This is a genomic window from Arthrobacter sp. C2, assembly GCA_024207135.1.
In the GTDB taxonomy this organism is placed as follows: Bacteria; Actinomycetota; Actinomycetes; order Actinomycetales; family Micrococcaceae; genus Paeniglutamicibacter.
Genome location: CP042428.1, coordinates 2,726,195 through 2,955,687, shown reverse-complemented (window position 1 = coordinate 2,955,687; position 229,493 = coordinate 2,726,195). Strand labels below are relative to the sequence as shown.

The 229,493-nt window shown below is 65.5% G+C and carries 199 protein-coding genes (2 of these 199 running past the window's edge); 111 read left to right on the top strand and 88 right to left on the bottom strand.

Features of this window, described 5'->3' with window-relative positions; all coding sequences use genetic code 11:
• Positions 1 to 872, bottom strand: partial view of a LysR family transcriptional regulator gene (locus FPY90_RS13700; protein ID WP_498681641.1) — the 5' portion only. 22 nt of this gene lie to the left of the window's left edge; only the first 872 of its 894 coding nucleotides appear in the window; the start codon lies at positions 870 to 872; its stop codon lies beyond the left edge, outside the window.
• Between the two features lie 84 nt (positions 873 to 956).
• Here FPY90_RS13700 and FPY90_RS13695 point away from each other — a divergent pair, with 84 nt between their 5' ends.
• Positions 957 to 1,859: an EamA family transporter gene (locus FPY90_RS13695; RefSeq protein WP_498681639.1), complete on the top strand. Its 903-nt coding sequence runs from the start codon at positions 957 to 959 to the stop codon at positions 1,857 to 1,859.
• 236 nt (positions 1,860 to 2,095) lie between these two features.
• Here the strand turns inward: FPY90_RS13695 and FPY90_RS13690 are convergent, their stop codons facing one another.
• The 5 genes from FPY90_RS13690 to FPY90_RS13670 all read right to left on the bottom strand — a co-directional run bounded on the left by FPY90_RS13690 (position 2,096) and on the right by FPY90_RS13670 (position 8,450).
• The gene (locus FPY90_RS13690; protein WP_498681637.1) at positions 2,096 to 3,160 is read right to left on the bottom strand and encodes a maleylacetate reductase; all 1,065 of its coding nucleotides are present in this window, start codon (positions 3,158 to 3,160) and stop codon (positions 2,096 to 2,098) included.
• Between the two features lie 133 nt (positions 3,161 to 3,293).
• Positions 3,294 to 3,773 (bottom strand): MarR family winged helix-turn-helix transcriptional regulator, encoded by a 480-nt coding sequence (locus FPY90_RS13685; protein WP_498681636.1) that lies wholly within the window; start codon positions 3,771 to 3,773, stop codon positions 3,294 to 3,296.
• 10 nt (positions 3,774 to 3,783) lie between these two features.
• Positions 3,784 to 5,412 (bottom strand): MDR family MFS transporter, encoded by a 1,629-nt coding sequence (locus FPY90_RS13680; RefSeq protein ID WP_071213858.1) that lies wholly within the window; start codon positions 5,410 to 5,412, stop codon positions 3,784 to 3,786.
• A gap of 249 nt (positions 5,413 to 5,661) precedes the next feature.
• Positions 5,662 to 7,200 carry an MFS transporter gene (locus FPY90_RS13675; protein WP_071213722.1) on the bottom strand — a complete coding sequence of 513 codons (1,539 nt, stop codon included), beginning with the start codon at positions 7,198 to 7,200 and terminating at the stop codon, positions 5,662 to 5,664.
• A 20-nt stretch (positions 7,201 to 7,220) separates the two neighbouring features.
• Entirely contained in the window at positions 7,221 to 8,450 is a 1,230-nt protein-coding gene (locus FPY90_RS13670; RefSeq protein WP_071213723.1) for a M20 family metallopeptidase, read from the bottom strand.
• A gap of 265 nt (positions 8,451 to 8,715) precedes the next feature.
• Between FPY90_RS13670 and FPY90_RS13665 the strand changes: the two genes are divergently transcribed.
• The 5 genes from FPY90_RS13665 to FPY90_RS13645 all read left to right on the top strand — a co-directional run bounded on the left by FPY90_RS13665 (position 8,716) and on the right by FPY90_RS13645 (position 14,512).
• Entirely contained in the window at positions 8,716 to 9,423 is a 708-nt protein-coding gene (locus FPY90_RS13665) for a FadR/GntR family transcriptional regulator (RefSeq protein ID WP_071213724.1), read from the top strand.
• Positions 9,420 to 10,385, top strand: coding sequence for an asparaginase (locus FPY90_RS13660; protein ID WP_071213725.1), 966 nt, complete (start codon positions 9,420 to 9,422; stop codon positions 10,383 to 10,385). The genes FPY90_RS13665 and FPY90_RS13660 overlap by 4 nt, the downstream gene beginning before the upstream one ends.
• A 139-nt stretch (positions 10,386 to 10,524) precedes the next feature.
• Positions 10,525 to 11,958, top strand: coding sequence for an aspartate ammonia-lyase (locus FPY90_RS13655; protein WP_498681634.1), 1,434 nt, complete (start codon positions 10,525 to 10,527; stop codon positions 11,956 to 11,958).
• A gap of 153 nt (positions 11,959 to 12,111) precedes the next feature.
• On the top strand, positions 12,112 to 13,641 hold the full coding sequence (locus FPY90_RS13650; protein ID WP_083411028.1) for an amino acid permease: 1,530 nt from the start codon (positions 12,112 to 12,114) through the stop codon (positions 13,639 to 13,641).
• A gap of 259 nt (positions 13,642 to 13,900) precedes the next feature.
• Positions 13,901 to 14,512: a hypothetical protein gene (locus FPY90_RS13645; protein ID WP_071213727.1), complete on the top strand. Its 612-nt coding sequence runs from the start codon at positions 13,901 to 13,903 to the stop codon at positions 14,510 to 14,512.
• A 19-nt stretch (positions 14,513 to 14,531) separates the two neighbouring features.
• Here the strand turns inward: FPY90_RS13645 and bcp are convergent, their stop codons facing one another.
• Positions 14,532 to 15,020, bottom strand: a complete 489-nt coding sequence (gene bcp / locus FPY90_RS13640; RefSeq protein ID WP_071213728.1) for a thioredoxin-dependent thiol peroxidase — start codon at positions 15,018 to 15,020, stop codon at positions 14,532 to 14,534.
• Between the two features lie 293 nt (positions 15,021 to 15,313).
• Between bcp and FPY90_RS13635 the strand changes: the two genes are divergently transcribed.
• From FPY90_RS13635 to FPY90_RS13610, 6 genes are all read left to right on the top strand, one after another.
• Positions 15,314 to 17,047, top strand: a complete 1,734-nt coding sequence (locus FPY90_RS13635; RefSeq protein ID WP_498681631.1) for an ABC transporter ATP-binding protein — start codon at positions 15,314 to 15,316, stop codon at positions 17,045 to 17,047.
• Positions 17,048 to 19,120, top strand: a complete 2,073-nt coding sequence (locus tag FPY90_RS13630; RefSeq protein WP_071213730.1) for an ABC transporter ATP-binding protein — start codon at positions 17,048 to 17,050, stop codon at positions 19,118 to 19,120.
• A 206-nt stretch (positions 19,121 to 19,326) separates the two neighbouring features.
• A complete protein-coding gene (locus FPY90_RS13625; protein WP_071213731.1) occupies positions 19,327 to 21,534 on the top strand; it encodes an acyltransferase family protein in 2,208 nt (735 codons plus the stop codon).
• Between the two features lie 139 nt (positions 21,535 to 21,673).
• Positions 21,674 to 22,318 (top strand): pentapeptide repeat-containing protein, encoded by a 645-nt coding sequence (locus FPY90_RS13620; protein ID WP_175475401.1) that lies wholly within the window; start codon positions 21,674 to 21,676, stop codon positions 22,316 to 22,318.
• A gap of 56 nt (positions 22,319 to 22,374) precedes the next feature.
• The gene (locus FPY90_RS13615; RefSeq protein WP_071213733.1) at positions 22,375 to 23,139 is read left to right on the top strand and encodes a CPBP family intramembrane glutamic endopeptidase; all 765 of its coding nucleotides are present in this window, start codon (positions 22,375 to 22,377) and stop codon (positions 23,137 to 23,139) included.
• A 57-nt stretch (positions 23,140 to 23,196) separates the two neighbouring features.
• Complete coding sequence (locus tag FPY90_RS13610; RefSeq protein WP_498681629.1) at positions 23,197 to 24,417, top strand: MFS transporter; 1,221 nt, start codon at positions 23,197 to 23,199, stop codon at positions 24,415 to 24,417.
• 408 nt (positions 24,418 to 24,825) lie between these two features.
• Here FPY90_RS13610 and FPY90_RS13605 read toward each other — a convergent pair whose 3' ends face one another.
• Both FPY90_RS13605 and FPY90_RS13600 read right to left on the bottom strand, forming a co-directional pair.
• Complete coding sequence (locus FPY90_RS13605) at positions 24,826 to 25,110, bottom strand: transcriptional regulator (RefSeq protein WP_071213735.1); 285 nt, start codon at positions 25,108 to 25,110, stop codon at positions 24,826 to 24,828.
• Between the two features lie 2 nt (positions 25,111 to 25,112).
• The gene (locus FPY90_RS13600) at positions 25,113 to 25,538 is read right to left on the bottom strand and encodes a hypothetical protein (RefSeq protein ID WP_071213736.1); all 426 of its coding nucleotides are present in this window, start codon (positions 25,536 to 25,538) and stop codon (positions 25,113 to 25,115) included.
• 210 nt (positions 25,539 to 25,748) lie between these two features.
• On the opposite strand from FPY90_RS13600, the gene FPY90_RS13595 reads away from it, so the two are divergent.
• Positions 25,749 to 27,104 carry an MATE family efflux transporter gene (locus FPY90_RS13595; protein ID WP_498681626.1) on the top strand — a complete coding sequence of 452 codons (1,356 nt, stop codon included), beginning with the start codon at positions 25,749 to 25,751 and terminating at the stop codon, positions 27,102 to 27,104.
• 12 nt (positions 27,105 to 27,116) lie between these two features.
• Here FPY90_RS13595 and FPY90_RS13590 read toward each other — a convergent pair whose 3' ends face one another.
• On the bottom strand, positions 27,117 to 27,776 hold the full coding sequence (locus FPY90_RS13590; RefSeq protein ID WP_498681624.1) for a GntR family transcriptional regulator: 660 nt from the start codon (positions 27,774 to 27,776) through the stop codon (positions 27,117 to 27,119).
• A 147-nt stretch (positions 27,777 to 27,923) separates the two neighbouring features.
• Between FPY90_RS13590 and FPY90_RS13585 the strand changes: the two genes are divergently transcribed.
• From FPY90_RS13585 to FPY90_RS13570, 4 genes are all read left to right on the top strand, one after another.
• The gene (locus FPY90_RS13585) at positions 27,924 to 29,258 is read left to right on the top strand and encodes an MFS transporter (RefSeq protein ID WP_498681623.1); all 1,335 of its coding nucleotides are present in this window, start codon (positions 27,924 to 27,926) and stop codon (positions 29,256 to 29,258) included.
• A gap of 66 nt (positions 29,259 to 29,324) precedes the next feature.
• Positions 29,325 to 30,545: an alpha-hydroxy acid oxidase gene (locus FPY90_RS13580; protein ID WP_498681622.1), complete on the top strand. Its 1,221-nt coding sequence runs from the start codon at positions 29,325 to 29,327 to the stop codon at positions 30,543 to 30,545.
• A gap of 34 nt (positions 30,546 to 30,579) precedes the next feature.
• A complete protein-coding gene (locus FPY90_RS13575) occupies positions 30,580 to 31,152 on the top strand; it encodes a DUF308 domain-containing protein (RefSeq protein ID WP_498681621.1) in 573 nt (190 codons plus the stop codon).
• A gap of 38 nt (positions 31,153 to 31,190) precedes the next feature.
• Positions 31,191 to 31,496, top strand: a complete 306-nt coding sequence (locus FPY90_RS13570) for a hypothetical protein (protein WP_071213739.1) — start codon at positions 31,191 to 31,193, stop codon at positions 31,494 to 31,496.
• 271 nt (positions 31,497 to 31,767) lie between these two features.
• Here FPY90_RS13570 and FPY90_RS13565 read toward each other — a convergent pair whose 3' ends face one another.
• Both FPY90_RS13565 and FPY90_RS13560 read right to left on the bottom strand, forming a co-directional pair.
• Positions 31,768 to 32,103 (bottom strand): hypothetical protein, encoded by a 336-nt coding sequence (locus FPY90_RS13565; protein WP_071213740.1) that lies wholly within the window; start codon positions 32,101 to 32,103, stop codon positions 31,768 to 31,770.
• 58 nt (positions 32,104 to 32,161) lie between these two features.
• Positions 32,162 to 32,716, bottom strand: a complete 555-nt coding sequence (locus tag FPY90_RS13560) for a CGNR zinc finger domain-containing protein (RefSeq protein ID WP_071213741.1) — start codon at positions 32,714 to 32,716, stop codon at positions 32,162 to 32,164.
• 148 nt (positions 32,717 to 32,864) lie between these two features.
• Here FPY90_RS13560 and FPY90_RS13555 point away from each other — a divergent pair, with 148 nt between their 5' ends.
• Positions 32,865 to 33,839 (top strand): EamA family transporter, encoded by a 975-nt coding sequence (locus FPY90_RS13555; RefSeq protein ID WP_071213742.1) that lies wholly within the window; start codon positions 32,865 to 32,867, stop codon positions 33,837 to 33,839.
• Positions 33,840 to 33,945: 106 nt separating this feature from the next.
• Here the strand turns inward: FPY90_RS13555 and FPY90_RS13550 are convergent, their stop codons facing one another.
• The 3 genes from FPY90_RS13550 to FPY90_RS13540 all read right to left on the bottom strand — a co-directional run bounded on the left by FPY90_RS13550 (position 33,946) and on the right by FPY90_RS13540 (position 37,039).
• Positions 33,946 to 36,255, bottom strand: coding sequence for a heavy metal translocating P-type ATPase (locus FPY90_RS13550; RefSeq protein WP_498681619.1), 2,310 nt, complete (start codon positions 36,253 to 36,255; stop codon positions 33,946 to 33,948).
• A gap of 81 nt (positions 36,256 to 36,336) precedes the next feature.
• On the bottom strand, positions 36,337 to 36,669 hold the full coding sequence (locus tag FPY90_RS13545) for a heavy-metal-associated domain-containing protein (RefSeq protein WP_498681618.1): 333 nt from the start codon (positions 36,667 to 36,669) through the stop codon (positions 36,337 to 36,339).
• A 40-nt stretch (positions 36,670 to 36,709) separates the two neighbouring features.
• Positions 36,710 to 37,039, bottom strand: a complete 330-nt coding sequence (locus FPY90_RS13540) for a metal-sensitive transcriptional regulator (RefSeq protein ID WP_071213744.1) — start codon at positions 37,037 to 37,039, stop codon at positions 36,710 to 36,712.
• A gap of 83 nt (positions 37,040 to 37,122) precedes the next feature.
• Between FPY90_RS13540 and FPY90_RS13535 the strand changes: the two genes are divergently transcribed.
• On the top strand, positions 37,123 to 38,391 hold the full coding sequence (locus FPY90_RS13535; protein WP_071213745.1) for a carboxylate--amine ligase: 1,269 nt from the start codon (positions 37,123 to 37,125) through the stop codon (positions 38,389 to 38,391).
• A 319-nt stretch (positions 38,392 to 38,710) separates the two neighbouring features.
• Here the strand turns inward: FPY90_RS13535 and FPY90_RS13530 are convergent, their stop codons facing one another.
• Complete coding sequence (locus FPY90_RS13530) at positions 38,711 to 39,127, bottom strand: VOC family protein (RefSeq protein ID WP_071213746.1); 417 nt, start codon at positions 39,125 to 39,127, stop codon at positions 38,711 to 38,713.
• Between the two features lie 352 nt (positions 39,128 to 39,479).
• On the opposite strand from FPY90_RS13530, the gene FPY90_RS13525 reads away from it, so the two are divergent.
• From FPY90_RS13525 to thpD, 8 genes are all read left to right on the top strand, one after another.
• The gene (locus FPY90_RS13525; RefSeq protein ID WP_498681616.1) at positions 39,480 to 40,790 is read left to right on the top strand and encodes a GAF domain-containing protein; all 1,311 of its coding nucleotides are present in this window, start codon (positions 39,480 to 39,482) and stop codon (positions 40,788 to 40,790) included.
• A gap of 834 nt (positions 40,791 to 41,624) precedes the next feature.
• Positions 41,625 to 43,148, top strand: a complete 1,524-nt coding sequence (gene adh / locus FPY90_RS13520; protein ID WP_071213749.1) for an aldehyde dehydrogenase — start codon at positions 41,625 to 41,627, stop codon at positions 43,146 to 43,148.
• A gap of 208 nt (positions 43,149 to 43,356) precedes the next feature.
• Positions 43,357 to 44,382, top strand: coding sequence for an alcohol dehydrogenase AdhP (adhP, locus tag FPY90_RS13515; protein ID WP_498681614.1), 1,026 nt, complete (start codon positions 43,357 to 43,359; stop codon positions 44,380 to 44,382).
• Positions 44,383 to 44,546: 164 nt separating this feature from the next.
• Entirely contained in the window at positions 44,547 to 44,960 is a 414-nt protein-coding gene (locus tag FPY90_RS13510; protein WP_498681613.1) for a DUF779 domain-containing protein, read from the top strand.
• Between the two features lie 370 nt (positions 44,961 to 45,330).
• A complete protein-coding gene (gene ectA / locus FPY90_RS13505; protein WP_498681612.1) occupies positions 45,331 to 45,795 on the top strand; it encodes a diaminobutyrate acetyltransferase in 465 nt (154 codons plus the stop codon).
• Positions 45,796 to 45,917: 122 nt separating this feature from the next.
• Positions 45,918 to 47,186, top strand: a complete 1,269-nt coding sequence (gene ectB / locus FPY90_RS13500; protein WP_498681611.1) for a diaminobutyrate--2-oxoglutarate transaminase — start codon at positions 45,918 to 45,920, stop codon at positions 47,184 to 47,186.
• A 70-nt stretch (positions 47,187 to 47,256) separates the two neighbouring features.
• The gene (locus FPY90_RS13495; protein WP_498681610.1) at positions 47,257 to 47,661 is read left to right on the top strand and encodes an ectoine synthase; all 405 of its coding nucleotides are present in this window, start codon (positions 47,257 to 47,259) and stop codon (positions 47,659 to 47,661) included.
• A 138-nt stretch (positions 47,662 to 47,799) separates the two neighbouring features.
• Positions 47,800 to 48,699 (top strand): ectoine hydroxylase, encoded by a 900-nt coding sequence (thpD, locus tag FPY90_RS13490; RefSeq protein ID WP_498681609.1) that lies wholly within the window; start codon positions 47,800 to 47,802, stop codon positions 48,697 to 48,699.
• On the opposite strand, the gene FPY90_RS13485 is transcribed toward thpD, so the two are convergent.
• Positions 48,696 to 49,151 (bottom strand): pyrimidine dimer DNA glycosylase/endonuclease V, encoded by a 456-nt coding sequence (locus FPY90_RS13485; protein ID WP_498681608.1) that lies wholly within the window; start codon positions 49,149 to 49,151, stop codon positions 48,696 to 48,698. The genes thpD and FPY90_RS13485 overlap by 4 nt on opposite strands.
• 86 nt (positions 49,152 to 49,237) lie before the next feature.
• Here FPY90_RS13485 and FPY90_RS13480 point away from each other — a divergent pair, with 86 nt between their 5' ends.
• Positions 49,238 to 49,672, top strand: a complete 435-nt coding sequence (locus FPY90_RS13480; protein ID WP_498681606.1) for an acyl-CoA thioesterase — start codon at positions 49,238 to 49,240, stop codon at positions 49,670 to 49,672.
• A 4-nt stretch (positions 49,673 to 49,676) separates the two neighbouring features.
• On the opposite strand, the gene FPY90_RS13475 is transcribed toward FPY90_RS13480, so the two are convergent.
• From FPY90_RS13475 to FPY90_RS13460, 4 genes are all read right to left on the bottom strand, one after another.
• A complete protein-coding gene (locus tag FPY90_RS13475) occupies positions 49,677 to 51,185 on the bottom strand; it encodes a SulP family inorganic anion transporter (RefSeq protein WP_498681604.1) in 1,509 nt (502 codons plus the stop codon).
• Positions 51,186 to 51,713: 528 nt separating this feature from the next.
• The gene (locus FPY90_RS13470; protein WP_498681603.1) at positions 51,714 to 52,112 is read right to left on the bottom strand and encodes a hypothetical protein; all 399 of its coding nucleotides are present in this window, start codon (positions 52,110 to 52,112) and stop codon (positions 51,714 to 51,716) included.
• Positions 52,113 to 52,168: 56 nt separating this feature from the next.
• Entirely contained in the window at positions 52,169 to 54,082 is a 1,914-nt protein-coding gene (locus FPY90_RS13465; RefSeq protein ID WP_498681602.1) for an FAD-dependent monooxygenase, read from the bottom strand.
• Between the two features lie 289 nt (positions 54,083 to 54,371).
• The gene (locus tag FPY90_RS13460; protein WP_498681600.1) at positions 54,372 to 55,328 is read right to left on the bottom strand and encodes a GlxA family transcriptional regulator; all 957 of its coding nucleotides are present in this window, start codon (positions 55,326 to 55,328) and stop codon (positions 54,372 to 54,374) included.
• Between the two features lie 112 nt (positions 55,329 to 55,440).
• Between FPY90_RS13460 and FPY90_RS13455 the strand changes: the two genes are divergently transcribed.
• On the top strand, positions 55,441 to 56,079 hold the full coding sequence (locus tag FPY90_RS13455; protein WP_498681596.1) for an HD domain-containing protein: 639 nt from the start codon (positions 55,441 to 55,443) through the stop codon (positions 56,077 to 56,079).
• 333 nt (positions 56,080 to 56,412) lie between these two features.
• On the top strand, positions 56,413 to 57,639 hold the full coding sequence (locus FPY90_RS13450; RefSeq protein ID WP_498681594.1) for an MFS transporter: 1,227 nt from the start codon (positions 56,413 to 56,415) through the stop codon (positions 57,637 to 57,639).
• Positions 57,640 to 57,775: 136 nt separating this feature from the next.
• Here the strand turns inward: FPY90_RS13450 and FPY90_RS13445 are convergent, their stop codons facing one another.
• On the bottom strand, positions 57,776 to 58,693 hold the full coding sequence (locus FPY90_RS13445; RefSeq protein WP_071213763.1) for a LysR family transcriptional regulator: 918 nt from the start codon (positions 58,691 to 58,693) through the stop codon (positions 57,776 to 57,778).
• Between the two features lie 199 nt (positions 58,694 to 58,892).
• On the opposite strand from FPY90_RS13445, the gene FPY90_RS13440 reads away from it, so the two are divergent.
• The 6 genes from FPY90_RS13440 to FPY90_RS13415 all read left to right on the top strand — a co-directional run bounded on the left by FPY90_RS13440 (position 58,893) and on the right by FPY90_RS13415 (position 66,016).
• Positions 58,893 to 60,353, top strand: coding sequence for an aldehyde dehydrogenase family protein (locus tag FPY90_RS13440; protein WP_071213764.1), 1,461 nt, complete (start codon positions 58,893 to 58,895; stop codon positions 60,351 to 60,353).
• 141 nt (positions 60,354 to 60,494) lie between these two features.
• Entirely contained in the window at positions 60,495 to 61,292 is a 798-nt protein-coding gene (locus FPY90_RS13435; RefSeq protein WP_071213765.1) for a dioxygenase family protein, read from the top strand.
• 156 nt (positions 61,293 to 61,448) lie between these two features.
• A complete protein-coding gene (locus FPY90_RS13430; protein ID WP_498681592.1) occupies positions 61,449 to 62,240 on the top strand; it encodes an IclR family transcriptional regulator in 792 nt (263 codons plus the stop codon).
• Positions 62,241 to 62,361: 121 nt separating this feature from the next.
• On the top strand, positions 62,362 to 63,378 hold the full coding sequence (locus tag FPY90_RS13425) for a PDR/VanB family oxidoreductase (protein WP_083411045.1): 1,017 nt from the start codon (positions 62,362 to 62,364) through the stop codon (positions 63,376 to 63,378).
• A 20-nt stretch (positions 63,379 to 63,398) separates the two neighbouring features.
• Entirely contained in the window at positions 63,399 to 64,601 is a 1,203-nt protein-coding gene (locus FPY90_RS13420; protein ID WP_498681591.1) for a cytochrome P450, read from the top strand.
• A gap of 47 nt (positions 64,602 to 64,648) precedes the next feature.
• Positions 64,649 to 66,016 (top strand): MFS transporter, encoded by a 1,368-nt coding sequence (locus FPY90_RS13415; RefSeq protein ID WP_071213768.1) that lies wholly within the window; start codon positions 64,649 to 64,651, stop codon positions 66,014 to 66,016.
• 925 nt (positions 66,017 to 66,941) lie between these two features.
• On the opposite strand, the gene FPY90_RS13410 is transcribed toward FPY90_RS13415, so the two are convergent.
• Complete coding sequence (locus FPY90_RS13410) at positions 66,942 to 67,880, bottom strand: MBL fold metallo-hydrolase (protein WP_286135275.1); 939 nt, start codon at positions 67,878 to 67,880, stop codon at positions 66,942 to 66,944.
• Positions 67,864 to 69,285: an aldehyde dehydrogenase family protein gene (locus tag FPY90_RS13405; RefSeq protein WP_498681589.1), complete on the bottom strand. Its 1,422-nt coding sequence runs from the start codon at positions 69,283 to 69,285 to the stop codon at positions 67,864 to 67,866. The genes FPY90_RS13410 and FPY90_RS13405 overlap by 17 nt, the downstream gene beginning before the upstream one ends.
• Before the next feature lie 209 nt (positions 69,286 to 69,494).
• Between FPY90_RS13405 and FPY90_RS13400 the strand changes: the two genes are divergently transcribed.
• Positions 69,495 to 70,292: an SDR family oxidoreductase gene (locus FPY90_RS13400; RefSeq protein ID WP_071213771.1), complete on the top strand. Its 798-nt coding sequence runs from the start codon at positions 69,495 to 69,497 to the stop codon at positions 70,290 to 70,292.
• Positions 70,293 to 70,457: 165 nt separating this feature from the next.
• Here FPY90_RS13400 and FPY90_RS13395 read toward each other — a convergent pair whose 3' ends face one another.
• Positions 70,458 to 71,051 (bottom strand): GNAT family N-acetyltransferase, encoded by a 594-nt coding sequence (locus FPY90_RS13395; protein ID WP_498681586.1) that lies wholly within the window; start codon positions 71,049 to 71,051, stop codon positions 70,458 to 70,460.
• Between the two features lie 105 nt (positions 71,052 to 71,156).
• Here FPY90_RS13395 and FPY90_RS13390 point away from each other — a divergent pair, with 105 nt between their 5' ends.
• Positions 71,157 to 71,798 carry an NADPH-dependent F420 reductase gene (locus tag FPY90_RS13390; protein WP_498681584.1) on the top strand — a complete coding sequence of 214 codons (642 nt, stop codon included), beginning with the start codon at positions 71,157 to 71,159 and terminating at the stop codon, positions 71,796 to 71,798.
• A 185-nt stretch (positions 71,799 to 71,983) separates the two neighbouring features.
• On the opposite strand, the gene FPY90_RS13385 is transcribed toward FPY90_RS13390, so the two are convergent.
• The 4 genes from FPY90_RS13385 to FPY90_RS13370 all read right to left on the bottom strand — a co-directional run bounded on the left by FPY90_RS13385 (position 71,984) and on the right by FPY90_RS13370 (position 76,152).
• Positions 71,984 to 72,889, bottom strand: coding sequence for an IS982 family transposase (locus FPY90_RS13385; RefSeq protein WP_498681583.1), 906 nt, complete (start codon positions 72,887 to 72,889; stop codon positions 71,984 to 71,986).
• Positions 72,890 to 72,984: 95 nt separating this feature from the next.
• Positions 72,985 to 74,529: a tripartite tricarboxylate transporter permease gene (locus FPY90_RS13380; protein WP_498681582.1), complete on the bottom strand. Its 1,545-nt coding sequence runs from the start codon at positions 74,527 to 74,529 to the stop codon at positions 72,985 to 72,987.
• A 1-nt stretch (position 74,530) separates the two neighbouring features.
• Positions 74,531 to 75,172, bottom strand: coding sequence for a tripartite tricarboxylate transporter TctB family protein (locus FPY90_RS13375; RefSeq protein ID WP_498681580.1), 642 nt, complete (start codon positions 75,170 to 75,172; stop codon positions 74,531 to 74,533).
• Positions 75,169 to 76,152: a Bug family tripartite tricarboxylate transporter substrate binding protein gene (locus FPY90_RS13370; protein ID WP_498681578.1), complete on the bottom strand. Its 984-nt coding sequence runs from the start codon at positions 76,150 to 76,152 to the stop codon at positions 75,169 to 75,171. The genes FPY90_RS13375 and FPY90_RS13370 overlap by 4 nt, the downstream gene beginning before the upstream one ends.
• A 208-nt stretch (positions 76,153 to 76,360) precedes the next feature.
• Here FPY90_RS13370 and FPY90_RS13365 point away from each other — a divergent pair, with 208 nt between their 5' ends.
• The 6 genes from FPY90_RS13365 (at position 76,361) to FPY90_RS13340 (ending at position 81,828) form a co-directional block, all read left to right on the top strand.
• Positions 76,361 to 77,914, top strand: coding sequence for a sensor histidine kinase (locus FPY90_RS13365; RefSeq protein WP_498681577.1), 1,554 nt, complete (start codon positions 76,361 to 76,363; stop codon positions 77,912 to 77,914).
• Complete coding sequence (locus FPY90_RS13360) at positions 77,911 to 78,645, top strand: response regulator (RefSeq protein WP_498681576.1); 735 nt, start codon at positions 77,911 to 77,913, stop codon at positions 78,643 to 78,645. The genes FPY90_RS13365 and FPY90_RS13360 overlap by 4 nt, the downstream gene beginning before the upstream one ends.
• Before the next feature lie 126 nt (positions 78,646 to 78,771).
• Positions 78,772 to 80,256 carry an FAD-dependent tricarballylate dehydrogenase TcuA gene (gene tcuA, locus FPY90_RS13355; RefSeq protein WP_498681573.1) on the top strand — a complete coding sequence of 495 codons (1,485 nt, stop codon included), beginning with the start codon at positions 78,772 to 78,774 and terminating at the stop codon, positions 80,254 to 80,256.
• 48 nt (positions 80,257 to 80,304) lie between these two features.
• Positions 80,305 to 80,958, top strand: a complete 654-nt coding sequence (locus FPY90_RS13350; protein WP_498681571.1) for a GntR family transcriptional regulator — start codon at positions 80,305 to 80,307, stop codon at positions 80,956 to 80,958.
• Between the two features lie 310 nt (positions 80,959 to 81,268).
• Positions 81,269 to 81,544, top strand: a complete 276-nt coding sequence (locus FPY90_RS13345) for a hypothetical protein (RefSeq protein WP_498681568.1) — start codon at positions 81,269 to 81,271, stop codon at positions 81,542 to 81,544.
• A gap of 44 nt (positions 81,545 to 81,588) precedes the next feature.
• A complete protein-coding gene (locus FPY90_RS13340) occupies positions 81,589 to 81,828 on the top strand; it encodes a hypothetical protein (protein ID WP_498681566.1) in 240 nt (79 codons plus the stop codon).
• Between the two features lie 351 nt (positions 81,829 to 82,179).
• Here FPY90_RS13340 and FPY90_RS13335 read toward each other — a convergent pair whose 3' ends face one another.
• Both FPY90_RS13335 and FPY90_RS13330 read right to left on the bottom strand, forming a co-directional pair.
• Positions 82,180 to 82,992 (bottom strand): 3-hydroxybutyrate dehydrogenase, encoded by an 813-nt coding sequence (locus FPY90_RS13335; protein WP_498681565.1) that lies wholly within the window; start codon positions 82,990 to 82,992, stop codon positions 82,180 to 82,182.
• Between the two features lie 52 nt (positions 82,993 to 83,044).
• Positions 83,045 to 84,418, bottom strand: coding sequence for an MFS transporter (locus FPY90_RS13330; protein ID WP_498681564.1), 1,374 nt, complete (start codon positions 84,416 to 84,418; stop codon positions 83,045 to 83,047).
• 156 nt (positions 84,419 to 84,574) lie between these two features.
• On the opposite strand from FPY90_RS13330, the gene FPY90_RS13325 reads away from it, so the two are divergent.
• Entirely contained in the window at positions 84,575 to 85,507 is a 933-nt protein-coding gene (locus FPY90_RS13325) for a LysR family transcriptional regulator (protein ID WP_498681563.1), read from the top strand.
• Positions 85,508 to 86,235: 728 nt separating this feature from the next.
• On the opposite strand, the gene FPY90_RS13320 is transcribed toward FPY90_RS13325, so the two are convergent.
• The 6 genes from FPY90_RS13320 to FPY90_RS13295 form a co-directional block, all read right to left on the bottom strand.
• Positions 86,236 to 87,204 (bottom strand): formylglycine-generating enzyme family protein, encoded by a 969-nt coding sequence (locus FPY90_RS13320; protein ID WP_498681562.1) that lies wholly within the window; start codon positions 87,202 to 87,204, stop codon positions 86,236 to 86,238.
• Between the two features lie 208 nt (positions 87,205 to 87,412).
• Positions 87,413 to 89,017 carry a GMC family oxidoreductase gene (locus FPY90_RS13315; protein ID WP_498681561.1) on the bottom strand — a complete coding sequence of 535 codons (1,605 nt, stop codon included), beginning with the start codon at positions 89,015 to 89,017 and terminating at the stop codon, positions 87,413 to 87,415.
• 2 nt (positions 89,018 to 89,019) lie between these two features.
• Positions 89,020 to 90,564: an aldehyde dehydrogenase family protein gene (locus FPY90_RS13310; RefSeq protein ID WP_498681559.1), complete on the bottom strand. Its 1,545-nt coding sequence runs from the start codon at positions 90,562 to 90,564 to the stop codon at positions 89,020 to 89,022.
• 251 nt (positions 90,565 to 90,815) lie between these two features.
• Complete coding sequence (gene betC, locus FPY90_RS13305; protein ID WP_498681558.1) at positions 90,816 to 92,351, bottom strand: choline-sulfatase; 1,536 nt, start codon at positions 92,349 to 92,351, stop codon at positions 90,816 to 90,818.
• A 302-nt stretch (positions 92,352 to 92,653) separates the two neighbouring features.
• Positions 92,654 to 94,693, bottom strand: a complete 2,040-nt coding sequence (locus FPY90_RS13300; protein ID WP_498681555.1) for a BCCT family transporter — start codon at positions 94,691 to 94,693, stop codon at positions 92,654 to 92,656.
• Between the two features lie 738 nt (positions 94,694 to 95,431).
• Positions 95,432 to 96,391 carry a D-2-hydroxyacid dehydrogenase family protein gene (locus tag FPY90_RS13295; protein ID WP_498681554.1) on the bottom strand — a complete coding sequence of 320 codons (960 nt, stop codon included), beginning with the start codon at positions 96,389 to 96,391 and terminating at the stop codon, positions 95,432 to 95,434.
• On the opposite strand from FPY90_RS13295, the gene FPY90_RS13290 reads away from it, so the two are divergent.
• Positions 96,362 to 97,603, top strand: a complete 1,242-nt coding sequence (locus tag FPY90_RS13290; RefSeq protein WP_498681552.1) for a hypothetical protein — start codon at positions 96,362 to 96,364, stop codon at positions 97,601 to 97,603. The genes FPY90_RS13295 and FPY90_RS13290 overlap by 30 nt on opposite strands.
• A gap of 374 nt (positions 97,604 to 97,977) precedes the next feature.
• Here the strand turns inward: FPY90_RS13290 and FPY90_RS13285 are convergent, their stop codons facing one another.
• A complete protein-coding gene (locus FPY90_RS13285) occupies positions 97,978 to 98,856 on the bottom strand; it encodes an SDR family oxidoreductase (RefSeq protein ID WP_498681550.1) in 879 nt (292 codons plus the stop codon).
• Positions 98,857 to 98,957: 101 nt separating this feature from the next.
• Here FPY90_RS13285 and FPY90_RS13280 point away from each other — a divergent pair, with 101 nt between their 5' ends.
• Complete coding sequence (locus tag FPY90_RS13280) at positions 98,958 to 99,374, top strand: winged helix-turn-helix transcriptional regulator (protein ID WP_071213785.1); 417 nt, start codon at positions 98,958 to 98,960, stop codon at positions 99,372 to 99,374.
• A gap of 68 nt (positions 99,375 to 99,442) precedes the next feature.
• On the opposite strand, the gene pcaC is transcribed toward FPY90_RS13280, so the two are convergent.
• From pcaC to FPY90_RS13225, 11 genes are all read right to left on the bottom strand, one after another.
• Positions 99,443 to 99,850, bottom strand: a complete 408-nt coding sequence (gene pcaC / locus FPY90_RS13275; RefSeq protein ID WP_307578729.1) for a 4-carboxymuconolactone decarboxylase — start codon at positions 99,848 to 99,850, stop codon at positions 99,443 to 99,445.
• Positions 99,847 to 100,662, bottom strand: a complete 816-nt coding sequence (locus FPY90_RS13270) for an alpha/beta fold hydrolase (RefSeq protein ID WP_498681547.1) — start codon at positions 100,660 to 100,662, stop codon at positions 99,847 to 99,849. Before FPY90_RS13270 ends, pcaC begins: the two co-directional genes overlap by 4 nt.
• Positions 100,659 to 102,068, bottom strand: coding sequence for a lyase family protein (locus FPY90_RS13265; protein ID WP_498681544.1), 1,410 nt, complete (start codon positions 102,066 to 102,068; stop codon positions 100,659 to 100,661). Before FPY90_RS13265 ends, FPY90_RS13270 begins: the two co-directional genes overlap by 4 nt.
• Positions 102,069 to 102,254: 186 nt before the next feature.
• Positions 102,255 to 102,848 (bottom strand): protocatechuate 3,4-dioxygenase subunit alpha, encoded by a 594-nt coding sequence (gene pcaG, locus FPY90_RS13260; RefSeq protein ID WP_498681542.1) that lies wholly within the window; start codon positions 102,846 to 102,848, stop codon positions 102,255 to 102,257.
• Between the two features lies 1 nt (position 102,849).
• Positions 102,850 to 103,683: a protocatechuate 3,4-dioxygenase subunit beta gene (pcaH, locus tag FPY90_RS13255; RefSeq protein WP_498681541.1), complete on the bottom strand. Its 834-nt coding sequence runs from the start codon at positions 103,681 to 103,683 to the stop codon at positions 102,850 to 102,852.
• A gap of 54 nt (positions 103,684 to 103,737) precedes the next feature.
• On the bottom strand, positions 103,738 to 104,928 hold the full coding sequence (locus FPY90_RS13250) for a 4-hydroxybenzoate 3-monooxygenase (protein WP_307578737.1): 1,191 nt from the start codon (positions 104,926 to 104,928) through the stop codon (positions 103,738 to 103,740).
• A gap of 466 nt (positions 104,929 to 105,394) precedes the next feature.
• A complete protein-coding gene (locus FPY90_RS13245; protein WP_498681539.1) occupies positions 105,395 to 106,441 on the bottom strand; it encodes a sulfate/molybdate ABC transporter ATP-binding protein in 1,047 nt (348 codons plus the stop codon).
• Positions 106,442 to 107,260, bottom strand: coding sequence for an ABC transporter permease (locus FPY90_RS13240; protein WP_498681537.1), 819 nt, complete (start codon positions 107,258 to 107,260; stop codon positions 106,442 to 106,444). It abuts the gene before it with no gap.
• 4 nt (positions 107,261 to 107,264) lie between these two features.
• The gene (gene modA / locus FPY90_RS13235) at positions 107,265 to 108,068 is read right to left on the bottom strand and encodes a molybdate ABC transporter substrate-binding protein (protein WP_498681534.1); all 804 of its coding nucleotides are present in this window, start codon (positions 108,066 to 108,068) and stop codon (positions 107,265 to 107,267) included.
• Positions 108,065 to 108,475 carry a TOBE domain-containing protein gene (locus FPY90_RS13230; RefSeq protein WP_071213800.1) on the bottom strand — a complete coding sequence of 137 codons (411 nt, stop codon included), beginning with the start codon at positions 108,473 to 108,475 and terminating at the stop codon, positions 108,065 to 108,067. Before FPY90_RS13230 ends, modA begins: the two co-directional genes overlap by 4 nt.
• A gap of 87 nt (positions 108,476 to 108,562) precedes the next feature.
• Positions 108,563 to 109,030 (bottom strand): MarR family winged helix-turn-helix transcriptional regulator, encoded by a 468-nt coding sequence (locus tag FPY90_RS13225; protein WP_498681532.1) that lies wholly within the window; start codon positions 109,028 to 109,030, stop codon positions 108,563 to 108,565.
• Between the two features lie 128 nt (positions 109,031 to 109,158).
• On the opposite strand from FPY90_RS13225, the gene FPY90_RS13220 reads away from it, so the two are divergent.
• From FPY90_RS13220 to FPY90_RS13160, 13 genes are all read left to right on the top strand, one after another.
• Positions 109,159 to 110,085 (top strand): SDR family NAD(P)-dependent oxidoreductase, encoded by a 927-nt coding sequence (locus FPY90_RS13220; RefSeq protein WP_498681530.1) that lies wholly within the window; start codon positions 109,159 to 109,161, stop codon positions 110,083 to 110,085.
• A 17-nt stretch (positions 110,086 to 110,102) separates the two neighbouring features.
• Positions 110,103 to 110,996 (top strand): amidohydrolase family protein, encoded by an 894-nt coding sequence (locus tag FPY90_RS13215; RefSeq protein WP_498681528.1) that lies wholly within the window; start codon positions 110,103 to 110,105, stop codon positions 110,994 to 110,996.
• Entirely contained in the window at positions 110,993 to 112,180 is a 1,188-nt protein-coding gene (locus FPY90_RS13210; RefSeq protein WP_498681526.1) for an acyl-CoA dehydrogenase family protein, read from the top strand. Before FPY90_RS13215 ends, FPY90_RS13210 begins: the two co-directional genes overlap by 4 nt.
• Positions 112,181 to 112,252: 72 nt before the next feature.
• Positions 112,253 to 112,708, top strand: a complete 456-nt coding sequence (locus tag FPY90_RS13205) for a MaoC family dehydratase (protein ID WP_307578755.1) — start codon at positions 112,253 to 112,255, stop codon at positions 112,706 to 112,708.
• A 230-nt stretch (positions 112,709 to 112,938) separates the two neighbouring features.
• Positions 112,939 to 113,934 (top strand): ABC transporter substrate-binding protein, encoded by a 996-nt coding sequence (locus tag FPY90_RS13200; protein ID WP_498681525.1) that lies wholly within the window; start codon positions 112,939 to 112,941, stop codon positions 113,932 to 113,934.
• A gap of 63 nt (positions 113,935 to 113,997) precedes the next feature.
• The gene (locus FPY90_RS13195; protein ID WP_498681523.1) at positions 113,998 to 115,542 is read left to right on the top strand and encodes an acyl-CoA synthetase; all 1,545 of its coding nucleotides are present in this window, start codon (positions 113,998 to 114,000) and stop codon (positions 115,540 to 115,542) included.
• A gap of 15 nt (positions 115,543 to 115,557) precedes the next feature.
• Positions 115,558 to 116,538, top strand: a complete 981-nt coding sequence (locus FPY90_RS13190; RefSeq protein WP_498681521.1) for an ABC transporter substrate-binding protein — start codon at positions 115,558 to 115,560, stop codon at positions 116,536 to 116,538.
• A complete protein-coding gene (locus tag FPY90_RS13185; RefSeq protein ID WP_071213808.1) occupies positions 116,535 to 117,374 on the top strand; it encodes an ABC transporter permease in 840 nt (279 codons plus the stop codon). The genes FPY90_RS13190 and FPY90_RS13185 overlap by 4 nt, the downstream gene beginning before the upstream one ends.
• Positions 117,371 to 118,144: an ABC transporter permease gene (locus tag FPY90_RS13180; protein ID WP_498681518.1), complete on the top strand. Its 774-nt coding sequence runs from the start codon at positions 117,371 to 117,373 to the stop codon at positions 118,142 to 118,144. The genes FPY90_RS13185 and FPY90_RS13180 overlap by 4 nt, the downstream gene beginning before the upstream one ends.
• Positions 118,134 to 118,997 (top strand): ABC transporter ATP-binding protein, encoded by an 864-nt coding sequence (locus tag FPY90_RS13175; RefSeq protein ID WP_071213810.1) that lies wholly within the window; start codon positions 118,134 to 118,136, stop codon positions 118,995 to 118,997. Before FPY90_RS13180 ends, FPY90_RS13175 begins: the two co-directional genes overlap by 11 nt.
• A gap of 187 nt (positions 118,998 to 119,184) precedes the next feature.
• A complete protein-coding gene (locus FPY90_RS13170) occupies positions 119,185 to 120,081 on the top strand; it encodes a LysR substrate-binding domain-containing protein (RefSeq protein WP_498681517.1) in 897 nt (298 codons plus the stop codon).
• Positions 120,082 to 120,180: 99 nt separating this feature from the next.
• Positions 120,181 to 121,230 carry an ABC transporter substrate-binding protein gene (locus FPY90_RS13165; protein WP_498681516.1) on the top strand — a complete coding sequence of 350 codons (1,050 nt, stop codon included), beginning with the start codon at positions 120,181 to 120,183 and terminating at the stop codon, positions 121,228 to 121,230.
• Between the two features lie 9 nt (positions 121,231 to 121,239).
• Positions 121,240 to 122,889, top strand: coding sequence for a thiamine pyrophosphate-binding protein (locus FPY90_RS13160; RefSeq protein ID WP_498681515.1), 1,650 nt, complete (start codon positions 121,240 to 121,242; stop codon positions 122,887 to 122,889).
• Between the two features lie 168 nt (positions 122,890 to 123,057).
• Here FPY90_RS13160 and ligM read toward each other — a convergent pair whose 3' ends face one another.
• Positions 123,058 to 124,464: a vanillate/3-O-methylgallate O-demethylase gene (ligM, locus tag FPY90_RS13155; protein ID WP_498681513.1), complete on the bottom strand. Its 1,407-nt coding sequence runs from the start codon at positions 124,462 to 124,464 to the stop codon at positions 123,058 to 123,060.
• Positions 124,465 to 124,764: 300 nt separating this feature from the next.
• Here ligM and FPY90_RS13150 point away from each other — a divergent pair, with 300 nt between their 5' ends.
• A complete protein-coding gene (locus FPY90_RS13150) occupies positions 124,765 to 125,763 on the top strand; it encodes an ABC transporter substrate-binding protein (RefSeq protein ID WP_498681511.1) in 999 nt (332 codons plus the stop codon).
• 85 nt (positions 125,764 to 125,848) lie between these two features.
• Here FPY90_RS13150 and FPY90_RS13145 read toward each other — a convergent pair whose 3' ends face one another.
• The 3 genes from FPY90_RS13145 to FPY90_RS13135 form a co-directional block, all read right to left on the bottom strand.
• Positions 125,849 to 126,700, bottom strand: coding sequence for a methylenetetrahydrofolate reductase (locus tag FPY90_RS13145; RefSeq protein ID WP_498681509.1), 852 nt, complete (start codon positions 126,698 to 126,700; stop codon positions 125,849 to 125,851).
• A 105-nt stretch (positions 126,701 to 126,805) separates the two neighbouring features.
• Positions 126,806 to 127,207, bottom strand: coding sequence for a VOC family protein (locus FPY90_RS13140; RefSeq protein WP_071213813.1), 402 nt, complete (start codon positions 127,205 to 127,207; stop codon positions 126,806 to 126,808).
• 121 nt (positions 127,208 to 127,328) lie between these two features.
• Positions 127,329 to 127,910 carry a PadR family transcriptional regulator gene (locus tag FPY90_RS13135; protein WP_071213814.1) on the bottom strand — a complete coding sequence of 194 codons (582 nt, stop codon included), beginning with the start codon at positions 127,908 to 127,910 and terminating at the stop codon, positions 127,329 to 127,331.
• A 115-nt stretch (positions 127,911 to 128,025) separates the two neighbouring features.
• Here FPY90_RS13135 and FPY90_RS13130 point away from each other — a divergent pair, with 115 nt between their 5' ends.
• From FPY90_RS13130 to FPY90_RS13120, 3 genes are all read left to right on the top strand, one after another.
• A complete protein-coding gene (locus tag FPY90_RS13130; RefSeq protein ID WP_307578777.1) occupies positions 128,026 to 129,120 on the top strand; it encodes an aromatic ring-hydroxylating oxygenase subunit alpha in 1,095 nt (364 codons plus the stop codon).
• Positions 129,121 to 129,156: 36 nt separating this feature from the next.
• Positions 129,157 to 130,164: a PDR/VanB family oxidoreductase gene (locus tag FPY90_RS13125; protein ID WP_498681507.1), complete on the top strand. Its 1,008-nt coding sequence runs from the start codon at positions 129,157 to 129,159 to the stop codon at positions 130,162 to 130,164.
• Positions 130,165 to 130,251: 87 nt separating this feature from the next.
• A complete protein-coding gene (locus FPY90_RS13120; protein WP_498681505.1) occupies positions 130,252 to 131,616 on the top strand; it encodes an MFS transporter in 1,365 nt (454 codons plus the stop codon).
• Positions 131,617 to 131,752: 136 nt separating this feature from the next.
• Here the strand turns inward: FPY90_RS13120 and FPY90_RS13115 are convergent, their stop codons facing one another.
• The 4 genes from FPY90_RS13115 to FPY90_RS13100 are packed head-to-tail and all read right to left on the bottom strand — an operon-like array spanning position 131,753 to position 136,063.
• Entirely contained in the window at positions 131,753 to 133,012 is a 1,260-nt protein-coding gene (locus tag FPY90_RS13115; RefSeq protein WP_498681504.1) for an NAD(P)/FAD-dependent oxidoreductase, read from the bottom strand.
• The gene (locus FPY90_RS13110) at positions 133,012 to 133,332 is read right to left on the bottom strand and encodes a 2Fe-2S iron-sulfur cluster-binding protein (protein WP_498681502.1); all 321 of its coding nucleotides are present in this window, start codon (positions 133,330 to 133,332) and stop codon (positions 133,012 to 133,014) included. The genes FPY90_RS13115 and FPY90_RS13110 overlap by 1 nt, the downstream gene beginning before the upstream one ends.
• A gap of 46 nt (positions 133,333 to 133,378) precedes the next feature.
• Positions 133,379 to 134,707: an MFS transporter gene (locus tag FPY90_RS13105; RefSeq protein WP_498681500.1), complete on the bottom strand. Its 1,329-nt coding sequence runs from the start codon at positions 134,705 to 134,707 to the stop codon at positions 133,379 to 133,381.
• A gap of 57 nt (positions 134,708 to 134,764) precedes the next feature.
• Positions 134,765 to 136,063, bottom strand: coding sequence for a cytochrome P450 (locus FPY90_RS13100; RefSeq protein WP_498681498.1), 1,299 nt, complete (start codon positions 136,061 to 136,063; stop codon positions 134,765 to 134,767).
• Between the two features lie 122 nt (positions 136,064 to 136,185).
• Between FPY90_RS13100 and FPY90_RS13095 the strand changes: the two genes are divergently transcribed.
• Positions 136,186 to 136,959 carry an IclR family transcriptional regulator gene (locus FPY90_RS13095; RefSeq protein ID WP_498681496.1) on the top strand — a complete coding sequence of 258 codons (774 nt, stop codon included), beginning with the start codon at positions 136,186 to 136,188 and terminating at the stop codon, positions 136,957 to 136,959.
• Between the two features lie 276 nt (positions 136,960 to 137,235).
• On the opposite strand, the gene FPY90_RS13090 is transcribed toward FPY90_RS13095, so the two are convergent.
• Entirely contained in the window at positions 137,236 to 138,660 is a 1,425-nt protein-coding gene (locus FPY90_RS13090) for an MFS transporter (RefSeq protein ID WP_498681494.1), read from the bottom strand.
• Positions 138,661 to 138,692: 32 nt separating this feature from the next.
• Positions 138,693 to 139,763, bottom strand: a complete 1,071-nt coding sequence (locus tag FPY90_RS13085; protein WP_498681493.1) for an MBL fold metallo-hydrolase — start codon at positions 139,761 to 139,763, stop codon at positions 138,693 to 138,695.
• A gap of 158 nt (positions 139,764 to 139,921) precedes the next feature.
• Between FPY90_RS13085 and FPY90_RS13080 the strand changes: the two genes are divergently transcribed.
• Positions 139,922 to 140,812, top strand: a complete 891-nt coding sequence (locus tag FPY90_RS13080) for a LysR family transcriptional regulator (protein ID WP_498681492.1) — start codon at positions 139,922 to 139,924, stop codon at positions 140,810 to 140,812.
• Positions 140,813 to 141,033: 221 nt separating this feature from the next.
• Here the strand turns inward: FPY90_RS13080 and FPY90_RS13075 are convergent, their stop codons facing one another.
• The gene (locus FPY90_RS13075) at positions 141,034 to 141,684 is read right to left on the bottom strand and encodes a PIG-L deacetylase family protein (RefSeq protein ID WP_498681490.1); all 651 of its coding nucleotides are present in this window, start codon (positions 141,682 to 141,684) and stop codon (positions 141,034 to 141,036) included.
• A gap of 198 nt (positions 141,685 to 141,882) precedes the next feature.
• The gene (locus FPY90_RS13070; RefSeq protein ID WP_498681488.1) at positions 141,883 to 142,632 is read right to left on the bottom strand and encodes an IclR family transcriptional regulator; all 750 of its coding nucleotides are present in this window, start codon (positions 142,630 to 142,632) and stop codon (positions 141,883 to 141,885) included.
• A 303-nt stretch (positions 142,633 to 142,935) separates the two neighbouring features.
• Between FPY90_RS13070 and betT the strand changes: the two genes are divergently transcribed.
• The 5 genes from betT (at position 142,936) to FPY90_RS13045 (ending at position 150,599) form a co-directional block, all read left to right on the top strand.
• A complete protein-coding gene (betT, locus tag FPY90_RS13065; RefSeq protein ID WP_498681486.1) occupies positions 142,936 to 145,194 on the top strand; it encodes a choline BCCT transporter BetT in 2,259 nt (752 codons plus the stop codon).
• 336 nt (positions 145,195 to 145,530) lie between these two features.
• Positions 145,531 to 146,160: a cyclodeaminase/cyclohydrolase family protein gene (locus tag FPY90_RS13060; protein ID WP_498681485.1), complete on the top strand. Its 630-nt coding sequence runs from the start codon at positions 145,531 to 145,533 to the stop codon at positions 146,158 to 146,160.
• Positions 146,157 to 147,062: a bifunctional 5,10-methylenetetrahydrofolate dehydrogenase/5,10-methenyltetrahydrofolate cyclohydrolase gene (locus FPY90_RS13055; RefSeq protein ID WP_498681483.1), complete on the top strand. Its 906-nt coding sequence runs from the start codon at positions 146,157 to 146,159 to the stop codon at positions 147,060 to 147,062. The genes FPY90_RS13060 and FPY90_RS13055 overlap by 4 nt, the downstream gene beginning before the upstream one ends.
• Positions 147,063 to 147,087: 25 nt before the next feature.
• Positions 147,088 to 148,008, top strand: a complete 921-nt coding sequence (purU, locus tag FPY90_RS13050) for a formyltetrahydrofolate deformylase (RefSeq protein WP_498681482.1) — start codon at positions 147,088 to 147,090, stop codon at positions 148,006 to 148,008.
• Between the two features lie 86 nt (positions 148,009 to 148,094).
• Positions 148,095 to 150,599, top strand: a complete 2,505-nt coding sequence (locus FPY90_RS13045; protein ID WP_498685588.1) for a GcvT family protein — start codon at positions 148,095 to 148,097, stop codon at positions 150,597 to 150,599.
• A 64-nt stretch (positions 150,600 to 150,663) separates the two neighbouring features.
• On the opposite strand, the gene FPY90_RS13040 is transcribed toward FPY90_RS13045, so the two are convergent.
• The 4 genes from FPY90_RS13040 to FPY90_RS13025 all read right to left on the bottom strand — a co-directional run bounded on the left by FPY90_RS13040 (position 150,664) and on the right by FPY90_RS13025 (position 155,922).
• Positions 150,664 to 151,311: a GntR family transcriptional regulator gene (locus FPY90_RS13040; RefSeq protein WP_498681481.1), complete on the bottom strand. Its 648-nt coding sequence runs from the start codon at positions 151,309 to 151,311 to the stop codon at positions 150,664 to 150,666.
• A gap of 253 nt (positions 151,312 to 151,564) precedes the next feature.
• Entirely contained in the window at positions 151,565 to 152,785 is a 1,221-nt protein-coding gene (fdhA, locus tag FPY90_RS13035) for a formaldehyde dehydrogenase, glutathione-independent (protein WP_498681479.1), read from the bottom strand.
• A 318-nt stretch (positions 152,786 to 153,103) separates the two neighbouring features.
• Entirely contained in the window at positions 153,104 to 154,480 is a 1,377-nt protein-coding gene (locus tag FPY90_RS13030) for a ferredoxin reductase (RefSeq protein ID WP_498685586.1), read from the bottom strand.
• Between the two features lie 137 nt (positions 154,481 to 154,617).
• Positions 154,618 to 155,922, bottom strand: a complete 1,305-nt coding sequence (locus FPY90_RS13025) for an aromatic ring-hydroxylating oxygenase subunit alpha (RefSeq protein ID WP_498681477.1) — start codon at positions 155,920 to 155,922, stop codon at positions 154,618 to 154,620.
• Positions 155,923 to 156,082: 160 nt separating this feature from the next.
• On the opposite strand from FPY90_RS13025, the gene FPY90_RS13020 reads away from it, so the two are divergent.
• The 7 genes from FPY90_RS13020 to FPY90_RS12990 all read left to right on the top strand — a co-directional run bounded on the left by FPY90_RS13020 (position 156,083) and on the right by FPY90_RS12990 (position 165,274).
• The gene (locus FPY90_RS13020) at positions 156,083 to 157,015 is read left to right on the top strand and encodes a LysR family transcriptional regulator (RefSeq protein WP_071216835.1); all 933 of its coding nucleotides are present in this window, start codon (positions 156,083 to 156,085) and stop codon (positions 157,013 to 157,015) included.
• A gap of 673 nt (positions 157,016 to 157,688) precedes the next feature.
• Positions 157,689 to 159,572, top strand: a complete 1,884-nt coding sequence (locus FPY90_RS13015; RefSeq protein ID WP_498681475.1) for a BCCT family transporter — start codon at positions 157,689 to 157,691, stop codon at positions 159,570 to 159,572.
• A 470-nt stretch (positions 159,573 to 160,042) separates the two neighbouring features.
• Positions 160,043 to 161,254 carry a thiolase family protein gene (locus tag FPY90_RS13010; protein WP_071216804.1) on the top strand — a complete coding sequence of 404 codons (1,212 nt, stop codon included), beginning with the start codon at positions 160,043 to 160,045 and terminating at the stop codon, positions 161,252 to 161,254.
• A 62-nt stretch (positions 161,255 to 161,316) separates the two neighbouring features.
• Complete coding sequence (locus FPY90_RS13005; RefSeq protein ID WP_071216805.1) at positions 161,317 to 161,988, top strand: 3-oxoacid CoA-transferase subunit A; 672 nt, start codon at positions 161,317 to 161,319, stop codon at positions 161,986 to 161,988.
• Positions 161,988 to 162,659, top strand: a complete 672-nt coding sequence (locus FPY90_RS13000; RefSeq protein WP_071216806.1) for a 3-oxoacid CoA-transferase subunit B — start codon at positions 161,988 to 161,990, stop codon at positions 162,657 to 162,659. Before FPY90_RS13005 ends, FPY90_RS13000 begins: the two co-directional genes overlap by 1 nt.
• 119 nt (positions 162,660 to 162,778) lie before the next feature.
• Positions 162,779 to 163,576 carry an IclR family transcriptional regulator domain-containing protein gene (locus FPY90_RS12995; protein ID WP_498681473.1) on the top strand — a complete coding sequence of 266 codons (798 nt, stop codon included), beginning with the start codon at positions 162,779 to 162,781 and terminating at the stop codon, positions 163,574 to 163,576.
• 300 nt (positions 163,577 to 163,876) lie between these two features.
• Complete coding sequence (locus FPY90_RS12990) at positions 163,877 to 165,274, top strand: MFS transporter (protein WP_498681471.1); 1,398 nt, start codon at positions 163,877 to 163,879, stop codon at positions 165,272 to 165,274.
• Positions 165,275 to 165,341: 67 nt separating this feature from the next.
• On the opposite strand, the gene FPY90_RS12985 is transcribed toward FPY90_RS12990, so the two are convergent.
• The gene (locus tag FPY90_RS12985; protein ID WP_498681470.1) at positions 165,342 to 166,220 is read right to left on the bottom strand and encodes a LysR family transcriptional regulator; all 879 of its coding nucleotides are present in this window, start codon (positions 166,218 to 166,220) and stop codon (positions 165,342 to 165,344) included.
• Between the two features lie 132 nt (positions 166,221 to 166,352).
• Here FPY90_RS12985 and mmsB point away from each other — a divergent pair, with 132 nt between their 5' ends.
• The 7 genes from mmsB to FPY90_RS12950 all read left to right on the top strand — a co-directional run bounded on the left by mmsB (position 166,353) and on the right by FPY90_RS12950 (position 172,743).
• Positions 166,353 to 167,273, top strand: a complete 921-nt coding sequence (gene mmsB, locus FPY90_RS12980) for a 3-hydroxyisobutyrate dehydrogenase (protein ID WP_498681469.1) — start codon at positions 166,353 to 166,355, stop codon at positions 167,271 to 167,273.
• Positions 167,274 to 167,276: 3 nt separating this feature from the next.
• Positions 167,277 to 168,785, top strand: coding sequence for a CoA-acylating methylmalonate-semialdehyde dehydrogenase (locus tag FPY90_RS12975; protein ID WP_498681468.1), 1,509 nt, complete (start codon positions 167,277 to 167,279; stop codon positions 168,783 to 168,785).
• Between the two features lie 123 nt (positions 168,786 to 168,908).
• Entirely contained in the window at positions 168,909 to 169,895 is a 987-nt protein-coding gene (locus tag FPY90_RS12970; RefSeq protein ID WP_498681466.1) for a quinone oxidoreductase family protein, read from the top strand.
• A gap of 86 nt (positions 169,896 to 169,981) precedes the next feature.
• Positions 169,982 to 170,422 (top strand): MarR family winged helix-turn-helix transcriptional regulator, encoded by a 441-nt coding sequence (locus FPY90_RS12965; protein WP_498681464.1) that lies wholly within the window; start codon positions 169,982 to 169,984, stop codon positions 170,420 to 170,422.
• Positions 170,423 to 170,505: 83 nt separating this feature from the next.
• Positions 170,506 to 170,928 (top strand): organic hydroperoxide resistance protein, encoded by a 423-nt coding sequence (locus FPY90_RS12960; RefSeq protein WP_498681463.1) that lies wholly within the window; start codon positions 170,506 to 170,508, stop codon positions 170,926 to 170,928.
• Complete coding sequence (locus FPY90_RS12955; protein WP_498681462.1) at positions 170,921 to 171,400, top strand: DoxX family protein; 480 nt, start codon at positions 170,921 to 170,923, stop codon at positions 171,398 to 171,400. The genes FPY90_RS12960 and FPY90_RS12955 overlap by 8 nt, the downstream gene beginning before the upstream one ends.
• A 134-nt stretch (positions 171,401 to 171,534) precedes the next feature.
• Positions 171,535 to 172,743 (top strand): glycerophosphodiester phosphodiesterase family protein, encoded by a 1,209-nt coding sequence (locus FPY90_RS12950; RefSeq protein ID WP_498681461.1) that lies wholly within the window; start codon positions 171,535 to 171,537, stop codon positions 172,741 to 172,743.
• 75 nt (positions 172,744 to 172,818) lie between these two features.
• On the opposite strand, the gene FPY90_RS12945 is transcribed toward FPY90_RS12950, so the two are convergent.
• From FPY90_RS12945 to FPY90_RS12920, 6 genes are all read right to left on the bottom strand, one after another.
• On the bottom strand, positions 172,819 to 173,211 hold the full coding sequence (locus FPY90_RS12945) for a VOC family protein (RefSeq protein ID WP_498681460.1): 393 nt from the start codon (positions 173,209 to 173,211) through the stop codon (positions 172,819 to 172,821).
• A gap of 272 nt (positions 173,212 to 173,483) precedes the next feature.
• Positions 173,484 to 174,929 carry a gamma-aminobutyraldehyde dehydrogenase gene (locus FPY90_RS12940; protein WP_498681457.1) on the bottom strand — a complete coding sequence of 482 codons (1,446 nt, stop codon included), beginning with the start codon at positions 174,927 to 174,929 and terminating at the stop codon, positions 173,484 to 173,486.
• Positions 174,930 to 174,988: 59 nt separating this feature from the next.
• Positions 174,989 to 176,053 (bottom strand): ABC transporter permease, encoded by a 1,065-nt coding sequence (locus tag FPY90_RS12935; protein ID WP_498681456.1) that lies wholly within the window; start codon positions 176,051 to 176,053, stop codon positions 174,989 to 174,991.
• Complete coding sequence (locus FPY90_RS12930) at positions 176,050 to 177,561, bottom strand: sugar ABC transporter ATP-binding protein (protein WP_498681455.1); 1,512 nt, start codon at positions 177,559 to 177,561, stop codon at positions 176,050 to 176,052. Before FPY90_RS12930 ends, FPY90_RS12935 begins: the two co-directional genes overlap by 4 nt.
• Positions 177,562 to 177,567: 6 nt before the next feature.
• The gene (torT, locus tag FPY90_RS12925; RefSeq protein WP_498681453.1) at positions 177,568 to 178,791 is read right to left on the bottom strand and encodes a TMAO reductase system periplasmic protein TorT; all 1,224 of its coding nucleotides are present in this window, start codon (positions 178,789 to 178,791) and stop codon (positions 177,568 to 177,570) included.
• A gap of 28 nt (positions 178,792 to 178,819) precedes the next feature.
• Entirely contained in the window at positions 178,820 to 179,566 is a 747-nt protein-coding gene (locus FPY90_RS12920; RefSeq protein ID WP_498681452.1) for a cupin domain-containing protein, read from the bottom strand.
• A gap of 291 nt (positions 179,567 to 179,857) precedes the next feature.
• Here FPY90_RS12920 and FPY90_RS12915 point away from each other — a divergent pair, with 291 nt between their 5' ends.
• On the top strand, positions 179,858 to 180,457 hold the full coding sequence (locus tag FPY90_RS12915; RefSeq protein ID WP_498681450.1) for a TetR/AcrR family transcriptional regulator: 600 nt from the start codon (positions 179,858 to 179,860) through the stop codon (positions 180,455 to 180,457).
• Between the two features lie 267 nt (positions 180,458 to 180,724).
• Here the strand turns inward: FPY90_RS12915 and dsdA are convergent, their stop codons facing one another.
• On the bottom strand, positions 180,725 to 182,098 hold the full coding sequence (dsdA, locus tag FPY90_RS12910) for a D-serine ammonia-lyase (RefSeq protein ID WP_498681449.1): 1,374 nt from the start codon (positions 182,096 to 182,098) through the stop codon (positions 180,725 to 180,727).
• Positions 182,099 to 182,397: 299 nt separating this feature from the next.
• Here dsdA and FPY90_RS12905 point away from each other — a divergent pair, with 299 nt between their 5' ends.
• On the top strand, positions 182,398 to 183,453 hold the full coding sequence (locus tag FPY90_RS12905; RefSeq protein ID WP_498681447.1) for a zinc-dependent alcohol dehydrogenase family protein: 1,056 nt from the start codon (positions 182,398 to 182,400) through the stop codon (positions 183,451 to 183,453).
• Between the two features lie 133 nt (positions 183,454 to 183,586).
• On the opposite strand, the gene FPY90_RS12900 is transcribed toward FPY90_RS12905, so the two are convergent.
• The 8 genes from FPY90_RS12900 to FPY90_RS12865 all read right to left on the bottom strand — a co-directional run bounded on the left by FPY90_RS12900 (position 183,587) and on the right by FPY90_RS12865 (position 192,182).
• The gene (locus tag FPY90_RS12900) at positions 183,587 to 184,414 is read right to left on the bottom strand and encodes an HpcH/HpaI aldolase/citrate lyase family protein (protein WP_498681445.1); all 828 of its coding nucleotides are present in this window, start codon (positions 184,412 to 184,414) and stop codon (positions 183,587 to 183,589) included.
• Positions 184,415 to 184,416: 2 nt separating this feature from the next.
• A complete protein-coding gene (locus FPY90_RS12895) occupies positions 184,417 to 184,932 on the bottom strand; it encodes a MaoC family dehydratase (RefSeq protein WP_498681443.1) in 516 nt (171 codons plus the stop codon).
• Positions 184,929 to 187,004, bottom strand: a complete 2,076-nt coding sequence (locus FPY90_RS12890) for an acetyl/propionyl/methylcrotonyl-CoA carboxylase subunit alpha (RefSeq protein WP_498685584.1) — start codon at positions 187,002 to 187,004, stop codon at positions 184,929 to 184,931. Before FPY90_RS12890 ends, FPY90_RS12895 begins: the two co-directional genes overlap by 4 nt.
• Positions 187,005 to 187,060: 56 nt before the next feature.
• Positions 187,061 to 188,671: a carboxyl transferase domain-containing protein gene (locus FPY90_RS12885; RefSeq protein ID WP_498681441.1), complete on the bottom strand. Its 1,611-nt coding sequence runs from the start codon at positions 188,669 to 188,671 to the stop codon at positions 187,061 to 187,063.
• A gap of 39 nt (positions 188,672 to 188,710) precedes the next feature.
• A complete protein-coding gene (locus tag FPY90_RS12880; RefSeq protein WP_071216829.1) occupies positions 188,711 to 189,361 on the bottom strand; it encodes a TetR/AcrR family transcriptional regulator in 651 nt (216 codons plus the stop codon).
• 294 nt (positions 189,362 to 189,655) lie between these two features.
• Positions 189,656 to 190,825, bottom strand: coding sequence for an acetyl-CoA C-acyltransferase (locus FPY90_RS12875; protein ID WP_071216830.1), 1,170 nt, complete (start codon positions 190,823 to 190,825; stop codon positions 189,656 to 189,658).
• The gene (locus tag FPY90_RS12870) at positions 190,822 to 191,472 is read right to left on the bottom strand and encodes a CoA transferase subunit B (RefSeq protein WP_498681439.1); all 651 of its coding nucleotides are present in this window, start codon (positions 191,470 to 191,472) and stop codon (positions 190,822 to 190,824) included. The genes FPY90_RS12875 and FPY90_RS12870 overlap by 4 nt, the downstream gene beginning before the upstream one ends.
• Positions 191,473 to 191,477: 5 nt before the next feature.
• The gene (locus tag FPY90_RS12865; protein WP_498681437.1) at positions 191,478 to 192,182 is read right to left on the bottom strand and encodes a CoA transferase subunit A; all 705 of its coding nucleotides are present in this window, start codon (positions 192,180 to 192,182) and stop codon (positions 191,478 to 191,480) included.
• A gap of 151 nt (positions 192,183 to 192,333) precedes the next feature.
• Between FPY90_RS12865 and FPY90_RS12860 the strand changes: the two genes are divergently transcribed.
• The 11 genes from FPY90_RS12860 (at position 192,334) to FPY90_RS12810 (ending at position 203,937) form a co-directional block, all read left to right on the top strand.
• Positions 192,334 to 193,122, top strand: a complete 789-nt coding sequence (locus FPY90_RS12860; RefSeq protein ID WP_498681435.1) for an IclR family transcriptional regulator — start codon at positions 192,334 to 192,336, stop codon at positions 193,120 to 193,122.
• A 492-nt stretch (positions 193,123 to 193,614) separates the two neighbouring features.
• Positions 193,615 to 193,896: a hypothetical protein gene (locus tag FPY90_RS12855; RefSeq protein WP_498681434.1), complete on the top strand. Its 282-nt coding sequence runs from the start codon at positions 193,615 to 193,617 to the stop codon at positions 193,894 to 193,896.
• On the top strand, positions 193,886 to 195,181 hold the full coding sequence (locus FPY90_RS12850) for an ABC transporter substrate-binding protein (protein ID WP_498681432.1): 1,296 nt from the start codon (positions 193,886 to 193,888) through the stop codon (positions 195,179 to 195,181). The genes FPY90_RS12855 and FPY90_RS12850 overlap by 11 nt, the downstream gene beginning before the upstream one ends.
• 117 nt (positions 195,182 to 195,298) lie before the next feature.
• A complete protein-coding gene (locus FPY90_RS12845) occupies positions 195,299 to 196,183 on the top strand; it encodes an ABC transporter permease (protein ID WP_498681431.1) in 885 nt (294 codons plus the stop codon).
• Positions 196,183 to 197,136 (top strand): ABC transporter permease, encoded by a 954-nt coding sequence (locus tag FPY90_RS12840; protein WP_071216980.1) that lies wholly within the window; start codon positions 196,183 to 196,185, stop codon positions 197,134 to 197,136. Before FPY90_RS12845 ends, FPY90_RS12840 begins: the two co-directional genes overlap by 1 nt.
• Before the next feature lie 4 nt (positions 197,137 to 197,140).
• Complete coding sequence (locus FPY90_RS12835; protein WP_498681429.1) at positions 197,141 to 197,995, top strand: ABC transporter ATP-binding protein; 855 nt, start codon at positions 197,141 to 197,143, stop codon at positions 197,993 to 197,995.
• Positions 197,992 to 198,795: an ATP-binding cassette domain-containing protein gene (locus tag FPY90_RS12830; RefSeq protein ID WP_498681428.1), complete on the top strand. Its 804-nt coding sequence runs from the start codon at positions 197,992 to 197,994 to the stop codon at positions 198,793 to 198,795. The genes FPY90_RS12835 and FPY90_RS12830 overlap by 4 nt, the downstream gene beginning before the upstream one ends.
• Before the next feature lie 46 nt (positions 198,796 to 198,841).
• Positions 198,842 to 200,206, top strand: a complete 1,365-nt coding sequence (locus FPY90_RS12825) for an alpha/beta hydrolase domain-containing protein (RefSeq protein ID WP_498681425.1) — start codon at positions 198,842 to 198,844, stop codon at positions 200,204 to 200,206.
• A gap of 65 nt (positions 200,207 to 200,271) precedes the next feature.
• Complete coding sequence (locus tag FPY90_RS12820; protein ID WP_498681423.1) at positions 200,272 to 201,369, top strand: ArsR/SmtB family transcription factor; 1,098 nt, start codon at positions 200,272 to 200,274, stop codon at positions 201,367 to 201,369.
• Between the two features lie 563 nt (positions 201,370 to 201,932).
• Positions 201,933 to 202,394, top strand: a complete 462-nt coding sequence (locus FPY90_RS12815) for a DUF6069 family protein (RefSeq protein ID WP_071214464.1) — start codon at positions 201,933 to 201,935, stop codon at positions 202,392 to 202,394.
• Positions 202,395 to 202,494: 100 nt separating this feature from the next.
• Complete coding sequence (locus FPY90_RS12810; RefSeq protein ID WP_498681420.1) at positions 202,495 to 203,937, top strand: MFS transporter; 1,443 nt, start codon at positions 202,495 to 202,497, stop codon at positions 203,935 to 203,937.
• A gap of 87 nt (positions 203,938 to 204,024) precedes the next feature.
• Here the strand turns inward: FPY90_RS12810 and FPY90_RS12805 are convergent, their stop codons facing one another.
• Complete coding sequence (locus FPY90_RS12805) at positions 204,025 to 205,929, bottom strand: BCCT family transporter (protein ID WP_498681418.1); 1,905 nt, start codon at positions 205,927 to 205,929, stop codon at positions 204,025 to 204,027.
• A 714-nt stretch (positions 205,930 to 206,643) separates the two neighbouring features.
• Between FPY90_RS12805 and FPY90_RS12800 the strand changes: the two genes are divergently transcribed.
• A complete protein-coding gene (locus FPY90_RS12800) occupies positions 206,644 to 207,717 on the top strand; it encodes an alkene reductase (RefSeq protein ID WP_498681417.1) in 1,074 nt (357 codons plus the stop codon).
• 108 nt (positions 207,718 to 207,825) lie between these two features.
• Here the strand turns inward: FPY90_RS12800 and FPY90_RS12795 are convergent, their stop codons facing one another.
• The 5 genes from FPY90_RS12795 to FPY90_RS12775 all read right to left on the bottom strand — a co-directional run bounded on the left by FPY90_RS12795 (position 207,826) and on the right by FPY90_RS12775 (position 213,042).
• Positions 207,826 to 208,524 (bottom strand): SDR family NAD(P)-dependent oxidoreductase, encoded by a 699-nt coding sequence (locus tag FPY90_RS12795; protein WP_498681416.1) that lies wholly within the window; start codon positions 208,522 to 208,524, stop codon positions 207,826 to 207,828.
• Positions 208,521 to 209,369 (bottom strand): alpha/beta fold hydrolase, encoded by an 849-nt coding sequence (locus FPY90_RS12790; protein ID WP_498681415.1) that lies wholly within the window; start codon positions 209,367 to 209,369, stop codon positions 208,521 to 208,523. Before FPY90_RS12790 ends, FPY90_RS12795 begins: the two co-directional genes overlap by 4 nt.
• Before the next feature lie 67 nt (positions 209,370 to 209,436).
• The gene (locus tag FPY90_RS12785; protein ID WP_498681413.1) at positions 209,437 to 211,350 is read right to left on the bottom strand and encodes a flavin-containing monooxygenase; all 1,914 of its coding nucleotides are present in this window, start codon (positions 211,348 to 211,350) and stop codon (positions 209,437 to 209,439) included.
• A gap of 47 nt (positions 211,351 to 211,397) precedes the next feature.
• Complete coding sequence (locus FPY90_RS12780) at positions 211,398 to 212,210, bottom strand: alpha/beta fold hydrolase (RefSeq protein ID WP_071214458.1); 813 nt, start codon at positions 212,208 to 212,210, stop codon at positions 211,398 to 211,400.
• Entirely contained in the window at positions 212,203 to 213,042 is an 840-nt protein-coding gene (locus FPY90_RS12775) for an ABC transporter ATP-binding protein (RefSeq protein ID WP_498681412.1), read from the bottom strand. Before FPY90_RS12775 ends, FPY90_RS12780 begins: the two co-directional genes overlap by 8 nt.
• 398 nt (positions 213,043 to 213,440) lie before the next feature.
• On the opposite strand from FPY90_RS12775, the gene FPY90_RS12770 reads away from it, so the two are divergent.
• From FPY90_RS12770 to FPY90_RS12755, 4 genes are all read left to right on the top strand, one after another.
• The gene (locus FPY90_RS12770) at positions 213,441 to 214,259 is read left to right on the top strand and encodes an SDR family NAD(P)-dependent oxidoreductase (protein WP_498681411.1); all 819 of its coding nucleotides are present in this window, start codon (positions 213,441 to 213,443) and stop codon (positions 214,257 to 214,259) included.
• Between the two features lie 57 nt (positions 214,260 to 214,316).
• Positions 214,317 to 215,159: an ABC transporter permease gene (locus FPY90_RS12765; RefSeq protein ID WP_071214457.1), complete on the top strand. Its 843-nt coding sequence runs from the start codon at positions 214,317 to 214,319 to the stop codon at positions 215,157 to 215,159.
• A 98-nt stretch (positions 215,160 to 215,257) separates the two neighbouring features.
• Positions 215,258 to 216,067, top strand: a complete 810-nt coding sequence (locus tag FPY90_RS12760; protein WP_175475432.1) for an SDR family NAD(P)-dependent oxidoreductase — start codon at positions 215,258 to 215,260, stop codon at positions 216,065 to 216,067.
• A 134-nt stretch (positions 216,068 to 216,201) separates the two neighbouring features.
• On the top strand, positions 216,202 to 217,104 hold the full coding sequence (locus FPY90_RS12755) for a LysR family transcriptional regulator (RefSeq protein ID WP_071214455.1): 903 nt from the start codon (positions 216,202 to 216,204) through the stop codon (positions 217,102 to 217,104).
• Between the two features lie 356 nt (positions 217,105 to 217,460).
• Here the strand turns inward: FPY90_RS12755 and FPY90_RS12750 are convergent, their stop codons facing one another.
• Positions 217,461 to 218,729, bottom strand: coding sequence for an MFS transporter (locus FPY90_RS12750; RefSeq protein WP_498681409.1), 1,269 nt, complete (start codon positions 218,727 to 218,729; stop codon positions 217,461 to 217,463).
• A 919-nt stretch (positions 218,730 to 219,648) separates the two neighbouring features.
• Between FPY90_RS12750 and FPY90_RS12745 the strand changes: the two genes are divergently transcribed.
• The 8 genes from FPY90_RS12745 to FPY90_RS12710 all read left to right on the top strand — a co-directional run.
• Positions 219,649 to 221,796 carry an acetate--CoA ligase family protein gene (locus FPY90_RS12745; protein ID WP_498681408.1) on the top strand — a complete coding sequence of 716 codons (2,148 nt, stop codon included), beginning with the start codon at positions 219,649 to 219,651 and terminating at the stop codon, positions 221,794 to 221,796.
• Positions 221,793 to 223,367 (top strand): acyl-CoA carboxylase subunit beta, encoded by a 1,575-nt coding sequence (locus tag FPY90_RS12740; RefSeq protein WP_498681406.1) that lies wholly within the window; start codon positions 221,793 to 221,795, stop codon positions 223,365 to 223,367. Before FPY90_RS12745 ends, FPY90_RS12740 begins: the two co-directional genes overlap by 4 nt.
• Before the next feature lie 10 nt (positions 223,368 to 223,377).
• Positions 223,378 to 224,763 (top strand): acetyl-CoA carboxylase biotin carboxylase subunit, encoded by a 1,386-nt coding sequence (locus FPY90_RS12735; protein ID WP_071214453.1) that lies wholly within the window; start codon positions 223,378 to 223,380, stop codon positions 224,761 to 224,763.
• Positions 224,764 to 224,765: 2 nt separating this feature from the next.
• Positions 224,766 to 224,987 carry a biotin/lipoyl-binding carrier protein gene (locus tag FPY90_RS12730; RefSeq protein ID WP_071214452.1) on the top strand — a complete coding sequence of 74 codons (222 nt, stop codon included), beginning with the start codon at positions 224,766 to 224,768 and terminating at the stop codon, positions 224,985 to 224,987.
• Between the two features lie 2 nt (positions 224,988 to 224,989).
• Positions 224,990 to 226,006: an NADPH:quinone oxidoreductase family protein gene (locus FPY90_RS12725; RefSeq protein ID WP_217641865.1), complete on the top strand. Its 1,017-nt coding sequence runs from the start codon at positions 224,990 to 224,992 to the stop codon at positions 226,004 to 226,006.
• A 71-nt stretch (positions 226,007 to 226,077) separates the two neighbouring features.
• Positions 226,078 to 227,205 carry an ABC transporter substrate-binding protein gene (locus FPY90_RS12720; protein WP_498681405.1) on the top strand — a complete coding sequence of 376 codons (1,128 nt, stop codon included), beginning with the start codon at positions 226,078 to 226,080 and terminating at the stop codon, positions 227,203 to 227,205.
• Between the two features lie 17 nt (positions 227,206 to 227,222).
• The gene (locus FPY90_RS12715) at positions 227,223 to 228,296 is read left to right on the top strand and encodes a phosphotransferase family protein (RefSeq protein WP_498681404.1); all 1,074 of its coding nucleotides are present in this window, start codon (positions 227,223 to 227,225) and stop codon (positions 228,294 to 228,296) included.
• On the top strand, positions 228,297 to 229,493 hold the 5' portion of the coding sequence (locus FPY90_RS12710) for an acyl-CoA dehydrogenase family protein (protein WP_498681403.1). The gene runs 45 nt beyond the window's last position; the window shows 1,197 of its 1,242 coding nt (coding positions 1-1,197); the start codon lies at positions 228,297 to 228,299; its stop codon lies off the right edge, out of view.

Below are 229,493 nucleotides of genomic sequence, written 5' to 3'. Positions count from 1 at the left end.
CCGAGCACCAGCCCGAGGGCCGGCCAGGCGCTGCGCCCGGCGCGGGTCCGGGCGAAAGACCGCAGCCGCAGGTCCGGCTTGCGCAGCGGCAGGATGGCGATCCCTTCCTTCCGCGGGCGGTTTTCCGGGAGCAGCCCCACCCCGAGCCCGGCCAGGATCAGGTCCTCGACCAAGTCCAGGCTGTCGGCCTGGTGGCGCATGGCCGGGGCAAACCCGGCCATCGAGGACAGCAGCCGCAGCACCGTCTCGTCGGCGATGTTGCGAGAGTTCCCGATCCAGTCCCGGTCGCGGAAGGCGGAAAACACGTCCGGCGCATCGGGCGCAGCCGTGAAGCCTTCCGCATCGCCGCTGGGCACACCCAGGCCCCACGGCGTGCTCCACAAGTCCAGCCTTTCCACGCCGGGACCGGCCGAATCCGGGGCCAGGTTGTAGTCGTAGGTCAGGGCCAGGTCTACGTCGTCGGCGGCCAGCAGCTTCAGCGCCTCGGCCGGTTCGTGCTCCAACACCACGATCCGCACCCGAGGATGATGCTCGGCCAGCTCCTTGATGATGGGCATCAGCGTGGTGCGGATCGCAGTCGCGAACCCCGCCACCCGCAGTGTGCCCGAGGGCTCGGCGGCGGGATCCAGGTCGAGCCTCGCCGCATCGATGGCGCCGAGGATGGTGTGCGCGTGCTCGGCCAGCCGTCGGCCGGCCGGGGTGAGCCGGACCCCGCGCCCGTCGGGTTCCAGCAACCGGGCGCCGGTTTCCCTCGAGAGTTGCGCGATCTGCTGGGAGACTGTCGAAGTGGTGGTTCCCAGAACGTCTGCGACGGCCCGCATCGAGCCCATGCGGGCAAGTTCGTAGAGGTATTGCAGGCGCCGGGTATCCATGATCTCCATTGTGCAGGAATCCTGGACGATATGTTGATGATTCTCGCGTGGACATGGATGACTTGCCTCGGCTCTACTGGGTCAATGACTTCAACACACGCATCCGCAGGCAAGACCGCCGGCGTTGGCTCCATGATGGCGTTTGCCGCGATGGGCTGCGTCCAGCTGGGCCTGGCGGCTTCGATAGGCCTGGCCGGGACCCTGGGCTCCGAGGGTGTCGCCTGGCTGCGCCTGGCTTGGGCCGCGGTGATCCTGGTGGCCATCGCCCGGCCCTGGAGGATGAAATTCACCCGTGCCACGCTGGGGATCTGTGCGCTGCTGGGCCTGGCCACCGCCGGCATGACGCTGGGCTTCATGAAGGCGGTGGAAACCATACCCCTGGGTACCGCGAGCGCCCTGGAATTCATGGGGCCGCTGGCCGTGGCCATCATCCAGGGCCGCGGCGCGGGGCGCTGGTGGGCGCTGGTCGCCGCCGCCGGAGTGCTCGGGCTGACCGAGCCCTGGCACGGTGCCGCAGATCCCGCCGGCGTGCTTTTTGCACTCGGCGGCGCGGTCTGCTGGGCCGCCTATGTCCTGCTCACCCAGCGCGCCGGGGACGCGGTAGACGGCATCGGCGCATTGGCCATATCCATGCCCGTCGCGGCGGTGGCCGCAACGCTGGTGGTGGGCCCGGAGGTGATCGGACGCATGGACGTGCAGGTGCTGGCCATAGGATTCGCGCTCGCGCTGCTGCTGCCGGTGATCCCGTTCAGCCTCGAACTGCTGGCGCTGCGACGGCTGACCACCGCGGCGTTCGGCACGTTGATGTGCCTGGAGCCGGCCATCGCGATGGTCGTCGGGCTGCTGATCCTCCACCAGGTCCCGCGCCCGGCCGCGATTCTTGGCATCCTGCTGGTCATCGTCGCGGGGATCGGTGCCACACGCACCGGCCGTCGCGACCCGGCAAAGATCGCGCAACCGGCGGTTGCCGCGCAGTCCGTCCCGTAGACCACCCACGTCCGGAGTCGTGTGATGATCAACGCTTGAACGAGAGCCAACCTTGAGATGCGGGGAATTGCGCGCGGCTCAACTTTCCATCGGTCGCGTTGAATCCCGTAATCCGTCAGTCAATGCCGCAGTTCGTGGAATGACGGTTCGCATTTCTGGCGGACTGGCAAATCTGCCCGCGGCACTCTGTCTGGCACACTCCCTGCATTTATTCGCCGTGGACGGACCGGACCGGTTCAGTAGGCCGGTTCGGAGCCGTGGAGCGCCGCGGTGAGCAGCCCCGCCAGATCTTCCGCGGTGACGGTCCGGGGGTTGTTGGCCGGAATGGCCGGAAGAATGAGCGAAACAGCCTCGGGGATGTTTGCCGCCGCGAATCCGTAGTCCTTCAACGCACGCGGCGCATCCAGCCGGGAGCGTAGCGCGTTGAGCCCACCAAGGGCGGTCGGGCTTCCAAATGCCGCTGCCATGCGGGCCTCTGCCCCGGGAGCCGCAGGCGCGTTGAAGGCCAGCACGTAGGGCAGCACCGTGGCATGGGTCTGGGCGTGGGGCATGTCGTAGGTTCCGCCGAGCACGTGGCAGATCTTGTGGTGCATCCCGGATCCGGCAGAGGCGAACGCCACCGCCGACAGGTACGCGCCGTAGAGGGCCTGTTCGCGTCCCTCGATGCCTGCGGGATCCGCCACAATTTCCGGCAGCCCGGCGGCAAGGGCCCGGATCCCCTCGGCGGCCAGCGCCGCATTGATCGGGTCGGCGCGCGGCCCCCACATTGAGTCGATGCAGTGGGCCATGGCGTTCAAGCCCGAGGCCACGGACAGGCCGATTGGCAACGAGGTAGTCAGCGCGGAGTCGTAGATGACGGTGGCCGGCAGCACCCGGGCATCGACACCCGTGGTCTTGCGCCCCGCCTCGGTCAGGCCCCAGACGTTGGTGGCCTCGGATCCGGCATAGGTGGTGGGTACGGCGACGATGGGCAGCGCGGTGTCCAGGGCGATGGCCTTGGCCAGGCCGACGGCCGACCCGCCACCGAGGCACACCAGCAGATCGATGCCGTTCTCCCGGGCGGCGGCGCGGGCCGTCTTCGCGCTGGCGATCGGCACGTGCTGGACGATGTCGGAATAGCGCAGCGCCACGGGGAGCCGTCGGGTCAGTTCGTCAACGGTGCCGGAATCGCGCCGCCCGGCGATCACCATCACCCGGGTGGCGTCGAACCTGGCCACCTCCGCCGCAAGGTGCTCGGCCGCCTTGCCGGTGCCGAAGAGGACCCGTTGGGGCAGGGTGTCGTGGCTGAAGGTCATTCCCATGTTGGCAGTCCTTGGATTGTGGTCCCGTGCGGGGGACCGGAGACGTTGCCTGAAACGCTACCCGATACGCAAGTGGTCCCTGTCGGCGGAACGATTTGTTCCGCCGACAGGGACCACCTGTGAAACCCGGGGTTTAGAGCGGGGAGTTGTTCAGCCGCGCCAGCAGGTCGGTGAAGCGGCGGACCTCGCCCGGTTCCCACTCCGCGAGCCGGTCATGGAGCACCCGGCGGGCGTCGGCCAGGTTCGCGTCGAAGCGTGCCCGTGCCTCAACGGTCATGGAGACCAGCAGGGCCCGCCCGTCGCTGGGATCCATGCTCCGGTCGACCAGCCCCAGGTGGTCGAGCTGCTTGATGGTCCGGCTCATCATGGCCTTGTCCACCTCCATCTCCTCGGCCAGGCACCCCTGCTGCCGGGGCCCCGAGCGGGAGAGGATGGTGAGCACCTTGAACCCCATGGGGGGCAGCTCCGGGTCGATGGCCGCGGCCCGGGCCCGGATGCTGTTGCGCGCGTTGACGAACATGGTCGCGAATTGCTTCTCGACCTCGTCGATCAGCGGAGCCATGACGGCGTCATCGGCCCTGGAGGGTTCCGCGACGGCGAAGTGATCGGCCACGGCGTCCATCTCAGCGGCGCGCCGAGGTGTTCTCGTCGTCCAGGCGCGGGGTCGCCGCGATGGCAGCCTCGCTGACCTCAACCAGGTTTGCCTCGGCGGCCTCGGCCTCCGCGCGCTGGTGGCGGGTCTGGGTGCCCAGCTCCAGGTTGGGCATGAAGGCCACGGCCAGGATGGTCAGGATGCTCAGCGGGGCCGCCACCATGAAGACGTAGGCCACGGCGTCGCCGTAGGAGGACTCGATGATGGAACGGACCGAATCGGGCAGGGCATGGACCGCGGGGATGTTCCCGGAGGCCAGCGAGGCGGCCAGGTCCTTGCCCTTGTCCCCGAGTGCGGCAATTGCGGCGCCCAGCTCGGCGCTCTTGGCGCCCATGAGGTCGGCGACCTTCGTGGCCATCAGTGCCCCAAGGACCGAGACGCCGATGGTGCCGCCCAGCGAGCGGAAGAACGCGATCCCGGAGGAAGCCACGCCGATCTCCGCCGGGGTGACGGCGTTCTGCACGATCAGCACCAGGTTCTGCATGACCATGCCCAGGCCGGCGCCGAGGACGAACATGTAGGTGGAGACCAGTACGAAGTTGGTGTCGTAGTGGATGGTGCCCAGCAGGTAGAGCCCTGCCAGCTGCAGCACCGAGCCGGTGACCATGATGGCCTTCCACTTGCCGTGCTTGGAGATCAGGGCTCCGGCGATGGTGGAGATGACCAGCAATCCGGCCATCATCGGGATGGTCATCAGCCCGGATTGGGTGGCGTTGGCGCCGCGGGCCAGCTGCATGTACTGGGCCAGGAAGACCGAGGTGCCGAACATCGACACGCCCACGGAGATCGAGGCGACCACCGAAAGGGTGAAGGTGTTGTTCTTGAACATGGTCAGCGGGATGATCGGCTCGGCGGCCTTGAATTCCACGATCACGAACGCGGCCAGCGCGGCAACGGCGCCGCCGACCATCCATGCGGTCGTGGCCGAGGCCCACTCGAAGTTCTTGCCGGCCATCGAAACCCAGATCAGCAGCGCCGAGACGCCGGCCGAAAGCAGCACGATGCCCGCGTAGTCGATGGACACCTTGCGCTTGGCCACCGCGGGCAGGTGAAGGGTCTTTTGGATCAGGATGATCGCGATGGCCGCGAAGGGCAGGGCGATGAAGAAGTTCCAGCGCCAGTTGATGGCGTCGGTGATGAATCCGCCGATCAGCGGTCCGCCCACGGTGCCAAGCGCCATGACGGCGCCGAAGAGGCCCATGTACTTGCCGCGCTCGCGCGGGGAGATGATGTCGGCCATGACGATTTGGGTCAGGGCTGTCAGTCCGCCTGCGCCCAGGCCCTGGAAGACGCGCATGGTGATGAGCATCGTGGTGTCCTGCGAGAACCCGGCGATGGCCGAGGCGACCACGAAGATCAGCAGCGAGAGCTGCAGCAGGAGCTTGCGGTTGGACAGGTCGGCCAGTTTGCCCCAGATCGGGGTGGAGATGGTGGTGGCCAGCAGGGTTGCGGTGACCACCCAGGTGTAGGAGGTCTGGTCGCCGGCCAGGTCGGAAATGATGACCGGGAGCGAGGTGGAGACGACGGTGCCGGCGAGGATCGAGACGAACATGCCCATGAGCAGGCCGGTCAGTGATTGCATCACCTGGCGGTGGGTCATGCCCGATTCGGACAACTGGGGCGCCGCCTTCGTGGCGCTGGGTGTCTGGGACAAAAGGGGACTCCAAAACAAGGGGGAAGATGGTTGATTGGTATCAACTATATTGAACTAGTTGCTGTTGCGCAACTAATTCCCCTGTGATCCGGGGCTCCTTGTCGGCGCTCGCCGGGCGCCGCGGGACGCGGAAGGAGCCGGGACGCCACTTGAACTGGTCCCGGCTCCTTCCGCCCGCAAGTGGCGGGCGCCGTGCTAGTTGCCGAACGCCGGGGGAGCGACGTCATGCGGTTCGAACGGCTCGGCCTCCGGCACGCGGTCCTTCGGCTCGGCCGGGACCGTGACGATGATCGCGGCGATCGCAATGACCACCATCAGCACGTTGAACAGCAGGCCGATGGCCCCGCCGAAGCGCAGCGCGACATTGTCCTGCCGGCCGATGAACAGGCCCCAGGACTGGATGAGTTCCGGGTTGACGGCCTGGCCGGCCACGTACAGGGCCGCGGAGATCGCCACCCCGATCGCGTTGCCCAGCGAGGAGGCCATCTTGTAGATGCCCGAGGCCGCGCCCACCTGGGCGTCCGGGACGTTGGAGAGCGCCGCGTCGGTGGACGGTGTCGCGTAGAAGCCCAGGCCCACCCCGAAGAGCGTGAAACCGATGACGGACAGCACGATGTACTGGTCGATGTACAAAAATGTCATCGAGCACATCAGGATGCCGACGCCGGTGATCATCGAGCCCCAGAGCATCGGCTTCTTCGGGCCGAAGCGCTGCAGCAGCTTCTCGCCCACCCGGATGGTGGCCAGGATCGCCACCAGGTAGCCCAGGGTGAGCAGGCCCGATTGCAGCGAGGACATCCCGGCCGCGACCTGCACCAGGCCCAGGGACACGATCAGCGTTCCGGCCGCGCCGTTGAGCAGGAAGTTGGACAGGGTGGCGCCGGTGAAGGTGCCGTTGGAGAACAGCTTCAGGTTCACGAACGCGCCGGCCCGGTGCGTCTCGATGTACAGGAAGACCAGCCCCGAGACCGCGGCCAGTGCGATCAGCCCCAGCCCGGCGAGGCTCAGCCAGCCCAAGGCCGGGCCCTGGGAGATGTAGATGTTGATCGAGACCAGCAGCACGATGAACGCGACCAGTCCGCCCCAGTCGAAGCCCTGCTCCACGGCGGCAGGATCACGCTCGGCCCGCGACTCGGGGGTGCCGCGCAGCAGCCACAGGGCGAGGATCGAAAGCACCACGGAGATCCAGAAGATCGAGCGCCAGCCCAGGAAGGTGGAAGCCATCAGCCCGCCGAAGAGCGAGCAGAAGCCGGAGCCGCCCCAGGAGCCGATCGACCAGAAGGACAGCGCGCGCTGCCGGGCCTTGCCCTCGTAGAAGGTCTTCACCAGCGCCATCGAGGAGGGCATGATGCAGGCCGCGGACAGGCCCTGGACCACGCGTCCGCCCAGCAGCATGGTGCTGGTCAGCCCGCCGAGGTTTTCCGGGGTCAGGGCGATCAGCAGCGAGCCGGCGATGGACAGCCAGATGCCGGCGTAGAGAATCTTGACCCGGCCGATCCGGTCGGCCAACCCGCCGGCGACAACGATGAAGATGCCGGAGAACAGCGAGGTGACCGACACCGCCAGGTTCGCCAGGGTCTCCTCCACGCCGAGCTGGCCGCGGATGCCGGGAATGACGTTGAGCAGGGTCTGGGCAAAGAGCCAGAAGTTGATGACCGCCAGGACGATGCCCAACAGCCACTTGTCGGTGGGCTTCCAGGCGGTGGTCGCCGGGGAGTGGGTTTCAGCGCTCATGGTGTTCCACGTTCCTTCTCTCAGTTCTTCTTGCCCAGGTAGGCCAGTGCGGCGATGACTTGGGTGCGGGTGGCGGTTTCGAGCGTGGGGTCGATGGCGGGGGCGAAGAAGGGGGAGTGGTTCGCGGGGATGTCGGAGGACACCGTCCCGCTTGCCACCGCCTTGCGGTAGGCCTCGGCCGGGACGCAGCCAACCGTCCAGTACGTGTAGGGGATGCCGAACGCGTCGGGGATGGTGCTGAAGTCCTCCGAGGCGGTGGCCGGGTCGGCGCGATGGACCTGACCGTCGGGGAAGTGTTCGGTGAAGGCCCGGGTGACGGTTTCGTTCACCTCGGCATCGTTGCTGGTGAGCGGGAACTGGTCGTAGTACTCGAACTCCGGCTCCTTCGGGGAACCGGCCGCGGCGCATTCCCCGCGCACGATCCGCTCGATGGAGGCCATCACGTGCTTGCGCAGCTCCGTGTCATAGGTGCGGATGTTCAGCCTCAGTTCGGCCCGGTCGGGGATGATGTTGGCGGTGGTCCCGGCGTTGGACGCACCGACCGTCACCACCGCGAACTGACCCGGCCGGGTCTCCCGGGACACGATGGTCTGCAGCTTCAACACGATCGAGGCGGCCAGCACCACCGGGTCCACCGAGTTGTGCGGCATGGAGCCGTGGGCGCCGCGGCCGTGGACGGTGATCTTCAGGCTGTCGCCGGCGGAGAGGATCGGCCCGGCGGTGGTGCCGATCATCCCGGCCTCCATGGGCATCACGTGCTGGGCCAGGGCGACGTCGGGACGCGGCAGCTTGTCGACAAGCCCGTCGGCGACCATGGCCCTGGCTCCCGCGGCGGTTTCCTCGGCCGGCTGGAAGAGCGCGATGTGCGTCCCGGACCAGGCGTCCCGGTGGTCGGCCAGCACCTTCGCGGCGCCCAGCAGGGTGGCCATGTGCATGTCGTGCCCGCAGGCATGCATGACGCCCGCGACGGTGGAGGAATACTCCAGCCCGGTGTCTTCCGTGACCGGAAGCGCGTCCATGTCGGCGCGGGCAAGGACCACAGGTCCGTCGCCGTTGGCCAGCACCCCGACCACGCCGGTGCCGCCGATCCGCTGGATCTCGTATCCCAGGGTGCCGAGTTCGGCCGCGATGCGTTCGGAGGTCTCGTGTTCCTGCAGGCCGAGCTCCGGATGGCGGTGGAAATGCCTGTACAGCTCGCGTTGCCACTCCAACTGCTTTTCCAGCGAGCTGAAAACAGCTTGATAGCTCATGCTTCGGCCTTCCGTCCCGGCCGCGAACGGACGTTGCCGGATGCTGGGTGCCTCGTCCGCGGATCCACAAGGCCAAATGTATTCCCGCCGGGAGCACGCTGTCCATGTCAGCGTGGTCTTTTCGCGAGACATTCACGGCAGCGAACGGCGTGCTCCGAGGGCGGCCAAGGTCTGGCCTGCCGGTTCCGGCGCGAAAATACCGCGGGCGGCATGTGGGGGCTCGCGCGCCTTGACAGTGTTTTGTGAGACGTGACATAGTCGGAACATGAACCTGTCAGACAGCCGGGCAGCCGGACCGCAGCCGATCGTGAGAGTCAGCGCGGCCGAGGCCGTCTTTACCTCCATCCGCGACGCCATCGAGTCCGGCGAACTGCCCGTCGGCAGCAAGTTGAGCGCCGAATCGGTGCTTGCCGCCCAATACGCGGTCAGCCGCTCGGTCATCCGCGAGGCCCTGCGCTCCTGCGCTGCACTCGGGCTCACCCAGACCCAAACCGGCAAGGGCACCTTCGTCATTGCCCCGCGCGCCGGCGGCGACCTGGTGCTCGGGGCCTTCTCCGCGCGCAGCCTCATGGAGGCACGCCCGCACATCGAGATCCCCGCGGCGCAATTCGCCGCCACCCGCGCCACCGCCGACCAGCTTCTCCAGCTGCGCGGCATCATCGAGGCCATGGAAGACGAGGACGACCCGGAAATGTGGGTCACGCTCGATGCCAGCTTCCATGCCACCATCGCCGCGGCCAGCGGCAACGGCGTCTTCGCCCGCGTGGTCAACGACATCCGCGACGCGATGGTCAACCAGTCCGAGACCATCAACCTCATCACCGGCCGCCAGCACCCCTCGCACGCCGAACACCGCGAGATCCTCGCGGCCATCGAAGCCGGCGACGGACCCGCGGCCGGGAAGGCCATGGCCGCACACCTGGCCGCCGTCGACGAAGCCCTGACCCTGATCCTTGGAGTGGGCAAACCGTGAACCTCGCCAATTTCCCCGGCCACGCTCCGCTCGCCGTGCAAACCCGCGGCCAGCTGGTGGAAAGCGTCCACTACGGCTCCCTGGCGGCCCTGGATCCACACGGCACCACCGTGCTCACCCGCGGGGAACCCGGAGCCCGGATCTACCCGCGTTCGGCCCTGAAGCCGCTCTTCGCCGTGGCCATGGTGCGCGCCGGGCTCGAGCTGCCCGCCGAGCAGCTCGCCCTGGCCGCCGCCAGCCACTCCGGCTCCGCCGACCACCAGGACCTCGCCGCCAAGATCCTCGCCGAGGCCGGGCTGGATCCCGCGGCGCTGCGCAACTCCACCGACCTGCCCTACGGGACCGCCGAACGCCACGCGTGGATCCACGCCGGCAACGGCCCCACCCAACTGGCCCAGAACTGCTCGGGCAAGCACGCCGCGATGCTGGCCGCTTGCGTGCTCAACGGCTGGGACACCGATACCTACCTGCACCACGACCACCCGCTGCCCACCCTCATCCGGGCGGTCGTCGCCGAACTCACCGGCGAGGACGTGACCATCACCAGCACCGACGGGTGCGGCACCGAGGTCTTCGCACTCTCCCTGACCGGCATGGCCAGGGCATTCTCCAGGCTGGTCACGGCCACCGGGGGCACCGCCGAACGCCGGGTCGCCGACGCCATGCGCGCGCACCCGCTGATGGTTGCCGGTATCGGGCGCGATGTCACGGCGCTCATGGAGGCCGTGCCCGGGCTGCTGGCCAAGGACGGGTTCGAGGGAATCCAGCTCATCGCCCTGCCCGACGGCTCCGCGGTGGCACTGAAGATCTCCGACGGGTCGGACCGGGCGCGCATGCCGGCCGCCGTCCCCGCCTTGCTGGCCCTGGGCGTGGCGCCCGGGCCGCTGGAACCCTTCAACAACCTCCCCGTGCTCGGCGGCGGCCACCCGGTCGGCACCCTGTCCGGGCTGCCCCTCAGCTAGCGCCGCTCCCGGGGCCGCAACACGGCCCCACCCACAACGCACCACCGCGCGCTGCCTTGTCGTGCCCAAAAACAGCCCTTCCAACGCAGCGCACCATCCATCGCCCACGCACCGCCCCAGCACAGGAGAACCTCCCGCCATGAACGAATCCACCGCCACCTTGCAGGCCACGGCCCCCCAGGGCACCCGCAGCGAACACGATTTGATCGGCGACCGGGACATTCCCGCGCACGTGTATTGGGGCGTGCACTCGCTGCGCGCCGTGGAAAACTTCCCGATCACCGGCCAGCCGCTGTCCACCAACACCAACCTGGTGGTGGCCCTGGCCATGGTCAAGCAGGCAGCAGCCCGGACCAACCTGGAACTGGGCCTGCTCGACGCGCCCCGCGCCGAGGCCATCGTCGCCGCCTGCGCCGAAATCATCGGCGGCAAGCTGCACGACCAGTTCGTCGTCGACGTGATCCAGGGCGGCGCCGGGACCTCCTCGAACATGAACGCCAACGAGGTCATCGCCAACCGGGCCCTGGAACTCATGGGCCACGCCAAGGGCGAATACCAGTACCTGCACCCCAACGACCACGTGAACCTCAGCCAGTCCACCAACGACGTCTACCCCACCGCGGTGCGCGTGGCCACGATCTTCGCCGCGACCTCGCTGGTCGGTGCGATGGAGCACCTCGGCGCGGCCTTCGCCGCCAAGGCCGTCGAGTTCCGCACCGTGGTGAAGATGGGCCGGACCCAGCTGCAGGACGCCGTGCCGATGACCCTGGGGCAGGAGTTCAACTCCTATGCCGTGACCCTGGGCGAGGACCGCTTGCGGCTGGCCGAGGCCACCTTGCTGGTCCACGAGATCAACCTCGGTGCCACCGCCATCGGCACCGGGCTCAACGCCCCGGCCGGCTACTCGGCGCTGGCCTGCACCCACCTGGCGGAGATCTCCGGGCTGAAGCTGGAAACCGCGTTCGACCTGATCGAGGCCACCGCCGACGTCGGCGCCTTCGTGCACCTCTCCGGGGTGCTCAAGCGCGTGGCCGTCAAGCTCTCCAAAATCTGCAACGATTTGCGCCTGCTCTCCTCCGGCCCGCGCGCCGGCCTGGGCGAGATCGACCTGCCCGCGGTGCAGTCCGGCTCCTCGATCATGCCCGGCAAGGTCAACCCGGTGATCCCCGAGGTCGTGAACCAGGTGGCCTACGAGGTCATCGGCAACGACGTGACCATCACGATGGCCGCAGAGTCCGGGCAGCTGCAGCTCAACGCCTTCGAGCCGATCATCGTGCACAGCCTGACCAAGTCGATGCGCCACCTCGAGGCCGCCTGCACCACGCTGGCCGACAAGTGCATCGTCGGGATCACCGCGCACGAGGACAAGCTGCGGGCCCAGGTGGAAAACTCCATCGGCCTGGTCACCGCACTGACCGTTCAGCTGGGCTACGCCGCCTCCACCAAGATCGCCCTGGAGGCTCTGTCCACCGGCCGCGGCGTGGCCGAGCTGGTCCTGGAACACGGGCTGCTCTCGGCCTCCCAGCTGCGCGAGCTGCTGCGCCCCGAGCGCCTGGCCAACCTCAGCGAATAGCTGTTCCCTCCGCCGGTTTCCGGGCACACCCGCCCGCAACCGGCGCCCCGCCCGCGGCCCACCCCCGCCGCGGCCTTCACGACCCGTTCCGCCATCACGCACCACCTTGCAAGCAAGCCCCCACGACATCCACTCCCCGAGAGGCCCACGCGCATGACACGTGAAAACCCCACACCCGGCCCCGCGCCGCGTTCCGGAAACACCCTGGCCGACGGCCGGCCGAAGTCGGCATTGACCGCCGAGGACGCCGGCATGCACAAGGGGCTGAAATCCCGCCAGATCCAGATGATCGCGATCGGCGGGGCCATCGGCACCGGCCTGTTCATGGGTGCCGGCGGCCGGCTGGCCGGCGCCGGCCCGGCATTGATGTTCAGCTATGCGGTCTGCGGGTTCTTCGCGTTCCTGATCCTGCGCGCGCTGGGCGAACTGGTCGTCCACCGCCCCTCCTCGGGTTCCTTCGTCTCCTACGCCCGCGAGTTCTTCGGCGAGAAGGCAGCCTTCGTCACCGGCTGGCTGTACTGGCTGAACTGGGCCATGACCGCGATCGTGGACATCACCGCGATCGCGCTGTACATGAACTTCTTCGCCAAGTACGTGCCGTGGATCGGCGCGGTCCCGCAGTGGACCTGGGCGTTGGCGGCGCTGCTGCTGGTGCTGGGGCTGAACCTGGTCTCGGTGAAGGTCTTCGGCGAGCTGGAGTTCTGGTTCGCGTTGATCAAGGTCGTCGCGCTGGTGGCGTTCCTGGCCGTGGGCGTCTACTTTGTCATCTTCGGGTCTCCGGTCCCCGGGCACGAGGTCGGCTTCTCGCTGATCGCGGACAACGGCGGGTTCTTCCCCAACGGCCTGCTTCCGGTGGTCGTGGTGATGCAGGGCGTGGTGTTCGCCTACGCCTCGATCGAGCTGATCGGCACCGCGGCCGGGGAGACCGAAAACCCGGAGAAGGTCATGCCCAAGGCCATCAACACCGTGATCATCCGCATCGCCGTGTTCTACGTCGGCTCCCTGGTGCTGCTCTCGCTACTGCTGCCCTACAGTGCCTACAAGGCCGGCGAATCCCCGTTCGTGACGTTCTTCGGGTCCATCGGCGTCGCCGGCATGGACTCGATCATGAACCTGGTGGTGCTCACCGCGGCGATGTCCTCGTTGAACGCCGGGCTGTATTCCACCGGGCGCATCCTGCGTTCGATGGCTCTGGCCGGATCCGCGCCGCGCTTCGCCGCGCGGCTGAACAAGCGGGGCGTGCCCTACGGCGGCATCGCGCTGACCACCGTGGTCGCAGGCCTCGGAGTGGTGCTCAACGCGATCGTTCCGGCACAGGCCTTCGAGATCGTGCTGAACATGGCGGCGCTGGGCATCATCGCCTCCTGGGGCATGATCGTGCTCTGCCAGCTGGCGCTGTACCGCCTGTCCCGGCGCGGGGAAATGGCCCGGCCGGCCTTCCGCATGATCGGGGCGCCCTACACCGGGTACCTGACCCTGGCCTTCCTGGCCGCGGTCATCGTGTTGATGGCCTTCGACTCGCCGGTGGGCACCTGGACCGTGGCCTCGATCATCGTCATTGTCCCGGCGTTGATGATCGGTTGGTACGCCTCCCGCGGGCGCATCGCCGACATCGCCGCGGCACGCGATGCGGCCGACGAGCGCTACGAAGTCGCGCTTTCCGCCTCCGGGCCGGAGGCCTGAGCCACCCGGCACCCGGCGCCCGCACCCGCCCCCGCAAGCACCTTGCGGGGGTGCGGTTGTGTTGCGGCGACGGTGCCCGGCGGCGCCGCGGCAGCGGGCCGCCCGGGGTCCGGCGCCAAGCCGGTTACTTTCCCCCGCGCCTCTGCTACCCTCGCAGCATGAGGCACCCATCATGCGTTGCTTTGCCACCCCTCATCCACCCCGATCCAGCCTTCCGCAGAGGTGCGCCATCTGCCGGCGCGCCCCGCGGGTCCCGGCGATGAGCACCATCCAGGGCGGCGGCTGGGAAACCACCGCCCGTGCCCGCGGGCAGGCCGAAGACGCCGACCTGGGGCGATGGCTCTACACCCTGCAGCTGGAACGCGAGGAAGACCGCAAGTCGTTGGTCAACAACGCCGCAGGCCTGGTCGTCGGGCTGATTGTCGCCACCGCCAGCATCATGTTCCTGGTGCGCGCCCATCCCGCGGTGCCCGGATTGAAGCTGGGCGGGTTGGCACTGAGCGTCCTGGGGCTGGGGTTCGTGGCGGTGTGCGGCTACCGGATGCTCTTCCGGGACCGCGAGGGCATCCGCGGGATCCTGCTGGGCCACGTCTACGAGGCGGGCCTGGTCCTCGAACGCACCCGGGGCCCCAGCCACGTGGTGCCCCGGGACACCGGCATCCTGCGCCACGTCGCCTGGGACGCAGGCGGGGACGAACGCGCGCGCGACCAGCTGTGGATCACGCTGCCCGATGGCTCCGTGCGCGGCATCGAAACCTGGAGCGGGTTCGAATGCCGGCAGCTGGCGCAGCTGGCCACGCACTTCGGGATGCCGGACGAACCGGAACGCATCGCCCCGGTCCATCCCGCAGACATCCCCGAACTCCTGTAGCGGGGAGGCAGGGAAGCGGCTAGATGCCGAGTTCCTCGCGCAGACGGGCCACATGCCCGCCGGCGGCGACGTTGTACTCGGCCAGCGAGACCAGGCCGTCGCCGTCGACCACCACGGTGCTGCGCAGCGTGCCGGAGGACTTCTTGCCGTTGAACTCCTTTTCCCCGTACGAGCCGTAGGCGGTGGCCACCGCAAAATCGGGATCCGAAAGCAGCGGGAAGTTCAGCGATTCGGCAGCGGTGAACGAGGCCAGGGCCTCGCCCTGGTCCGGGGAGATGCCCAGGACCTCGTACCCGGCGCCCCGCAGCGAGTTCAGGTTGTCCCGGAAGTCGCAGGCCTCGGTGGTGCAGCCGGGGGTGGCCGCCTTGGGGTAGAAGTACACGACGACGTTCTTGCCCGCGTAGTCGCCCAGCGAGACCTGCCGGCCGGTGGCATCGGCCAAGGTGAATTGCGGTGCGCGCTGCCCAACGGCCAGCGGTGATGAAAGTTCAGACACAAGCGACTCCATTCGTTTCCACATCCTGATAATTCAATTTCATCCTATTGCTTGTGTGGCGGACCAACAAGGGGTGAACGAGGGTGAAAACCACGCATTGCACACCCGTCGGGGCACCGATCGGGCCCGCATACCGCGCGCGATGTACGCGGGGGGCAAAAAGTCAGTCTTAGGGAGGGTCAAACCGTGGGGCATCGAGGGTAGAGTGACCAATGCTTGGCTGAAAAATGCCGCGTTGCCGCCCTCGCGGGGCCACCAAACCATGGTGGATTCGTGCGGCTAAAAAATCATGAGGACACTGCCTGATGCTCTTAAAGCTCATACTTAGACATTCGAAACCCTACAAGTGGTGGATTGCCGCCGTGCTGTTCTTCCAGCTCGCCACCACCATCGCCACACTCTTCCTGCCCAGCCTCAACGCCCGCATCATCGACACCGGCGTGGTCAAGGGCGACACCGACTTCATCTGGCGCACCGGCGGCGTGATGCTTGCCGTCGCATTCGTCCAGGTGCTCACGGCCATCGCCGCCGTGTACTTCGGCGCGAAGACCGCCATGGCCATCGGCCGCGACCTGCGCCATTCCGTCTTTGACGCCGTCACCGGGTTCTCCGCGCAGGACGTGAACAAGTTCGGCGCCGCAACGCTGATCACCCGCGGCACCAACGACGTACAGCAGGTGCAGATGCTGGTGCTGATGGGCCTGAACTTCATGGTTTCCGCCCCCATCATGTGCATCGGCGGCATCATCATGGCGCTGCGCGAGGACGTCGGCCTGTCCTGGCTGGTCTGGGTCTCCGTGCCCGTCCTGCTGGTGGTCGTCGGCGTCCTGGTCATCTTCCTGATGCCGCTCTTCCGCCAGATGCAGGACCGCATCGACGGGATCAACGGGGTGCTGCGCGAGCAGATCACCGGCATCCGCGTGGTGCGTGCCTTCGTGCGCGAACCCCACGAGACCGAGCGCTTCGAGGAAGCCAACGCCAAGCTCACCCGCGTGGGCGTGAAGGTCGGCAACCTCTTCGTGTTGATGTTCCCGCTGATCGGCATGATCCTGCACATCGCCACCGCCTCCGTGCTGTGGTTCGGCGGGCACCGCGTGGAGACGGGCGAAATGCAGGTCGGCGCGCTGACCGCCTTCCTGCAGTACCTGCTGCAGATCCTCATCGCGGTGATGATGGGAACCTTCATGGCCATGATGATTCCCCGTGCCATCGTCTGTGCCGAGCGCATCGACGAGGTCACCACCATGGCCCCGTCGCTCACCGACCAGCACGAGCACGTGACCGAGATGGACGCCCCCGGAACCATCGAGTTCCGCAACGTCACCTTCGGCTACCCCGGTGCCGAGGCGCCGGTGCTCAACAACATCTCCTTCACCGCCCGTCGCGGCGAAACCACCGCCATCGTCGGGTCAACCGGCTCGGGCAAGAGCACGCTGCTGAACCTGATCCCGCGGCTCTACGACGCGAGGGAAGGCCAGGTGCTGATGGGCGGGGCCCCTGTCACCAAGCTGACCCGCGCGCAGATTTCCGCCTCGGTGGCCACCGTCCCGCAGCGCCCCTACCTCTTCTCCGGAACCGTGGCCTCCAACCTGCGCTTCGGCGCGGAGCACGCCAGCGACGAGGAGCTGTGGGACGCCCTGCGCACCGCCCAGGCCGAGGACTTCGTCGCAGCACGCGAGGACGGCCTGAACGGGAAGATCTCCCAGGGCGGCACCAACGTCTCCGGAGGACAGCGCCAACGCCTGTGCATCGCCCGGGCCCTGGCCGCGAAACCCGAGGTCTACCTCTTTGACGATTCCTTCTCCGCCCTCGACGTGGCAACCGACGCGCACCTGCGGGCCGCGCTGAAGGAACCCACCAAGGATGCGGCCGTCATCATCGTCGCCCAACGCATCTCCACGATCACCTCGGCCGACCAGATCCTGGTCCTGGACCACGGCGAAATCGTGGCCCGCGGAACGCACGAGGAACTCCTGGAATCCTCGGAAACCTACCAGGAAATCGTGACCAGCCAGCTGGCAGTGGAGGAGGTGGCCTAAATGGCAAAACGTACCAAGAAGGAAACGACAGCGGTCGTGGAACCAACCGACGAGATCGACGAGTTCGACACGGCAGGGGCCTCCGACATGTTCGGGGACTCGATGCCGGTCCGCAAGGCCAAGCACTTCTGGCCCTCGGCCAAGCGCCTGGTGGGGCTGCTGGCCCCGCAAAAACTCGGCATGACCGTGGTCCTGCTGCTGGCGGCCGCCGGCGTGGTGCTTTCGGTGATCGCACCGAAGATCCTGGGCCAGGCCATGGACGTGATCTTCGCCGGAGCCATTGGCGGGAACATGCCCGCCAACGTCCCGGTGGAGCAGGTCGTTGAGGGGCTGCGCGCCTCCGGGCAGAACGACTTGGCCGAGATGATGTCCAAGATGAACCTCATCCCCGGCGTGGGCATCGACTTCCCGCTGCTGAGCCGCTATATCCTCATCGTGCTCTCCATGTACTTCGTGGCTTCGCTGTTCATGTGGGCCTCGGGCTGGTTGCTGAACCGCCTGGTCATGAAGGTCGTCTACGGCCTGCGCCGCGACGTGGAAACCAAGCTCAACCGGCTGCCGCTGAACTACTTCGACACCCGCCAGCGCGGGGACCTGCTTTCGCGGGTCACCAACGACGTGGACAACATCCAGAACGCGCTGCAGCAGGCGATCAGCCAGCTGGTGCAGTCGCTGCTGACGGTCATCGGCATCATCATCATGATGTTCATCATCTCCTGGCAGATGGCGCTGATTGCGCTCATCGCACTGCCGCTGTCCGCGGTCGCCGCGGGTGTCATCGGCTCCCGCGCCCAGGGATTGTTCACCGCGCAGTGGAAGAACACCGGCGCGCTGAACGGGCAGATCGAGGAGTCCTTCTCCGGCCACGACCTGATGAAGGTCTTCGGCCGCGAGCAGGACATGCTCGACCGCTTCCACGAGAAGAACGAGGAGCTCTACAAGGCATCCTTCGGCGCCCAGTTCGTCTCCGGCATGATCTTCCCGGTCATGAACTTCATCTCCTACCTGGCCTACGTCGGCATCGCCGTGGTCGGCGGGCTGCGCGTGGCCTCGGGGCAGATGTCCCTGGGCGACGCGACCGCGTTCATCCAGTACTCGCGCGAGTTCACCCAGCCGCTGGGGCAGATGGCCGGCATGGCCAACATGCTCCAGTCCGGCGTGGCCTCCGCGGAGCGCACCTTCGAGCTGCTGGATGCCGACGAGCAGGACGAGGACACCGTCACGGCGTCGCTTCCGGCGCGCACCGACGGCCACGTCGAGTTCGAGCACGTCACCTTCTCCTACTCGGAAGACAAGCCGCTCATCGAGGACCTGTCCTTCGAGGCGCACCCCGGGCACACCGTGGCCATCGTCGGACCCACCGGCGCAGGCAAGACCACGCTGGTGAACCTGGTCATGCGCTTCTACGAACTGAATTCCGGGCGCATCACCCTGGACGGGGTGGACGTGACCCAGATCAGCCGCGCCGACCTGCGCTCCAAGGTCGGCATGGTGCTGCAGGACGCGTGGCTCTTCGGCGGCTCCATCCTGGAGAACATCCGCTACGGGCGCCTGGAGGCCACGGACGAAGAGGTCATCGAGGCGGCCAAGGCCACCTTCGTGGACAGGTTCGTCCGCGCACTGCCCGAGGGCTACGAGACGGTCATCGACGAGGAAGGCACCAACGTGTCGGCCGGCGAGAAGCAGCTGATCACGATCGCCCGCGCGTTCGTGGCCAACCCGTCGCTGCTGATCCTGGACGAGGCGACCTCCTCGGTGGACACCCGCACCGAGCTGCTGGTGCAGAAGGCCATGGCGGCGCTGCGCAGCGACCGGACCAGCTTCGTGATCGCGCACCGGCTCTCCACCATCCGCGATGCCGACACCATCCTGGTGATGGAAGAGGGCAAGATCGTGGAACAGGGCAACCACGAGGTGCTGCTCGCGGCCCGCGGTGCGTACTACCGGCTCTACCAGTCGCAGTTCGCCGGCCCGGCCGAGAACGTCGACGCGGAAGCTGCCGGCGGCGGAGCCCCGGTGCTGACGGGCATTGAGCCCGGCGCGGCCGAGTCCCGGCTGGACGCCAACGGCTAGCACCCACTGGCTCGCTGGTGGCCCCGGGCGCGATGGATTCAACATCCATTGCACCTGGGGCCACCTACGTTTGGTCCGGGTTGCCGATTTCGGGCCCGTGCCCGGTCACACAATGATTGATCGGGCCTTGACCGCGGAACACCGCCCTTACTATCACTTTCAGCGACGAGATCAGTGCGCACGACCGATGGGCTAGGCTTGCGCGAGTGACAGTTTCAACCGGCTCCGCCCCGCAACAAACCCCGCGCAATGCCCCGTCCGTGAAGGCCCCGCAGGCCGCCGGGCGCGGATCGTCGATGGGGTTCCGGGCCGACATCCAAGGGCTGCGCGCGATCGCCGTGCTGATGGTGGTCATCCACCACCTGCGCCCCGGCGCACTCAGCGGCGGATTCATCGGCGTGGACATGTTCTTCGTGATTTCCGGGTACCTGATCACCGCGCACCTGTTCCGGGAAATGCGCGCCACCGGAACCATCAAGCTGGCAACGTTCTGGGCCAGGCGCATCCGCCGGCTGCTGCCGCTGGCCTTCACGGTGCTGCTGGCCAGCGCCGGGTTGGTGTATTTCTTCATCCCCGCCACCGAGCACGGCACGATGTTCAAGCACATTGCCGCTTCCGGGCTCTACGTGGAGAACTGGGCGCTGGTTCTGGACGCCACGGACTACTCCGCCGCCGGGCAGATGGCCACCGCGGTGCAGCACTACTGGTCGCTCTCGGTGGAGGAACAGTTCTACCTCGCCTGGCCGCTGCTGCTCTTGGGCGGCGCGTTCATCGCCGGGAGGCTGCTGCCCCGATTCGGGCCACGGGCCGGCATCGGCAGGCACACCTTCGCCGGGCCCGGCACCCGGCAGCTCTTCCTGGGCGTCATCGGCGCGATCATGGTGCTTTCCTTCGCCTACGGGCTCTGGGTCACCGCTGCCAGCCCGCAGGCGGCCTACTTCGACACCGCCGGGCGGGCTTGGCAATTCGCCGCCGGCGGCATCGTGGCGCTGCTCTGCGTGAACCGCGGGATCGGCGGTGCGCTTGGGTTCCTGCTCGGTTGGGGAGGCCTGGCCGCCCTGCTGGCCGGCGCGGTGCTGATCCCCACCGAGACCCGTTTCCCCGGCACCATGGCGCTGGTTCCGGTGCTCGGCACCGCCGCGGTGCTTGCGGCCAGCGGCACCGAAAGGCCCGGGCTGCGCATCTTCTCCCACTCCACCTGGCTTTCGATCCGGCCCGCGCGCTGGGTCGGGGACATCAGCTATGGCGCGTACCTGTGGCACTGGCCGCTGATCATCGTCGCGCCGTTTGTGCTGCACACCGAACCCAAGTGGTACCACGAGGCCGGCATCCTGGCGCTGACCCTGGCCCTGGCCTGGATCTGCCAGCTGCTCATCGAGGACCCGCTGCGCTTCGGGACGTGGCTGAAGCCGGTGCGCAACGCGTTCGTCTTCGCCCTGGCCGGGATGCTGGTGCTGGCCTCCCTGGCCTGGGCGGGAACCGCCGCCTCCGCGCAAAGTTCCAACCTGCCCCGGATGGATGTCAGTTCGAAGTGCTACGGCGCCGGAACCATGGAACACCCCAAGGACTGCCTGCCCGTGGCCTCGGACTTCGCCCCCTACCCTTCGGCGGTCGCGGTGTCCCAGCAGGTGCGTGCCCCCCTGTTCCCGGGTTGCGAGACCGACACGCTGCAGGTGGGCGAGTCCAGCTGCCGGCTGGGCAACACCGCCAACCCCACGCTGCGCGTGGCCGTGGTGGGGGACTCCCACGCCTCGGCCTGGCTGCCGGCCCTGGCGGTGATCGCCAAGGCGCGCGACTGGGAACTGGTCACGCACATCCGCTCCGGCTGCTCGCCCTCGGTTGCCGCGCTCAAGGGTGCGGAGAAGCTCAGCGGCGCGGCCGAACGCCTGTGCACCGAATCGGTGCGCGCGCTGGGACCGGGTCTCGCCGCGGATCCGGGCATCGACGCGGTCATCGTCGCCGCGCAGGGCAACAAGCGCAGCTGGATCTCCTCCCCGGGCTACGAGTTCAAGGATCCGGCCACCGAGGGCTTCACCAGACTCTGGAAGCAATGGACCGACGCCGGCAAGACCGTCGCGGTGATCGGCGAGGTGCCGCGGCTGGGCAACAAGAACGTGCCCACCTGCGTGGCCTCGAACCCCGGTGACCCGCTGGCCTGCTCGGTGACCCGCAAGCAGGGCCTGTCGATCCGGCACAACCTGCAAAGGGCGCTGGAAGCCGACTCGGCCCCGGCCGGCATCGTGCGCGCGGACCTGACCGATTCGATCTGCTCGGAGGAAACCTGCTTCGCCGTCATCGGCTCGCTGATCACCTACTACGACCAATCCCACCTCTCCCACGACTTCTCCGCCTCGCTGGCACCCCGGCTGGCCGGCGAACTGGAGAAGAACCCCGTCTTCGCCACCGGCAGGTAGGCACGGCGGGCGGCGGATGCCCCGGGGATGGGGCCACCGGACCCGGTGACGCCAAGCCGCCTGCCGGTGAGAAAGCCAACGTGCGCTTCGGCGGGAATCGTCCGCGCCGCCGCATAAGCTATTGCCCATGCCTGCATCCGTGAAAGCCCCCCGCCTGCCCGCCTTCAAGGAACCGGCCACCACCGGCTCGGGGGACCTGACGGGGCTGGATCTGGATGGCCGCGCCGAGTCCCTGCTCTTCGAATCCGACGATGCCGATGGGGTGGACCTGGAGGACGCGGTCTTCACCGAATGCATCTTCCGCGCGGTCTCCCTGCAGGGCGCACCCATGGCGCGGGTGACATTCGGGGACTGCCGCATCGAGGAGGTCAACGCCCCGGTGCTCGAGGCCCCGGACTCCGGCTGGTGGAACACCGCGGTCATCGGCGGGCGCATCGGATCGGCGGAACTCTACGGCTCCACCTTCCGCTCGGTGAAGTTCGAACGCGCCAAGCTCGGCTACCTGAACCTGCGCCGCGCGAAGATCAAGGACGTCGAATTCCGCGATGTTCACATCGACGAGCTCGACGCCGGGGGAGCGAACCTGGAGCGGGTCACCTTCATCGACTGCACCATCGACACCCTGGCGCTGAACGGCGCCAAGCTCAAGGACGTGGATTTGCGCGGCGCGCGGCTGCGCACGCTCTCGGGTATCTCCGCGCTCAAGGGCGCCACGGTCAGCTTCGAGCAGCTCATGGACCTGGCCCCGATCCTGGCAAACGAGCTGGGCCTGCGGGTCCAGTAGCTCCGCCGCGGGGCGGCGCACACGCCGGGGTGCCCAAGGTCGATAGGGTGGAAACCATGCACCAGCCGCCCGTCCCGTACCCATTCGCCCCGCCGCCGAAAAAGCGGCAACCGGTCTTCGACGCCGGACCCCTGCGGCGCGGGGACCTGGTGGTGGTGGGCATCTACCTGGCGCTGTTCGTCTTCGGCGCCGCCGGGCTGCTGGCCCTGGTCCCGGGGTTCATCGAGGCCTTCCAGGACCAGGAATCCGCGCTGTTCGGGGTGAACCTGATCATGTACGTGGTGGTGTTCACCGGCGCGATCATCATGGGCTTCGAGACACTGCGCAGCTCGTTTGCCACCTTCAAGTACCACCCGTGGGCCAAGGCCCTGATGGTGCCCGGCGGCTGGCTGGGGTCCCTGATCGTCAGCGCCGTCGTGCTGGTGTCAATGGGCAACCCGGTCAAAAGCGAAAACCAGCTGGCCCTGGAGGGCATGACGCGCGCGGTCCCGTTCATCACGATGTTCGTGGTCACCGCGATCCTGGGCCCGTTCGTGGAGGAATACATCTTCCGCCACCTGCTCATCGGCAAGCTCAGCCGCCGGCTCAACGTGTGGGTCTGCGTGGCGATCTCGGTGGTGCTTTTCACTGCGCTGCACTTCATCGGCTCCGGGTCCTTCGATGTGACCAGCGCGATTCCGTACACGACGCTGGGCATCATGATGTCGGTGGCCTACGTGCTCACCGGCAAGTCGTTGGCGTATTCCTACGTGCTGCACGTGTTCAACAACGCGGTGGCGCTGTCCCTGTCCTACACGCTGCTGCCGCTGATCCAGCAGTAGCCGCCCGGATCCACCCGGCTCCCCGGAGCCAGCCACGAAGAGGAACGGCAAGCGCACGTGAGCAACGACCCCGGCCGGGGTGGACCTTGGCACGGCCACATCCACGGCAGCGACGGCTACCGCCGCATGATCCTGGCGCTCTTCGCCGCCGGGGTCGCCACCTTCTCCCAGCTGTATTCGGTGCAGGGGGTGCTGCCGGAGCTGGCCCGGGACCTGGCGGTGTCCGAGGCCGACGCGGCGCTGGCGGTCTCCGCCGCGACCCTGGGCCTGGCCGCCTCGGTGCTCTTCTGGTCGCTGCTGGCCGACCGCATGGGCCGGTTGCGCACCATGACCATCGCGGTGCTCGCGGCCGTGGTGCTGGGCCTCGCGGTCCCGTTCTCCCCGGGCTTCGAGGTGCTGCTGGCGTTGCGCTTCATCGAGGGCCTGGCCCTGGGCGGGATCCCCGCGGTCGCCCTGGCCTACCTCTCCGAGGAGGTTTCGCCGCTGCATTCGGCCGTTGCCGCCGGCACCTACATCTCCGGCACCACCCTGGGCGGGCTGGCCGGGCGGCTGGTGGCCGGTCCGCTGAGCGAGTTCGTTTCCTGGCGCCTGGGCACCCTGGTGGTCTCGATCATGGCGGCGATCGCCGCCGGCGTGTTCATCGCGGTGGCGCCCAAGCCGCGCGGCTTCACCCCGGTGCCCTGGCGCAGCCCGAACCGCATACCCCTGTGGAAAAAGCTGTGGATGAACCTGCACAAGGGGCAGTTGCTGGTGCTCTACGCACAGGGGTTCCTGCTCATGGGAGGCTTCGTGGCCGTCTACAACTACCTGGGATTCCGGCTCGAGGCCGCCCCGTTCCTGATCCCCGCCTCGCTGGCCTCGCTGGTGTTCATCGCGTACCTCTCGGGCACGTGGTCCTCGAGGCAATCCGGTGCGATGGTGGCCCGCTTCGGGCGGCTGCCGGTGCTGCTGGCCTCCATCGGGTTGATGGCCGCCGGGCTGGCGGTGACGCTGGCCGACTACCTGCCCGCGATCATTGCCGGGCTGCTGGTGTTCACCGCAGGGTTCTTTGCCGCGCACTCGGTGGCCAGCGGGTGGATCCCGATGCTGGGTGTCGGGGGCCGGGCGCAGGCCGCGAGCCTGTACAACCTGGCCTACTACTCCGGGTCCTCGATCTTTGGCTGGGCCATCGGGCTGGCGTTCAAGGCCGGGGACTGGCCGGGGCTGGTGGTCTCGGTGGTGTCCCTGCTGGTGCTGGCGGCGCTGCTGGCCCTGGGCGGGTTGCATCGGCACCCCTAGGCTTGCGGGGCAAGCTGGCCCGAGGACGGGTTTTCCCGGCGAGTCCGTGCAAATCGTGATGGCTCCGGCGGCGCCACCCGTTATGCTGAAGAAGTTCTCTGTATACCCATATTGAGAAGTAACAACGAAGAGATTGGAAGTGGACCACATGCGTGGAAGCAACCTTGTATGGACAATCGTAGGCGTTCTCGTCGCCGTTGCCTTGGTAATCTGGATCGCTTCTGCGATCTAGGGCATCGTCTCTGAGTAGTTAACGGCAAGCCCCGTCCGGCAATGGACGGGGCTTGCTGCATCCGGGGGAAAGCGCAGGGGCTGCCTCCGTCCTTCCGGGCAGGCCCCGGGGCACGATCGGTGCAGGGGGGCCGGGATTCGTGACGTGACGCCCGCGGCCGGCCGGGTTGCGCGCATCTAGAGCAGCTGGATGAGCTGGGCCTTGTAGGCCTCGAACGCGGCGACGCCCCGGGCGGTGACGCCGACATAGGTGGCGGGGCTTCGGCCCTCGAGGACCTTCTCCTGGGAGATGTATCCGGCGTCCTCCAGCTTGCGCAGGTGCGTCGAAAGGTTGCCCGCGGTCATCGTCAGGATTTCGCGCAGCTTGGGAAACGCCATGGATTCCTTCGGCCCCAGGGTGTTCAGCGCCGACATGACCCGCAACCGGGCATCCGCGTGGATGAGTGGATCCAACTCGGCCATGGCTACTTCGCCCCCGGGGAGGAAGCGCGGCGGCGAACCAGGGCAAGGATGCCGGCGGCGAGGAAGAGAATCGGGCCGCCGATGGCGAAGATCGAGATGAAGGCCTGCGCCCCGGCGATGAGGCCTGCGGCGTTGAGCACCGTGAAGCAGGCGCCCAGAAGGAACATCGGGCGGTCGCCGAAGATCGCGGCGCCGGCCATGTACATGATGCCCACCACGAGGATGGCCACGGAATTGATCAGCCAGCCGGTGACCAGCTGGTCCGTGCCGGCCAGAAGCCGGGAGATGGCGATGGAGAACAGCGCGACGACCAGGAATCCTCCCATCCAGCTCATCCCGTAGGCCATGCCGGCGAATTTGGAATCCCCGCGGATCTCGGAGCCGGACCGGATTCCGGCCACCGCGGTGCAGAGGACGGCCTGGTTCATCGATGTCAGGGCGGCAGGGGGTCGAGTGCCGGTTCCGGTGTGGCTGGCTGGTTCGTGTTCATGGTGCGTTCCCTTCGGTGGTGGCGGTGGACCGCGCGGCAAACCATGGTGCATCTGCAAATAGGTTGTAACGCAAACCTATTTGCGTCACGCCACATGGGAAAAATCCTTGGCACCCGTCCCGGACCGTGCCCCCGGTAGTCTGGAGTGGTGAAAGAAGCCGCCAAAAACCAGGTCACGGCCCCCGACTCCGCGCGTGGGCTGGGACGAACCATCCTGGCGCTGGCGGTTCCCGCGCTCGGCGCACTGATCGCCGAGCCGCTCTTCCTGCTGGCGGACATGGCCATCATCGGGCACCTGGGCATCAACGAGCTGGCCGGCGCCGGGCTGGGGACCACGGTCCTGCAGACCGCCGTGGGACTCATGGTGTTCCTGGCATACTCCACCACCCCCGCGGTGGCGCGGGCCATCGGTGCTGGAAACATGGGCAAGGCCATGGCCGCCGGGCGCGACGGGATCTGGCTTGCCGTCGGCCTGGGCGTGGTCCTGGCGCTGGCCGGGTTCTTCGGGGCCCCGACGCTGGCAGCCGCCATGGGCGCCGAGGGTGAGGTGCGCGGGTTCGCGGTGGACTACATCCAATATTCCACTTTCGGCATCCCCGCGATGCTGCTGGTGCTCGCCGCGACCGGGGTGCTGCGCGGCATGCAGGATACCAAGACCCCGCTGTACGTGGCCGGGTTCGGCTTCGCCGCCAACATCCCACTGAACTTCATCCTGGTCTACCCGCTGGGCATGTCCGTCGCCGGTGCCGCACTGGGCACATCGATCGCGCAGTGGGGGATGGCGGCGGTCTATCTGTGGATGCTGGTCCCGCGGATCCGCAAGGCCGGACAGTCGCTGGCGCCGCACGGGCGCGGGGTGCTGGGCACCGGGCAGGTCGGATCCTGGCTGATGCTGCGCACGCTGTCGCTGCGCCTGGCCCTGCTCGCCACGGTCTGGGTTGCCACCGGACAGGGGGCGCTCACGCTTGCGGCGCACCAGCTGGTCTTCACCATCTTCACCTTCATGGCCTTCGCCCTGGATGCGCTGGCCATTGCCGCGCAGGCGCTCATCGGCAAGGAACTGGGCGCCGGGAATGCGGGCCGGACGAACCTGCTCACCAAGACCATGTGCCGCTGGGGCGTGTACTTCGGGGTGGCGACCGGCGCGGTGCTGGCTGTCATTGCCCCCTTTGTGGGTGCGCTGTTCACCTCGGATGACTCGGTGCGCCAGGCGACCATGGTCGGGGTCTGGATCCTCGCCGCGTCACAGCCGGTGTGTGGGCTCGTCTTCGTGCTGGACGGCGTGCTCATCGGCGCCGGGGATGCACGCTACCTGGCGGTCGCCGGCATGATCAACCTGGCCGCCTACCTGCCGATGCTGTTTATCGTCACGCTCTTCGAGCACCCCGGGGTCTCCGCCGTCGCCTGGATCTGGGTGGCCTTCGGGCTCGGGTTCATGCTGGCCCGCGCCGCAACCCTGTCCTGGCGGGTGCGCAACGACAAGTGGATGCGCCTGGGCGCCTGAGGCGCGGGACGCTTAGGCCCAGAGACTGCCGGGATCGGTGAACTGCTGGGCCATGGCGGTGCGGATGGAGCGCAGGTGCACGCGCATGGCCTCCTCCGCGGCCCGGGCATCCGCCGCGGCGATGGCGGCGTAGATGGCCTCGTGCTCGGCAAGCTCGGTGGGAGCACCCATGTAGTGCTGCAGCCCGGGGAGGACGTGATGGGCACGGGCGGTCTCGTCGAAGCAGCGCCGCAGGGAGTCTGCCAGGCGTGAATTGCGCGATGCATCCGCAATGGCCTGGTGGAAGTCCTGCGCCGCGTTCATGGCGCCCAGCGGGTCGGCGGCGGACAGCGCCGCCTGGGTGTCGAGCAGCTGGCGCAGCTTCACGGTGAGTTCCTGCGGCAGGAACCCTGCGGCGGCCGCCGCAGCGTGCGGTTCCAGGAGCATGCGCAGGTCCAGGGTCTCCTGCACGTCGTTCAGGCCCATGGTGCGCACCAGGTAGCCCTTCTTCGGCAGCACCGTGAGCAGTCCCTGGGAGGTGAGCAGGCGCAGCGCCTCGCGGACCGGGGTCTTGGAGACGGAGTATTCCTCGGCCAGCCGCGGTTCGACCACGATGCTGCCCGGGGCGATCCGCCCGGAAAGGATGGCAGCGCGCAGCTTCACGACCAGGCGATCGGTGAGCGAGGGGCTCATCGGTTCAACTCCCCGGGATCAGGCGGGCTTCTTCCCCGCGTCACATTGGGCCGGATGCGTCCGCGGCCCTTGTGAAAGATACTACCTGCCTGTTAGAAATATCTTTCAGGGATTTTTCATGGAGTTTTGAACGGATGAGTGTCACGGATGACCACTAACCCCGGGCTTCGCGCCGAGGAACAGAGAGCAGACAACCAACGCCTCACCCCTGCCGGGCGCCGGGCGGTCTTTGCCGCGGTGCTCGGCACGGTCATCGAATGGTACGACTACGCGCTCTACGGCGCCGCGGCCGGACTGGTCATCGCCCCGCTCTTCTTCTCCGACGCCGTGTCCTCGGCCGCCGCCATGATGGCCTTTGCCACGTTCGCGGTGGGTTTCGTCGCCCGCCCGCTGGGCGGTGTCATCGTCGGGCACATTGGCGACAGGCACGGCCGCCGCCCCGCCATGATGCTGACCATCATCCTCATGGGCGTGGCCACGGTGGGGGTGGGGCTGCTGCCCACCAGCGCCGCAATCGGGGCCGCCGCCCCGCTGCTGCTGGTCGTCCTGCGGCTGTTGCAGGGATTCGGCGCGGGAGCCGAGCTGGCCGGTGCCATGACCCTGGTGGCCGAGTTCGCCCCGCCCAAGCGCCGCGGCTTCTACACCTCGCTGGTGCTCTCCACCCCGCCGGCCGGCATCGCGCTGGCGACCTTCGCGTTCTTTGCCGTCTCCTCCCTGGGCACCGACGTGCTGCTGGGCTGGGCCTGGCGCGTCCCGTTCCTCGTGTCCGCGGTGCTCTTCGGCCTGGCCCTGTACATCCGCAACCGGCTCGAGGAAACCCCGGAGTACACCGCGGCCATCGAGAAGGCGGCGGCCGAGCGAACCAAGGCCCGCGCCCCGCTGCGCGACGTACTGGCCCGTGACTGGCGCCAGGTGCTCATCGGGTTCTTCGCCATCACCGGCCACAACGCCATGAACTACATCCTGGCCGTCTACGCGCTGAGCCTCATGACCTCCCCGCTGGTCGGCCTGGCCAAGCCCGACGCCCTGCTGGCCGTCACCCTGGGCTCGCTGGTCTCGGTCGCGCTGACCCCGGTGGGCGGCTGGCTCTCGGACAGGTTCGGGGCACCGAAGGTGCTGCTCTTCGGCTCGGTCATGGGTGCGGCGCTGGCCTACCCGATCTTCGGGCTGCTCACGGCCGGCAGCTTCGCGCCGGCCTTCACCGCGATCGCGCTGGGCTACGGGCTGGTCATCCCGGCCACCAGCGGCGCCCAGGGCGCCTTCCTCACCAACCTCTTCCCGGCCCGGCGCCGGCTCAGCGGCATCGGCGTGGCCCGCGAGACCAACGGCGCAGTGGTCGCCGGGCTCAGCCCTCTCATTGCCGCCGCCCTGGTCAACGCCGCGGACGGCGGCACCCACCTGGCCGCCGGCTACCTGCTGGCCTGCTGCCTGCTCTCGGCGATCGCCGTCCTGCTCTCGATGAGGGTTCCCGCCAACGACTGACCAGCCCCCGCCGGGGCCCATAGCCATCCCTCCACGCACGATCCACAGAAAGCCGGACAAATCCACATGAAGCGTCGCCTGCCGCAGATTTCCGAACTCCGCTCGTTGATGAAGTTCGAACCCGTCACCCTGGACCGGCGGGCGGCCCGCCTGGCCAAGGCCGCCGACGTGTGGGACCTGCGCGCCATCGCCAAGCGGCGCACCCCCACCCCGGCCTTCGACTACGTCGATGGCGCCGCCCAGCGCGAACTGACCGCCCGCCGCGCCCGCGAGGTCTTCGACTCCATCGAGCTGGTCCCGCGCATCCTGCACGGCACCGCGAGCGCGGATTTGTCCACCACCATTGCCGGGGCACCGTCCGCGCTGCCCTTCGGCATCGCCCCGACCGGGTTCACCCGGTTCATGCACGCCGAGGGCGAGACCGGTGCGGTGCGCGCCGCGGCCCGCGCGGGCATCCCGTTCTCCCTGTCAACCATGGGCACCCGCTCGCTGGAGGAGGTTGCGGCCGCGGCCCCGGATTCCCGCCGCTGGTTCCAGCTCTACCTGTGGAAGGACCGCGAGAAGTCCCGGGCGCTGCTCGAGCGCGCGGCAGCCAGCGGCTATGACACCCTGCTGGTCACCGTCGACACCCCGGTGGCCGGCCAGCGGCTGCGCGATGCCCGCAACGGCATGGTCATCCCGCCGCGGCTGAACCTCAAGACCGTGCTGGACGCCTCCTACCGCCCCGAATGGTGGTTCAACTTCCTGACCACGGACTCGCTGAAGTTCGCCTCGCTGTCCGACAGCGCCACCGACCTGCCCACGCTGATCAACTCGATGTTCGACCCGACGCTCTCCTTCGCCGACCTGGAATGGATCCGCTCCATCTGGGACGGGAAGCTCTTCGTGAAGGGCGTGCTCACGGCTGAGGACGCCCGCAAGTCCGTCGATGCCGGGGCCGACGGGCTGGTGGTTTCCAACCACGGCGGACGCCAGCTGGACCGCGCGCCGGTCTCCTTCGAGGCACTGGCCGAGGTGCGCGCCGAGGTGGGTGCGGGCACCGAGATCATCCTGGACTCGGGCATCATGTCCGGCGCCGACATCGTCGCCTCGCTCTGCGCCGGGGCCGACTTCGTGCTCATCGGCCGGGCCTACCTCTACGGGCTGATGGCCGGCGGGGAAGCCGGAGTGGAGCGGGTCATCGAGCTGCTGGCCAGGGAAATCGAGGTCAACATGCAGCTCATGGGCGCCGCGACCATCGCGGACCTGGGCCCGGAGCTGATCCGCCGGCGGTCCGGGCGCGGATAAGGCCCAGGGCCCCGCGCCCGGTAGACTCGTAGGCGTGCCTGCAGTAAAGATCCCCGCAACCATTGCCGCCGAAGCAGCCGTCCCAGTCATGGGGCGCGCCGCGACGGCCGCCGGTTTTGCGCTCCTGTCCATCTTCTGGCCCGCCGCGACCAACCAGGTGCTGGCCTATGCGCTGGCCGCCTTCATGGTGCTCAGCTCGAAGTTCCTCTGGGACTACGCCAGTGCCCCAAGCGCGCCGAAGCCGGTGCGCGGCCTCTACGCGGTCGCCGCGGTGGCGATGATCATCGCGGCCCTGGTGATGGCCTTCCGGCCCGAGACGCTGGTGATCGCGATCGCCGCTGCCGCGGCCTGGATCATCGCCGGGGTGCTGGAAATCGTGGTCTTCATCCGGCACCGCGCCGACTTCGCCCCGTTCAAGGACCAGCTGGTCACCGGCTTCGTGTCGCTGGGCGCCGGGGCCGCGCTGCTGATGGGACTGGACCTCGACGCGCACGGACTGCTCGGCCTGGCCGGCGGCGGGGCCATCATCCTGGCGGTGTTTGAGCTGATTTCTGCCTTCGGCCTGCGCCATGCGGCCAAGGAACCCGAGACCGGGGTTTGGAGCTAGACTAGATGTTGAACCAAAAATCCGTAGGAGGGCCTTTCGTGGGCAACACCCCAGCCGAGCAGAAGAAATCTTGGCAGCAGAGTATCAAGGCACCCCTGTCGTTCTCCCTGGTCATGGCCATCATCGCCGGCGTCATTGCCACCATCTCGGCAACCGGCGGGTCCGACAACCCGTTGCGGATCGACATCGGGCTGGTCGCCTTCGGCGTCGCCTTTGTCGCCTGCCTGCTGGTCATCTCCGTGATGACCATGGCCGGCAAGGACAACCCCGAGGAAATGGGCACCGGATCGGGCGTCAACCGCTCGTCGTCCACGCCGGATGAAAAGCCGGACACCAAGAAGTAACTAGTCCTTTCACCGAAGCCGCCCTGGAAGAATCCGGGCGGCTTCGCTGCTTAACGGGCGGTTCGGTGAGTGTCGGGTGGGTGGCTTCAGTGCCCCGCCCCGGCCTGCGGGTACTACTTCGAAGGCAAGCTGCCGGCACTGGCTGCGGCATTCATCCCGGCACAGGGGCGGTAACCCGTCGAGCGGTGTGCCCAAGCCATGGCGGGGGACTGGTACGGCCAGTGGCCGTGCCGCCCGAGGGTGCGAGCCAGCTGGACGCCGGGGAACCTTTCTAACGCGCCGGCTCGGCGCCGTCGCGCCCGCCCCAGCGGTCCAAGAACTCTTCGTGTCCCAGCTCCTCCAGGTCGGAGCGGACCATCGCCACCAGTGACTCGGCCTCCTCGATGCTGCCGGCATTGATGCGCAGCACCTCGGCGTCGTTGTCGATGCGGTGGACCACGACGGCGGCGCCGACGGCGTCTGACCCGTCTCCGCCGAAGAATGCATCGACCAGGCCGGCCGCCCAGCGGGCCGCAGCGCGCACCGGGCCGTCGTTGGACTTCTCCAGGTCGACTTCGTACTCGTCAGCGGCGTGCTGTTGCGGTTGCGGGACTTCTTCGCTGTTCACGGGGACTCCTCCGATCGGCGGGACGAATGCACTTTCGCCCCATGGCTCCAGTGTATGTTCAAGCCCCGGGTTTTTGCTCGGATTTCCGTTGGCGGTATGCGCGGACGTGCTCGCGGTTGGCGCAGTTGCCGGTGTCGCAGTAGCGCTTGGAGCGGTTCCGGGACAGATCCAGCAGCACCGCCTCGCAGTCCGTGGCCGCGCAGACCCTCAGCCGGGACAATTCCCCTGAACGCAGCACGTCGACCAGCGCCATGGCGGCCTCGACCGCCATGCGTTCGCTCAGCGGCGCCTCCGGGGTGGTGGCGTGGATGTGGTATTCCCAGCCGTCGTGCTTGACCAGCTGCGGCAACGCCCGTGCGTTGCGCAGGATGTTGTTGACAGCGTCCACCGACTGCTCCTCGTCGGCCAGCCAGATGCAGTGCAGCTGGCTGCGCAGCTGGCGCACCGAACGCAACTCCGCCTCGTTGCGGGTGCGTGATCCGGTGAACCCCTGCTGGTCCAGGAAATGGTCGAGGTCCGCCCCGGTCAGCAGGTGGTCGTTTGAAGGGGTTGCCGAGTTGATGAGCGCCACGATGGTGCCCAGGGCAACTTCTGTGTCAGGGGCAAATATCATTATGACTCCTGTGGGGACGCGTGTATTGACGGAGGAACCACTGTGGTCCTAATGTCATGAGCATACATTCTTTTGCTCCTGACAGTCGATTTGGGTCATAAGGCCACCTCGTTCGCCGGAGCAACCTCGTCCCAGGGAGCGTTTCGCCGTGCCAAGAGAAGAAATCCATACCCAGGTGGCACCTCCTGCACCGCTCCCGGTCTCCCCGACGCTGCGCAAGCCACGCCTGGGCGGGATCGGGGTCGCCCTGTTTTCCTCGGCGGTCTTCGGTGTATCGGGTTCGTTCGCAAAGGCGCTGCTCGAGGCCGGATGGAGCCCTGCCGCGGCGGTCACCCTGCGGATGGCCGGGGCCGCGCTGGTGCTGCTGCTTCCGACGCTCCTGGTCATGCGCGGCAAGTGGCCATTGGTGGCGACCAACTGGAAATCCATCCTGCTTTTTGGGCTCTTCGGCGTCGGAGCCTGCCAGTTCTTCTACTTCCTGGCCGTCGAGCGCCTTGACGTCGGGGTGGCGCTGCTGCTCGAATACCTGGCGCCGGTGTTGATCGTGCTCTTCCTCTGGGTGAAGTTCCGCAAGCGGCCCAAGGTCATGACGATCGGGGGCACGCTGCTTTCGCTGGCCGGGCTCGCATTGGTCCTGGACCTCACCGGGGACACCCGGGTGGATCCGATCGGGGTGCTGTGGGGATTGGGTGCGGCAGTGGGCCTGACCGTGTACTTCTTCGTCAGCGCCCGGGCGGACGGCGCGCTGCCACCGATCGTGCTGGCCACCGGCGGGCTGCTGGTCGGAGCGGCAACCATGGGCCTGTTGGCGCTGGTAGGCCTGCTGGAAATGAAGATGACCTTCGTGCCGGTGCGGTTGGCGCAATGGGAGACGCAGTGGTGGGTGGCCCTGGGTGGACTGGTCCTCATCTCCACCGTCATTTCCTATGTCACCGGGATCATGGCGGCCCGCGCCCTGGGCTCGAAGCTGGCGTCCTTCATCTCCCTGACCGAGGTGCTCTTTGCGGTGCTCTGGGCGTGGCTGCTGCTGGGCGAACTGCCCGCCGGGATCCAGCTGCTCGGCGGGATGTTGATCGTCGGGGGCGTGCTGCTGGTGCGTGCCGACGAACTGCGTAGCCCGTAGCGGACCGACGGACGCCTGGTCCCGGACAAGCCAAACGCCGGAGCCCTGCGCCTCCATGGCAGGAGGAGCGGGGATCCGGCGTCGTGCGGAGGGACGGGGACGAAGTCTACTTGCGGCCGAAGCGACGCAGGCGCAGCGAGTTGGCCACCACCAGCACCGAACTGGCGGCCATCGCGGCCCCGGCGATCATCGGGTTCAGGAACCCGAGTGCCGCGATCGGGATGCCGGCCGTGTTGTAGGCGAAGGCCCAGAACAGGTTCACCTTGATGGTGCCCAGGGTCTTGCGGGAAAGCTCGATGGACTGCGCCACCTGGGCCAGGTCGTTGCCCATGATGGTCAGGTCGGCCGCCTCGATGGCGACGTCGGTGCCCGATCCCATGGCGATGCCGAGGTCGGCCTGGGCCAGCGCCGGGGCGTCGTTCACGCCGTCGCCGACCATGGCGACCACCTGGCCGCGGGCCTGGAGCTCGCGCACGGCCCGGGCCTTGCCGTCGGGGAACACGTCGGCGAAGACGTCCTCCCCGGCGATGCCGACCTGGGCTGCAACCAACTTGGCGACCGCAGCATTGTCGCCGGTGAGCAGCACCGGGCGCAGGCCCAGTTCCATGAGCTTGGCAATGGCGGCGGCGGAGGATTCCTTGATGGTGTCGGTCAGGTTCACCAGTCCGGCGAAGGAGCCGTCGACGCCAACCATGATGGAGGTGGCTCCGGCCTGCTGCGCGGCGGCAAGGCCGGCGCGGTGCGCATCGGTGAGTTCGATGCCGCTTTCCTTCAACCAGCTTTCCCGGCCCGCGACAACAACTCGGGTGCCGACCGTGGCGCGCACGCCGCCGCCCGGTGCGGAATTGAATCCGCTGGTCTCTCGCAGCGAGTCCTTGGCGCGGGCCGCTGCGACGATCGCGTGGGCGATCGGGTGCTCCGAGCCGGACTCCGCCGCACCGGCCAGGGCCAGCAGCTCCGACTCGTCGAACCCGTCGACCGGGTCCAGCGAGGTGACGGCGAGGTTCCCCTCGGTGATGGTTCCGGTCTTGTCCAGCAGCACGGTGTCGATCTTGCGGGTGTCTTCCAGGACCTGGGGGCCGCGGATCAGGATGCCTAACTGGGCCCCGCGACCGGTTCCCACCAGCAGCCCGATCGGGGTGGCAAGGCCCAAGGCGCACGGGCAGGCGATGACCAGCACGGCGACGGCCGCGGTGAAGGCGGAGTTCACCTCACCGGTGAACACCAGCCAGAGGATGAAGGTGAGAAGCGCGATGACCAGCACGATCGGCACGAAGACGGCGGAAATGCGGTCGGCCAGCCGGGCTATGGGTGCCTTGCCGGTCTGCGCCTCGGACACCAGCCGGCCCATCTGGGCCAGGGTGGTGTCCGCCCCGACGCGGGTGGCGCGCACCAGCAGGGCCCCGGAGGTGTTGATGGTGGCACCGGTGACGGTGTCGTCCGGACCCACCTCGACGGGCACCGACTCGCCGGTGACCAGCGCGGTGTCGATGGCCGAGTGCCCGGTGACGACGAAGCCGTCGGTGGCGATCTTCTCCCCGGGCCTCACGACGAACTCGTCGCCGGGAACCAGCTCGGAGGCCGCGATCTTGGTTTCCACGCCGTTGCGCAGCACCGTGGCTTCCTTGGCGCCCAGGTCCAGCAGGGCCTTCAGCGCGTCGCCGGCACGAGACTTGGCGCGGGCCTCGAGCCAGCGGCCGAGCAGCAGGAACGTGGCCACGACGCCGGCGGTTTCGAAGTACAGCGCGTGATCGCTCATCGACATGCCGACGTGTGCCGTGATGTTCGGGTCGGCGATCAGCTGCCAGAGCGAGAAGAAGTAGGCCGCCAGGACGCCGATGGACACCAGGGTGTCCATCGTGGAGGCGAAGTGGCGGGCGTTGATCGCCGCGGCGCGGTGGAACGGCCAGGCGGACCAGAAGACCACCGGGGTTGCCAGGAACAGCGCGACCCAGCCCCAATGGGGGAATTGCGCCCCGGGAATCATGGAAATGATGAACAGCGGCACGGTGAAGATCGCGCCGATCACCAGGCGCTTTTTCAGCTCGTCCCCCGCGGTGTCCGGCGCGTGGTTGGTGCCCAGCTGCCTGCTCGGTTCGCCGGTGGACAGGGGGGAAGGCGCTTGGCCGGATCCACTATTCCCGGGGATCGCGGTGGCTGCCGCGGTGGCGTACTGGTCGACCTTGAGGCTTGCCTGGTAGCCGGCCGACTGGACCGTGGCGATGAGCTGTTCATCGCTGACGTTTTCGGGGACCGTGATGCGTGCCGATTCCAGCGGCAGGTTCACGAGGGCCTCGACGCCGTCGATCTTTCCAAGTTTTCGCTCAACCCGACCCACGCAAGATGCACACGTCATGCCCTGGATGTCCAGTTCGACGATGCGTTGGTTGGCGGGGAACGTGATGTCGTTGCTCATGATTCCATTTCTTTGCCCGGCCGCGGGGGACACCCGGACGCCCGTTGGGGAATCCCGTCCCCGTGGCGAGCGGGGAGATGCTTAGGCGCTTGCGGAGACGAGCGTGTAGCCGGCCTCCGTCACTGCGGCTTCGAGAACCGAGTTCTCGACGGGGGAATTGGTGGTGACGACGGCGGTGGAGGTTCCTCCGGCGGACAAGATGACTTCGACGTTGCTGACACCGGGAACCTCGTTGAGTTCCTCGTTGACGGAGGCGACGCAGTGGCCGCAGGTCATGCCGTCGATTTTCAGGGTGATGGTGCTCTGGCTCATGGCTTCCTCGGAGGGCTTGGTGGTGATGGTGAGGCCTTCGTTCGAGTTGCTTCCGCAGCCGCAGCCGCAGCCGCCGCAACCGCAGCTTGATTCGTTGCTCATGTGTTCTCCTGGTCGGGTTGTTGAAAAGTGGTGTGGGTACCTAGCGCAGCAGGCGGCCGATGGCCGTTGTCACTTCGCTGACCTTGTCGTCCACATAGGACCGGTCCCCGGTCTCGAGTGACTGGGCAGCGGCGTTGACCACGCAATGTGAAACGTGCTCCTCGACCAGCCCCAGGCTGACCTTGTGCAGGGCGGCATTGATGGCGGAGATCTGGGTGAGGATGTCGATGCAGTACTTTTCCTCGTCGACCATGCGGCTGACCCCGCGGACCTGGCCTTCGATGCGGCTGAGCCGCTTCAGCAGGGCTTCCTTGTTGGCCGTGTAGCCGTGGTCAACGTGGGAATCGGCAGGGACGACAATGTTTTCCATACTTCGAATAATACCCCCTAAGGGTATGTTGTCAAGTACCCCCATGGGGTATTCGATTTGTGGCAGGTTGATAGTTTTGGATCATGCAGATCAGCGAGAACCAGCCTTTTGTCCCTGTCATTCTGGGCGGTGACATCGGCGCCTACTCGTTGGCGCGGGAATTCCACGAGCAATACGACGTGCATTCGGTGGTTGTTCCCTCGGTGATGACCGGTATCACCGAGCATTCGCGCATCCTGCTCCCGCGGCCCTTCGCGCAGCAGGACGACCCGGGCGCATTTGCCGCCTTCGTCTCCGAACTGGGACGCGAATTCGGCGGTTCCAACGGCACCAAGCGGCCGCTGCTGCTGCTGGGCGCGGCGGACCAACACATCCGCTTCATCGCCACGCATGCCGACGAGCTCTCCGAATGGTTCACCATCCCGTACGTCGGCAACTCCGAACTGGACCGGGCCACGGAGAAGGACGCCTTCTACCAACTCTGCCGCGACCTGGGCGTGAGCTACCCGGCCACCGTGGTCCACGACTGTGCCGGGGGTTCCGTTGACGCCCCGGCGCTGGAGGCCGAGCTGGCAGCCGAGGGCGTGCCGTTCCCGGCCATCGTGAAGCCCTCGGACGGGGTCGCCTGGGGAGCCCTGGAATTCCCGGGCAAGAAGAAGGTCCACACTGTCGCCTCGCTGGCGGAGCTCACCAACCTGGTCGCCAAGGCCTCCGGAGCCGGGTACGCAGGCACCCTCGTCATCCAGGACCTGATCCCGGGCGATGACAGCGGCATGCACCTGGCCACGTTCTTCAGCGACAAGGCCGGACGGGTGCGTTTTGTCTCCTGCGGACGGGTCATTGTCGAGGAGCATGCTCCCGGCGCCCTGGGGAACTCGGCGGCCATCGTCGCCCAGCCAAACGATGTCGCGGTGGCCGAGGGGACCCGGCTGTTGGAGGAGCTCGGGTGGACCGGCTTCTCCATGTTCGACATGAAGCTGGACCCGCGCGACGGCGCATACAAGTTCTTCGAGCTGAATCCCCGCCTGGGCCGGAACCACTTCTATGTCACCGCGGCAGGACACAATGTCACGCGCTTCTACGTCGAGGAGTACCTGCGCGGCGGACTGGCCGGAGGCAGCGACCTGCAGGTGGCCAGCGAACGCCACCTCTACAACATCCTTCCGCTGCGCCTCCTGCGACGTTACGTGCCCGGTGACATGACGAGCGGGGTCGAGGAGCTGATTTCCTCAAAGCGATACAGCCATCCGCTGTACTACAAGAAGGAAACCAGCCCCCGGCGTTGGCTCTACATCCTGCTGAGCACCGTGAACCACTACCGCAAGTTCAAGCGCCACCACCCGGCAGCCTAGAGTTCCGAACCCGGCCCGGCGTAGAGTGAAGAAAAGCCCTCGGGGGGCGGTTCAAGGGAGGCAGCAATGGGTGACTACAAGTTGTACACGGATGCCGAGCGTGCGTCGTATCTTTCACCGGCCTGTGAGCGTTGTGGGCAACGCCGGCACGTCGTGTGGGAGGACCAAGGCGAGGCCGAAGCCCACTGGTCGCCGCGCGATGCCGGTTGCACCAACGAGGCCTGCACGGCCTGATCCGGGACGTTCCCGGAGAGCCACGCGGGCACAGGCACGAGGCGTGTCACCGGGCCATGCCCGGCGACACGCCTTTCGCATGCGGCTAGGCGCCCTGGACGGCCGACATGTCCATCCAGCCGACCTCCCATTCGTGCCCGTCGGGATCCAGGAAGGCTACGGAATACATCCCCGGGAACTCCTCCGCGGCCTCTCGATAGATGGTGCCGCCATGGGCGAGGGCGCGGCGCGCGTACTCATCGACCTCTTCGCGGGTCTCCCCGCTGATGGCGTTGAGCACCTCGCGCGGGCCCGCGCCGTAGGTGGGTGTGTCTCCGTTGCGCAGGAACGAAGAGTAGAACTCCTCGGTGAGCACCATGACCCAGATGGTCTCGGTGATCATCCAGGCGCTGGCGACCTCGTTGGAGAAATCGGTGTTCTTCTCGAAACCCAGCCCGGCGTAAAAAGTGTCCGAGATTGCCAGATCCTTGGTGGGAAGATTGACGAAAATCATGCGTGCCATCGGATCGTTCCTTTGTTGGTGTGCGATGGATGAGTCGGGAAATGATCCCGCACCCATGATCCGTGCCCGCCCGTTGCGGTGGCAATAGCCGGTGGAGAATTCCACCCGTCGGATCGCCCGGGGCGGTGCGGCCCTCCGGGACGGAGCTGCGGAAAATCGCTCGATTTCCCGTGGGGGTGTGCGAATCACACCGCTTTCTTGCGGTGTTGCGGCTTGGGCGGCCCACGCGAATCCGCAGGGGTATTACTGGTATGGAATCTCCCCTAAACTAGGAGCTAAATCGTGAAGGGGGTCACATTGGGTGCCGTGCGGGCGCCCACGTGGTGATTTCCTGACTCGTGGAAGGTAAAAGATGCCTCTGGTGACCCCGGCCTCGATGGCTTTGCAGCGCCGTGCGCTGGCTGCGCACGAGGCACTGGGGGCCGGTGTCCCGAACGAAACGGCATGGCAGCTCCGCGATGTGGTCCGCGAGTCCTGGTTGCGCTCGCTTGAATACAAGGACAGTGTCGAATCCAATGCCCACACGGTGCTAAGCGACGAGGCACTGCGCGATTTGCGAACCGCCTCGCCGCTGCGTCTGGTATTGCCGGTCTTTGACCGCCTGCTCCTGGAATCGACGCGGGACACCAACCTGATCCTTGCCATCGGCGATCCCAACGGGCGGTTGCTGTGGGTCAAGGGCGACAGCCAGGTATTGCGAGATGCGGAGTCCATGGCCTTTGTTCCCGGTGCGGACTGGTCCGAACGAGCCGTGGGGACTTCCGCACCGGGAACCGCACTGGTCACCGGCGGGGGAGTGCAGGTCGCCGGCGCCGAACATTTCGATCCCATTGCCCACAGGTGGAGTTGCACTGCGGTCCCCATCCATTCTCCGGACACCGGGGAGATGCTCGGGGTTGTTGACATCACCGGTGGCGCGGACGCCGTGGCGTCGCATTCATTGGCGCTCCTGAAGGCGGCCGTCGCGGCGGCCGAGTCGGAACTGCGCTGGCACCAGGAGCATGCCGATCCGGAACGCAAGACCTTCATCGTTCCCGCCTCCCGCAAGCCCAAGATGGCACCTGAACCGGAATCCATGCTGCATCTGACCTCCGGTGCCGGTGCCCAATTACGCCGCGGCAACGTCAGCATTGAACTATCCACGCGGCATGCGGAGCTGCTCGCGCTACTGAGCTGGTACCCGCGAGGCCTCAGCGGCGAGGAACTCGTCGAACTGCTGCACATCAATCCGGATGCGGCAGATGCGGGCACGCTTCGGGCCGAACTGGTGCGGTTGCGCAAGGTGCTTGCGGACTTCGACGAGTCGTTGGTCCCGCTCTCGCGCCCCTACAGGTTGGGAAACCTGCCGCGATGCGATGCCCGCGAGGTCCTCCGGGCAATCGAGAAGGGCGACCTGGACGCCGCCTTGTCGTATTACCAGGGTCCCATCCTGCCGCGTTCGCTGGCCCCCGGCATAGAAGAGATCCGTGACGAGGTGTTCGCGGCCCTCCGCCAGGCAATGCTGCAAGACGGAAGCGACACGCATCTGATTCGGTTCCTGGGATTGTCCGAGGCCCAAGACGACGAAGAGGTCCTTGGCACCACATTGCAGGTGTTGCCACCCCGCTCCCCGCACCGGGCCCTGGTGGTCGCGGCGCTTGAACGGATCGAATCCCGAGGTTAGTCGGTGAACATCGGCGGGGTGTAGCCGGCCGCTGCCCGGGCCAGGATCGGAATGCCGGCACCCCGAGTGCGGAGCCGGGTTCCGAGACCGAACCCGGTGCGGGCGGGGCCGGGGCGACGAGCAACCGGGCACCGGCAATCCGGCGGCGCGCCTCGGTCTCGGAGATGTGCCGGTGCGACTGCATCCAGGCCGTGGTGGTTCGGTGCGGGGCCATCCCCTGGCACATCGCCTCCACGGGAACCGGGGCGGTGCCGGCGGCCAGTTCCCGGGGATCGGCAGCCAGGGCATCGATCTCCGCAGCGGTCTCCGGGTCCAGCCGATTCACCCCGGCCGCGTCGGCGGCGAACGCGGTGAGCAGCTGCCCGAAGGCGACCGCCCGGTTTCCCTGCTCGTACAGCCCCAGCACCAAGGCGGCGGAGGCTGCATCCAGGTCCGCGGCCCCCCAGCGCCAGCACCGCGTCGGCCAGGTGGCGGATCGCGGTGTCGGTGGATGCGTGCCCCCTCGGGGTGCCGGTTGGCGCGGTGGTGGTCATGAACCCCAGTCTGCTCCGCCCGCGCCCGGCGCGCGGCCGGAAAAGCCCAATGTGCGGGGAGATGGACCCGAGGACTGAAAATTCCCTGCCGAAGCTTCAAGGAAGCGCGGAGAAAAGGGAGGTGCGCTCCGATCGGGTGGAGGGATAGGCGGGTTGGCTGGGCGAATTGCCCCGGAAATCCGCGGGATCCCGCCCGCCAGGCAACGTTGCAGCCTCGCGTGCAACGTTGCCGCAACCTCGGTGTGAGTAGGCTCACATCAAGCAACAAGTTCACCACCCCACTCATCTCCAAGGAGTCGTCATGACGGTCTACGCCAACCCCAACACCGAAGGTTCACTCGTTCACTTCAAGTCCCGTTATGAGCACTACATCGGTGGCCAGTGGGTGGCCCCGGTCAAGGGCCAGTACTTCGAGAACATCACCCCGGTCACCGGCAAGGGCTTCTGCGAGGTCGGCCGCGGCACCGCCGAGGACATCGAAGCAGCACTGGATGCCGCGGAGGCCGCAGCCGGCCCGTGGGGCAAGACCAGCCCGGCCGAACGCGCGGTGATCCTGAACAAGATCGCCGACCGCATCGAGGAAAACCTGGAAATGCTCGCCGTCGCGGAGACCTGGGACAACGGCAAGGCGGTCCGCGAGACCATCAACGCCGACCTGCCGCTGGCCGTCGACCACTTCCGCTACTTCGCCGGAGCCATCCGCGCCCAGGAAGGCGGCCTCTCGCAGATCGACGAGAACACCACCGCGTACCACTTCCACGAGCCGCTCGGCGTGGTCGGCCAGATCATCCCCTGGAACTTCCCGATCCTCATGGCCGTGTGGAAGCTGGCCCCGGCGCTGGCCGCGGGCAACGCCATCGTCCTGAAGCCCGCCGAGCAGACCCCGGTCTCGATCCTGGTGCTCATGGAACTGATCGGCGACCTGATCCCGGCCGGCGTGCTGAACGTCGTCAACGGCTTCGGCGTCGAGGCCGGCAAGCCGCTGGCCTCCAACAAGCGCATCCGCAAGATCGCATTCACCGGCGAGACCACCACCGGCCGGCTGATCATGCAGTACGCCTCGGAGAACCTGATCCCGGTCACCCTGGAGCTGGGCGGCAAGTCCCCGAACATCTTCTTCGAGGACGTTGCGGCCAAGGACGACGCGTTCTACGACAAGGCCAAGGAGGGCTTCACGATGTTCGCGCTGAACCAGGGCGAGGTCTGCACCTGCCCCTCGCGCGCGCTGGTCCAGGAGTCCATCTACGACTCGTTCATGGCCGATGTCGTGGAGCGCACCAAGGCCATCAAGCAGGGCAACCCGCTGGACACCGAGACCATGATGGGTGCCCAGGCCTCCAACGACCAGCTGGAGAAGATCCTCTCCTACTTGGACATCGGCAAGGCCGAGGGTGCCAAGGTGCTCACCGGCGGCGGGCGTGCCGAGCTCGGCGGGGATTTGGAGGGCGGCTACTACGTGCAGCCGACCATCTTCGAGGGCCACAACAAGATGCGCATCTTCCAGGAGGAGATCTTCGGACCCGTCGTCTCGGTCGCGAAGTTCTCCGGCTACGACGACGCGATCGAGATCGCCAACGACACCCTCTACGGGCTGGGCTCGGGCGTGTGGAGCCGCAACGGCAACACCGCCTACCGCGCCGGCCGCGACATCCAGGCCGGACGCGTCTGGGTCAACCAGTACCACGCCTACCCGGCGCACTCCGCCTTCGGAGGCTACAAGTCCTCGGGCATCGGGCGCGAGAACCACAAGATGATGCTGGACCACTACCAGCAGACCAAGAACCTGCTGGTCTCCTACTCGGAGGACAAGCTCGGTTTCTTCTAAACCGGCAGTTGCCGGCGGGGCCGGAGGTGCAAAAGCCTTCGACCCCACCGGCCACCGCCTGCCGTTGCACCACCCCCGGCAGCCATCCCGTTCCGGCAAGCAGCACACCCCTTCCACCCTTCTTCGGTGGTGCGGGATCAGGGCCTGGCACCGCTTGGTGCATCCCCCTGTGCCCGCGCCACCGGCCAAAGCAAAGGAAACACCCCCCATGAGCACCATGCGCGCAGCCATCGTCGAGAATTTTGGCGACGAACTCACCATCGGAACCATCGCCATCCCCGAGCCCGGCCCCGGCCAGGCACTGGTGAAGGTCATTGCCTCCGGCGTCTGCCACACCGACCTGCACGCCGCCGAGGGCGACTGGCCCGTCAAGCCCAAGCTTCCGCTGGTCCCGGGCCACGAGGGCGTCGGCACGGTCGAGAAGATCGGCGAAGGGGTCACCGAAGTCAAGGTCGGGGACCTGGTCGGCAACGCCTGGCTGGCCAGCGCCTGCGGCAGCTGCGAATTCTGCCGCACCGGCTGGGAGACGCTGTGCGAGTCGCAGTCCAACGGCGGCTACTCGGTCGACGGTTCCTTCGGCGAATACATGCTGGTCGATGCGAAGTTCGCCGCCCACATCCCGGCGGGGTCGGACCCGTTCGAGATCGCCCCGGTGCTCTGTGCCGGAGTCACCGTCTACAAGGGCCTGAAGCAGACCGAGGTGCGTCCCGGCCAATGGGTCGTGATCTCCGGCATCGGAGGGCTGGGACACATCGCGGTGCAGTACGCGGTGGCCATGGGCATGCGCGTCGCCGCGGTCGACGTCGCCGAGGAGAAACTGGCCCTGGCCCGCAGCCACGGCGCCGAGGTCACCGTCAACGCGTTCGCGCAAGACCCGGCCGAGGCCATCCAGGCGGCCACCGGCGGCGCGCACGGGGTGCTGGTCACCGCGGTGCACCCGGCGGCGTTCGGCCAGGCCATCGGGATGACCCGCCGCGGCGGAACCATCGTGTTCAACGGCCTGCCGCCGGGGGACTTCCCGGCACCGATCTTCGACATCGTGCTCAAGGGCCTGACCATCCGCGGCTCGATCGTGGGCACCCGGCAGGACATGGACGAGGCGCTGGAATTCTACGCCCGCGGCCAGATCAAGCCGACCTTCCACACCCGCCCGCTCGAGGACGTCAACGCGGTCCTCGACGAGATGAAGCACGCGAAGATCGACGGCCGCGTGGTCATCGACTACGCAAAGTAGCACCGGGCCGTTCGGCCGGTGACAAGATCTCCCAGCACCCGTGGAACAAGGGTGCGGGGAACCGGCAAGACCGTTCCGCACCTCCCGCCCGGCACCGTCAATCCAAGACGGCGCCGGGCGGCGGTGTCTGCCAGTGAAACCACGAAGCACAAGGGAGCAGGACCATGGAAGAGAACATCGAATCGGCACCGCGGATTGCCGGCGAGGAATTTTCGCGCGTGGCGCTGGCACCCGAGGCGGCCGGGCTGCTGCGCAAGCTCTGGGGCCAATACGGCCCGCTGATGTTCCACCAATCCGGCGGCTGCTGCGACGGATCCTCGCCCATGTGCTTCCCCGCCGGGGATTTCAAGACCGGGGACGCCGACGTGCTGCTGGGGACTTTCGCGCTGCCCGATGCCGACGGAGGTGCACTGGGGGAGCTGGATTTCTGGATGAGCCGCGAGCAATTCGAGTATTGGAAGCACACCAAGCTGACCATCGACGTGGTTCCCGGGCGAGGCTCGGGCTTCTCCGTGGAGGCGCCCGAGGGCAAGCGCTTCCTGATCCGCAGCGAGATCATTCAGTTCCCCACGGTTTAGCCGGTGTGGCGCCGCGGCCCGGCTTGGAGCGACCGCCGTGCGCCATCGTTGGTTGGCCGGTCGCCGGAATCCCCTCGCCGGAGTGAGGGGCGACACAGGGGGCGCGACGTAATATAACAAAATGATAACGGTATTTCGGGCCCGTTTTCGGCCCCGCCGGGCACCGGTGCATCCTTAGTCGCGCGTGGGATCCCCCGGAGGGGCGGAGCGCTCGCCCAACGGGCCGATTCGTGTCAAATCCGACGGACCGGGGGTTGAATTCGACTGGCATCTCGTTACGTTGGAGTGGATGGTTGAAGAAGTCGAAAACACATTGTCCGAGGCAACATTCCGCCAACCAGCAGTATCCGACGGCCAAACCCTGTGGCAGATGGCCACCGACAGCCAGGTACTGGATGTGAACACGTCGTACGCGTACCTGCTCTGGTGCCGCGACTTCGCCAAGACCTCGCTCGTCGCCGAGATCGACGGCACCCCGGCCGGTTTCGTCACCGGCTACCTGCGACCCGACGAGCCGGAAATCCTCATGGTCTGGCAGGTCGCCGTGGGTGCCGGCTTCCAGCAGCGCGGCCTGGCCGCGGCCATGCTCGACGAACTCGCGGCACGCTGCGGCGTGCAGGGAGTCGAGACCACGGTCACCGAGGACAACGCGCCCTCCAACCGGCTGTTCACGCGCTTCGCCGAACGGCACGGGGCCGAGCTGACGGGCACCGCGTTGTTCACCCCCGAGCTGTACCCGGATGACCACGACACCGAATACCTGTACCGGATCGGGCCGCTGGGCCCCGGCGCCGCCGCGCGCGTACCCGAGCTGGCGGCCGCCGGCATCCGCTGACACCCACACGCAATCGCACCCAAGCCTTTTCGGCACGCCAAAAAACAACATCACCGCACCGCGGCAGGCTCCTTTCCGAAGGACGCGCCGCAGCTTTGTCATACCTATCGAAGGGAAAGACCATGAGCTCCATTTTTGAAACCCTCGAGTCCGAGGTCCGCAGCTATTCGCGCAGCTGGCCCGCCGTGTTCACGCACGCCAGCGGCGCCACGCAGACGGCGGAGGACGGGACCGAATACCTCGACTTCTTCTCCGGCGCCGGCGCCCTGAACTACGGGCACAACAACCCCAAGCTGACCGCCCCGCTGCTGGACTACCTCGCCAGCGGCGCGGTCGTCCACTCGCTGGACATGATGACCCCCGCCAAGCGCGAGTTCCTGGAAACGTTCCAGGATCTGATCCTCAAGCCGCGCCACCTCGACTACAAGGTGATGTTCCCGGGCCCGACCGGCACCAACACCGTGGAGGCCGCGCTGAAGCTGGCCCGCAAGGTCACCGGCCGCCAACACATCCTCTCGTTCACCAACGCATTCCACGGGATGACCCTGGGTTCCCTGTCGGTGACCGGGAACTCGCTCAAGCGCAAGGGCGCCGGCATCCCGCTGACCAACAGCTCCAAGATCCCGTACGACGACTACTTCGACGGCGCCACCGCCGATTTCATGTGGCTCGAGCGGGTCCTGGAGGATTCCGGCTCCGGCGTGGACAAGCCGGCCGCCGTCATCGTCGAGACGGTGCAGGGCGAGGGCGGCCTGCGGGCGGCCCGCATCGACTGGCTGCGCGGCCTCGCGGCCCTGCTCAAGCGCCACGACATCCTGCTGATCGTCGACGACGTCCAGGCCGGCTGCGGCCGCACCGGCACCTTCTTCAGCTTCGAGGAAGTCGGCCTCGAGCCGGACATCGTGTGCCTGTCCAAGTCGATCTCCGGCTACGGCCTGCCGATGGCGCTGACCCTGTTCCGCCCGGAGCTGGACGTGTGGGAGCCGGGCGAGCACAACGGGACCTTCCGCGGGCACAACCCCGCCTTCGTCACCGCCACCGCGGCGCTGCGCACCTACTGGGCCAACGACGGGTTCCAGCAGCAGCTGGCCGGCACCATCGCCACCCTGCATCGCGGCCTGGAGGATATCGCCGGCACCGTCGAGGGCGCGGGCGTGCGCGGCCGCGGCCTGCTGGCCGGGATCATCTTCCCGGACCTGGCCACGGCCTCCAAGGTCGCCGCCGCGGCCTTTGCCAACGGGTTGCTGGTGGAGACCTCCGGCCCCGAGGACGAGGTCATCAAGATCATGCCGCCGCTGACCGTCACCGACGAGGAACTCGGGCGCGGCCTGGGGATCCTTGCCGAGGCGGTGCGCACCGCCGTCGGTTCGCCGGCGCTGGCCGCCGTGTAGCCGGCCCCCACCCACCAAACCCGGCTGGCCACGGCCAACCACCACACCGAACCCATCCCCTGGAGGACACATGCTGGTTACCAACCTGAACGACCTGAACGACACCGACCGCGACATCAAGTCGGAGACCTGGCGCAGCCGCCGCATGGTGCTTGCGGGGGAGGGCGTCGGCTTCTCCTTCCACGACACCGTGATCTACGCCGGAACCACCTCGACGTTCCACTACGCCAACCACATCGAGGCCGTGTACTGCGTCCAGGGCGAGGGCACGCTGACCAATGAGGAAACCGGCGAGGTGCACGAGCTGCGCGACGGCACCATGTACCTGCTGGACGGCAACGAGAAGCACACCGTGCGCGCCACCACCGAAATGCGCATGGCCTGCGTCTTCAACCCGCCGGTGACCGGCCGCGAAATCCACGACGAGAACGGCGTCTACCCGCTGGTCCTTGAGGAGACCGCAACGGTTTCCTGACCCCCCCACGGGGACCCCCTGGAACTGCCCGCCTCTTTCCCAGGCAGGGCTTCCCGATGTGCCGGCCCCCAACGGGTCCGGCACATCGGTGTCTGCGCGGCACGGCGCAGCGAACCAAACAACCGAGGAGGAACGAACATGAGCCAGACACTTGATCGGGTGCACGATGCCTACCCCACCCGAACAGGGAACGACTACACGGTGCTGGACCGCCCGGACCCGGTGGTCCGGGGAACCGCGGCCGACGGCCCGATCGACCAGGCGACCTTGCAGGGCTTCGAAGACACCGGCTACCTGGCCATCGAACAGCTGGTCAACGCCGATGAACTCGCGGTGCTGCGTACCGAACTGGAGAGGATGTCGCGGAACCCGGCGGTGCGGGCCGACGAACGGACGATCATCGAGGCCAAGTCGCAGGAAGTACGCTCGATCTTCGACGTGCACCGCACGAGCGAGGTCTTCAAGGCGATCGCCAACGACCCGCGCGTGGTGGACCGGGCCCGGCAGATCCTGGGCTCGGAGGTCTACATCCACCAGTCGAGGGTGAACTTCAAGCCCGGCTTCGAGGGCAAGGAATTCTCCTGGCACTCGGACTTCGAGACCTGGCACGCCGAGGACGGCATGCCGACTCCGCGGGCGGTGAGCATCTCGATCTCGCTGACGGACAACTATTCCTATAACGGGCCGCTGATGATCATGCCCGGATCGCACAAGAAGTACATCTCCTGCGGGGGCGAAACCCCGGAGGACAACTACAAGAAGTCGCTGATCATGCAGGGCGCCGGAACCCCGGACAAGGGCACGTTGACCCGATTCGCCGACGAATACGGGATCGACGTGCTCGAGGGCAAGGCAGGAGGGGCCGTGATGTTCGATTCGAATTGCATGCACGCCTCGAACGGCAACGTGAGCCCGTACCCGCGCTCGAATATCTTCATCGTGTTCAACAGCGTGGAAAACACCCTGGTGGAGCCGTTTGCTGCCGCGGCGCCGCGCCCCGACTACATCGGCGTGCGGGACTTCACCCCGGCCGGCTAACCCCGGCGTCCGGCCTCGGGCCGTTCCCAGGGCTCGATGTCCCCGGGAACGGCCCGGAAGGCCGGGTGCAGGGCCGGCGGATCGGCCGCAGCCAGCAGGGATTCACGCTCCGGGTCGCGCACGGCGAGCTTGGTGCGCAGGTGTTCGCGCTCGTAGTCGACCTGGCCGGCGGCCACGGTGAGCATCTGCACCGGGCCGCCCGCCGGCGGGTGCAGGATGAGGGCGCGGTTGAAGTTGTAGCCGCGCGCGTCGGCCTCCCGGGCCAGGCCCTCCAGGTAGTTCCCGACCGCCGCGAGCGGATCCGCGGTGGCCCGGAAACGTTGAAGCTGCGGGTGGTTCCGGTAGCCGGCGGTCTTCCCGTCCAGCACCTTCTGCGCCAACAGGGTCTCGCGCCAGCAGGCGAGCAGGCCCTTGGTGTCCAGGTACGTTGGGTGCAGGCTCCAGAGTCGCATCCGACCAGCCTAGCGGCGCAGACGCTCCGGCGACCTGCGTGCTTCATGTTCTGCGCGCTTTTCCCGCACTCTGGTGCAATGGGGTCATGAGCGAAAACACCCCCGCGGTCACTTCAGGACCCGTTGACATTGAATTGCAGTTGCGCTGGTCCGACGAGGACGCGCTGGGGCACGTGAACAACGCCCGCATCGTCACGCTGATGGAAGAGGCTCGGCTGCGCTGGACCCAACCGCGCGGCAAGGCCGGCCGCTTCCCGCACGGCACCGTCGTGGCCTCGCTGAAGCTGGACTACCTGCGCCCGCTGTACTACCAGCCGACGATGCTCATCCAGTTGACCGTGGTGCGCATCGGCACCAAGTCGTTCACCCTGCGGCATGTGGGGATCCAGGACGGACAGGCGGTCTTTGACGGCACCACGGTGATGGTGCCGCTGGCCGAAGACAAGGTCTCCAGCCGTGCACTCAACGACCTCGAGCGTGCCTGGCTGGAAAGTGCATTGGCCGAGGCCGCCACGCCATGACCGCTTAGCCCAGGTGCCCGGCCATGCGCTGCTTCATGGCCGCGCTCGCATCGTTCAGGCCCACGATCTCCACATGCTTGCCGGCGGCCTCATATTTGGCGGTGATCGCCTCGAGCGACGCCAGCGTGGAAACGTCCCAGAGGTGCGAGGCGTGCATGTCGATGAGAACGTGTCCCGGGTCCAGGGCGTACTGGAACTGCGTGTACAGGTCGTTGGACGAGGCAAAGAAGAGCTCGCCGTTGACCGTGTAGGTGGCGGTCTCGCCTGCGGCATCCAGGGTTCGGGTGACGGTGACGAAGTGCGCCACGCGGCGGGCGAACAGCACCATGGCGGTGAGCACTCCGGCACCCACGCCCACGGCCAGGTTGTTGGAGGACACCGTGGCCACCACGGTGATGAGCATGACCGCGGTTTCGCTCTTGGGCATGCGGCGCAGCGTGGAAGGCCGAATGGAATGCCAGTCGAAGGTAGCCCACGACACGAAGATCATGACCGCCACCAGCGCAACCATGGGTATCAATGCGACCACGTCGCCGAAGACCACCACCAGCAGCAGCAGGAAGACGCCGGCCAGGAACGTGGAGATCCGGGTCCGGGCCCCGGAGGCCTTCACGTTGATCATGGTCTGGCCGATCATGGCGCAGCCGCCCATTCCGCCGAAGAATCCGGTCACCAGGTTGGCCACGCCCTGGCCCCAAGCCTCGCGGGTCTTGTTGGACGCGGTGTCGGTGACGTCGTCGACCAGCTTGGCCGTCATCAGGGATTCGAGCAGGCCCACGAAGGCCACCGCGAGCGCGTACGGGGCAATGACTTTGAAGGTCTCAAGATTTAGCGGGATCTGCGGGAAGAAAAGCTGGGGAAGGCTCGAGGGCAGCTCGCCCTTGTCTCCCACCGTGGGCACGGTGACGGCGGCCAGTACGGTGATGAGCGTGAGGACCACGATCGCCACCAGCGGGGCCGGGACCTTCGTGGTGATCCGCGGCAGGCCAAAGACGATCAGCAGCGCCAGCCCCAGCAAGGGGTAGGTCAGCCACGGGACATTGATGAGTTCGGGCAGCTGGGCGATGAACACCAGGATGGCCAACGCATTCACGAACCCGACCATGACCTGGCGGGGGATGAAACGCATCAACTTGGCCACGCCCAGCACCGCCAGCAGGATCTGGAAAAGCCCGGCCAGCAGGATCGCCGCGACCAGGTACTGCACGCCGTGGCTGGCCACCAGCGGAGCGATGACCAGGGCCACTGCGCCGGTGGCAGCGGAGATCATGGCCGGGCGCCCGCCCACGATGGCGATGGTCACCGCCATGGTGAAGGCGGAGAAGAGCCCCACGCGCGGGTCGACCCCGGCGATGATCGAGAACGCGATCGCCTCGGGGATCAGCGCGAGCGCCACCACCAGTCCGCCCAGGACCTCGACGGCGAGCAGCCGCGGAGACCGCAGGGTGCGCAACACCGATTGGCGTTCGACCGGGGTCGGTGCGGTGCTCGTTGCGGCGGACAGGGAAGGCATGAAGGTTCCGTTCAGAAGTATTGCGGCAGGAGAAACCATGGAATCAGGCAGCTGTCGCTGGCCATGGGGAAAGTGGTCTCTATCCAATCCTATGGGAGTGGGCACCGCTCAGGGCCTTGATGGTGGCCAAAGCAACAAGGCACCGGCGACAGAGTTTGGGTAGTTCGCGCCGGAACCCGGAAGCGCCGAATGGCCTGTCACTGGGAAGAACGTACGGCAAATGTTATCCCCAAAGCCTGTGGATAACATTTGCCGGGCCGGAGGCCTTCGGGACTTGTGGGGGTTGAGCAGCGGACCCGCGGGCGGTCCGCACGAAGCGGTGTCCCGACTCGGAATCACTGTCGGATAAAGCGTGCGGGAACGGGGCTTAACCCGGGGCTTTGTCGCACGAGTCTGCGGAAGCCGAGACATTCCCTGGGCGTCCCGCCCCCAGAGGCCTGCAGAATGTGTCTACACCCTGCTGGTGCGCCCACCGATGCCCCTTGTCAGGTTCGTTCCCGGGTGCAGGCCGGAATCTTGTCGGTGCAGTCAGGACGCGGGGTCGAAACCCAGTGAATCCAACTTGTTGCGGACCCGCCCGCAGGCCACCTGGAACAGGGAAACCACCGTTGTGCCCTGCAGGTCCCCGGCGCGGAAGCTCGGCGCGCTCAGCGACAGCGCAAACGAGGCGCCATTGGCCAGCGTCCCCACGGAGGCACCGACGGCGGCCAGCTCGGGTTCGGTGCGGCCGATGCTCAGTGCATAGCCCCGGGATCGGACCTCGATGAGCTCATGCAGCAGGCCGGACAGCCCGCGGCATACAGGTCGTGTGCCCCGCGTTCCGAGGCCCGGTCGCGGTACAGCTGGGCCACGGCGGATTCGGGCAGCCTCGAGAGCGAGGCCCGGCCGGCGGAGGAGGTTAGGGGCGGGCAGGGTTGTTCTGCACAACAGGATCCTTTGCCAACTCCGTGCGGCCGGGACCCGGCCGCACGGATGAAATCCGGCTACACCAGCGCCGGGGCCTTCATGATGCCGGCGAAGAAGCCGGACAGTTCCGCGTGCGCGTCCAGCGGCAGCACGTGGGCCACGTACTGGTCGGGGCGCACCACCACGATCGCGCCGTGTTCGCGGTTCACGCCGCGTGCCTCGAAGATGTCGTTCGCCGCGTCGATGGTGAAGACCTTTTCGTAGTCGATGAGCCCCAGCGGCGCCTTGCGCGGTAGCAGGAACGCGGGGACCTGGCCGGGCTCCACGTCGCGGTGGTGCTGCTGGAGCACCGCGCGCACGTCGAAGACCGCGTCGTCGTCGGCCCCGTGCGGGGTGAAGGCGCGGACCGGGGAAGATGGGTCCTGCCCCAGGTAGGCGCAGAAGGCCGCAAGGTGCGACTCAGCTGCATCGGGCCGGGCTGCGTCGGCGAAGGCGTAGATCCGCCAGCGGCCGTCTGCCAGGGCCTGGTGGCCGAGTTCCAACGGCTTGGCATCCGCCAGGCGGATGACTGGGGAGGAATGGAAGCGCTCGCCGACCGGGAAGCCGGAGGCCAGGTGCTCGTGGGTGTCCTCGCCGGTGATCATGCTCGGGGCGTAGTCGGTGGCGAAGCCCGCGGTGAACCGCGCGCCCTGGGTGAAGATGCCCTGGCGTTCGGCGGCGTCCATGCCGCCGGCCTCCGGGTTGGCCGGATCCTTGGGCTTGGCGGCCATGGCGGTGGACCACTTCAGGTCGAAGTCGATCAGCTCCTGGGCAATCACCTGGCGCTCGGCGGAATAGGTGTCCAAAAGTGTCTCGGGGCTGCGGCCCTGCAGCACCGCTGCCAGCTTCCATCCCAGGTTGAAGCCGTCCTGCATGGAGACGTTCATGCCCTGGCCGGCCTTGGCGCTGTGCGTGTGGCAGGCGTCCCCGGCAATGAACACGCGTGGGGTCCGGGTGCCGCGGTCCTCGGGCAGCACGTCGTCAAAGCGATCGGCAATGCGCTGGCCCACTTCGTAGACGCTCCACCAGGCGATTTCCTTCACGTCGAGCGTGTAGGGGTGAAGGATCTTCTGTGCTGCCTCGATCACCGAGTCGGCGGTGAAGCGCCCGCGGGCCTCGCGGTCGCCCGGGTCGATGTCGCCGAGGTCCACGTAGAGGCGCACCAGGTAGCCGCCCTCGCGCGGGATCAGGAGGATGGACCCGCCGGAGGCCGACTGGATGGCCGCCTTCAGGCGGATGTCGGGGAAGTCGGTGACAGCCAGCATGTCCATGACGCCCCAGGCGTGGTTGCGGGCATCTCCCTGCAACTTGATGCCCAGCGAGCGGCGCACGTTCGAGCGGGCGCCCTCGCAGCCCACGGCGTACTTGGCCTGGACGGTGATCTCGTTGCCGGGTTCCTCCCCGGTGCGGCGCAGCGTCGCGGTGACCGGGTACTCGCCGGTCTCCGCGACCACCACGTCGATGAGTTCCAGCCCGTAGTCGGGGACCAGGCGGCTGGGGGAGTTGGCCATGTGCTCGAAGAGCATGTCCTGCATGCGGGCCTGGTTCACGATCACGTGGGGGTACTCGGAAAGTCCGTCGGCGACGTCCTGGATCCGCCCGGTGCGCCCGATTCCGCCGCCGGATTCGGGGCCCCAGAAGGTGGTCTCGTTGACCCAGTAGGCCTCGCGCATGAGGCGTTCGGCGAGTTCGAAGCCGTTGAACATTTCCACGGTGCGGCAGGCCACCCCGTCGGCGTGCCCCAGTTCGAGGGCCGCCTCGCGGCGTTCGACAACAAAGGTGGAGATGTCGGGGAACTCGGCCAGCTGAGCGGCCAGGACGGAACCGGCGGGGCCGGTGCCGGCGATGAGGACGTCGACCTGGGTGGGGAGGGTCCCCGGGGCGCGGCGTCCGGGAGCTGCGCGGCGGATATCCGGGTCGCCCGGGCGGTAGCCATCTTGGTAGAACTGCATGCTGCTCCTTGAATCTGCCGCGCACCCTGCGCCAGGCTGTGATCTGTTTCATCAACCGTAGGGCCGGCCGCTTCCCCGGAACCACAACATTCTGCACAGCAGAAAGCTGGAGCATGGTCGTCGACCAAAGGGACCGGTTCCACGGCGGGGGCATGGATGGTCGGTGCGCCGCGAATTACCAGACAATGGATGCTCCAGAACGGGACCAGCTTGAAGGGGCACCACCCGCGGAAAAGGGGTAGCTGTCCGCATCCGCATCGGCGACAGGTAACGCCAGGGCGGAAGACGTTCAGTCCCGCCGGGTTGTGGAAAAGCGGTCGCGGAAACTGGTCGGCGTTGTATCAAGCTGCCGGGCGAATGCCCGTCGGAGGGTTTCGTCGCTTCCGAATCCGCTCAATTGCGCCACCTGCGTCATCGAGCGGCCTTCCAGGATCAGGGCCCGGGCCGCGTCGACGCGAACCCGTTCGAGCCAGCGGGCCGGAGTCGTGGCGGCCTCTGCCCGAAACATCCGGTTCAGGTGGCGCACGCTCACCCCGGCGCTCGCCGCCATGGACGAGGCGGTATGTGCGCCGACGGGATCGGCCAGCACCGAGTCCATCAGCGTCCGCAACGGACCGTTCTGCGCCGGGGGTGTGCTCAACGCGGTCGAGAACTGGGTCTGGCCGCCGGGCCGGTGCATGAACATCACCAGCTCGCGAGCCGTTTCACGGGCGATTTCCACCCCGAGGTCCTCCTCGACCAGGCTCAGGGCAAGGTCGATGCCAGCGCTGATTCCCGCCGAGGTCAGGTAGCGACCGTCGCGCACATGGATGACATCGGGCTCGACCTTCACGCGGGGATACCGGGTCGCCAGGGTGTGCGCGTGCCGCCAGTGGGTCGTCGCCCGGCGCCCATCGAGGTGCCCCAACTCCGCCAGGACGAACGCCCCGGTGCACACCGAGGCGACCCGTTGCGCGCCAGTGGCCAGCGAGTCGACGGACGACAGCAGCTCCTGGTTGATTCGGCCTTCCGGAAGCCGTGCCCCGCCGGCGACGAGCAGCGTGTCCACCGGCCCGGCATCGGCGGCGGCAAGTGTCTGACCGAGTTCCATCCCCGAGGAGGAAATGACCCGACCGCCCCGGGGCGAGACGAACGCGAGGTCATAGAACTCGCGCGCCGGATCGGCGAGGTTGAACACCTCTGCCGGCCCGCTGGCATCGAGCATGGTCATGCCGTCGAAGACCACGAGGCCCATCCTGATGGTCATGTCCGAAATCGAGGGAGACTGGGCAAAAAAGACATGTCCCCAGCCTAGCCCGTCAGGCCAGAATGGGAAGTGCACTATTCGCAGAACAGGCTACAGAAGGCGGCAAGCATCCATGACCGAGACCATTGCAGGCATCCGGATCCCAGACAGCAAGATGGCCCAGGATGCCACCGAGCTCCTGCGTGAGGTGGCCACCGAGCTCGTGTACAACCATTCCCGGCGCGTGTTTGTCTTTGGATCGCTGCGCGGCCAGACGCAGGGGCTCGACTACGACCCCGAGCTGCTGTACATCGGGGCGATGTTCCACGACCTCGGGCTCACGGACAAGTTCCGACGCACCGACCAGCGCTTCGAGATCGACGCCGCCGACGAGGCGCGCCGCTTCCTGGGCGACTACGGCATCACCGGCGAGGCGGCAGACAAGGTCTGGTCGGGCATCGCACTGCACACCACCCCGGAAGTCCCGCTGCACATGGCGCCGGAGATCGCGCTGGTCACCCGCGGCGTCGAACTCGACGTGCTGGGCATCGGCTACGACGCGATCACCGACGACCAACGCAATGCCGTCGTGGCGGCGCACCCTCGCCCCGATTTCAAGAACCAGATCCTGGCCGCCTTCGCCAACGGCCTGAAGGACCGCCCGGACACCACCTTCGGCAACGTGAAGGCCGATGTCTTGGCGCACTTCGTCCCGGGATTCAAGCGCGGCGACTTCGTGGAAGTCATCCAGGGATCAGCCTGGGCCGAGTAGGCCGGCAGGGCAGGCAAGCCGGTGCCACGCAGTGCTTGATGCGTGGCACCGGCTTTGCCGACCGGCGGATTCCGTGACAAGCACCCGGTCTGGAACAGGCCCTGGAGCACGTGCGCGACCGGGGGCTTTGAGTCTCGGAGGTGTCCAGTGCAGCCGCGTGCCGGTTTCCGAAGCGCGCCGGTGCCAAGCCCGATGTGAACATAGATTTTTTCTATGTGTGGTGCACGCCGCATCTATTGGACAATATAATGCGAGCTTAGGCACACTTGGTGGTGATGGGTGCCATAGATCTCTTGGCTCCCGAAAGTCTTGACCTAAGGTTCCACACACTCCATGAAATCCACCCGCAATAAATGGATCGTTGCCCTGTGCTGGCTGACGGTTGTTTTCGAGGGCTTCGACATTGTCGCCCTCTCCGCCTCGATTCCGCAGCTGATCGATACCTCGTACGCGGGGATCACCGCACTGGACGCGACCTTCATCGCCACGATCTCGCTGGTCGGCGTCGGTGCCGGCGCCGTGCTGATCGGCCCGATCTCGGACCGCTACGGACGCCGCAACCCGCTGATGGCCTGCGTGCTGATCTTCTCGATCTTCACCATCTTGTTCCCGCTGATGCCCAACGTCGCCCTGCTGGCCACGACGCGCATGATCGCGGGCCTCGGCATGGGCGCATGCATGCCCGTGGCCATCACCATGATGCAGGAAGCCGCTGCCTCCAACGCCCGTGCGCACTCCTCGACCATCACCATGACCGGCTACCACGTCGGCGCCGTGGCCGCCTCGCTCTTCGCGATCCTTGCCCATGCCGACTGGCACCTACTCTTCTACATCGGCGGCGCGCTGGGCCTGGTGGTGCTCCCGTTCATGTGGGCCAAGCTGCCCGAGACCCACGCCGTGGGACTCAAGGACATTGGCACGAAGGCACCAAAATCCAGCATGGCGACGCTGTTCACCGGAGGGCTTGCGCGCTCCACCATCGGCCTGTGGGTCGCTGCCTTCATGGGACTGCTACTGGTCTACGGGCTGAACACCTGGCTGCCGCAGCTGATGCGCGGCGCCGGGTACAACGTTGCGGATTCCCTGGTGCTACTGCTGATCCTCAACGTCGGTGCGATCGCCGGGCTGCTGCTCGGGGGACGCATTGCGGACAAGCGCGGCGTCAAGGGCACCACGATGTTCTGGTTCACGGCTGCCGCGGTGCTGCTGGCCCTGCTGAGCATCCGGATGGAAAGCCAGTTGCTGCTCAACGCCGTGGTCCTGGTGACCGGCTTCTTCGTCTTCTGTGCGCAGGTGCTGGTCTACGGATTCGTCGGATACATCTACCCCAAGCACGTGGTGGGCACCGGCATGGGCATGGTGGCGGGCGTGGGACGCCTGGGAGCCATCGCCGGGCCGGGCCTGACCGGCCTGCTGGTGGCCAGCGGCCACGCCTACCCGTGGGGCTTCTACCTCTTCGCCGGGGCGGCGTTGCTCGGCATGCTCGCCGTGGCCGCCATCCCCAAGCCGGCCGCGCAGAAGGATGCCGACGAGCCGGTGCTCGAAACCCAGTCGGCGTAGGGGCCTTGCCCCCGGGCGCGAAACGCCGCCGGGGAAAACGATCCGGATAGGCAATGGGGGCGCGGTTCCCGGGGATTCGCTGGTGCGAAACCCCGGGAACCGCGCCCCTTTTTCGTGCCCAGGACCCGGCGCCGGCTCAGGGTCCCGCCGGACCCAGCGCCGAAGGCATCTCGCGCAGGGCATCGCGCACCAGCTCGCGGAACCAGAGCACCGGCCCGCCCGCGGCGATCTTGTGGTCGGTGTAGAGGTCCACGGAGAAGGCGGGGCTGTCCACCGGAAGTTCGCGGTGGACCAGGGGCCACTGCCGGCAGAAGCGCTCGGCGATCTCCAGCGGGACCACCGAGGCCAGCGAGGATTCGAGCTGCACCGAGGGCAGCACGGAAAAATGGTGCACGCGCAATGCCGTGCGCAGCGAGATGCCGGATTCCCCCAGCCGTTCCTCGATCTGCCCGTGCCCGGCCGTGGGGTCGATGGTCACGAATCCCAGCGCGTCGAATTGCGCGTGCGTGAGCTTGCCCCGCTTCGGGGCCAAGGCGTGCGGCAGCAGGCAGACGTACCTGTCCTTGATCACGCCCTCGCGCCGCGCGCCGCCGCCGAGCACCAGAGAGGTCAGCACGGCGTCGACCTGGCCGTGGGCCAGCCAATGCGGGATGCGATCCACGGCCATGGGCACCGATTCGAGGTTGGCGGCCGGCGCCAGCGCTGCCAGGCGGGCCATGATCCGCGGCAGGAAGATGACCTCGCCGATGTCCGAGAGGCAGATGCGGAAGGTGCGCCGCGTGGTGGCCGGATCGAAGGCGGAGTTCGAATCCACCGCCGCGTCGATGTTGTCCACCGCGGAGCGGAAGACCTGGAAGAGTTCGTTGGCTCGGGCAGTGGGTTCGAGTCCGCCGGGACCGCGGACAAAGAGCGGGTCGCCCAGCTGGGTCCGGAGCCTGGCCAGGGTGTGCGAGACCGTCGGCTGGGTGAGCGAGAGTTCCTGTGCCGCCCGGGTGACGCTTCGGGCCTCGTAGATTTCCAGGAAGGTGCGCAGCAGATTCAGGTCCATGCTCATGCGCCCACTCTATCGAAGTGATCGATGACCGATTGCGCGTGGATTCGTTGGACCGATGCGTTGTCCTGGCATAGCGTGGAGGTGGGGCGGGTCACGCGCGGGGCGCACGGCAAGGGGGAGCGCCGCGCGCGATGATTCCACGCCCCGCCGGCCCGCGCCGGAATGCCGCATCCATGCCCACCAGATAAGGAACCACAAAGTGCCACTGCTTGAAGAATCACTCTGGAACTCGAAGATCAACGTCAATGGCTGGGTGGCCGGCGGTGCCGGCACCCAGGATGTCGTGGAGCCGGCCACCGGGAACGTGCTTGGCACACTGGGGGTGGCCTCCGCCGAGGACGTGCTGCGTGCCTCCGCCGCGGCCGCCAAGGCGCAGGTGTCCTGGGCGGCGAAAAAGCCCGAGGAGCGGGCAGCGGTGCTGCGCAAGGCGGGGCTGCTGTGGGAAGAGCATGCCGAGGAGGTCAACGGCTGGCTGGTGCGCGAGTCCGGCGGAATTCCCGCCAAGGCGGGGTTGGAGACACACACCGCGGCCAACGAATGCTACGAGGCCTCCGCCCTGCCTTCGATGCCCGCCGGGGACGTGCTGACCACCAACGAGGAACGCTGGTCCTTCGCCCGCCGCCGCCCCGTCGGTGTCGTCTCGGTGATCGCGCCATTCAACTTCCCGCTGATCCTGGCCATCCGCGCCGTCGCCCCGGCGCTGGCGCTGGGCAATGCGGTGCTGCTCAAGCCGGACCCGCGCACCTCTGTCTGCGCGGGGGTGTCGATCATGCGGATCTTCGAGGAGGCCGGGCTGCCCGAGGGCCTGCTGCACCTGCTTCCCGGCGGAGCGGAGGTCGGTGCCGCGGTGGTCGAGGCCCCCGAGGTGCGGGTCATCGCCTTCACCGGTTCCACGGCCGCCGGGCGCAAGATCGGCGAAAGCGCCGCACGGTTGCTCAAGCGAGCCCACCTCGAACTGGGCGGCAACAGCGCCATGATCGTGCTGCCCGGGGCTGACCTGGCCAAGGCCGCCTCGGCGGCGGCGTTTGGTTCGTTCATGCACCAGGGCCAGATCTGCATGGCCACCGGCCGGCACATCGTGCACCAGGACATCTACGAGGACTACGTGGCGGCCTTGGCCGAAAAGGCGAAGAACCTGCCGGTCGGCGACCCGAAGTCCGGAACCGTGGCGATCGGGCCGATCATCGACGGGCGGCAACTGGAGCGGATCGATTCCATGGTGCAGGCGGCGGTTGCGGGCGGCGCGCGGCTGGCGGCCGGCGGGACCCGCGGCGAAGGCTGGTTCTACCCGCCCACGGTCCTTGCGGACCTGGACCCGGAGCACGCTGCGTGGAAGGAAGAGATCTTCGGGCCCGTCGCCCCGGTGCGCAGCTTCTCCACTATCGACGAGGCGGTTGAGATGGCCAACGCATCGAGCTACGGGCTTTCGCTGTCCATCCTCGGGGACGTGGGCATGGCCATGAAGATCGCCGACAGGGTTGAATCCGGCAAGGTCCACATCAACGAGCAGACCGTCTCTGACGAGCCCAACTCGCCGTTCGGCGGGGTCAAGGATTCGGGCAACGGTGGGCGCATCGGCGGGGCCTCGGCCAACATGGAGGCGTTCACCGAGACGCAGTGGCTGACCATGCGTCCGGAGATCGCCCCCTACCCGTTCTAGGGCAGCGTCCCGGAAGGGGAGGCCCCGGCGGTTCAATGGAACCGCCGGGGCCTCCCGGTGGGCTGTTCGCCGGGATGGGCATGTGCCGATTGCCACCAGGAAATGCTTGAAGCATCAACTAATCTGGTTTAGACTGGTCCCATGACTACTGCAGCTGACCTCCCACCGGTGCTCTTCCTCTCCCATGGCGCGCCGCCGCTCGCCGACGACGCCACCTGGACCGCCGAGCTTGCGGCCTGGTCGGGAACCATGGAAAAGCCCAAGGACATCCTGATGGTCTCCGCGCACTGGGAGAACGCGCCGGTGTCGCTGAGCGCCACCCACCGCAAGCAGGAACTGGTCTACGACTTCTGGGGTTTCCCGCAGCACTACTACGACGTGCGCTACGACGCGCCGATGGCGCCGGAGCTGGCCGACGAGGTCGCCCGGCTGACCGGCAACCACGGCCACCACGTGGAGCGCGACGAGACCCGCGGCCTGGACCACGGCGCCTATGTGCCGCTGAAGGAAATGTTCCCCGGGGCCGACGTGCCGGTGGTGCAGATGTCGATGCCCACGCTGGACCCGCAGGGGCTCTTTGCCCTGGGCCAGTCGCTCGCCCCGCTGCGCGAGCGCGGGACCATGATCGTCGGCTCCGGCTTCACCACGCACAACCTGCGCTGGTTCAACCCGGCAGCAGGACCGGACACCACCCCGCCGACGGCCTCGAGCGAGTTCGACCACTGGGCCGAAGAAGCCATGGCCCGCGGGGACGTTGACTCGATCCTCGACTTCCTGCACAAGGCCCCGGCCGCGCGCGAGGCGCACCCGCGCTCCGAGCACTGGGCGCCGCTCTATGTCGCCCTGGGCGCGGCATATGCCTCGGGAGGCATCGAGGCCAAGAGCGCGATCGACGGCTTCTGGTTCGGGCTTTCCAAGCGCTCCTGGTCGCTGACCTAAACCACAGCCAGGAAAGTTCCCCGAAGCCGGGGCTCTGTGTGTAGATCGGTGGCGGTGCTACCGGCTTCGGAGCGAAGGAGTGCCAGTTTCGGATTGAGGCCTGCCGGTAGACTGGCAGCGAGGCAGAGCTCGTCTTGGTGAGAAAGAATCGTGGGAATGGCCAACGCAACCCCGCGTCGGGGAATCGACGCCGAAGGCAGGGTCGTGAAGGCCGCGGATTCCGTGACCTGGAGGTCGCTGGAGATTCTTGGGGCCTTCGACGAACGCCATACGCACTTGTCCTTGAGTGAGTTGTCCCGCCGAGCCGCGCTGCCCATCGCCACCGCACATCGGTTGTCGGCCGAATTGGTGCGATGGGGAGCGCTTGAGAGGTCCGGCAGCGACTTCGTCATTGGCCAGCGGCTCTGGCAGATCGCGACCCTGGCCCCCGTGCAGAAGGACATCGCCGAGATTGCGGCGCCGCACATGCAAGATGTCTTGTTCGTGACGCAAAACGTGGTCAACCTCTTTATTCTCGACGGGTCCTCGGTCCTGTTGTTGGACCGGATTTCCGGGACGCGAGCCGGGGCCCCGTTCCGACGGCCGGGATCGCACCTTGGCCTGCATGCAAGTGCCGCGGGCAAGGTGATGCTGGCCTATGAGGGAATGGAGCTGCTTCCGCGGATCGGCAAGCTGGAGGCTTTTACCCGGCACACCATCACGGACCGGTCCAGGCTGGCCGAAGAAGTGAAAGCCGTGCGCCAACAAGGCTTTGGTGTCTCCAACCAAGAAAGCGGCGAGGACAACTTCGGCTTGGCCGTCCCCGTCATCCTGCCCTCGGGAAAGATCGCGGCGGCCATCGGCGTGGTCTCCCAGAAGGACCCTCCGCCGGTCGGGACAGTGGTTCCGGTCCTCCGAATTGCAGCCCGTGGTATCGCCCGCAGTTTGGTTAGCCGCGAGCTTGCCTGAGTATTTGCCGTCTTTCCATTGGATGGAAGACGCTGCTTGGGCTGTGTTGCAGCGCACTTACGATCGTTGTTGTGGCCCGACGGAAAGATGATCGGGTCGGTAGCAATAAGGAGCGATGGACATGACGCCTCAAACTGGGCGGCTCGGTGCAGCCGTTGACACGGTAAAGCCGGTGGCTAGCGGAGCTGGGCTGTTGGACGTCGTTGTTGACGCGGCCGAGCACGTGGCTGACCAAGTGGTCTCACTGGTATTGCGGCGCATTGACGGCGAGAGCTTTCCCGAGTGGGCCCCAGGGGCCCACATCGACGTCCATCTCGGTGACGGACTCACACGCCAGTACTCCTTGTGCTCCGATCTAAACGACCGTGAAGTCCTGCGTATCGGGGTGCTGCGCGTTCCGGACTCCCGTGGCGGCTCGGAGGCCGTTCACGAAAAGTTGGTTGCCGGAACCCCGCTGACCATTTCGGCGCCGCGGAACAACTTCCCCATGATTGATTCGCGGAAGTACCTGTTCATCGCAGGGGGAATCGGCATCACGCCGATCATCCCGATGATTGAAGCGGCCGAAGCCGCGGGGAGGGAATGGCGCCTGGTCTACGGCGGCCGTTCCCGGCATTCCATGGCGTTTGCCCAATCGCTGGAAGACGCGTACGGGAGCACCAAGGTCAACCTCTATCCGGAGGACGAAGTCGGCCGCCTGGACCTGAACGCGATCCTGGGCATGCCGCGGGCCCACATGCTGGTCTATGCTTGCGGCCCCGGCGGCATGCTGGGCGCCATCGAGGACCTGTGCATGGGGTGGCCTCCAGGTGCACTGCACCTTGAGCGTTTCTCGGCCGACACCTTGGGAGCAGGTTCCGTTAGCGCTCCCTTCGAGGTCGAATTGGCCAAGGCCGGGCGCATCGTCACGGTGCAGACCAACGAGAGCATTCTCGACGCCGTCGAAAAGGTGGGTGTGCGCATTCTTTCATCGTGCCGTGCCGGCCTGTGTGGAACGTGCGAGACGAACATCCTCTCGGGAACGCCCGAACACCGCGACGCGGTGCTGACCGAAGCCGACAAGGACGCAAACGAAGTCATGCTGGTGTGCGTCTCGCGTGCCGCTGCCGGGTGCGACCGACTTGTGCTCGATCTTTAAAGACCAGGAGAGAAACTTCCATGACTACATCCACCAGCGAACCCATCGTCTTCACGGGCGACCCGTACAATGAAGAGCACCTGCTCAACCCCTACCCGTTCCTTGCTTCCTTGCAAGAGGCCGGTTCCGTATCCTGGCTGGAATCGGAACAGACCTACGCCATCACGGGCTACGACGAGGTCTACGAAGTGCTGACGGACTTCGAGACGTTCGTGTCCTCCGGTGGGCTGGGGCCACGCGACATCCGCAAGGACGACGGCTGGCGCCCGCCAAGCATCCTGGAATCAGACCCGCCGATCCATACGCTGATGCGCCGCGCGCTGACCGGTGTCATCAACCCTGGAACGGTCCGTGCCTTGCGCAAGGACTTCACCGCACCGGCTGTTTCACTGGTTGAGGCGTTGGTGCAACGAAACACCTTCGACGCCATTACCGACCTCGCCGAAAAGTACCCGATCGAGGTTTTTCCGGATGCCGTCGGCATTCCGCAGGAAGGGCGCGAGCACCTGCTTCCCTACGGCAACATGGTGTTCAACGCGTTCGGTCCCGAAAACTACATCTACCACCAAGCCTTCGCTGAAGGCGATGAACACGCTCGCGTGGTCATGAACGCCTGCAAGCGCGAGTCTCTGACCGATTCTGGCTTCGGCGCGGGGATCTGGGCCAAGGTCGGCGAAGGATTGATCACGGAAGAGCAAGCCACGCTCTTGGTCCGTGCGCTGCTTTCGGCGGGTGTGGACACGACCATCTTCGGGATCGGAAACACGCTCTCGGTCTTGGCCCGCCATCCGGAAGCCTGGGAACGCCTTCGCAAGGAACCGTCGCTGGCCAAGTTCGCCATTGACGAGGCCCTGCGACTGGAATCGCCATTCCAGAAGTTCCACCGGACGACCACTGTCGATACGGAGTTGGGCGGGGTCGGCATTCCTGCCGGATCCAAGGTCCAGGTCTTCATCGGCGCGGCCAACCGCGACCCCAAGAAATGGGGAGCCGACGCGAACGAGTTCTCGCTGGAACGCACTTCTTCGGGCCACGTTGCGTTCGGCATGGGCCTGCACCAATGTGTGGGCCAGCCGATTGCGCGAATGGAAATGGAAATCGTCTTGCAGCAACTGCTGGAGAAGGTTGTATCGATCGAACTTGTCGGCGAGCCGAAACCGATTCTGCACAATGTCTTGCGCGGATTCGAGTCGATGCCCGTGCGCATCACCACCCAAAGATAGTCATCCGGCCGGGGGCCCAATGCCCCTATTACTTTTGGAGCAACGCTATGTCACTCGATGCTTTACCGCGCCCAAAAAACGCCAAGAGCGACCCTGCCACGTGGACCCCCGGGCGCCGCAAGCGATACGGTTGGCTGACCACCGCGGCACTCCTGGTCCTGATGATGGTCAGCTGGGCGGACAAGGCGATTCTGGGTATCGTGGCGGTTCCGTTGATGCACGACCTCCACATCACCCCGCAACAATTCGGGTTGCTCGGTTCCGCCGTGTTCATGCTCTTCGGGATCGCGCAGTTTGTCGCTGCTCCGATTGCCAACAGGGTCAAGTCCAAATGGATCTTGCTGACCTTGTGCCTGATTTGGTCGGTCGCGCAGGTGCCCATCTTCGTCTTTGCCTCGCTTCCTGCGCTGTGGGCCAGCCGCCTGGTCCTTGGAGCCGGGGAAGGTCCGCTGGCTCCGGTCATCATGCACTCGGTGTACAAGTGGTTCCCTGCCAAGCGGTCGGCCACTCCCGCGGCTGTCGCCTCGTCGGGAGTCACGCTGGGCATTGTCGCGTTCGCCCCAGTATTGGCGTGGGTCAATGCCGAGTTCGGGTGGAAATCCACTTTCGTGTTCTTGGCCATCGTCGGCGTCGTATGGTCGATCCTGTGGCTCTTTATCGGCAAGGAAGGACCCTACACTTCCGTCCAAGCCGAACTCGAGATCGAGGGGCAAGCAGTAAAAACGCTCGACACCGCCAAGGTCCAGGCGTCCGACGCGCCGGTGCGGTACATGCGGTCGTTCTTGACCCCGAGCTGGATCCTGGCCGTGTTGTGTTCATTCTTTGGCTATTGGACGTTTACCGTTGCCACCACGTGGCTTCCGGCCTACTACGAAAACGCCATGGGAATGTCCACGCAGCAGGCGGGTTCATTGATAGCCCTGCCGGCAATTTGGGGTTTCATCGCGACGATCGGCCTGAGCTGGCTGACCGAGGTGCTGGTCAACAAGGGGATCCCCACGCGAGTGTCGCGAGGCGTGGTGTTGGGAGGCGCCGCAACGTTTGGCGGCCTCATGGTCATCGTTGGAACACTGTCGAACATCGATGCCGTTTCCATCATTTGTTTCATGTTTGGCTTCGGCACGGCGCCCGCGCTTTTTGCCGTCACATACCTGGTTGCCTCGGAAATGACCACGATCCAGCAACGCGGAGCCGTTCTGCAAATCACCAATGCCTTCCTGACGACCGGGGGCTTGGTCGCGCCGATGTTCGTAGGATTCATGATTGGATCCGCGGCGGTGCCAAGCGCGGGCTACCTCAACGCCTTCGCTTACACGGGCGGCGCCTTGGCCCTGATCGGGGTGCTGTCGATGATTTTCATCAACCAGCAACGCGACAGGACGAAGCTGGGACTGGACCTCAAGCTCAAGGCCTGAGCTCGGCGCCCGTTCCCGCGATCTGAGATGGCTGCCCCGCACCACATGGTGAGGGGCAGCCAGCTGCATGTGGCGCGGGGCCGTTGCCGAGAAGTTGATGTTCCTCGTGGGGACAGTCGAGCGATCCACGGCCGTTCTGCTCTTGTCGTGCGGCGTTTCGGGGGCACGTGCCCTGAACCTGAGTATTCTACGTTTTGGAGACCACCCATTATCGTGCTTGGCGTCCAACGATATTGCCGTTGGGGGCAAGCATCTGCTTGGATGGGAGCCGCCTAGCCGCAACGAAGCCAACCGTGCCTGACGATGCCGATCTTCTCCCGCATGTTGTCAGCAGCGTCCAGCATCGATTCAAATGGAGTTGTGGATGATCCGGTCCAGGACCGTGTCGTCGTGGACGCCGAGGGGGCCGCGGGCGTCGGATCGCCTTAAGACTTCGACTGTGCCGGACACCGTCCAGCCGCAGCGGCGCGACATGTGCCCAAGCAATATGCTCAAGCGCTTTCCAGCAGCGGCCGCACCACCCCGGCAAGATCGAACCGGCCACGCTCTTCCAGGGACTTGCAACGCCCAACGGTTCGTCCCGGGCAATCGGTCCATTTCCGGCCCGGCCGGCTCGCGTCACGGGAACGGTCACCTGTCAATGGCCAAGTGGATCCCAACGATGGCATTCGTGGGTCGCATGGGGAATATTTACGCTATCCCGGGGTGGTCCCCACTCGCAATATTGCTGGCCCCTTGAAAGAACCCATAGATGGGTCAAACCATTGCCAGGCCATGGACATAGATCGTCGAGACCTGCAGCGGAGGGCTTTGGATATCGTGGTTCGGACATGGCAAGGCCTTCCGTCTTCGGGCGGCAGTCCGGAATTGGTTCCGGCTGGCCGCGGGTTCGATGACGGAAGGCCAAGGAGCGTTGCGAGAGAAGTTACATCCCGGAAACCATCGATTCCGGACGGGCAACCTTGTTCAAGGCAAACCGCTGCCCACTGGTGGCGACGGTAATCTTTCCGGAGTACGTCGCTTCGGCGCGGGACTTCCACTGCTCGGGGGTGGCAATGCCGGCCAAGTGGGAAAGCACCAGAGAACGGGCGCCAGAGCTCGCCGCGACGCGTCCTGCGCCCTCCGGTGAGGTGTGGGCGATCATCTGGTGGTTGATGAATGCTGGGCTGAAGTCCTGTGCCCTGTAGAAATCCAGGTTGACTGCCTCATGAACCAGGACATCGGTGTCCTGCGCCAGGATTGCCAGCGCCTCGGACTCGGCGGTGTCGCCCGAGAACGTGACCGAGCCGTATGCGGTGTCGAACCTGAAGGCCAGCGCCGGGAAGATCGGGGGGTGCTTCACTAGCACCGCGGTGACCTTGACCAGGTCGTCCTCGTACACGTCAAAGGGCACTATGCTGTCGGGGTGCGGCACCTCTATCTCGCGGGCACGGACGATCTCGCGCAGGTTTGGACGGGCTTCATCGGTGATGCGGATGTCGACATCGTAGGAATAGGCGTCGAGGCAATGTTGGACCATGCCCATGGTTCCCGACAGCTGTTTGCCGCGCGGGTGGCCGGGATCTTGCCCCGGACCCAGGATGTCGATGGGAGACGTAAAACCGTCCACCGGCGCGCCCCAATTCCACAGCAGGAACGCGGGAAGCTCGACCACGTGGTCGGAATGCAGGTGGGTGATGAAGCCGGCGCGGAAATTCTTGCCGCGCAGCCCCGCTTCGTGGGCCGCACGCGTTGCGCCCAATCCGAAATCAACCATGTAGAAGGAATCCTCCACCCGCAACGCGCTGGCAATCCCGTCTTCATGGCCGCGGATGGCCGGGCCGGCGGCGGTGCCGAGAGTGATGAGTTCAAAGGGAGTGTCCACGTTGTGGCTCCTTCTGCTGGGTTTGGTGCACATTGTCGCGCACATTGATGGTTCGTGTTTCGAGGTACTCGTCGAGTCCCCAGCGTCCGCGTTCCCGCCCGACGCCTGAGGCTTTCCAGCCGCCGAAAGGCGCATCGAGTTCCACGACGGTGTGCTGGTTGATCCACACCGTTCCGGTTTCCAACTGCGAGGCCAGCTCATGGGCGCGTTCTTCGTCGGGCGTCCAGAGCGAGGAACCCAAGCCGAATTCCTGGGCGTTGAGCATCCGGATCAAGGCATTTTCGTCGTCGAAGCCGACGATGGGCAGCGCATTTCCGAACTGTTCCTCGTCAACGATTCTCATCCCGTCGCTGGCGTTCGCAATAACGGTCGGGCTGAGGAAATATCCGGGCAGGTCCGTGCCGCGGTTGTTGCCATGGACAACCCGGGCACCGGAGGAGAGGGCCTGGTCGATCATGTCCTGGACGGTCGCGAGCTGGGAGGCGTTGTGCATGGGGCCCATGGTGGTGCCCTCGGCAACGCCGTGGCCCAGGACGTGCTTGGCAACCTCGGCGCTGATGGCCTCGGTCAGTTCGGTTTCAAGGGAGCGTGGCGCATAGACGCGCTTGACGGCCATGCAGACCTGTCCGGCGTTGCGGAATGCGCTGGCGACAATGCCGCGCGCTGTGGCTGCGACATCGGCATCGGGCAAGACGATGGCCGGGTCGTTTCCTCCGAGCTCGAGGGTGACTCGTTTGACGCTTTGCAGCGACTGGGTGGCCACGGAGATGCCCACATCGGTGGAGCCCGTGAAAGAAATCTTGCGTACCCGGGGCAGCGTGCTCAATGCGACGTTGACCGCACGGTTTGAACTGGTGCGTGTCTGGACGACGTGAGGAGGCAGCACCTGGTTCACGAGTTCAACCAAGGCGATCGTTGAAAGCGGGGTGGTGGGTGCCGGTTTCGCGATGACAGTGCAACCCGCGGCCAGTGCCGGGGCGAGCTTGACCGCAAGCAGGGAAATGGGGAAGTTCCAGGGGGTAATGGTTCCCACCAATCCGACAGGACGGTGTTGGATGCTCAGGCGGCGATCGGCGCGGTCGGGCAGGTTCTCCGATTCCTCCCAGGCCAATTGCGCGTAGTAAGCGAAGACGTCCGCAGCCACCGCAAACTCCTGGGTGGCTTCTGCAAGCGGTTTGCCCTGCTCGCGGCTGAGGATTTCTCCAAGTTCACCGCGACGTTCGCGGATGAGGGCGGAAACCCGTTGCAGTGCCTCGCGGCGCATGGGAAGGTCGGACGCCCAAGCCTTGGCGGCGATAGAGGCGTGGGCGACCGCCTGCTCGACATCCGCCTGCGAATGCTGCGGGGCCACACCGATTTTCTCCAGGGTTGCCGGGTCGAAAATGTCATAGGTGCTTGCAGTCATTCGGGGTGGTCCTTTCGGAACAAATTCACGGTGATCTCTCCTGAAAGCATCCCCGACAGGATGCCGAAGTCTCGTCCACATTTCCATTGGTTGAAAATTTGGGACGGGGATGGGGTCTGCTGGCGTCACACTTGAGGTGGCGAGGAAGACGCCATTCTTGAATTGAACCGGGCTGCGCTGCCCGCACCGAACACGCCGAGGACGCCCACATGAATTTTGCCAGCAAGCCCATCGTCATCACCGGAGCAGCATCCGGCATTGGTGCTGCCACCGCGGCCCACCTGCGCCGACTGGGGGCATCACTCATCGGCGTGGACAGAAACGTCCCGGAAGCCTTCGAAGGGCCATTCATCCAAGGTGACCTGAGCACCTTCGAGGGGGTCGAAGCGATCGCCTCGGAAGTGGGCCGCCTGGCGCCCGAGGGAATCGGGGGACTGGCCAATATCGCGGGCGTTCCCGGCACGGCTCCCTGGCGTACGGTATTGGAGATCAACGTGTTTGCCGTGCGCGATCTCACCAGGGCACTCGTCACCCGGATGGAGCGCGGCTCCAGTGTCGTGAACCTGGCGTCGTCGGTGGCGTGGGAGTGGCGCGCCAATGCACAGGAGTTGGCCGTGTTCGCAATGGAACCGAACCGAGAAAAGGCCCTGGAAGCTGTTGCCGGGGCCATGGAAGCCGACGGGGAATCCTACCTCTTCTCGAAGCAATGCGTCATGCTGCTCTCCGGTGAACTGGCGGCCGAGAACTTGTCCGCGGGCGTCCGCGTGAACTCCGTCAGTCCCGGGCCCGTCCAGACCCCCATTCTTAACGATTTCAAGGCGGACCACGGCGCAGCCAAGGTTGAGGGTGCCGCGGCGCTGCTCGGACGTTTCGGCGAACCGGAGGACATTGCCGAAGTCATTGCGTTCCTCCTCTCGGAGCAATCACGGTGGGTCAATGGGACCGATGTCCGCGTAGACGGAGGCTTGACGGCTTACCGCATCAGCGCCGTCGCAAGCCGGGCCTAAAAGGTAGGCGCGGCTAGGGAGAACCGCTTCCCTTCGGGGCGTTACCGCTCATGAAGGTGCGGAGCGGGAAGGGCCGGGGCGGCTTTCGCCGCAGGCCGTGGCGCTGTCGGGGATGCAAACGCTCGTGGTCGCTGACCTAAGCGTTGCCCGGGCCCGGAAGCAGCCTCAGAGGTCGCGGCGCATGACCAGCCGCGGCATCCTGCTGGCCACCGCATCGGTGGTGCCGATGACGCGGAAGCCGGCCCGCTCGAACATCGCCCGCGTTCCGACGAACGCCATCGTGGTGTCCATCCTTCCGTCCGGATCCACCGGGTGGGCCTCGACGGCCAGCGCCCCGCGGGAGGCCGCGTAGGCGATGGCCCCCTCGAGCAGGTGCTTGGTGACGCCCTGCCTGCGGTGACCGCTGCGCACCACCACGCAGATGATGCTCCACACCGGAACCCCATCCACGGGCCGGATGAGCTTGGAGGCCGCCAGCAGCGGGATCTCGGCGCGCGGGCCGATGCTGCACCACCCGACGGGCTCGCCGTTGCGGTAGGCGATCACCCCTGGCGGATTCTCCCGCTCGCAAAGTTTGCGCATGGCGGTTTCGCGGTTGCCGCCGCCGAGCTCCTCGATCTCCTTGGCCCGCAGGCGGTGCGAGAGGCACCAGCAATGCTTGTCGCGCCCGGTCGGATTGACGATGGCGGCGAAGTCCTCGAAACGGTCAGGCGTGACCGGATGGGTTTCCCACTGGGTGTCTTGCGCGGTGGTGGACATGGAGTCAATTCTGCCCCGTGCACCCCGCGCCCGACCAGAGCCGCCCGGGCGCTTAACATGCCGTAAGAATGGAATGGGCGCGGCCTTCGCCCCGTTGAACCCTGCATGACTACCATCGGAATCATCGGAGCAGGATACATTGGATCGCAGATCGCACGCAAGGCCGTGCAGCTGGGATACGACGTGGTCATCGGCAACTCGCGGGGGCCGGAGACCCTCACGGAACTGGTGGCCGAACTGGGGCCGCGCGCACGCGCGGCCACCGCGGCACAGGCGGGGGCGGCGGCCGACTTCGCCGTCGTCACCATCCCGCTGAAAAACCACCAGGCGCTTCCCGCCGAAGCACTGGCGGGCAAGGTCGTGATCGACACGGTCAACTACTACTGGGAGCGCGACGGCCACATCGACGTGCTGGACCGGGGCGAGACCACCACCTCGGGACTGGTCCAGGAACACCTGAGGGACTCGAAGGTCGCCAAGGGCTTCAACCACATCCTCGCGGCGGACATCACCACCACCGGCTCCCCGGCCGGCACCGAAAATCGCCGCGCCCTGGCCACGGCCAGCGACCACGAGGACGCCGCGGCGCTGGTGGCCGGGCTGTACGACGAGTTCGGCTTCGACACCGTGCAGATCGGCCCGCTGGCCGAAAGCTGGCGCGTGGAGCGCGACCGCCCCGCCTACGTCGTGCGGCAGAACGTGGCAGAGCTGGAGGCGAACCTGGCCAAGGCTCCCCGGAGGGTCTAGGCAGAGAAGGCCTGCCGCACTATCCCCCTTCCCCCCGACGCCGCGATCGCGCGGGGAGAAGTCTTGGCACCAGCAGTCGCAAACGCAGGAGAAAGTCCGACACGGCTGGGCCGTGCAGGGCTCTCGCTTAAGGCCCCGACGGGCGTGGTGGACGGAGCGGTCTAGATGATTAAGTCCTAATGAAGTCAGTGGTCGTAGGCGGTCAGGGAGCGCTTTCGGGGTGCGTTGGTCTTCCAGTTGTGCCAGATTCCGGCCGCGAGGGCCAGGAGCTTTGAGGCGACGCGGGCGTAGAGTCCGTCGAGGGTCCGGGCGCCGTGGTGCTCGAGCCCGAGCTGGCCCTTGAGGCTGTCGAAGACGGACTCGATCCACTGGCGGATGCCCCCGAACTTCCCGAAGCGGGGCTTCTCGTCCTTGCGGTCCGGCCGCACCAGGTTGGCACCGAGGTCCTCGGCGATGAACCGCTCGAAGTCCCTTCCGGCGAAGCCCTTGTCGGCGAGGATGACCTGCCCGTCGCGGACCAGGTGGTGGTCGCGGCGCAGCAGGGCCTCGGTGACCTCGCGTTCCCCGAGTTTCGGGTTGGCCAGCCCCCAGATCACCGGCATGCCCTCCGGGGTGCTGACCAGGTACAGGCGGAAGCCCCAGAAGTAGCGCGAGTGCGAGGCGCAGTATCCGTAGCCGGCGTGCCCGGCCAGGTCCGAGCGCTTGACGGTTTCGCGGCTGGTGCCGCACGGCACCGGGGTGGAATCGAGCAGGCGGAGGATTTCGTGCCAGGATTCGGTGTCCCGGGCCAGGGCGGTGATCACCGCTGAGATCAGTGTTCCGGCTGCGCGGACGCGCTTGTTGTATCCCGATTGCTGCGGGATTCCGGGGAATAGCCCGCTCAGGTGGGTGCGCGCATAGCGGACCCATCGCGATTCGGAGGAGTGCCCGTGCAGCAGGTGCTGGGCCACGACCAGGCACAGCAGCTCCGCATCGCTCAAGATGGCCTTTCGGCCGGGTTTGCTCGAGCGGTCGTATCCCAAGTCCGGCAGGACACGATCGGTCAGTAGGACGTAGAGTGTGGTCAGGAGGGTGTTGAGTTTTGGGTTCACATACGAGGCTTAACACTCTCCGCCAGCGATTAAAAGACCCCAGTTCATATGAACTGGGGTCTTTTTGTCCTTGGGACCGATTAGGACTTATTCATCTAGACGCCGATCCTGTCGTTATCCAATTTCGGCGCCTGGCTTCGGGCGGCCTTGCTGTGGCGCAGGTGCTGGATGCCGGTGACCGCCAGGGCGATGGCCAGCAACCCGTACAGCACCAGCGTGACGGGGCTGCCGACCAGGATCGACAGGTCGCCTTCCGAGACCGTCAGCGCGCGGCGCAATTCGGTTTCGGCCAGCGGGCCGAGGATCACTGCGATCAGCACCGGCGCCAGCGGGAACTTGTAGCGGCGCATCAGGAAGCCCAGCAGCCCGATGGCCAGCAGGATCCACAGGTCCACGATCGAGGAGCTGATCGCGTACACCCCGAGCACCGAGAGCACCGTGATGCCCGCGTAGAGGTAGTGCCGGGGGATCAGCAGGAGCTTGGCCCAGAGCACGGCAAACTGCATGTTCAGCACCAGCAGGATCACCAGGCCGATGAACAGCGAGGCGAGCAGGGTCCAGACCATCGGGCCGCTGCGTTCGAACAGGAGCGGGCCCGGCTGCATGCCGTACTGCTGGAAGGCGGCCAGCATGATCGCTGCGGTTGCCGAGGTCGGCAGGCCCAGGGCGAGCAGGGCGCCCATGGCGGTCCCGGCCGTGGCATTCGCCGCGGCTTCGGGGGCAGCAACGCCGCGGATCGATCCGGTGGTGCCGAAATCGGTGTCGCCGTTGCGGGCGGCGAGCTTCTTTTCCAGGCCGTAGGCCATGAACGTGGGAACCTCGGAACCACCGGCCGGAATGACCCCGAACGGGACGCCGAACGCGGTGCCGCGCAGCCAGGCCGGCATGGCCCGGCGGATGTCGCTCAGGTCCAAACGGGGCCGGCCCTTGGACTCCACGCGGACAGCCGTCTCGTCGCGGTGGATGCGCGAGGCGATGTGCAAGACCTCGCCGAGGGCCAGCAGCCCGACGGTGATCACCACGATCGACATGCCGTCAAAGAGCTGCGGCAGGCCCAGGGTGTAGCGCTCGGTCCCGGACGGGCCGTCGACGCCGACCAGGGCGAGGACCAACCCCAGTCCCAGGGAGAGCAGGCCCTTGACCACCGAATCGGAGACCACGGAGGAGATCGCGAGGAAGGCGAAGACCGCCAGGGCGAAGTATTCGGCCGGACCGAAGGCGGTGGCCATCTTCACGAGCACCGGGGCGAAGAAGACGACCACCGTCGTGGCGATGAGTCCGCCGATGAAGGCGCCCATCGCGGCGGTGGCAAGCGCCTTCGCGGCTCTGCCGTCGAGCGCCATGCGGTGGCCCTCAAAGGTGGAGGCGATGGCGGAGGAGTTGCCCGGCGTATTCAGCAGGATGCCGGAGGTCGAATCCCCGAAGAGGCCGCCGAAGTAGACCCCGGCGAACATGATGAATGCCGCGGTCGGGTCCAGCGAAAAGGTGATGGGAAGCAGCAGCGCGACCGCCATGGCCGAACCGAGGCCGGGCAGCACGCCCACGGCGGTGCCGAGGATTGCGCCGATCACCACCCAGAGGAGGTTCATGGGAGTCAGTGCCGCGGCAAAGCCCTCCATGAGCAGGGACAGTGAATCCATGTCAGATCAGTCCTTCCAGGAAGCCCGACGGCAGGTTGAGGCCGAGGCCGGCGTTGAAGGCCAGCTGTATGAGAGAGGAAAACAGGATCGAGATGCTGAGGTCGAACAGCGGGCGCTTGCTGCCCAGCGCGCGGCACGCCACCCAGAACAGGCCGGCCGCACTGAGGACCCAGCCGAGCACCGGAAGTGCCAGGATGAATCCGGCCACCGCCCCGATGACCATGCCCATGGTCTTCCAGTCCGAGTAGGCCCTGCGCTTTCCGGCCGACGTCGGCGTGGAAGCGGCGCCATAGATCGACTTGCCCTCGGTGTCGCCCAGGTCGCCGAGCATGTCGCTGGAGAAATCCGGGTTGTGCCCCTCGCTGTCGGCTTGCGGGAACCGCCGGGTGCGCAGGATCTGGATCGTGTGGATTCCTGCCATGAGGTAGAGCAGCACGCAGACGATGGTGGGGAAGAACTGCGGCCCCGGAACGCTCTTGCCCATGACCTCCATGGTGGCGGTCCCATAGGTCAGGAATCCGGCCAGCGTAAAGACCAGTGCCGGGACAATGAGCTCGCTGCGGCCGGACCAGAAGCCGGTGATGCGTACCGGGTAGTCTTCCCCGGTGCTCACGGGTGCGGGTGTTGCCTTGGTCGTGCTCACAGTCCCAGTCCTTCCACGATGTCCTTGGTGATGGCGGTCTCGGAGTCGATGAAGTCCTCGAATTCCTTGCCGGTCATGAAGCTGTCGGTCCAGCTGTTGCGCTCCAGCGCGTCCTGCCAGTGCTCGGTCTGGCGGTATTCGGAAACGATGTCCACGAACTCCTGCCGTTGTTCCTCGGTGATGCCCGGGGCGGCTGCCACGCCGCGCCAGTTGGCCATCGCCGCGTCGACTCCCTGCTCCTTGAAGGTGGGGACCTCGACGCCGGGGAGGCGCTCTTCGGAGGAAATCGCCAAGGCGCGCAAGGTCCCGGCCTCGATCTGGTCGGCCACCTCGTTGTAGCCGGACATCCCGCCGACGGTCGTACCGGAAAGCATCGAGGTCAATGCCTCGCCGCCGCCGGAGTAGGCGATGTAGTTCGTCTTGATCGGGTCGATGCCGACCTTCTGGGCGACCAGTCCCGTCAGCAGGTGGTCGATGGAACCCAGGGAGCCGCCGGAGATCGAGGTCCCGCCCGGGTCGGCCTTCCATTGCTCGACGAAATCGCCCAGGTCCTTGAACTCGGACTTGGCAGGGACCACCAGCACCGCGTAGTCGTCAGCAAGCCGGGCAATGGGCACGATGTCATCGAAGGTGGCCTCGGAGTCGGCAAGCTCGATGGCACCGACCATGACGCCGCCGGTGACCATCAGCATGTCGTGGCGGCCGGTCATCTGCACGAACTGGCTCAGGCCGATGGTTCCGCCGGCGCCGGGCACGTTGACCACCTGTGCGTTGTTGACCACGCCGCCGGACTTCAGCGCCTGCTGGGACTCTCGGGCAAACCCGTCCCACCCTCCGCCGGGTGCCGCGGGGGCCATGAGGACGAGCTTTGACCGCGCAGTCGACTCACCCCCGCTGGCAGCCGCATTGACCAGTGCCAAACCCGCCACGACGGCGACGACGGTGCCGTATAGCGTCTTCTTGATTATGCTCTTGCTCATTTTCATCCGTAATCTCATGGGTGGCGGACCGGGTGTCATTGGCGGGTCCCTCGACCACCAAGGTGCCAGAGAAGTGATCTGAAGCACAGCAAAAATGTGCTTTAGTTCATAAGAACAGTAAAGAAAACAAAGTCAACGAGAACTGGAAGAGGCCCGAAGCAAAGTGCCCGCCCTGTCGAAACACCGCCGCCGGGCCCAGCTCCTGGCCATGCAACTGGGAATCGTGTTGGGACTGATGAGTGCCGTGTCCGTCGTGATCCTGGTCTTCGAGGACCACCGGACCCAGGAGGTCGCCTTTGACCGGGTCCACACCGTGGCCCTGCAGATGGCCGCCAACGGGTCGGTGCGGGAAAGCCTGGAGGGTCCCGATGCCACCAAGGTGATCGCGCCGATTGCCGAGCTCGCGACATCCGTTTCCGGGGTCCAGTACGTGACGGTGGCCAACCTGGCGGGCATCAGGGTGGCGCACCCCGATCCGGAACTCATCGGGGAGCCGGTGTCCTCGGACCATGACGCGGTCCGGGCGGGGGAGTCCTTCCGGGGCACGGAGATCGGGCCGCAAGGCGTGACGCTTCGGGCGAAGGAGCCGGTGCGTTTCAACGGGAAAATTGTCGGAACCGTGTCGGTGGGCATCCTGCAAAGCGAGATCCGCGGGGAACTGCTGGAAATCGTGGCCGAGGTGGCTCCCTGGATCCTGGGTGCGGCGGCGTTGGGAACGGTTGCCTCGGCGGTGGTCGCACGGGTGGTCCGCAGGCGGATCTACGGCGTCGAGCCCGAAGCCGTGGCGGGCCTGCTGCAGTCCCAGCAGGCGTTGCTGTTCAGCGTGCATGACGGCGTCGTCGGCGTGGATTCCGCCGGCCGGCTGACCCTGGTCAACGACGAGGCGCGGCGCCTGCTCGGGCTGTCGGGGGACGTGGTGGGGAAATTGGCCTCCGAGGTGCTCGATCCCACGGTCAGCACCCAGCTCGGCAGCGAAGGCCCGGGGGCCGAGGAAACCCAATACGTCCTGTCGGGGGAGCGCATCCTGGTGGCAACCCGGCGCGAGGCGCTGGCCAACGGAAAGTCCCTGGGGCGGACATTGACGCTGCAGGACCGCACCGAGCTGGAGGAGACGCTGCGTGAGCTGAAGGGCCAGCGAAGCCTCGCCGACGCCCTGAGTTCGCAAGCCCACGAGTTCGCGAACAGGCTGCATGTGCTCTCCGGCTACCTGTCCTTTGGCGAGCCGGCGGAGGCCGCCGAGTACCTGCAGCGGATCAGCGGCGCCGCCCTCGGGGCCGACGCCGGCATCCTGAAGGATCCGGCGCTCTCCGGGCTGGTCGGCGCCAATGCGGCCGGTGCGCGCGAGGCCGGGGTGCGGCTGCTGGTGGACCCGGAATCCCGCATCGAACCGGGCTGGCGCGCGGACGAGGATACCCTGACAGTGGTGGGAAACCTGCTGAGCAATGCGATCGAGGCCGCCGGCGACGGCGGAGCGGTGCGTCTGCTGGTTCAGGTCGGGCCCGACCGCCTGGGGATTTGCGTGGAAGACAGCGGACCGGGCATCGCACCGGCCGAGGTCGAGGGGATCTTTCGCCGCGGGGTGAGCAGCAAGGCCGGCACCGGGCGTGGCATCGGCCTGGCCCTGGTCGACCGGGTGATCCGGCGCCGTGCCGGTTCGGTGTCGGTTGACGCCGGGGAGCTGGGCGGGGCGATGGTCTCCGTCGAATGGAATTGGACGGCACCGGGGACGTTGCCGGGAAGCGAAACGGAGGGATCGGCATGATCAGGACCCTGATTGTCGACGACGATCCGGACATTGCCCGGCTCCACGCCCGCTATGTGGAGGCGTTGGAGGGATTCGAGGTTGCCGGCGTGTTGGAGCGCGGCGGCCCGGTGCTGGCCTTTCTCGAGGAAGGCAACGTCGACCTGGTCCTGCTCGATGTTCATCTGCCCGACATGGACGGGTTGCAGGTGCTGGAGGATCTGCGCGGCAGCGGATACGAGACCGGCGTCATCATGATCACCGCCGCGTCCGAGCGCAATACGGTGCGCTTTGCCGTGGGCCGCGGTGTCGACGACTACCTGGTCAAGCCCTTTACCGTGAACGACTTCAACCGCCGGCTCGAAGCGTTTCGGGAATCCAGTACCGAAGCCGCGGCGCAGGCCGGACCGACCCTGGCCCAGGGAGACATCGACTCGATGCTCCGGGCCGGTGAACCGGAAAAGCGTGACGTCGGCCGGGCCGTGCCGACCACCGCGGCGATTGCCGCGGCGCTGCCGAAGGGATTCTCGCAGCCCACCGTGCAATTGGTGGGCCGGGCCCTGCGCGAGGCGGCCGGGCCGGACGGGAGCGGCGACATGTCCGCCGCCGAGATCTCCGAGACCTGCGGAATTTCCCGGGTGAGTGCGCGGCGGTACCTGGAGATGATGGCCGGGCGCGGGCTGGCGGAACTGCGGCCCAAATACGGCGCGCCGGGCCGCCCGGAACACCGCTACCGCTGGATTGGGCAATAGCCGGACCCAACCGGATCCCCACCAAGGAACACGAACCTCTGGCGCACTTTGTATATTTGTGTATACACTCGTATCCAGAAGGTTCCGGACGGGGGCCGAAGACAGGGAGGCTCGATCATGGGCAGCATGGAAAACGAAGCAGGCAACGAACTCGCGGCAGACGTCATCGTCGTGGGCGGCGGCAACGCGGCCTTCACCGCGGCGCACGCCGCGACCGAGCGCGGCCGCAAGGTCCTGCTGCTGGAGAAGGCCCCACAGGACCAGTTCGGCGGCAACAGCTACTACACCGCGGGCGCCACCCGCATCGCCCACGACGGGCTCGAGGACCTGAGCGACTTCATCGAAGCCGACGAGCGCCACGCCCTGAGCATTGTCCCGCCGTACTCCGCCGCCGATTACGCCGCCGACCTCAAGAAGGTCACCGAGGGACGCAACGACCCGGAATTGACCGAGGTTTTGGTCACCGAGGCCGCACCGGGCCTGCGCTGGCTCCAGTCCCTGGGCCTGAAGTACCGCCTGATGTACGAGCGCCAGGCCTACGAGCGCGAAGACGGCAGCTATCTCTTCTGGGGCGGCCTGCATGTCGGAAACGTCGGCGGCGGAGAGGGCCTGATGCACGACCACGTCGCCGTTGCCGCCAAGCTCGGCACCGAGGTCCGCTACGGCCAAGACGTCTTCGACCTGATCATCGAGGACGGCGCCGTCAAGGGCGTCAAGGTCCGCGCCGAGGGCGGCAGCGTGCAGGAGCTGCGCGCCGAATCGGTGGTCCTGGGTGCCGGCGGCTTCGAATCGAACCCTGAACTGCGCCGCAAGCACCTGGGCGAGGGCTGGGAGAACGCCAAGATCCGCGGCACCGCCTTCAACCACGGCGAGATGATCACCGCCGGCCTGGCCGCCGGCGCTGCCAAGGGCGGGGACTGGGGAACCTGCCACTCCGTGCAGTGGGACGCATTCACCGCGAAGAACGAGTCGAACCGCGAGCTGACCAACCGGCTGACCCGCCAGAGCTACCCGCTGGGCATCATCGTGAACAACCGCGGCGAGCGCTTCCTGGACGAGGGCGCGGACTTCCGCAACCTCACCTACGCCAAGTACGGCAAGGTCATCCTGCAGCAGCCGGATTCCGTCGCCTACCAGGTCTTCGACGCGTCCCTGCGCCCGATGCTGCGGGCCGAGGAATACGAGATGCCCGGCATCTCCGAGGTCATCGCCGACACCATCGAGGAACTGGCCGACAAGCTGGGCGTGGACGCCGCGGCACTGTCCAAGACGGTCGGCGAGTTCAACGACTCCATCGACACCTCGATCGCCTACGACCCGAACGTGCTCGACGGCCGGGCCGCCAAGGTCACCCCGCCGAAGAGCAACTGGGCCATGCCCCTGGAGACCGGCCCGTTCTACGCCTACCCGGTCACCTGCGGCATCACCTTCACCTTCGGCGGCCTGAAGTCCGACACCCACGGACGGGTGCTCAACGAGGACGGCGAGCACATCGACGGGCTGTACGTCTGCGGTGAAATGCTCGGCGGCCTGTTCTCCGCGAACTACCCGGGCGGTTCCGGGCTTGCGGCCGGCGTCGTGTTCGGGCGTCGTGCCGGTACGCTGGCCTAGGCAGGAATTGACGACGGAGCCCCCGAACCGGGGCGGAGGTGGATGAAGATGGCGGCAAAGATGGACTCGGAGACGATCCATGCCGAATTGCGTGCCGAAATACTGCACGGCACCCACCGTCCCGGCACCGCGTTCAAGGAAGTGGCCCTGGCCGGCCGCTTCGGCGTCTCGCGCACCCCGGTGCGCGAGGCACTGGGCCGGCTGCAGCAGGAGGGCCTGCTTGAGCGCGGCACCCGGGGGCTCCAGGTCCGGGACATCACCCCCGAACAGCTGATGCAGGTCTACGACCTGCGGATATTGCTCGAGGGGCAGGCGGCGCTTGAAGCGGCGTCCGCACGGACCGAGATGGACCTCATCCGGCTCGAGGGGCTGGTCGAACGGGACCGGGCCCTGCAGGAGCCCGACGACCTGACGCGGTTGCAGACCAATATCGAGTTCCACTCCGCGCTCTGGACCGCGGCGCACAACCCGATCCTGAAGGACCTGCTCGACCGCCTGGCGACGCACCAGATCCATGCCCCGTCCTCGACGCTGTCCATCGGATCCAGGTGGGCCGATTCCCTGGACGAGCACGCCGGGATGGTGCGGCTCATCCGGGACCGCGACGGCGCCGCGGCGCAGGACGCCATGCGCGGGCACATGGGCGAGGCGCGCAAGATCCGGCTGTCGCTTTTTGGCCGGATCGGCCTGCCACACGGCTGAGTGGCCCGGAAGCCTCGACGTTCGAAGCCGGCGCCTTCGCCTACGTCACCTGCTTCATCCCCTGCCGGGGCTATCCACAACCAAGAGCGAACCTGCCACAGGCTGACGTTCTTCCCGCACATACTGGCAGCCCCGGGTGTGCAGCAAGAAGGGAATGCGGGTCATGTTCTGGTGGCGGAGAAATTGGTTGTATCTCACCGTTGGATCCAGTGGCGTTGTGGTCGGTGGGATCCTTGGGCGGCTCCTGCCTCCGTTCGTTCTGGACGACCCATTCTGGCGGTCCTTCTGGGTGAGCCCTGCCGTTGGAGGGATGGCGGCAGTGGTGGCTGCCGTTATTGCTTTCGGTGCCGCCCGGCAGTCGGCCAGTGCATCCAGCAGGGGAGCGCGGCGGCAGGAATGGTGGTACCGGGCAGAATGGGCGTTGAACTTAGCAGCCACCAAGGAAGATGCATCCCGCGAAATGGGGCTGCGGGTTCTTGAGGTGCTTCTTCAAGATGCGACGGAAACCGAAGCACAGATTATCCGCGCAGTCATCAGCGGCTACCTTTCGGCTCTGAACGATGCTGATGGTGGACTCGCGGACTGAATCATTGGACAATCGAATCAGCCGTGGAAGGAAAAGTGATCCCGATGAATTCCAAACATGACACATCCGACGGTGTTGATCTTGCGTACCGGCTGCCATCGGGCACAACCGTACGCGAGTTGATTCAACGCATGGACTCCCTGATGAAGCTGATTGACGAAGGCAAGGCAGACCCGATCAATGACTTCCAACGAGCCAGTGCAGCGCGCATCCGCATGGCCTCCGATAAGAAACTCGGCCTGAAAACACAGCGGTGGATCGTGGACCTGGCAAAAAGCGCCTGACCGCAGCGCAGGCCACCCTTCATCCGAACATGAACTTTATGCCAAAACCTGGTTGGGGCTCCCCGTCGGCAAGGGTGCAGGCAACCTTTTGGCAATCATCAAAGCCGGCTACAGGCGTGGCTTCATTGCAGGAGCTGGATCGTTTGGGGGTCAGATACGGCCGCCAGCTTACGCTTGCTCGAGTCCACCCTGGATGAATTGTCGTGGGGGGAGGAGGCCGCCGGTGCGCATGCGCGCCATGACACGGCAGCTGTCTTGAATTCCGCCCGCCCGCGACGAAACCATCCCCGGGAGAGCGCTTGATGGGCTCGCCCGGGGATGGCCTCGGTGTTGCGGCGCGACAGGCAATCGTTAGCTGGCCGACCAGCCGCCGTCCATGGTGTAGCTGGCGCCGGTCACCATGGCGGCCTCATCGCCAGCCAGCCAGGTCACCAGCGAGGCCACTTCCTCCGGTTCGACCAGGCGCTTGATGGCGCTTTCGGTCAGCATGATCTTCGCCAGGACCTCGGCCTCGGGGATTCCGTGGACTCGGGCCTGGTCGGCCAACTGCTTTTCCACCAGCGGGGTCCGCACGTATCCGGGGTTGACGCAATTGCTGGTCACCCCGTGCTCGCCGCCCTCCAGCGCGGTGACCTTGGACAGGCCCTCGAGCCCGTGCTTGGCGGTGACATAGGCTGACTTGAACGCCGAGGCGCGCAGCCCGTGGACCGAGGAGACGTTGATGACCCGCCCGAAGCCTTGGGCATACATCTTCGGCAGCGCCGCGCGGATCAGCAGGAACGGGACCTCCAGCATCAGGGTCATGATTCGGCGGAAGTCCGCCGGATCGAAGTCCTGGATCGGGCTGACGTGCTGGATCCCGGCATTGTTGACCAGGATGTCCACCCCGTCCAGCGCCTTCGCCAGCCGCTCGTCGGTGACGGCAGCCGGGTCCAGCAGGTCGACCAGCCAGCTGGATCCGCCGACCTCGGCGGCCACCGACTCCGCGCCGGCCCGGTCCCGGTCCGCGACGACGACGTGGGCGCCGCGGGCGGCCAGCGCGCGCACCACGGCCAGGCCGATCCCGCTGGCCCCTCCGGTGACCAGCGCCCGCCGGCCGGCCAGGGGCTGAAGAGCCGGTTGGGGATCTTGCTGGGTCGTCCGTTCGGATTCCTGATGGGTCATGAGAGTTCCCTTGTGTAGGCCATGGTGGAGCGTGTTGCGGGCGATCGGCGGGTCAGCTGCCGACCCGGGCGGTGTTCAGCCCGTGCCTGCGGGCATCGGCGTCATCGATGTCCTGCAGCGAGGCGCCCCGGGTCTCCTTCAGCGTCACCACGGCGACGGCGGTGATGGCGCAGGCGACCGCCACGTAGATGGCCACCGGCAGCCAGGAGCCGAAGTCCTGCAGCAGGGCGGTGGCGATGATCGGCGCCATCGAGCCGGCCACGATGGAGGTGACCTGGTAGCCCAGCGAGACCCCGGAGTAGCGCATGCGGGTCGGGAACATCTCGGCCATGATGGCCGGCTGCCCGGCGTACATCAGCGCGTGGAAGCACAGGCCGATGGTGACGGCCAGGATGATGACGACCGGGTTGCGGGTGTCGAACATCGGGAAGGCGAAGAACGCCCAGCTTGCCCCGAGCACCGCTCCGGCCAGGTAGACGGGCTTGCGGCCGAAGGCGTCGGAGAGCCGTCCGACCTGCGGGATCACCAGGAAGTGGATGACGTGGGCCACCAGCAGGGCCAGCAGCAGCTGGGAAGTGTCGTAGGCGTGCACGGTCTTCAGGTAGACGATCGTGAAGGACACGATGATGTAGTAGAGGATGTTCTCGGCAAAGCGCAGGCCCATGGCACCGAAGATGCCCTTGGGGTACTTGCGCACAACTTCCAGCACGCCGTAGCTGGCAGCCTTGTCGGCCTCCGCCTGGGCGCGGGCCTCCAGGAAGATCGGTGCCTCGGACACGTGGGTGCGGATGTAGTAGCCGATGATGACGATGAACGCGGAGACCCAGAAGGCCACCCGCCAGCCCCAGGACAGGAACTGGTCGGCGGGCAGGATCCAGCTCATGCCCAGCAGCACCAGGGTGGCCAGCAGGTTGCCCACCGGTACGGCGGCCTGGGGCCAGCTGGACCAGAAGCCGCGGGACTCGTTGGGGCTGTGCTCGGCCACCAGCAGGACGGCACCGCCCCACTCACCGCCCACGGCGAAGCCCTGGACGAAGCGCAGGATGACCAGCAGCGCCGGTGCCCAGTAGCCGATGGAGTTGAAGCCGGGCAGGCAGCCCATCAGGAACGTGGCGACGCCGACCATGATGATGGTGACCTGCAGCGTGTGCTTGCGCCCGAGCTTGTCGCCGATCTGGCCGAAGACGATGCCGCCCAGCGGGCGGGCGATGAAGCCCACCGCGTAGGTCAGGAACGCGGCGATGATGCCGTCCAGTTCCGTGTCGGCGTTGGGGAAGAAGAACTTTCCGAAGACCAGCGAGGCGGCGGTGGCGTAGAGGAAGAATTCGTACCACTCCACGACCGTGCCCACCATCGAGGCGGCCACCACCTTTTTCAGCCCGGACGTTGCCGTCTTCGGGACGTCGGTCAGCTTGCTGGTGCTCATCTTTGCACTCCTTATGCCATGCAGGTGTCGGCGTTGACACCTGCCTTGAGGGGGGGACTGTGTGCTGCCACACAGGGAAGCTTCACCCAGTATGGACACGAGCGCTAGTGTGCATCAATGACCAGTTGCGCAGTGATCGGGTGCACAATTGCAGATATGAACCTGAAGACTCCCGGATCCGCGGTCCCGAATCCCGATGACCTGCTGGTCCTGCTCGCGGTGGCGCGCACCGGACTGTTCACGACGGCCGCCGAGACCCTGGGCCTGAACCACACCACCGTCTCGCGGCGGATCGCCGCATTGGAGAAGGACCTCGGCGGCCGAACGCTGGCCCGCACCGTGGGCGGCTGGGAACTGACGGACCTGGGCCGGAAGGCCGTGCGGGCGGCCGAGGACGTGGAAACCGCGGTGGCCACCATCCACGAAGGCGAGGTGGAAACGGGCCGGATCACCGGGGTCGTGCGCATCTCCGCCACGGATGGCTTCAGTGCATTCATCATCGCGCCGGCGGTGGCGCAGCTGCGCCGGAAACACCCGAACCTCAGCGTGGAGATCGTCAACGTGACCCGCCGGGCGCTGCAGCACCGCTCCGGGTTGGACCTTGAGGTGGTGGTCGGCGAGCCCCAGGTGCACCGGGCGGAGGCGATCCGGCTCGGCGACTACACGCTGGGGATGTACGCCTCACGCCGCTACCTGGATGAATGCGGCACGCCCTCTGGCGTCAAGGAACTGAGCGCACACGGGCTGGTGTACTTCGTCGATTCGATGCTGCAGGTAGACGACCTGGATGCCCCGCGGCGGCTGGTCCCCGGGATGCCGGATGCGCTCAGCTCCACCAACGTCTTCGTCCAGGTCGAGGCCACGCGTGCCGGTGCCGGAATCGGCTTCCTGCCCTGCTTCATGGCCGACCCCCACCCGGATTTGGTGCGGCTCCTGCCCCGGGACTTCGCCGAACGCCTGCCCTACTGGATGGTGTTGCGGCCCGATTCGCTGCGCCAGCCCGCGGTCGCCGCAGTGGCAGATGCGCTGCGTCGCCGGACGGTCGACGTCGAGGACGCGCTGCTGGGAATCGAACGGCTGGAGCACTGATCATGTCTAGGTAGTTTGTGCGTCGAGTTGAACCAGAACGTCTCTGATCCAGCATAGGAAATGCTGGTCTTAGCGTCGCTCAAGCGGCCAACGCGCGGGGTGGAAGCTGCTCACCGAAGGACACTTAGCATGTGATGGATAGCCGGAAACCGCCGACGCCGAAATCTTCCAGAGTTCAACAAATGCCATCCACAACGAAGCCCGCTATGGCCGCCAACATCCTGAGGTCCCGCTCACCAAGAAGAATCAGGGGCACCCTGATCTTGGGGAGCAGGCCGTGTTCTGCTGGCAAGAAGATTCGTTTCGGCTGCATACTTTGCCTGCGTCACCGCAAAACAAGCGGCCAAATCCTCCAAAGGAAGCATGGAGCGGCGAGAAGGGCAGAACCAAGCCGAACGGGTGTTAAACACGGTTTTGCGGAAGAAGGCAGCCGCGCACAATATGTGAATCAGGGTTCTGGAAGTGCGTGTGTGGGATGCGACTAAAATCAAAGCCCAAATCATAAGTGCGCTAGAAAGCGAAAACTTCAGGTGATCCGATGGTACCGAGACCGAATGGCTCGAAGGCCGAACTACTCGAGCAGGCGCATGATTGGACGGGACGATAAATCCAATGCGTCGCACAGTTAAGAGATCGAAGACAATTTCCAGCAGCATCGGATCGTGTGAGACCACCGTACGGGATTTCTAACAGCCCAGAACCGTGGAACGCTCCCCAGCACTGCATATTTATGACAGCGCAACAGTCCTAAAGCCGCAGTTTCCGCTGGAGGAATCAGGCGTATTTGAAGTACGGGCAGCGACGCGATACCGGTTGCAATATGATTCGTGGCATAGGTACGACCCCCCGCGCATGACGCGTCCGGCCCCGACAGTGGGCCCCTTTGGATCATGTCGCGGTGAGTTCAGATAGTACTTGGGCAGAAACCAGTCGGCGCACCATTCCCATACGTTCCCTGCAACCTCGTAAAGCCCGTATCCATTGGGGGCAAAAGACCGAACCGGTGCCGTGCCCCTATGACCATCGTTAGCGGAATCCACCGTTGGAAAGGTTCCTTGCCAGATGTTGCAGAGATGTTGCCCGTGCGGTTCTAGGTCATTGCCCCATGCATAGCGCTTTTGGTCCAGTCCTCCGCGGGCCGCGTATTCCCATTCGGCTTCGGTGGGGAGGCGTCGCTTCGACCATTGGCAGTAGGCAAGAGCATCGTTGTGGGAGACATGAACCACTGGATGATCAGGTATTTCCTCCCAAGTGGATCCCGAGCCGGTGGGATTCATCCACTGGGCGCCGCGAACGTTCAACCACCACGGAGATCCCGCGATAGGGCCGACTATTTCATTTCGCGTTGCAGTAGCCAGGAGGTGGAACACCGCGGACGTGCCATAAATTTGAGCCTCGGTTCGATACCCGGTGTCGTTTACGAACACAGCGAACATTTTGTTCGTTACCGTGGTTGCATCGATCCGGTAGTGATCCAGCGAAATCTCATGGACAGGAACTTCACCGTCAGCCTCATATCCCTCGTTGAAGGCATCACCCATTTTGAAGTGACCTCCATTGACCTGGACATCGACATGCAGATTCTCTGACGAATCACGCTCCGCCGAAGGCATATGTGGATCAAAAGCCTTAACTGTTGTTCCAAGGCGTATTGGGGAACAGCAACTCTTTGCTTGTGTTTCCTTGGAAGCGTGCATAGGTGTGGGGTCCTTTTCAGATTGTCCATGCAGAGGGGGGCACGTCTGCCGACGTCGGGTTGTCTGGGAAGTTGCGTTGTTGCACCGCTTACCGGAAGGCAAGATCCCAAGCAGAATACGTTTCACACGAAACTATCCTCACGGAATTCCAAAGCGGTGCGTGGCGCTGCGTTCGCTGGTGGTCGGGCGGACTACCAGCGAACGCAGACTACCGGGATTCGCGGATCAGTTCGGCGCAGCGTTCGCCGATCATCATCACCGTGATGTTCGGGTTCACCGTCACCAGTGCCGGCATCACCGAGGCGTCGGCCACGCGCAGCCCGGAGACGCCCTTGACCCGCAGCTGCGGATCCAGCGGGGACATCTCGTCGGTTTCCGCGCCCATGCGCACCGACCCTGCCGGGTGGTACACGGTGTTGTGGGTGCGTTTGATGTAGTCGGCGATTTGCTCGTCGGACTGCACCTCCGCCCCCGGGTACAGCTCGGTTCCTGCCCATGCGGCCATGGCCGGCTGGGCGATGATCTTGCGGGCCTTGCGGATTCCGGCGACCATCACCTCCATGTCGTGGCCCTGCTCATCGGTGAAGTAGCGCGGGTCGACCCGCGGCTTGTCGCGGAAATCGCGGCTGCGCAGCCGCACCGTGCCGCGGGACTTGGCCCGGGTCACGTTGGGCGTCAGGCAGAAGGCGTTATCCGAGGTTGGGTAGCCCTGGCGCAGGGTGTGCATGTCGAAGGGCACCGAGCCGTAGTGCATCATCAAATCGGGGCGGTCCAGCCCCTCCACGGTGTGGGTGAAGATCCCGATCTCCCACCACTGGGTGGATTCGGTGACCATGGGCTGCTTGGCTTCCCACTGGATCACGCCCTCGGGGTGGTCCTGCAGGTTCGACCCCACGCCCGGGGAGTCTGCCAGCACCTCGATGCCGTGCTCGGCCAGGTGGCCGGCCGGGCCGATGCCCGAGAGCATCAGCAGCTTCGGTGAGTCGATGGCACCGGCCGAGACGACGACCTCGCGGCGGGCCGAGTAGTGGATGGTGCGCCCGAAGGCGCCCTCGACCGCGAACACGCCGGTGCACCTGCGGTCCTCGTCGAAGGAGAGCCTGCTGGCCTGCAGCCCGGTGAGCAGCGTGAAGTTTTCCCGCTGCGCGATCGGGTGGATGTAGGAGACCGAGGAGGAGGACCGGGTGCCGTCCTCCAGCCGGTTGATCTGGAAGAAGTTCGCCCCGTTGAGCACCGTCTGATTGTTGTTGAACCTGGCCCGCGGGATCCCGGCCTGTTCGCAGGCATCAAGCACCGCGACGCCGCAGGGGTCGTTCGGGGGCACGTTCATCAGCTTCACCGGGCCGGCATCCCCGTGGTGCGGGGCCTCCGGGCCGGCGTTCTCGTTGGTTTCCAGCTGCTTGTAGAGCCGGAAGGCCATCTCGGCGTTCCAGCCGGTCGCCCCGTGCTCGGTCTCCCAGGCGTCCAGGTCCTCGGCCGGGGCCCAGAACGCGATGCAGGAGTTGTGGCTCGAGCACCCGCCCATGACCTTGGCCCGGGAGTGGCGCATGAACGAGTTGCCGTTTTCCTGCTCCTCGATCGGGTAGTCCCAGTCGTACCCGGATTCCAGCAGTTCCATCCAGCGGTCCAGCTGCAGCACCTCGGTGACGCCCCGGTCATCGGGGCCGGCCTCGATCAGCGCGACCGTGACGGACGGGTCCTCCGAGAGCCGGGCCGCGACCGCGGCCCCGGCGGAGCCGCCGCCGACGACGAGGTAGTCGAATGCGGTCTGGGGGGTTGGTGCGTTCTCGGTGCCCACGTTCAGGTTCTCCATCCCTAGCTGTCCTTGTCCTGTGCCTGTGCCTGGTCCTCGAACCAGCCGGTGACCTGCGGGTCGAGGTTCTGGTAGATGTGCTTGGCTTCCTGGTACTCGGCCAGGCCCGTGGGGCCCAGCTCGCGGCCCACCCCGGATTGGCCGAAGCCGCCCCATTCGGCCTGCGGCAGGTACGGGTGGAAGTCGTTGATCCACACGGTGCCGTGGCGCAGCGCCCCGGCCACGCGCTGGGCCCGCCCGGCGTCCCGGGTCCATACGGCCCCGGCCAGCCCGTAGTCGGTGTCGTTGCCGATGGCCACGGCCTGGGCCTCGGTGGTGAAGGTTTCCACGGTGACGGTCGGGCCGAAGGCTTCCTCCCGGGCCACCGACATGCTCCCGGTGACCCGATCCAGGATCGTGGGCAGGTAGAAGTGCCCGGATTCCAGGTCCTTGCCGTCCTGGTTGGTGGCCTTCCGGCCGCCGCAGCGCAGGCGTGCGCCCTCGGCGATGCCGGCCTGCACGTAGGCGTCGACCTTGGCCAGGTGCTCGGCGGAGATCAGCGGACCGGTCTCCGCGTTCTCGTCAAAGGGTCCGCCCAGGCGGATCAGCCGGGCGCGGCGGACCAGTTCGTCGACGAAGGCCTCGGCGATGGATTCCTCCACCACCAGCCGGGCCCCGGCGGAACAGACCTGCCCGGAGTGCACGAAGGCGCCGTTGAGGGCATTGTCCACCGCGGCGTCGAAGTCGGCGTCGGCGAAGATCACGTTGGGGTTCTTGCCGCCCAGTTCCAGGGCGACCTTTTTCACGGTGCCGGCCGCCGCGGCGGCGATGACCCGCCCGGTGGCCAGTCCCCCGGTGAAGGAGACCATGTCCACGTCGCGGTGCGCGGACAGGGCCGGGCCGACCGCGGACCCCGCCCCGGTGACCAGGTTCGCCACCCCGGCCGGCAGGCCCAGTTCCTGCAGGACGTCCATCATCAAGATGGCCGTGGAGGGGGTCAGCTCGGCGGGCTTGAGGATGAAGGAGCAGCCGGCGGCCAGGGCCGGGGCGATCTTCCAGGCGGCCTGCAGCAGCGGGTAGTTCCACGGGGTGATCATGGAGACCACGCCGACCGGTTCGTAGACGATCCGCGAGACCACGTTGGCGTCCCCGGCGTCGACGACCCGGCCCGGTTCCTGGCCGGAGAGCTTGCCGAAGTAGCTGAAGCTGTCGGCGATGTCCTGGATGTCCAGGCGTGCCTCGTACATGCGCTTGCCGGTGTCCAGGGCCTCGGCGCGGGCGAATTCCTCCTGGCGTTCCAGCAGCCGGGCCGCGACCCTCAGCAGGAAGTCCCCGCGTTGGGGGGCCGGGACCGAGGTCCACACCCCGGAGTCGAAGGAGGCGCGGGCCGCGGCGATGGCGCGTTCGGAGTCGGCGCCGGTTCCCTCGGAGACGGTGGCGACGTGCTCGCCGGTGCCCGGGCAGGTGATCTCCCGGGTCCGGCCCGTATCGGCGGACCGGAAGCGGCCGTCGATAAACAGGCTGGAACCGCTGTGTAGTAGTTGATTGGTATTCTGCGGAAGGCTCATGTGACCTCTTTCCATGTTGAAATCGCTTGTGCGATGTGTAGAAGGCTGACTCTGCCTCTTATCGAAACTTTGGGTCCTTGGAATCGACTGGGCTTATGGGTGTAAAGGGTAATTTCGGAAGGTCCAGTACGCGCTGCAGGAACGTGCCTGCGCGAGCGTCTGACACTGTGATCTACGGCCTGCATATGTCCGGGTTTCGCCATCCACTCCCTAGCGCGGGTGAATGACACCGAATCTGCGCCGTCGCCGGGTCAAACGGACAGATCGGAAATCGTGCCATAACCAAGAGCGTTCCAGAAGTCACCGCGGACGTACCGTTGCTCGGGCCGGGGTTCGAAGTCCCAGTGCTGTGCCCGCCCCTGCTGGAGAGCCTCGGCCACCAGCTGCCGTCTGGACTGGCTGGCCAAGACCCCGGATTCCAGCGCGGCAAGGTCGTATTGGGCTGCAAGGGTTTGGTGCAGCTGTGCGACCACATCCGCGTAAGCGTGATCCATGGCCCGGTTCTGCAATTCGTCCGGGTCCTCATCCAAATCGAACAACTGATCCGGATCGCCGGGGCAAACAACGAATTTGAACCGACCGCGAACCACTGTGATCTGAGGTCGATACGTGCCCTCGGCCAGATATTCAATCATGATGTCTCGGTCTTCGGGAGCGACAGTGCCCGAGAGCTCACGGCGGATGGATTCCAGAAGAGAGATGCCTGTGGCCTTTGCCTCTGGTGCCCCGGCCAATTCGACCAGCGTCGGCATTAAATCAAGAAGGCACACTGGATTCGCGAATCGCCCCTTGGACACTAGGTTCTCCGCGCCATGCATGATCAGGGGGACCCGGGACGATTGCTCGTAGGGTGACATCTTGAACCACAGCCCCTTTTCCCCGAGCATGTCCCCATGGTCGCTGGTCACCAGGATCACGGTGTTGTCGGCCAGGCCCAGCTGCTTGAGCCGCTCGTGGATCCGACCGATGTGGTCATCAATGTAGCTGACCGCCGCGTAGTACGCTCGGCGGGCCCGGCGAACTTGGTCGATGCTTGGATCACGCTTATCGAACCCACTCATTGCTCGTAGCCGATGGGTGTGCGGATCCTGGGCAGCCGGCGGTATTGCGGGGTATTTGGGATCGGGGATCATCTCACCCTCGAAACGGTCCCAGTGCTCGCGCGGTGGTTCGTACGGATCGTGCGGGTGGATGAATGAGGCCACCATGAGGAAGGGCAGGTCCTCACCCGCGGCTTGATTTGCACGCACCCGGTCGTTCAGGTGACGCAGCGCACGGAACCCGACTTCTTCGTCAAAATCCTGTTGCACCGTCGCCTTCGAAACCCCGGCGTTGAATACAGCATCGGCATCGTGGTACCACTGCAGACGGCGGTCCAGCGGCAGGGTCCAGTCTGGCACCATGTCAAGGCCCGCAGGATAGACATCGGTCGTCAGCCGTTCTTCAAACCCGTGCTGCTGATCGGGGCCGATGAAGTGCATTCGGCCGATCAAAGCGGTGTGGTAACCGACTGCTCTCAGGCGATGCGCAAAAGTTGGCGAAGAAGCGGCAAAGTCATCACCGTTGTCGTAGCATTCGCTTTCGGAAGGTAGCCTGCCTTCCATCATCGATGCGCGAGACGGCGCGCACAACGGGGTATTGCAGTAGGCCCGTTCAAACACCGCGCCATTTTCGGCCAATGCGTCGATGTTCGGGGTCTTAGCGGCCTTGTCACCGTATGCACCCAGCGCTTGGGCCGCCATCTGGTCGGCTTGGATGACCACGATGTTAGGTCGTTTCTGAGTCATGATGGGTCCTTTCGATTAGGGTGAGTGGGAAAATTGCAGTGCAGGGTTGCCGGCGAGGTTACGGACCGAGTCGTCCGCTTCCCTCGCAGCCACACGGCACTATCTGGCATAGGCCTGGCGGCCTGAGTGGTAACGGCCATCCGCATCAGAGGCCGTATGGTGAAGTGTGCATTCGCCAGCGAATGTACTTCTGGTGATAGCCCGCACAGGAGTTGCAGCAGATACGCCGCTCGTCGATATTTCCACCCGCTGAGGGGCTTGGAGCTCTCCCCGCACGGGCCGGTGCGGGAACCCCTTCGGGGTCATGATCGCAAGTGTTGAGGTTCTTGCTCCTCTAGCGGGGCAGGGGGCGGCTCAATAGTCGGTTCACTAGGATCTTCAAAGACCTGGTCACTCTTGGTCGATGGACTTTCGACAGACTCCGGGTCGTATCCGTCAGCCCATTCTCCGGTTTCGAAGTTGTATCCGACCGGTTCGCCGTCCTCGTTGGTGCGCTGATACCACTGGGTATAGGCCTCGTGTAATGAATCCACCTCGGCGCCGGCGCCACTTCCGTTCTTCGCTTTGCCAACTTTGAGGGCGAAGTCGTCACCGAAACGTTCGACACCGTCGGTTACCGCATTATTCAACGCACTTTGGGTATACCGGATACGCAGCGCCATGGGATCGGTGCGAAGTTCCCGGAACCACGCGATCAAGATCAGGATCAGTATCAGAGAGAACGGGACCGCCGTAATGATAACGAGTTGTTGCAGTCCGGTAAGCGCCATCGCGTCGCCGAGTAGCAACATGACGATAGCGATTCCACTCATCACGAGTCCCCAAAAGACGATCACCCCGCGGCGAGGATTTTGATCGCCCTGCGTGGTGAGCATGCCCATCACGACCGAAGCTGAGTCAGCGGCCGTGATGAAGAAGATCGCGAGCACCACCAGTACGACATACGGTAGCCATTCAACGTACGGCAAGTTGTCTATCAGTGCGAAGAGCACCTCGGGCGCAGCCATGTCCGCAGAGAACCCCGGCAGGTCCTGGCGGTACATCCAAATCGATGTGCCGCCCATAATTCCATAGGCAACGAAGATCAAGGACGAAGGAATCAGAATGGTGCCGAGAACGAATTGCCTGATACTTCGGCCACGCGAAATTCGAGCGATGAAGATGCCGACGAACGGCGACCACGAGATCCACCACGCCCAGTAATACACCGTCCATATCGACTGGAATTCTTGCGTCTCGGAACCCCATGAGAGGGACCTGCCCATTAGTTCGAACATGGAGCCGAGATACTCCATGATCGCCGAGGGCAACAGGTTCATGAGAAACAACGTGGGACCCAAGAAAAGGACGATCAACATCAAAGCAATCGTTAACAGGATGTTGATGCTGGACAGATACCGGATGCCGCGCGAAACGCCCGACACGGCCGAAACTACAAAACCAATCGTGAGGATGGCGATAATTACGACGAGTGTCGTGTTCGTGGCCTCACCGGTCCCGGACACAATGCTCACCCCGGTACCGATCTGCATTGCAGCGATGCCAAGGGCGGCAGCGGTGCCGAAGAGTGTGGCAACGATGGCGAAGACATCCACCAGCTTGCCAGCGATGCCTTCTGTGAGCCGCTGTCCGAAGAGAGCCCGAAAAATCGAGGAGATGAGCAGGGTGCGACCACGGCGGTATGCGGCGTAAGCCACTGCCCCGCCCACAAGCGCGTAGACCGCCCACGCGTGGAAGCCCCAATGGTAGTAGGTCTGTGCAAAGGCTCGATGCATAGCCTCGACGGACTCCGGCTGGCTGGTCAACGGCGGCGGAGAGATGAAATACGTGAGAGGTTCTGCAGGACCCCAGAAAAGTACCGCCACACCAAGACCGGCAGCAAAAAGCATTGCTGTCCAGGAGAAGGTGCTGAATTCGGGTTTCTCGTGGTCCTTGCCGAGCGGAATCTTCCCGTAGGGAGATAAAGCCATGCCGACCAATGCGATGAGCACAACGATGGCTACGGTGTTGAACATCCAGCCGAGGTTATTGGTGGACCAGTTAAAAGCCGTCTCGGCTACGGAAGCGACACTCGTAGGGGACCAAATGCCCCAGACAACGAACGCCGTCGTCAACGAACCGGCAATCGCGAAAACGAGCTTGTCTACCTTATAGCGCCGACGTTGCTCATCAATGGCGATGCCCGGAACCAGGACAGGGTGCCTGTTGTGTGGATAAGCAAGAAGTCTGCGATTCAGACGTCCGGGTCCCTTCCGCTGATTTGCGCGCTCGTTGTCGAGCAAGGTTTGATTCCGGCGTGAACTGCTCTGCTCTTGTTCGGGTTTACTGGGTTTGAACGTCATCGAAATGGGGTCCTCTCTGGGGCCTCGAATCGAAGCATTGCTAGGAGCAGCGGAGCCTCGAGTGCACAGCAAAATGAGCCCAGTTGGTGCAGGAAAGTTAGGAAGGGTTTAACGTAAGCTAAATCGCCGTAGCGAAAAACGCATGCCCAATACCTGACGCCGAGATGTCGGCATGGGTGGCACCCCGCAATTCAAGGGATGCGGGGAAGTAAACAGCAGGAATGGTTCGAACTACGTGAGGATCCAATATCGGCTGGATCAGCCGCCTGGACAGACCCGGTTCCTGCTTCAGGGGGCAACCGTTTACGGTTCGCCACCCCACCAGCCGATTGCTGCTGGCGACCACGAGTCATTTGCATATCCCACCGTAGGGAACGAGGGAAAGGACTTCGTCAGATTGCGGAGGACGGCTGAAGCCTCGACTCTAGAAGCATGGCCACGCGCACGGCGGCGGGATGCAGGTAGAGTGAGGTATGTCATACCATCGGACACTATCTGGTGTATCAATAGCTGTCAACGAGGAAGGACGGGTCGACTCACAAAACCCTCGGCGCGGCCGGATACGTCGCCTCAAAAGGAAAGCTCGATTTCCCCTCATCCTGCTTTGAGGGGTGGGGCCGCGGCGGCGTGCGTGAGCCGAGAGCCTGCTGTTGACGAGGATCTGACCCAAAAGCGAGGATGAACCCGAGCTCGTTGAGTGGTTCACACCCGGGGTGAAGCCCGGGCTCTTTTTCGGTCTCAGCCGAGCACGTTGACCGCAGATCCGCCGGCCCAGGCGGCGATGTCCTGTGCTGCTCCCGTGTAGAAGATCCTGAACTGGTCCTCGGTCACGTAGCCGAGGTGCGGGGTGGCAATCACCCCGGGCGTGCGCAGCAACCGGTGGCCCTCCGGAAGCGGCTCGACGTCGAACACGTCCATGGCCGCCAGCGACGGGGCTCCCGTGTCCAGGGCGAAAACCAGGGCGTCCGTATCCACGATGGCGCTGCGCGAGGTGTTGACCAGGATCGAGCCGGGCTGCATCAACGCAAGTTCTTCCTCTCCCACCGCACCGGTGGTGCGCTCGGAGAGCTTCAGGTGGATGGTGAGCACGTCGCTGCGGGAAAAGAGCCCCTCCTTGGACACCTGCTCGGCCCCGACCTCCGCGGCGCGTTCCGCCGTGAGGTTCTGGCTGTGGGCGATCACGTGCATCCCGAAGGCCTGCCCGATGCGTGCGACCTGGCTGCCCAGCTTGCCCAGGCCGTAGACCCCTAGTGTCTTGCCGGACAGCCCGGTGCCCAGGGTCTGCTGCCAGGGCTGGCCGGCGGCACGCGGCCGGTCGGTCGAGAACAGCTCCACATCCAGCTGGCGGGCGGCAGCCAGGATCAGCGCCCAGGTGTGTTCCACCGCGGCGGTCGCGCTGCCGGCGGTGCCGCACACCGTGATGCCCAACTCCCGCGCCGCATCCAGGTCGATGGAGGCGTTGCGCATGCCGGTGGTGACCAGCAGCCTGAGGTTTGGCAACTCGGCCAGGCGCGCGGCGGTGAACGGCGTGCGCTCACGCATGGCCACCACCACCTCGAAGTCCCGCAGGGCAGCGGTGACGGCGTCATCCTCGTGTCCCAGGAACGCAGTGAAGAAAACGGTCTGCCCGGGCAGTGAATCCCAGTCCGCCAGGGAACGGGCAACGTCTTGGTAGTCATCGAGGACGGCTATGCGCATGACCCCAGTCTAGGACCCGGCACGCCGGGTACGGTGGAAGCCAAGCAGCCATGTGACGGCTGGCCATACCTTTCGGGAGAGAAAACGGTCATGGAATTGGTTGAGGCGTTGCTGGGAGGTCGGCGGGGCCGGCGGCTGCTGCTGGAGTTCGCGCTGGAATCCGAGGCGATCCTGCTCACGGGCCAAGCCGAACATCCGCTGCATGGAGGGCTTTTCTACGCCTCCTACCGAGAGGACGTCGCACGAGGCGAAGCGGTGTCGTTGTTCGGGCCCGGCGCCGAGGAGGGCCGGAAAATCATCGTCACCGCCGAAGACGTGGCCGAGCTGCTCGCCGCCACCGGGCTGGTGCCCGTCACCGCGGCTTTGCTGCGCACGGTCCTGGCCCGGAGCGTCGATACCGCCCGCTACTGGCAGCCACCCGAGGGGGCCGACGTGATCGCGGCCTCGGCGCCGGTGCGCAAAGAACTGGTGCGGGTCGCCGGACACCTTGCCGCATCCGGGTTGGCCGTCTGGTGGATGCGTACGGCCGCGACCGGAGAACAGTGGCGAGTCCAATGGGAGCAGGAAGACGCGCCGGATTGGTGGGCACCGAGCGGCGAACCTGCGGCAACGGTGCTGGACGCTTGGCATCAGGCGTTGGAGCAAGAGGAGCGGCGCGCGGGAATCGAACGTCCGGCCGACCCCGCGGCCAACTACGGAGGTGAGTGGTGGTCGATGCCGCCGGCAAAGCTGCTGCATTCCACCGGTACATTCGAGGACGGATCCCCGGTTGGGCTGTGGTGCGTGGAGGACGGTTTCGGGTGGGAGCGGGCCAAGACCCGTCGGGTGGAGGTGCCGGAAGCGGTGCGCATCTTCGAAATCACGCAGGCCGCCGACTGGGCGCAGCTGTGCCACGACCATCCGATGGAGGTCACGGCGCAGAAGCGCCACGACTGGTACCGCACCACCGGGCGGGTCGGGGCATGGGTCATGCCCGATTTCTCGCAGCTGGCCCGCGGCTACGACGGCGTGCACCTGACGGTCGCTGCGTATCTGGGGCTGGCCGGCGAAGCCATCGAAGTCGGCGCGGAACGGGCGAGCGTGATCGCCGGGTGGAACCCGGATGAGACCCATTGGTTCAGCGACGAGGTGGCGCTTCGGGGCGAAGAAACGGCGTGGGTGTGTGCGGATGCGAATTCCGGGGAGGGTACATGGTCACGCGTTGCCGAATAGGCTTCCCGGGTGCCATCCGCCCGGACGAACGGCCGGCAGGGCATCCCCGGAGGAGGCCGTGCCGGCCGTTCGGAATCGGACAAGGGGCGTCAGCCATCCATGGTCCGGCGTTCCCAGCGCCGTTTGCGTCCGATGGTGCGGTTGACGCGCCAGGTGACTTGCGGGCTTTGCCCTGCCCGCGCCACTGGTGCGGCTTGCACAGCGCGCACCCCCGATTTCGGCGGTGAGGCGAATGGGCCATGTGATGTTCCTTCCCGGGTCATGCCCCGCCCGGGTGGGCGGGGCTTCTTTCGGGAAGGCAACGGGGTTGGCATATTTGGAGCGTACTTGAGACGGGTAGACCTGTCGCCCCGCCTCCTGGTGCCCCTGTCCGGTCAGGCCCGCTGTGTGGCCAATGCACCGGCGGAGGCCCGGACGGCTTCGCCCAGCGTCGTGGCGGGGCGGCCAAGCAGCGTGGCCAGGGCATTGCCTTCGACGAGCAGCTCGCCGCGGGCGATGCCGCGGTCGCTGTCGGCCAGGATCCTCGCAAAGTCTCCGGGAACGCCTGCACCCACGAGCAGGTGGGAGAAGTCCTCCTCCGGCAGGTCCTGGTAGGTCACCGCCTGGCCCGTGGCCGCGCTGACCTCGCGGGCCAGGTCCTCGAGGCTGAAGGATTCTTCTCCGCCCAGTTCGTAGACCATTCCCGCCTGGTCGTCAGCCAGCAGGACGGCCGCGGCGGCCTGTGCGAGGTCGGCGCGGGTCGCGCCGTTGAGCCGGCCCTCGCCCGCGCTGCCGAAGACCGAGCCGTGCTGCAGGAATCCCCCCAGCTGTGCGGTGTAGTTCTCCAAGTACCAGCCGTTGCGCAGCAGGGCATGGGGCAGACCGGAATTGCGCAGGGCCCGCTCGGTTTCCTGGTGGTCGGCGGCCAGGACCATGGTGGTGGTGTCGGCATTCGGGATGCTGGTGTAGGCCAGAAGTTGGACGCCTGCATCCTTGGCCGCCTCGATGACATCGAGGTGCTGGGCAACCCGCAGTCCCGGCTCATTGCCCGAGACCAGCAGAGCCTTCTCGACGCCGGCAAATGCCTCGCGCAGCGAAGCCGGGTCTGAATAATCCATGGAGCGGACCTGGATGCCGAGTCGGGCGAGTTCTGCCAACTTGGCCTGGTTCCGGCCCCCTGCCACGATCTGTTCCGCATGCAAACCTCGCTCCAGGAGTGCTTCGACGACGAGGCGGCCGAGCTTGCCGGTGGCCCCGGTGATGAGGATGGTCATGGCGTTTCCTTTCGGGAAATATTGGCTGTCTTCCATCACAACCATGCACCCGAGAAATTGCTTCCCAAAAGAGAGTACGCACTTTAAGGTAAGTTGGTGTCATGTCGGCAACCACCAGTCTCCAGCCACCCGCACTACCCGCATCCGTCATGGTCTTGCAGGCGGGGTGTCCGAGCCGGACGGTCCTTGACCACGTCACCAGCAAATGGGGCGTGCTCATTCTTGTGGCGCTGGCGCGCGGCCCGCAACGCTGGAGCGAGCTGCGCCGCCGCGCCGAGGGCATCAGTGAGAAGATGCTGGCCCAGACCCTGAAGACCCTTGAAGGGGATGGATTCGTCCATCGCGACGCCCAGCCGGTGATCCCGCCGCGCGTCGACTACAGCCTCACGGCCCTAGGCCAGGAATTGGTCCAGCGGCTGCTTCCCCTGGTCACCTGGATCGGTGAGCACGCCGATGGGATCGTCCAGACGCCGTCCACGCGTCCGTCCCGCCCGGACAAGGACCCGGGCGCGGCCTGAAAACACGCCGGGCCCCGGACAATTCAACCGAATCGTCGGGGCCCGGGGCCTTGCCTTGAATCAGGTACCTACTTGGCGTCCTGCGCTTCGTATTCGGCCAGCACTGCCTTGCCGATCTTGAACGCGGTGTTGGCCGCGGGCACCGAGCAGTAGATGGCCGACTGCAGGAAGACTTCCTTGATTTCGTCGGCGGTCATGCCGTTGCGCAGGGCCGCATGCACGTGCATTTCCAGCTCTTCCCAGTAGCCGCCGGCGATCAGTGCGGTCAGCGTGATGGCACTGCGCGTGGTGCGCGGCAGCCCGTCGCGGGTCCAGATGGTGCCCCAGGCGTAGCGGGTGATCATTTCCTGGAACTCGTCGGTGAAGTTGGTCGAGTTCGCGGTGGCGCGGGCGACGTGCTCGGTGCCCAGGACCTGCTTGCGGACCTCCAGACCGGCGTCGTAGCTGTCGCCGGGGAGGCGCTCGGCGGCGCTCATGCGGTCTTCTCCGCGGTGGCGGAAGCAAAGAACTCCACGAGAAGTGCGGAGGTCGCCTCCGGGTTCTCGGCCGGGGCCAGGTGCGCGACGGTGTCGATGGTGGCCGCCCGGGCGTTCGGGGCGTGCTCGGCGATGAACTGCGCGTCGGCCGGCGGGCAGACCACGTCGTGGGCGCCGGCGATGGCCAGGATCGGATCCTTCATGCCCGGCAGTGCCTCGCGCAGGTCGAAGCCGGCCAGAGCGCGGCAGACGTGGGCGTAGGCGAAGCGGTCCGCGTCCTGGAGGTTGTGCAAGAGGTCGGTGGAGATGACAGGGTTGGCCTCGATGAAGCCCGGGGCGAACCAGCGCTCGGCCGATCCGGTGACGACCACCGGTGTGCCGGCCTTGGCCACGAGTTCGGCGCGTTCCCTCCAGCCCTCCGGGGTGCCGATCTTCGCAGCGGAGCAGATGACAGACAGCCCGGCAAAGGTGCCGGGGAAGTCGTTGGCCAGCTGCAGCGCGATGGCCCCGCCCACGGAAACGCCCGTGTAGAACAGCGGGGTCCCGGGGACAATCACGCCGTCGGTTTCCAGCGCCTCGAGCATCTTGATCACGCCGGAGGCCAGCTCGGCCATCGAGAAGTCCCCGGTGGAGGGCGCGGATTCGCCGTGGCCGGGCAAGTCCCAGGCCACGAGCTGGAAGCGCTCCCTGAGGTACGGGACCGCCGGGCCCCAGAGGGCCAGCGAGCCGGTGCCCAGCGAGGGGCCCAGCACCAGGGTGGGGAGGTCGGCTGCTTGGTGCAGCAGGGACGGGGTCAGTGCGGGAATGCTCATGAGTCCTTCCAATTCGTGTACTCTTCGCGGATGCGGGTGATGAAGTCGGCGGCCGAACCCAGATAGCCGGCCGGGTCCAGCAGATCGTCCAGGAACAGCTGATTGTCCATGTCCGAGGGCAGAACGCCCTGCAACAGGGTGCGCAGCGGGGTGCCGGTGCGCAGGGATTCTAGGACCAGCTCCTGCACGGCCGCCTTGCCGCCTGCCACCAGGGGTGCGGCGACGGTGGAGATGCGTTCGGAGACCAGAAGGTCCCCGGACAGGGCCATGTTCCGGGACATGGCCCCGGGGTGCACCTCCAGGCCCGCGGCCAGGACCGAAGCGTGGTGCGCGGCGCCGCCGGCCAGCCTCAGCAGCTCGCGCAGGGCGGACCACTCGGTGTGCCAGCCGCCGTCGGGGCGCTCGTCCACGGCCGTGCCGGCCGCGGTGTACAGCGTAGCCAGGTGCGCGGGGGCGGCCAGCGCGGCATTGCGCAGCAGCACCGAGTGCACGGGGTTCTGCTTTTGCGGCATGGCCGAGGATCCGCCCTTGCCGGCCTCGCGGGGTTCGGACAGCTCGCCGATTTCGGGGCGGGAGGCGGTGAGCACGTCGGCGCCGAAGGTGCCGGTTGCCGCGGCCACGGAGGCCAGCGCGGAGCCCAGCGACAGGACCGGCTGGCGCACGGTGTGCCACGGGGCCGCGGGTGCGGCCAGTCCGAGCTCGGCGGCGAGGTTCGCGGCGAGCTCGGCGGCGCGGGCCGAGAGCTGGTGGTCGGACTTGTAGGGCAGGGCCGCGCCCAGGCGCTGGTGCAGCGAGGCCAGCGTGCCCACCGCTCCGCCCCACTGCAGTGGCAGCGACGCCGCGGCGGCGTCGAGTTGGCGGCCGGCCGCGGTGAGGGCGGCGAGCCAGTTGGCGGCGCGCAGCCCGAAGACGGTGGGAAGGGCGTGCTGGGTCAGTGAGCGGGCCGCGCAGAGGGTGGCGGCGTGCTTCAGTGCGAGCTCCGAAAGCGCCGCGGCGGCGGCGAGCAGGTCGGTTCGCATGGCCGCGATGGAGCGGGACGCGAGGAGCATCAGGGCGCTGTCGATGATGTCCTGGCTGGTGGCGCCGCGGTGCAGGGCCAGCGCCGCGGTGGACGGGGCGCCTGCCTGGGCGAGCTGTTCGCGCATCATGCCCAGCAGCGGGATCAACGCGTTGGCTCCATCGGGCCCGCGCTGGGCCAGCGCGCCCAGGTCGTAGAGCTCGACCTTGGCGATGGCGGTGACGGCATCGGCGTCCGCCTGGCTGCAGAGCCCGGCCTCGGCCTGGACCCTGGCCCAGGCGGCTTCAATGTCGAGCATGCCCTGGGCGAAGGCGGCATCCGAGGCGGCTTCGGCAACTGGTGTTGCCGCCCAGGCGGGGGTCAGCAATCCGTAATCGACCGGGTACATTCGCTGGTGCATCTCCTTGGGAGGGGGTGGGACCGGGTGGCTTCTGCGGTTCCGGGAATGCCCGGGAACCCCTGGGGGGTGAACCCCAAAGCCCCCGCGGTGCCGGAAGACGCACTTTCCATCATCCCGGTTCGGGGACGGAACGGCGAGTTCTGCGGCAGGCGGGGGCCAAAAGGTGTGCGCGTGTTACGACTCGCGCGGGTAGGACAGGAACACGGTTTCGCCCTCGCCCTGCAGCGAGATGTCGAAGCGCAGCGAACCGTCGGCCTCGCGGGTGGCGACCAGCGTCTTGCGCCCGGCCTCGTCCAGCGAGGCCAGCAGCGGGTCGTTGGCCAGCGCCGCGGTGTCCTCCGGCAGGTAGATGCGGGTGAACAGGCGGTTGAGCAGGCCGCGGGCGAAGACCGTGAGCATGATGAACGGTGCCTTGCCCTCCTCGGTGGCCCCGGGGTTCAGGGTCGTGAAGGTGTAGTGCCCGACGTTGTCCACCGCGGTGCGGCCCCAGCCGGTGAAGGTGTAGCCGTCGCGCACCAGCGAGCCGTCCCTGGCCACGATGTTGCCGGCCTCGTCGGCCTGCCAGATTTCCAGCAGCGCGTCGGGGATGGGGGTGCCGGCACCGTCGGTGACCACGCCGTGCAGGCGCACCGCGCCGGGGCGGGCCTGGTTGACCAGCTCGTTGTCCTTGTCGAAGGGCAGCGCGTAGCCGTAGAACGGGCCGATGGTCTGGCCTGGGGTGGGGGCGAGCTTCAGCGCGGGTGCCTGGGTGTTGGATGCCTGCGTCATGTTAGTGATCTCCCTCTTCGTCTTCCATCCAGGTCCGGTTGCTGCCGGTGAGTACGATGTCCCAGTTGTAGCCGGTGGCCCATTCGTGGGACGTGATCGAGTGGTCGTAGGTGGCGACCAGGCGAGCCCGCGCATCCGCGTCGGTGATGGCCTGGTAGATCGGGTCGAGGCTGAACAGCGGGTCGCCCGGGAAGTACATCTGGGTGATCATCCGCTGGGTGAAGTCGGTGCCGAAGAGCGAGAAGTGGATGTGCGCCGGGCGCCAGGCGTTGTGGTGGTTCTTCCACGGGTAGGGAGCCGGCTTGATGGTGGTGAAGGAGTACTCGCCGTTGGGGCCGGTGATCGCGCGGCCCACGCCGGTGAAGTTCGGGTCGATCGGGGCGGGGTGCTGGTCGCGCTTGTGGATGTAGCGTCCGGCGGCGTTGGCCTGCCAGATTTCCACGAGCTGGCCGGCGACCGGGCGGCCGTCGCCGTCGAGCACGCGGCCGGCCACCACGATGCGCTCGCCGATGGGCTCGCCGTTGTGCTGGATGGTCAGGTCGGCCTCCAGGGCGTGCACGTCGCGCTCGCCGAAGGCGGGGGAGTGCAGCTCGATGGTCTCGGGGTCCGCGTGGTGCAAGTTCTTGGTGGGGTGTCGCAGCAGCGAGGAGCGGTAGGGCGCGAAGTCGATGCGCGGCTGCGTCTCGGCCTTCGCCCCGTCAACAACGGACTGGCGGTAGGCGGCGTGGATGTCGGTGATCTCGGCGGAGATGGCGTCCTGCGAGAGCGTCGTGGCTGCGGGATCCAGCACGTGCGAATCGGTGAAGGACTCGGTCGAGGTGGCTTCGGTGCTCACTGCGTGCTCCTTTCGGTGGGGGGGAAATGCGGGAAATGGATGGAGGGAGGAAGGCTAGGAGTGCGGCCAGCCGGTGTAGGACTCGGCCAGGTATTGCTGCCCGTAGCGCGAGGAGGTCACGGTGTCGAGCTCGCCCAGGGCGCGCTTGGCCATGAACGGGTCCGCGTCCACCGGGGTGTGCAGCATCGAGGTCATCCAGTAGGAGAAGTTCTGCGCCTTCCACACACGCTTCAGCGCCAGGTCGGAATAGCCGTGCAGCAGCGTGTCGTTCCGGGTGGCGTAGAAGGAATCCAGCGCCTCGAAGAGCACCTTGACGTCTGCGAAGGCCAGGTTCAGGCCTTTGGCGCCGGTGGGCGGGACGGTGTGCCCGGCGTCCCCGATCAGGAACATCCGGCCGTGGGAAAGCGGTTCGCGCACGAAGGAGCGGAACTTCAGCACCGTCTTGTCGAAGATGTTTCCGGTCTTCAGCGTGAACCCGTCCGGCCCGTCGACGCGGCGCTGCAGCTCGGACCAGATGCGGTCCTCGCTCCAGGTGTTTACGTCCTCGTTGGGGTCGCACTGGAAGTACATGCGCTGGACGGTTTCGCTTCGCTGGGAGATCAGCGCGAAGCCGTGCGGGGAGTTGGCGTAGATGAGCTCGGGTGCGGACTTGGGGGCCTCGGTGAGGATGCCGAACCAGGCGAAGGGGTACTCGATCTTGAAATCCTGGGTTCCGGGGACTGCGCGGCGGCAGAAGCTGCGCGAGCCGTCGGCGCCGACCAGGATGTCGCAGTGCACCTCGAAGGCGTTGCCCTCGGCATCGGTGAAGTGGAACTTCGGGGTCTCGGTTTCCAGGTCGAAGACCGCGGTGACCTCGGCGGAGTAGCGCACGTCCCCGCCGTCGCGCGCCCGGGCCGCGGCGAGGTCGACGAAGACCTCGTTCTGCGCGTACAGCGTGACGGTGGCGTCGACCAGGTCGGTGAAATCCAGCGGGTGGGATTCGCCGTTGAAGCGAAGGTCGATCCCCGCGTGCTCGTCCCCGTGCGTGAGCACCCGGCCCTCGACCCCGGTGTCGGTGAGCATCTTGACCGAGCCCGCCTCGAGGATGCCGGCGCGGTGGGTGTTGCGGATGGTCTCGTGGTCGCGGGATTCCACGACGAGGTTCTCGATGCCGGTCTTGGCTAATAGGTGCGAGAGCATCAGGCCGGCGGGGCCACCGCCGACGATGCCGACCTGGGTCTTGAGGATGGTGCGCTCTGTGGCCATGGGGCGATTGAGTCCTTTGGTGCGTCGGTGGCGGTTCCCCCTGCCGGCGGCCGTGCGTCGTCGCGCGGGAAACCTGGGGAAGCCGAATGAATGTGATCCGTCTGCAAACAGTCTGTGGGCGCCGGCACACAAAGCACATGCCGCATCTCATTGAATGAGAATGTATTTTCTGGTGATTCATGGAGATGCTGAACGTAGGCGGGAATGACTCTACGGTGCCGCCCTGCTCCAGAGCGGCGTCAAAGAATCCTGGGTGGCTTTGCGGACATGAGCGAGTGCTCCAGATTTGAACGGCTTGCCACTGATATTCGATGGAATTCTGCTAGGCTCGTTGCATCATGATCAGCCCGCTCGCCTCACGGCTCGGGCTGATTTTCCTTAACAAGGAAGTCCATGCCTACGGGTTCCTGCGGGCTGCGTGTCACATTGGCAATCGTAACGGCGCGGGACGGGGCAGCGTCCGGTTTCAGGTGGAATAGATCGTGACGGCGGTGGCCTTGAGCACGAAGAAGGCCCGCATTCCGGGCGCCAGCCCGAGGTCGGCCAGTGCCGCCGGGGTGATGTCCGCGGCCAGGTCGCCGGCCCGCACCCGGATCGCATCCCCGTGGGGTTCCAGATCGGTGATGGTGGCGCGAAGCATGTTCCGCGGGCTGCCGTGCGGCGGATCCAGGTACACCGAGACCGCCGAGGGGTGGAAGGCCGCCGCCGCCGGGACGCCCGGCGACACCGTCCCCTCGGGGGTTCCGGAGACCAGTCCGTAGCGGGTGTCGATCCCCTCGGTGCGGGCCGTGCCGGTGAGCAGGTTCAGCCCGGAGAGTCCGGCGGCAAAGCGGGAACGCGGCCTGTTGAGCACTTCACGGGTGGCCCCGGCCTCGGTGATGCGCCCATCCTCCATGACGATGACCCTTTCGGCGAGCATCAGGGCATCGAGCACGTCGTGGGTGATGATGATGGCGCTGCGGCCGGCCAGCACGTGCTTCAGCAGCCGGCGCATCAGGGGCGCGGCATGGATGTCCAGCGCGGCCATGGGCTCATCGAGCAGCAACAGGTCCGGACCGGCAGCCAGCGCCCGGGCCACGGCGACCCGCTGCGCCTGGCCCCCGGACAGCTCGCCGGGGCGACGGGATTCCAGCGCCCCGGTGTCGGTGGAGGCGAGCCATTGGCGCGCCACGCTTCTGGCCTCGGCCACGGGGGTGCCGGTGCTGCGCGGGCCGAAGGCCACGTTCTCCAGCACACTCAGGTGCGGAAAGAGCAGGGGCTCCTGCGCCAGCAGCGCGGTGCCCCGGTCGTGCGGCGCCACCCAGGTGGACCGGGTGGAAGCGAGGTCAAAGAGGGTGCGCTCGCCGATCGTCGCGCTGCCCGAGTCCGGGCGCAGCAGCCCGGCAATGATGGACAGCAACGTGGATTTGCCCGCCCCGTTGGGGCCCAGCACCGCCAGGGTCTCACCCGGGGCCAGCTCCAGGGCAACCTCGAAGTTCCGGGATTTCAGCGTGGCCTCGAACCGGAGCCCCACCTAGCTCGCCCCCGCCATGGCCTGTCGCCCGCGCGGCGAACGGTAGGACAGGGCCACGACGATGACGGCGACGGCAACCAGCACCAGGGACAGTGCCACCGCGGCATCCGCGTCGGTCTCGCGCTGCAGGTAGATCTCCAGCGGCAGGGTCCGGGTGACGCCCTGCAGGGAGCCGGCGAACGTCAGGGTCGCCCCGAATTCCCCGAGGCTGCGGGCAAAGGAGAGCACCGCTCCGGAGGCCAGTCCGGGAAGCACCAGCGGCAGGGTCACGCGTCGCAGCACCGTGGTGGGACGCGCCCCCAGCGTTGCCGCGACTGCCTCGTACCTGCCGCCCGCGGTGCGCAGCGCGCCCTCGAGGCTGACCACCAGGAATGGCAGGGCGACGAAGGTCTGGGCCAGAATGACCGCAGTGGTGGAAAATGCGATCTGGATCCCGGCCAGCTCCAGGGACCGGCCCAACAGGCCCTGGCGACCAAAGGTGTAAAGCAACGCGATGCCGCCGACCACCGGCGGCAGCACCAGGGGCAGCAGCACGAAGGCGCGCAGCACACGCTGGCCCGGGAAATCGCCGCGGGCCAGCACCAGTGCCAGCGGAATGCCTAGCAAGATGCACAGCGCCGTGCTGGCCGCCGAGGTGCGCAGTGACAGGCCCAGGGCGGTCAGCGAGGACTCGGAAGTGATCAGCGGGATGAACTGGGCCCAGTTGATCTTCACGGCCATGGCAACCAGTGGAAGCATGACAAAGAGCGCGCCCACGGCCGCGAGTGCATAGATCCACGGGGGAACCGCGGTGTATCCGATGCCGCTTCGTCGACGCATCCCTCTAGCCCCGCGGGTTTCCGAAGCCGGCGGCGGCCAGGACCTTGCGGCCCTCGGGCCCGGTGGCCGAGGCGATGAAGGCATCCGCGAGTTCCTTGTTCTTGCTGGTGGCCACGGTGGCGATCGGGTAGGTGTTCACCGCAGCGGAAGACTCGGGGAACTCGATGCCCTTGACCTTGTCCCCGGCAGCCAAGACATCGGTGACGTAGACCAGCCCCGCGTCGGCCTCGCCGCTGGTCACCTTGCCCAGTACGTCGGTGACGGAGGATTCCTCGCTGACCGGGGCGAGCATCACTCCGGCGGATTCCCCGACGGCCTTGGTCGCCGCCCCGCACGGGACTTGGGGTGCGCAGATGACCAGCTTGAGGCCGGGTCTGGCCAGGTCGCCAAGGGAAGCGATCGAGGCGGGGTTGGACGGGGGGACCACGATTTGAAGGGTATTGGTGGCGAAATCGACGGGCGTGCCGGCAACCAGGCCGGCGTCCTGCAGCTTGGACATGTTCTTGGTGTCGGCCGAGGCGAAGACATCGGCCGGGGCGCCGGCGGTGATCTGGGTGACTAGGTCCGAGGATCCGGCGAAACTCAGGTGGACGGTGGTGCCGGGATGGCTGGCCTCGAAGTCGTCGGCCAGCTGCGTGAACGTGGATTTCAAGGAGGCCGCGGCAAATACCGTGATGCTTCCGGTGGGCCCGGTGCGGGGGGAGTTGGGCGAGGCGTCGCTTGCGGCGCCCTGGGCGCATCCGGCAAGCGAGGCGATGAGTGCCCCGGCCGTGACGAGTGTGGCCATGCTTTTGCCCAGGAAACTCATGTCGCGGTCTTTCCCTGCGGGGATTCGATGATGACGGTGGTCGCCTTGACCACGGCGGTGGCAATGGACCCCGGCTTGAGGCCCAGTTCTCGGGCGGCCTCGCTGCTCATCAGCGAGACCACGCGGAACGGCCCGCATTGCAGCTCGACCTGCGCCATGACGGTATCCATGGTGATGTCGGTGACCAGTCCGACGAATCGGTTGCGTGCGGAGGAACCGATCTGCGAGGGGTCATCGGGCAGGTGGGCCTGGTTCCGGGCGAGGTGGGCCAGCTCGAGCCCGTCGACGGCCAGCCGGCCCGAGGTGTCCTTGTGCGGAGTGAGGTTTCCGTTCTCGGTCCAGCGGCGAATGGTGTCGTCGCTGACCCCGAGAAAGCGGGCTGCTTCGGAGACGCGAATTTTCGGCATATTCCCATGGTGCCTCATTTGCGGCGGTAATGGGGCCTAAAGTACGCAAATTCGGAAAAATGCCCGCTTGGCAGGCGCCCGTCTCGATCAGTCGCGAAACGCGATCCGCGACAGCAGGTCGCGCAGGGTCTCCTGTTCCACCTTGCTCAGCTTCGCCATGGCCACGGCCTCGCCCTCGGCGGTGGCTTTGCGCGCCTTGGAGTAAAGCTGCTCGCCGGACCTCGTGCCGGTGATGACCTTGGAACGGCGGTCGTTGGGGTCGGCGGTTCGCTCCACCAGGCCCCGGCCTTCCAGCTGGTCGACCAGCGGCACGATCTGGCTCGGATCCAGCGAGAGGAATTCGGCCAGTTCCCGCTGCGTGGGTGCCTGTCCGCTGCAGGCCAGCGAGAGCACCGAGTAGGAGCGGACCTTGAGGTCAAGTGGCTCGAGGAGCTTGTTGGCGCGTGCCGATCCCAATGAGCGGGTGCGGGCGGTGAGGAACTCGATTTCCCCCGCCAGTTCGCTGGACAGGAATCGGTGAATGGTGTTCATGGTGGTGCCCGGCTTGGTTGCCATGGTGCTGCCCCTCGAGATTGATAAGAAACTTAATCGTTGACTTTATCAAGAGTTTAAGTTGTTATGTATATAGCAAGGTTCCCACGACACGGTCGGCGGGGGCAATAACTACCCTCGAAGGAGCAGACATGTCACTGGCTGGAAAAGTTGCAATCGTTACCGGCAGCGGCCGCGGACTCGGCCTGAGCTACGCACAGGAACTGGCCCGCCAGGGTGCCGCAGTGGTCGTCAACGACGTCGATGCCGACGTGGCCGCCGAGGCGGTTGCCTCGATCACCGCGGCGGGCGGCAAGGCCGTGGCGGTCGTGGCCCCCGTCGGATCCTCCGAAACCGCCCAGGCACTGGTTGCCTCCGCCGTGGAGAACTTTGGCCGCTTGGATATCCTGGTCACCAACGCCGGCGTGCTGCGCGACAAGTCGATCCTGAAGATGACCGACGAGGACTTCGACCTGGTCATCAACGTGCACCTGCGCGGCACCTTCACCTGCGTCCGCGAGGCCTATGGCTACTTCAAGGAAAACAACATCGCCGGTCGCATCATCACCATCGGTTCGCCCACCGGCCAGCGGGGCAACTTCGGCCAGACAAACTACGCCGCCGCCAAGGCCGGCATCGTGGGCATGGTGCGCACCTGGGCCATGGAAATGAAGCGTGCCGGCGTCACGGTCAACGCCGTCATCCCGGTGGCCGCCACCGCCATGACCAAGACCGTCCCGTTCTTCGCCAAGGCCGTCGAGGCCGACGAGCGCGGCGAGGCCATGCCGGACTTCTTCCGCAAGGAACTGGGCTTCGGCACCGCCGACGACGTGGCAGGACTCATCGCCTTCCTCGCCTCCGAGCAGGCAAGCAACATCACCGGCCAGGCCATCGGCGCCGGCGGGGACCGCCTGCAGCTGTGGAGCCACCCGGAGGCCATTGCCTCGGAATTCAACGACGGCGGCTGGGACTACGCCACCTTGCTCGAACGCTTCCCGTTTGCGGACAACCTGCAGTCGGTCGGCGAAAAGTTCCCGGAGCTGCCGGCCGAGTTGCAGCCCGAACCGGCAGCCAAGTAGAAAGCACCACCATTACGATGAGCGTTCGCTACGAATCCAACATCGACCTCGACGCGGTCTCCGCGATCGACATGCATGTGCACGTCGAGGTCGACGACTGCGGGCACAAGGCCATGCCCGAGGACCTCTTCGAGGCCTCGGCCGCCTACTTCAAGTCCGCGGACCGCACTCCGTCGGTGGACCGGATCGCGCAGGTCTACCGCGAGGCGAAGATGGCCGCGGTGCTCTTCACCGTCGATGCGCGCACCGCGCTGGGCCACGAGCCGAACTCGATTGACGACCTGGTGGCCGGGGCCGCGCGCAACAACGACGTGCTGATCCCCTTCGGCTCGGTGGACCCGCGCACCGGCCCGGCCGCGATCACCGAGGCCCGCCGCCAGGCGGACGAACTCGGGGTGCGCGGCTTCAAGTTCCACCCCTCGCTGCAGGGCTTCGACCCCTCAAGCGAGGAGTTCCACCCGCTGTGGGCGGCGCTGGAGGACATCGGCTTGCCGTGCATCTTCCACACCGGCCAGAACGGCATGGGTGCCGGATTGCCGGGCGGGCGCGGCATCAAGCTGCGCTACTCCAACCCGCTGCTGCTCGACGACGTGGCAGCGGACTTCCCGGGGCTGACGATGATCATGGCCCACCCCTCGGTGCCGTGGCAGGACGAGGCGAACTCGATCGCCACGCACAAGGCGAACGTGTTCATCGACCTTTCGGGCTGGAGCCCGAAGTACTTCCCGGAGTCCTTGGTGAAGATGAGCAACAACGTGCTCTCCCGCAAGGTGCTTTTCGGCACCGACTACCCGTTGATCACCCCGGAAAAGTGGCTGGGCGCCTTTGCCGAATTGCCGCTGAAGGACGAGGTCCGCCCGCTGATCCTCAAGGACAACGCGGTGCGGGTGCTGGGACTGCGCAGGCCATGACCGACTTCTATCCCAGCGACCAGTACGGCTTCGCGCGGCTGCTGACCGATGCCGAGCGCGCCGCGCTGCTGCGCCTGCGCGCCGTGCTCGATGAGCATGTGCGCCCGGTGCTCAGCGACCATTGGGAGCGCGGGGAGTTCCCGGAATCGATCATCGAGCCGCTGGTGGGCCTGGACTTGATGCGGCCGGCCGAGGTGCTGGCCGCCGGCGAGCCGGTCCGCGGCCTCTTCGGCGGCTTCCGGAACTTCGAGCTGGCCCGGGTGGATGCCTCGGTCGTCACCTTCTACAACGCCCAGTCCGGGCTGTTCCGCACCACGGTGAACCTGGGCGGCAGTCCCGAGCAGGTCGCCGAGCTGGACCCGCGCATCGCCTCCTACGAATTCAAGGGCGTCTTCGCGCTCACCGAACCGGACCACGGATCGGACATCGCCGGGGGACTGGCAACCACCGCGACGTTCACGGACGACGGACAGGGCGGGCACTGGGTGCTCAACGGGGCCAAGCGCTGGATCGGCGGCGCCGCCCAGGCCGACGTGCTGGCCGTGTTCGCCCGCGACACCGCCGATTCGAAGGTCAAGTGCTTCTTGGTGCCCACCGACGCGCCGGGCATGAAGCTGAGCAAGATCGAGCGCAAGACCAGCTTGCGGATCATGCAGAACGCAGACATCGAGTTGGTTGACGTCAGGGTTCCGGAGTCGGCGCGGCTGGCGAACATCAACTCGTTCGCCGACGTCGCCGCCTGCCTGCGCAACATGCGCTCGGACGTCGCCTGGATCGCCGCCGGAGCGGCGGCCGGCGCCTACGAGGCGGCGCTGAAATACGTCACCGAACGCCACCAGTTCGGCAAGCCGCTGGCGTCCTTCCAGCTGATCCAGGAAAAGCTCGCCACGATGCTCACCAATGTGACCGCCTCACTGGCCATGGTCACCAGCCTGACCCAGGCACAGGACGAGGGCATCTACAAGGACGAGAACTCGGCCATGGCCAAGATGTTCACCGCGCGCATGCTGCGCGAGACCGCCGCCCTGGCACGGGAGGTCTGCGGGGGCAACGGCATCGTGCTCGACTACGATGTCGCCCGCTTCCACGCCGACGCCGAGGCGATCTATTCCTACGAGGGCACCGACGAGATCAATGCGTTGATCCTCGGCAGGGCCATCACCGGGATCGGGGCCTTTCGCTAGATTGCCCCGGCACCACAAGTTTGTTTTTTGCACATCTCAAGACCAACCACTTAGTTAAAGGGAGTACCCATCATGGGCCAGACAGTTCTTTCCTACGAGCAGCTCGCAACCGCGGCCGGCACCGACCTCGGGTACAGCGATTTCCGCACCGTCACCCAGGACCAGGTGAACACGTTTGCCGACGCGACCGACGACCACCAGTGGATCCACACCGACCCGGAAAAGGCCAAGGATGGCCCCTTCGGCGGTCCGATTGCCCACGGCTACCTCTCGCTGAGCCTGCAGATCGCCTTCTGGTCCGAGCTTTTCGACGTCACCGGCGTCTCCACCCGCGTGAACTACGGGCTGGACAAGGTCCGCTTCCCCTCGCCGGTGCCGGTGGGCGCGCAGATTCGCATGAAAGCGCAGATCGCCGAGGTCGAAGAGGTCAAGGGCGGCTACCAGATCGCCGTCGACCAGGTCGTCGAGGTGGAGGGCGCACCGAAGCCCGCAGTGGTGTCGCGCGGCATTTACCGTTTCTACGCCTAGTATCCAGCAAAAGGCCGGGAGCCCGCTGGGGGCGCTCCCGGCCTTTGCCGTAGTGGCGCAAGGTCGCTGGCCCGAATGTGGCGTCACATTCAGCCATCCCAGGCGCACAAAAGTTACAACTATTGATTTTCTCAATGATTGTGCTTAGATTGTCCTATGTGGCAGGGGTCACAGAATCTCGCGGTTGGGGCGTAGGTGCCTGGCCCATCATTTTTCACCAAGGAGCATCCATGAAGAAGCGTTTGTCCACCATCCTCGCCGGGGCATCGATTGCGGCTCTCGCACTGACCGGTTGCGGCCAGGGATCGCCCTCCGGCTCTGCCGCCTCGGATACCGGTACCGCCGCCGCCGGCTCCGACGGATTGACCAAGGTTGTCGTCGGCGTCCTGCCGATCGCACCGTCAGTTGCCGTGAAATACGGAATCGACAAGGGCATCTTCGAAAAGCACGGACTCGACGTCGAGTTCACCACCAGCTCCGCCGGTGCAGCCATGCTTCCGGCCGTCTCCACCGGCGACCTGAACTTCGCCGTCGGCAACCCGCTCTCGGTGCTGACCGCGGTCGACAAGGGCCTGGACATGAAAATCGTCTCGGGCTACTCCGATTCCAAGGCCGAAGGGGACGACATCAACGGCGTGGTCGTGCGTGCCGATTCGGGCATCAAGGACTTTGCCGGCCTGGCCGGCAAGACCACCTCGGTGAACGCGCTGAAGACGCAGGGCGACCTGACCATCATGGAATCCGCCGCGATCGATGGCGGGGACTCGGGGGCCCTGAAGTTCTCCGAGATGCCGTTCCCGGACATGGAAGCCCAGCTCGACCGCGGGAACATGGACGCCGTCTGGCTCCCGGAGCCGTTCCTGTCCAAGGCGCTGGCGAACCCGGACAACGCACTGCTCGGCTACCCGAACCAGAAGGCCATCCCCGGCCTGCCAACCATGGTCAGCTTCACCAGCGGCAAGTTCGCCCAGGAGAAGCCAGAAGTCGTCTCCGACTTCAAGGCAGCCATGACCGAAACCCTCGCCGCTGCAGAAGCCGACCAGGCCGGGGCCAAGGCCATGCTGCCCGAGTTCATGAAGATGGACGCCAAGGTGGCCGAGAACCTGAAGATGGAAACCTGGGACGGCGAGGTGCCCAGCGACCAGCTCGCCAAGCTGGCCGAGCTGGCCGCCAAGCTGAAGTTCCTTTCCAAGGCACCCGACGTCGCGGCCATGACGGTCAAGTAGTACCGACAACAACGTTCTAAGAAGGTGTGCCGGCCCTCCGGCCGGCACACGGGAAAGGCACCCATGCTCAACCAAGGTCTCGGCGGCTGGATCCACAAGCGCCGCGTCAAGTCGCAGGACCACGCGGCCGTCATCGAGGGGGAAAAATCCCTGAGCTACGCACAGCTGGCGACTCGCATCGACAAGCTGGCCAACGCGTTTCGGGCCTTGGGTGTGGCCAAGGGCAGCCGCGTGGCGTACCTGGGCAACAACCACTCCGCCTTCCTGGAGACCCTCTTTGCCTGTGGCGGCATCGGTGCCATCTTCGTGCCGCTCAACACCAGGCTGACCCCGCGTGAACTGAACTACGCGCTGAACGACTCGGGCAGCACCGTGCTGATCAACCCGGAGTCATTGGAAGACCTGGCGCAGGCCGCGATGGGCGAAAGCCCCGTGGAGCACCACCTGGTGCTCAACGACGAGCCCGGGGCGGACTCGGCGTACGAGCGCGCACTGGGTGCGGCGGAGGCCGGCTACCAGGACATCGCCGTGGACCACGAGGATCCAGCCATCATCCTGTACACCTCCGGAACCACCGGCCGGCCCAAGGGCGCGGTGCTGACGCACGGGAACATGACCTGGAATTCACTGAACGTCCTGGTCGACTACGACGTGACCAGCGACGCGAAGGCCCTGATGATCGCCCCGATGTTCCACGTGGCCTCGCTGGGCATGGGTGCGTTGCCGACGCTGCTCAAGGGCGGCACCCTGGTGCTGCAGGACCGTTTCGAGCCCTCCTCGGTGCTCGCGGCGATCGAGCGCCACTCGATCACCTCGCTCTCCGGGGTCCCCACCACCTACCAGATGCTGGCCGAGCACCCCGCATGGGCCGGCACCGACATTTCCTCGCTGCGCATGCTCACCTGTGGCGGCTCCGCGGTCCCGATGCGTGTGCTCGAAGCCTACGAAAAACGGGGCCTGGGATTCTCGGGCGGCTACGGGATGACGGAAACCGCCCCGGGGGCCACCTCCCTGCAGGCCGAACGCTCCCGTTCCAAGGCCGGTTCGGCCGGCCTGGCGCACTTTTTCACCGACGTGATGATCGTTGATCCCTCGGGGGCCGAACTGCCGGCCGGCCAAGCCGGCGAGATCCTGATCTCGGGCCCGAACGTGATCAAGGAATACTGGCAGCTTCCGGAGGCCAGCGAGGCTGCCTTCATCGACGGACACTGGTTCCGCTCCGGGGACATGGGGCACCTGGATGACGAGGGTTTCCTTTACATCTCAGACCGGCTTAAGGACATGATCATCTCGGGCGGGGAAAACATCTACCCGGCCGAGGTGGAACAGGCCATCATGGAACTTGACGGCGTGGCCTCGGTGGCCGTCATCGGTGTCCCGGACGAAAAGTGGGGCGAGGTGCCGAGGGCCATCGTGGTCCCGGTGGAGGGCGCGGCCATCACCGAGTCCGACATCAAGGAACACCTGGCAGGACGCCTGGCCAAATACAAGATCCCCCGCACGGTGGTGCTCACGGACGATTTCCCGCGCACCGCCAGCGGCAAGATCCGCAAAACCGATTTGCGCAAGAACTTCGGCGGGACGACTCCGCCGGTACACACAAGCTAAGGATTCATGACGACCATGAAAAACAAACTCACACTCGCAGTGGCCGCCTTGGGGATTCTCGCATTGAGCGCATGTGGCTCGGGCTCGCCCAGCGGCGAGGCCGCCGGCACCGCCTCCGAATCCGGCGGCGCCGGACTGGAAAAGATCACCGTCGGCGTGATCCCGATCGTGGACACCGCCCCGATCTTCCTCGGCGACTCCAAGGGCTTCTTCGAGGCCGAGGGCCTGGACCTGGACATCCAGACCGCCACCGGCGGCTCGGCCATCGTGCCGGGGATCCAGTCCGGAAGCTACGACTTCGCCTTCTCCAACTACGTCTCGCTCATGGTCGCCAACGACAAGGGCCTGAGCATGAAGGTCGTCGCCAACGGCGTGACCACCTCCGGGAACAAGGACGGGGACTTCGGCGCCGTGGTGGTCCCGAAGGACTCGCCGATCAAGAGTCCCAAGGACCTGGCGGGCAAGAAGGTCTCGGTGAACAACCTTTCCAACATCGGGGACATCACCGTTTCGCAGGTCGTCAAGGACGACGGCGGGGACCCGAGCACCGTTGACTTCGTCGAGGTTCCGTTCCCCGATGCCCCGGCGGCCCTGGAAAACGGCATCGTGGATGCCGCCTGGATCCTCGATCCCTTCCTGGTCCAGGCCAAGGGTGACGGCGCACGGGTCGTGAGCAACAACTTCTCCGACTTCGATCCGGAACTGGACATCGCCGGCTACTTCGCCTCCTCGGACAAGGTCGCCGCCGAGCCCGAGCTGACGGCCAAGTTCCAGCGCGCGATGAACAAGTCGCTGGAATACGCGAACGAGAACCCGCAGGAGGTCCGCGACATCGTGGGCACCTACACCAAGATCGATGAGGAAACCCGCGCCAAGCTGGTGCTGCCGCGCTACCGCGTGGACATCAACACCGAGGCCGCACAGAAGCTGGGCGACGCGGCCCAGGAATTCGGTGCCATCGCCAAGCCCGTTGACCTCGAGACCCTGTTGCCATGACCCAAGTGACCGAACCATCGACGCGCGCCGCGGTGAAGGCCAAGGCCTCCCGCGCGCCGTCCAAGGGCCTGCCGAAGTGGGTGCTGGGCCTGATCGGCATCGTGGTGTTCCTGGGGTTCTGGGAGCTGATGCCGGCGCTGGGCGTGGTGCAGGCCAAGTACCTGCCTCCGGCCTCCGAGGTCATCGCGGCCCTGGCCACCGACCTGGGGCTGACGGCGTTCTGGGTCGCCGTGGGCGACACCATGCTCGCCTGGGCGATCGGCCTGGCGATCGCCGTGGCCGCGGCCCTGGTGCTGGGCCTGGTGATCGGGATGTCGCCGTTCCTGCGGCGCTTCACCAACTCGACCATCGAGTTCCTGCGCCCGATCCCGTCGGTGGCGCTGATCCCGCTGGCGGTGCTGCTCTTTGGCATCAAGATCGAGTCCTCGCTGCTGCTGATCGTCTACGCCTGCTTCTGGCAGGTGCTGATCCAGGTGCTCTACGGGGTGGCTGACGTGGACAACGTGGCGATGCAGACGGCCCGCTCCTACGGGTTCTCCTACGCGCAGCGGGTGCGGGACGTCGTGTTCCCCACGATGCTGCCGTACCTGATGACGGGCATCCGGCTGGCCGCCTCGGTGGCGCTGATCCTGGCGATCACCGCGGAGCTGCTGATCGGCTCCCCGGGGCTGGGCAAGGAGATCGCCCTGGCGCAGTCCGGCGGCGCGATTTCCGGGATGTATGCGTTGATCCTGGCCACCGGGTTCCTGGGGGTCGCGATCAACGGGGTCACCCGGGTGGTTGAGAAACGGGTGCTGTCCTGGCACCCGTCGGTTCGCGGGGAGGCGACGGCATGAAAATCCTGAAATCCTTCGGCTTCCTGTTGGGGTTGCCGCTGATCTTGCTGGCCTGGTGGTGGCTGGCGACCTCCGGGGCGCCGAACTTCTTCGTGCCCACCCCGGCCAAGCTGGTGACGACCTTTGTGGAGACCTGGTTCGGGGAGCGGATGCTCACCGACGTGCTGCCCAGCATCATGCGCCTGGTCATCGGGGTGCTGGCCGCGATCGTGCTGGGCATCGTGCTGGGGCTGGCCGTGGGCCTGAACCGCACGCTGCGGGCGGTGACCGAGCCGGTGTTCGAGTTCTTCCGGGCGCTGCCGCCGCCGGTGCTGGTTCCGGTGCTGATGCTGCTGGTGGGCATCAATGACGGGATGAAGGTCGCGGTGATCATCTCCGGCTGCATCTGGCCGGTGCTGCTGAACACCATCGAGGGCGTGCGCTCCATCGACCCGGTGCAGAACGAGACCTCGCGGTCCTACGGGATCACCGGGTTCTCCCGGATCCGCTACCAGATCCTGCCCTCGGCAACCCCGACGATCATGGCCGGGGTGCGCCAGGCGCTGTCCATCGGGCTGATCCTGATGGTCATCTCCGAGATGTTCGCCTCGTCCTCCGGCCTGGGGTTCACGATCGTGCAGTTCCAGCGGTCCTTCGCGGTCCCGGAAATGTGGTCCGGCATCGTTGTCCTGGGGCTCATCGGCGTGGCCCTGTCCTTTATTTTCCAATGGGTCCAACGGCGCGTGCTGCGCTGGTACCACGGCCTGAAAGAGGTTGAAAATGCAGTCTGAGAATCCCACGTCGCACAAGGGCGGCCGCACCCTGCCCGAGGGGCAGGCCCTGCTCTCGGTCCGCGGACTGAAGAAGGTTTACCACACCGACGCCGGGGACATCGAGGCGGTGCGGAACCTGACCTTCGATTTGGGCCGCGGCGAGCTGGTCTGCCTGGTCGGTCCCTCGGGCTCGGGCAAGACGACGCTGCTCAAGTGCATCGCCGGGCTGCTGAACTCCACTTCCGGAGAGGTGCTCCTGGACGGGCAAAAGGTCACCGGCCCGCCGAAGAAGATGGCGGTGGTGTTCCAGGAATACGGCCGCTCCCTGTTCCCGTGGCTGCGCGTGGCCGAGAACGTCGAGCTGCCGCTGAAGAACGCCGGGGTTCCCAAGGAAGAGCGCAAGCGCCTGGTGCAGGAGGCGCTGGAGGCGGTGGGCCTGGACCACGTGCCCAAGTCCTACCCGTGGCAGCTCTCCGGCGGCATGCAGCAGCGCGTGGCGATCGCCCGGGCGGTGGCCTACCAGCCGGAGGTGCTTTTGATGGACGAGCCGTTCGCGGCCGTGGATGCACAGACCCGTGCGGACCTGGAGGATTTGATCCGCAGCGTCTGGAAGAAGCTGGGGGTGACGGTCCTGTTTGTCACCCACGACATCGACGAGTCGATCTACCTGGGGGAGCGGGTGATCATCCTGTCCTCCTCGCCGACGATCGTGCAGGAGGACATCGTGATCGACCTGCCGGCCGAGCGGGACCAGCTGGAGACCCGGTCGCTGCCGCGGTTCACCGAGCTGCGCCACCACGTCTATGCGGAGATCCAGAAGGCCAAGCAGGGGCACCGCCCCGAGGAAGCCATCACCATGGTCGCCAAGTAGCCTGGAACGGAAGTAGCCACAGGGCGTTGTGTGCCCATCACCCCGCAGCCGGGATGGTGGGCACACAACGCCCTTTTTCGAGGAAATAATTGAAGTCCACCCTTGGACAGCTCATTAAATCCCTGCAACCTCGGCCCTTGCAGATGGTCTTCTGTGGACGAGGGCCCACGCTGATAACGGTGATTACATGGATTTGAATCTGTTGCTTGTGTTCCGGAGCATTTTTGACAAGGGCAGCCTGACAGCTGCCGCCGGAGAACTGAACCTCACCCAGCCTGCGGTCAGCCATGCCTTGGGCCGCCTCAGGCGGGAGCTGAACGATGACCTGTTTGTGCGGCAGGGACGTGGCATCGTTCCGACGGAACGGGCGAGGGTGCTGTATCGAGAGATCAGCGGGCCGCTCGCCTCACTTGGCGTATCAGTAGCGCAAAGCAGGATCTTCGCCCCTGCGTCGTCCACACGAATTTTTAAGCTGTGTTTGTCGGATATCGGCGAAATGGACTTCCTGCCGCGCATTGTGGAAGGGCTGCGGCGGGAAGCGCCTCGGGCAGGTTTGGAGATCGTGCCGATGGATGCTTCCCGAATCCCGGAGATGCTGGATCGTGGTCAAATCGACGCAGCGATTGCCTCGACGGACTTGGGCGAAGTGGTGCAAAGCGATGTAATCAAGCGAGAGAGGTATGTTGCTCTTCGGGCAGCGCACGCGGAAGAAGCGCTGACGAAAGAAGCGTTTGCCACCAACGCACTGGCCATGGTGAGGCCGAGTATTGGGCACCCCGCTCCAATGGCCGGGCTCGAAAAGGCCGGTCTCGTTCCATCGTCCATTTTTACAGTCCAGACGTTCGCGGTTTTGCCGAGGCTAGTCAGCCAGGGCGGCATGGTCGCGATGGCCCCGGAAACAATTGCGCAAGGCTGGCGGAGCCGGTGGCCGATCCGGCTCGACGCACTTCCGTTTCCCGTGGAGGACCTGATGGTTCGGCTCTACTGGCGTTCGGGGGCCACCGCGGCAGATACGAGATGGATCATAGATTTGATCCTCGCGGCGGTCGGGGAGCCGGCTGCGGCCACTAAAGTACATGAATAAAATTCATGGATCAATGCCTAAATATTCATTAGACGCCTTAGTGAAACTATCGAATGATTGATTCATTGCGATACTCCACCGCTCGAAGAAGAGGTTTCAATGAAAAAGCCGCGCTGCAAGGAAGCATCACCGATTCGACCCTTCAAAAGCATCCGCTCACGGGCCCTTGTGACGGCAGCCGTGTTGTCGCTGGCCCTGACGGCCTGCGGGTCCGGGACGCTGTCTGGCGCATCGAATTCGGCGGACGCCAGGACTTCGACGAGTGCCGCCGAAACCGGTTCTCTCACCAAGGTGTCGGTCGGGGCAATCCCGATTGGCGATGTCGCCCCGATACACGTGGGCAAGGCACAAGGATTCTTCAGCGATGAGGGGATCGACCTGGTCATCGAAAACACCAATGGCGGGGCAGTCTCGGTTCCGGGCGTGGTGGCGGGCAGTTATGACTTCGCTTTCGGGAACTTGGTTTCCCTCATGGTGGCCCGCGACAAGGGCCTTGACCTGCGCTATGTGGCAAATGGTACGTCCACCACGGGAGAACAGGGCAAAGACTTTGCAGCGGTAGTCGTGCTTGAAGATTCGCCGATCAAGACGGCCAAGGATCTGTCAGGAAAGACCGTGACCTCCAACAACTTAGCAAATATCGGCGACACCACGATCCGTGCCACAGTTGACAAAGAAGGAGGCGTCGGATCGGAATTGACCTTTGTCGAAATAGCCTTTCCCGACGCCTTTGCTGCGCTCGAAGCGAAGCAGGTCGACGCCACCCTGATTCTTGAACCATTCCTCACCCCAGCCCTTGAACAGGGCGGACGAGCGGTGTTGTGGCCGTACGCCGGTGCCCACGAAAACCTTGATATCGGCGGCTATTTCACGACGGGCGAGCGCATTGAGCAGGACCCGGAACTTGTCGCGGCATTTACCCGGGCCATGAGCAAGTCCATGGAATTCTCGCAGGAGAACCCCGAAGCTGTCCGAACAGCTATTGGCACCTATACCAAGACCGATCCCGAACTGCTGAAGAAGATCACCCTGCCTAGTTTTACTCCCGTTTTCAGCCGAGAAGCTGCCGCCGAACTTGGTGCAGCCGCCGTGCGCTACGGAACCCTAAACAAGGCTCCGGACCTCGACCTGCTCCTTCCAAAGAACTAGGAACCACCTATGCAACAGCAAGCCACCGTCTCCCAAGCAATCGCCAGGACCCTTCACCGGCTCGGCGCGGCCCATATCTTTGGAGTGGTTGGAAGCGGAAACTTCCACGTCACCAACGAACTTGTCGCACTCGGTGTGGGATTCACCGCGGCCCGGCACGAGATGGGTGCCACTTGCATGGCGGACGCATACTCACGCGCCACGGGCAAGGTCTCCCTTGTCACCGTCCACCAAGGATGCGGGCTGACCAACGCCCTGACAGGAATTGGCGAAGCGGCCAAAGCCCGGACACCGATCGTCGTGATTTCCGGAGATACACCTCCGACGCAAAAGAACTCAAACTTCTGGATCGAACAGGACGACGCGGTTCGATCCGTGGGTGCAGTGGCCGAGCGCATACATTCAGCAGCAAGCGCCGTGGCGGATGCTGCACGCGCATTCTCCACCGCGCTCCTGCACCGTCGCACAGTCGTGCTGTCCATGCCCATTGACCTGCAAAAGGAGCTCATCGACTTCGACGAAGACATGATTCCAGCCTTGGTCGAGCACACCGTGCCAGCAGCCTCTGAGGAAGCCATCGCCAAGCTGGCGAGCCTTCTACGAGCAGCCGAGCGTCCGGTGTTTGTCGGGGGGCGCGGGGCTTGGGGAGCCATTTCTCCGATCCGTGAACTGGCGGAGGCTTCCTCGGCCCTGCTGACGACCTCCGCCGCCGGCCGCGGGCTGTTTGTCGAGGACCCTTGGCACATGGATGTGATGGGCGGGTTTGCAACCGAAGGGGCCACCGAATTAATCAAGGACGCGGACCTTGTAGTGTCATTCGGGGCTGCCCTTAACCGGTGGACGACTCGCTCAGGCTCCCTGCTGCGCGGTGCGAAAATTGTGCATGTGGACGACACCCCTGAGGCGATTGGCTTCCACCACCGAACGGATCTGGGCGTCATCGGCGATAGCGCACAGGTAGCGGCTGCCACCCTCGAGAAACTGCGTGAGGCGCCGCGTACCGGCGGGTACCGCAATGACGAGGTGGCCAAGCGACTGACCGAGAGCCGGCATTGGAGCGAACAGTCGTTTGAAGATCGCGGCGGCGAGGGAAAAATCGACCCCCGGGCGCTGACCAATGCGTTGGATCAGATGCTCCCAATGGAGCGGGTCGTGGTGCCCGACGGGGGAAATTTCAACGCCTACCCGGCCATGCTGTTCAAGGTGCCCGACCACTTGGGCTACTGCGTCCCGCTGGCCTTCCAATCCATCGGCCTGTCCTTGGCCAGCGGAATCGGAGCAGGCGTGGCGTTGCAGGACCGCATGCCGGTTGTCGGTGTCGGAGATGGCGGGTTCATGATGAGCCTGGTCGAACTCGATACCGCCGTGCGCCTCGGACTGGGGATGGTCGTGGTCGTCTACAACGACAGCGCCTACGGGGCCGAAGTCCACCACTTCGAGCATGAGACGACGGACCTGGACATCGTGAAGTTCCCCGAAACCGACATCGCTGCCATTGCCCGGGGATTCGGCTGCGAGGGGATCACGGTGCGAAGCGTGGAGGACTTGGCGCCGGTCAACGACTGGTTGGCCGGCCCACGGAACAAGCCCTTGGTCATTGATGCCAAGATCGCCAAGTTCGCCTCCTGGGTGTTGGCCCACAGCTTCGACGGCGAATAGCGGCACCGAACAACAGAGGGTCGGGACGGCAGCGGTTCCGCTGGCAAAGCAGAAACCCTAAGGGTTGTCGATGAATTCCCTGCCTAATCGACTCCGGTCCTATCCTGCGACGAGCAGGGCCGCCATCTCCCCTCGGGAGACGGCGGCCCTGCTCGTCGCTATCGGGGGCTACTTCCCGTAGGAGGTGCGCCACCCGCCCTGGTATTCGGCCCGGGCCACGGTCGAGTACGGCACGGGGCTGACCACCACGCGGGCCTCGAACTGGCGGTGCGGCTCCACGGTGGTCTTCTTCGTCCCTCCGTCCGGCTCGCCCCACACCACACGCAGCTCGGTGCCCTCGGGGACATCCGGATCAACAATGGCCAGGGACAGCCCCCGGCGCTCGTTGGAGCTGTAGCCGGTGAACATGGACAGGCCCACGGTCTTGCCGTCGGCATCGATGACGCGGTCGTAGTTGGAGGAACCGTAGTTTGCCAGCGGCAGATCGAAGTACTTGTAGGGGACCTCGTCGGGGTCCAAGACGGAGGAAAGGATCGTGCCCAGGTCTTCGGCGTTCCAGGCGAGGGTGACCTTCTTGCGCTGGCTGACCGGGTCGATCTTCTCCAGGGCCTCGCGGCCGATGAAGTCGTGGTCGAATTTCACGAAGGATCCGTAGCCCAGTTCCCAGGGCGTGTGATAGTAGTCCTCGATGTCAGTGGAATCGAAGCTTCCGGCCACGGCGTTGGTGGCCTCGTAGCTGTCGGCACCCAGCCATTCGCGGTAGGCGCGCAGCTCCTCACCGGTGTAGATCCCCGGCAGCGGCGAGGGGATCCACCCGGATTCCAGGGTGTTGGAGGGATAGGCCCGCGCACCGACCGGCACCATGCCGAATTCCGCCCCCGCGTCCAGCACTGCCGCGCGGATCGTGTCGTAGGATTCGTACGGTCCCCAGATTTCCAGACCCGGTGCCCCTGCCATGCCGTGGCGCAGGGTGCGCACCTTCTGGCCGGCGATGGTCATGGTGTCCATGGAGAAGAAGCGCTGCTGTTCCAGCGGTTCGCCATTGAGCTTCTCGATGATGTTCCAGGCCTGTGGCCCCTGGATCTGGAAGCGCCAGTATTTGCGCTGCACCGGCTTGCCCATGGGGCGGGAGGGGGAGCGGCGATCCACTTCGATCTGTACGTCGTACCCGCCTGTTTCCGCCTGGAAGAGCAGCCAGTTGGCGGCAGGTGCCCGACCCACGTACACGTATTCGTCCTGTTCCTCGTGGAAGAGGATGCCGTCGCCGATGACGTGGCCGGCCGGTGTGGTGGGGACATACTGCTTGGCGCGGTTCACCGGGAAGACCGCCACGCTGTTGATGGCGGTGTCGGAGATCAGCTTCAGGGCGTCGGGACCCTTGATGAAGAGGTTGTCCATGTGGTGGGTCTGGTCGTAGAGCACTGCGGTTTCCCGCCAGGCACGCTGCTCGCTGCGCCAGTTGGAGAATTCCGGGGCCACCACCGGATAGACGTAGGCCCCGAGTTGGGAATTGCGCAGCAGTTCGGCGGTGTTGCCAGCCGCATCCAGGACTTCCTGGAGGTTCTTGGATGACATGCGAGAAGGCTTCCTTTCCTTGGGGAGCGGTGCCCTCTTTTCGCCGGGCCCGCACTGGAACACGAAGGAGCGGCGTATCTGCCGCTACCCCGACCATAGGCCAACGGACTCACTAAGTCGATAGTTACTTTTCGGAAAATCAAACCCCACCCGGCCTTGCCGCGGAGCCCCGGAGGCCGTGAAGTTGCGCGCCCAAGTATTTGGTCCCGTCGTTATGCCCCAAAACACTATCGAAATAGGTAGTATGCGACGTACATCACTTTTCTTTCGGGGGTGACCCCGGGAATCCTGGAGACCAGCATGAAGAGAATCAAAGGGGCGTTGGCCCTGCTCGCGGCACTGAGCTTGGCGGCCTGCGGGAGCGGATCGCCGTCGACCGGCCCGGCCGAATCGTCCACAGAAGGCGCATCCGGCAGCGGCGCCGCCACGGGACTGGAAAAGGTCGAGGTCGGCGTGATCCCGATCGTGGACGTCGCCCCGATCTACTTGGGCGTCAAGGAGGGGCTCTTCGAAAAGGAGGGCCTGGACGTCAAGCTGACGCTGGCCCAGGGAGGGGCGGCCATCGTCCCGGCCATCATGAGCAAGCAGATGGACTTCGGGTTCTCGAACGTCACCTCCATGATCGTGGCCCGCTCAAAGAGCCTGCCCCTGAAGATGGTGGCACCCGGGGGTAGCTCCACCGGCGACACCAAGGCGGACTTCGCCTCGGTGATGACCAAGCCGGACAGCGGCATCAAGGACATCAAGGACCTGGTCGGCAAGAAGGTCGCCGTAAACACCCTGAACAACATCTCGGACTCCACCATCAGCGAGGCGGTGAAGCTCGCCGGCGGGGACTACAAACAGGTCCACTTCGTGGAAATGGGCTTCCCCGACATGGCGGCCCAGCTCGCTGCCGGCAACGTCGATGCAATGGCGGCCGTCGAACCGTTCGTGACCATCTCCGAGGCAGACGGCAATGTTCCGATCTTCTCCAACTATGCCGAACCGGTCGATGACCTGACCGTCGCCGTCTACTTCACTTCGGATGAATACATCAAGGAAAATCCCGAAACGGCGGCCAAGTTTGCTCGTGCCATGAAGGCCTCGCAGAAGTTCGCCGACGAGAACCCCGACAAGGCCAAGGCCGTCCTGCCGGACTACACCTCGCTGGAGCCGGATGTCATCGAGAAGCTGACGATGCCGAGGTACTACACCGAGGTCAACGAGGCCTCCATCGAGAAGATTGCCGAGATCTCGCTGGACCGCGGACTCATTGAAAAGATCCCGGACCTCACGGCGCTGCTGCCGTCAAAGTAGCTCCTACCAAGCATGACGTCGGCGGCCTGCCGGGAACGGTTTCCCGGCAGGCCGCCGTCGGTTCTGCATGCTCCTGGTCCCCGTCTCAGCGGTGCGTCGCAACCCAGTCCGCGGTGGTCTTGATGCCGCCGAAGGTGTAGAAGTGCAGCTTGATCTCCCCATGGCGTGCCGGGTCGTAGTCCCGGGCCAGGTCGGCAACGAAGCGCTCGGGCCCGGCGGTCCCGAGCAGGTTCCCCAGGGAAAATCCGTAGCGCTTGGCGATCCCGGCGGAGGAAGCGACTCCGAACCGTCGGGCATAGCCCAGCAGCCGCTTGATGCCAGCCGGACCGGGTACCCCGATCCGCACCGGCAACGTGATGCCGCGCTCACGCAACGTGGTTAGCCAGTCCAGGACCGGGACGGTGTCGAACCCGAACTGGGTGATGATTTCGCCCTCGAATCCCCTCTCCCGAAGGGCGGCGTTCTTGGCCTCGAGGGCCGACCAGAGTGCGTCGGCCTCGATTTCGGAATGGCCGTCGGGATAGCCGGCAATCGACACCGTGTTCACTCCGAAGGCCTCGAGCCGCCCGGAGGTGATCAGCGACAGCGAATCGGGGAAAGGGCCCATGGGTTCGGTCGGGTCGCCGCCGACAGCGAAGACGTGGCTTCCGGACCCAACCTGCACCAGCGCCTCAAGGAAGCCGTCGAGCTCGCCGGTGGATGCCAGCCTGCGCGCCGAAATATGCGGCACTGGATGCAGTCCGGCTTCTTTGACGGCTGCCGCCGCGGCCACCCGCATCGACAGATCCTCGTTGCCCAGGAAAGTGACGTTGACGGGGGTTCCGGGCGGCAGGGACGGGGCTGCTGCTTGGAGTGCGGGGATGTCCTTGCCCGTCATTTCCAGGGAGAATCCCTTCAGCAAGTCCCCGGAGGTGGTGCCGGGATGATCCGTTGTCATCGGTGGTGCCCCTTTCGTGCCCCGTGGGGCAGGTCGGCATCATTGCCTATCCCCATAGGTATATCCCGGATGCACGATGGTGTCCATGGCCAGGGGGAGGGTCGGTCATTCCTTGGGAATGACCACCTCGCCCTCGAGTCCGTCCGGGTCCCGGAAGAACATACTGAGCACGGAACCGAAGTCGTTGATTCTCCCGTCTCCCGCTCCGGAGGCGATGAGCCGGTTGCGGATGGTCTCGAAGGCCGGCCGGGAGGCGGCTGCAAGGCCGAGGTGGTCGATGCGTCCGCGGCCCCACATCGGGGTCTGCCGTCGCGCCTCGGCGTTCCCGTCGATCACGAAGACATTGAGTTCCGTGCCCGGCCCGATCCTGATGTTTGTCATGGTCTCGCCCGGGCCGTGGTTGCGGGTCGGTCCCACCTGCGCGTCGAAGACCTTTCGGTAGAACTCGCCCAGTTTTCCGACATCGTTTGAGATGATCGCGATGTGGTTGACCCCATCGAGCAACATGTTCCCATCCTCCGTCTTGCCATGGCACGCTCGAGTGCCTTCCATGCCATTGAGCTACAGGTTCCGGGAGTTTACAAGGGCGGCCCAGCGGTGGCCGGCTCGGGGCGAATGGGGCTGGCGGTCAGCCGTTGAGCCGGTCGATGAGCTTGAGTCCGCGCCGGGCCCAGGCGATTTCTGCCTCCGCCTGGGACATGAGCCCCTCGTAGGTGTAGATCTTGTAGGCGCTGGTCTTTTCGCGGTCGGCCTCCGGGGTGTTGGCCAGGCGCCGGTTGAGCATGGCGCTGGAGCCATCCTCGATTTCCCTGACCTTTTCGCGCCATTGGCCCAGAAGCCCCGTGTGGTGTTCGATGTGGGCGCGCAACTGCTCCCGGGCGGCATCCGGATCCGCCCATTCCAGATAGGCGGCCTTGAGGTGTGCGGGGTCGCGGGTGCGGGCGTATTCCAGCGGGGTGTTCATCCAGTTCCTGAATGCAGCCTTGCCCGCCTCGGTCACGTGGTACTGGCGCTTCTTGCCACGCGGGCCCCAGGGGATTTCCTCGCCTTCGAGCAGGCCCTCGGACTCCATGCGCCTGAGCTCCGGATAGATCTGCGAGTCGGGGGCGTGCCACACGTGGCCGACCGAGGACTCGAACTGCTTGTGCAGGTCGTATCCGGTCATCGGCTCGACAACGAGCAGGGCGAACAATGCGTTACGGAGACTCATAGCAACTTTCGGCGGTCACGGGTGTTGCAAATCACTATATCCGCAGTTAGTCTATGACCAACACCACTAACTATGTCGATAGGTAGTTTTGCTGCCGTATCGAAAGGAAAACCCCATGACCGTCGTCGCCACGACAAGCTCCACCACCAACAAGGTCCTGCCCCACCCGCTGAACGCCTGGTACGTGGCCGGCTGGGACCATGAGGTCACCCGCAAGCCGATGTCCCGCCGCATTGCCAACCGGCCCGTGGCCCTCTACCGCACCGAGGACGGCAGGGCCGTCGCGCTGGCGGATGCCTGCTGGCACCGGCTGGCACCGCTGTCCATGGGCAAGACCATGGAAAAGGACACCATCCAGTGCCCGTACCACGGCATCATCTACAACTCGGCCGGCCGCTGCGTCTCCATGCCGGCGCAGGAAACCATCAACCCGTCCGCCACCGTCCCCTCGTTCCCCGTCGTGGAGCGCTACCGCTATGTGTGGATCTGGATGGGCGACCCGACGCTGGCCGACCCGGATCTGGTGCCGGACATGCACCAGATGACGTCCGACGAGTGGGCGGGAGACGGGCTGACCATCCACGCGGCCTGCAACTTCCAGCTGGTGCTGGACAACCTCATGGACCTGACCCATGAGGAGTTCGTCCATTCCTCCACGATCGGCCAGGAGGAACTCAGCGAGTCCGACTTTGTCACCGTGCGCGAGGGCAACAAGGTGACCGTCACGCGCTGGATGCACAACATCGACGCCCCGCCGTTTTGGCTCAAGAACATGCGCGACAAGTTCCCCGGTTTCGAGGGCAAGGTCGACCGCTGGCAGATCATCAACTTCGAGGCGCCCTCCACCATCAGCATCGACGTGGGGGTGGCCAAGGCCGGCACCGGTGCACCGGAGGGCGACCGCAGCCAGGGCGTCAACGGCTTCGTCATGAACACCATTACCCCGGAAACCGACAGGTCCTCCCATTATTTCTGGGCCTTCATGCGCAACTACTGCCTGGACAGCCAGCTGATCACCACCCAGCTGCGCGACGGCGTGCACGGGGTCTTTGGCGAGGACGAGGAAATGCTCATGGCCCAGCAGGCAGCCATCGACGCCAACCCGGACTACGAGTTCTACAACCTGAACATCGATTCGGGCGGCATGTGGGTGCGCCGCATCCTCGAAGCGATGCTGGCCGCCGAGGGACGCCTGGCCGCCTCCGCCTAAGGCGGAGACGGACAGCGAAGGATACGGACAAGGACCATGGCAGCAACCAACATTGAAACCTGGCAATCGGCCACCGTCGAACAGGTGGTTCCGGTCGCCGACGGCATTGCACGCATCGTGCTCATACCCTCCCTGCCGCTCAAGGCCGAACCGGGATCACACGTGGACCTGATGGTCGAAATCAACGGGGAACAGGCAAAACGCTCCTACTCGGTGGTGGAATCGAACCACGACGGGACCCGGCTGGTGATCAGCGTGATGAAGGCGCCGCTCTCGCGGGGAGGCTCGATCTTCATGCACTCACTCGTTCCGGGGCAGCGACTTGAAATCACCCAGCCGCTGCAGAACTTCCCGCTGCGCGTCGGCGCCCGGCGCTACATCCTGCTCGCCGGAGGCATCGGCATCACCGCAATCGCCAACATGGCAGCGGTGCTCAAACGGCTGAAGGCCGACTACACGCTGGTGTACGTCGGACGCAGCCGGGGCGCCATGGCGTACCTGGCGGAGCTGTCCGACCTGCACGGCGAGCGGCTCGAGGTGCACGTCGATGACGAGGGCTCCTCGCTGAGCGTCCCCGCGCTGGTGGGCCGCGCCGATGCGGACACCGAACTGTACATGTGCGGGCCCATCCGGCTGATGGACGCGGTGCGCCGCACCTGGGTGGAGCGCGAGCTGGATTTGCCCAACCTTCGTTACGAGACCTTCGGCAACAGCGGCTGGTACGACCCCGAGGAATTCATCGTCAGGGTTCCCAAGCTCAACCTGGAGGTCACGGTCCCGCAGGGCCGCTCCATGCTCGAGGCCCTCGAGGACGCGGGCGCGGAGATGATGTTCGACTGCCGCAAGGGAGAATGCGGGCTCTGCGAGGTCCGCATCACCGAGCTCTCCGGTGCCATCGACCACCGCGACGTGTTCTATTCCGAGCGCCAGCAGCGCCAGGGCACGAAGATGAACTGCTGCGTCTCTCGCGCTGTCACCTCCCCGACAGGTTCCCGGACCGATGCGGGCGCCGGACCGGCCGTGATCACCATCGAACCCAACTAGCAGGAGCCCGGCTGACTCCCCGCCAGGTTTCCCGTCCGGAGGCTTGGCGGGTGATTTGTCGTGTCCAAAAAACGGAAGCGCACCATCATGAATATCAGAGAACGCATCGACGCCTCTCCTATGGCCCCTTTCCAATGGGTGGTCGTCGGTGTCTGCACCTTACTCAACGCCCTCGACGGGTTCGATGTGTTGGCCATGGCCTTCACCGCCAACCGCGTCTCCACCGAATTCGGGCTCAGCGGTTCCCAACTTGGTGTTCTGCTCAGCGCCGGACTCCTTGGCATGGCCGCCGGTTCCCTGTTCCTCGCACCCTTTGCGGACGTCTTCGGGCGTCGCCCGATGCTGCTGTTCACCACCGGGCTGGCCGCGGCCGGCATGTTCCTTTCCTCTACCGCGCATTCGGTGACCGAGCTTGGATTGTGGCGCGTGGCCACCGGATTGGGCGTCGGCGGCATCCTGGCCTGCACCAACGTCATCACCAGCGAGTACTCCAACAAGCGCTGGCGCGGCATGGCCGTGAGCATCTACACCGCCGGCTACGGCGTCGGCGCCACACTAGGCGGCATGGCCGCGGTCTCGCTGCAGGCCGCCCACGGCTGGCGATCGGTCTTCGTCTTTGGCGGCATCGCCACCACCGTAGCCTTCCTGCTGTTGCTGGCGGTCGTGCCCGAGTCAGTGGACTTCCTGATCACCAAGAGGCCGCCGCGCGCCGGGAAACGCCTCGCAGTTCTTGCCCGCAAACTCCGTCTGGCAGAGGATACGGTCCTGCTTCCCGACCTCGCCGGCCATAACGCGGGCCGTGGCGTAAGGGGGCAGCAGGTGACGGCACTGTTCTCGCCGGCCAACCGACGTGCCACCGGCCTGATCTGGGTCGCCTTCTTCGCCACCATGTTCGGCTTCTACTTCGTCAACAGCTGGACGCCAAAGCTGTTGGTGACCGCCGGCATGACCGAAAGCCAAGGCGTGGTCGGCGGGCTCATGCTGACCCTTGGCGGGACGTTTGGAGCCTTGCTCTTTGGCGCGCTGACCACCACGTGGCAAACGCGCAAGGTGCTGCTGGTCTTCACCGTGCTCTCCTCGATCACGATGGTGTTGTTCATTTCGGCCGTCGGCATCCTGGCTCTGGCTTTTGGAATGGGCATCGTCGTTGGAATGCTCATCAATGGCTGCATTGCCGGCCTGTACACGCTGGCACCTGCCTCCTATGCCCCGCATACACGCGGCACCGGCGTCGGTTGGGCAATTGGCATCGGGCGGTTCGGCGCAATCCTCGCGCCGCTGGCAGCCGGTGCACTGCTGGATGCGGCCTGGAGCGCCGGGCAGCTGTACCTGGGCGTGGGCATCGTGGTCTTGGTCGCGGCAGTGGCCATTGGCTTGATGCGTTCGCCGCAGGCCGCCGAACCGGTCGCTGCCGTCGACGTCGAGGCGCTTGTGGTTGTTGACGGACGGTAGCACTTAAGTAGCTATGCTCTCGTTCCCGTGGAGGCGGCGGCCGGGCAACGGACGGCGCTCCGGATTGGCGACCATGCACCAAAGACGGACCATCGGTGCAGGGAGGCACCCTGGCACCGATGGTCCGTCTGCGGGCTCACCCGGTCAGGGCCAACGCATTCGACTGGGATTTGAGATCGAACGCCGTGTCGCCGCATTGCTCCGGCGTCACCGCCAGGACCCGGCCCAGGAGCTTTCTTGCGGCAACGTGGTCTCCGGGCCTGTTGACGGATTCGACGGCCGTGAGGACTTCCCCGTCAAAGCAGAACACCGAGAACTTGCCGCTGCCCGGGTCCCCGCGCAGCACCGTCTCATTTCCGGGTGAAGACAACCCGGCAATTTGCAGACGAACGCCGCCCTGGATCGACCAGAACCACGGCACCGGCTCGTACCGTGCATCTGCGCCGCCGGCGATCTGTCCCGCGGCGTGCTTGGCTTGGTCGGTCGAGTTCTGCACCGACTCCAACCGGATGCGCCCGGTGCCCGTCGGGCTCGGGAAGGAAGCGCAGTCGCCCACGGCGTAGATGTCGGGGTCCTCGGTCCGCAGGTCGTGGTCCACGACGATCCCGTTGTCCACTGGCAGTCCGGCGGCCCGCGCCAGTCCGGTGTTGGGGACGACTCCGACGCCGACCACCACGAGGTCCGCGGCGTACTGAGAACCCGATGTCGAGACCGCAGTTGCCACGTTCCCGTCCTCATCGCCAAGGAAGGAAGCTATGCCTTCGCTCAGGCGGAGGTTGATTCCGGCGTCCACGTGGTGCCGGGCGAAGAAATCTCCCATGGCGGGGCTCAAGGCCCTGGACATGGGACGGTCAGCAAACTCAAGTACCGTCACGTTCTTCCCCATGGCGCGCGCCGCCGAGGCAAATTCAAGCCCGATGAACCCCGCGCCAACGACCACGATATTCCAGGCCGGACCCAAGAGTTCACGCAGGTTCCCTGCGTCGTCCAACGACTTCAGACCCACGATTCCTGAAAGCGCCGACCCGGGGATATCCAGCGCCCGGTTGGAAGCGCCGGTGGCGATAACAAGCTTGGAAAACGGTACCTGTTCGCGGCCGGAAAGCCGCACCGAGCGGGCTGCACGGTCGATGGACTCAACCCGAACACCAAGACGCAGTTCGATCCGGTGTTCCTCGAAGAACGATGGTGCCCGCAAAGGAAGCGGTCCTGCTGCCTTGTCCAAGTCCAGGTAGTCCTTGGACAGGGGAGGCCTTTGGTAGGGGGCATGCTGCTCCTCGCCAAGGAGAACGATTCGTCCGGTCCAGCCCGATTCCCTCAAAGTCTCGGCCGCCTGAACTCCTGAGTGTCCCGTTCCGATGATCACGGCGCTCTGGAGGTGTTCCGAGATGTTCATTACTGGGTCTCCGGCAGGTCGACTTCAATGGTGGAAAAGTGTTCTCCGGCCTTGAGTTGGCATCCCAACCGTGAACCTTCCGCTCTGGCTGTGGCCGCACAATCAAGCATCTCGTCTTCGTCTTCGCTCAGCGGAGGCAGCTGCTCGCGGTGTTCAGGTCGAACAATCACGTGGCAGGTGGCACACATGGCCTGGCCCCCGCACTCGCCGACGATGTTTCCGACGCCATTGAGGATGGCGGCTTTCATGATGGAGACTCCCTGTTCCATCTTTACCAGTTCAGCTCCACCGATGTAGTTGTTGAAAGTTGCCGTGATCATGGTGGTACTCCCTTGTTGTCGTGGGGATTGAGTGGTGTCGTAATGGCTAATTGGAAACTGAGCTCAGGTCGTTGTCCTTGGATTCCTTCATGAAGATGACGGTGACCAAGCTGATGACCGCAAGGGTGCCGAGGTACACCATGACTGGACCGGTCGCCTGAGCCGGTGCGTAGAGCGATGCCAGGATCGCGGGGGTGAACCCGGCGCCCAAAACCGTTGCCAGCTGGTAGCCCATGGATGCTCCGGTGTAGCGGGACTTGGTGCCGAACCGTTCTGCAATGAACGCCGCCATGGGTCCGTAGATGACCGTCTGGGTGATGATCCCCAGAGCGAATCCCAGGAAGATGAGAAAGAGGTTGCCCGAAGCCAAGAGCGGGAAAACCACTGGCAAGACGAGCAGAAATGCAACGTTGCCAACGATCATCAACGGACGCCTGCCCCATCGGTCCGAGAGCCGACCGAATAACAGAGTCGTGAAGATGCTGATCACTCCGGCAATGGCAAACATGAACATGACATCCTGGCGCGCAACGCCGTGAGACACCGTGAACGTGATAGCGAAGGTCGACAACGTGGTCTGCAATGCGAAGGCTGACATCGCCGCGAAGATCACCACAAGCAGGCCCTTGGGGCGACGTAGAACTTGCACGAGGGGTGAGCGGGCTGGTTCTTGGCCCTTGGCGGTTTGCTGCTCGCTCGCTTGAAGGAAGATGGGGCTCTCGGAAACGTTTTTGCGAATGTACAACCCGACGAGAAGCAGCACGAACGACAGCAGGAAAGGCACGCGCCAGCCCCAGCTGAGGAATTGCTCCTGGGGAAGAGAAGAGAAGAGTCCCATAATGATCAGTCCCAAGACCGAACCGCTCGGAGCCCCTGCGTTGACGAATGACGCTGCAAATCCGCGCTTCTTGGAGTCAGCGTGCTCCAAGGCCATCAGTGCGGCCCCACCCCATTCGCCGCCCACGGCGATTCCTTGGATGACGCGCAGGGTCACGAGGATGACTGCGGCCCAGGAGCCGATCATTGCTGACGGAGGCACAAGACCGATCGCAGTGGAGGCCAACCCCATCATGAGCATGGAAATGACCAACAGCTTCTTGCGGCCCACTTTGTCCCCGAAGTGACCGAAGATGATTCCGCCCAAGGGGCGCGCGAGATATCCGGTGGCAAACGTTCCATAGGAGGCCACGATGCCTGCCCATGGGGAAAGGTCGGAGAAGAAGACAGGTCCGAAGACAACAGCGGAGGCCGTCGCGTATAGGAGGAAATCGTAGAACTCGACGGCTGTGCCGAAATAGCTGGAGAAAACTACCTTACGGATTTCTCGCGTGCGGGCTTTTTCGCTTGCGGAGGCGATGCGAGTGTCAATTTGCATGCTGATTCCTTTCACTTCGTTGTGCGGCGTCGGTGCATAGCTTGGTTGTCTTGCGGTCTACCAAATGACGGGAAGGGACTTGAATCCCCGAAATGCCCATCCGTCCTTGATCCCGGGGTTCGCCGGATCCGTGCTCAGTTGGGGGAAACGCTCATAGAGTGCCGGGACCGCGACGTTTCCGATGGCTGTCTCGGCAGCCCACTTCCCGGCACACATGTGGTTCCCGCTTCCGAACCCCAAATGGCGGCGTTCCGAACGGCGGGGATTGAAATGTTCGGGGTCTTCGAAATTGCTCGCGTCCCTGTTGGCGGAGGCCACCAAGAGGCCGATTTGGCTGCCCGCGGGGATCTGGAAACCATCGATTTCGGTGCTGGTCTTGGTTTCGCGCGTGACCATGCCGATCGGGCTCTGGAACCTCACGGTTTCCTGGAATACGTGAGCGAAGTTCTTGGGATCCGCGCGTGCCCAGGCCAGGTGTTCGGGATGCTGCGTCAACAGCGAGACGCTCGATGTAGTGATGTGCTGCGGCTCGCTGACTCCGCCCGAGATGGCAAGAATGACATTGGCCCGGACGCTTTCGAGCGGCATGTCGGCATGTAGCAGCAACGAGGTCATGGAGTCGTCGGGGTGCTTCCGGAGTCTCGGGAGCGCCTCGTCAAGGGCAACATCCACTTCCGCTCGAGAACGCCGGCAGCGAAGCCAGATGTCTTCGTTACCGAGGACGTTTCCTGCCCCGGCAATGAAATCCGCCGACCACCGGGCAAGATCCGTGGGGGAGACGCCAGTCAGGCCCAGCAGATCGATGAGGTTCTTGGCAGCCAACGGGGCAGCGAAGACCTCGTTGAGGTCGGCACCTGGACCGGCTGCTTCCAACGCATCCAAGTAGGTGTCGGTGTTGGATCGAAACCGTTGTTCCCAGACCTGGGCGATTTTCTTCGGTCGCAACGTGGGATTGATGACGCTGCGTTCGGCAGCGTGGGCGGCTCCGTCTTTGCGGATCATCGGCTGCCCGCCGAACGCCCGGGTCATGTGTGCTCCGGAAACGTCGTTGGAAAATATGTCAGGGTGCTGTTCCCCGAAGAGGCATCCGGCGAAGGACGCGACCAGAACCTTTTTGATGGAGGGGACCCAAACCACGGGTGATTCATCACGCAGTCGCGCATAGGTTGGGTAGGGATCGACGCGCAGCTGTTCGACCTCGACCCAGTCCGCGACCGGCAAATTGAGGGTTGCGCCAACCGGCACGGATGATTCCGCGGCTGCGGGCGCAGTTGCCTCCTCGGGCTCGGCGTGCGAGGCCCGGTCGGTGAACGGGCACCTCGATTCCGTAATGGCGCTCGTTTCCATGGTGATCATTCCTCGTTCCTCGGGTCTGCTTCCTGAATGACAACTATGATCTGAATTACATGCAAGGATTGTGAAATTCGCATGATGCGCAAAAAATGTTTTGGCAGGGGGTCAATCCAGATGAAGGGGCAATGATGGCGAAGGAGTCAAAAGGTGAATCCGCGATGAGTCGGAGTGTGAGGGTCCTTGAGGCCTTCGACCAAGGAACACGGGACCTCAGCCTGACCCAGATCACCAATCGCTCGGGAATGGCCAGCTCCAGCGCTTATCGACTTGTGAGTGAGATGACCGCACTTGGTCTGCTGGAAAAGCTCCCCAGTCGTCGCTATCGCATCGGGCTGCGGCTCTGGGAGTTGGCCAATAGAACCCCGGGTGCCCTGGGATTGCGAGAGGTCGCGATGCCGTACCTCCAGGATGTACAGGCAAGGATTCGCCAGCATACGCAGCTTGGCATTCTGAAAGGGAACGAGGTCCTGTATCTGGAGCGCCTTTCGGCCCGCCAGTCGGTCATCAACCTCACCATCGTGGGAGGCACCATGCCCTTCCACGCGACCTCGAGTGGATTGGTCCTCCTTGCGCACAGCGATCCAAATACCGTTGAAAATGCATTGAAAACGCAGCTCGACATACAGTTTCCGGCACCGCGGCCAAGTGCACAGGCATTGCGACGGATACTCGGGGATGTCCGGCGGGACGGATATGCGGTAACCCGGGGCTATGTCCATCCCGATGCCACCGCGGTGGCCGTACCAATCATGGACCCGTTTGCCACGGCCGCTGCTTCACTCGCGGTCGTTGTCCCGTCGGAAGAATTTCATCTCGAGCGTTTGCTGAATGTCTTGCGACCGACGGCCCGGAAGATCGCCGACGGCATGAGAAGCGCCTATGTCGGGGAGTCCTCGTAGCTGAAGACGCAGGTTCTGCAGCAGTGACTGTCTGCCATGGGAAATGAGGCTGGTGCCGGCGAACCTGAAGTGGGCCGTCGACCACGGAGTGCAGGGGCAGCGCGCCGTGGTGGCGACCCGCTATGCCGCCCAGGCTCAACGTCAGATTAGGGGGCCCGCATAACGGGCCCCCTAATCTGATTTACCGGGCTGGAAGCTCCCCGCCCCCGCGGGGGATCTGTGCTCGGCATAGCCGCGCACCATGGCCGGCCGGTCGCACCCTCGTTTCCAGGTGCTCTAGTTTCGAACGGCTGCGCTGAATCCCTTGTGTGCGTGCCCGGAGACTGCGCTCGACGCGGCCTCACCCACGTCCGCATCAAGGTTTTGGATATCTGAACCGGAGCGGTCCTTGGCATAGAGCAGGGCAATGAGGGACATTGTCGAGAACGACATCCACAGCAGCGCCACCAGCCACAGGTCCCCGCCGCCGGCGATGACCAGGGCGGTGGCGATCATGGGCGTGAATCCGGCGCCCAGTGTCGAAGCCATCTGGTAACCGATCGAAGTTCCCGAGTACCTTACCGAAGTCGGGAAAAGCTCACCGGCAAACGCCCCGTACGGGCCGGAGGTGAAGCCCTGGACCAGGCTCAAGCCGAGCACGATGGCCAGCATGAAGGCAACCGTGTTGCCCATGTCGAGCAGCGCCATGACGGGGAAGGCAAGGACGATGGCGCCGATGTTGCCCCAGATCAGGATTTTCCGGCGGCCCAAGCGGTCACTGAGCTTTGAGGCAACGATGATGGCCAAGACAGTGAAGATGCCGCCGATGGCCTTGATGTTCAGCACCTCGGTCTGTGCCAGGATGGCTTGCTGCACGGCGAAGGAGATCGCCCAGGCGCCCATGAGTCCCTGTGCCATCTGGCCGGAAAGCCCGGAAACCATGGCGATCAGAAGTGGCTTGCGGTGATGGCGGAAAAGTTCCGCAATGGGAATGCGCTTCTTGGCCTTCTCGGAGGACTCGGAAACCTCGGTAAAGACACGGGATTCGGAGACCTTCATTCGGATGAAGATGGCCAGCATCATGAGCACGGCAGAGAAGACGAACGGTACACGCCAGCCCCAGGCCAAGAACTGTGCCTTGGGCAGGGTGGACATCGCCGAAAGGATCAGCGTGCCAAGGATGGTTCCGGCCGGTGCCCCCATATAGGCGAAGGCGGAAGCGAAGCCGCGCGATTCCTTCTTGGAGTTCTCAAAGGCAAGCAGCATGGCCCCGCCCCATTCCCCGCCCACGGCAAGGCCCTGGAAGACGCGCAGGGAGACCAGCAAGATGGGTGCCCAGACCCCGATCTGTGCGGTGGTCGGCAGCAGGCCGATCAGCGTGGACGCGATGCCCATGGCCAGGACGGTGGTGATCAAGATGGCCTTGCGTCCGATCTTGTCTCCAAGGTTGCCGAAGAGGAACGCGCCCAGCGGCCGGGCAATGTAGCCGACCGCCAGGGTGCCGAAGGAAACAAAAAGCGCAACGTTCGGGTCCAGGTCCGCAAAGAACACTTGATTGAACACGATGCCTGCGGCCGTGGCGTAGAGAATGAAGTCGTAGTACTCGACCGCCGTGCCGAGGAAGCTGGAAAACAGGATCCTGCGCATCTCCTTCGGACTGGCGTGATAGACCTTTCCTTCCGGTGCTGGGCTTGCCGGATCGGCAGTACTGCTGTGGCTCATGGCGTGGTCCTTTCAGTGCTCGAAATTGGATGTCAGCGACTGGTCGCGCTGGCGGAAGACAATCGGGCGGCGACGCGGGCGGCGGGGCCGAAGGGAATGACTTCCAGGTCGTCGGGGATCGAGAGGGGTCCGACAAATGTTGTACGAGCCTCTTCCCAGGCTTCCGGCGGTGAATAGCTCGGCACCAGGTGGTGCAATGCCAAATGGGATACGCCGGCATCGCTGGCGATTTGGCCGGCTTCCGCCGCCGTGGTGTGTGCGCGGCGGTGGTGGTCCATGGTTGCCTGCAACATCTGCGCGTCGGAGTACTGCGCTGCCAAGATTTCCAGGTTGATGGCCTCGTGCAGCAACAGGTCGGTGCCCTGGGCAAGGCGAACCATGTTGGTGCAGGGGGCGGTGTCCCCGGAAATGGTCACGGATCCGCCAACGGTCTCGAAACGGAAGGCATAGGCCGGGGCGGTGGGATGGTGGGAGACCAGAATGGCCGTCACGGTGACGTTTCCGTCCCGGAAGACTTCGATGGGTTCCATGTCCGGGGCGACGTCGGTGTCGGGGTCAAACCCGATTCCCCCGGGTAGCTGGATCTCTCGCGGATCGAACTGCAACGCGGGGGAAACCGCGAGGGAGTCGAAGATCCGGTCGTTGCAGTCGGTCGCGTAGGCCGAAAGGATGCCTGACACCAGGCCCTCGACGCCGGGCGTCGGGCGATGCGGGGCAATCGGATTCGGGGTGGCAGTGGCCCGGGGGGAGAGCGGCGGCAACTTGCCGCGGTCGCCCGGCCCCACGACGGGAATCGGTCCGCGGGGGCTGTTTTTGAGTTCGAACGCACCGAAGAGCAGCAAAGAGGGCAGATCGACGGTGTGGTCGGAGTGCATGTGGGTGATGAAGATGCCGCCGAGGTTCGACATCGACAATCCGGCTGCATTCGCCTGGCGACCGGCACCCTGGCCGCAATCGACCAGGTACCAGGCTTCGCCGACCACCACGGCCGTGGCAATGCCGAACCTCGGTGTACCCTCGTGGTCCTTCCACCAGCGGGGACCTCCCGCGGTGCCGAGGGTGACCACATAGGGAATCATCGGGGACGGGCTGGCATCGGTCATGGCGGAGATTCTCGCTTTCCGGCGGGTGGGATGAAGAAGTCGGGACGCAGGGCTCACTGTTGGAGGCTCGTGTGCCGACTTATTGCTTGATTCCATCTTGGTGTCGTTCATCACATTTGCCTAGCTAGAATAGTTGCACACGGTCATAAGGAGAACTAATGAGTGAAATAACGCTGCGCCAACTCGAATACTTCGCGGCAATCGCGGAAACCCAATCGGTAACCAGCGCAGCCCGTCTTTGCCACGTCAGCCAAGGGGCCGTGAGCCTGGCGCTTGGACAACTGGAACACTCCCTCGGTGTCACTCTCGCTATGCGGCAACGCGGACGCGGCATTGCGCTGACGGCCGAGGGACAAGAGGTTGCCACGCGCGCGCGATTCATTGCCGACCAGGTGGAACGGCTGCGCGACGCCGTCTCCAATGCACACACCGGGCTGTCCGGGCGGCTGAGCATCGGGGTTTTCACGACACTGGCGGTCCACGTCGTCCCGCATCTCATTGACTGGTTCTGCGCTCGCCACCCCGGGGTGCACCTGGCGTTCGTCGAGGGCAGCGGCCCCGAGATCCACGAGGCCTTGTTCGCCGGGCGCACGCAGCTGTCCATTGGCTACGAGACCCAGTTCGGTCAGGATTGCACGATGGAACTGCTCCAGGAGTTCCACCGCAAGGTCGTGGTGAGCCCCTCGCATCCGCTGGCTGAATTCGAAGAGATCGGCTTTGCCCACCTTGCCCGGTACCCGGCGGCCTTCCTGAACCTGGAACCGGCGCTGCAGCATACGCTTGCAGAATTCCAGCGCCATGGCGTCACGGCAAATGTCGGCTGGCTCTTGGCCAACGTGCCCTCCATCCATTCTGTGGTGGGCCGGGGACTGGCATACTCGCTGCTGATGCAACCGACCGAGAACAGCATGGAGGACCGCCCGCTGGTGTTCCGTTCCCTCTCCGATGAAACCCAGGCCAACTCGCTGGTGGCTGCGGTGCCCACGGGCGTCAGCCGTAGCGCCATGGTGTCGGAAGCGCTGGCCGCCCTGCACGCCCAATGGACGTGAGGCCGGTCGGGCAGGATGCTTTGCGGAGGGGAAATCGCCCGGGTGCTTGCCTGGGATTTCTGCCTCGGGGTGAAATTAGCGGGGCAGCGGCGTCCCGCAGGTTCTCCACGGGAAAGACCTGGGGACGGATCCTGAGGGCCCACGGCTTGGGACCAGGGCCGGGCATCCGCCGTCCAGCGTTCCTGAAAATGCAGGCCAGGCGTCCGCGGCGCCGCTGGAGGTCAACCCATCCTGATGGCCCGAACACCCAACGCATGGTCCCTCTCGGCCGCCTTGCCGGTCCGGCCCAGGATCGAGGAGACGAGTTCTTCGGGCGGCGGATGATCCGGCAGGGCGGCAAGGTAGGCTTTGTGCGCGTTGAGCGAGGCGACTGCGAGGTCCACCGACTGCTTGCCGACGGGTATGGCGTGGGTGTCTCGGGATTCGGTGACCAACAACAACGAGACGGCCCATGGTTCATTCCCCGCCTCTTCGCCGGTGGTGCGAAACAGCCATGGGTTGTCGGCGTCACGGATTGCGTCCACGACAGCAAGCCCCGCGACCCTGTGGTCCACGTGGTTGATCCCCCACAGGGTTTCCAGGTCCCAGGTCATGGTCATGACCACATCGGGTTTGAAGCGGCGGATGTGGCGGGCTATTCGCTCCCTCAGCGCAAGCCCGGGTTCCAGCAGCCCATCGGGAAAATCCAGGATAGTCAGATCGGCAACCCCCACGATTTCGCAAGCGCGCCTTTGCTCTTCGGCGCGCAGGGGACCCGCGACGGCCGGGGCCAGATTCCGTATCCCTGATTCGCCCGAGGTCAGCACGAGATAGCCCACCTCGATGCCCCTGGAAGTCCACTCGGCCACGACGGCCGAGGCGCCGTATTCCATGTCGTCGGGGTGCGCCACCACGCAAAGCACGCGTTCGATGGCTGAATCGTCCAAAATCGGAAGCGGTCCAACCGGTTCGAGAGTTACCGGAACCACGGAATCATTGCCCATTCCTTGAGTGTAGGGGCTTGGCGCATCGCGCGGGCGATCGTCATGGCATGGCCTCCGTTCGGTGTTCAGTCGGTCATGATGGGACGGTCACCCGTCCGCACCCGGACCCAAGGCCCGGGCGATGCCTCTGGTCGCGGTTTGCAGGGCCATGACCGCGGCCGGCAAAAGGTCCGAACCGCGCGGGAGCACCACGGCCAGCACGGCCAGCGCATGGCCGCGGGCATCGAGGATCGGTGCGGCTGCCCCGGTGGACTCCGGGTCGATGAACCCATCGAAGGTGGCGTAGCCAATCCGCCGGATTTCGGCCAGCTCGTGACGCAGCTTCGGGTGCCTGGCCAGCATGGCGTCCCCGTGCCGCTCAAGGTAGCCCTCCAGCACGTTGGCGGGGGAGTAGGCCAGCAGCGCCATGCCCATGGACGTGAGGTGGACCGGCATGCGGCCTGCCACATTGGCCTGGTTGACCACGGATCCCGGGCGCGAGAGCCGCTCGATGACCAGCACGTCGTCCTCGTGCAGCACCGCCAGCTGGGTGTTCTGCCCGACCAGCTGGTTGATGTCCTCCATGAAGGGAAGCGCCGCCTGGCGCAGGCCCAGGGTCGAGGCGCTGCGGTTGGCCAGTTCCCACAATCGCAGGCCCAAGCGCACCTGGCCGTCGTTGTCGCGCGCCAGCAGACCGTGGGAGACCAACTCATCGAGCAGTCGGTAGGTGGTGGCCCGGGGAACGTCTGCGCGCCGCGACAGCGCATTGACCGTCAAGGTGGGGTTTTGCGCGTCAAAGGCATCAAGGATCCGCACCAGGCGGTCCAACATCGAGTCCCCGCTCGGTGAATTGGCCATGACACCACCTTAGAGCAGGTGGCCGTTCCCCCTGTTCCCGGGAATCGAGGGTGCTCCGGGTGGAAGCGGCAAGGCCGCGCAGGCCGACCTGCCTCGCGTGCCGCGAACGGGCCAAGAACGTCCGGAGATAAAAGTAACTCCGGCAAATTCCCTTGAACTCCGTCAAGTGGGCCTAACATGAGGAAGCAAAGGCAACCAGGTGCACCGGCCCATCCGACCAGCCCTTAGGGGTTTGACAAGCGGTTATTGACTTCATGGACGACCCTCCGGCATCCCTGGTCCACAAGACATAAGGAGAACCACATGGCCGGGCCAGAGGACATGCAGGGCACCGGGCCGGAGCGCCCCCAGCCCATGGTGGAGCGAAGCCGCTTCGGCGTCAGCGAACGGCGCAAGGACCCGGCGGCCGAGGAAAACCGTGCCCCGATCACCAGCACCGAGCTGAGCAAGGGCCCGTCCGAACTCATCGAGTATGCCGGGCCCAAGGTCAACTGGCGCGTATTCATCATCTCGGCCGTCATCATCCTGGCCTTCTCCCTCTGGGCCATCATCGTCCCGGACAACGCCGCGGCCGCCATGGCCGCGGCCGTCGCCTGGATCTCGACCAACCTCGGCTGGTTCTACGTCGTGACGGTGACCCTGGTGGTGCTCTTTGTCCTCTGGGTCGCCTTCTCCAAGGAAGGCAGCGTGCGCCTGGGCCCTGACCATTCGCGCCCGCAGTACAACCTCTTCACCTGGGTCGCGATGCTCTTCGCCGCCGGGGTCGGCATCGACATGCTCTTCTACTCGGTGACCGGACCGATCACCCAATACATCACCCCGCCCTCGGCCGACCCCCAGTCCGCAGCGGCCGCGCAGGACGCGGTGGTGTGGACGATGTTCCACTACGGCATCGCCGGCTGGTCCATGTATGCGCTGCTGGGCATGGCCATGGGCTACTTCGCCTACCGCTGGGGCATGCCGCTGTCGATCCGCGCGGCGCTCTATCCGCTGCTCGGCAAGCGGGTGCGCGGGGCGACGGGAGACGTCATCGACATCTTCGCCCTGGTTGGCACGGTGTTCGGCGTGGCCACCTCGATGGGCATCGGCGTGGTGCTGCTGAATGTCGGGATCTCCTGGCTCTTCGGCATCCCCGAGGGGCTGGCCCTGCAGATCGCCCTGGTGCTGGTGGCGGTCATCATGACCATCGCCGCCTGCACCTCCGGGGTGGACAAGGGCATCCGGCTGGTCTCCGAGCTGAATCTCTGGTCGGCCGCGGCCATGATGCTCTACATCCTGATCACCGGCAAGACCTCCTTCCTGCTCACCGCGCTGGTGGAAAACATCGGGCGCTTCATTTTCACGCTGCCCGAGCGCACGCTGCAGACCTTTGCCTACGAGGAAGACGGTTCGGCCTGGATGGCCGGCTGGACCCTGTTCTTCTGGGCCTTCTGGCTGGCCTGGGGCCCGTTCGTCGGGATGTTCCTGGCGCGCATCTCGCGCGGGCGGACGCTGCGCGAGTTCGTCATTGCCGCGATCACCGCCCCGGTGCTCTGCGACTTCCTCATCGTCTCGATCTTCGGCAACAGCGCGATGAACGAGGTGCTGGGCGGGAACACCGAATTTGCCGAGCTCGCCATCAGAAGCCCCGAGCACGGCTGGTACGCGTTGCTGGAGATGTTCCCCGGCGCCCCGTTCCTCATTGGCCTGGCCACGCTCTCGGGACTGCTCTTCTACCTGACCAGCGCCAACTCCGGCGCCATGGTCATGTCCAACTTCTCCTCCTCCATCCCGGATCCCTCGCAGGACGGCGCCAAGTGGCTGCGCATCTTCTGGGCACTACTCACCGCGGTGCTCACCGTGGCGATGCTGGTGGCCGGCGGGGTGACCACCATGGAGCACGCGACGCTGATCTTCGCGCTGCCGGTGACGATCATCGCCTACCTGGTCATGGCCTCCTTCTCCAAGGTCCTGCGGATGGAGCGGGCCGAACGCGAAGGCACCGTGATGCGCCGCCGCTCGGTGGCCGCGCACGGCGGCAACGCACCGGAAAAGACCTGGCGCCAGCGGATGGCGCAGCTGCGCGCCTACCCGTCGAACAAGGCCGTGGCCCAATACGTGGAGCGGACCATCCACCCGGCGCTGGAGGAAGTGGCCGGAGAATTCAACGAGCTGGGCTACCAGGCCGAGCTGACCACCGCGCCGAACGAAGAGACGGGGATTTCCGAGCACACGCTGCTGGTGCACATGCACGACCACCGCAACTTCCACTACCAGGTGTCGGCGGTCGAGGCCCCGGTCCCGGCGTTCGGTGCCCGCACCGTCTCCCGCGAGGTCGACGTGTACTACCGGCTGGAAGTCTTCACGCAGACCGGCACCGAGGGCTACGACCTGATGGGCCTGGACAAGTCGCAGGTCATCAACGACGTGCTGGACCGCTACGAGGCGCACCTGGCCTTCCTGCAGTACTCCTCCGAGCACGACTACGCCTCGCTGCTCACCCCGCCGCGCCCGGCCACCGGCATGGTCCCGCAGGTGGAGCAGCCGGAACCCGACGAGGACGAGGGCAAGGGCCGGGAATAACGGAAGCACCAACCGGAACCCGTGGAAGCGCGGGCCCCGGGGCAGGAACCGGACGGTGGGCCAGGCATTCGCGCGCAGGTAGCGCGAGGGATCTTGGCCCACCGTCTTTTTGCCGTGTTTGGAGCCGGCCCAGGCCGGGGTTCCGGGCGTCGCTCCTTCCGGCGCGGCCCGGCTCCGGGGTGAAAGGGGCCCGGTCCCTGCCCCGCCGGTCCACCAGTGAATTCACGTTTCTCCAAACCATTGACACGTGTGGCCAAGCTCACCTAGGGTCTGTTATATATCAGTTGTATGCCTGAATGGGCGAGGCCAGGGCGACACCGGCAAAAAGGGGTTCTGTTGATCGATATACGTGACGAGTCGGTGGGTGGATTGATCCGCGACATCGGGAAGCGGATCGCTTCGCCCGGCGGCGGAACGGTGGCGGGGCTGCAGGCGGCGCTCGGCGCCAGCCTGCTGCGCATGGTGGCGAACTATTCGCAGGGCCCGAAGTTCGAGCACGTCTCGACCGCGGTGGCCGCCATCCTGGCCGAACTTGAAGTCCTGGAGGCACGCTCGCTGGACGCCGCCAACGAGGACGCCCGCGCGTTCGACGCCGTCGGCCGGGCCTACGCGGCCAAGCCCGGGGTGGGCCTGGACCCCGCGGAACGCCGGGAAGCCATCGGCCGGGCCCTGGACGCCGCCGCGGACGCACCGGCCAAACTCATCGTGGTCTGCGGGGAGCTGGTGGCCCTCGCCGAGGAACTGGCCCCGATCGGCAACAGCAGCGTCATCGCTGACGTTGCCGCCGCCGCCGCGTCCATCCGCGCCGCGGTCTCCACGTCGGTCGTGAACCTGGAGGCAAACCTGCCCTCCGTCAAGGACCCCGCCAGGCTGCGCAACTTCGAGCGGATCCTCCAAAACGTGTCCCGGGTGCGCAACCGTGCCGATGCCCTGGTCGAGTCGGTCCGGAACCCGGTGGCGGCATGAGCGCCGGGATCCTCGACGGCCGGGCCGTGGCGGCGGGCCTTACCGAACGCTCCATCGAGCGCGTTGGCGAACTGGCCCGGACCGGTGGGCAGCGCAGCCTGCACATCGTCACCGCAACGACGGATCCCTCCAGCGAATCCTATGTCCGTGCCCTCACTGGGTATGGCACCCGCATCGGCGTCCGGGTCACCGTGGAGCGGCTTGGCGAAGGCGCCCCGGCCGAAACCATCCGCCGCGCGCTGGCCGGCGCAAGTGCGGATCCATCGGTCCACGGCGTCATGCTGCAGACGCCGCTGCCCGCCGGGGTGTCCCTGCAGCAGGTCGCCACGGCCATCGCCGTGGACAAGGACGTTGACGGGGCCAACCCGCTGTCGCTGGCCACCTGGATGTCGGGCGGCGCCGGGTTCGCCCCGGCGACGGCCGCTGCAGTCATCGAATTGCTCGACCACCACGGTGTCGAACTCGCAGGTGCCCGCGTGACGGTGGTGGGCAGGTCCCCGGTGGTGGGCAAGCCCCTGCTGCACCTGTTCCTGAACCGCGATGCCACCGTCACGGTGGCGCACTCCAAGACCAGGGACCTGGCCGCGGCGACCCTAGGGGCCTCGATCCTTGTCGCCGCGGCGGGCAGTCCCGGCCTGGTCACCGGCGAGCACGTGGGCGACGGCGCCGTGGTGGTCGATGTCGGCACCAACTACGACGCTGCCGGCCGCCTGTCCGGGGATGTCGACGCCAGGTCCGTCGCACCCCGGGCCGCTGCGCTCAGCCCGGTCCCCGGAGGCGTCGGGGCGATCACCACCGCATTGCTGTTCCACAACACCATCACCGGGCTCGCCGCCCGCCGGCCCACCAAACCAGCCGCCCCATCCACCACCGAACCGGCGCCGGTGCCGGTTCCCCACTGATTCGATAAGCCAAGGAGCACCAGCCATGACCTATTTGCCTTCCACCATCGCTTCGGGAACCACGAGCCTGCTCACGCCCCGCGAGAACACGCCAGCCACGGACCACGCGGTCCTCACGCTCTCCTGCCCGCAACGCAGCGGCATCGTCCACTCGGTGTCCAGGTTCCTCTTCGAGCGGGGCTTCGACATCGTCGAGCACCAGCAGTTCGACGACCCGGCCGCGCAGCGCCTCTACCTGCGCACCGCCTTCGTCCAGCGCGAGAAGGCGCTGAGCGCCAGCGACCTCGCCATCGACTTCGCCCAGGTGGCCAACGAGTTCTCCATGGACTTCAACTTCCACGACGGGACCAAGCCCAGGGTGCTGGTCATGGTCTCCAAGATGGGCCACTGCCTCAACGACCTGATCTTCCGCTGGACGACCGGAACCCTGGCCGCCGACCTGGTCGCGGTGGTGTCCAACCACGAGACCCTGCGCCCCATGGCCGAGGCCGCCGGGCTTCCGTTCATCCACATTCCGCTGACCGCCGACACCAAGCCGGAGGCCGAGGCACGGCTGCTCGAGGCCGTCAGCGACTTCGAAGCGGACCTTGTGGTCCTGGCCAGGTACATGCAGATCCTCTCCCCGGAACTCAGCACGCGGCTCGCCGGGAAAGCCATCAACATCCACCACTCGTTCCTGCCGGGCTTCAAGGGGGCCCGTCCCTACCACCAAGCCCACGCCCGCGGGGTCAAGCAGATCGGCGCCACCGCGCACTACGTCACCGACGACCTGGACGAGGGGCCGATCATCGAGCAAGAGGTCATCCGGGTCGACCACCGGCTCAGCCCCCAGGAGCTGGCGACGGTGGGCCGGGACAACGAGGCCCTGGCCCTGTCCAAGGCCGTGCGGCTGCACGTCGAAAACCGGGTCATGGTCGACGGACTGCGCACCATCACCTTCACCTAGCCCGGCGCCCGATCCGGGCACCACACCCCCCATATACCTGCGGTCCGCCTGCACGGCACCAGCACCCACACCCCCCAAGGAGAGCCATCATGAAGCCACCACGCGTCGTCATTATCGGAGCCGGAATCGTCGGGGCCAACCTGGCCGACGAACTCACCCAGCGCGGCTGGACCGATATCACCGTCCTGGACAAGGGCCCCATCCCGCTCACGGGCGGCTCCACCTCGCACGCCCCCGGGCTGGTCTTCCAGACCAACGCGTCCAAGACCATGACCGAATTCGCCGCCTACACCGGGGCGAAGCTCGCCTCGCTGGTGCGCGACGGCGAAAGCGCCTTCAACCGGGTCGGCGGGCTGGAGGTGGCCACCACCGCGGCCCGCATGGAGGAGCTCAAGCGCCGCCAGGGCTGGGCCACCTCCTGGGGCCTGGAGGCCCGGATGGTGGACTCCGCGGAGGCCAAGGCGCTGCACCCGCTCATCGACGAAAACCAGGTGCTCGGCGCCCTGCACATCCCCAGCGACGGGCTGGCCTCCTCGGTGCTCGCCGTTCAACTGCTGCGCGAGCGCGCCGAGTCCCGCGGTGCGGTGTTCATCGGCTCGGCCCCGGTCACCGGCGTCGAACGCCACGCTGGACGAGTCACCGGGGTGCGCAGCGGCGACACCGTGTTCCCCGCCGACATCGTGGTCTCCGCCGCGGGGTTCTGGGGCCCGGCCGTGGGGGACCTGATCGGGATGAAGGTGCCGCTGGTGCCGCTGGCCCACCAGTACATCACCACCTCGCCGCTGGCCCCGCTGCGCGGATCGGCGGCCGCGGGCCGCACCGTGCGCGGCACCGGGAACAGCGCCGACCTGCCGATCCTGCGCCACCAGGACGAGGATCTGTACTTCAGGGAGCACGGCGACCGCCTGGGCATCGGTTCCTACGCCCACCGCGCGATTCCCGTGGGCTACGACGAAATGCCGAACACCGGGGAGATCACCGAGCACAACATGCCCTCGCGCATGCCGTTCACCTCCGAGGACTTCGAGGTCCCCTGGAAGAACTGCCAGCTGCTGCTCCCCTCCCTGCACGGAGCCACCTTCGAGGACGCCTTCAACGGGATCTTCTCCTTCACCCCCGACGGCGGATCGCTGGTCGGCGAATCCCGGGACCTGCGCGGCTTCTTCATCGCCGAGGCCGTCTGGGTGACGCATTCCGCGGGCGTGGCCAAGGCCGTGGCAGAGCTGCTGGTCAACGGGCGCTCGGAAACCGACCTGCGGGAACTGGACGTCGCCCGCTTCGAGGAGGTCCAGCTGCAGCCCGACTACGTGCTGGAGACCTCGCAGCACAACTTCGACGAGATCTACGACATCCGCCACCCGCTCGAGCCGCGCACCTCCCCGCGCAACGTGCGCGTCTCGCCCTTCCACCGGCGCCAGGTCGAGCTCGGCGCCTTCTTCCTGGAAACCGCCGGCTGGGAGCGCCCGCACTGGTACGAGGCCAACGCGGGCCTCGTGGCCCAGCTGCCCGAGGCCTGGCAGCCTCCGGAGCGCGACGCATGGAGCGCGAAGTTCGAATCCCCGATCTCCGCGGCCGAGGCCCACGCCACCCGCACCAACGTCGCGATGTACGACATGACCGCACTCAAGCGGCTCGAGGTCTCGGGCCCCGGGGCCCTTCCGCTGCTGCAGAAGCTGACCACCAGCGGGCTGGACAAGTCCATCGGCTCGGTGACCTACACGTTGATGCTCGACGAGGCCGGCGGGGTGAAGAGCGATTTGACCGTGGCGCGCATCGAGGAAGAGCTGTTCCAGCTCGGCGCCAACGGCGGGCTTGACCTGGACTACCTCGTGAAGCACGCCGCGGACCAGAGTGCGGCCGACCCCGCGCTGTGGGCCCAGGTGCGCGACACCACCGGGGAAACCTGCTGCATCGGGGTCTGGGGCCCGCGGGCCCGGGACCTGGTGGCGCAGCTGACCGCCCAGGACCTGACCAACGGCGGGCTGAAGTACTTCCGCGCGGCCAGCACTTCCATCGGCGGGATCCCGGTGCGATTGATGCGCCTGTCCTACGTCGGGGAGCTCGGCTGGGAGATCTACACGACGGCCGACTTCGGCCTGCGGCTGTGGGACATCCTCTGGGAAGCCGGCCAGGACCTCGGCGTCATCGCGGCCGGACGCGGCGCCTTCAACAGCCTGCGGCTGGAGAAGGGCTACCGCTCCTGGGGCGGGGACATGGACACCGAACACGATCCGTTCTCCGCCGGGCTGGGCTTCGCCGTGCGGGCCGCCAAGGAGGGGTACATCGGGAAGGAAGCGGCGGAGAAGCGCCGCAACGAGCCCGCCGCCAAGCGCCTGCGCTGCCTGACCGTCGATGACGGAACCTCGATGGTGCTGGGCAAGGAGCCGGTCTTCGTGGACGGCACCAACGTCGGCTACGTCACCAGCGCCGCCTTCGGGCACACCGTCCACAAGCCGGTGGCCTACGCCTGGCTTCCGGCGCAGATGGAGGAGGGCGAGCAGGTGGAAATCAGCTACTTCGGGAAGATGATCTCCGCAAGCATCGTTGCCGAGCCGCTGGTCGACCCGGGAATGGTGGCGATCCGCGCCTGAGTCCGCGGGCCGCGTACCGAGAAGGCCGCCGGGCGGGTCCCCGGCGGCCTTCTTTTGTGCCCGGCTACAGGGCCTCGCGCACGCGGTTCTCGAAGTGGGTGATGTGCTCCTCGGCCAGGCGTGCGGCCAGCTCCGGGTCCCCGTCGATGATGGCGCGCAGCAGCGCGGTGTGCTCGTTGACGTGGCCTTGGATGGGCTCGAGCCCGGAGAGCACGAAGTTCCACATGCGCTGGGAGAGATGGAAGTACTGGATGAGCGTGGTTTCCACGTAGCTGTTGCGCATCACCGCGTACACGGCGCGGTGGATGTGCGCGTCCAGGTCCACCGAGGCCCGGTTCGAGGCGAAGGAGCGGGCCTCGACGTCCGCCAGGCAGGCCCGCAGCATGTCGCGGTCCTCCTCGGTGGCCTGCTCGGCCGCCCGCCGGGCGGCGAAGGCCTCCAGGACACGGCGCGCGTCGGAGATGTCCTTGAGGTCGCGGATGTTGACGTCGGCGATGATGGTCCCGCGGCGCGGGAAGACCTTGAGCATCCGGTCCGTTTCCAGGCGCTTGACCGCCTCGCGCATCGGGGTCCGGCCGACGGACAGGTCGCGCATCAGCGCGTCCTCGTCGAGGGCGCTTCCGGGCGGCAGCCGCATGTCGATGATGCGCTCGCGCAATTCCAGGTAGGCGTGTTCCGCCTGCGTCCTACCCGCCGGGACGGTGTTTGCCACGGTGCCTGGCCCCTTCGTCGATGATGCGATCCGGATGGTCATCCGTTCCTAGGTATATCAGAGAGTACGGCACGCGGGCGCCGGGCCCGGCCCTGGCGGAAGCGGGGCCCGGCGCCCGGGCGGTTCCGCCGGTTGGCAAGGACTTCATTAAAAGGCGACACGGTCGTTGCGGCTCCCCAGCGCTCTGGGTGCTGCAACGACCGTGTCGCCTGCCTGCAGGTGGAACCGCGGCATCCCGGTCCGATGTCCCGGTTTAGTTGGAGAGGTAGCCGTTGGGGTCCAGGACGTACTTGGTGGCCGCGCCGGCGTCGAACTCGGCGTAGCCGCGCGGGGCGTCGGACAGGGGGATCGCCTGGGCGTTGACGGCCTTGGCGATGTGGATGCGATCGTGCAGGATCGCCATCATCAACTGGCGGTTGTACTTCATCACCGGGCACTGGCCGGTGGCGAAGGACAGGGACTTGGCCCAGCCGGTGCCCAGGGACAGCGACAGGCTGCCCTTCTGGGCGGCCTCGTCCACGGCGCCGGGGTCCCCGGTGACGTAGAGGCCGGGGATGCCCAGGGAGCCGCCGGCCCGGGTGAGGTCCATCAGGGAGTTCAGCACGGTGGCCGGGGCCTCGGACGCGTGGGTGCCGTGGCCGTGGCCGCGGGCCTCGAAGCCGACGGCGTCGATGCCGCAGTCGACCTCGCGCACGCCGAGGATTTGCTCGATCTGGTCGGCCGGGTCCCCGGCGCCGACGTTGATCGCCTCGCAGCCGAAGGAGCGGGCCTGGGCGAGGCGGTCCTCGTTCAGGTCCCCGACGATGACCACCGCGGCGCCCAGCAGCTGGGCGGAGGCGGCGGCGGCGAGCCCGACGGGCCCGGCGCCGGCGACGTAGACGGTGGAGCCGACGGTGACCCCGGCGGTGACCGCGCCGTGGAAGCCGGTGGGCAGGATGTCGGAGAGCATGGTCAGGTCCATGATCTTTTCCAGGGCCTGGTCGCGGTCGGGGAACTTGAGCAGGTTCCAGTCGGCGTAGGGGACCAGGACGTATTCGGCCTGGCCGCCGACCCAGCCGCCCATGTCGACGTAGCCGTAGGCGCTTCCGGGGCGGTCGGGGTTCACGTTCAGGCAGATGCCGGTCTTGGCTTCCTTGCAGTTGCGGCAGCGGCCGCAGGAGATGTTGAAGGGGACCGAGACGATGTCCCCGACCTTGAGGAATTCGACGTCGGGTCCGGTTTCGATGACCTCGCCGGTGATTTCGTGGCCGAGGACCAGGCCGGCGGGGGCGGTGGTGCGGCCGCGGACCATGTGTTGGTCGGAGCCGCAGATGTTGGTGGCCACGGTGCGCAGGATGGCGCCGTGGGGGACCTTGCGCCCGATGTTGGACGGGTTCACCCCGGGTCCGTCCTGCAGTTCGAAGGTGGGGTAGGGGGTGTCGATGACCTCGACGATTCCCGGCGACTTGTAGGCGACGGCTTTGTTACCTGACATTGAATGGCTCCTATGTGTTGGCGGTCAAACCTTGGTCGTGATGCTTGTCACGCTAGACTACCTATGAAGATAGTTATTGTCAGTTTCCGTGAAGACTTTTGCGTCGGCTGCTGCTCGTTGCGCATTCATCCGAGGGTGGCATGAGGCGGCGAAGAGGGCCCGAAGAAGCGGATTGAGGCGAAAGCGGCAGGTGCGCCGGCGAACCCGCCGGGCCCGCAACGCCACCCGTGGCCGTCCCGGCCACGGACGTTCGTCCACAAGGTGAAACCAGGCCTGTGCGGTGGTTTGTGCGGACCTGCCCCGATCAACTGTCAGTGGCTAGGCGTCGATCACCATGTCGGTCAACGCCGTGGAGCAGCAGGGCAGGAACTTGCCGGCCTCGATCTCCCGTGACCGGATCCCGCCCTGGTGGTTCATCTCGATGTCCCCCGAAAGCTTCACGACCTTGCACGAACCGCACATGCCTTCCTGGCAATTCGCCCCGATCCTGACGCCTGCCTGCTTGGCCACGCCAAGGATCTTCTCCTCGGGATTGATCAGGACGTTGAGGCCCGTGCGAACAAAGGACAGGGTGAGGGTTCCCGTGCCGACGGTGTCGAATGCCGAAACGTCCGGGGCGGAGGGCTCCGCTGTTACTTCGGGTTCCGCTTCGGCCGCCGGGACCTCGGAATCGACCGGGCCTGGTTCGGCAAGGTCGGGATCCGCCGCCTCGAGCAGCAGCCCCGTGGCCTCCAGCGGACCCTCGTCGTCGTAGGCCGGTTCGTACATGCCCAAGGCGGAAGGCTGGCTTTCGTAGTACTCCTCCGCGGAATCGGCGATTTCCTCGGCGATTTCCTCCGCAATCTCCTCGGCCAACGCGACCTCTGCCTGGTATTCCAGGGTCGTCTCGCGGTCTCCTGAGAAGAACTCCATGTGGATGGAGGTGTCGTCGACCCCGACCGCGGCGAGCAGTTCGGACACGTTGTTCAGGTAGCCCTCGGGGCCACAGGCGTAGACCTGGCGTCCGTTGGCGTCCGGCGCCACCTCGTCCAGCATCGCGGTGGACAGCCGGCCGGTGAGGCCGGCCCAGTCCGCGGGCGCGCTGCGGTCGCCCAGGGAGAAATGGACGGTGACGCGCGAATCCACGGTGGCGATGTAGCCCAATTCCTGGTGGAATGCGAAGCCTCCGGGCTCGGCCCCGTGGTAGAGCACCACCACGTCGGCCTGTCCGGGCAGTGAGTGGATGGTCCGCAGCATGGACATGATGGGGGTGATGCCGGCTCCCGCGGCCAGCAGGAGGTAGCGTGCCCGCCGGTCGACGTCGGGCAAGTGGAATGCGCCGACGGGTCCGAGCATTTCAAGCACCGTGCCGGGTCCGATGTTCTCGTGCACCCACGGCGAGACCCGGCCCTTGGGATCGCGCTTCACCGTGATGTCGAAGGTCCAGGGTTTCGTGGGCGAGCTGGACAGGGAGTAGCTGCGGTCCATCGGGTCCCCGCCCTCGCCGTTCACGGGAAAGGCGATGTTCACGTATTGGCCCGGACGGAACGCCAGGGGCGCGCCGTCAAGGCGGCGGAACACGAAGGTCAGCATTCCGCCGACCTCCGGAACGATCTCGACGCATTCGGCCAGGAACTCCTGCGGATGCCAGGGGCCCAGGGCGCGCGCGGCACTGGCCGGTCCCTCGGTGCTGCCCAGCACCCGGTTCCACGGCATTTCCAGGCCGCGGATGCGCTGTGGCTCCTGGTGGGGCGCGGTAATGGTCGTGGTTGTGGACTCGGTCGTGATCTCGGTGGTTGTCGTGGGCTCGCTCATGGTCTCGGTCGCAGTCGTGGGCTCGGTCATGGTCATGGTCACGACAGGTGCTCCTGCACCCGCTGGACGTACCAATTGATGAAGGCCTCGACCTGGTATTCGCTCTTCATGTACGGGCCGGGCTCGTAGGCGGGGCTGTTTGCGCCCTTCTGGCACAGTTCGACGAACGCCTTGTCCTGCAGGTTGGTCTGCTTCCAGGTGTGGGTGAGCTTCTCCAGGTCGTAGTCGTCGCCTTCGACGGCGTCGTCGGCCACCAGCCAGGTGGTGCGCACCAGGGTCTGGTGCTCGGTGACGGGGAATACCGCGAATGTGACGACGTGGTCGCCGAGGAAGTGGAACCAGCTGTTGGGCTGCAGGTGCATCGAGCAGCGGCCCAGGCGGAAGTCGCGCAGGTCCCCGAGCAGCTTCTTGGAGAGCCGGTGGCCGTCGGGCGAGAACGACTCGCCGTCGCCGTCGAGGGATTCGCGGGAGATCCGGATTCCCGCCACGCGGGTGTCGAGCTCCTCGACGACCTTGTAGGGAATGCCGTAGCGCTCGCAGCGCTTTTCGAGCGCGGCCTGGGCCTCGGTGTTGCGGTCCCACACCTCCTCGAGGTGCGGCGGGATGAGGCCCTCCGTCAGGCCCCAGGTGGGGAAGAGGGAGCAGGCGAGTTCCGGGTGGCCGTCGCAGTGGTAGCACTCCCGGTTGTTCTCCATCACGAGCTTCCAGTTGGCCTCTTCGATGATGTTCTGCTGGTAGGCCACCCTCGTCTTGGCCAGGTCGTGCGGCGCCAGGTAGGGCTCGAAGATCTTGGCCGTTTCGTCGAAATCGGCCGGCGGCTCGTCCGCCATGCAGACAAAGATGAGTCCGGCGTATTCGCGGCCGTGGGCGCGTTTGAGGCCGAAGCAGCTCTTGTCGAACTTGGTTTCCCCGGGAGCTGAGGCATGGATCAGGTCGCCGCTGGGGGAGTAGGTCCAGGAGTGGTAGCCGCAGACCATGTTGCCGGTGCTCCCGGCCGATTCGGTCAGGACCCGGGCCCCGCGGTGGCGGCAGACGTTGTGCATGACATTCACGCCGCCCTCGTCGTTGCGCAGGACGATCAAGGAGTAGGGGCCGTAGTCGACGGTGACGTAGTCCCCCGGCTCGGGGAGCTCGGCAACACTTGCGGCGAAGATCCAGTGTTGGCCGAAAATGGCCTGCATATCGAGCTTGAAAATCGCCGGATCGGTGTAGAACGGCGCGTCGAGGGAGTAGCCTTCCCGCCGCTGGTCGAAGAGTTCGGTGATTTCCGCCAGCTGCTCAGCTGGCAATGGCGAAGCGAGCTTGCCGCGTGAATTGATCGGCACGGTCACTGAAGCAGACATCTGTTTACTCCTCGAAGAGCTGGGTAGGCGTGGGGTACGCGGGAACTTACGAGCTTTTTGGTGCGCCAGTGCTGTTGAAAGCGTTGTAGTCACGACATTAGGACGCGAGCATCTGCAAGAAAAGCGCAAGATTTCGTCGGGAATGGTGCAGGATGGGTGCATGATCGATTCACGGCTCACCACGCTCCGGGTGTTTGCCCGATGCGGCACCGTCGCTGCCACCGCGGAGCTCACCGGATACTCGCCTTCCGCCGTTTCCGCGCAGCTGCGGGAACTGCAGCGCGTGCTCGGACTGCAGCTGCTGACAAAGGACGGACGGGGCCTGCGCTTGACCGCGACCGGACGATTTCTGGTGACGGGCTCGGATCCGATGATCGCCGAATGGGAGCGCCTGCGGGCCGCGGCGATGGAGGCCGGAGGCCAGATGCAGGCCCATTTTGGGCTGGGGGGCTTTTCCAGCGCGGCCGCCCAACTTCTGGCGCCGCTTGCCGCCACGCTCCGCTCGGTGCACCCCCTGGTCGAAGTCCAGGTGCTTGAGGCCAATCCGGCACGATGCTTCGACCTGCTGGTCGCCGAGCGCATAGACCTGGCCGTCATCGTGGCCATGCAGTCCGACATGCACGCCGACGAAGACCAGCGCTTCGAACAGACCACCCTGCTGAATGACCCCCTCGACGTGATCCTCCCGTCCGACCACCGGCTGGCCACTCGGGAAACGGTGACCCTCGAAGAGCTCGCAACGGACCCGTGGATCACCGAAGCCCCCGGATCCGCCTATCACGCCCTGTTTACGGCGGCGTTCACCGCTGTCGGGGTGACTCCGCGAATCGCCCACGAGGCTGTCGAGTGGGAAACCCAGATTGCCTTCGTAGGTGCCGGGTTGGGGGTCGGCCTGTTGCCGCGGCTGGCCACCCTGGGAAGCGCGGAGAACGTGACCCGACTGCCCATTTCGGGCAGGGGAAAACCCTCGCGCAGGATCGTTGCTGCCGTGCGCAAGGGCAGCATCGGCTCGCCGCTGATCAAGGATTCCCTGGCGATCCTGCAGGACCGGGCGAAGCGAATCCTCACCGAGCGCCTCGAGGACGAGCTGTAACGCCGCGTGTACATCGACCCGCCGTTCGGCGGCACAGGTAGGCACTTCCCATAACTTCGCCTGCATCGCGAGCGCTTGCTACCCAGGCCGCCGCGCCAGGCCTGGAAACCGCGGGCCGATCACTGGTTCGAGAGGTCGCCATGCCCGTCTCCACCGTTTCCCGAAGGCGGCGCGAATACACAGCCTTCGAACCACCTGCCCCGAATGCCCGGAGGCCCCGTCGCGTCAGGTGGGCGCGTGCCGGGGTTTTTGGGACGCTTGACTTTCCCTTGTGAGGTGCGCCACGATTGTTGCTCGTAGCGCTTGCTGTTGATCCATGTGAACCACTGTCCACCCGTTCCCCACAGAACCACAGTATGGAAAGGACCGGGTCTGCGATGCGCTAGGCCGGCCCTGACCGAATAAGTCTTGCCGGCCAACCGCTGGGTCGAATGACGACTGCGCATCTCGGATTCCACCCTGCGCACCTTCGGGGTAAGCCCTTCCACGGCCTATCCGCCAGCGCGCTCCGAGGCTGCCGCCATGATCCGCGGCGCCAGCAGGTCCGAAGGGCCCACGCAACCGCCACCACTTCAGTTGGGTGTCGGTCCCGTGGCATAACCGAGCAGGGCGGCGGGCACGCCGTCCGTGGTCCAACCACGCCCACAGCATCCCCCAGGCAAAGGAATATTCCATGGCTTTGAACACCCAAGAAGTCCTCTCCGATGAGCCGGAAGGGAGCCCGCTTGAGAGTCCGGTCGAGAGCCCGGGGGTGGAGTCCCTGCCCCCGGACGATTCCGCGATCCTGCAGGAGCTGAAGGACAGCGAATCGGAGCGAACGGCCACTCGGAGCATTACCCGCATTCCCGCGGGGCTGGACAAAGTGACCTTCGGCGTTGCCGGTGTCTTCGCCGTGGCCTTCGTGGTCTGGGGCCTGGTCAACTCCGCCTCGCTCTCGTCTGCCTCCACCGCGGCGCTGTCCTGGGTCACCGAGAACACCGGATGGTTCTTTGTCTCGCTGGCCTCCTTCTTTGTGATCTTCGTGCTCTGGCTGGCACTGGGACGCTTCGGAAACATCCCGCTGGGGCGCGACGGGGAAAAGCCCGAATTCCGCACCGTCTCCTGGATCTCGATGATGTTCAGCGCCGGAATGGGGATCGGCCTGGTCTTCTATGGCGTGGCCGAGCCGCTCTACCACTATGTTTCTCCGCCCCCGGGAACGGTTGACGGGAGCACTCCCGAGGCCATCCAAACGGCCATGGCCACCTCCATCTTCCACTGGAGCCTCCACCCTTGGGCCATGTTCGCAGTGGTGGGCATCGCGATGGCATATTCGACCTTCCGGTTGGGGCGCCGCCAGCTCATCTCCTCGGCTTTCACCTCCTTGTTTGGTCCGCGCGTCGACGGGCCCGTCGGCAAGATCGTGAACATCCTGGCCATCTTCGCCACGCTCTTCGGCACCGCCGCCTCCCTGGGTCTCGGTGCCATGCAGATTGCCAGCGGCATCGAATTCAACGGCTGGGTCGGCCATGTGGCCTCCCCGGTGCTGGTCGTGGTGATCGCGGTGCTGACCATCTGCTTCGTGCTCTCCGCGGTCTCGGGGATCTCCCGGGGCATCCAGTGGCTCTCCAACATCAACATGGTCCTGGCCCTGCTGCTGGCCGTGATCGTCTTCGTGCTGGGCCCCACCTTGTTGATCCTCAATCTGGTGCCCTCGGCCATCGGCGACTTCGTACGCGACCTGCCCTCGATGGCCTCGCGCACCGAGGCTGCCGGCGACGAAGCGGTGCGCGAGTGGATGTCGAGCTGGACCATCTTCTACTGGGCCTGGTGGGTGTCCTGGGCCCCGTTCGTGGGCATGTTCATCGCCCGGATCAGCCGCGGGCGCACCATCCGCCAGTTCGTCACCGGCGTGCTGCTGGTTCCGTCCCTGGTCTCCGTCATCTGGTTCTCGATCTTCGGCGGGGCCGCCTTCAACGTCCAGCTCAAGGCGGAAGCCTCCAACGGGGCCACCGGTTCGATGGTCAAAATGGTCAACGGGGAACCGTCCATCGACTTCGAGGGCGCGATGTTCGACTTGATCCAGCACCTGGGCACCTCCCCGGGCATCACCCTGGCCATTGCCATCCTGGCCATGGTGCTGGTGGGCATCTTCTTCGTGACCGGGGCCGACTCCGCCTCGATCGTGATGGGCTCGCTGAGCACCAACGGGCACATGCACCCCTCCAAGCGCGTGGTCGTCTTTTGGGGAGTGCTCACCGGGGCGGTGGCGGCGACCATGCTGCTGGCCGGGGGGAACAACCCCGGGCAGGCGCTGAACGGGCTGAAGAACATCACCATCGTCTCCGCGCTGCCCTTCGCGGTCGTCATGTTCATCCTGTGCATTGCCTTGGTCAAGGACCTGCGCCGCGACCCGCTGGCGCTGCGCAAGAAGCTGGCCGACTCGGTGGTCGAGAGGGCCATCCGCACCGCCGTGGACGAACACGGCGGGGTGCCCTTCGAGCTGGTGACCAAGCACGACTGCACCGACGCCTGTGAATCCGAGGACCGCTGTCCGGCCAAGTGCGCCGACGACTGAGGACCCGCAGCGGTCCGCGTGCCACGGGCCCGCGGCCCGCTGCCGCGCTAGGGTCGTTTCTCGGGCCCATGCCCCGGGACGTTCCTGCTGCCCCGAGCCATCCAGCACATGGCTTGGGGCAGACCCGTTTAAGCGGGGCATGTCAAGCGGCAGACCGATTCCATCAGTGCCGGGCTGCGCGGCCCATCACGCCGGTCCTGACGGTTCCAACCGGATGGAGTCCTACGCCGCGCTGGCCGGACCGTCGTTCATTCGGCGACCGGGTCCTTCCGGGCGCGTCGCTTCCCGCGTTCACCTTTGCTCCAAGGCCCGGAGCCGGAGGCCCGACGGGTTGGAACGTCGATTCCCCGGCCGGGCACCAATCCCGCGGCAGACCCCTTGTCCGGCCTGCGGCAAACTGATAAAGTTCATTTAGTGAACAAGCGTTCGCGATGCGAACATTTCAGATCAGGAAGCCAGGACCCCACACCATGAAGCAGGCGTACCTCTACGACGCGATCCGCACCCCCTTCGGCAAGATCGGCGGAAGCCTTTCCTCCCACCGCCCCGACGACCTGGCCGCGCACGTGGTCCGCGAACTCGTCGCCCGCGCACCGCAGCTGGATCCGGCCTCCATCGACGAATCGATCTTCGGCAACGCCAACGGTGCCGGCGAGGAAAACCGCAACGTGGCCCGCATGGCCACCCTGCTGGCCGGCCTGCCCACCTCGCTGCCCGGCACCACGATGAACCGCCTCTGCGGTTCCTCTCTGGATGCGGCCATCGCCGCCTCCCGCCAGGTCAACACGGACGACGCGGACCTCGTCCTGGTCGGCGGCGTCGAATCCATGAGCCGCGCCCCGTGGGTGCTGCCCAAGACCGAGCGCCCCTTCCCGATGGCCAACCTCGAACTGGCCAACACCACCCTGGGTTGGCGCCTGGTCAACCCGGCCATGCCCAAGGAATGGACCGTGTCCCTGGGCGAGGCCACCGAGCAGCTGCGCGAAAAGTACGAGGTCACCCGCGAAGACCAGGACGAGTTCGCCGCACTCTCGCACAAGCTCGCGGCCGAGGCCTGGGCCAATGGCAAGTACAACAACCTCGTGGTCGCGGTTCCCCCGGCCAACAAGCGCGGCACCGAGGTGACCATGGATGAAACCATCCGTCCCGGCACCACCGCCGAGACCCTCGCCGGGCTGCGCACCGTCTTCCGCGACGCCGCCACCGGAACCGTCACCGCCGGCAACGCCTCGCCGATGAACGACGGCGCCTCGGCGGCCTTCATCGGCTCCGAGCGCGGTGGCGAGCTGCTGGGAACCGCGCCGCTGGCCCGCATCGCCGGCCGCGCCTCCTCCGCCCTGGACCCGCAGTACTTCGGCTTCGCCCCGGTCGAGGCCGCCAACAAGGCGCTGGCCAAGGCCGGCATCTCCTGGTCGGACGTCGCCGCGGTCGAGCTCAACGAGGCCTTCGCCGCCCAGTCGCTGGCCTGCGTCCGCGCCTGGGGCATCGACGCTTCAATCGTCAACGCCTGGGGCGGCGCACTGTCCATCGGCCACCCGCTGGGCGCTTCCGGCCTGCGCATCCTGGGCACCCTGGCCCGCCGCCTGCAGGAGAACAACCAGCGCTGGGGCGTGGCGGCGATCTGCATCGGCGTCGGCCAGGGCCTGGCGGTCGTGCTGGAAAACCCGAACGCCACCGCCTAATCACCCTCGGGGGATTTTGTTCCCCCGGTCGTTTCGAAACCAGACTTAAGGAGAAACCCACGATGGCACCACGCATCGCCGCCACCGCTGCAGAAGCAGTGGCAAACATCCACGACGGGGCAACCGTCATGATCGGCGGCTTCGGCAACGCCGGCCAGCCGATGGAACTGATTGACGCGCTCATGGACTGCGGCGCCACCAACCTCACGGTCGTGAACAACAACGCCGGCCAGGCCGATGCCGGCCTGGCGCTGTTGATCAAGGAACGCCGCGTCGCGAAGGTCATCTGCTCCTTCCCGCGCCAATCCGACTCATGGCACTTCGACGAGGCCTACCGCGCCGGCGAGCTCGAGCTCGAGCTGGTCCCGCAGGGCAACCTGGCCGAGCGCATCCGTGCGGCCGGTGCCGGCATCGGCGGGTTCTTCACCCCCACCGGCTACGGAACCATGCTGGCCGAGGGCAAGGAGACCCGCGTGATCGACGGAAAGGGCTACGTGCTCGAGACCCCGATCAACGCCGACTTTGCACTGATCAAGGCGCTGCGCGCCGACGAACTGGGCAACCTCGTCTACCGCAAGACCGCACGGAACTTCGGTCCCATCATGGCCACCGCAGCCAAGCAGTCCATCGTGCAGGTTTCCGAGATCGTCTCCACCGGCTCGCTGGACCCGGAAAACGTCATCACCCCCGGTATCTTCGTCGATACCCTGGTCACCATCGGAGGCAACAACTAATGAGCACCGAAACCACCACCTTCACCACCACCGACGCCGCGTTGACCCGCGACGAGATGGCCAAGATCGTCGCCGCCGACATCCCGGCCGGCGCCTTCGTGAACCTGGGCATCGGCCAGCCGACCAACGTCTCCAACTTCCTCACCGCCGAACAGGGCGTCACCCTGCACACCGAGAACGGCATGCTGGGCATGGGCCCGGTCGCCACCGGCGATGACATCGACGAGGACCTGATCAACGCCGGCAAGATCCCGGTTACAGAACTGCCCGGAGCCAGCTACTTCCACCATGCGGACTCGTTCGCGATGATGCGCGGCGGACACCTGGACGTTTGTGTCCTGGGTGCCTTCCAGGTCTCCGGCGGCGGCGACCTGGCCAACTGGCACACCGGCGCCCCGGGCGCGATCCCGGCCGTGGGCGGGGCCATGGACCTGGCCATCGGCGCCAAGGCCACCTGGGTCATGATGGGCCTGTTCACCAAGACCGGCGAATCCAAGCTGGTCGAGGCCCTGACCTACCCGGTCACCGGGCTGGGCTGCGTCTCGCGCATCTACACCGAGTCGGCCATCTTCGAGCTGGCCGACGGCACCGTCACCGTGCGCTCCACGCACGGCATCACCTTCGAGGAGCTCGCCGAGCGCCTGCCGGTGGAATTGGTGAAGGCCGCCTAGGCAGTACATTGGTGGGTGCGGCTTGCGGGTTTTCCCGTCGGCCGCACCCCCGTCGCCCGCGCACATGCACGCGCGGGCACAGCTATTTATAGGCATAACCCCCGTAGGAGCAAGATCAGATGAGCCAGGAAACCGGCACCCCGTCCGCGGGCGGTTCGACCTCGGTCCAGTCCCTGGCCCGCGGCCTGGACGTCATCTGCGCCTTCGACGCCGAGCACCCCTCGATGACCCTGAGCGAGGTCGCCAAGCGCGTGTACCTCTCCCGGGCCACGGCCCGCCGCTTCCTGCTGACCCTGCAGGAACTGGGCTACGTGCGTTCGGACGGCAAGTTCTTCGAACTGACCTCCAAGGTCCTGCAGCTGGGCTACTCCTACCTCTCCAGTGCCACCCTGCCCCAGCTCATGGAACCTGTGCTCGAGGAACTTTCCTCGAAGGTCCACGAGTCGGCCTCAGCCTCGGTGCTCGAGGGCGCCCAGATCCTTTACATCGCCCGGGTGCACACCCGCTCGATCATGCGCGTGGGGATCTCGGTGGGCACCAGGTTCCCGGCGACCAACACCTCGATGGGCCGGGTGCTGCTGGCCTACCAGGCGCCCGGGGTGCTGGAACAACTGCTGGAAGGCGGCATGCCGAGCCCGACCGGGCACGGCATCGGCACCGCCGCAGAGCTGCGGGCCGAACTGGAACGGGTTCGGGCCCAGGGCTACGCGATCGTCGACCAGGAACTGGAGATCGGGCTGCGCTCGGTCGCCGTCCCGGTGTTCAGCCCCGACGGCAGCATCGCCGCGGCCATGAACGTGTCCATGAGCGTGGGCCCGGCGTCGCACACCGGCGCGCAGGAAGCCGCCGATGCGGTGCTTCCGGCGCTGCAGCAGGCCGCAGCGCAGGTCCAGGACGCGCTGGCCGCCAGCCGCTAGGAGGAACCGCCGGGGTTCCGGGCGAACTTCGCCGAGTCCATCCAGCCGCCCGGTGGCATTGTGCCGCGAATATTCCTGTGACTTGGGTCGGTTCGTCGGCGGCAACAAGGGCCGGAAGCATGCCGCCGGCTTGGCAACCTTCCTCGGAGGCGTGCGTTGCCGCACGAGCCATGTGCACAAACGGCTGCCCGAGATGCCAATGGAAGCCCTTCACGATTTCTGTGATCCGGGTCATACTCATGGGGTGATCGGCAGGCGGCAATTGCCCCAGGTGCCATCCATGGACCCCGGAGGTTGAAAGTGGCTTCATCCAACTCCAGCAGCACCAGCATTCAGGAACGCAAGGGACTCAAGCGCGTCGTTGTCGCCTCGATGGCCGGTACGGTCGTCGAATGGTACGAGTTCTTCTTGTATGCGACCGCGGCAACGCTGGTCTTCAACAAGATCTTCTTCCCCGAAGCGGCGAACGAGCTGGACAACATCATCAAGGCGTTCCTGACCTACGCCGTCGGCTTCATTGCCCGGCCCATCGGTGGCATCGTCTTTGGGCACTTCGGCGACAAGTACGGCCGCAAGCACCTGCTGCAGGTCGCCATAGTCCTGGTGGGTGTCACCACTTTCCTCATGGGCTGCCTGCCGACCTTCGATTCCATCGGCTATGCGGCACCGGTGCTACTGGTTATCCTGCGCTTCTTCCAAGGGTTCGCGGTCGGCGGCGAATGGGGTGGAGCTGTCCTCCTCGTTGCCGAACACGCGCCCGACAAGGAACGCGGGTTCTGGGCATCCTGGCCGCAGGCAGCGGTGCCGGCAGGCAACCTGCTCGCCACCATTGTGCTGTTGGTGCTTTCCTCGACGCTGTCCGAGGAGGCCTTCCTGGCCTGGGGCTGGCGCATCGGCTTCTGGCTCTCGGTGGTCATCGTCGCGGTGGGCTACTACGTGCGCACCCGGATTTCCGACGCCCCGATCTTCCAGGAGGCCAAGGCCGAGCTGGAGCAGAACGCGGAGGCCGGATACGGCGTCGCCGAGGTCTTCCGCCGCTACCCGCGCGGCGTGTTCACCGCCATGGGCCTGCGGCTGGGCGAGAACATCCTCTACTACATGGTGGTGACGTTCTCGATCACCTACCTGAAGACCCAGCTGAAGATGGACACCTCGACCATCCTGATGCTGATGCTGGTGGCACACGCGATCCACTTTGCCGTGGTCCCGGTGATCGGCCGCTACACGGACAAGCTGGGCCGCCGGCCGGTGTACGCGCTGGGCGCCTCGCTGATGCTGGTCTGGGGATTCGTGGCCTTCCCGCTGTTCAACACGCAGAACGACTTCGTGATCCTGCTGGTGGTCGTGGCCGGCCTGCTGGTCCACGGCCTGATGTACGCCGGGCAGCCGGCCATCATGGCCGAGATGTTCCCGACCCGCATGCGCTATTCCGGGGTCTCCCTGGGCTACCAGGTCACCTCGATCGTGGCCGGCTCGATGGCGCCGATCATCGCCACCTTCCTGCTGAGCATCTACGGGTCGTGGGTGCCGGTGGCCATCTACATCGGCATCGCGGCCATCATCACCCTGGCCGTCGTGTACTCGATGCGTGAAACCAATGGCATTTCCCTGCACGACATCGACGAGGCCGACCGGGCCCGGACGATCGTCATCAACACCGAGGCAACGGAGGCCGCCGCACGCGACAGCGTGAAGTAGCCGCGTGGCAACCATGCCCGGGGGAGCGGCGGTCGCCGGCCCCCCGGGCATGTGCGTGCCCGGTGTCCTACGCTGCGGCCTCCGCCATTGCGGCAACGGCCGCCTGAACCGCGGGGTTGCGAATTGCCTCCTCGCGTCCCACCACCCAGTAGGTGGCGGCGTGCGCGTAGTCGCCGGGCAGCAGGCGTACCAGGTCGTCCTCGAGGTCGGCCAGGAAATCCGGCAGGATCCCGATCCCGGCCGCGGCCTTGGTCGCCGCGATGTGCGAGAACACGCTGGTGGAGGTGATGCCCCGGGGCATCGGCGGCAGCGACTCGGTCGCGCTGTCCAGCTCGTCGATGGTCAGCGCCGACTCCACGTAGTAGTTCAGCCGGTGCGTCACGAGCTCGGCAATGGCATGCGGTTCCCCGTGCAGTGCAAGGTACTCGCGGGAGGCGTAGAGCCCCAGGTGGTAGGTGAGCAGCTCGGTGGCCACCGCCTTGTGCACATGGGGCTTGCCCACGACCACTTCCAGGTCGACACCCGAACGGGTCTGCCGGGCGCGCTGGGTGGCGCTCATGAGTTCGACGGCCAGCCGCGGGTGCCGGCGCTGCAGTGCAGCCATGGCCGGGGTCGCAAAATGCGCGGCGAAGGCGTCGGGCACGCCGATGCGGACGGTCCCGGCGAGCTCACCGCTGGTCCGCGTCTCGGTGAGTCCCGCGACCGCCCGTTCGATCTCCTCGGCCGCGCCCAGGGCCCGCCGGCCCAGGTCCGTGACCTCCCAGCCGGAAGGCGTGCGCGTGAGCACCCGGCCTCCCATGGCCTTCTCCAGAGCTGCAATGCGGCGCGAGACGGTCGAGTGGTTGACTCCCAGCACGTCGGCGGCCGCGGTGTAGCGCCCGAGCCGCGCCACCGAGAGAAAGGTGATTAGGGATTCCAGGTGGTGGTGGTCGATGCTGCGTTCCATGCACTCATTGTGCGTTGATGCACATGAATGGTGCAAACGTGGGTCCGTGATGTGCGTTGAACGCGAGGATATTCGCACCTAGTGTGGTGCCTATCACGGCCCGAGCGGGCAGGGAACGGCACAGGAGGAATCATGGCAGTTTACGGCTGGATCGGACTCGGGAACATGGGCGGTCCGATGACCGCGAATCTCGTGGCGGCCGGGCACCAGGTCAAGGGCTACGACCTGAACCCGGACGCCTGCATCGCGGCGAAGGAGCGCGGCGTCGAGATCGCCGGCAGTATCGCCGAGGCGGTGCAGGGATCCGACGCGGTCTTCACCATGCTGCCCAAGGGCGAACACGTCCGCGCCGTGTACGAGGGCGAGAACGGGATCTGGGCCCACGCCAGCGCCGACACCCTGCTGCTGGACAGCTCGACGGTCGACATCGAAACCTCGCGCTTCTGCCACGAGGGCTCCAGTGCCCGCGGCCTGAAGTTCGTCGACGCCCCGGTCTCCGGCGGGATCTCCGGAGCCGCCGCGGCAACCCTCGCCTTCATGGTCGGGGGACTGGCCGAGCACACCGCCGAGGCCGTCGGGCACATCGAGCCCATGGCAGGAAAGACCATCGTCGCAGGCGCAGCGACGGCGGGCATCGCCGCGAAGATCTGCAACAACATGATGCTCTTCATCGACCTGATGGCCTCGGCCGAGGGTTCCCAGCTGGCCGAAAAGCTCGGGCTGGATCCGAAGGTCTTCTGGGAGATCGCCTCGGTCTCCTCCGGACGCTCGTGGGCGCAGCAGACCTGGTACCCGGTGCCGGGGGTCATCGACAGTGCGGCGGCCAACAACAACTTCGACGCCACCTTCAGGGTGGATCTGGCCCGCAAGGACGTGGGCCTGGCCCTGGACGCCGGGGAGATGACCGGGGTCAAGCTCCCCGCCGCGACCCTCGCGCGCGAGCACTTTGATGCGCTGATTGCCGAGGGGCTCGGGGAGAAGGACTGCTCGCTGATCGTCAAGAACGTTTCGCCCGACGGCACCGTTGCCGGCTACACCCAGGAGAAGAACTAACCCATGTCGCAGACCCTTGAACACCTGACCGTGTCCACCATCGGCCACCGCATCGGCGGCACGTCCGTCACCGACTCCGAACGCTTCGGTCCGGTCTACAACCCGGCAACCGGTGAGCAGACCGGCCAGGTCGCCCTGGCAAGCGCGCAGACCGTGCGCGATGCGGTGCAGACCGCTGCGGCCGCCCAGCGTGGCTGGCGCCGGCTCGGCCTGGCCAAGCGCAGCCAGATCCTCTTCAAGGTGCGCCAGCTCATCGACGAGCGCCGCGGCGAACTCGGCGCCATCATCACCGCCGAGCACGGCAAGGTCCTCTCCGACGCGGACGGGGAAATCGTCCGCGGCCTGGAGAACGTGGACTTCTGCACCGGGCTGATGCACCACCTCAAGGGCGAGTACGCCGAACAGGTTGCCACCGGCGTCGACGTGCACCAGACCCGGCAGCCCCTGGGCGTGGTCGCCTGCATCACCCCGTTCAACTTCCCCGCCATGGTCCCGCTGTGGATGATCACCACCGCCATCGCCGCCGGCAACGCGGTGATCCTCAAGCCCAGCGAGCGCAACCCCTCGGCGGCCAACTGGATCGCCTCGGTCTTCGAGGAGGCGGGCCTGCCGGCCGGGATCCTGAACGTCGTGCACGGGGACAAGGAAGCCGTCGACGAAATCCTGGAAAACCCCGGGGTCACCGGCGTCTCCTTCGTCGGCTCCACGCCGATCGCCAAGTACGTGTATTCCACTGCCGCTGCCAACGGCAAGCGGGTCCAGGCGCTCGGTGGCGCCAAGAACCACATGGTTGTGATGCCCGATGCGGACCTCGATGCCGCCGCGGATGCGGCCATCTCCGGGGCCTACGGCTCGGCCGGGGAACGCTGCATGGCAGTCTCGGTGGTGGTGGCGGTCGGCTCGATCGCCGACGAGCTCGTCTCCAAGATCTCCGAGCGCATCCCCGGCCTGGTGGTCGGCGACGGCACGGACCCTGACTCGGAGATGGGGCCGCTGATCACCGCCGCCTCGCGGGACCGCGTGGCAGGATTCATCGCCTCGGCCCAGGAAGAGGGCGCCGCGGTGCTGGTCGATGGCCGCGAGCAGCGCTTTGACTCCAACGGCTTCTTCATCGGGGTCTCGCTCATCGACCACGTCAAGCCCGGCATGCGGGTCTATGACGAGGAGATCTTCGGACCCGTCCTGGCCGTGGTGCGCGTTCAGGACTACGCGGAGGCCGTCGAACTGATCAACTCCAACCGCTTCGCCAACGGCACGGCGGTCTTCACCCGCGACGGCAAGACCGCCCGCGAATACGAGTTCGACATCGAGGTCGGCATGGTGGGCATCAACGTGCCGATCCCGGTGCCCATCGGCGCCTTCAGCTTCGGCGGATGGAAGGACTCGCTCTTCGGCGACACCCACATGTACGGCCCGGAGTCCTTCAACTTCTACACGCGGCGCAAGGTCGTCACCAGCCGCTGGCCCGACCCCAGCGAATCGCAGATCGAGCTGGGCTTCCCCACGCACTGAGCAGGGATCCCTCCCCGGAGTCGTCGGCGGCCTGCGTGCTTGCCGACGGCCCCGGCCCGGGGATGCGGAGCGGAACCATACACTGAACCACATTTCAGCAATGCCAGGACAGGATGAAGTGCCATGCCCGAGACAATGAACGCGGTAGTGGTTTCCGCACACGGAGGCCCGGAAAACCTTGAATTCCGGCGCGTTGCGCGCCCGGCACCCGAGGCGGGCCAGGTCCTGGTGAAACTGTCCGTCGCCGGGGTGAACTACCTCGATGTCGCCCAACGCAACGGGGCAACCGCGCTGCAGGCCCCGTTCTGCGCGGGTGTCGAGGGCGTCGGCGTCATCGCTGCCCTGGGCACGGAGGTGACCGGCTTCGCCGAAGGCCAGCGCGTGGGCTGGCTTGCCGGGGGACAGGGAAGTTTCTCGGAGTTCACGGTGGTCGAAGCCCCGCAGGTGGTGGCGATCCCCGAGGGCATCGACGATTTCACCGCCGTGGCGGCCCTGATGCAGGGTTTCACGGCCCACTACCTGTCCCACGACACCTATGCCCTGGGCCCGGACGACACCGTGCTGATCCATGCGGCCGCCGGCGGGGTGGGCCAATGGCTGACACAAATGGCCAGGCTGAAGGGTGCCCGGGTCATCGGAACTGTTTCCACGAAGGCCAAGGAGGACGTGGCACTGGCCAACGGGGCCGCCCACGTTATCGGCTACGAGGGATTCGCGGACAAGGTCCGCGAACTCACCGGCGGTGAAGGCGCATCCGTCGTCTACGACGGGGTCGGGAAATCGACCTTCGCCGAAAGCCTGCGCGCCCTGCGAATAAGAGGCATGCTGGTCGCGATCGGCGCCGCCAGTGGCCCGATTCCGCCCCTGGACGTGAATTCGCTGGCCGGCTTGGGCTCCCTCGCCGTGACCCGGCCGACGGTAATCCACCATGTGCGCACGGCGGAGGAGATCTCCCGACGTGCCTCGGAGGTCTTCGGCTGGATCGCTTCGGGGGCCATCAGCGTCCCGCCCGTGACGCACTACGACATCACGGAGGTCGTCCAGGCCTTCACCGCGCTCGAGTCCCGCCGGACCACCGGCAAGCTCGTGCTGGTCCACCCGCGGTCCTGAAGACACCGGCCCCCGGACGGTGTCCGGAGCCGGTGTTGCCAGTCGATGGGTTGTGCACAACTAAGTTGTGTGCAATTATTCAATGCATGGCTATCGTCGATGAAATGGTGTGCTTCTCCCTCTACTCCGCCACGCGCGCCACCACGCGTGCCTATGCGGAGCTGTTGGCCCCATGGGGACTGACCTACCCCCAGTACCTGGTGCTGGTCGTGCTGTGGAGCGACGGCGAGCAATCGGTCAACGAACTGGGGGATTTGCTGCAGCTCGATTCCGGCACGCTGTCCCCGCTGCTGCGGCGGATGGAAAGCAAGCTCCTGATCGAGCGCAAGCGGGTGCATTCCGATCAACGCATCGTCACCATCGCGCCCACCCCGCGGGCAGCCGAACTTCGCCGGGAGCTCGGACATATCCCGAGCGCCATTGCGCACGCCACGGGGCTGCCCGACCTCGAGTCCGCCCGGGAACTGATCGCCACCCTGCAGCGCCTCACCACCGCCATGGGCGAGCTCAACCCGAAGGACGCCTGAGCAGCCCCGGAAGAACCGGCGCATCCGCCAAAGCCCCGGCAGCGACACCGCCGGGGACCGAAACCCCTCGAAAGGCACCACCCATGAATGCCCTCTACACCGCCGAAGCACTCTCCACCGGACACGGGCGGGAGGGCAGGGTCTCCACCTCGGACGGAACCCTAGATATCGCGATGACGCCGCCCCGGGAACTGGGCGGTTCCGGGGAAGGCACCAACCCCGAGCAGCTTTTTGCCGCGGGCTTCGCCGCGTGCTTCCACTCGGCGCTGCACCTGGTGGCCCGCAACAGGAAGATCTCGGTTCAGGACTCGACGGTTGGCGGCCGGGTGAAGCTGGGGAGCACCGGGGACGGCGGATTCGCGCTGGCCGTGGAGCTGGAAGTCGTCATTCCAGGCCTGCCGCACGAGCAGGCCCGCGAACTTGCGGACGCAGCACACCTGGTGTGCCCCTACTCCAACGCCACCCGCGGCAACATCGACGTCACCGTGCACGTCTCCGATGACTAGCAACGGCAGGGCGCTGCCCGCCGCACTTACCCGGCCGGCCGACCCAACCGCCCGGGGACGCACCTTGGTGCGCATCGCCCTGGGTGCCGCTCTGGCCTTCGCGGGTGCCAGCCACCTGACCGTGGCCCGCCGCGAGTTCCGGGCGCAGGTGCCGGAGATCGTTCCCCTCGACGCCGACCTGGTGGTTCTTGCCTCCGGCATCGCGGAGATCACCCTTGGTGCGGCGCTGATGCTGCTGGCGCGCCGACGCGTCCCCGTTGGCTGGGCCGTGGCACTGTTCCTCGTCGCGGTGTTCCCCGGAAACATCGCCCAGTGGCTGCACGCGCGTGACGCGTTTGGGCTCGACACGGATGCCAAGCGCTTCATGCGGCTCTTCTTCCAGCCCGTGCTGGTCGCAGTGGTGCTGTGGTCCACCGGGGCCTGGCGGGATCGGCCGCGCCGCGGACCGGGCAGCACCTGCGCACCGGACTAGGGCGGCGAAGCCGGCCACCGCCGGCGCGAGCGTATGGGCGATCTTAACGCGCGGTTCACCTCATCGTGGCCGCAGCGTTGTCCGGGGAGGGCAGCGTGGTGGGTGTCCGTTCCCGACACCGAAGGATCCCCATCATGAAGTTTCGCACCCTCACGCTTGGAACCCTGGCCGCCTGCATGCTCGCCGGGCTGGCCACCCCGGCCGTCGCCGCACCGACCACCACCGATTCCGGCCAGGCTCCCATCCTGATCGGCCACCGCGGCGCCGCCGGCGTCGCGCCGGAGAACACCCTGGCCGCCATCAAGGCCGGAAGCCAGTCCGGTGCCGACTTCGTCGAGATCGACGTCCAGCTCTCCAGCGACGGCGTCCCGTTCATCTTCCACGACGACACCGCGGCCCGCACCACCAACGTCGCAGACGTCTTCCCCGACCGGGTCAACGACCCGATCACGTCCTTCACCTGGAACGAGCTGCAGCGCCTCGACGCCGGCTCCTACTTCTCGGCAAAGTTCGCCGGCGAAAAGATCCCGCACTTCGACGCGGTGGCCGACGTGCTCACCGGGGAGGCCGGGGTGTTCATCGAGATCAAGTCCCCGGCCAAGTCCCCGGGCGTCGAGCAGGTTGTCGCCGAGGCGCTGGCGAACGATCCAGAGTGGAGCGAGCTGGAGCAGACCGGGAAGATCGAGGTCCTGGGCTTCGACGCGGCATCCAACAAGATCTTCGCCGACCTGGCCCCGGAGGTTCCCTTGCAACAGCTGACCGGCACAGTGCCGGGAGCCGCGGTCCTGGCCGACTACGCGACCTACGCCGATTCCTTCGGCACCAGCTACCGGACCCTGGATGCCGCCGGCGCCGCGCGGGTCAAGGAAGCCGGGCTGGGCCTCGGCGTCTACACCGTGAACTCCGACGAGGCAGCCGACGCTTCCCTGGAATTGGGCGTCGAGCGCATCACCGGCGACTTCCCGCAGCAGATCGACCGCCACCTGGACGGCAGAAAGGTGTTCCCGTCCAACAACGGGATCGTCATTGCCGACTCGGTAAACGACGTGCCGGGCAACGACCTGCAGCCGGAAACCGGCGAGCACGTCGTGCTGGCCAACACGGGCAACCGCACCATCGACGTCAGCGGCTACGTGCTGCGCGACGCCGCCAACAACATCCTGCGCATCGGCGAGGGATTCAAGCTCACGCCGGGTGCCGAGCTGCGGGTGTTCTCGGGACCGGGAACCAACAGCGCCGAGGCGTACTACCTGGGCGGGGACGTCGCCGTCCTGAACAACGGCGGCGACTCGCTGGGCCTCTGGGACGCCAAGGGCCGTCTCCTGGACACCTTCGCCAACTAGAACCGGTTTGCCCCGCAAGCCACCAAGCGGCAGTGCCCACCCCCATCGCTCTACGGGTGGGCACTGCCTTTGGCGTTAAAGCTCGCGCTGGTCGCGGCGGATCGGGTGGTCTTCGGGAACCTGCACCAGCACGATCCTGGTTCCGTCCGGGTCACTGACCCATCCCTCGACCGGTCCCCATGGCTCGGTCCTCGCCTCCCGATCGATCGTGACTCCGCGCCCGGCAAGTCGCAGGAGCTCGGCCTGCACGTCCCGGACCTGCAGCCAGAGCACGAGCGAGGACGGCTCGCCTGCCCCGCGATTGCCCGCCACCTCCAGCAGGCCGTTGCCCAGGAAGAACACCAGGCCGCGGTGCTCCACGGTGCCGAACTCGCGGGCGATGGCCAACCCCATCACGTCGCGGTAAAACGCCTGCGTCTCGGGCAGGTCCACGGGGCGCAGCAGCACCCGGCTTGAGAGGATCTCCATGGACCCAATCTACCGGCGGGAGTCTTGCCTAGCGCCAGGAAACCTTGCCGGCCATGTTTTGGCCCTCGGCCACGTATCCTGCCATCTCATCGGCGGGGACCATGGAACCGTTTCAGCCCGGTATCGGCTACGGAGCTGGCATCTTGGAAGTCGGTGCGGGAACCCACGGAAGAATGGTCAATTCTTCCGGGTAACGCAGTGCCCCATAGAGCAGGGCGCCGGTTCCCCTGCAAAAGAGGAACCGGCGCCCTGGTACGCAAGCGTGGGAGGCGTTAGCTGGCGATGTTCGCCATCACGTGCTTGATCCGGGTGTAGTCATCGAGCCCGTACATGGACAGGTCCTTCCCGTAGCCAGACTGCTTGAATCCGCCGTGCGGCATCTCGGCAACTAGAGGGATGTGCGTGTTGATCCACACCGTTCCGAAATCCAGCTCTCGGCTCAAGCGCATCGCCCGGCCGAAGTCGGTGGTCCAGACCGACGAAGCGAGGCCATAATCGACGTCGTTCGCCATAGCCAGGGCCTCGTCCTCCAGCTCAAAGCTCTGGACGCTGATCACCGGGCCGAAGATCTCGTTCTGCACCAGGTCATCGTCTTGGCGCAAGCCGCTGACGACGGTGGCTGCATAGTGGAAACCGGAGTTGCCCAGGCGCTGGCCACCGGCATTCACCACTGCATGCGCAGGCAACGAATCGATGGCGCGCTGCACCCGTTCAAATTGCGCCGCATTGTTCAGTGGCGGGAGCATGGCGTCCTGGCTATCCAGACCCTTTTCGTAGGCGGTTGCAACATTGTCGGCCTGTTCCGCAAGGGCGGCAACGAACTTGTCATGCACTCCGGACTGGCACAAGACCCGGGTGGCAGCAGTGCAATCCTGGCCGGCATTGAAGTACCCGGCGATGGCGATGGCCTCTGCCGCGGCGGTGATGTCGGCGTCGTCGAAGATGACCACGGGTGCCTTGCCTCCCAGCTCAAGGTGTACCCGCTTTACGTCGGCAGCTGCGGAGGTAGCCACGTTGATTCCCGCGCCCACCGAGCCGGTGATCGCGACCATGGCCGCGGTGGGGTGTTCCACGATGCCCTTGCCGGTATCGCGGTCGCCGCAAACCACATTGAACACTCCAGCCGGGAGGAACTCGGAGGCGATCTCGGCCAACAGCAAGGTGGATTCGGGTGTGGTGTCACTGGGCTTGAGCACGATGGTGTTGCCGCCAGCCAAGGCCGGCGCGATTTTCCATACTGCCATCATCATTGGGTAGTTCCAAGGAGTGATCTGCCCGATGACTCCCACCGGTTCACGCCGGATCCAAGAGGTGTGATCGGCCATGTACTCGCCTGCGGATTTCCCTTCCAGAATGCGAGCAGCACCGCCGAAGAAGCGCAAATGGTCGACCATGCCCGGAATCTCCTCGCTGGCCACCAAGGCAGTTGGCTTGCCGCAGCTGCGCGATTCCACAGCTATGAATTCGTCCTGCCGAGCCTCCACCGCATCGGCCAGCCGAAGCAGGGCCAATTGGCGTTCGGCGGGCGTGGTCCGGCGCCAAGTGGTGAAGGCGTCCTGCGCTGCGGAGAATGCGGCATCGATGTCTGCCGGGCCAGAGAGCGGCGACGTGCCGTAGACCTCGCCGGTGAAGGGATCGACTAGATCCAGGGTCGATTTTTCCTGGGGCTCGACGTAGTTTCCGTTGATGAAGTTCTTGAGGACGAGTTTTTCGCTCACAATCGGTTCCTTTGAGTTTGTTGGTGAGTAGATTGATGGAATTGGGAAGGGAAGGCCGGCTAGACCGGTAGTCGACGGGGCTTGGTATCGGCGGTCAGACGCACTCGGGTTCGCAGCCGGTCAACCATGAGGGCGAGTACCAGCAAGGCGCCGAGCAGGATGTCCTGCACGTAGCTTTGAACGCGGATCAGGTCCATGCCGTTGCTGAGAAGGATGATGAAAAGCGCCCCCATGAAGGCACCGGACACCCTTCCCTCGCCACCGTTGAGTGCAATGCCACCAATGACAGCGGCGATGATGGACTCCATGGGGAACTGCAAGCCGATGTTTGCTTCGCCGCTGGAAATACGTGCGGTCATCAGGACTCCGACCAGCGCGGCAAGCAGGCTGCCGGTGATCATGAGTTTCAGCAGTGTCGACTTGACGTTGACCCCCGCATGGTGCGCAGCGTGTTCGTTACCGCCGACGGCGAAGGCCCTGCGGCCCAGCCTCGTCCAGTTGAACAAAACATAGGCACCGGTCAGCACCAGCAACATAACAAATGTGGAGAACGGGAGCCCCATGACCAGAGAGCTTCCGTAGGCCCTGGTAAAGGCCTGAGGAAGGCCCGTGATGGGGACACCACCGGTCAGAAGCAATGCCACGCCGACTGCTGCGGAACCCGTGCCCAGCGTCACCATAAACGAGGAGATCTTGAATACCGCGATCAGCACCCCGTTGATGGTCCCGACGACTAGTCCGACCGCTAGTCCGGCCAGCGCACCTATCAGCGGTGAGGCACCGCCGTGTGAAAGCACCATGGCACAGATGACTGAGGAAAGTGCAACCGTTCCGCCATTGGACAGGTCATAATTCCTAGTCACCAGATACATCATCTGGCCAATCGCGATGATCCCCAGGAAACTAACTTGCCGCATCACGTTGACGATGTTTCCGGAGGAGAGAAAACGGGGTTCGACGAGGGTGAACCCCACCAGGAGGAGAACCAGAAGGATCGGCAGGATTCCGTAGGCCACGAATGTCTTCCTGGCCAGTGAATAGAACGAAAAGCCCGAAGTTTTGAATGCCAGGGGGTCGGAAAGTGGTGATTGTTTGATGACGGGTTTCTCTTTGAGCATGCTCATGCCGTGGCCTCTGCTGGGTGGTGGAAGAACCATGGAAGCAGGTTCTCTTCGGTCAGGTCTGTCTCGGTGAACTCACCGACGATGCGTCCCTCGGTGATTACATATGCCCGATGGACTAGGTTGACGATCTCAGGCAGGTCGCTCGAGATGACCAGTACGGCCGCCCCTGCATGCACGAGATCCGCAATCGCCTGATAGATCTCGCACCTCGCTCCAACATCCACACCGGTAGTCGGCTCATCGAAGATGTGTAGGTCGTAGACCCGGCTGAATCCGCGGGCCAGCACGATCTTTTGCTGGTTTCCTCCAGAAAAGGTGCCGGGCAGTGCCGTGGTCCGCATGGGCCGTAAGGCCAGACGCTCAAGAATCCTGTCTGCCGCCCGGGCTTCCATGCCGCGTTTGAGCACTGGGCCGCGGGCATACGTATCCAAGGCCGACAGCGATGCATTTTCGCGCGCGGACCGGGTCGGCACCAAACCGGCCTTCTTGCGGTCCGAGGGATAGTGGATGATCCTGTCCCCGACCCGACCCCGCGGCCCGCGGGAGGTGAGTTCGCGGCCGTTGACCATGATGCGGCCGCGATGATGCCGGGTGAGCCCATAGATCGTTTCTCCGACGGCGGCCTTGCCGGAACCTACCAATCCGGTGAGACCAACAATCTCGCCGGGCTTCACGCTCATCGATACCCCGTGCAAACCGGGTCCGTGGACGTCCTCGAGTAGGAGGCCGCCGACACCCGGATTGTGGGCGATCGTCGGGAACAGCGCCTCGACCTTTCGTCCCGTCATCAAGGTGACGAGTTGATCGTCGTCCACTTCGTCGAGACGGGAAGTCCGCACGAGCTTTCCGTCTCGCAGGACGCTGATGTCATCGCCTATTACGCGCAGCTCGGACATGCGGTGCGTGATGTAGATGATGGCTAGGCCCTCGGATTTCAGCCGCTGAATGGTTTCGAACAGTCTGGCCGTTTCCTCTTCGGTAAGTGATGCGGTCGGCTCGTCGAAGATCACGAGTCGGGCCTTATCCTGTACCGATTTCGCAATCTCGACGATTTGCTGCTCTGCCCGGCTGAGATCGCCGGCGTGGGTGCCGGGGTCCATCAACGACGCAACGCGTTCGAGCGCAACTGCTGCCTTGGCGCGCATGGCGCGGCGGCGCAGGAACCAGCCGAGGGTTTCCTCGCGGCCAATGTTCAGATTCTCTTCGATGGTCAGTTGCGGAACCAATGCGGGTTCCTGGAATACCGTCGAAATGCCCACCTGGCGTGCAGCATGGGGGGAGCCGATCGAACAAGGCACCCCATCGACCTCAATGGTCCCGGCGTCGGCCCGGTGCACGCCGGCCAGCAGATTGATGAGTGTAGACTTTCCGGCACCGTTTTCACCGAAGAGCATGTGCACGCGGCCGGGCAGAAAGTCGATGTCCACCGCGTCTAAAGCGGTGAAGCCCTGAAACTTCTTAGTTAGTCCGCGGACCCGTACCGTGGGGTTCTGTGTCGTGACGGTCACGGGGGCCTACTTCGCTTCGACCGTGAAAACGGGCCGGTAGCCGTCAGGTGCCAGATTTAATTCCTTGACCAGGGTGTCCAGATTATTGTGCTGTTTGCCGGCCGCAGGTCCGCAAATGACACTTGCAGCCGTGCCGACATAGTCTCCGCCGACGAATGGCTTGTTCTCAAGGGCCCGAAGGGCCATATCCACCGCGATGCGCGAGAGCACGAGATCGTTGCCCGCACTGGAACAGGTGGCTTTGCCGGAATCGAGAAGCGAATATACCTCGGGAGTGAAGTAATAGGAGGCAGTGTCGATCTTGTCTTCCAAGCCGCGTTCGGCCAGCGGCCCGACCGCGGCATCGACCGTGGTGGCGCTCCCAATGACATAGTTCATCTCGGGGTAGGCGCTCAAGGCGTTTTCGACGAGGTTCAGCTGTGCATCCTTGCCGGTGTCGCCATACTGGACGCCGAGGACCTCCACGTCCCCTCCTGCGGACTCTTTTTCGAAGCAGGACATGAGCTGCTCAAGGGAGCCGACACCCGCCGGGCCGGGGAACCAAACCGCGCGGACCTTTTTGCCGGTTTCTTTCAAGTGCCGTCCGAGGTTTCCGCCCAGGGTGCAATAGTCAAAGAGTGCGCGGCCGGCGACCGACTCGCTGGTGACGCCGTTGACTGCGTCGATCACGGGTATTCCCTGTGCCGCTATTTCCTCAATGCGTGTATTGAGAGCCTCATTGCTGACGGCGCTGGCGATGATCGCATCGGCACCACCTGCTGCGCAATTGGAGAGCTGATCCAGCTGATTGGAGATCTCCGTGTAGCCGCCTGCCTCATAGGTCTGGAGGGCGATGCCCATGCGCTGTGCCTCGGCGACCATAGCCGCGTTCTGTCCCACCCAGTAGGGGTCCTTCACGTGCGGCAACACGGCGCAAAGGTTCCATTCCTGTGTCAGGTCGGACGGGGCCAACGGGGTGTAGACACTTGCTGTTCGTGTGCCTTCGCAGCCGGGTGTTTGGCAGTCAATCACCTCGATGGGCACGGCCCAGTCCTGGGCAGAGGCCGCCGAGGCCAGCGTGTCTGGCGTATTTTTGGCCGGGTCGGCGAAGATCCCCGCGGCCTCGGCTACTACCGGGCTTGGATCCGGTCGTTCAGCTGCGGTGGTGTCGCCGACTTGGGTGCATCCACCCAGTGTGAGAGCTAGGGCGATGGCAATTGGTGCTATGAAGGTACGCGATCTCGTGGTCATGTCGCTTCGATCCTTTGGGTGCTGGGATTCAAATGGATTCGTAGTGGAAGTCGGTGCTGACCAGCCCGTGCGGGTTTGGTCCATATACGCCGACCATGTGTGCAAATTCTGGTGCGCTGTAGCGGGCTAGCTGCCCGGGGGCGATTTCGACGGAGTCCCCGGCGTGCAGAACCACACGTTCACCGGCGACTTCAACGATCAGCTCGCCCGCAACCACAAAGTTGAATTCCGTATGTGGATGCCTGTCGGTCCAGGCAGCACTCTCGAGTTCCCACGTCGAGAGAACCGGGTCATTCCACGGTCCGCTCTGCGGGGAATGCGTGATGAAACGACCCCGGTTTCGGTCCCATTCCGGACGCTCGGGCATATTTGGACTAGCCCGCCAGATCTCAACACCGGTGAAACCTGGTAAGTGCTCCAAAGGGTCTTCTGCAGTTGGATCCGCCGGGTGGATCTCTGCGTCATTGTCCAATGCCCAGTATTCAAAACCAGCGGACGCATCGCCTTCAGGGTTTGGCCCATAGACGCCGACCATCCGGGCGTACTCCGGCGCCCAGTAACGTCCCATCCGGCCTGCCGGGACACGCGCCACATCACCTGGTTGAAGAACTTTGACGTCGCCCCCGGCTGCAACGAAAAGCTCGCCTTCGAGAACCATGTTGTATTCGCTGTGTGGGTGGAAGTCCTGCCAGGATGCTGCCTTGAGATCCCATTCCGAGATCGAGTAATTGCCCCAGCCGTCCTTGCAGATCGGAACAATTTGTCGGGTTCCCATTCGGTTCCATTCGGGCTTCAAAGGCTGTGGAACACTGTTGGGCCAAAACGCCATTGCGTTGGACCGCCACGGGGTTTGGACGTCGCTGACTTGAACTTGGGGGTGCACGGAAGACCACTCTCCATCGGATGAGCTCGGCTAGTGTGAGCTGAGTAACAAATCGTATGGAGAGAGTTTCATGGACGGTTGTCTTAGTCAAGGGTCCATGTTAAATTTGTCGTAGCTATTACATCAAGTTACGGACAAAAGGACGTGCCGAGTCTTAGCGGTTTCAAGTTTCAAGGAGGAGAAATGCGTATTCCGGCGACCGAGCGCAAGGAGCAACTCATCGACGCCACGATTGCACTGATGCAGACGCACGGCGTGGTGTCACTGACACTTCGTGACATAGCCAAGCATGCAGGCGCATCGCTGGCAGCAGTGCACTACTGCTTTGCCGACAAGAACGAGTTATTCACGGCCGCCGTAGAGCGGTGGCTTAAGAACATGATGACCTACGCCGAGGATGTTGATCCTTCCCTCGGCCTCCGCTCTACGGTGGTCGAAGTCGCCCGGCGCTACTGGGACGAGTTGGAGATGACTCCCAGCGACGTCCTGGCTCAAATTGAATTAGTCATTTGGGCGGCGCGGCAAGAAGGCGGCCAAGAGCTTGCTGCCAGCATCTACCCAGGCTACGAATCCGGGTTGGGCGCTCTTTTCAGCAAGGCGATGGAAGTTGACAGCCAGGACCAGATTTTGTCGCCGGAGGAGCTCGCTCGAATATTCATCGCCATTATTGATGGCTGCAGCCTGCAATACATCACCCAACCCGATGCGGGTTCGCATCGGCGCCTGTTCGAATTCCTCGTCGAGGCCGTCTTGCAACAAATGGCTGCACCAGTTCGGACATAGAGAAGTTACGTTTGCGACTTACCCCGGTGGTGCGGGCGGGCATGGTCCGTGACTTTTCCGAATTTTGGGTGGAACATGTCGTCATTTAAGTTGTCGTGAAGGGTATTCCTGTCCCTCATGCATGAGCGTCGTCTACGGGCCTGGAGGCCAAGACGGGGGTCATGCATGTAGCCATCAATCAGTCGTATCGGGTGAATTAGGCTGGTATGGAAATTGCCTACCGGTCTGCGTTGGTGCACCGTCATCGAGCTCATGCTTCCGGTTTTCTTAGCTCCAACTGACCTCGTTGGCCAGGCGCTGGCCCTCGGCCACGTAGCCGGCCATCTCGGCGGCCGGCACCATGGAGCCGCCGGTGGCCCAGACGATGTGGGTCGCGTTGGCCATGGACTCCTCGTCGAGCCCGAACGCGGAGCGGTAGTCCTGGTTGGCGAGCATCGTCCACGGGCCGGCAAAGCCCGCCGCGGCGCTGGGCTCCACGTCGATGCCCTCGGTGTCGTGCAGCAATCCCTGGAAGGCCTTCATACGCTCATCGGTGACCGTCACGTAGCCGTCGATCATCTGCTGCAGGTGCTCGCCCACCAGGCGCGAGGGGCGGCCCACCGCCAGCCCGTCCGCGGCGGTGAGCCCGTCCAAGCCGATGTCCGCCACGGAGATGGCATCGTGCAGCCCGGTGCGCACCCCCAGGGACATGCACGGAGCATGGGTGGGTTCGACGAAGATGCAGTGCACCGCGTCCCCGAATGCCTGCTTCAACCCGAAGGTCACGCCGCCAGGTCCGCCGCCGACCCCGCAGGGCAGGTGCACGATCAACGGGTGGTGCTGGTCCACGGTGACCTCCAGTGAGGCCAGCTGCCCGGCCAGGCGCGCGCCCGCCGCGGAGTATCCGGCGAACAGGCTCAGCGAGGCCTCGTCGTCGACGAACCAGACGCTGGGGTCCTCCTCGGCGGTGCGGCGGCCTGCGGTAACCGCGTCGGAAAAGTTGCCCTCGTGCTCCACGACGGTGACCCCGCGCGAGCGCAGCATGTCCTTCTTCCAGGTGCGGGCGTCCATCGACATGTGCACGGTGGTCTTGAAGCCCAGCTCGGAGGCGACGATGCCGATCGACAGGCCCAGGTTGCCGGTGGAGCCCACGGCGATGCCGTGGGCCGAGAGCACGTCCCGGGCCTCGGGGGTCATCAGCACCCGGGCGTCGTCGGTCTCGGCCATCAGCCCGGCCTCGGTGGCAATCCGTTCGGCGACCTCCAGGACCTCGTGGATCCCGCCGCGGGCCTTGATGGAGCCGCTGACCGGAAGGGAGTCGTCGCGCTTGAGCCAGAGCTTGCCCGGCAGCTCGGTGCCGAAGCGGGCGGAAAGTTCGGCCTGCATCCCCGGGATGCCGACCAGCGGGGATTCCAGGATGCCGTGGGTGGGTCGGGTGTCTTCGAAGCGCTCGGCGAACCACGGGGCGAAGCGGCGGAAGCGCGCCCGGGCATCTGCCACAATGGCCGGGTCAATGCCCGACTGTTCGATCCCCGCGGTGCTTGGCGTGGGGTGCTCGCTGAACCATGCGGTTTCCTCGGCCCGGGCCAGGGCTGCCACCACGGGATCGGCGAGCAACTGCTCGAGGTCGGGAAGCTGGATCATCGCGGCGGCTCTCTTCAAGGTTGGGAGTGTGTTCAGCATCCCAATGTAGGGCACCGACGTGCTACCGGCGAGTCGGTGAAATCGCCACGGTGCCGGTTTCCGGAACGGGCCCGTGCCATGCGGTGCCGGCGCATTTCGCCCGAGGATAGAGCCGCAAACACCTTGGTGCCCGTTGCGCGTGGAAACCCGTTGGAATCCTGCCCCAGCAATCCACCTTGAAGCGCCATAGACTGCTGGCATCTGCGGGGGTACCGGCCGTCCAAGGGGATGGCTTCGCCCGGCCCCTTGGCATCGACGGAAAACAAAGGACAAAAAACATGAAAGCCCTGGTTTACAACGGCCCGAACCAAAAATCTTGGACAGACGTGCCGAACCCGACGATCCAGCAGCCCACCGACGTGATCGTCAAGATCGAAACCACCACCATCTGCGGCACCGACCTCCACATCCTCAAGGGGGATGTGCCGGCAGTGACCCCCGGGCGGATCCTTGGCCATGAGGGCGTGGGAACCATCACCGAGGTCGGCGCCGCCGTGACCAACCTTGACGTGGGGGACAGGGTCATCCTGTCGTGCGTCTCCTCGTGCGGACGTTGCGACTACTGCAAGAAGGGGTTGTTCTCCCACTGCATGGGGGAGGAAGGCGCCGCGGGGATCGGCTGGATCTTCGGCCACCTGATCGATGGCACGCAGGCCGAGTTCGTGCGTGTTCCCTACGCCGAAACCTCCGTCCACAAGATGCCCGAGGGTGTCAGCGCCCAGGAGGGTACGCTGCTGTCCGACATCCTGCCCACGGGCCACGAAATCGGCGTCCAATACGGGGCGGTCAAGGCCGGGGACGTGGTCGCCATCGTCGGGGTGGGTCCCGTGGGACTTGCCGCCGTGACCACAGCGCAGCTTTACGGTCCCTCGCGCGTCATCGCGATCGATGTTGATGCGAACCGGTTGGAACAGGCCAAGGCCTTTGGCGCCACCGACGGGGTGCTGTCAACGGACGCGGATTGGAAGGAGCAGGTGCTTGCCCTGACCGACGGGCTGGGGGTGGATGTGGCGATCGAGGCCGTGGGAATCCCGCAGACCTTCGCCATGGTTCTTGACATGGTCAGGCCGGGCGGGCACGTGGCCAATGTGGGTGTGCACGGAAAGGGCGTGGACCTGCCGATCGACAGGCTCTGGATCTCCAACATCACGCTCACCATGGGCCTGGTGAACACCAACACGACGGCCACGTTGCTCAAGCTCGTCGCGCAAAAGAAGCTGGCGGTCGACAAGTTCGTGAGCCACACCTTCAAGCTGGACGACATCGAGGCCGCCTACGACACCTTCTCCCGGGCCGCGGAGACCAAGGCACTGAAGGTCATGCTCAACGCCTGAGAAGGATGAAGGGTATCAACCACCCAATGGGCGGCTATATCCGTTGTGTGCTCTTTCAATGCTGTCGCGCGGATCGAGGGTCTTGGCATGCGCCGGGCTGGGTTCTTCTTCCTTGGTACGTGGAGGAATCCGGTTACCTTGTGCTTTTCCCTATGGCCTCATGCCGCGACAATGTTGTCCTGGCGTGGCGCAGCAGCGGCTCGTCCACCATCTGCCCCTCGAAGGTGAAGACGCCCGTGGCATCCTCCGCCGCCGCGAGGATGCGCGTGGCCCGTTCGACCTCCTCGGCGGACGGCGCGAACGCCTGGCGGATGACGGACATCTGGCTCGGGTGGATCGAGGCCTTGGCCCCGAATCCGGAGGCGGCCGCGTCAACGGTTTCGCCGAGCAACCCGGCAAGATCCGGGATGTCGATGTAGACCGAGTCGATGGCCGTCTTGCCGTGCGCGCCGGCGGCCAGCAGCACCTGGGACCGGGCATGCCGTGACACGTCCCGGTAGGTGCCCGACGCCTTGCGTGAGGAGGAGCCACCCAGGGAGGCGACGAGGTCCTCGGCGCCCCACATCAGCGCCACGACGTTCTCCGCGGCGGCGATCTGCGGCGCGTTGAGGACCCCCAGCGCGGTCTCGCACAACGCCACCACGTGGAACCCGGCGACGGCGGCCAGATCATCAAGGGTCTCGGTCTTGGCCAGCATGAGGGTGCGGTACGCGGTCTGCTCGATGGCGGCCAGGTCCTGCGCGAAGTCCGGGGTGTTGACCGGGTTGACCCGCACGATGGTGCGGTGCGGATCCAGCGGGTTTTCGACCAGGGCCCGGCGTGCCGCCTGCTTGTTGCCCGCGGCCACCGCGTCCTCGAGGTCCAGGATCACCGCGTCGGCGCGTTCGACGGCCTTGGCGTAGCGGTCGGGGCGGTCCGCCGGGCAGAACAGGATGGCCGGGCCCATGCTGAAGCTTTCCATGACTAGTCCTCTTCCTTGGGGTTCATGGATGCCGCGTGGGCGTCCTTGGTCCACATCATGCAGGTGCGCGTGGCGGTGGCCACGATGACGCCGTCCTGGTTCTTGCCGGTGTGCTTCATGGTGACGATGCCCTGGCCGGGCCGGGACTTCGAAAGCCGGATGCCGGTGACCTCGGTTTCGGTGTAGAGGGTGTCGCCGTGGAACATCGGGTGCGGGAACTTCACGCCGTCGATGCCGAGCTGGCCGATGATGGTTCCCTCGGTCATCTGCGGCACCGACTGGCCGATCATGGTTCCCAGCGTGAACAGCGAGTTCATCAACCGCTGCCCGAAGGGCTGGGTCGCGCTCCAGGCCGCATCCAGGTGCAGGCCCTGGTTGTTCATGGTCAGCGAGGTGAACAGGACGTTGTCGGTCTCGGTCAGCGTGCGTCCGGGGCGGTGCGCGTAGACGACTCCCTCGCGCAGCTCGTCGAGGTAGAAGCCGCGCTGCTCGACGCGTTCGGGGGTGCGGGTGCTCATGCGCTGTGCTCCAGATCGGTGAGGGTGATGTCGGTGTCGGCGGCCGGGGTTTCCAGGACCTCGACCATGGCAATGAGCTGGTTGGCCTTGACCAGGTCCCCGGCCTTCAGGTGGCTCATGGTCACGACCCCGTCGGACGGCGAGAGCATCTGGTGCTCCATCTTCATGGCCTCGATGGTGGCCAGGATTTGCCCGGCCGCCACCTGTTCCCCGTCGACGACCTGTACGGCGATGACGGTTCCGGGCATGGGGGAGCGGACCTCGGGGGACAGTGCCCCGGCGCCGCGGTCCATGGCGGCGAGCTCGCGGGCGAGCACCTCGGCGCGGCCAAGCGGCCGCACGCCGGCGGTCCACCCGTCGTGGCTCAGCCAGATGGTGCCGTCCGCGGACCTGGCGGTGGACATGCGGTGCACCAGCCCGTTCACGGAGAAGCGGCCCGGGCCTGCTCCCTCCACCAGGAATTCCTGGCCATCGATGTCAATGGCGGAGCCGGAACCGGTGCTGCGGAAGGACAGGGAGCGGATCTGCTGGTCGACCTCGAATTCCAGGGCGGTGCCGACACGGGTGCCCAAGCGCCAGCCGTCCCCGCGCTGCCAGGGGTTGTTGGACGAGCCGCGCGCGGGGCGGGACAGGTGTGCGGCCAGGGCCAGCTCGGCATCGGAGAGGGCACGGAAGTCCATGTCCGGCATCTTGCGTCCGATGAGGTTCGTGTCCAGGTGCCCCGCGGCCACATCCGCATCGGTGATGAGCAGGCGCAGGTACTCGATGTTGGTCAGCATCCCCAGGATCACGGTGGAGGCCAGGGCCGCATCCAGGCGGGCGAGGGACTGGGCGCGGTCCGCGCCCCAGGCGATGACCTTGGAGACCATCGGATCGTAGAAGGAGGAAACCTCGAGCCCCTCGCGCAGCGAGGAGTCGACGCGGAGGTGCTCGCCGGCCGCCTCGGTGACAGAAAGAATGGTGCCGATCGATGGCATGAAGTCGTGCGCGGGGTCCTCGGCATAGACGCGGGCCTCGGTCGCATGCCCATGCAGTTGAACCTGGTCCTGGGTGAAGTCCAGGGCCTCGCCGGCGGCGATGCGCACCTGCCATTGAACCAGGTCGATGCGCTGCCCCTGGATGCGGACGACTTCCTCGGTGACCGGGTGCTCGACCTGCAGGCGGGTGTTCATTTCCATGAAGAAGAACTCGCCGGGGTTCTCGTCGCTGACCAGGAACTCCACGGTCCCGGCGCCTACGTAGTTGACCGATTCGGCTGCGGCGACGGCCGCGGCACCGATCTCGGCGCGGATGCGTTCACCCTCGGCGTGGTTTTCCAGCAGCGGCGAGGGCGCCTCCTCGATGACCTTCTGGTGCCGGCGCTGCAGGGAGCATTCGCGCTCGCCCAGGTGCACGGTGTTGCCGTGCCTATCGGCCAGGACCTGGACCTCGATGTGCCGGGGGTTGCGCACCAGTCGCTCGAGGAAGAGCGTGTCATCCCCGAAGGCGCTGGCCGCGGTGCGGCGGGCACTGGCCAGGGCCTCGGGAAGCTCGGTGGCGGATTCAACCACGAACATCCCCTTGCCGCCGCCTCCGGCCGAGGGCTTGATCAGCAGCGGGAAGCCCACTTCGCCGGCGGCGACCATGAGTTCCTCGTTGGTCAGCCCGGCCTTGGCAATGCCCGGGACCACCGGAACGCCGTGGGAGGAGACGTGGTTCTTGGAGCGGATCTTGTCACCCATCAGGTTGATGGAGAAGGTGTCCGGGCCAATGAAGGTGAGGCCCGCATCGTCCAGGGCGCGGGCGAAGTCGACGTTCTCGGCCAGGAACCCGTAGCCCGGGTGCACGGCCTGCGCGCCGGAGCGTTCGCAGGCCTCCAAGAGGGCGGGGATGCTGAGGTAGCTTTCGGTCGCGGCCCCGGGCCCGATGCGCACGGCAACGTCGGCCTCGGCCACATGGAGGGCGCCGGCATCGGCGTCCGAGTACACGCCCACCGAGCGGATGCCCAGGGCCTTGAGGGAGCGGATGACGCGGACGGCGATTTCCCCGCGGTTGGCCACGAGCACCGTGTCAAAAAGTTTGTTCGTCACGATTGGTCCTTATCTGGAGTCAAGTGATCTTGGGAGGAAAGAAGGCAGTGTGGGACCACTTACATGCGGAAGACGCCGAACCCGGTCTCGGGCAGCGGCTGGCGGGAGGCGACATCAAGGGCCATGCCGAGCACGCGGCGGGTGTCTTGCGGATCGATGACCCCGTCGTCCCATAGCCGGGCGGTGGAGTAGTAGGGGTTGCCCTGGGATTCGTACTGTTCCTTGATCGGCGTCTTGAAGGATTCTTCGTCCTCGGAGCTCCAGGTGCCTCCCGCACCTTCGATCGCATCGCGCTTCACGGTTGCCAGCACGGAGGAGGCCTGGTTGCCGCCCATGACCGAGATCCGGGCCGCCGGCCACATCCACAGGAAGCGCGGCGAGTAGGCGCGTCCGCACATGGAGTAGTTTCCGGCGCCGAAGGACCCGCCGATGACGACGGTGAACTTGGGGACCCGGGCGGTGGCCACGGCGGTGACCATCTTGGCGCCGTGCTTGGCGATGCCGTCGGCCTCGTAGTCCCGGCCCACCATGAACCCGGCGAGGTTCTGCAGGAACACCAGCGGAATGCCGCGCTGGTCGCAGAGCTCGATGAAGTGGGCTCCCTTGAGCGCGGACTCAGAGAAGAGCACGCCGTTGTTGGCAATGATGCCGACCTTGTGCCCGTGGATGCGGGCGAAGCCGGTGACCAGGGTGGTTCCGTAGTTGGCCTTGAATTCATGGAATTCGCTGCCGTCCACGACCCGGGCGATGACCTCGCGGACGTCGTAGGGGGCGTTCACGTCGGAGGGCACCGCGCCGTAGAGCTCTGCCGGGTCTTCGAGCGGTTCGGCAACCTGTTCGGCGATGTCCCAGGCCGGTGCCGGGGTGGGCGGCAGGGTCTCGATGATGTTCCGGACGATCTGCAGGGCGTGCGCATCGTTTTCGGCCAGGTGGTCGACCACTCCGGAGGTCTTGGCGTGCAGGTCGCCGCCTCCGAGTTCCTCTGCGGTGACGATTTCGCCGATGGCGGCCTTCACCAGGGGTGGTCCGCCCAGGAAGATGGTGCCCTGGTTGCGGACGATGACGGTCTCGTCGCTCATGGCCGGGACGTAGGCGCCACCGGCGGTGCAGGAACCCAGGACCGCGGCGATCTGCGGGATCTTGGCCGCGGAGAGATTGGCCTGGTTGTAGAAGATGCGCCCGAAGTGGTCGCGGTCGGGGAAGACCTCGTCCTGCATGGGCAGGAAGGCTCCGCCGGAGTCCACCAGGTAGACACAGGGCAGCCCGTTTTCCATGGCGATTTCCTGGGCCCGGAGGTGCTTCTTGACGGTCATCGGGAAGTAGGTGCCGCCCTTGACGGTGGCGTCGTTGGAGATCACCAGGACGTGGCGTCCGTGCACCAGCCCGATTCCGGCGATCATGCCGGCGCCGGGGCAATCCCCTCCGTACATGTCTTCGGCGGCGAGCGGTGCGATTTCCAGGAAGGGGGAGCCTTCGTCGAGCAGGGTGTTGACGCGGTCGCGCGGCAGGAGCTTGCCGCGGTCCAGGTGGCGCTGGCGGGATTTTCCGGAGCCGCCCAGGGCTGCGCGCGCCAGGCGGCTGCGCAGTTCGGCAACCAGCCGGGTTTGTTCGGCGGCATTCTTCAGGAATCCGGGGCCGGTCGTGTCAATCGTGCTGGGCAGGGCTTCCATGGATCCTCTTTCGAAGCTGAAAACGTCGGGGATGGTGTGTCAGTGGGCGGAGGCAACGGGGACTCCCGGCGGTTCACTGGCCAGTTGCACGGGTGGGTGGATGAAATTAGTGCCCGCCAACATGGAGCGGTCGGCGGAGAGAATCTTGCAGGCCATCATCACGAAGTTGTGTTGGACCTCGGACAGCGTCAGCCGACCGTCGGGGCGGTACCAGTGGGCGACGCCGGTCCCCATTTCCATCAAGGCCAGGCGTGCCATGGTCGGGTCCTCCGTGCTGAAGTCTCCGACACGGATGCCGCGTTCGACGACCTGGGCGAAGAGCGACTCGTAGTCGTCGCGCAGCTTCTGCATCGCCTCGCGGTTCAGCGGTGACAGCACACGCATTTCGTATTCGGCCACCCGGGCTGTTAGCGGATTGGTGGCGGTGAAACCGACGTGGGCCGATACCAGGGCCGCCAATTGGATGGTTGGCTCGGCGCTGAGGCGAAGGGCCGTCGAGCCGGAGTTGATCATCTCACCAAGGCAAGTGCGCATCACCTGCACCAGGAGTTCTTCCTTGCTGCCGGTGTAGTGGTAGATCGTGGCGGAGTTGATGCCGGCGGCCGCGCCCAGCTCGCGGATCCCCGTCGCTGCGAATCCTTGCCGGGCAAAGAGCAGCACGGCCGCCTGCTGGACCTTGTCGATGTTCATCATTTGCTCCGTTGCCGGGGTCGCACGAGAGCCGATCGAATGATTGGCTCCTACGTCCAGCAAACACCGTGATGCGGGTCACTGTCAATCATTCGATTGGGAACCGCCCGGGGCGGGCTCGCCATGCAGGTGAGCTTCGAACTTGCCCGGGAGATGGACGGCAAGGCGTACCATGTGAAGCCGCTTGGTGCGGCCTGAATTGCATGAAAACACGGGTACTCTCCAAACCTCTTGAGAGGTGTGGAGAGTACCCGTGTTCGAGGCAGGTCGCAGCGATACCCGAGGTTGTTGGACCTACAGCGCCCGCAGGATTACGGCACTGCCCTGCCCGCCGCCTCCGCAGATGCCGGTGGCGCCCACGGCCCCGGCGCCAAGCTCGGCCAGCTGGCGTGCCAGCGTGCCAACGATGCGCGCACCCGAGGCCCCGATCGGGTGTCCCAGGGCTATGGCGCCGCCCTTGGTGTTGACGATTTTCCCGTCGATGCCCAGCTTCGCGGTGGAGCGCACGCCGACGGCGGCGAACGCCTCGTTGATCTCGACGGCCTTCAGGTCAGCGGTGGAAAGCCCAGTGCCCTCGAGCGCGGCCAGGATGGCGTTGGCGGGCTGCTCGTGCAGCAGCACGTCCGGTCCCGCCACCAGTGCGTGGGAGACGATCTCGGCCATCGGCGTCAGGCCTAGGCGCTCGGCGGCGGCCCGGCTGACCAGCACCAGGGCGGCGGCGCCGTCGGTGATCTGCGAGGCGTTTCCGGCGGTGATGGTGCCGTCCTTGGCGAAGGCCGGGCGCAGCTTGCCCAGGGACTCCGCCGTGGTGTCGGCACGGATCCCGTCGTCGGCCGACACGACGGTGTCCCCGCGCCGGGAAGTAATGGTGAACGGCGCGATCTCACCGGCATGGAACTCGGCGGCAGCTGCTGCCAGCTGGTGCGAGCGGGCGGAGAACTCGTCCTGCTCGGCACGCTTGATGCCCATGGCGGTGTTGCCGTCCTCGGTGGAGGAACCCATGGAGCGGGCCTCGAAGGCATCGGTGAGCCCGTCGAATTCCAGGGTGTCGATCATTTCGATGGCACCGTACCTGGTCCCGGCGCGGGCCCGCTGCACGTGGGGTGCCAGGGACATGGACTCCTGCCCGATGGCCACCACGATGTCGGCCTCGCCGGCGTCGATCATGCGGGTGCCCGCGACGACGGCCTCGGTGCCCGAGAGGCACACGGCGTTCAGCGTCAGGGCCGGGACATTGAAGCCGATGCCGGCCCCCACGGCGGACTGCCGTGCCGGGTTCTGCCCGGCGCCTGCCTGCAGGACCTGTCCGGCGAAGACCCGCTGGACGTCCTCGGCGGAGATCCCGGCGCGCTCGAGGGCGGCGGCTGCCGCGTGCGCCCCCAGCGCCGTGCCGGGGACGGTGGCAAAAGCCCCGTTGAATCGGGCGAACGGGGTGCGGGCGTACCCGGCAATCAATGCGCTCATGCTGCTTCTTCTTCCTGGAGGTCTACGGTGAATGCGGCCCCGGTGGCCTCGGTGAGGGACTCGATGGTGGTGCCGGGCGCCATGGCGCGCAGCACCAGGGCGGAATCGAGAACGTCGAACACCGCGCGGTCGGTGATGATCCGATCCACCACCCCGACACCGGTCAGCGGCAGGTCGCAGGCCTCGACGATCTTGGGGGACCCGTCCTTGGCCACGTGGTCGGTGATGACGATGACGCGCGGGGTGCCGGCGACCAGGTCCATCGCGCCGCCCATGCCCTTGACGAGCTTGCCGGGGATGGTCCAGTTGGCCAGGTCGCCGTTGGCGGCAACCTGCAGGGCGCCGAGGATCGCGGTTGCAACGTGGCCACCGCGGATCATGCCGAAGGAGGTGGCCGAGTCGAAGTAGCTGCCGCCGGGCAGCAGGGTGACGGTCTGCTTGCCGGCGTTGATCAGGTCGGCATCTTCCTCGCCCTCGTAGGGGAAGGGGCCCATGCCCAGCAGGCCGTTCTCGGACTGCAGGGTGACGTTCACGCCCTCGGGCAGGTTGTTGGCCACCAGGGTCGGGATGCCGATGCCCAGGTTCACGTATTGGCCGTCGGTCAGTTCGCTGGCGGCAATTGCTGCCATTTCATCGCGTGTCCACATGGTTCTTATGCCTCCTGGCGGACGCGCACGGTCCGCTGTTCGATGTCCTTGGTGCCGTCGGTTTCGACGACGTGCTGCACGAAGATGCCGGGGGTGTCCACGAGCGACGGGTCCAGGTAGTCCTCGTGGATGACCTCGACCTCGGCGAAGGTCACCCGCCCGGCCGCGGCGACGAGCGGGTTGAAATTCCGTGCGGTCATCCGGTAGCGCAGGTTCCCCTCGCGGTCTGCCTCGTGGGCGCGAACCAGGGAGATGTCGGCGACGATGCCGCGTTCCAGGATCGCAGCGCGCCCGTCGAATTCCATGGTTTCCTTGCCCTCGGCGACCGGGGTGCCCACGCCGGTGGGGGTGTAGAAGGCGCGGATCCCGGCGCCACCGGCACGCAGGCGTTCGGCCAGCGTGCCCTGCGGGACGAACTCGACCTCGAGCTCGTTGTCCAGGAACTGCCGGGCGAAGAGCTTGTTCTCGCCCACGTACGAGGCCAGGACCTTGGAGACCTGCTTGTTTTCCAGCAGCAGGCCCAAGCCCTTGCCGTCCACGCCCATGTTGTTCGAGACGATGGTCAGCCCGGTGGCGCCCGAGTCGCGCAGGGCGGTGATCAGCCGACTGGGGATCCCGCTGAGGCCGAATCCGCCCACCGCGATGGTCATACCGTCGCGCACCTGTGAGGCCAAGGCCTGCGCGGCGTCGGCCAATACTTTCGTTGCCATGATTCTCCTTGAGTAGTCCACGATGTGGATTAGGTCACCGTCCTGCTTCGACGGTACATATCCCGCTGGTTATGGGTCAACGAATGACGGAGAATCCTCTCAGACCGTTCGAGTGGTGGCTGGAATGCATCTTCTCGTCCATAATATGGACATGAATACTTCGTTTCCCGGTGCCCAAGTCGTGGGCAGGATGGCCGCGGTGCTGCGCGCCGTAAGCACCGCGATGCCCAGGGGAATCTCCACCGCGGAGGTCGCACGAGGGACCGGGCTGGCGCGGCCCACCGTCCACCGGCTGCTCGCGGCGCTGACCGCCGAAGGCTTTTGCGACCACGACAACAAAGCGGGGTTGTGGATGCTGGGCCCGGAAATGTACCTGATGGGAACCGTGGCCGCCGAACGCTACGACATCACCGACATTGCCCGCCCCCATGTTGCCGCGCTGGCGGATGCCACCGGCGAGAGCGCATTCCTGTCGGTGCGCCGGGGTGAGGAAACGGTCTGCCTGCTGCGCCAGGACGGGTCGTTTCCGATCCGTTCGTTTGTGCTCTACGAGGGCAAGAGGTTCCCGCTGGGGGTGGCCTCGGCTGGGCTGGCGATACTTTCCTTCCTGCCCGAAAAAGCCATCGAACGCTACGTGGAAGGCCACGACCTGGCGGAAGGCCACGGCAGCGAGCACGGTCAGGAGTTGCTGAGGCACCGCATTGCCCAGACCCGGGAACGGGGCTGGGCGGTGAACCCCGGATTGATAGTGGAGGGGAGCTGGGGGATGGGAGCGGCCGTCTTCGATACGGCAGGCCAACCTGCATGGGCGTTGAGCCTGACCGGCATCGAGTCCAGGTTCACCGAGGAACGCCAACCCGAACTGGGTCGGCTGCTGCTGCACCACGCCCACGAGCTGTCCAAGAAGCTGCGCGGCGAGCAGGTTGTGGCTACTCGGTGAGCCCGGGCCCCGACGATCCGCACCGGTGGGCACCGGTCAGAAGTGGTGGCCTGAAGACCTCTCAAGCCCTGCTGCCAGCAGTTCCCGGGCAGGCAGGAAGCGCGTCCAGGGCGCTGACAGGATTTTCGGGAACCCCGGTCCGATACGTTCCAGTGTGAGGGAGTGCGCAACGGCAGCCCATCGTTGACTCCGCCAATTCGGCGTTCGAGACGGATATCTCTGACCTCACCGCCGCTATTGCGGGTGCCGACTGCGACGCCCGATTTGAGGGACCGCAGGACGGTTCACTGTACTGGATCATGGTGAGGTTTCGTCGTGTACTTTTGATGTCCCGGTGGACCATCCGTTTTTGATGGAAACCGTCGTCGGATCGGCAGATTTATCAGTTACCGCGATCGCGGTAACTGAAATGGGCGTCACATTCGAAACCCCCTACTCTAATTGAACCCCACACGCGGGCTCCCCACCCGGATTTTATTGAAAGGCTGCGCCATGATTTCGAAACGTAGTGCCGTGAAGATCGGTGCACTGCTCTGTGCTGCTATGGCACTCTCTGCCTGCGGCGGTGCACCAACGCCGGATGCTGCTGCTGGATCCAGCGAACCGGTCACCGGTGGTGAGCTTGTCGTTGCGTCGCTCCCATCGATGATCGACCCATATGTCACGACCTCGCGGTCGAACTGGATGGTTGCAGCCTCAACGTGTGAGGGCCTCTTCGCCAACGCCGCGAACACCTCGGTAGAAGGCGGGCTTGCCGAAAGCTATGAGGTATGACGAAAAAACCGGTGTCTACACCATCAAGATTCGCGAAGGCGTCAAACTTCATAGCGGCGGTGAACTGACGGCTGCCGATGTGGTCGCTTCGCTAGAGCGCTATGGCAGCGCGGATGCCGGCGAGCTTTTCAGCTCATTGACCAAGGAAATTTCCGCGGTTGACCCGTTGACCGTTTCCATCTCCACGAAGCAACCGACGGGTGCGATCCCAGCGCTGCTCGCAACGCCGGACACCGGTGCCTACATCATGTCGGCCGCATCGTTGGAAGAGGCCGGTTCAGATGACCTGACCTCACTGGATTGCACCGGTCCCTACAAGCTCGACAGCTTCGCCACCGACCAGCAAGCCGTGATCTCACGTTTTGCTGACTACACCGCACGCAGCGAAAAAGCAGACGGTGCAACCGGGGCCAAGACAGCCTATGCTGACACTATTAAGTTCATCCCCTTTAACGACGCCAATGCCCTGAACCAAGTTCGTACCGGTCAGGCACACATCGTGCCACAGTTCATGAGCATGGATCAGCTTTCTGTCTATCAGGCTGACCCATCACTGAAACCGGTGGTGAGTGAGGATGCTGGATTCTCGATACTGCAGCTGAACAACAAATCCGGACTCATGGCAGACCTGAAAATGCGTCAAGCTGTTTTGAACTCCGTAGACCCGGTAGCGATTGCTACCCAGCAACTTGGCGGGACCGAGTACTTTGCTGATGACTCAAGCCTGTTCCCCAAGAGCTCGCCATGGTATTCGGAGGCCGGTTCAGATATTTACAAAAACAAGAACGTTGATGCCGGTAAGGCTCTGCTGAAAGAGGCAGGATACGACGGCACTCCGGTCCGTGTGCTCTACCGCCCCGACTCCGATGGCTACGGTCCCCTGCTCAAGCAGCAACTGGAAGGCATTGGCTTTGCCGTCGAACTGCAGGCCATGGACGCAGCCACATTCGGCTCCACCCGTACCGATCCCTCCAAGTGGGATATCTTCCTTGCTGGCGGTACCGCCTATTCGGACCCGCTGACCGTAGTCTTCCTCAACGATGATTTCCCGGGATGGTGGACCACGGATGAAAAGAAGTCACTGATGGCTGATGTCACTGAGGGTAAAAACATCGAAGCCCGTCTGCCTGCCTGGAACAAAATGCAACAGCTCATCTGGGATGAATTGCCATTTGTAAAGCTCGGGCACGAACCGCGGTTGAGTGTAATCGGAGCCAATGTCGGTGGATTTGAACCGACGCAAGGAACTGTGCGCGGCTTCTACAACGTATGGATCGGCAACTAAACACCACACGAGGGTGGGAGTGGGTGGTTCCGTCTCCGAGCAATTCATGAAGTCGGGGCAACCCACCTCCGGTGCAAGAAATCTCGCTGTTGATCGTCCGTGGACAAGAAGAGAAACATGAAAACAACATTCAAGGCCTTGCTGAGGGACCCCTCCGCTATGACGGGTGCAGCCATCATTTTGGTGGTAGTTTGCCTAGCCCTATTAGCGCCAGTTCTTGGCGGCGACCCAAATTTTGTCGATCCGGTAAACCGGCTGAAAGCGCCTCAAGCGGCATTCCCGCTGGGTACTGATGACCAAGGACGCGACATGTGGACAATGCTGCTCTTTGGGGCGCAAACTGCACTCGGGATCTCCGCGCTTTGTACGGTCTTGGCCATAGTCATCGGTTACCTGATCGGAATCATCTGCGGGTACTTCCCAAAGGTTGACGCAGTGGTCATGCGCATCATCGATGGAATGATGTCGTTCCCAAACATCATTTTGGTTATGAGCCTGGTTGGCGTTCTAGGCCGGGGCGTCGGACCAGTAGTCTTCGGACTAACCGTGGTTTTGATTCCGCCGATTGCGCGCGTGGTTCGTTCGGCATCACTCAGCGTGAAATCCACTGCCATGGTCGAGTCCGCCCGGGCAATGGGTGCCAAGGATTCATGGATCCTTTCCAAATATGTTGCTCCCGAAGCTGTCTCTGTCCTGATCGTTCAGGCAACAATGGGCTTCGCTGCAACCGTGCTCTCCATTGCCGCGTTGAGCTTCCTAGGCATCGGAATCCCGCCCGAAGTGCCGAGCTGGGGTGCCAGTCTCTCGGCCGCACAAAAATATATCGCTGTCGCCTGGTGGATTGGTGTATTCCCCGGTGTGGCCATTCTGGTTACGGTATTGGGCCTCATTCTCCTAGGTGATGGGCTTCGAGACTCGATGGATCCTCGAGCCCGCCGCATCGCGGGCCTCGCAAAACTCAAGACACTTGTCAAGGTCGCTGCAAAGGAGGGACAGCACTAATGCTCAATTACATCTTCAAACGCTTGTTGGCGTTGCTGCCAACCATTGCCGTACCCATGGTTTTGCTCTTCGTATTGCTGCGGCTGACTCCCGGAGACCCCGCCGCGGTCATCCTAGGCGAAGAGGCCACTGCGACCGACATTGAAAATCTTCGTGAAGAGATGGGACTCAACCAACCCATCATCCTTCAATTCATTGTCTGGCTAGGGCGTATGGTCCGATTCGATTTTGGCGAATCGATATTTCTCCGGGCCCCAGTGAGCGAGCTGGTCCTTGCTGCAGCCACAGTAACCGCCCAACTTGCCGTTCTGGCATTGATTGTTGCCGTCTTGCTTGGCCCGCTTCTGGGCGCGATTGCTGCATCAACCAAATCAAGAATTGTGGATAAGGCCATGGTTGTTGGTTCGGCGGTCGGCATTGCCATGCCGACTTTCTGGCTGGCCATCTTGATGGTCCTGGTGTTCGGTGTGATGTTGCGTTGGTTCCCTGTCGCCGGCTATGTGGCCCCAACGGAAAACTTCGGTCAGTTTCTCTCCTTCATGGCGATGCCGGCCCTGGCGCTGGGCGTCTTGGAGGCAGCCACGCTCTTCAGGTATTCACGCAATGGCGTCTTGGATGCCAAATTCCAGCCCTTCGTCACTACCGCACGTGCCCAGGGCATTGGTGAGCGGACGATCACTGGAAAGTATGTGTTCCGCGCGGCCTTGGTGCCGGTCGTTACTGTGGTGGGGCTGTCCATGGCTTCATTGCTCGGAGGCGCGGTGGTTACCGAAAACGTCTTCTCGCTTCCAGGATTGGGCAAGCTCCTGCTGACTGCTGTAGATCGCCGTGACTACCCGCTCATTGAAGGATGCATTTTTCTCATTGCCATCATCTTTGTGGTGGTGAATCTCTTGGTGGATGTGGTCTGTGCACTGATCGATCCGCGTATTCGTTTAGACAGCAAGGACTAGCGCCATGAGCGTAGGTGAAAAAGTGTTACTCGAAGTTTGCGATCTGAACATCGACATCCTTAAGCCAGAAGGTCCAAGCAGAGTCGTGCATTCGCTGAACTTCTCGCTTAAAGCAGGGAAGACATTGGGCGTTGTCGGCGAATCTGGTTCCGGAAAATCCATGACTGCTACCGCCATCATGGGGATATTGCCGGATGTGGCTGTTGCTTCGGGCCAAATCCTTTACAAAGGTCAGGATCTGCTCACCGCAACTCACGCCGAGCGGCGCAAACTGAGCGGCTCCGAGATCGGCTTCATTTTTCAAGAGCCAATGAGCGCTCTGCACCCGACGATGACTATTGGCGAGCAAATGATTCGCCCTATGCGTATGCACCTGGGCTTCAGCAAAAAACAGGCACGTGATCGTGCCAGCGATCTGCTGGATCTCGTGGGCATTCCTCCAACGCGAGGTGTACTGGGATCCTATGTCCACCAGCTCTCCGGCGGTATGCGACAACGCGTCATGATCGCCATGAGTATTTCTTGCAATCCGGCCTTACTGCTTGCGGATGAACCGACGACCGCCTTGGACGCCACAATTCAAAAACAGATCCTGGACTTGTTGCTGAAACTGCGCGATGACCTCGATCTGGCCTTGGTCCTGATCAGCCACGACCTTGGTTTGGTTTCGCAATATACCGACGACGTAGTCGTCATGCTGGATGGCTATGAAATGGAGCAGGGCGCGACCCAAGAAGTCATTGCCAACCCGAAATCTGGATACACACAAGGTCTTTTGGAAGCGGCACCTCGGCTGGGTCATCAACCGCACCGACTCCCAGTGATCGATAAGTCCATCTATTCAAAGGTGACGCTATGAAAAACGATCAGCTCGGAGCACATAACGACCTCGTCTTGGAGCTTACTAACGTAAGCAAAGAGTTCACGCTCGGCGGCGTGTTCAAGCGGTCTAAACACGTCGCAGTAGACAACGCATCGCTTTCGGTCAAACGAAATCAAGTTGTGGGGCTAGTAGGGGAATCAGGATCCGGCAAATCCACCCTGGGCAGGATCTCAATTGGTCTCATCAGACCCACCTCCGGATCGGTACGCGTCTTGGGCCAGGACATCTTTGCCTTGGGCAAGGACGAACTGCGTTTGTACCGTCGCAAGATGCAGATGATTTTTCAGGATTCATCAAATTCACTCAATCCGCGGATGAGCTTGCAAGAGCTCATTGAAGAACCGATGCGCGTACAGAATCTGTATTCAGCCGGGGAACGTCGCATGCGGGCTCGAGCCCTTGCAGATGAAGTGCAGTTGGCCGAGGGCTGGTTGGGACGGTACGCGCATGAGTTCTCGGGTGGTCAGCGGCAACGCATTTCCATAGCACGCGGTTTGGCGCTTGAACCTGAACTTATCGTTGCTGACGAACCAGTTTCAGCGCTGGATGTTTCAGTTCAGGCTCGCGTCTTGAATCTGCTCAAGGACATCCAAGAGTCGCGGAGTCTCTCGATGATTTTCGTGAGCCATGATATGGCCGTCGTGGAATTCATGAGTGATCAGGTAGCTGTGCTTTGCGACGGAAAAATTATGGAAAACGGGCCAGCGGAAGAAGTTTTCGCCAACCCCAAAAGCGCATATACGCGTACATTGCTGGACTCTTCGCCCAGTCTCTAGCGCCGCCACTCGCTGGCACTTGGCTTCAGAACAGGAGAATTAAAATATGACCACCTCACAGACCCTAGCTCCCTGCGCCCAAATTTCGGGTCCAATCCCGGAAACCGAGGGTAATCGAGCCGTCGTGCTCGAATCCTACGGAACGGAACGGATGCCCACATATGGGTACATTCAAGAAGAATATTTTGTTTCGGGTATCGCAGCCGAGGCACCATTTCTCACACGTATTTTGGTTCGACGGCCTGAAAACATGGAAAAGTTCAATGGTCGAACACTCACGGAGGTAAGCCATATCTGGGGTGGAACCTCGGTCTGGCGCGCCTACAACCGTGCGCTGATGCGTGATGGGTATATGTGGATAGAAATTGACTCACAGGCTCCTTCGGCGCTGGATATGATCCAGGGGGGCAACCCCGAACGATATCGAGACATGAAGTTTACGGCGGGGGAGCTGGCAAGCGACTTCGCAGGTTCGATTCCCTTCACAGCGAACCCGACTCCTGAGATCCTTGCTGAACAATACGATGCGTTCAAGGAACGATGGTGGCGAGCGACACCCCAGTCATTTGAAATAATTGCACAAGTTGCGCACGCACTTCGTGGGGGACTGCCGGGAATCAAGAATTCAGAAGCCAAGACGCTTCTCTTCGCCGGGATATCCCAGACCGGTGGTGTGGTTCGTCGCTTTGTTGAGCAGCACCACGATGCCATGCGTCGGGCCGATGGCGGGCCACTTTTTGACGGATACCTGCCTGGAGCCTCAGGAGGTGAAGCACTGCCGGACATCGATGTTCCGGTGATTGAAGTATTGGGTGAAGCAGAATTTCAGTCTGTTCGTTGGGATTGCGGAGTATCTGGTCAAGTTCGTGGACTGAAACACCGCCGAGCTGATTCCGAAACATTCCGCCTTTACGAGGTCGCAGGGATGGCACATCGGGAAACGCGCCACATGAGTCAGAAGGATGTACTTCGGCTTAAGGATTGCCCACTGCCTCCCGGAGCACACTGGTCGACCTTCCCGAATTCTCATATTTACGGAGCGCTTCTGGGACTGCTTGCAGACTGGGCAGAAGGAAAGCTTGTGCCGCCACCTTCCCAATTGCTTGAAACCGAGGGACACACCGATACCATTTTGCGTGATCAGTGGGGCAACGCGCGTGGAGGTGTACGAAGCACTTACACCGATGCTCCGACGTCGACCTTGGTGGCAGCGACGCCCATGGGACGCCCCTCGTGGTATCACGGTAATGAGACACCGTTCGAGGGGCAGCAGTTGCAAGAGATTTACGGCGATGCTGATAGCTACCGCCGTGTCTTTGCTCGAATCGTCGACCAGCTGATCTTGCAGCGATTTTTGCTCCCTGTTGATGCCGAGGAACTGCGAATTTCTGCCGAGGGACTGCGCTTCTAAACGCCGTTGATTCCTCGGGTTTGAGATGCTATTCGTCGACACCCGAGGTCAGCTAAGCTCGTCTCATGCCGATCATCTTTGACCTGACCGACGTCGAACCTGCGAATGTCACTGTCAGGGTTTCAGAGATGGCCGAGATGATGGCCATGCTCCACTGCATTGCGGAGCCTGGCCATCATCTTGAACTGTCGCGAGAACTCAAAGCGATTGACGCCCAAATGTCTGCCCAGTTGAGACGGACCATGCGTTCGTTCTCACCATTGTGGGCGCGATTCAGATTCCGCGCACTGATGCCTCTGAACACCATCGACTACCAAAGTTTCGAATCGGAGCTGGCAACCTTCGAAGCCCTGCCCCTAGAAGCGTTTGTGCAAATGAGCGTTCAGGCGGTCATTGGTGGTCGCTCCGAGCGTCCCATGGACATCATGAACAACAGTAGCGACCGCGCTGATTTTCTAGAGATGTGCCGGGCACGGAGCGAAGAGCGTGAAGAACTTGGTGCCCGGTTAGCTCGCGATCCCGAGCACTTCCGGCAGGTCCTGACTGCGTTTCTCAAGACGTTCCATGACACTTGCTTTCGTGCGCGCTGGGAATCGGGATCTGCTCGGCTCAAAGCCAGTGAAGTTGAAGTGCAACGAAGACTCGCTGGCGGGTCCGTTTCTATGGTGCTGACCTCTTTGACGCCCGGCGCACATTTCTTTCCACAGACCGCTCAGGTGGCCTATGACAAGCTGCAAAATGCCTTCGTTAGCGGTTACGGCCGCAAATTCGTCCTTGTCCCGAGTATCCTGACGAAGCCTCACATAGTTGTGAAATACGACGATGAATATGCGGGTTACGTTGTGCCCATTGTTGTGCAATTTCCGATTTCCGACATGGGAGCCGTCAACAGGAACATCCACGAAATCCAAAATCAAATGGCCGTGCTAGCCGATGGTGCACGTTTGGAGCTGTGTCGGCACCTCGTCAACGAATATTGCACCACCAGTGATCTATCCAGACGGCTGGGCATTGGAGCTCCACAGGTATCGCGGCATCTCCGGAAACTCAGAGAAGCAGAACTTCTTGAATCGGTGCGGGATGGAAAAATGGTAAAGCATCGGCTTCGAATGAATGTCGTCTATTCTATTGGTTATGAATTTTTGACCCAAATCGTGAAGTAAACTCGATCACTCAAAATGCTAAATACCTCGGGAAAGGTATGCCCGAGTACGGTCCAGCGAGTGCGTGGCTAAAACACCGCCATCCGGCCTAGGAGCATCACATCCGCACGGAAATCGGCGAACCTCGATCAAACAAGTAACGCATTTTGCGTATGCAATACGGATAGATCTCCTGCTGCCAGGTTGCCGTAGGCATTTCACCCAACCGACGTGATCGGCGTGGTACGCACTGGAAGCTTCCTTCGACGGGGAATTCCTGGCCGCAATGGCGAAGACGTTCTCATCATCATTGAGGAATGCGGGCAAGGCCAGCTGCGCCGCAGTCAACGTGTTCATCCAGACCCTGCGGAACCGGCGGAGTGGTTTCAGGGACTCTTTAAACCACTGGATACCTGGGCCCATGTCTGCTGCGAGAAATCGGTCAACCCACCTGCGGCAACCCGAAGGATCCCAAAACCGGCAGTGGAATTTCCCTTCAGGGCTTTCCGAATCCAACGTGCGCAAACGGGCGTACAGTGAAAATACAAGGGCATACAGACTTAACGTCGAGGAGATGGTCAGCCATGACTGCTCAGGTGCAGCCGTACAAAAAGTTCAAGATGCCGTTCAACTATGTTCAGGTTGTCATTGCGACTTTTGGGGCCGTGATCACGAGCATTTTTGTCTATTTCGTCAGCGAGGCAGCTGGGGCTTCCATGTATTTCAACGGCGGCCTATTCACGCATCTGACTTTTGGTGAGATCGTTGGCTACATTGTCTTGCCGTTCGCCGTTCTTGGGTTCCTCACCTTCCTGATTGGCAGGTCGAAGCCGGGGTTCTGCAAGATCGCGCAGTGGATCGGCGTGGCTGTCGCCGTACTTTCGATCGCCAACGCGATCCTGTACGCAGCAGACCTGCCCAGCGGTATAGGGCTTGCAGTCATGCATCTGGTCGTCGGTGCATCCTGGTACCTCGCGGTGAACAACTCGAACAAGAAATACAACGAGGAAGCCGCCGCAAGCCGGAACGCATTGGTTAGCACATAGTCTTCCTCATGGCGCATGAATGGCGCTGCTTCCTCGGGTGGAACAAAATCTCCGGTTCGCCCGTCTATCGAAGGGCGATGCCAAGTTTTAGGCTTGGAACATGTCGCAGGAAGAGCCGTCCTCCGCGGACATCGAAACGACCGACAGGCAACAAACCGCCGCCACAGAGGCGCCTCCGAAATCGGGGCACCGCACGTTCATGCATGTGCTGGTCAATACTGCTTTGGCCAACGTGGTCACCAGTTTCCTTTGGTTCGCGCTGACCTTCTGGGTGTACCTGGAGACGCGCTCGGTCCTGGCCACAGGGCTCATTGGCGGGACCTACATGCTGCTGGTCGCGTTCTTCGGCCTGTTCTTCGGGGTGCTGGTGGACAGGTACCGCAAGCATGCGGTGATGGTCGGCTCCACGCTGTTCACCGTGGCGTGCTTCGCGCTGGCCGGAACGATGTTCCTGCTGGTTCCCGAGGCCGAGCTGCTGAGCCTGTCCGGGATCTGGTTCTGGCTCTTTGCCCTGGTGGTGCTCATCGGTGCGGTGGTCGAACAGCTGCGCAACATTGCCCTGTCCACCACCGTGACCCTGCTGGTGCCGGCCGAGCGCCGGGCCAACGCCAACGGACTGGTGGGCACTGTGCAGGGGCTGGCCTTCATGATCACCAGTGTCTTCAGCGGCCTGGCGATCGGGTTCCTGGGCATGGGCGGAACGATCGTCATCTCGCTGGTGGCCTGCGGCGCGGTGCTCGGGCACCTGCTTTTCCTGCGGATCCCGGAGCCCAAGATCGTGCGCGCGCAGGACCGCGAAAGCTTCGCCGAGCTGCGGGCCGGGATCGCGGCGGTGCGTGCCACGCAGGGCCTGTTCGCGTTGATCCTGTTCACCACCTTCAACAACCTCACCGGTGGGGTGTTCATGGCGCTGATGGATCCCTACGGCCTGACGATCTTTCCGGTTGAGATCTGGGGCGTGGTGCTCGGGGTGACCGCAACCGGATTCCTGATCGGCGGCGGGCTGGTGGCCAAGTTCGGCCTGGGCAAGAACCCGATCCGCACCATGTTGGTCCTGGTTGCCTTCAGCGGCGTGCTCGGCGCGACCTTCACGATCCGCGAGTGGTGGTGGCTCTATGCCCTGGGCATCTGGATCTACATGATGCTCATCCCCGCGGTCGAGGCGGCCGAGCAGACGGTGATCCAGAAGGTGGTGCCCTACAAGGTCCAGGGCCGGGTCTTCGGCTTCGCGATGACCTTCGAGGCCGCTGCCGCGCCGATCACCGCGTTCCTGATCGCGCCTTTGGCCGAGTTCTGGATCATCCCGTACATGAACTCCGATCCCGGGAAGCAGAGATGGGGCTGGCTGCTGGGGGAGGGGGACGCCCGCGGCATCGCGTTGGTGTTCCTGGTCTCCGGGATCGCCTCGATCTTCCTGGGGCTCGCCGCCCTGGCCACGCGGTCCTACCGGAGGCTCTCGGTCGCGTACGCCACGGCACCGGAGAGCGCACCCGTCGACCCAGGTGACGACCGCGGGGAAAGCCCTGCCGCCGCGGAGTCCTGAGGACTGGGCCGGAATGCCCCCGCGTGGAGTCAACCGCGGGAGCGGCCCCGGCGTGGCATCGTGCCAGCCGCCGGGGGGTCCCGTAAGCTACACCCGCTCGGGGGCCTCCGTCTTCAACGGAATCTCCTCGGACTCCGACGGAATTTCCTCGGGCTCCGGCATGGCGTTGTCCGTGTACCAGTCCGTGAGGGCCGGGTCATCGCTCTCGAAGTCCGCGCCGGCACCCTCTTCCTCGGCCACCTGGGCGGTGCCGAACACGAAGTCGTCACCGTGTTCGCCGATGCCCATGCGGACGCCGCGCCGGATGGCCTCATGCGCGTACCTGCGTCGGATCATCAACGGATCGTTGCGCAGGTCCCGGGCCCAGGAGACCATGACGCCGATCAGGATGATGGTGAACGGCAAGGCACAGGTCACCATGATCGACTGCAGCCCCGACAGGGCGTTGCGGCCGCCGGCCAGCAACAGGAACATGGCGATCAGCCCGAGGGCCGCGGCCCAGGTGATGGTCACCGACTTGGAAGGCACGGGCCGGCCCGACTGGGACATCGAGCCCATGACGTTGCTGGCCGAATCGGCGGCGGTGACAAAGAAGACCAGGATGGCCAGCAGGCAAATGATCCACGTGACGTTGCTGAAGGGAAGGTTTCCCAGCAAGTCGAACATGACGTTCTCGCCGGCTCCCTCCACGGCCATGTCCTGCCCGTTCATGTTCATCCAGATCGCGTTGCCGCCGAAGACCGTGAACCAGCCGATGGAGATCGCCGAGGGGACAAAGACCACGACCGTGACGAATTCGCGCAGGGTGCGGCCCTTGGAGATCTTGGCGATGAACATCCCGACAAATGGGGACCAGGAGATCCACCAGGCCCAGTACAGGGTCGTCCAGCTGGTCAGGTATTCCTGCTCGGAGGAGCCCTGGCTGGCGAAGACGGTGAGCATCTCCGGCAGGTTGCCGACGAAGGCGATGAGCGAGGCCGGCAGCAGGTCGAGCAGGAAGAACGTCGGCCCGGCCAGCAGGGCGAAGACGGCGAGCAGGATGACCAGGGCCATGTTGGCGTTGGACAGCAGCCGGATGCCGGTCTTGATGCCGGCCACGGCCGAGATGGTGAAGATGATGGTCAGCACGCTGATGGCCACCACGACGAATCCGTTGCCCAGTTCCTGGCCGGTGACGATCGAGGTTCCGGTGCGGATCTGGAGCGCTCCGATGCCCAGCGAGGTCGCGGTGCCGAACAGCGTGACCAGGACGGCGAAGATGTCGATGATCTTGCCCAGGATCCGGTTGTTGCCGTCGGGGAAGACCGGCTCGAACAAAGAGGAGATCAGCGGCAGCCGGCCGCGCCGGTAGGAGGCGTAGGCCAGGGCCCCGCCGACCAGTGCGTAGATGCACCAGGCGAAGGTGGCCTGGTGCAGGAAGGCATCTGTCATGGCCGGCAGGACCGCGTCGGTGGTTCCGGCCGCGGCATCCGTCGATGGAGGCGGGGACAGGAAGTGGCTCAGCGGCTCGAGCGGTCCGTAGAAGACCAGCCCGATGCCCAGTCCCGCGGCGAACAGCATGGAGATCCACGACAGGGTGGAGTACTCCGGGCTGCTGTCGTCGGCGCCGAGGCGGATCTTGCCGGTGGGGCCGAAGCCGACCACCAGCATGAACGCCACGATGGCGACCACGGTGGCGTTGAACAGCCAGCCGAAGTGCGTGACCACCCAGCCCTGCATGGTCGTGCCGACCTCGTTGAGGTTGCCCGGGGCGAGGATGGCCCAACCGAGCACTGCGAGCGTGAGGGCCAGGGCGACGACAAACACGCTGCGCCGGGTCGGGAACTTCGCACCGGTGTCCTCGACGCTGATGCCCGGAACCAGTCCGGGGTGGATGCCGAACGCCGGCTCCTTGGCTGCATGGCGCAGGGCGTTTCGCACGCGGCCGGCGGGCCGGACGGGGGTCGGCCCGTGCTCCCGGGTTCCGGCAGGCGCTGGCCCGGGGGTGCTCAAGGTGGCTTGTTTTGGATGTGAATCGGGGGAATCCATAGCATTCGACACTAGCGCAGCGGGCCAATCGCCCCTCGGGCTCCGCGCGGTTTCCGGGCCGCCGGAGGACCGCTGTGGGACGTGTTTTGCGTCGCAATCGCCAAGGTATTCATGAGCCGTATGTCGGGGTGCGGGCCGACGCCCGGCCCGGAGTCTTGGCCTTGGCGTCCCGGCTCCAGGAACCGGGTGCAATGTACACGGGCGGGAGGCTCGGGGGGTGTGGGAAGTCCGGGACTTTCGGGCGGCACGGCCCAGGGACCCCGAGACAGAGGCAGCAACCGCGGAAATCGCTTGGCTGCGCGGCTGAGCGGACGTTGTCGGCAATCGACGCCGGAGCCTACGGACGTGCCCGGCCACCGGCCCCGGGGCCGGCCCTCACCGCCCCGAATCCGTGCATCGAGGGGCCGGGGGAGCGAAGGCCGGCGGTGGCGTCGCGGATGCCAAGCCCCCCGGACTGGCCGTCGGCGACGCGGGGTTTCGAAGGAGCGCCGCCGGGAGTTCGGGCCGAAAAAAGTGCCGGCGGTGCATGGTCGGGAGTGTCGTGCCGGGAAAGCGACGCCATCGCGAACGGAATGCGGGGGCTGTGTTCCGCCTCACCGCCGGGGCCCGGAAGGAATAGCGTTGCCGCGGGGCTGGTTGCACCAGGCAACCACCCCCGACCTCTGGAGCCCCACCCCCATGGACCTGTTTTCCCCGCTCACCCTCGGTGACCTCGAACTGCCCAACCGCCTGGTCATGGCGCCGCTGACCCGCTCGCGCTCCCGCGTGGACGGGGTGCCGAACGACGACGTTGTCGAGTACTACCGCCAGCGTGCCTCGATGGGATTGATCGTCTCCGAGGGCGTTTACCCCAGCTTCACCGGCCAGGGGTTCGTCCGCCAGCCCGGGCTTGTCACGCAGGAGCAGATCGCCGGGTGGAAGCGCGTCACCGACGCGGTGCACGCCGAGGGCGGGCTGATTGTCGCGCAGGTGATGCATGCCGGCCGTGTCACCCACACCGAAACCACCGGGCAAGCCCACGTCGTGGCCCCGAGCGCCATCGCGGTTGACGGCGTCTCCCGGACCTACACCGGCAAGCACGCCTACCCCGTTCCGCACGCCTTGGAGACCGGCGAGCTGCCGGGAATCATCGAGGAGTTCGTGGCCGGATCCCGAAATGCGATCGCCGCGGGGTTCGACGGCGTGGAACTGCACGGGGCCAACGGCTACCTGCTGCACGAGTTCCTGGCACCCAGCGCCAACACCCGCACCGACGCCTATGGCGGGTCCCCGGAAAACCGGGCGCGCTTTGTCATCGAGGTGGTCGCCGCCGTGGCCAACGCCATCGGCGCGGGCCGGACGGGCCTGCGTATTTCCCCCGAGCACAACGTCCAGGGTGCGGTGGAAACCGATCCGGCGGATGTCGCCGCCACCTATGAAGCGCTGATTGACGGGATTGCACCCCTGGGCTTGGCGGCGCTGAGCATCCTGCACGCCGATCCATCCGGGGCACTGGTCCAGGACCTGCGGGAACGGTTTGATGGGCCGGTCCTGTTGAACACCGGGTTCCGGACCGTCACCACGTTCGACGACGCGGCGGCGGTTGCCGCCAACGGCTGGGGAGATGCCGTGGTGGTGGGCCGCCCGGCGATCGCCAACCCCGACCTGGTTCGCCGTTGGCAGGAGGGCCTGCCGTTGAACGAGCCCGATTCCTCGACCTTCTACACGGAGGGCGCCGCCGGCTACACCGACTACCCGTTCTGGCAGAACTGACTCTTATTGATTTGTGGGCCCGGGTGAGCAAGGCGCGTTAACGACGTGAGGGGCCGTCGCATCAATGATGCGACGGCCCCTCACGTTGAGTTGCCCGGTGTTTGGGGATCAGCGGCGGATCGAGCCGCCGTCAACTACCAGTGTCTGGCCGGTGACAAAGCCCGCTCCCTCGGAGAGGAAGAAGCGGGTTGGCCCCACGTAGTCCTCGACCACCGAGGCGCGCTTGATGGCGCGGGTGGCAATATTCGCTTCCTCGCCGCCGGCGAGCTTGGCGGCCAGCGGCGTCATGACCAGGCCCGGTGCGATCACGTTGACCGTGATGTTGCGTTCTCCCATTTCCATGGCGAAGCTGCGGGCAAAGCCGATGATGCCGGCCTTGGACGCGGCGTAGGCGGCGGCGCCGCCCGGGGCCTTGAACACGGTGCCCGAGGAATACAGCAAGATGCGTCCGCCGTCCTGAACCAGGTCCGCGGTTCCCTGGAGGAAGTTCAGCGTGCCATGCAGGTTCAGCATCAGTGCGCGTTCCCAGTCGGCCTTGGGGGTGTCCAGGAACTTGCCGAAGAGGCCGACGCCTGCACAGTGGATCAGCGAGTGGATGGACCCGCGTCCTTGTTCCTTCAACGCTGCACGGACATTCTCCGCGGCATCCCCCGCGACATCGCCTGCCACGTAGTTGACCCCGTCCAGCGGGTTCTTGGGTAGGGAACGGGACACCGAGGTGACGTCCCAGTCCTTGCGCAGGTCGTTGACCAGGCCCTCGCCGATTCCGGAGGAACCGCCGGAGATCACCAGTGCCGGCGCGCTCATGCGTTGCCGTCCTGGGTGATCTCGGTCAGGAACTCGTTGAGGACGGCCCAGGTCGGCTGCGGCTGGCTGATGTTCGGGCTGTGCCTGGAATCCATGACCACGGCCTTGGCCTGTGGCAGGAACTCCCGCAGCTTGGTGCTCCAGCCGCCTTCGAACAGGGTGTCGTCCTTGCCCTCGATCAGCAGGGCCGGGGTCGTGACACCCGTCAGGTTGCCCGGGTACGGGTCCGCCGGACGCTCGACCTTCATGGCCTCGGGGACAGCGGTGTGCGGGGCCTTCATCGAGGCGAAGTGCCCCGGCGCGATGGCCCAGCGCATGCGGGCCTCAAGCTGGGCATCTTTGTTCTCGAACGGTTCGCACAGGTAGCCGACGATTTCCTCGAGGCGCTCGGGCGTGCCGTCGAAGTCGCCGATCTTGGCCAGGTCGGCTCCGCGCCAGGCGCCGCCGGTGCCGGCGATGGTGGTCACCGAGGCGATGCGCTCGCGCAATGCCGGGTTGGTCAGGGCACGCAGCGTCAGCGAACCGCCGAAGGAGTTGCCGACCAGGTGCACCGGTTCGGTGATTCCCAGGTGGTCCAGCAGCGAGAACAGGTGGGTCAGGCGGAACGCGAAGGGCGAGACGTCCAACCGGATCGACTTGGCCGAGCCGCCGTAGCCCAGCAGGTCCGGTGCGATGACGCGGAACTTCTCGGCGGCCAGCGGCAGGATGCCGCCCCAGGTCACGTCCGAGGCGCCGCCCCAGGCGCCGTCGTGCAGGAAGACGACGACGGGGGCGCCATCGGTCGGGCCGCCGGAGAGGTAGCGGGTTTCAAGGTTGGCGACGACAACCGTCGTCTCGGTGATCATTGATGTCTCGGTGAGCAATTCAGCCTCCGGTGTTGTTGAACGGATGTTGGATGTTTACGGCGGCGGATCAGCCCAGCTGGTATTCCTCGGGGCGCACGTGGGTGGTGCGCTCGAAGTAGTTCCGTGCCGGCAGCGGCCACATGATGGTCGAGCGGCCCTCGGCGTTCATGTACCAGGAGTGGGTCTTGGACCAGCCCCAGGTGCGCTTGGCGCTCTCGGCCACGATTTCCTTGTCGTACGCGGCAAACACCTCGTCGCGCAGGTTCATCGACTTGTAGCCGCCCGATGCCAGGGTCTTGATCGCGTCCAGGACGTAGTTGGCCTGGCATTCGAGGAAGAAGACCAGGTTGCCGTGGATGACGGTGTTGGTGTTCGGCCCGTACATGCAGAAGAAGTTCGGGAAGCCCGGCAGCGTGGAGCCCAGGTAGGCGCTGGCGTCGATGCCCCAGGTCTCGTGCAGGTCCTTGCCGCCGATGCCCGCCACCGACATCGGAAGCAGGAAGTCGGCGGCCTTGAAGCCGGTGCCCAGCAGGATGATGTCTGCCTCGATGTGCTCGTCGCCCAGCCATACGCCGGTCTCGTCGACGCGGCTCACGCCCCGGGACACCAGCCGGACGTTCTCGCGCTTGAGCGTCCTGACCCAGGTGCCGTCGTCGCAAATGATGCGCTTGGCGGCCGGCGGGTAGTTCGGGATGATCTGGGCGAGCAGCTCCTTGTCATCCCCGGCCTGCTCGGTGAGGTACGCGGTGAGGTCGACGCGCAATGCCTCGTTGGCGGCGGAGACGGAGACCTCGGTCGGCCCGAAGTCCTCATCGACGGTGGCTGCGGCCAGGTTGCCCACCACGCGGGGCAGGAAGATCGAGAAGCGGTAGTAGGCGCGGTACTGGTTCAGGTTGTTCAGCAGCCAGCGCTCGCCGCTCTCGATCTCCTGGCGGAGCACCGGGGTGGAGCGCAGCCACGGGGCGCTGCGCTGGAAGATGGTGACCTGTTCGGCGACCTTGGCGACGGCCGGGGCGAACTGCAGGGCGCTGGCGCCGGTGCCGACGACGACGACCTTCTTGCCGGCGAAGTCCAGCTCGTGGTCCCACCGGGCGGAGTGCACGACGGGGCCCTTGAAGGTGTCAAGGCCTTCCAGGTTCGGGACCGAGGGGCGGTTGAGCTGGCCCACGGCGCTGATGACGATGCTGGACTCGAAGCTTTCCCCGACGCCCTGCGCGGTCTTGGTCTCCAACGTCCAGGTGCTGGTCTCCTCGTTCCAGCGGGTCGCGGTGACCTCGGTGCCGTAGACCATGTGCTCAAGCAGGCCGTTGTCCTTCGCGAACTGGTGCAGGTAGCCGTGGATCTTGTCCTGGCGCCCGAAGTGCGTCTCCCAGTCGTGCTGGGTGAAGGAATAGGTGTAGATGTGGCTGCGCACGTCGGTGCGGCAATCGGGGTAGGTGTTTTCCCACCAGGTGCCGCCGACGTCGTGGCTCTTTTCGATGATCTTGAACGGGACGCCCGCCTGTTTCAGGCGCAGGCCGGCGAGCAGCCCGGAGAAGCCGGCGCCGATGACCACGGCGTTCAATGCGGTGTCCGGGGCGATCTGCTCGAGCGTCCACCCGGGCCGGCGCGGATCGGTGTTGTTGGGGACGAAGGAGACCTCGGACATCGCCAGCGCGTCCTCCACCGGGGCACCCATCAGCCAAGTGCTCATGGCCAGGCGGAGGTCCTCGCCGGGCTCCTGGTCCCAGGTGCCCTGGGTCGCCAAGTACGGTGCCAGCAGCTCGAAGCAGCACTTGCGGGCCGTAGCCTCGGTCTCGGCATCCAGGCCGCTGTTCGGCAAGGCGCGCAGGTTCGGGCGCCAGTCGTCGCGCAGCACGCTGGTGTCGCCGGTGACGTGGGCGGTCAGCATGATCAGCGCCGGAACCTGGGCGGACTCCAGGTGGGCGGCAAGTTCTTCTTCGCTGACGTGCGCCGTGGCGCGATCCAGTGTCTTATTCATTTCTTCTCCGTAAGGCAGTTTAAGTGTACGGCGGACCCGAAAGGCCGTTATTTGGTCCAGCAGTCCAAGCTGTCAAGGAAGGGGCGCACGGTTCGGGCGACCTCTTCCGGATTCTCGAAGGCCACCAGGTGCCCGCCCGCGGCAAAGCGCAACTCGGCACCGGGGATCGAGGCGGCCAGCTGCTCGATGGCAGCACGCGGGGTGCTTCGGTCATCGTCTCCACCGACCACGAGGGTTGGGGGTGGCGAATCCAGCTGGAAGTCGCCGACCTTCGTCATGGCCTCGAAGTACCCGGCGATTTCCTCGCCGCCTGCCCCGAGGAACTGGGCACGGGCCTGGGCCACCAGGGGGTTGGAGGCGTCGGTGGAATTCTCGCCGAACCAGCGGTGCATGGTCGCCTCTGCGGCGTCCTGCAGTCCGTTCGGGGCCCGGACCTCCGCCGCACGCGCCAGGGTCCCGGTGGTTGCCGCGTCGTCGTAGGCACCGCGGGTGGCCATCAGGATCTGCGCGTCCACGCGGTCGGGGAAGCTGCCGGTGAGCGCCTGGGCAACCATGCCGCCAAGCGAAATGCCCAGGATGACCGAGCTGCGCACGTTCTCGGCGTCCCACATGGCGGCAATGTCCCGGGCCACGAGGGCCAGGGTGGGTGCCGAGTCCCCGCGGGCGCTGTGGCCGTGCCCGCGGAAGTCGGGCGCCAGCAGGCGATACTCCTCGCCGAGGGCCTCGGCCAGGGGTGCGTACCAGGATCCGTCCAAGGCAAGGGAGTGCAGGACGGTCACCAGGCGCGGTCCGTGCCCGTACTGGCGATAGGCGACGGTGGTGCCGTCGGCGGCGGGAACCTTCTGCAAGGTGTCAGCCATTCTGGTTTTCCTCCCGGATGCGCTGTTCGGCGAGTTCGACCTCGGAACGAAGCCGATCGGACATGTCATGGAAATAGGACTTGAACAAGTCCGATTCCCGGCGCATTTCCTGGCGGCGCGGGCGTTCGAGCTCGATCTTCATGTCGACCACCATGCGGCCCGGACGGCTGGCCATCAGGATAACGCGGTCGGACAGCAGGATGGCCTCTTCGAGGTCGTGGGTCACGAAGATGACGGTGGGACGCTCGGCTTCCCAGAGGCGCGTGAACTCCTCCTGCTGGATGGCGCGGGTCTGTGCGTCAAGGGCCGCAAAAGGTTCGTCCATCAACAGGACCTTGGGGTTCTGCACCAGTGTCCGGGCAATTGCCACGCGCTGGCGCATGCCCTGGGACAGGTGTAGGACGTCGGAGTCGGCGAATTCGTGCAGGCGGACCTTGCGCAACCACTCCTCGGCGCGCACGCGGCGCTCTTCCTTGGGAACCCCGCGGGTCTCCATGCCGAGTTCCACGTTGCTGCGGACCCGGCGCCAGGGCAACAGGGCATCGCGGGCGAAGAGGAAGGCGGCCTCGTTGCTGTCGGGGCGCACCTTGTGGCCGTCGATGAGGACCTGTCCTGCGCGCGGCTTCAGGAGGTTGCCGACCATGCCCAGGGCAGTGGTCTTGCCGCAACCCGACGGGCCGACAATGCTGACGAACTCCGAGGGTTCGATGCGCAGGTTGAAATCGTTCAACACCCGCACCGGCCGGTTGCCGTGGAGGAAGCTGTGGTTCACCTGTTGGAACTCGACAGAGACCCCTCGGGCCGTGGAGGACGGGGCCGCCTTTTCGGTCATGGAAGTCTCGCTGTCGGAAGTTGCGCGGAGGGTTGTATTGGGCATTTTCGCTCCAGTCACTGGTTTGCGGGGCCGACCCGTTTGGCAGTTTGCGTTGGTCAAGGATTGCTGAGCCGGCGCCAGCGATGGTCACGCTGGAACAGCTATGAACACGAGGGAACCGGACGGCTTGTGCTTGTGGTGCACGTCACCAGCTGGTCCATGAATCGTTGAACACCCCGGCGGCAGAGTCAAGGAAAAGACGGGCGATCCGGGGCTATCGCATCGATAGCGATTAGTTCATTGCTACCGGGAACGAATGGATGGAAGCTTTCTCAAACGCACCATTTCCATGTGGGCCCGCCGTGTGCGATCCACCCCAGCACACCGGGCAGGCATCAATTCAGAAGGATTCCAGGATGACGAAAACAGACACCGCCAACAGCAAAAAAGTGGGACAGGCCACGTTCGATTTCACGGGCCAGGTCGTCATCGTGACGGGCGCTTCGGGCGGTATCGGTTCGGCACTTGCCGACAAGTTTGCCGCGGCGGGCGCGGACCTGATCCTGCACGGTCGCAAGGCCGAGACGCTCGAGGCCAAGGCCCAAGAGATCCGCGCACTCGGCCGAAGGGCCGAGGTCGTTACCGGCAACATCAAGGAGCCCGAAACCGCCGCACTGCTGGTGGCCACCGCCGTGGAAAAGTTCGGCCGCATCGACATCCTGATCAACAACGCCGGCGGCAACTTCGCAGCACGCCTCGAAGACCTGTCGACCAACGCCTGGAACGCCGTGATCGGCACCAACCTCACTGGCTCATTCCAGACCGCCGTGGCCTGCCTGCCCGTCTTCACCGAGCAGGGCGGCGGAAACATCATCAACGTCGGTTCCAGCTCGGCCAACCACGCCCACCCGATGCGTGGCGCCTACGCCGCCGCCAAGGCCGGCATCGCCTCGCTGACCAAGACCATGTCGTGGGAATGGGCAGACCGTGGCATCCGCGTCAACTGCGTGGAGCCCGGTGCCACCCTGACTCCCGCTTCCCGCTTCAATTCCCCCGAGGCCGAGAGGACCTTCGGCGAGAACATTGCCCTCGGGCGCGTGGGCCGGCCCGAAGAGGTCGCGGACGCCATCATGTTCCTGTGCTCCGGCGGTGCAAGCTTCATCACCGGAACCATCGTCCAGGCCACCGGCGGACCACACACCTCGTCACCCTCGGACATCAAGCTCATTCGTTGAGCATCGCACCGAATCATTCATCAAGCACCAAACCTTCCTGGAAGGAAAGGGCCCACCATGGAAACCATCGCTCAAGCCGCCACTGAGGCCGGACCCGTCGCCTACACGGACAGCACGATTCTTGCTGAACGCACCCGCACACGCCGCAAGGAAAAAGCAACCGTCTGGGCACTTCGGCTGGGCGCGCTCGCGGCCTTCGTCCTGGCGTGGTCGTTTGTCACCCGCCAAGGGATCATGGATTCGACCCTGGTTTCCACCCCGATCGATGTCGGGACATCCTTCATCAAGCAGTTGTCGGATGCCACGTTCTGGACGGACGTGTCCGCGACGTTCAGCGGTGCCATGGCCGGCCTGGTTTCCGGCGCGGTCCTCGGCATCCTGGCGGGCGTCACCTTTGTGCGGGTCCCTGTCCTGCACGTTGCGGCCAGGCCGTTCCTGACCCTGATGAACAGCCTTCCCCGCCCGGCGCTGGCACCGATTTTCATCCTCTGGTTCGGGCTCGGCTTCGGGCCAAAGGCCCTGGTCGCCTTCAGCGTCGTGTTCTTCGTCCTGATGACCAGCACCATGGGGGCCCTGCAGGCCCTGGACCACGACATCAAGCAGTTGACCCAGTCCCTGGGCATGTCCAAGGCGCAGCGATTCTTCAAGATCGAGCTGCCCTCGGCACTTCCGGCCATCGTCGGTGGTTTGCGGCTCGGTGCTGTCTACTCGGTGCTCGGGGCGGTGGTGTCGGAAATGGTCGGCGCCTACACCGGTCTGGGACAGCGACTGGTGGTGGTGACCAACAACTTCCAGGTCGCCGAGACCTTCGCGATCCTGCTGGCCATGGGCTTGCTGTCGATGGTTCTGGATCTTTCCATTTCGGGCCTACAAAAACTCGTGACCAAATGGACCCGCTAGAACAACACTGACTCGGCAAACCAAGGAATAGACATATGGCGGTCAGGGACGAGAAAACTTGTCCCTGGCCGTTCATGTGCATGCTGGAAGGAAACGCCATGCCCAGGGAACAACTCACCCGCCCACTTCCCGCCACGGAGGTTGACCACGCAAGGCTATTCAGGCTCGACGGCAATAAGTACGTGGTGCTGGGCGCGGGAGGCGGCATCGGGGAACATGTCACCCGGACGATCGTTGGCCTCGGCGGACGGGTCCTGGGCGCGGACATCGATGCGGAGGCCCTCGCCGGTGTTGCCGGCTCGGTGGGGATGCCCTCGGTGGTCGCGGACGCCACCACCGAGAGCGGCATGAAGCTGGTTGCCGAGGCTGCGCGCGCCGAATTCGGGACGATCAACGGATACATCGACGTCATCGGACAGATGCACAGACGGGGAATCGCCGAGTACTCACTGGCCGATTGGGATCTTGATTTCAGGACCAACCTTGGCCATGCCTTCTTCTCTGCCCTTGTCCTTGCACCCTTGGTGGAGCATGGATCGATAGTCCATGTCTCCAGCGTGGTGGCCTCGCGCGGGGGCCTGACGGCGCCGGGCTACGGTCCGGCCAAGGCGGCACTGCAGGTGTGGGTCAAGCAGTTGGCCGCCGAACACGGGTCCCGCGGCGTGCGTGTCAACGCGGTGGCGCCCGGGCTCTTCCTCTCGCCACGTTATGTCGCTGCGGGCCGAAGCACCGCCGATTCACGGGCGCATGCCTCAAGGCCCCTGCTCGGCCGGCTTGGGCAGCCCCATGAGATTGCCGCCGCGATCGTCTTCCTGCTGACACCGGCGGCCGGATACATCACCGGGACCACGATCCCCGTCGAAGGCGGGGCCCTGTCAAGGGATGCAACGGGAATCGATGGACCCTAGCGCCAACACCGGCCCGGCCCCCCAGGTCCAATGCTACGCCGCCATTAACGGGCGTTTCCCCACCGGGCATGTGATCGCGGTAACGTTGGCCACCGGTGGTCTGGAGCCGCAACAAAACATAAGGAGAGCACGCCATGAGATTTGCGCAATTGCGTTACCTGGAGGCTGCTTTGCGGACGGGTTCCTTCCGCCAGGCAGCCAAGGAACTGGGCATTTCCCAGCCCACGATCACCAACCAGGTGCAGCGTCTCGAAGAAGACCTCGGTGTCATCCTGGTGACCCGCGGCGCCAAGGGCGTGCGCCCGACCTATGCGGCCGAGCGGATCCTGCCCCACGTCGTCGCGGCGGTCCAGGCCGAGCGCATGCTGCGTGAGGAAGCCAGCGCCATCGGAGGCCTGAAGCTTGGAACGGTCCGGCTGGGCACGGTGCCCGCCGGATCCCAGACGATTCTTCCCGGGGTGGTCAAGCGACTGCTGACGGAATTCCCCAATGTCCGTTTCGAGGTTGACGAGGGTCCCTCGAAGATGGTGGCTCGGGGTGTCATTGCAGGGAACCTCGATGTTGGCTTGGTGACCCGGCTGCCGGGAATCGAGATGGCACCTGGCGCTGACGCCTTGCTGCACCACATCGACCTGCTTGCCGGCCGCCTGGTCCTGGCGGTGCCCGAGGGGCACCGGCTGGCCGAACAGGACGAGTTCAATCCCGCCGACCTGGAGGGCGAAGCGCTGATCTTTCCGGCGGAATCAAGCATCCTGGGGCAGGCCTGGGAACGGTTGCTCGACGGTGTTGAGGCCAAGGTCGTTTTCACCACGCCCAATGCCGAGGCCTCGCAGTCAATGGTGCGGGCCGGTGTCGGAATTTGCATGGCGAACACGCTGCTGGACTCCACGGTCAGCGGCAACGGCGTCTCCCTGGTGCCCCTGCCCTACGAGTGGGCACATGTCAGCACCTCGGCAATCGTCAGGAAGGACGAGGCCAGGTCCTCGGCGGTGCAAGCGTTCCTGCGCCTCCTGAAGGAAACCGCCAAGACACTCTAGGGGTTGTTTGGTTCCAACGCGCCCCGCCGGCAGTACCTGAGAACGTCTGCCGGCGGGGCGTTTGGCGTGCCGGTGCCCAAGCCCCGCCGGGGTCACCGGCGAGGTGGTGTCCCCGAGGCAGGCACCCCTGGCGGCATCCGCTCTTCACCTTCCGGCATCGGATGGCCCGGGGTTCCTGTTGGTGGCAAACGCGGGCCGGGCCAGGAATCCAACCGGGACCTGGCCTGCGTGGGGCCTGAAACGACTCGGCACATCCGCACGGTGCCACCCAAAGGGCGCTCCGCGAGCCGAATCCCACCGCCGTCCCGGCAACGCTTGGCTCCGGCCATGCGACCACGCCATGTCGTCCTGGGGGATCAGCGGGCGGCGTTCTGGCGGATGGCATGGATCACCGTGTAGTCAAGAAGCCTGGCCCGGGCGCGGGCCGGATTCAGCATCAGGCCGCCGGCCACGGCAAGGACGCAAATGATGATGCCGACGATCAGGAACCCGTTGGCATAGCCCTCCGCAGGTGTTGCCGCACGCTCAACAATGATCCCCAGTGCATAGGGTGCCACCATTCCGGCCACCGAGTAGGCGGCGACGATGCAGCCAAAGAACGCTGCGCGTTGGTGGGCGGGCAAGAAGTCCGAGGCCCCGGCGAAACCGATCGCGAAGGCGATCGAGTTGACGGAAAACGCGGCAACCACGAACACCAATTGAATCGGGCCGGCGGGGAGCTGGGTGAAGGCGATCATGCTCAGTCCCGCGAACACCAGGCAGGCCGTGGTCAGGAACGACCGTGCCACACGTGAGGAGAAGCCCCGCTTGAGCAGCCAGCCGGAAAGTGCGCCCGTGCCGAGGAGCAAGAACATGGCACAGACATAGGGGACCGCCACCAACGTGCCCACGGTTTGCATGGAATAGCCCAGGCCCTCATTCATGAAGGCAGGCAGCCACGTGACCTTGAGCGAGGTGATCAGGTAACCGGCAAAGGTCAGCAGGGCCAAGCCCCAGAAGCTGGGAAGCATCAGCAGCCGGTAGAACGGAACAACGATGTCGCCGTTGGGATCGACGATCGCTTCCCTTTCCTCGGTGGTTTGGGGACGCTTCTTGAACGGCAGGCGGTCCGCGAAAAAGAACCACACGACCGTCCAAACCACGCTGACGCCAACCAGGAAGATAAACGATGCATGCCAGTCCCACCTCATGATGATCCACGTCAGCGTCGGAGCTGCGAGCAACGGGCCGATCGAGGTTCCGGCGGTGACAATGGCACCGGCGGTGGCGCGCTTTTGGGCCGGGAAAAGCCCGTGGACGATTGACTGGCACAAGGCATGAGCCGGTCCCTCAAAGAATCCCAGGGCAATGCGGCTGGCCAGCAGGACACCGAAGGTGGTTTGCGTGGTCAACGGAAGCATCGTCAAAACCCAGGTGAACATCAGGATGCCGACGGCCCAGTTGTATGAAATCCTCCTGAACACCGCGGTCAAAACCACGGCACCCACGGCAAAGAGCCAGAAGAAGGCACTGGACAGCAGGCCATATTGGCTGGCGCCCAAGTCCATGGTTTCGCGGATCGGCTTGCTCGCCAGCCCGATTGCTGCCTTGTCGGCAAAATTGAGCATGGAGAAAATCAGAAGCATGAGGACAATGCCCCAGTTGCGCCGACTCGTGGGCGTGCTTGGCTGCATGACGCTGCCCCGCGGGCTCGTGGAAAGGGACACGCTGGTCTCCTGGCGTATTGGGTGTCGATGGACGGGAGGCCGAGTGTGACATGCCGCACACCGTGATCCTCATTCTACAAGTAGAGCCGGGGCACTGCTGCCGTTCAACGGCGCTTTGGCTATCGCGCTGATCGGGAATCATGCTGGACAACCGGGCCGATCTCCCGGCCCTTGGACGGCCACGGCGCCCAGGCCGTGAGGGAGTCCGCTTGGCAGCCATGGCGGCTCGGCGGTCCGGTTGCGAATTTCCGCATCCCGGATCGTGCCGGGGATCTCCCGTGGGTTCCCGCACCGGGACCGGAAGGCGACCATCGCGGGATCTTGCCTGTCCATCGCGTGGCGAGCCGCCGGATGCCTGAAGGGGGATTGCGGGCCATCGATCTGCCCCGCCCGGCCGGCCGACGGCATGGCATCCCCGGCGGCATCGGAAAACCGCGGCGTTTGCCTTCGGGAGTCCGTGTTTCCGGACGACCCTCGGGGTGGAGCCCACCGTGCCGGAGCCGCGCCGTCGGTCGGTGTCGCCCGATCGAGCCCACCTGCTTTCCTTCCCCGGGCAAGCGCCCCGGACTCCCCACCCGGCCGGGTTTTCCGTGACCGGAGGAGTTTGGAAGTGCGGGTGATAAGGATTTCCGATAGCGCACCGGTATCACCGTGCCAGCGCGGAAATGCTTCACAGATGTGAATTGGCTAACGAGACTGATCTCACGCCGGACGCATGCCATGCCGTCCGATCCAACGTTCAGTGAGGTGCCCCCAGTTGTTAGTCGAAACAGCCAAGCCTAGTAACTCCGACACCATCGTTGGGTTCATTGCCCAGGCGAAAAACAGGGAATCGGCCATGTTCACCGAAGCAGAAGGAAAATCCCTGCTCTCGGCCTTCGGCATCGACACCCCCCAGGGCGTGGAAATCCCCGTGGGAGGGGAACTTCCCGGACACCTTCGCGAGCCCCTGGTCGTCAAGGCGATTTCCACGACGCTTGTACACAAGTCGGATGCCGGCGGAGTCCGCGTCGGGGTGACCCGCGCCGAACTCCATGAGGTCGCAACGCAGATGCGTGACTCCCTCGCCGACTTCGGGCACCGGCTCGAGGGCCTGCTGGTCGAGGAAATGATTCCGGCCGGCCACGAAATCATCGTCGGCGCCGTGCGCGCCCCCGGACTGGGCTGGACCGTCATGGTCGGCCTGGGCGGAGTCATGGTCGAGGTCTTCGAAGACGTCGCCTTCGGCCTGGCCCCGCTGTCCGAGACCCGGATCAACGGCATGCTGCAGGAACTGCGCGGCCTGAAGATCCTCAACGGCGCACGCGGCGGCCTGAAGGCCGACGTTTCATCGCTGGTCACCCTGATTTCCCGGCTCGCCGGCCCGGACGGACTGCTGGCCTCGCTGCCCGCGGACGTCACGGAAATCGACCTGAACCCGGTCATCGTCTCCGACACCCGCGCGGTGGCCGTGGATGCCCGCTTCGTCGTCGGGGAAGCCGACCCGGCCGATACCGCCGCCATTCAACGTTCCGAGGTTGCGGCAACCGATTTCTCCGCACTGTTCGAACCCCGCCGCGTCGCCGTCGTCGGTGCCAGCGGCAAGCGCCCGAACATGGCCAACCGCTTCATCCTCAACATGCTCGCCAACGGCTTCACCGGAACCATCATCCCGGTGAACCCGACCGCCGACACCATCGAAGGCCTTCCGGCCATCGCTTCGCTGGCCGAGCTGGACGAGCCGGTCGACTACGCATTCGTGGCCATGCCCGGTGCACGCGTTGCCCAGGCGCTGGCCGCCGGCGCCGGCAAGGTGCGCTTCGCGCAGGTCATCTCCAGCGGCTTCGGAGAAGTCGAGGACGGCAAGGAGCTGGAAGCAGAACTGGTGCGCACCGTGCGCGAAGCCGGCATCCGCTTGATCGGCCCGAACTGCCTGGGCACCCACGCCTCGGCCTCACGCCTGTCCTTCCTGCCCGAGGCGCCGCTGACCCCGGGGTCGACGGCAGTGGTATCCCAGAGCGGCGGACTGAGCGTGGACATCCTGCGTGTGGGAGCCATGCGCGGCATCGACTTCCATTCCGTGGTCAGCATCGGCAACAGCGCCGACGTGAACGCGGCCGAACTGGTGAAGTCCCACCTGGCAAACGACGACGTGCAGGTCATCGGCCTGTACGTTGAATCCCTCGGGGTGGCCCGCGAGGTCATGGACGTGCTCGGGGCCGCAGCGACCCGCAAGCCGGTGGTGCTGCTGGCCGGCGGCCGGACGGCCGAAGGCTCGCGTGCAGCAACCAGCCACACCGGCGCCCTGTCCGGGAACCACCGGCTGTGGCCGGCCATTGCCCGGCAGGCAGGGATGACGCTGGTCGACTCGCTCGAGGACTTCGCCACGGCCCTGCACGCACTCTCGACGCTGGACCTCGGCGTGCAGACACGCGGCCGCGAGGCCGTCCTGTTCGGCAACGGCGGCGGCGCCAGCGTGCTGGGCGCCGACGCACTTGACCGCCAGGGCGTGGGATCCCCGCACCTGCCCGACTCGGTGGTCAACCAGCTTGAATCCCTGGAGCTGCCACCGGGCAACGGCTTCCACAACCCGATCGACGTGCCGGCCGGGACGCTGGCGGTCAAGAACGGCGCTGTCGCGCAGGACATCCTCAAGACTGTTCTCGCCGGCAGCCACCCGGCCTTGCTGATCTCCCACCTGAATGTCGGGATCATCCAGCGCAACCTCGGGGAAACGCACGGCGACGTGACGGGCAACATCATCGACTCGATCGGCAAGGCCCGCGACGAATCGAAGCCCGGCACCCACCAGCTGCTGGTCCTGAAAACCGATGGCAGCGCCGAAACCGAGGAAATGATCAAGGCGTACGCACAACGTGCCCGCCGGATCGGCATCCCGGTATTCCCGACCTTTGAAGACGCGGCACTTGCCGCGCGGGCAGTGCTCGAACAGGGCCAGCAAATCCACCAGGCATCGCTTGGCGCAAACGGAAGGCAAGAAAGATGACAACCGAAGCAGTCAAGAAAGACGTGGCCGGCCTCGCAGAAGCCACGTGCACCCGCGAGCAGGAGCACGAAAAGAAGCGCGCTGCTGCATTGGCCATGGGCGGGGTCCGGAAGCTTGAGGCCCGCCGGGCCAAGGGCGAGCTGAACGCCCGCGAGCGCATCGCGCTGCTGCTGGACCCTGGAACCTTCCGCGAGTCCGGGCTGTTCGTGACCTCGGCCGTGCCGGCGGACCGCGACAAGACCCCCGCCGACGGCAAGATTACCGGTACCGGCGAGGTTGACGGCCGGCGCGCGAGCGTCGTGGCCTACGACTTCACCGTCAAGGGATCCTCTTCGTCCCCGATCAGCAACAAGAAGATGTCCCACTTCAAGGAATTGGTGGTCAAGACCGGCCAGCCACTGGTCTACCTTTGCGAATCCACTGGCGTGCGCATGCCCGACGCCATGGGCGGCACCGGCATGGGATCGGCCAACGGCAAGACCCGGTTCCTGCGCCAGCGGGAAAGCCCCTGGGTTTCGGCCGCCTTCGGCTACTGCTTCGGATCGGCGGCCTGGCACACCATGGCCTCTGACTTCGCGGTGTTCCGCAAGGGCGCCGTGCTTGCGGTCTCCAGCCCCAACTTGGTCTCCCGCGCCACCGGCCAGCAGGTCGACGCCCAGGAGCTCGGCGGCTGGAAGATGCACTCCGAGGTCACCGGCTTCGCCGACGCGGTGGCCGACTCCGACGAGGAAGCGATCGAACTGATCCGCCGCTTCCTTTCCTACCTGCCCTCGCACAACGGCCAGACCCCGCCGCTGGCCCCGGTCCCCAGCGGATCCGGGGACCGCGCCGAGGAAATCAAGAACATCGTTCCCGCCGAACGCACCAAGACCTACGACGTGCGCAAGGTCATCGACATCGTCGTGGACACCGGCTCGGTGTTCCCGATCAAGGCCCGCTACGGCAAGTCCCTGGTGACCTCGCTCGCCCGCATCGGCGGCCAGTCGGTCGGCATCGTCGCCAACAACCCGATGTTCAAGGGAGGCGCCCTGGACGGCGCCGCCTGCGACAAGGCGACCAGCTTCCTGGTCCTGTGCGATTCGTACAACATCCCCGTGGTGATGCTCGTTGACCAGCCCGGCTTCCTGATCGGCCTCGAGGCCGAGCGGAGCAAGGTGGCCGGCAAGATAATCAACTGGATGAACGCTCTTTCACTGGTCACCGTGCCGAAGATCGCCGTCACCATGCGCAAGAACTACGGCCAGGCCCTGATCAACATGGGTGGCGGCGGCACCGCCGACGCCACCGCCGGCTGGTGGTCCTCCGAGGTGAGCTTCATGGATCCGACCTCGGCTGTATCGGTGGTGCACGGCATCGACAAGGAAACCGACCCGGAAATGTACGAACTGCGTCTCGCGGAGATGAACAAGGGCACCACCGCCTACGACGTGGCCCAGGTCTTCGGATTCGAGCAGGTCATCGATCCGGCCGAAACCCGCGAGTTCATCCTCGGCGCCCTCAAGGACCACTACCGTGCCCGGACCAACGGTGTCGGCGAACACCTGTTGCGCACCTGGCCCACGAGCTTCTAAGGAGCCCATAATGAATTCATTTCCCGAATGCCTGCTGGTCGCCAACCGCGGCGAAATCGCCCGGCGCATCATCAAGACGGCCAACCGCCTCGGTGTGCGCACCGTCGCCGTCTACCACAAGGTCGACGCCGCCCTGCCCTACGTGGCAGAGGCTTCAGTGGCCATCGAGCTCACCGGCGACATGCCGGTGCAGTCCTACCTCGACCGCGCACAGATCATTGCGATCGCCAAGGAAGCAGGGGCCACCGCCATCCACCCCGGCTACGGGTTCCTGGCCGAAAATGCCGGATTCGCCCGCGAGGTCGCCGAGGCCGGATTGATCTGGGTGGGTCCCTCGGCCGAGGTCATCGAGGTCATGGGGGACAAGGTCGAGTCCCGCCGCGCCGTGGCGGCAGCGGGCGTGCCGATCAGCGGCGACGCCGGTGCCGCACTGAAGACCGGCGATGAGGCCGTCGAGGAAGCCGACCGCATCGGATACCCGGTGATGGTCAAGGCCTCCGCCGGCGGCGGAGGCATCGGCATGGCCGTTGCGCACAACGCCGAGGAGCTTCGCAAGGCCTTCGAGAACACCAAGTCGATGTCCGAGCGCAGCTTCGGCTCCGACCGCGTCTTCGTCGAGCGCTTTGTCCAATCCGCGCGGCACATCGAAGTCCAGGTCTTGGGCCTGGACGACGGCACCGTGGTGGCCCTGGGCGAGCGCGACTGTTCCACCCAGCGCCGTCACCAGAAGCTGATCGAGGAATCCCCGGCGCCGCACCTGGACCCGGCGGTGCGCGAACGCCTCATCGAATGCGCCATCGCCTCCGCCGCAGCGGTCGGCTACCGCAATGCCGGCACCGTCGAGTTCCTGCTGGACACCGTGACCGGCGACTTCGTCTTCCTGGAGATGAACACCCGCATCCAGGTGGAGCACCCGATCACCGAGATGACCCACGGCGTCGACCTGGTCGAGCAGCAGCTTTCCATCGCGGCCACCGGCACCACCACGGAGGATTTCGCACCAGTGGCCCGCGGCCACGCGATCGAGTTGCGCATCTGCGCCGAGGACCCGAAGAAGTTCTTCCCGCGCCCCGGCCCGATCGACGGCTGGATCGAACCCACCGGCGAGGGCATCCGCGTCGACTCCGGCTACCAGGCGCACACCGAAGTCACCCCGCACTTCGACTCGCTGATCGCCAAGGTGTGTGCATTCGGTGCCACCCGCGCCGAAGCCCACGCCCGCGCCATCAAGGCGTGCGAGGAATTCGATATCCAGGGATTGGTCACCAACCAGCAATTCCTAGAGGAGATCCTCGCCTCCGGGGAATTCACCGAGGGACGCTACGACACCGGACTGGTGGAACGCATCCAACTACGACTTAAAGAAGAGGCCAAGCTGGCCAAAAGGAGTGCATGAAAATGGCAGAGACAATTGCGGCGGACATGGGCGCAAACGTGTGGAAGATCCTCGTTGCACCGGGTGACCACGTGGAGGAAGACGATGTTTTCATGATCCTCGAAGCCATGAAGATGGAAATTCCCGTCACGGCCGAGGAAGCCGGCACGGTGCTGTCCGTCGACGTGGCCGAGGGCGACGTGGTCGCCTCCGGCCAGGCCCTGATCCAGTTCGAGTCGGAGTAGCCATGTCGATCCCCAGCACCCTGAAGGCGTGGACGGTCACCCGGCTGGGCGAACCCGTCGATGCACTGCAACTGGCCGACATCGAGGTTCCCGAACCCGGGGCGGGGCAGGTGCTTGTGCGCGTCCTGGCTTCCGCGGCCAACTTCCCGGACGTCCTGATGTGCCGCGGCATCTACCAGGTCAAGCCGGAACTGCCGTTCACTCCCGGACGCGAAGTCTGCGCCGAGGTGATCGCCGTGGGCCCGGGAACCACCCGGGCGGCGGTCGGCGACCGGGTCCTGGGCCTGACCACCCTGCCGTACGGCGGGTTCGCCGAATACGCGCTGATGGACCAGGACAAGGTGCACCAGGCACCGGCCTCGCTGGATGACGCCCAGGCCTCCTGCCTGTTCATCGGCTACCAGACCGGCTGGTTCGCACTGCACCGCCTGGCCCGGATCCAGCCGGGGGAGACGCTGCTGGTCCACGCCGCCGCCGGCGGCGTGGGCAGCGCCGCGATCCAGCTCGGCAAGGCTGCCGGAGCGAGGGTCATCGGCGTGGTCGGTGGCGAGGCGAAGGCCGAATACGCCCGCAAGCTCGGCGCCGACCTGGTCATCGACCGGCGCAAGGACGACTTTGTCGAGCAGGTCAAGGTGTTCACCGGCGGCCAGGGAGCCGATGTCATCTACGACCCGGTGGGCGGGGAGACCTACCAGCGCTCGACCAAGTGCATCGCGTTCGAGGGCCGGATCATTGTCGTCGGCTTTGCCGGGGGAGAAATCCAGAGCGCGAAGCTGAACCACGCGCTGGTGAAGAACTACTCGATCATGGGCATCCACTGGGGCCTTTACAACACCAAGAACCCGGCACTCGTGGACCGGTGCCACCAGGAATTGACCAGGTTGGCGGACTCCGGGGCCATCGACCCCTTCGTCAGCGAAAGGTTCACCCTGGACGGCGTGCCCGCCGCACTCCAGCGGCTGGCAGATGGAAAGACCGTGGGCCGCGTGGTCATGGAACACGCCGAGAACCAACACTAGTCAGCTCACCGTCGCACCGGGCCACGGACGGCCGGGGCCGGCAGGTACGAATCAACCACAATGGAGTGAAGATGTTTGAGTCACAGAACGGCCGCTCGCCCCTCGGGGCCCGGCGGATGTTGGACAGCGGCGTATCTCGACGTTCGCTGTTGAAGTATCTCGGCCTTGGCACGGCCGCCCTTGGCTCGGCCTCGCTGCTGGCGGCCTGCGGTGGGCAGGCCGGGGGCGCGGCGGGCGCCTCCGGTGCCGCCCAGAAGTTCGGGGTGGCGTCCTTCCCCGGCGACGCGTACTTCCTGGACACCGTGAACCTGGCCAACAAGGACTACGCCAAGCACTCGCTGGAGGTGCCCAAGCTCCTAACCCCGCAGAGCGGCGTCCAGGCGTTCCAGCTCCTGGTCGCCGGTGCAGTTGACGGCTACGCCGCCGACACCGGGCTGCTGATGGCCACCCACGCGAACAGCTCCAAGGGCAAGCGCCCGGTGCTGGTGGGCTTCCGGACCCTGGAGACCACCTACGGAATCGTTGGCAGCCCGGATGTCTCGTGGCCCGCGGCCGATGCCGGCTTCGAGGAGAAGATGCGCTCCCTGAAGGGCAAGAAGATCGGCGTCACGGCCGTTGGCGCCGGCGGCGACCTGCAACTGCGGCTGGCCCTGGAACTGGCGGGCATGAAGGCCGGCGACGTCACCGTCCTTGCCGTCGGGCCCACCGTCCAGGCGATCCCCAACATCAAGGCCAAGCGCATCGACGCCTACGTCTCGGTCCAATGGACCTCCACGCGCCTGATCGCGAAGGAAGCCGGCGGAAACATTCTGCTCGACTTCTCCGCGGCCAATGTCCCGGAATTGCTGCGCAACCAGGCGGTGGTGGCGATCGGCGTCCGCGAGGAACTGGCACAAAAGCAGCCCGAAGTCGTCCAGAACTGGCTGGCCGCCCAGGAAGATGCCAGCAACTGGATCCACGCGAACAAGGAGGCGGCGGCGAAGTTGCTCAACGACAATGGGCTGGGCGGCAAGGCCCCGGAAATCGCGGCGGCCTATGTGGAGCACTACATCACTGCGGTCCAGCCAAAGATCAAGCCGATGTTCAAGGCCGACGAGGCAACGGTCGATAACATGGCCGAGCTTGCACTGCGCTTCGGCAGCGTCAAGAAGGGCGACATCACCTTTGAGACGCTCGTTCCGGAGTTCGCACGGGCATGAGTGAAACGGCAGACATAATGAAAACCGCACACGAACCCGGCGCAGCGGCGCCGGCCGGCTCACCCACCGGACTCGATCTTGGCCGGCTGAAGGCCTGGCTGGAGACGGAGAAGCCAGGCCTGGTGGCCGGGGACCTGAGGGCAACCCTGATCCAGGGCGGCCGTTCCAACCTGACCTACGCCATGGGCGACGGAACCCGGCAGTGGATCGTGCGCCGCCCGCCCCTGGGCGAGATCATGGCCACCGCGCATGACATGAACCGGGAATACGCCATGGCCTCGGCGCTGGAAGGCACCGACGTCCCGGTGGCGAAAATGATCGCCTACTGCGGTGACAAGGACGTGCTGGGCGCCGACTTCTACGTCATGGAACTAGTCGAAGGCGTGCCCTACCGGTACGCGGACGAGTTGAAGCCGCTGGGCGAAAAGCGCACCCGCGCCATCGCGGACCAGCTGGTTTCCACCCTGGCCAAGCTGCATTCCGTGGATCCCGCCGAGGTTGGCCTGGGCGACTTCGGCCGCCCCGAGGGATTCCTGGGTCGGCAGGTCAACCGCTGGAAGAAGCAGTTGGATGCCTCCTTCACCCGGGAACTTCCCGGGTCCGGGGAGCTGTACCGGAAGCTCGTTGCGGCGCTGCCCGCCACGTCGGCCTCCGGCATCGTGCACGGCGACTTCCGCCTGGACAACGTGCTGATGGGGGCCGACGATGTGCCGGCCGCCGTCATCGACTGGGAAATGGCCACGCTCGGGGACCCGCTGCTCGACCTTGCGCTGATGCTCACCTACCAGCGCCGGGCGGAGGTCGTGGCCGGCTGGGAATCGACCGACCCCGCCACCCACGACGCAACCCTGGCACCGGGATACCCCTCCCAAGAGGAGATCATGGCGCTCTACGCGAAGGAGAGCGGACGTTCCCTGGACGGATTCGGGTTCCATCTCGGCCTGGCCGCCTTCAAGCTGGCCGGCATCGCCGAGGGGGTCCGCTACAGATACATCAACCGCCAAACGGTTGGCGAAGGTTTCGAAAACGCCGGCAACACCGTACCGATGCTGCTGGAACTCGGGCTTGAATCACTGAAGGAGTACAAGTAAATGGATTTCTCGACGGATGAGCGGACGGAGCTGCTGAAAAAGGAGCTCGTCGATTTCATGTACGGCCACGTGTACCCGGCGGAAGCCGAGTACGAGCAGGAATTGGAGGCCATGGAGGACCCCTTTGCGTTCTCGCAGTCCCCGACCCTGCAGCGGCTTCGCGCCGAGGCCCGCAGCCGCGGGCTGTGGAACCTGTTCCTGCCGGGCGAGGAAGGAGCCGGGTTGACCAACCTGCAGTACGCGCCGCTGGCCGAGATCACCGGCCGCAGCCGGACGCTGGCTCCCGCCGCGCTGAACTGCGCGGCCCCGGACACCGGGAACATGGAGTTGCTGGCCGAGTTCGGCACCGAGGAACAGAAGGAAAAGTGGCTCAAGCCGCTGCTTGCGGGCGAAATCCGGTCGGCCTTCGCCATGACCGAGCCGGCCGTGGCCTCCTCGGATGCGACCAACGTGGAGACCTCGATCGTGCGCGACGGGGACGACTACGTGATCAACGGCCGCAAGTGGTTCATCACCGGTGCGGTGAACCCGAACTGCGAGATCTTCATCGTGATGGGCAAGACCGACCCAAGCGCCCACCGCCACCGCCAGCAGAGCCAGATCCTGGTTCCGCGAGACACCCCCGGCCTGGTCATCAAGCGGGCCATGACGGTCTTCGGGTACCAGGACCACTACAACGGCGGCCACGGCGAGATCGAGTTCAACGATGTGCGCGTCCCGGCAACGAACATCATTGGCGGGGAAGGCGAGGGCTTCGCCATCGCCCAGGCCCGGTTGGGTCCGGGCCGCATCCACCACTGCATGCGTGCGATAGGCATGGCCGAGCGTGCCATCAACTCGATGTGCGAGCGTGCCGACGAGCGCGTGCCCTTCGGCAAGCCGCTGTCGGACCAGGGAGTGGTCCGCGACTGGATCGCCGAATCCCGGGTTCGCGTGGAGCAGCTGCGCCTGATGGTGCTCAAGACGGCCTGGCTCATGGACACCGTGGGCAACAAGGGCGCCCACACCGAGATCCAGGCGATCAAGATCGCCACCCCCTCGACCGTGGAATGGATCCTTGACAAGGCCATCCAGGTCCACGGGGCCGCCGGGCTCTCGCAGGACACCTTCCTGGCTCCTGCCTTCGCCTATGTGCGCAGCCTGCGCTTCGCCGACGGTCCGGACGAGGTGCACAAGAACGCACTGGCCCGCAACGAG

Excerpts from the sequence above, each read along its gene's own strand:
- FPY90_RS12735 (WP_071214453.1), top strand. The coding sequence starts at position 223,378 with ATGAATTCATTTCCCGAATGCCTGCTGGTCGCCAACCGCGGCGAAATC.
- FPY90_RS13265 (WP_498681544.1), bottom strand. The coding sequence starts at position 102,068 with ATGTACCCGGTCGATTACGGATTGCTGACCCCCGCCTGGGCGGCAACA.
- pcaC (WP_307578729.1), bottom strand. The coding sequence starts at position 99,850 with ATGAGCGCCGCCGAGCGCCTCCCCGGCGACAGCTACGACGCCGGTCTG.
- fdhA (WP_498681479.1), bottom strand. The coding sequence starts at position 152,785 with ATGTCAGGTAACAAAGCCGTCGCCTACAAGTCGCCGGGAATCGTCGAG.
- FPY90_RS13030 (WP_498685586.1), bottom strand. The coding sequence starts at position 154,480 with ATGCCGTGGAACCGGGTGCTGGGCAGCACCGAGGGACCGGCCAGTGCC.
- FPY90_RS13010 (WP_071216804.1), top strand. The coding sequence starts at position 160,043 with ATGAAGCAGGCGTACCTCTACGACGCGATCCGCACCCCCTTCGGCAAG.
- FPY90_RS13330 (WP_498681564.1), bottom strand. The coding sequence starts at position 84,418 with ATGAGCACCAGCAAGCTGACCGACGTCCCGAAGACGGCAACGTCCGGG.
- ectA (WP_498681612.1), top strand. The coding sequence starts at position 45,331 with ATGGCCACCGACAGCCAGGTACTGGATGTGAACACGTCGTACGCGTAC.
- FPY90_RS12800 (WP_498681417.1), top strand. The coding sequence starts at position 206,644 with ATGGACCTGTTTTCCCCGCTCACCCTCGGTGACCTCGAACTGCCCAAC.
- betT (WP_498681486.1), top strand. The coding sequence starts at position 142,936 with ATGGCCGGGCCAGAGGACATGCAGGGCACCGGGCCGGAGCGCCCCCAG.
- adh (WP_071213749.1), top strand. The coding sequence starts at position 41,625 with ATGACGGTCTACGCCAACCCCAACACCGAAGGTTCACTCGTTCACTTC.
- FPY90_RS13395 (WP_498681586.1), bottom strand. The coding sequence starts at position 71,051 with ATGTCCACCACCGCGCAAGACACCCAGTGGGAAACCCATCCGGTCACG.
- FPY90_RS12780 (WP_071214458.1), bottom strand. The coding sequence starts at position 212,210 with ATGGCTGACACCTTGCAGAAGGTTCCCGCCGCCGACGGCACCACCGTC.
- FPY90_RS13100 (WP_498681498.1), bottom strand. The coding sequence starts at position 136,063 with ATGATCACCATGGAAACGAGCGCCATTACGGAATCGAGGTGCCCGTTC.
- FPY90_RS13225 (WP_498681532.1), bottom strand. The coding sequence starts at position 109,030 with ATGGCAACCAAGCCGGGCACCACCATGAACACCATTCACCGATTCCTG.
- FPY90_RS13370 (WP_498681578.1), bottom strand. The coding sequence starts at position 76,152 with ATGAGCAAGAGCATAATCAAGAAGACGCTATACGGCACCGTCGTCGCC.
- FPY90_RS13605 (WP_071213735.1), bottom strand. The coding sequence starts at position 25,110 with ATGGCCGAGTTGGATCCACTCATCCACGCGGATGCCCGGTTGCGGGTC.
- FPY90_RS12915 (WP_498681450.1), top strand. The coding sequence starts at position 179,858 with ATGCGTATTCCGGCGACCGAGCGCAAGGAGCAACTCATCGACGCCACG.
- FPY90_RS12975 (WP_498681468.1), top strand. The coding sequence starts at position 167,277 with ATGTCGCAGACCCTTGAACACCTGACCGTGTCCACCATCGGCCACCGC.
- FPY90_RS12770 (WP_498681411.1), top strand. The coding sequence starts at position 213,441 with ATGACGAAAACAGACACCGCCAACAGCAAAAAAGTGGGACAGGCCACG.
- FPY90_RS13695 (WP_498681639.1), top strand. The coding sequence starts at position 957 with ATGACTTCAACACACGCATCCGCAGGCAAGACCGCCGGCGTTGGCTCC.
- FPY90_RS12880 (WP_071216829.1), bottom strand. The coding sequence starts at position 189,361 with ATGAACATCGACAAGGTCCAGCAGGCGGCCGTGCTGCTCTTTGCCCGG.
- FPY90_RS13090 (WP_498681494.1), bottom strand. The coding sequence starts at position 138,660 with ATGAGCCACAGCAGTACTGCCGATCCGGCAAGCCCAGCACCGGAAGGA.
- FPY90_RS13545 (WP_498681618.1), bottom strand. The coding sequence starts at position 36,669 with ATGAGCAACGAATCAAGCTGCGGTTGCGGCGGCTGCGGCTGCGGCTGC.
- mmsB (WP_498681469.1), top strand. The coding sequence starts at position 166,353 with ATGGCAGTTTACGGCTGGATCGGACTCGGGAACATGGGCGGTCCGATG.
- FPY90_RS13445 (WP_071213763.1), bottom strand. The coding sequence starts at position 58,693 with ATGAGCATGGACCTGAATCTGCTGCGCACCTTCCTGGAAATCTACGAG.
- FPY90_RS13110 (WP_498681502.1), bottom strand. The coding sequence starts at position 133,332 with ATGATCACGGCAACTTTCAACAACTACATCGGTGGAGCTGAACTGGTA.
- FPY90_RS12965 (WP_498681464.1), top strand. The coding sequence starts at position 169,982 with ATGGCTATCGTCGATGAAATGGTGTGCTTCTCCCTCTACTCCGCCACG.
- FPY90_RS13615 (WP_071213733.1), top strand. The coding sequence starts at position 22,375 with ATGCACCAGCCGCCCGTCCCGTACCCATTCGCCCCGCCGCCGAAAAAG.
- FPY90_RS12960 (WP_498681463.1), top strand. The coding sequence starts at position 170,506 with ATGAATGCCCTCTACACCGCCGAAGCACTCTCCACCGGACACGGGCGG.
- FPY90_RS13635 (WP_498681631.1), top strand. The coding sequence starts at position 15,314 with ATGCTCTTAAAGCTCATACTTAGACATTCGAAACCCTACAAGTGGTGG.
- FPY90_RS13220 (WP_498681530.1), top strand. The coding sequence starts at position 109,159 with ATGTCACTGGCTGGAAAAGTTGCAATCGTTACCGGCAGCGGCCGCGGA.
- FPY90_RS13360 (WP_498681576.1), top strand. The coding sequence starts at position 77,911 with ATGATCAGGACCCTGATTGTCGACGACGATCCGGACATTGCCCGGCTC.
- FPY90_RS13120 (WP_498681505.1), top strand. The coding sequence starts at position 130,252 with ATGAATATCAGAGAACGCATCGACGCCTCTCCTATGGCCCCTTTCCAA.
- FPY90_RS12995 (WP_498681473.1), top strand. The coding sequence starts at position 162,779 with ATGAGCCAGGAAACCGGCACCCCGTCCGCGGGCGGTTCGACCTCGGTC.
- FPY90_RS12830 (WP_498681428.1), top strand. The coding sequence starts at position 197,992 with ATGAAAAACGATCAGCTCGGAGCACATAACGACCTCGTCTTGGAGCTT.
- FPY90_RS13085 (WP_498681493.1), bottom strand. The coding sequence starts at position 139,763 with ATGACCGATGCCAGCCCGTCCCCGATGATTCCCTATGTGGTCACCCTC.
- FPY90_RS13460 (WP_498681600.1), bottom strand. The coding sequence starts at position 55,328 with ATGACCATCAGGATGGGCCTCGTGGTCTTCGACGGCATGACCATGCTC.
- FPY90_RS12730 (WP_071214452.1), top strand. The coding sequence starts at position 224,766 with ATGGCAGAGACAATTGCGGCGGACATGGGCGCAAACGTGTGGAAGATC.
- FPY90_RS12760 (WP_175475432.1), top strand. The coding sequence starts at position 215,258 with ATGCCCAGGGAACAACTCACCCGCCCACTTCCCGCCACGGAGGTTGAC.
- FPY90_RS12860 (WP_498681435.1), top strand. The coding sequence starts at position 192,334 with ATGAATACTTCGTTTCCCGGTGCCCAAGTCGTGGGCAGGATGGCCGCG.
- FPY90_RS13000 (WP_071216806.1), top strand. The coding sequence starts at position 161,988 with ATGAGCACCGAAACCACCACCTTCACCACCACCGACGCCGCGTTGACC.
- FPY90_RS13195 (WP_498681523.1), top strand. The coding sequence starts at position 113,998 with ATGCTCAACCAAGGTCTCGGCGGCTGGATCCACAAGCGCCGCGTCAAG.
- FPY90_RS13585 (WP_498681623.1), top strand. The coding sequence starts at position 27,924 with ATGACCACTAACCCCGGGCTTCGCGCCGAGGAACAGAGAGCAGACAAC.
- FPY90_RS13240 (WP_498681537.1), bottom strand. The coding sequence starts at position 107,260 with ATGCGTCGACGAAGCGGCATCGGATACACCGCGGTTCCCCCGTGGATC.
- bcp (WP_071213728.1), bottom strand. The coding sequence starts at position 15,020 with ATGGAGTCGCTTGTGTCTGAACTTTCATCACCGCTGGCCGTTGGGCAG.
- modA (WP_498681534.1), bottom strand. The coding sequence starts at position 108,068 with ATGAGTTTCCTGGGCAAAAGCATGGCCACACTCGTCACGGCCGGGGCA.
- FPY90_RS12870 (WP_498681439.1), bottom strand. The coding sequence starts at position 191,472 with ATGTGGACACGCGATGAAATGGCAGCAATTGCCGCCAGCGAACTGACC.
- FPY90_RS13590 (WP_498681624.1), bottom strand. The coding sequence starts at position 27,776 with ATGAGCCCCTCGCTCACCGATCGCCTGGTCGTGAAGCTGCGCGCTGCC.
- FPY90_RS13480 (WP_498681606.1), top strand. The coding sequence starts at position 49,238 with ATGAGCGAAAACACCCCCGCGGTCACTTCAGGACCCGTTGACATTGAA.
- ectB (WP_498681611.1), top strand. The coding sequence starts at position 45,918 with ATGAGCTCCATTTTTGAAACCCTCGAGTCCGAGGTCCGCAGCTATTCG.
- FPY90_RS13130 (WP_307578777.1), top strand. The coding sequence starts at position 128,026 with ATGACCGTCGTCGCCACGACAAGCTCCACCACCAACAAGGTCCTGCCC.
- FPY90_RS13150 (WP_498681511.1), top strand. The coding sequence starts at position 124,765 with ATGAAGAGAATCAAAGGGGCGTTGGCCCTGCTCGCGGCACTGAGCTTG.
- FPY90_RS13190 (WP_498681521.1), top strand. The coding sequence starts at position 115,558 with ATGAAAAACAAACTCACACTCGCAGTGGCCGCCTTGGGGATTCTCGCA.
- FPY90_RS12970 (WP_498681466.1), top strand. The coding sequence starts at position 168,909 with ATGCCCGAGACAATGAACGCGGTAGTGGTTTCCGCACACGGAGGCCCG.
- FPY90_RS13080 (WP_498681492.1), top strand. The coding sequence starts at position 139,922 with ATGAGTGAAATAACGCTGCGCCAACTCGAATACTTCGCGGCAATCGCG.
- FPY90_RS12815 (WP_071214464.1), top strand. The coding sequence starts at position 201,933 with ATGACTGCTCAGGTGCAGCCGTACAAAAAGTTCAAGATGCCGTTCAAC.
- tcuA (WP_498681573.1), top strand. The coding sequence starts at position 78,772 with ATGGAAAACGAAGCAGGCAACGAACTCGCGGCAGACGTCATCGTCGTG.
- FPY90_RS13180 (WP_498681518.1), top strand. The coding sequence starts at position 117,371 with ATGAAAATCCTGAAATCCTTCGGCTTCCTGTTGGGGTTGCCGCTGATC.
- FPY90_RS12840 (WP_071216980.1), top strand. The coding sequence starts at position 196,183 with ATGCTCAATTACATCTTCAAACGCTTGTTGGCGTTGCTGCCAACCATT.
- FPY90_RS13125 (WP_498681507.1), top strand. The coding sequence starts at position 129,157 with ATGGCAGCAACCAACATTGAAACCTGGCAATCGGCCACCGTCGAACAG.
- FPY90_RS13285 (WP_498681550.1), bottom strand. The coding sequence starts at position 98,856 with ATGACCATCCTCATCACCGGGGCCACCGGCAAGCTCGGCCGCCTCGTC.
- FPY90_RS13690 (WP_498681637.1), bottom strand. The coding sequence starts at position 3,160 with ATGGGAATGACCTTCAGCCACGACACCCTGCCCCAACGGGTCCTCTTC.
- FPY90_RS13630 (WP_071213730.1), top strand. The coding sequence starts at position 17,048 with ATGGCAAAACGTACCAAGAAGGAAACGACAGCGGTCGTGGAACCAACC.
- FPY90_RS13250 (WP_307578737.1), bottom strand. The coding sequence starts at position 104,928 with ATGGCCACAGAGCGCACCATCCTCAAGACCCAGGTCGGCATCGTCGGC.
- FPY90_RS13390 (WP_498681584.1), top strand. The coding sequence starts at position 71,157 with ATGACTACCATCGGAATCATCGGAGCAGGATACATTGGATCGCAGATC.
- adhP (WP_498681614.1), top strand. The coding sequence starts at position 43,357 with ATGAGCACCATGCGCGCAGCCATCGTCGAGAATTTTGGCGACGAACTC.
- FPY90_RS13315 (WP_498681561.1), bottom strand. The coding sequence starts at position 89,017 with ATGGAGAACCTGAACGTGGGCACCGAGAACGCACCAACCCCCCAGACC.
- FPY90_RS12900 (WP_498681445.1), bottom strand. The coding sequence starts at position 184,414 with ATGGAAAGCTTCAGCATGGGCCCGGCCATCCTGTTCTGCCCGGCGGAC.
- FPY90_RS13600 (WP_071213736.1), bottom strand. The coding sequence starts at position 25,538 with ATGAACCAGGCCGTCCTCTGCACCGCGGTGGCCGGAATCCGGTCCGGC.
- FPY90_RS13425 (WP_083411045.1), top strand. The coding sequence starts at position 62,362 with ATGACGCCTCAAACTGGGCGGCTCGGTGCAGCCGTTGACACGGTAAAG.
- FPY90_RS13095 (WP_498681496.1), top strand. The coding sequence starts at position 136,186 with ATGATGGCGAAGGAGTCAAAAGGTGAATCCGCGATGAGTCGGAGTGTG.
- FPY90_RS13025 (WP_498681477.1), bottom strand. The coding sequence starts at position 155,922 with ATGTCTGCTTCAGTGACCGTGCCGATCAATTCACGCGGCAAGCTCGCT.
- FPY90_RS12825 (WP_498681425.1), top strand. The coding sequence starts at position 198,842 with ATGACCACCTCACAGACCCTAGCTCCCTGCGCCCAAATTTCGGGTCCA.
- FPY90_RS13510 (WP_498681613.1), top strand. The coding sequence starts at position 44,547 with ATGGAAGAGAACATCGAATCGGCACCGCGGATTGCCGGCGAGGAATTT.
- FPY90_RS12820 (WP_498681423.1), top strand. The coding sequence starts at position 200,272 with ATGCCGATCATCTTTGACCTGACCGACGTCGAACCTGCGAATGTCACT.
- FPY90_RS13415 (WP_071213768.1), top strand. The coding sequence starts at position 64,649 with ATGTCACTCGATGCTTTACCGCGCCCAAAAAACGCCAAGAGCGACCCT.
- FPY90_RS12750 (WP_498681409.1), bottom strand. The coding sequence starts at position 218,729 with ATGCTTCTGATTTTCTCCATGCTCAATTTTGCCGACAAGGCAGCAATC.
- FPY90_RS13420 (WP_498681591.1), top strand. The coding sequence starts at position 63,399 with ATGACTACATCCACCAGCGAACCCATCGTCTTCACGGGCGACCCGTAC.
- FPY90_RS13340 (WP_498681566.1), top strand. The coding sequence starts at position 81,589 with ATGAATTCCAAACATGACACATCCGACGGTGTTGATCTTGCGTACCGG.
- FPY90_RS12875 (WP_071216830.1), bottom strand. The coding sequence starts at position 190,825 with ATGAGCGCATTGATTGCCGGGTACGCCCGCACCCCGTTCGCCCGATTC.
- FPY90_RS12850 (WP_498681432.1), top strand. The coding sequence starts at position 193,886 with ATGAGGTATGACGAAAAAACCGGTGTCTACACCATCAAGATTCGCGAA.
- FPY90_RS12895 (WP_498681443.1), bottom strand. The coding sequence starts at position 184,932 with ATGAGCACCCGCACCCCCGAACGCGTCGAGCAGCGCGGCTTCTACCTC.
- FPY90_RS12795 (WP_498681416.1), bottom strand. The coding sequence starts at position 208,524 with ATGAGCGCGCCGGCACTGGTGATCTCCGGCGGTTCCTCCGGAATCGGC.
- FPY90_RS13145 (WP_498681509.1), bottom strand. The coding sequence starts at position 126,700 with ATGACAACGGATCATCCCGGCACCACCTCCGGGGACTTGCTGAAGGGA.
- FPY90_RS13455 (WP_498681596.1), top strand. The coding sequence starts at position 55,441 with ATGACCGAGACCATTGCAGGCATCCGGATCCCAGACAGCAAGATGGCC.
- FPY90_RS13665 (WP_071213724.1), top strand. The coding sequence starts at position 8,716 with ATGAACCTGTCAGACAGCCGGGCAGCCGGACCGCAGCCGATCGTGAGA.
- FPY90_RS13055 (WP_498681483.1), top strand. The coding sequence starts at position 146,157 with ATGAGCGCCGGGATCCTCGACGGCCGGGCCGTGGCGGCGGGCCTTACC.
- betC (WP_498681558.1), bottom strand. The coding sequence starts at position 92,351 with ATGACTCAGAAACGACCTAACATCGTGGTCATCCAAGCCGACCAGATG.
- FPY90_RS12725 (WP_217641865.1), top strand. The coding sequence starts at position 224,990 with ATGTCGATCCCCAGCACCCTGAAGGCGTGGACGGTCACCCGGCTGGGC.
- FPY90_RS12835 (WP_498681429.1), top strand. The coding sequence starts at position 197,141 with ATGAGCGTAGGTGAAAAAGTGTTACTCGAAGTTTGCGATCTGAACATC.
- FPY90_RS13680 (WP_071213858.1), bottom strand. The coding sequence starts at position 5,412 with ATGACCCACCGCCAGGTGATGCAATCACTGACCGGCCTGCTCATGGGC.
- FPY90_RS13435 (WP_071213765.1), top strand. The coding sequence starts at position 60,495 with ATGACTACTGCAGCTGACCTCCCACCGGTGCTCTTCCTCTCCCATGGC.
- FPY90_RS12920 (WP_498681452.1), bottom strand. The coding sequence starts at position 179,566 with ATGGGAACCCGACAAATTGTTCCGATCTGCAAGGACGGCTGGGGCAAT.
- FPY90_RS13345 (WP_498681568.1), top strand. The coding sequence starts at position 81,269 with ATGGCGGCAGTGGTGGCTGCCGTTATTGCTTTCGGTGCCGCCCGGCAG.
- FPY90_RS13230 (WP_071213800.1), bottom strand. The coding sequence starts at position 108,475 with ATGCCGAAAATTCGCGTCTCCGAAGCAGCCCGCTTTCTCGGGGTCAGC.
- FPY90_RS13075 (WP_498681490.1), bottom strand. The coding sequence starts at position 141,684 with ATGGAATACGGCGCCTCGGCCGTCGTGGCCGAGTGGACTTCCAGGGGC.
- FPY90_RS13310 (WP_498681559.1), bottom strand. The coding sequence starts at position 90,564 with ATGAGCCTTCCGCAGAATACCAATCAACTACTACACAGCGGTTCCAGC.
- FPY90_RS12855 (WP_498681434.1), top strand. The coding sequence starts at position 193,615 with ATGATTTCGAAACGTAGTGCCGTGAAGATCGGTGCACTGCTCTGTGCT.
- FPY90_RS13205 (WP_307578755.1), top strand. The coding sequence starts at position 112,253 with ATGGGCCAGACAGTTCTTTCCTACGAGCAGCTCGCAACCGCGGCCGGC.
- FPY90_RS13115 (WP_498681504.1), bottom strand. The coding sequence starts at position 133,012 with ATGAACATCTCGGAACACCTCCAGAGCGCCGTGATCATCGGAACGGGA.
- FPY90_RS12785 (WP_498681413.1), bottom strand. The coding sequence starts at position 211,350 with ATGAATAAGACACTGGATCGCGCCACGGCGCACGTCAGCGAAGAAGAA.
- FPY90_RS12950 (WP_498681461.1), top strand. The coding sequence starts at position 171,535 with ATGAAGTTTCGCACCCTCACGCTTGGAACCCTGGCCGCCTGCATGCTC.
- FPY90_RS13540 (WP_071213744.1), bottom strand. The coding sequence starts at position 37,039 with ATGGAAAACATTGTCGTCCCTGCCGATTCCCACGTTGACCACGGCTAC.
- FPY90_RS13560 (WP_071213741.1), bottom strand. The coding sequence starts at position 32,716 with ATGATATTTGCCCCTGACACAGAAGTTGCCCTGGGCACCATCGTGGCG.
- FPY90_RS13405 (WP_498681589.1), bottom strand. The coding sequence starts at position 69,285 with ATGACTGCAAGCACCTATGACATTTTCGACCCGGCAACCCTGGAGAAA.
- FPY90_RS13165 (WP_498681516.1), top strand. The coding sequence starts at position 120,181 with ATGAAAAAGCCGCGCTGCAAGGAAGCATCACCGATTCGACCCTTCAAA.
- FPY90_RS12845 (WP_498681431.1), top strand. The coding sequence starts at position 195,299 with ATGAAAACAACATTCAAGGCCTTGCTGAGGGACCCCTCCGCTATGACG.
- FPY90_RS13070 (WP_498681488.1), bottom strand. The coding sequence starts at position 142,632 with ATGGCCAATTCACCGAGCGGGGACTCGATGTTGGACCGCCTGGTGCGG.
- FPY90_RS13175 (WP_071213810.1), top strand. The coding sequence starts at position 118,134 with ATGCAGTCTGAGAATCCCACGTCGCACAAGGGCGGCCGCACCCTGCCC.
- FPY90_RS13525 (WP_498681616.1), top strand. The coding sequence starts at position 39,480 with ATGCCTCTGGTGACCCCGGCCTCGATGGCTTTGCAGCGCCGTGCGCTG.
- FPY90_RS13335 (WP_498681565.1), bottom strand. The coding sequence starts at position 82,992 with ATGACCCATCAGGAATCCGAACGGACGACCCAGCAAGATCCCCAACCG.
- FPY90_RS12935 (WP_498681456.1), bottom strand. The coding sequence starts at position 176,053 with ATGAGCATGCTCAAAGAGAAACCCGTCATCAAACAATCACCACTTTCC.
- FPY90_RS13020 (WP_071216835.1), top strand. The coding sequence starts at position 156,083 with ATGATCGATTCACGGCTCACCACGCTCCGGGTGTTTGCCCGATGCGGC.
- FPY90_RS12810 (WP_498681420.1), top strand. The coding sequence starts at position 202,495 with ATGTCGCAGGAAGAGCCGTCCTCCGCGGACATCGAAACGACCGACAGG.
- FPY90_RS13005 (WP_071216805.1), top strand. The coding sequence starts at position 161,317 with ATGGCACCACGCATCGCCGCCACCGCTGCAGAAGCAGTGGCAAACATC.
- FPY90_RS12775 (WP_498681412.1), bottom strand. The coding sequence starts at position 213,042 with ATGACCGAAAAGGCGGCCCCGTCCTCCACGGCCCGAGGGGTCTCTGTC.
- pcaG (WP_498681542.1), bottom strand. The coding sequence starts at position 102,848 with ATGACGCAGGCATCCAACACCCAGGCACCCGCGCTGAAGCTCGCCCCC.
- ligM (WP_498681513.1), bottom strand. The coding sequence starts at position 124,464 with ATGTCATCCAAGAACCTCCAGGAAGTCCTGGATGCGGCTGGCAACACC.
- FPY90_RS13365 (WP_498681577.1), top strand. The coding sequence starts at position 76,361 with ATGCAACTGGGAATCGTGTTGGGACTGATGAGTGCCGTGTCCGTCGTG.
- FPY90_RS13645 (WP_071213727.1), top strand. The coding sequence starts at position 13,901 with ATGAGCACCATCCAGGGCGGCGGCTGGGAAACCACCGCCCGTGCCCGC.
- FPY90_RS13530 (WP_071213746.1), bottom strand. The coding sequence starts at position 39,127 with ATGGCACGCATGATTTTCGTCAATCTTCCCACCAAGGATCTGGCAATC.
- FPY90_RS12985 (WP_498681470.1), bottom strand. The coding sequence starts at position 166,220 with ATGGAACGCAGCATCGACCACCACCACCTGGAATCCCTAATCACCTTT.
- FPY90_RS12755 (WP_071214455.1), top strand. The coding sequence starts at position 216,202 with ATGAGATTTGCGCAATTGCGTTACCTGGAGGCTGCTTTGCGGACGGGT.
- FPY90_RS12945 (WP_498681460.1), bottom strand. The coding sequence starts at position 173,211 with ATGGAGATCCTCTCAAGCCGGGTGCTGCTGCGCCCCGTGGACCTGCCC.
- FPY90_RS13325 (WP_498681563.1), top strand. The coding sequence starts at position 84,575 with ATGAACCTGAAGACTCCCGGATCCGCGGTCCCGAATCCCGATGACCTG.
- FPY90_RS13140 (WP_071213813.1), bottom strand. The coding sequence starts at position 127,207 with ATGTTGCTCGATGGGGTCAACCACATCGCGATCATCTCAAACGATGTC.
- FPY90_RS13270 (WP_498681547.1), bottom strand. The coding sequence starts at position 100,662 with ATGAGCATTCCCGCACTGACCCCGTCCCTGCTGCACCAAGCAGCCGAC.
- FPY90_RS13200 (WP_498681525.1), top strand. The coding sequence starts at position 112,939 with ATGAAGAAGCGTTTGTCCACCATCCTCGCCGGGGCATCGATTGCGGCT.
- FPY90_RS13280 (WP_071213785.1), top strand. The coding sequence starts at position 98,958 with ATGTCGGCAACCACCAGTCTCCAGCCACCCGCACTACCCGCATCCGTC.
- FPY90_RS12955 (WP_498681462.1), top strand. The coding sequence starts at position 170,921 with ATGACTAGCAACGGCAGGGCGCTGCCCGCCGCACTTACCCGGCCGGCC.
- FPY90_RS13105 (WP_498681500.1), bottom strand. The coding sequence starts at position 134,707 with ATGCAAATTGACACTCGCATCGCCTCCGCAAGCGAAAAAGCCCGCACG.
- FPY90_RS13215 (WP_498681528.1), top strand. The coding sequence starts at position 110,103 with ATGAGCGTTCGCTACGAATCCAACATCGACCTCGACGCGGTCTCCGCG.
- FPY90_RS13580 (WP_498681622.1), top strand. The coding sequence starts at position 29,325 with ATGAAGCGTCGCCTGCCGCAGATTTCCGAACTCCGCTCGTTGATGAAG.
- FPY90_RS13430 (WP_498681592.1), top strand. The coding sequence starts at position 61,449 with ATGGCCAACGCAACCCCGCGTCGGGGAATCGACGCCGAAGGCAGGGTC.
- FPY90_RS13160 (WP_498681515.1), top strand. The coding sequence starts at position 121,240 with ATGCAACAGCAAGCCACCGTCTCCCAAGCAATCGCCAGGACCCTTCAC.
- FPY90_RS13015 (WP_498681475.1), top strand. The coding sequence starts at position 157,689 with ATGGCTTTGAACACCCAAGAAGTCCTCTCCGATGAGCCGGAAGGGAGC.
- thpD (WP_498681609.1), top strand. The coding sequence starts at position 47,800 with ATGAGCCAGACACTTGATCGGGTGCACGATGCCTACCCCACCCGAACA.
- FPY90_RS13400 (WP_071213771.1), top strand. The coding sequence starts at position 69,495 with ATGAATTTTGCCAGCAAGCCCATCGTCATCACCGGAGCAGCATCCGGC.
- FPY90_RS12715 (WP_498681404.1), top strand. The coding sequence starts at position 227,223 with ATGAAAACCGCACACGAACCCGGCGCAGCGGCGCCGGCCGGCTCACCC.
- purU (WP_498681482.1), top strand. The coding sequence starts at position 147,088 with ATGACCTATTTGCCTTCCACCATCGCTTCGGGAACCACGAGCCTGCTC.
- FPY90_RS13535 (WP_071213745.1), top strand. The coding sequence starts at position 37,123 with ATGCAGATCAGCGAGAACCAGCCTTTTGTCCCTGTCATTCTGGGCGGT.
- FPY90_RS12765 (WP_071214457.1), top strand. The coding sequence starts at position 214,317 with ATGGAAACCATCGCTCAAGCCGCCACTGAGGCCGGACCCGTCGCCTAC.
- torT (WP_498681453.1), bottom strand. The coding sequence starts at position 178,791 with ATGACCACGAGATCGCGTACCTTCATAGCACCAATTGCCATCGCCCTA.
- FPY90_RS12885 (WP_498681441.1), bottom strand. The coding sequence starts at position 188,671 with ATGGAAGCCCTGCCCAGCACGATTGACACGACCGGCCCCGGATTCCTG.
- FPY90_RS13170 (WP_498681517.1), top strand. The coding sequence starts at position 119,185 with ATGGATTTGAATCTGTTGCTTGTGTTCCGGAGCATTTTTGACAAGGGC.
- FPY90_RS13320 (WP_498681562.1), bottom strand. The coding sequence starts at position 87,204 with ATGCACGCTTCCAAGGAAACACAAGCAAAGAGTTGCTGTTCCCCAATA.
- FPY90_RS13675 (WP_071213722.1), bottom strand. The coding sequence starts at position 7,200 with ATGAGCGCTGAAACCCACTCCCCGGCGACCACCGCCTGGAAGCCCACC.
- FPY90_RS13670 (WP_071213723.1), bottom strand. The coding sequence starts at position 8,450 with ATGAGCTATCAAGCTGTTTTCAGCTCGCTGGAAAAGCAGTTGGAGTGG.
- FPY90_RS13655 (WP_498681634.1), top strand. The coding sequence starts at position 10,525 with ATGAACGAATCCACCGCCACCTTGCAGGCCACGGCCCCCCAGGGCACC.
- FPY90_RS13550 (WP_498681619.1), bottom strand. The coding sequence starts at position 36,255 with ATGAGCAACGACATCACGTTCCCCGCCAACCAACGCATCGTCGAACTG.
- FPY90_RS13300 (WP_498681555.1), bottom strand. The coding sequence starts at position 94,693 with ATGACGTTCAAACCCAGTAAACCCGAACAAGAGCAGAGCAGTTCACGC.
- FPY90_RS13210 (WP_498681526.1), top strand. The coding sequence starts at position 110,993 with ATGACCGACTTCTATCCCAGCGACCAGTACGGCTTCGCGCGGCTGCTG.
- FPY90_RS13450 (WP_498681594.1), top strand. The coding sequence starts at position 56,413 with ATGAAATCCACCCGCAATAAATGGATCGTTGCCCTGTGCTGGCTGACG.
- FPY90_RS13135 (WP_071213814.1), bottom strand. The coding sequence starts at position 127,910 with ATGAGTCTCCGTAACGCATTGTTCGCCCTGCTCGTTGTCGAGCCGATG.
- FPY90_RS13295 (WP_498681554.1), bottom strand. The coding sequence starts at position 96,391 with ATGCGCATAGCCGTCCTCGATGACTACCAAGACGTTGCCCGTTCCCTG.
- FPY90_RS13475 (WP_498681604.1), bottom strand. The coding sequence starts at position 51,185 with ATGCCTTCCCTGTCCGCCGCAACGAGCACCGCACCGACCCCGGTCGAA.
- FPY90_RS12745 (WP_498681408.1), top strand. The coding sequence starts at position 219,649 with ATGTTCACCGAAGCAGAAGGAAAATCCCTGCTCTCGGCCTTCGGCATC.
- FPY90_RS12740 (WP_498681406.1), top strand. The coding sequence starts at position 221,793 with ATGACAACCGAAGCAGTCAAGAAAGACGTGGCCGGCCTCGCAGAAGCC.
- FPY90_RS13485 (WP_498681608.1), bottom strand. The coding sequence starts at position 49,151 with ATGCGACTCTGGAGCCTGCACCCAACGTACCTGGACACCAAGGGCCTG.
- FPY90_RS12865 (WP_498681437.1), bottom strand. The coding sequence starts at position 192,182 with ATGGCAACGAAAGTATTGGCCGACGCCGCGCAGGCCTTGGCCTCACAG.
- FPY90_RS13185 (WP_071213808.1), top strand. The coding sequence starts at position 116,535 with ATGACCCAAGTGACCGAACCATCGACGCGCGCCGCGGTGAAGGCCAAG.
- FPY90_RS12720 (WP_498681405.1), top strand. The coding sequence starts at position 226,078 with ATGTTTGAGTCACAGAACGGCCGCTCGCCCCTCGGGGCCCGGCGGATG.
- FPY90_RS13380 (WP_498681582.1), bottom strand. The coding sequence starts at position 74,529 with ATGGATTCACTGTCCCTGCTCATGGAGGGCTTTGCCGCGGCACTGACT.
- FPY90_RS12905 (WP_498681447.1), top strand. The coding sequence starts at position 182,398 with ATGAAAGCCCTGGTTTACAACGGCCCGAACCAAAAATCTTGGACAGAC.
- FPY90_RS13495 (WP_498681610.1), top strand. The coding sequence starts at position 47,257 with ATGCTGGTTACCAACCTGAACGACCTGAACGACACCGACCGCGACATC.
- FPY90_RS13650 (WP_083411028.1), top strand. The coding sequence starts at position 12,112 with ATGACACGTGAAAACCCCACACCCGGCCCCGCGCCGCGTTCCGGAAAC.
- FPY90_RS13465 (WP_498681602.1), bottom strand. The coding sequence starts at position 54,082 with ATGCAGTTCTACCAAGATGGCTACCGCCCGGGCGACCCGGATATCCGC.
- FPY90_RS13350 (WP_498681571.1), top strand. The coding sequence starts at position 80,305 with ATGGCGGCAAAGATGGACTCGGAGACGATCCATGCCGAATTGCGTGCC.
- FPY90_RS12790 (WP_498681415.1), bottom strand. The coding sequence starts at position 209,369 with ATGATCACCGAGACGACGGTTGTCGTCGCCAACCTTGAAACCCGCTAC.